General features: G+C 63.9%; 215 protein-coding genes, 2 tRNA genes and 2 pseudogenes (2 of these 219 cut by a window edge). 109 read left to right on the top strand and 110 right to left on the bottom strand.

Annotated elements, in window-relative coordinates:
- The 3 genes in view from BMY84_RS02520 to BMY84_RS02510 are tightly spaced (each overlapping or abutting the next) and all read left to right on the top strand, a layout consistent with a single transcriptional unit that may run on beyond the window.
- Positions 1–3,360, top strand: partial view of a cellulose biosynthesis protein BcsC gene (locus BMY84_RS02520; protein ID WP_093080133.1) — the 3' portion only. It extends 12 nt beyond the left edge of the window; only the last 3,360 of its 3,372 coding nucleotides appear in the window; the start codon falls outside the window, past its left edge; the stop codon is at positions 3,358–3,360.
- Positions 3,357–3,821 carry a cellulose biosynthesis protein BcsD gene (bcsD, locus tag BMY84_RS02515; RefSeq protein ID WP_093080131.1) on the top strand — a complete coding sequence of 155 codons (465 nt, stop codon included), beginning with the start codon at positions 3,357–3,359 and terminating at the stop codon, positions 3,819–3,821. The genes BMY84_RS02520 and bcsD overlap by 4 nt, the downstream gene beginning before the upstream one ends.
- Positions 3,811–4,884 (top strand): glycosyl hydrolase family 8, encoded by a 1,074-nt coding sequence (locus BMY84_RS02510; RefSeq protein WP_093080128.1) that lies wholly within the window; start codon positions 3,811–3,813, stop codon positions 4,882–4,884. Before bcsD ends, BMY84_RS02510 begins: the two co-directional genes overlap by 11 nt.
- 3 nt (positions 4,885–4,887) lie before the next feature.
- Here BMY84_RS02510 and BMY84_RS02505 read toward each other — a convergent pair whose 3' ends face one another.
- The 3 genes from BMY84_RS02505 to BMY84_RS02495 form a co-directional block, all read right to left on the bottom strand.
- Positions 4,888–5,754 (bottom strand): Rossmann-like and DUF2520 domain-containing protein, encoded by an 867-nt coding sequence (locus BMY84_RS02505; protein WP_093080125.1) that lies wholly within the window; start codon positions 5,752–5,754, stop codon positions 4,888–4,890.
- 210 nt (positions 5,755–5,964) lie between these two features.
- Positions 5,965–6,240, bottom strand: a complete 276-nt coding sequence (locus tag BMY84_RS02500; protein WP_093016809.1) for an HU family DNA-binding protein — start codon at positions 6,238–6,240, stop codon at positions 5,965–5,967.
- A 207-nt stretch (positions 6,241–6,447) separates the two neighbouring features.
- Complete coding sequence (locus tag BMY84_RS02495; protein WP_093080123.1) at positions 6,448–7,521, bottom strand: aromatic ring-hydroxylating dioxygenase subunit alpha; 1,074 nt, start codon at positions 7,519–7,521, stop codon at positions 6,448–6,450.
- Between the two features lie 290 nt (positions 7,522–7,811).
- Here BMY84_RS02495 and BMY84_RS02490 point away from each other — a divergent pair, with 290 nt between their 5' ends.
- A complete protein-coding gene (locus BMY84_RS02490; RefSeq protein ID WP_177203869.1) occupies positions 7,812–10,034 on the top strand; it encodes a TonB-dependent receptor in 2,223 nt (740 codons plus the stop codon).
- 149 nt (positions 10,035–10,183) lie between these two features.
- Positions 10,184–11,161 carry an MBL fold metallo-hydrolase gene (locus BMY84_RS02485; RefSeq protein ID WP_093080117.1) on the top strand — a complete coding sequence of 326 codons (978 nt, stop codon included), beginning with the start codon at positions 10,184–10,186 and terminating at the stop codon, positions 11,159–11,161.
- A 232-nt stretch (positions 11,162–11,393) separates the two neighbouring features.
- Here the strand turns inward: BMY84_RS02485 and BMY84_RS02480 are convergent, their stop codons facing one another.
- Genes BMY84_RS02480 through BMY84_RS02470 form a run of 3 tightly spaced genes read right to left on the bottom strand, consistent with a single transcriptional unit; the run spans position 11,394 to position 14,065 of the window.
- Entirely contained in the window at positions 11,394–12,230 is an 837-nt protein-coding gene (locus tag BMY84_RS02480; protein WP_093080115.1) for a bifunctional 5,10-methylenetetrahydrofolate dehydrogenase/5,10-methenyltetrahydrofolate cyclohydrolase, read from the bottom strand.
- Positions 12,231–12,232: 2 nt separating this feature from the next.
- The gene (gene purU / locus BMY84_RS02475; RefSeq protein ID WP_093080112.1) at positions 12,233–13,084 is read right to left on the bottom strand and encodes a formyltetrahydrofolate deformylase; all 852 of its coding nucleotides are present in this window, start codon (positions 13,082–13,084) and stop codon (positions 12,233–12,235) included.
- Positions 13,085–13,111: 27 nt separating this feature from the next.
- A complete protein-coding gene (locus tag BMY84_RS02470) occupies positions 13,112–14,065 on the bottom strand; it encodes a methylenetetrahydrofolate reductase (RefSeq protein WP_143074963.1) in 954 nt (317 codons plus the stop codon).
- A 156-nt stretch (positions 14,066–14,221) separates the two neighbouring features.
- On the opposite strand from BMY84_RS02470, the gene BMY84_RS02465 reads away from it, so the two are divergent.
- Positions 14,222–15,550, top strand: coding sequence for an aminomethyltransferase family protein (locus BMY84_RS02465; RefSeq protein ID WP_093080107.1), 1,329 nt, complete (start codon positions 14,222–14,224; stop codon positions 15,548–15,550).
- Positions 15,551–15,601: 51 nt separating this feature from the next.
- Here BMY84_RS02465 and BMY84_RS02460 read toward each other — a convergent pair whose 3' ends face one another.
- Together BMY84_RS02460 and BMY84_RS02455 are read right to left on the bottom strand one after the other, a co-directional pair.
- On the bottom strand, positions 15,602–16,537 hold the full coding sequence (locus BMY84_RS02460; protein ID WP_093080105.1) for a LysR family transcriptional regulator: 936 nt from the start codon (positions 16,535–16,537) through the stop codon (positions 15,602–15,604).
- 69 nt (positions 16,538–16,606) lie between these two features.
- A complete protein-coding gene (locus BMY84_RS02455; RefSeq protein WP_143074962.1) occupies positions 16,607–18,028 on the bottom strand; it encodes an MFS transporter in 1,422 nt (473 codons plus the stop codon).
- A gap of 209 nt (positions 18,029–18,237) precedes the next feature.
- On the opposite strand from BMY84_RS02455, the gene BMY84_RS02450 reads away from it, so the two are divergent.
- A complete protein-coding gene (locus BMY84_RS02450) occupies positions 18,238–19,431 on the top strand; it encodes an MFS transporter (RefSeq protein WP_177203868.1) in 1,194 nt (397 codons plus the stop codon).
- A 6-nt stretch (positions 19,432–19,437) separates the two neighbouring features.
- Here the strand turns inward: BMY84_RS02450 and BMY84_RS02445 are convergent, their stop codons facing one another.
- The 4 genes from BMY84_RS02445 to BMY84_RS02430 form a co-directional block, all read right to left on the bottom strand.
- Positions 19,438–20,196 (bottom strand): ThuA domain-containing protein, encoded by a 759-nt coding sequence (locus BMY84_RS02445; RefSeq protein ID WP_371262399.1) that lies wholly within the window; start codon positions 20,194–20,196, stop codon positions 19,438–19,440.
- A gap of 20 nt (positions 20,197–20,216) precedes the next feature.
- Complete coding sequence (locus tag BMY84_RS02440; protein WP_093080098.1) at positions 20,217–23,282, bottom strand: glycosyl hydrolase family 28-related protein; 3,066 nt, start codon at positions 23,280–23,282, stop codon at positions 20,217–20,219.
- Between the two features lie 80 nt (positions 23,283–23,362).
- The gene (locus tag BMY84_RS02435; RefSeq protein ID WP_093080097.1) at positions 23,363–26,326 is read right to left on the bottom strand and encodes a TonB-dependent receptor plug domain-containing protein; all 2,964 of its coding nucleotides are present in this window, start codon (positions 26,324–26,326) and stop codon (positions 23,363–23,365) included.
- A 135-nt stretch (positions 26,327–26,461) separates the two neighbouring features.
- Entirely contained in the window at positions 26,462–29,485 is a 3,024-nt protein-coding gene (locus BMY84_RS02430; protein WP_093080094.1) for a glycosyl hydrolase family 28-related protein, read from the bottom strand.
- A gap of 155 nt (positions 29,486–29,640) precedes the next feature.
- On the opposite strand from BMY84_RS02430, the gene BMY84_RS02425 reads away from it, so the two are divergent.
- The gene (locus BMY84_RS02425; protein ID WP_093080093.1) at positions 29,641–30,171 is read left to right on the top strand and encodes a gluconokinase; all 531 of its coding nucleotides are present in this window, start codon (positions 29,641–29,643) and stop codon (positions 30,169–30,171) included.
- A 574-nt stretch (positions 30,172–30,745) separates the two neighbouring features.
- Here the strand turns inward: BMY84_RS02425 and BMY84_RS02420 are convergent.
- Entirely contained in the window at positions 30,746–33,373 is a 2,628-nt protein-coding gene (locus BMY84_RS02420) for a TonB-dependent receptor (RefSeq protein WP_093080090.1), read from the bottom strand.
- Between the two features lie 398 nt (positions 33,374–33,771).
- Here BMY84_RS02420 and BMY84_RS02415 point away from each other — a divergent pair, with 398 nt between their 5' ends.
- The 10 genes from BMY84_RS02415 (at position 33,772) to BMY84_RS02370 (ending at position 42,943) form a co-directional block, all read left to right on the top strand.
- Positions 33,772–35,796 (top strand): tetratricopeptide repeat-containing sulfotransferase family protein, encoded by a 2,025-nt coding sequence (locus BMY84_RS02415; protein WP_093081650.1) that lies wholly within the window; start codon positions 33,772–33,774, stop codon positions 35,794–35,796.
- Between the two features lie 188 nt (positions 35,797–35,984).
- The gene (locus BMY84_RS02410; protein ID WP_093080088.1) at positions 35,985–36,458 is read left to right on the top strand and encodes an Lrp/AsnC family transcriptional regulator; all 474 of its coding nucleotides are present in this window, start codon (positions 35,985–35,987) and stop codon (positions 36,456–36,458) included.
- Between the two features lie 186 nt (positions 36,459–36,644).
- Positions 36,645–37,430 carry an LPS export ABC transporter ATP-binding protein gene (lptB, locus tag BMY84_RS02405; RefSeq protein ID WP_093019148.1) on the top strand — a complete coding sequence of 262 codons (786 nt, stop codon included), beginning with the start codon at positions 36,645–36,647 and terminating at the stop codon, positions 37,428–37,430.
- Between the two features lie 156 nt (positions 37,431–37,586).
- Complete coding sequence (gene rpoN / locus BMY84_RS02400; protein ID WP_093080085.1) at positions 37,587–39,104, top strand: RNA polymerase factor sigma-54; 1,518 nt, start codon at positions 37,587–37,589, stop codon at positions 39,102–39,104.
- Positions 39,105–39,196: 92 nt separating this feature from the next.
- The gene (locus BMY84_RS02395) at positions 39,197–39,361 is read left to right on the top strand and encodes a hypothetical protein (RefSeq protein WP_256215017.1); all 165 of its coding nucleotides are present in this window, start codon (positions 39,197–39,199) and stop codon (positions 39,359–39,361) included.
- 28 nt (positions 39,362–39,389) lie between these two features.
- Complete coding sequence (locus tag BMY84_RS02390; protein WP_371262391.1) at positions 39,390–39,698, top strand: XRE family transcriptional regulator; 309 nt, start codon at positions 39,390–39,392, stop codon at positions 39,696–39,698.
- Between the two features lie 267 nt (positions 39,699–39,965).
- The gene (locus tag BMY84_RS02385; RefSeq protein ID WP_093080080.1) at positions 39,966–40,817 is read left to right on the top strand and encodes a D-amino-acid transaminase; all 852 of its coding nucleotides are present in this window, start codon (positions 39,966–39,968) and stop codon (positions 40,815–40,817) included.
- Between the two features lie 234 nt (positions 40,818–41,051).
- Positions 41,052–42,068: a winged helix DNA-binding protein gene (locus tag BMY84_RS02380; protein WP_093080077.1), complete on the top strand. Its 1,017-nt coding sequence runs from the start codon at positions 41,052–41,054 to the stop codon at positions 42,066–42,068.
- Between the two features lie 55 nt (positions 42,069–42,123).
- Positions 42,124–42,199 (top strand) — tRNA-Val (locus tag BMY84_RS02375).
- Between the two features lie 93 nt (positions 42,200–42,292).
- Complete coding sequence (locus BMY84_RS02370; RefSeq protein ID WP_256215016.1) at positions 42,293–42,943, top strand: HNH endonuclease; 651 nt, start codon at positions 42,293–42,295, stop codon at positions 42,941–42,943.
- Positions 42,944–43,216: 273 nt separating this feature from the next.
- On the opposite strand, the gene BMY84_RS02365 is transcribed toward BMY84_RS02370, so the two are convergent.
- The 3 genes from BMY84_RS02365 to BMY84_RS02355 all read right to left on the bottom strand — a co-directional run bounded on the left by BMY84_RS02365 (position 43,217) and on the right by BMY84_RS02355 (position 47,259).
- Complete coding sequence (locus BMY84_RS02365; RefSeq protein ID WP_093080074.1) at positions 43,217–45,700, bottom strand: TonB-dependent receptor; 2,484 nt, start codon at positions 45,698–45,700, stop codon at positions 43,217–43,219.
- A gap of 84 nt (positions 45,701–45,784) precedes the next feature.
- On the bottom strand, positions 45,785–46,687 hold the full coding sequence (locus BMY84_RS02360; RefSeq protein ID WP_177203867.1) for a FecR family protein: 903 nt from the start codon (positions 46,685–46,687) through the stop codon (positions 45,785–45,787).
- Complete coding sequence (locus tag BMY84_RS02355) at positions 46,684–47,259, bottom strand: RNA polymerase sigma factor (protein WP_093080069.1); 576 nt, start codon at positions 47,257–47,259, stop codon at positions 46,684–46,686. The genes BMY84_RS02360 and BMY84_RS02355 overlap by 4 nt, the downstream gene beginning before the upstream one ends.
- A 103-nt stretch (positions 47,260–47,362) precedes the next feature.
- Here BMY84_RS02355 and BMY84_RS02350 point away from each other — a divergent pair, with 103 nt between their 5' ends.
- Both BMY84_RS02350 and BMY84_RS02345 read left to right on the top strand, forming a co-directional pair.
- Positions 47,363–48,859 carry an alkaline phosphatase D family protein gene (locus tag BMY84_RS02350; RefSeq protein ID WP_093080066.1) on the top strand — a complete coding sequence of 499 codons (1,497 nt, stop codon included), beginning with the start codon at positions 47,363–47,365 and terminating at the stop codon, positions 48,857–48,859.
- Positions 48,860–48,907: 48 nt separating this feature from the next.
- Positions 48,908–50,170: pseudogene (locus tag BMY84_RS02345) on the top strand (MFS transporter); the annotation flags it as partial.
- Positions 50,171–50,229: 59 nt separating this feature from the next.
- On the opposite strand, the gene BMY84_RS30795 reads toward BMY84_RS02345, so the two are convergent.
- From BMY84_RS30795 to BMY84_RS02335, 3 genes are read right to left on the bottom strand one after another with little or no spacing between them, the layout of a single operon-like run.
- Entirely contained in the window at positions 50,230–51,207 is a 978-nt protein-coding gene (locus BMY84_RS30795; RefSeq protein WP_371262390.1) for a nuclease, read from the bottom strand.
- Positions 51,208–51,221: 14 nt separating this feature from the next.
- Positions 51,222–52,376 (bottom strand): YdcF family protein, encoded by a 1,155-nt coding sequence (locus BMY84_RS02340; protein WP_093081645.1) that lies wholly within the window; start codon positions 52,374–52,376, stop codon positions 51,222–51,224.
- An 11-nt stretch (positions 52,377–52,387) separates the two neighbouring features.
- On the bottom strand, positions 52,388–54,868 hold the full coding sequence (locus BMY84_RS02335) for a TonB-dependent receptor (protein WP_093080063.1): 2,481 nt from the start codon (positions 54,866–54,868) through the stop codon (positions 52,388–52,390).
- Positions 54,869–54,995: 127 nt separating this feature from the next.
- Between BMY84_RS02335 and BMY84_RS02330 the strand changes: the two genes are divergently transcribed.
- Complete coding sequence (locus tag BMY84_RS02330; protein ID WP_093080061.1) at positions 54,996–56,108, top strand: ROK family transcriptional regulator; 1,113 nt, start codon at positions 54,996–54,998, stop codon at positions 56,106–56,108.
- Between the two features lie 124 nt (positions 56,109–56,232).
- Complete coding sequence (ppk2, locus tag BMY84_RS02325) at positions 56,233–57,123, top strand: polyphosphate kinase 2 (RefSeq protein WP_093081643.1); 891 nt, start codon at positions 56,233–56,235, stop codon at positions 57,121–57,123.
- Here ppk2 and BMY84_RS02320 read toward each other — a convergent pair.
- The 11 genes and pseudogenes from BMY84_RS02320 to BMY84_RS02275 form a co-directional block, all read right to left on the bottom strand.
- Positions 57,120–58,133 (bottom strand): transporter, encoded by a 1,014-nt coding sequence (locus BMY84_RS02320; RefSeq protein WP_256215013.1) that lies wholly within the window; start codon positions 58,131–58,133, stop codon positions 57,120–57,122. The two genes, ppk2 and BMY84_RS02320, sit on opposite strands and share 4 nt — an antisense overlap.
- 12 nt (positions 58,134–58,145) lie before the next feature.
- Entirely contained in the window at positions 58,146–59,750 is a 1,605-nt protein-coding gene (locus BMY84_RS02315) for an inorganic phosphate transporter (protein WP_093080058.1), read from the bottom strand.
- A gap of 227 nt (positions 59,751–59,977) precedes the next feature.
- Positions 59,978–61,312: a glycoside hydrolase family 1 protein gene (locus BMY84_RS02310; RefSeq protein ID WP_093081637.1), complete on the bottom strand. Its 1,335-nt coding sequence runs from the start codon at positions 61,310–61,312 to the stop codon at positions 59,978–59,980.
- Positions 61,309–62,526 carry a Ca2+-dependent phosphoinositide-specific phospholipase C gene (locus BMY84_RS02305; protein ID WP_093080056.1) on the bottom strand — a complete coding sequence of 406 codons (1,218 nt, stop codon included), beginning with the start codon at positions 62,524–62,526 and terminating at the stop codon, positions 61,309–61,311. The genes BMY84_RS02310 and BMY84_RS02305 overlap by 4 nt, the downstream gene beginning before the upstream one ends.
- 30 nt (positions 62,527–62,556) lie before the next feature.
- The gene (locus BMY84_RS02300; protein WP_093080053.1) at positions 62,557–64,842 is read right to left on the bottom strand and encodes a TonB-dependent receptor; all 2,286 of its coding nucleotides are present in this window, start codon (positions 64,840–64,842) and stop codon (positions 62,557–62,559) included.
- A 102-nt stretch (positions 64,843–64,944) separates the two neighbouring features.
- A complete protein-coding gene (locus tag BMY84_RS02295) occupies positions 64,945–66,201 on the bottom strand; it encodes a TetR family transcriptional regulator (RefSeq protein WP_256215012.1) in 1,257 nt (418 codons plus the stop codon).
- A 122-nt stretch (positions 66,202–66,323) separates the two neighbouring features.
- Positions 66,324–67,165, bottom strand: a pseudogene (locus tag BMY84_RS02290) (transposase).
- Positions 67,166–67,293: 128 nt separating this feature from the next.
- Positions 67,294–69,234, bottom strand: a complete 1,941-nt coding sequence (locus BMY84_RS02285; protein WP_093080050.1) for an AAA family ATPase — start codon at positions 69,232–69,234, stop codon at positions 67,294–67,296.
- Between the two features lie 275 nt (positions 69,235–69,509).
- The gene (rtcA, locus tag BMY84_RS02280) at positions 69,510–70,523 is read right to left on the bottom strand and encodes an RNA 3'-terminal phosphate cyclase (RefSeq protein ID WP_093080048.1); all 1,014 of its coding nucleotides are present in this window, start codon (positions 70,521–70,523) and stop codon (positions 69,510–69,512) included.
- The gene (locus BMY84_RS28970; RefSeq protein WP_143074961.1) at positions 70,520–70,951 is read right to left on the bottom strand and encodes a hypothetical protein; all 432 of its coding nucleotides are present in this window, start codon (positions 70,949–70,951) and stop codon (positions 70,520–70,522) included. The genes rtcA and BMY84_RS28970 overlap by 4 nt, the downstream gene beginning before the upstream one ends.
- Positions 70,952–71,039: 88 nt before the next feature.
- Positions 71,040–72,266 carry an RtcB family protein gene (locus BMY84_RS02275; RefSeq protein ID WP_093080045.1) on the bottom strand — a complete coding sequence of 409 codons (1,227 nt, stop codon included), beginning with the start codon at positions 72,264–72,266 and terminating at the stop codon, positions 71,040–71,042.
- A gap of 279 nt (positions 72,267–72,545) precedes the next feature.
- Here BMY84_RS02275 and rtcR point away from each other — a divergent pair, with 279 nt between their 5' ends.
- Complete coding sequence (rtcR, locus tag BMY84_RS02270; protein ID WP_093080043.1) at positions 72,546–74,141, top strand: RNA repair transcriptional activator RtcR; 1,596 nt, start codon at positions 72,546–72,548, stop codon at positions 74,139–74,141.
- A 92-nt stretch (positions 74,142–74,233) separates the two neighbouring features.
- On the opposite strand, the gene BMY84_RS02265 is transcribed toward rtcR, so the two are convergent.
- Positions 74,234–74,323: transfer RNA gene (locus BMY84_RS02265), tRNA-Ser, on the bottom strand.
- Positions 74,324–74,457: 134 nt separating this feature from the next.
- Here BMY84_RS02265 and hspQ point away from each other — a divergent pair.
- From hspQ to BMY84_RS02225, 8 genes are all read left to right on the top strand, one after another.
- Complete coding sequence (gene hspQ, locus BMY84_RS02260; protein WP_093014791.1) at positions 74,458–74,829, top strand: heat shock protein HspQ; 372 nt, start codon at positions 74,458–74,460, stop codon at positions 74,827–74,829.
- Positions 74,786–75,556 (top strand): GDSL-type esterase/lipase family protein, encoded by a 771-nt coding sequence (locus tag BMY84_RS02255; protein ID WP_093080041.1) that lies wholly within the window; start codon positions 74,786–74,788, stop codon positions 75,554–75,556. Before hspQ ends, BMY84_RS02255 begins: the two co-directional genes overlap by 44 nt.
- A 109-nt stretch (positions 75,557–75,665) precedes the next feature.
- Positions 75,666–77,603 carry an OPT family oligopeptide transporter gene (locus BMY84_RS02250; protein ID WP_093080039.1) on the top strand — a complete coding sequence of 646 codons (1,938 nt, stop codon included), beginning with the start codon at positions 75,666–75,668 and terminating at the stop codon, positions 77,601–77,603.
- A 63-nt stretch (positions 77,604–77,666) separates the two neighbouring features.
- Entirely contained in the window at positions 77,667–77,831 is a 165-nt protein-coding gene (locus BMY84_RS02245; RefSeq protein ID WP_093014782.1) for a DUF3606 domain-containing protein, read from the top strand.
- Positions 77,832–78,000: 169 nt separating this feature from the next.
- Positions 78,001–80,802, top strand: a complete 2,802-nt coding sequence (locus BMY84_RS02240; protein ID WP_093080036.1) for a TonB-dependent receptor — start codon at positions 78,001–78,003, stop codon at positions 80,800–80,802.
- 74 nt (positions 80,803–80,876) lie between these two features.
- Positions 80,877–82,277 carry a purple acid phosphatase family protein gene (locus BMY84_RS02235; protein ID WP_093080033.1) on the top strand — a complete coding sequence of 467 codons (1,401 nt, stop codon included), beginning with the start codon at positions 80,877–80,879 and terminating at the stop codon, positions 82,275–82,277.
- Between the two features lie 11 nt (positions 82,278–82,288).
- The gene (locus BMY84_RS02230) at positions 82,289–83,359 is read left to right on the top strand and encodes a phytase (RefSeq protein WP_093080031.1); all 1,071 of its coding nucleotides are present in this window, start codon (positions 82,289–82,291) and stop codon (positions 83,357–83,359) included.
- An 86-nt stretch (positions 83,360–83,445) separates the two neighbouring features.
- On the top strand, positions 83,446–84,759 hold the full coding sequence (locus BMY84_RS02225) for an acetyl-CoA hydrolase/transferase family protein (RefSeq protein WP_093080028.1): 1,314 nt from the start codon (positions 83,446–83,448) through the stop codon (positions 84,757–84,759).
- On the opposite strand, the gene BMY84_RS02220 is transcribed toward BMY84_RS02225, so the two are convergent.
- From BMY84_RS02220 to queF, 4 genes are all read right to left on the bottom strand, one after another.
- Positions 84,760–85,164 (bottom strand): NUDIX hydrolase, encoded by a 405-nt coding sequence (locus BMY84_RS02220; RefSeq protein WP_093080025.1) that lies wholly within the window; start codon positions 85,162–85,164, stop codon positions 84,760–84,762.
- 49 nt (positions 85,165–85,213) lie between these two features.
- Complete coding sequence (locus BMY84_RS02215) at positions 85,214–87,865, bottom strand: M1 family metallopeptidase (protein ID WP_093080023.1); 2,652 nt, start codon at positions 87,863–87,865, stop codon at positions 85,214–85,216.
- A gap of 166 nt (positions 87,866–88,031) precedes the next feature.
- Positions 88,032–88,319, bottom strand: coding sequence for a hypothetical protein (locus BMY84_RS02210; RefSeq protein ID WP_093080021.1), 288 nt, complete (start codon positions 88,317–88,319; stop codon positions 88,032–88,034).
- Between the two features lie 31 nt (positions 88,320–88,350).
- A complete protein-coding gene (gene queF, locus BMY84_RS02205) occupies positions 88,351–88,812 on the bottom strand; it encodes a preQ(1) synthase (protein ID WP_093080018.1) in 462 nt (153 codons plus the stop codon).
- Positions 88,813–88,900: 88 nt separating this feature from the next.
- Here queF and BMY84_RS02200 point away from each other — a divergent pair, with 88 nt between their 5' ends.
- The 4 genes from BMY84_RS02200 to BMY84_RS02185 all read left to right on the top strand — a co-directional run bounded on the left by BMY84_RS02200 (position 88,901) and on the right by BMY84_RS02185 (position 93,938).
- Positions 88,901–90,148, top strand: coding sequence for a hypothetical protein (locus tag BMY84_RS02200; RefSeq protein WP_093080016.1), 1,248 nt, complete (start codon positions 88,901–88,903; stop codon positions 90,146–90,148).
- 88 nt (positions 90,149–90,236) lie between these two features.
- A complete protein-coding gene (locus BMY84_RS02195) occupies positions 90,237–90,629 on the top strand; it encodes a hypothetical protein (protein WP_093080013.1) in 393 nt (130 codons plus the stop codon).
- Positions 90,630–90,755: 126 nt separating this feature from the next.
- Positions 90,756–92,048, top strand: a complete 1,293-nt coding sequence (locus BMY84_RS02190; protein ID WP_093081632.1) for a class I SAM-dependent methyltransferase — start codon at positions 90,756–90,758, stop codon at positions 92,046–92,048.
- Positions 92,049–92,150: 102 nt separating this feature from the next.
- A complete protein-coding gene (locus tag BMY84_RS02185; RefSeq protein WP_093080010.1) occupies positions 92,151–93,938 on the top strand; it encodes an ABC transporter transmembrane domain-containing protein in 1,788 nt (595 codons plus the stop codon).
- 45 nt (positions 93,939–93,983) lie between these two features.
- On the opposite strand, the gene BMY84_RS02180 is transcribed toward BMY84_RS02185, so the two are convergent.
- From BMY84_RS02180 to BMY84_RS02160, 5 genes are all read right to left on the bottom strand, one after another.
- On the bottom strand, positions 93,984–94,313 hold the full coding sequence (locus BMY84_RS02180; RefSeq protein ID WP_093014748.1) for a PilZ domain-containing protein: 330 nt from the start codon (positions 94,311–94,313) through the stop codon (positions 93,984–93,986).
- Between the two features lie 231 nt (positions 94,314–94,544).
- A complete protein-coding gene (locus BMY84_RS02175; RefSeq protein ID WP_093014745.1) occupies positions 94,545–94,967 on the bottom strand; it encodes an ExbD/TolR family protein in 423 nt (140 codons plus the stop codon).
- A gap of 25 nt (positions 94,968–94,992) precedes the next feature.
- Positions 94,993–95,481: an ExbD/TolR family protein gene (locus BMY84_RS02170; RefSeq protein ID WP_093080008.1), complete on the bottom strand. Its 489-nt coding sequence runs from the start codon at positions 95,479–95,481 to the stop codon at positions 94,993–94,995.
- A gap of 126 nt (positions 95,482–95,607) precedes the next feature.
- A complete protein-coding gene (locus BMY84_RS02165; protein ID WP_177203866.1) occupies positions 95,608–96,357 on the bottom strand; it encodes a MotA/TolQ/ExbB proton channel family protein in 750 nt (249 codons plus the stop codon).
- A 71-nt stretch (positions 96,358–96,428) separates the two neighbouring features.
- A complete protein-coding gene (locus BMY84_RS02160) occupies positions 96,429–97,091 on the bottom strand; it encodes an energy transducer TonB (protein WP_093080002.1) in 663 nt (220 codons plus the stop codon).
- A gap of 253 nt (positions 97,092–97,344) precedes the next feature.
- Here BMY84_RS02160 and BMY84_RS02155 point away from each other — a divergent pair, with 253 nt between their 5' ends.
- Both BMY84_RS02155 and BMY84_RS02150 read left to right on the top strand, forming a co-directional pair.
- Positions 97,345–98,217 carry a hypothetical protein gene (locus tag BMY84_RS02155; RefSeq protein WP_177203865.1) on the top strand — a complete coding sequence of 291 codons (873 nt, stop codon included), beginning with the start codon at positions 97,345–97,347 and terminating at the stop codon, positions 98,215–98,217.
- 78 nt (positions 98,218–98,295) lie between these two features.
- On the top strand, positions 98,296–99,600 hold the full coding sequence (locus BMY84_RS02150) for a homoserine dehydrogenase (RefSeq protein WP_093081627.1): 1,305 nt from the start codon (positions 98,296–98,298) through the stop codon (positions 99,598–99,600).
- A 7-nt stretch (positions 99,601–99,607) separates the two neighbouring features.
- On the opposite strand, the gene BMY84_RS02145 is transcribed toward BMY84_RS02150, so the two are convergent.
- Positions 99,608–100,069: a hypothetical protein gene (locus BMY84_RS02145; protein ID WP_256215011.1), complete on the bottom strand. Its 462-nt coding sequence runs from the start codon at positions 100,067–100,069 to the stop codon at positions 99,608–99,610.
- A gap of 105 nt (positions 100,070–100,174) precedes the next feature.
- On the opposite strand from BMY84_RS02145, the gene glpX reads away from it, so the two are divergent.
- Positions 100,175–101,158 (top strand): class II fructose-bisphosphatase, encoded by a 984-nt coding sequence (gene glpX / locus BMY84_RS02140; RefSeq protein WP_093079997.1) that lies wholly within the window; start codon positions 100,175–100,177, stop codon positions 101,156–101,158.
- 57 nt (positions 101,159–101,215) lie between these two features.
- On the opposite strand, the gene BMY84_RS02135 is transcribed toward glpX, so the two are convergent.
- From BMY84_RS02135 to BMY84_RS02100, 8 genes are all read right to left on the bottom strand, one after another.
- Positions 101,216–101,593 (bottom strand): MerC domain-containing protein, encoded by a 378-nt coding sequence (locus tag BMY84_RS02135; RefSeq protein WP_093014902.1) that lies wholly within the window; start codon positions 101,591–101,593, stop codon positions 101,216–101,218.
- An 82-nt stretch (positions 101,594–101,675) separates the two neighbouring features.
- On the bottom strand, positions 101,676–103,418 hold the full coding sequence (locus BMY84_RS02130; RefSeq protein ID WP_256215010.1) for a sensor domain-containing diguanylate cyclase: 1,743 nt from the start codon (positions 103,416–103,418) through the stop codon (positions 101,676–101,678).
- Positions 103,419–103,547: 129 nt separating this feature from the next.
- The gene (locus BMY84_RS02125; protein WP_093079992.1) at positions 103,548–105,014 is read right to left on the bottom strand and encodes a glycerol kinase; all 1,467 of its coding nucleotides are present in this window, start codon (positions 105,012–105,014) and stop codon (positions 103,548–103,550) included.
- Positions 105,011–106,516 (bottom strand): glycerol-3-phosphate dehydrogenase, encoded by a 1,506-nt coding sequence (locus BMY84_RS02120; protein ID WP_093079989.1) that lies wholly within the window; start codon positions 106,514–106,516, stop codon positions 105,011–105,013. Before BMY84_RS02120 ends, BMY84_RS02125 begins: the two co-directional genes overlap by 4 nt.
- A gap of 154 nt (positions 106,517–106,670) precedes the next feature.
- Positions 106,671–107,276 carry a hypothetical protein gene (locus BMY84_RS02115; RefSeq protein WP_093079987.1) on the bottom strand — a complete coding sequence of 202 codons (606 nt, stop codon included), beginning with the start codon at positions 107,274–107,276 and terminating at the stop codon, positions 106,671–106,673.
- Positions 107,277–107,409: 133 nt separating this feature from the next.
- Positions 107,410–107,820 (bottom strand): ATP-dependent Clp protease adapter ClpS, encoded by a 411-nt coding sequence (gene clpS / locus BMY84_RS02110; RefSeq protein WP_093079984.1) that lies wholly within the window; start codon positions 107,818–107,820, stop codon positions 107,410–107,412.
- Between the two features lie 121 nt (positions 107,821–107,941).
- Positions 107,942–108,877 (bottom strand): phasin family protein, encoded by a 936-nt coding sequence (locus tag BMY84_RS02105; protein WP_093081626.1) that lies wholly within the window; start codon positions 108,875–108,877, stop codon positions 107,942–107,944.
- Positions 108,878–109,016: 139 nt separating this feature from the next.
- Positions 109,017–110,756 (bottom strand): PHA/PHB synthase family protein, encoded by a 1,740-nt coding sequence (locus BMY84_RS02100; RefSeq protein WP_093081623.1) that lies wholly within the window; start codon positions 110,754–110,756, stop codon positions 109,017–109,019.
- A gap of 143 nt (positions 110,757–110,899) precedes the next feature.
- Here BMY84_RS02100 and BMY84_RS02095 point away from each other — a divergent pair, with 143 nt between their 5' ends.
- The 3 genes from BMY84_RS02095 to BMY84_RS02085 all read left to right on the top strand — a co-directional run bounded on the left by BMY84_RS02095 (position 110,900) and on the right by BMY84_RS02085 (position 113,279).
- Positions 110,900–112,111 (top strand): LL-diaminopimelate aminotransferase, encoded by a 1,212-nt coding sequence (locus BMY84_RS02095; protein ID WP_093014719.1) that lies wholly within the window; start codon positions 110,900–110,902, stop codon positions 112,109–112,111.
- A 140-nt stretch (positions 112,112–112,251) separates the two neighbouring features.
- Positions 112,252–112,728 carry a DUF2721 domain-containing protein gene (locus BMY84_RS02090; protein ID WP_093014714.1) on the top strand — a complete coding sequence of 159 codons (477 nt, stop codon included), beginning with the start codon at positions 112,252–112,254 and terminating at the stop codon, positions 112,726–112,728.
- Positions 112,725–113,279: a (2Fe-2S)-binding protein gene (locus tag BMY84_RS02085; RefSeq protein ID WP_093079981.1), complete on the top strand. Its 555-nt coding sequence runs from the start codon at positions 112,725–112,727 to the stop codon at positions 113,277–113,279. Before BMY84_RS02090 ends, BMY84_RS02085 begins: the two co-directional genes overlap by 4 nt.
- Here BMY84_RS02085 and BMY84_RS02080 read toward each other — a convergent pair.
- From BMY84_RS02080 to BMY84_RS02070, 3 genes are all read right to left on the bottom strand, one after another.
- Positions 113,264–114,073, bottom strand: coding sequence for a DODA-type extradiol aromatic ring-opening family dioxygenase (locus BMY84_RS02080; RefSeq protein ID WP_093079978.1), 810 nt, complete (start codon positions 114,071–114,073; stop codon positions 113,264–113,266). The two genes, BMY84_RS02085 and BMY84_RS02080, sit on opposite strands and share 16 nt — an antisense overlap.
- A gap of 381 nt (positions 114,074–114,454) precedes the next feature.
- Entirely contained in the window at positions 114,455–117,013 is a 2,559-nt protein-coding gene (locus BMY84_RS02075) for an HWE histidine kinase domain-containing protein (RefSeq protein WP_093079976.1), read from the bottom strand.
- Entirely contained in the window at positions 117,006–117,545 is a 540-nt protein-coding gene (locus BMY84_RS02070) for a biliverdin-producing heme oxygenase (RefSeq protein WP_371262389.1), read from the bottom strand. Before BMY84_RS02070 ends, BMY84_RS02075 begins: the two co-directional genes overlap by 8 nt.
- A 243-nt stretch (positions 117,546–117,788) precedes the next feature.
- Between BMY84_RS02070 and BMY84_RS02065 the strand changes: the two genes are divergently transcribed.
- The 3 genes from BMY84_RS02065 (at position 117,789) to BMY84_RS02055 (ending at position 120,173) form a co-directional block, all read left to right on the top strand.
- A complete protein-coding gene (locus BMY84_RS02065; RefSeq protein ID WP_256215009.1) occupies positions 117,789–118,760 on the top strand; it encodes an RcnB family protein in 972 nt (323 codons plus the stop codon).
- A gap of 118 nt (positions 118,761–118,878) precedes the next feature.
- Positions 118,879–119,553 (top strand): prolyl hydroxylase family protein, encoded by a 675-nt coding sequence (locus tag BMY84_RS02060; protein ID WP_093079970.1) that lies wholly within the window; start codon positions 118,879–118,881, stop codon positions 119,551–119,553.
- A gap of 149 nt (positions 119,554–119,702) precedes the next feature.
- The gene (locus BMY84_RS02055) at positions 119,703–120,173 is read left to right on the top strand and encodes an RcnB family protein (protein WP_093079968.1); all 471 of its coding nucleotides are present in this window, start codon (positions 119,703–119,705) and stop codon (positions 120,171–120,173) included.
- A 249-nt stretch (positions 120,174–120,422) separates the two neighbouring features.
- Here BMY84_RS02055 and BMY84_RS02050 read toward each other — a convergent pair whose 3' ends face one another.
- Positions 120,423–122,003, bottom strand: a complete 1,581-nt coding sequence (locus BMY84_RS02050; RefSeq protein WP_093079966.1) for a lysine--tRNA ligase — start codon at positions 122,001–122,003, stop codon at positions 120,423–120,425.
- A 140-nt stretch (positions 122,004–122,143) separates the two neighbouring features.
- On the opposite strand from BMY84_RS02050, the gene BMY84_RS02045 reads away from it, so the two are divergent.
- The 4 genes from BMY84_RS02045 to BMY84_RS02030 are packed head-to-tail and all read left to right on the top strand — an operon-like array spanning position 122,144 to position 126,357.
- Positions 122,144–122,494 (top strand): PilZ domain-containing protein, encoded by a 351-nt coding sequence (locus tag BMY84_RS02045; RefSeq protein WP_093079964.1) that lies wholly within the window; start codon positions 122,144–122,146, stop codon positions 122,492–122,494.
- A gap of 41 nt (positions 122,495–122,535) precedes the next feature.
- The gene (locus tag BMY84_RS02040; protein WP_093079961.1) at positions 122,536–125,289 is read left to right on the top strand and encodes an ATP-dependent DNA helicase; all 2,754 of its coding nucleotides are present in this window, start codon (positions 122,536–122,538) and stop codon (positions 125,287–125,289) included.
- Complete coding sequence (locus tag BMY84_RS02035) at positions 125,286–125,828, top strand: SixA phosphatase family protein (RefSeq protein WP_093079959.1); 543 nt, start codon at positions 125,286–125,288, stop codon at positions 125,826–125,828. Before BMY84_RS02040 ends, BMY84_RS02035 begins: the two co-directional genes overlap by 4 nt.
- Positions 125,829–125,838: 10 nt before the next feature.
- Positions 125,839–126,357, top strand: a complete 519-nt coding sequence (locus BMY84_RS02030) for a GNAT family N-acetyltransferase (RefSeq protein WP_093079956.1) — start codon at positions 125,839–125,841, stop codon at positions 126,355–126,357.
- 4 nt (positions 126,358–126,361) lie between these two features.
- On the opposite strand, the gene BMY84_RS02025 is transcribed toward BMY84_RS02030, so the two are convergent.
- From BMY84_RS02025 to rpmF, 5 genes are all read right to left on the bottom strand, one after another.
- Positions 126,362–126,712, bottom strand: a complete 351-nt coding sequence (locus BMY84_RS02025; RefSeq protein ID WP_093079953.1) for a MerR family transcriptional regulator — start codon at positions 126,710–126,712, stop codon at positions 126,362–126,364.
- An 80-nt stretch (positions 126,713–126,792) separates the two neighbouring features.
- On the bottom strand, positions 126,793–127,140 hold the full coding sequence (gene ihfA, locus BMY84_RS02020) for an integration host factor subunit alpha (protein ID WP_177203864.1): 348 nt from the start codon (positions 127,138–127,140) through the stop codon (positions 126,793–126,795).
- Between the two features lie 45 nt (positions 127,141–127,185).
- Positions 127,186–128,154, bottom strand: coding sequence for a beta-ketoacyl-ACP synthase III (locus BMY84_RS02015; RefSeq protein WP_093079951.1), 969 nt, complete (start codon positions 128,152–128,154; stop codon positions 127,186–127,188).
- Positions 128,151–129,176, bottom strand: coding sequence for a phosphate acyltransferase PlsX (plsX, locus tag BMY84_RS02010; RefSeq protein ID WP_256215093.1), 1,026 nt, complete (start codon positions 129,174–129,176; stop codon positions 128,151–128,153). The genes BMY84_RS02015 and plsX overlap by 4 nt, the downstream gene beginning before the upstream one ends.
- Positions 129,177–129,244: 68 nt before the next feature.
- Positions 129,245–129,424, bottom strand: coding sequence for a 50S ribosomal protein L32 (gene rpmF / locus BMY84_RS02005; protein WP_056690759.1), 180 nt, complete (start codon positions 129,422–129,424; stop codon positions 129,245–129,247).
- Positions 129,425–129,643: 219 nt separating this feature from the next.
- On the opposite strand from rpmF, the gene BMY84_RS02000 reads away from it, so the two are divergent.
- A complete protein-coding gene (locus BMY84_RS02000; protein ID WP_093079946.1) occupies positions 129,644–130,072 on the top strand; it encodes an MAPEG family protein in 429 nt (142 codons plus the stop codon).
- Between the two features lie 28 nt (positions 130,073–130,100).
- On the opposite strand, the gene BMY84_RS01995 is transcribed toward BMY84_RS02000, so the two are convergent.
- The 5 genes from BMY84_RS01995 to BMY84_RS01975 all read right to left on the bottom strand — a co-directional run bounded on the left by BMY84_RS01995 (position 130,101) and on the right by BMY84_RS01975 (position 133,345).
- The gene (locus BMY84_RS01995; RefSeq protein ID WP_093079944.1) at positions 130,101–130,775 is read right to left on the bottom strand and encodes an MBL fold metallo-hydrolase; all 675 of its coding nucleotides are present in this window, start codon (positions 130,773–130,775) and stop codon (positions 130,101–130,103) included.
- Positions 130,776–130,977: 202 nt separating this feature from the next.
- The gene (locus tag BMY84_RS01990; protein ID WP_093079941.1) at positions 130,978–131,403 is read right to left on the bottom strand and encodes an RrF2 family transcriptional regulator; all 426 of its coding nucleotides are present in this window, start codon (positions 131,401–131,403) and stop codon (positions 130,978–130,980) included.
- Positions 131,404–131,549: 146 nt separating this feature from the next.
- Positions 131,550–132,593: a glycerophosphodiester phosphodiesterase gene (locus BMY84_RS01985; protein ID WP_093079939.1), complete on the bottom strand. Its 1,044-nt coding sequence runs from the start codon at positions 132,591–132,593 to the stop codon at positions 131,550–131,552.
- Complete coding sequence (locus tag BMY84_RS01980; RefSeq protein ID WP_093079936.1) at positions 132,590–132,949, bottom strand: ArsC family reductase; 360 nt, start codon at positions 132,947–132,949, stop codon at positions 132,590–132,592. Before BMY84_RS01980 ends, BMY84_RS01985 begins: the two co-directional genes overlap by 4 nt.
- Positions 132,950–132,964: 15 nt before the next feature.
- Positions 132,965–133,345, bottom strand: coding sequence for a RidA family protein (locus tag BMY84_RS01975; protein ID WP_093079934.1), 381 nt, complete (start codon positions 133,343–133,345; stop codon positions 132,965–132,967).
- Positions 133,346–133,483: 138 nt separating this feature from the next.
- Between BMY84_RS01975 and BMY84_RS01970 the strand changes: the two genes are divergently transcribed.
- Positions 133,484–133,786, top strand: coding sequence for a hypothetical protein (locus BMY84_RS01970; RefSeq protein ID WP_093081618.1), 303 nt, complete (start codon positions 133,484–133,486; stop codon positions 133,784–133,786).
- Here the strand turns inward: BMY84_RS01970 and BMY84_RS01965 are convergent.
- Positions 133,783–134,211 carry a group II truncated hemoglobin gene (locus BMY84_RS01965; protein ID WP_093081616.1) on the bottom strand — a complete coding sequence of 143 codons (429 nt, stop codon included), beginning with the start codon at positions 134,209–134,211 and terminating at the stop codon, positions 133,783–133,785. The genes BMY84_RS01970 and BMY84_RS01965 overlap by 4 nt on opposite strands.
- Positions 134,212–134,361: 150 nt before the next feature.
- Between BMY84_RS01965 and BMY84_RS01960 the strand changes: the two genes are divergently transcribed.
- Positions 134,362–134,964 carry a thermonuclease family protein gene (locus BMY84_RS01960; protein ID WP_177203863.1) on the top strand — a complete coding sequence of 201 codons (603 nt, stop codon included), beginning with the start codon at positions 134,362–134,364 and terminating at the stop codon, positions 134,962–134,964.
- 3 nt (positions 134,965–134,967) lie between these two features.
- Here BMY84_RS01960 and BMY84_RS01955 read toward each other — a convergent pair whose 3' ends face one another.
- The 8 genes from BMY84_RS01955 to BMY84_RS01920 form a co-directional block, all read right to left on the bottom strand.
- A complete protein-coding gene (locus tag BMY84_RS01955; protein ID WP_093079931.1) occupies positions 134,968–135,570 on the bottom strand; it encodes a glycine zipper 2TM domain-containing protein in 603 nt (200 codons plus the stop codon).
- A gap of 288 nt (positions 135,571–135,858) precedes the next feature.
- Entirely contained in the window at positions 135,859–136,047 is a 189-nt protein-coding gene (locus BMY84_RS01950) for a hypothetical protein (RefSeq protein WP_093079929.1), read from the bottom strand.
- Positions 136,048–136,083: 36 nt separating this feature from the next.
- Positions 136,084–136,323 (bottom strand): hypothetical protein, encoded by a 240-nt coding sequence (locus BMY84_RS01945; RefSeq protein ID WP_093081611.1) that lies wholly within the window; start codon positions 136,321–136,323, stop codon positions 136,084–136,086.
- A gap of 69 nt (positions 136,324–136,392) precedes the next feature.
- Positions 136,393–136,647, bottom strand: a complete 255-nt coding sequence (locus BMY84_RS01940; protein ID WP_093079926.1) for a DUF2442 domain-containing protein — start codon at positions 136,645–136,647, stop codon at positions 136,393–136,395.
- On the bottom strand, positions 136,631–136,873 hold the full coding sequence (locus BMY84_RS01935) for a DUF4160 domain-containing protein (RefSeq protein WP_093079924.1): 243 nt from the start codon (positions 136,871–136,873) through the stop codon (positions 136,631–136,633). Before BMY84_RS01935 ends, BMY84_RS01940 begins: the two co-directional genes overlap by 17 nt.
- Positions 136,874–136,947: 74 nt before the next feature.
- Positions 136,948–137,997 carry a ribonucleotide-diphosphate reductase subunit beta gene (locus BMY84_RS01930; protein ID WP_093014627.1) on the bottom strand — a complete coding sequence of 350 codons (1,050 nt, stop codon included), beginning with the start codon at positions 137,995–137,997 and terminating at the stop codon, positions 136,948–136,950.
- 63 nt (positions 137,998–138,060) lie between these two features.
- Positions 138,061–138,498 (bottom strand): endonuclease domain-containing protein, encoded by a 438-nt coding sequence (locus tag BMY84_RS01925; protein ID WP_093079921.1) that lies wholly within the window; start codon positions 138,496–138,498, stop codon positions 138,061–138,063.
- Positions 138,499–138,562: 64 nt separating this feature from the next.
- The gene (locus tag BMY84_RS01920; protein WP_371262398.1) at positions 138,563–140,467 is read right to left on the bottom strand and encodes a ribonucleoside-diphosphate reductase subunit alpha; all 1,905 of its coding nucleotides are present in this window, start codon (positions 140,465–140,467) and stop codon (positions 138,563–138,565) included.
- A gap of 616 nt (positions 140,468–141,083) precedes the next feature.
- On the opposite strand from BMY84_RS01920, the gene BMY84_RS01915 reads away from it, so the two are divergent.
- The 5 genes from BMY84_RS01915 (at position 141,084) to BMY84_RS01895 (ending at position 145,346) form a co-directional block, all read left to right on the top strand.
- Positions 141,084–141,731, top strand: a complete 648-nt coding sequence (locus tag BMY84_RS01915; protein WP_093079916.1) for a glutathione S-transferase family protein — start codon at positions 141,084–141,086, stop codon at positions 141,729–141,731.
- Between the two features lie 62 nt (positions 141,732–141,793).
- The gene (locus BMY84_RS01910; protein ID WP_093079914.1) at positions 141,794–142,912 is read left to right on the top strand and encodes a hypothetical protein; all 1,119 of its coding nucleotides are present in this window, start codon (positions 141,794–141,796) and stop codon (positions 142,910–142,912) included.
- An 85-nt stretch (positions 142,913–142,997) separates the two neighbouring features.
- Entirely contained in the window at positions 142,998–144,518 is a 1,521-nt protein-coding gene (locus BMY84_RS01905) for a fumarate hydratase (RefSeq protein ID WP_093079911.1), read from the top strand.
- 96 nt (positions 144,519–144,614) lie between these two features.
- Positions 144,615–145,022, top strand: a complete 408-nt coding sequence (locus BMY84_RS01900; protein ID WP_093079908.1) for an endonuclease domain-containing protein — start codon at positions 144,615–144,617, stop codon at positions 145,020–145,022.
- A 75-nt stretch (positions 145,023–145,097) separates the two neighbouring features.
- Complete coding sequence (locus BMY84_RS01895) at positions 145,098–145,346, top strand: hypothetical protein (RefSeq protein WP_093079906.1); 249 nt, start codon at positions 145,098–145,100, stop codon at positions 145,344–145,346.
- Positions 145,347–145,431: 85 nt separating this feature from the next.
- Here BMY84_RS01895 and BMY84_RS01890 read toward each other — a convergent pair whose 3' ends face one another.
- The gene (locus BMY84_RS01890) at positions 145,432–147,726 is read right to left on the bottom strand and encodes a TonB-dependent receptor (RefSeq protein ID WP_093079903.1); all 2,295 of its coding nucleotides are present in this window, start codon (positions 147,724–147,726) and stop codon (positions 145,432–145,434) included.
- Positions 147,727–147,955: 229 nt separating this feature from the next.
- Between BMY84_RS01890 and BMY84_RS01885 the strand changes: the two genes are divergently transcribed.
- The 3 genes from BMY84_RS01885 to BMY84_RS01875 all read left to right on the top strand — a co-directional run bounded on the left by BMY84_RS01885 (position 147,956) and on the right by BMY84_RS01875 (position 151,597).
- Entirely contained in the window at positions 147,956–149,014 is a 1,059-nt protein-coding gene (locus tag BMY84_RS01885) for a DUF3667 domain-containing protein (RefSeq protein WP_093079901.1), read from the top strand.
- A gap of 30 nt (positions 149,015–149,044) precedes the next feature.
- Positions 149,045–149,980, top strand: a complete 936-nt coding sequence (locus BMY84_RS01880) for a DMT family transporter (protein ID WP_093079898.1) — start codon at positions 149,045–149,047, stop codon at positions 149,978–149,980.
- Between the two features lie 255 nt (positions 149,981–150,235).
- Positions 150,236–151,597, top strand: coding sequence for a methyl-accepting chemotaxis protein (locus tag BMY84_RS01875; protein WP_093081608.1), 1,362 nt, complete (start codon positions 150,236–150,238; stop codon positions 151,595–151,597).
- 212 nt (positions 151,598–151,809) lie between these two features.
- On the opposite strand, the gene BMY84_RS01870 is transcribed toward BMY84_RS01875, so the two are convergent.
- The 7 genes from BMY84_RS01870 to BMY84_RS01840 all read right to left on the bottom strand — a co-directional run bounded on the left by BMY84_RS01870 (position 151,810) and on the right by BMY84_RS01840 (position 157,176).
- Positions 151,810–152,082 (bottom strand): HPr family phosphocarrier protein, encoded by a 273-nt coding sequence (locus BMY84_RS01870; protein ID WP_093014590.1) that lies wholly within the window; start codon positions 152,080–152,082, stop codon positions 151,810–151,812.
- Complete coding sequence (locus BMY84_RS01865; RefSeq protein ID WP_093014587.1) at positions 152,079–152,483, bottom strand: PTS sugar transporter subunit IIA; 405 nt, start codon at positions 152,481–152,483, stop codon at positions 152,079–152,081. Before BMY84_RS01865 ends, BMY84_RS01870 begins: the two co-directional genes overlap by 4 nt.
- Before the next feature lie 28 nt (positions 152,484–152,511).
- Positions 152,512–153,438, bottom strand: a complete 927-nt coding sequence (rapZ, locus tag BMY84_RS01860; RefSeq protein WP_093079896.1) for an RNase adapter RapZ — start codon at positions 153,436–153,438, stop codon at positions 152,512–152,514.
- Complete coding sequence (locus tag BMY84_RS01855) at positions 153,435–153,881, bottom strand: HPr kinase/phosphorylase (RefSeq protein ID WP_093079893.1); 447 nt, start codon at positions 153,879–153,881, stop codon at positions 153,435–153,437. Before BMY84_RS01855 ends, rapZ begins: the two co-directional genes overlap by 4 nt.
- Before the next feature lie 128 nt (positions 153,882–154,009).
- Positions 154,010–154,786, bottom strand: a complete 777-nt coding sequence (locus BMY84_RS01850) for a carbonic anhydrase (protein ID WP_093079891.1) — start codon at positions 154,784–154,786, stop codon at positions 154,010–154,012.
- A gap of 121 nt (positions 154,787–154,907) precedes the next feature.
- Positions 154,908–156,503: a sensor histidine kinase gene (locus tag BMY84_RS01845; protein ID WP_093079888.1), complete on the bottom strand. Its 1,596-nt coding sequence runs from the start codon at positions 156,501–156,503 to the stop codon at positions 154,908–154,910.
- Positions 156,472–157,176 carry a response regulator transcription factor gene (locus BMY84_RS01840; RefSeq protein WP_093079886.1) on the bottom strand — a complete coding sequence of 235 codons (705 nt, stop codon included), beginning with the start codon at positions 157,174–157,176 and terminating at the stop codon, positions 156,472–156,474. Before BMY84_RS01840 ends, BMY84_RS01845 begins: the two co-directional genes overlap by 32 nt.
- Positions 157,177–157,465: 289 nt before the next feature.
- On the opposite strand from BMY84_RS01840, the gene BMY84_RS01835 reads away from it, so the two are divergent.
- The 3 genes from BMY84_RS01835 to BMY84_RS01825 all read left to right on the top strand — a co-directional run bounded on the left by BMY84_RS01835 (position 157,466) and on the right by BMY84_RS01825 (position 160,503).
- On the top strand, positions 157,466–159,067 hold the full coding sequence (locus tag BMY84_RS01835) for a phosphoenolpyruvate carboxykinase (RefSeq protein ID WP_093079883.1): 1,602 nt from the start codon (positions 157,466–157,468) through the stop codon (positions 159,065–159,067).
- A gap of 132 nt (positions 159,068–159,199) precedes the next feature.
- Positions 159,200–159,517, top strand: a complete 318-nt coding sequence (locus BMY84_RS01830) for a hypothetical protein (protein WP_093079880.1) — start codon at positions 159,200–159,202, stop codon at positions 159,515–159,517.
- Positions 159,518–159,684: 167 nt separating this feature from the next.
- Complete coding sequence (locus BMY84_RS01825; protein WP_093079877.1) at positions 159,685–160,503, top strand: ferredoxin--NADP reductase; 819 nt, start codon at positions 159,685–159,687, stop codon at positions 160,501–160,503.
- Between the two features lie 170 nt (positions 160,504–160,673).
- Here the strand turns inward: BMY84_RS01825 and BMY84_RS01820 are convergent, their stop codons facing one another.
- Together BMY84_RS01820 and BMY84_RS01815 are read right to left on the bottom strand one after the other, a co-directional pair.
- Positions 160,674–162,509, bottom strand: a complete 1,836-nt coding sequence (locus tag BMY84_RS01820) for a DUF885 domain-containing protein (protein WP_093079874.1) — start codon at positions 162,507–162,509, stop codon at positions 160,674–160,676.
- 87 nt (positions 162,510–162,596) lie between these two features.
- Positions 162,597–163,142 carry a hypothetical protein gene (locus BMY84_RS01815; protein ID WP_256215006.1) on the bottom strand — a complete coding sequence of 182 codons (546 nt, stop codon included), beginning with the start codon at positions 163,140–163,142 and terminating at the stop codon, positions 162,597–162,599.
- A 111-nt stretch (positions 163,143–163,253) separates the two neighbouring features.
- Between BMY84_RS01815 and BMY84_RS01810 the strand changes: the two genes are divergently transcribed.
- Positions 163,254–164,048 carry a helix-turn-helix domain-containing protein gene (locus BMY84_RS01810; protein WP_093079871.1) on the top strand — a complete coding sequence of 265 codons (795 nt, stop codon included), beginning with the start codon at positions 163,254–163,256 and terminating at the stop codon, positions 164,046–164,048.
- Positions 164,049–164,063: 15 nt separating this feature from the next.
- On the opposite strand, the gene BMY84_RS01805 is transcribed toward BMY84_RS01810, so the two are convergent.
- Positions 164,064–164,510, bottom strand: coding sequence for an NfeD family protein (locus tag BMY84_RS01805; RefSeq protein ID WP_093079869.1), 447 nt, complete (start codon positions 164,508–164,510; stop codon positions 164,064–164,066).
- 154 nt (positions 164,511–164,664) lie between these two features.
- Positions 164,665–165,639, bottom strand: coding sequence for an SPFH domain-containing protein (locus BMY84_RS01800; RefSeq protein ID WP_093079867.1), 975 nt, complete (start codon positions 165,637–165,639; stop codon positions 164,665–164,667).
- A gap of 95 nt (positions 165,640–165,734) precedes the next feature.
- On the opposite strand from BMY84_RS01800, the gene BMY84_RS01795 reads away from it, so the two are divergent.
- The 3 genes from BMY84_RS01795 (at position 165,735) to BMY84_RS01785 (ending at position 171,184) form a co-directional block, all read left to right on the top strand.
- Positions 165,735–166,550 carry an HpcH/HpaI aldolase/citrate lyase family protein gene (locus BMY84_RS01795; RefSeq protein WP_093079864.1) on the top strand — a complete coding sequence of 272 codons (816 nt, stop codon included), beginning with the start codon at positions 165,735–165,737 and terminating at the stop codon, positions 166,548–166,550.
- A gap of 324 nt (positions 166,551–166,874) precedes the next feature.
- Positions 166,875–169,799, top strand: coding sequence for a TonB-dependent receptor plug domain-containing protein (locus BMY84_RS01790; RefSeq protein WP_256215003.1), 2,925 nt, complete (start codon positions 166,875–166,877; stop codon positions 169,797–169,799).
- A gap of 152 nt (positions 169,800–169,951) precedes the next feature.
- On the top strand, positions 169,952–171,184 hold the full coding sequence (locus tag BMY84_RS01785; protein WP_093079861.1) for an MBL fold metallo-hydrolase: 1,233 nt from the start codon (positions 169,952–169,954) through the stop codon (positions 171,182–171,184).
- A 9-nt stretch (positions 171,185–171,193) separates the two neighbouring features.
- Here BMY84_RS01785 and BMY84_RS01780 read toward each other — a convergent pair whose 3' ends face one another.
- The 5 genes from BMY84_RS01780 to BMY84_RS01760 all read right to left on the bottom strand — a co-directional run bounded on the left by BMY84_RS01780 (position 171,194) and on the right by BMY84_RS01760 (position 173,975).
- On the bottom strand, positions 171,194–171,709 hold the full coding sequence (locus BMY84_RS01780; protein WP_093079859.1) for a DUF3617 family protein: 516 nt from the start codon (positions 171,707–171,709) through the stop codon (positions 171,194–171,196).
- A 236-nt stretch (positions 171,710–171,945) separates the two neighbouring features.
- Entirely contained in the window at positions 171,946–172,356 is a 411-nt protein-coding gene (locus tag BMY84_RS01775) for a DUF6924 domain-containing protein (RefSeq protein WP_093079856.1), read from the bottom strand.
- A gap of 164 nt (positions 172,357–172,520) precedes the next feature.
- The gene (locus BMY84_RS01770) at positions 172,521–173,027 is read right to left on the bottom strand and encodes a DUF3617 domain-containing protein (RefSeq protein ID WP_093079854.1); all 507 of its coding nucleotides are present in this window, start codon (positions 173,025–173,027) and stop codon (positions 172,521–172,523) included.
- 87 nt (positions 173,028–173,114) lie between these two features.
- A complete protein-coding gene (locus tag BMY84_RS01765) occupies positions 173,115–173,408 on the bottom strand; it encodes an HNH endonuclease (protein WP_093079851.1) in 294 nt (97 codons plus the stop codon).
- 12 nt (positions 173,409–173,420) lie between these two features.
- Positions 173,421–173,975, bottom strand: coding sequence for a DUF3617 domain-containing protein (locus BMY84_RS01760; protein ID WP_093079848.1), 555 nt, complete (start codon positions 173,973–173,975; stop codon positions 173,421–173,423).
- A gap of 158 nt (positions 173,976–174,133) precedes the next feature.
- On the opposite strand from BMY84_RS01760, the gene BMY84_RS01755 reads away from it, so the two are divergent.
- The 5 genes from BMY84_RS01755 to BMY84_RS01735 all read left to right on the top strand — a co-directional run bounded on the left by BMY84_RS01755 (position 174,134) and on the right by BMY84_RS01735 (position 178,347).
- A complete protein-coding gene (locus BMY84_RS01755) occupies positions 174,134–175,105 on the top strand; it encodes a DNA/RNA non-specific endonuclease (RefSeq protein ID WP_093079846.1) in 972 nt (323 codons plus the stop codon).
- A complete protein-coding gene (locus tag BMY84_RS01750; RefSeq protein WP_093079843.1) occupies positions 175,092–175,520 on the top strand; it encodes a hypothetical protein in 429 nt (142 codons plus the stop codon). The genes BMY84_RS01755 and BMY84_RS01750 overlap by 14 nt, the downstream gene beginning before the upstream one ends.
- A gap of 50 nt (positions 175,521–175,570) precedes the next feature.
- Positions 175,571–177,754 (top strand): excinuclease ABC subunit UvrB, encoded by a 2,184-nt coding sequence (uvrB, locus tag BMY84_RS01745; RefSeq protein ID WP_093079841.1) that lies wholly within the window; start codon positions 175,571–175,573, stop codon positions 177,752–177,754.
- 123 nt (positions 177,755–177,877) lie between these two features.
- Positions 177,878–178,129 carry a type II toxin-antitoxin system HicA family toxin gene (locus tag BMY84_RS01740; RefSeq protein WP_093079838.1) on the top strand — a complete coding sequence of 84 codons (252 nt, stop codon included), beginning with the start codon at positions 177,878–177,880 and terminating at the stop codon, positions 178,127–178,129.
- Positions 178,126–178,347: a type II toxin-antitoxin system HicB family antitoxin gene (locus tag BMY84_RS01735; protein WP_093079836.1), complete on the top strand. Its 222-nt coding sequence runs from the start codon at positions 178,126–178,128 to the stop codon at positions 178,345–178,347. Before BMY84_RS01740 ends, BMY84_RS01735 begins: the two co-directional genes overlap by 4 nt.
- A gap of 6 nt (positions 178,348–178,353) precedes the next feature.
- On the opposite strand, the gene BMY84_RS01730 is transcribed toward BMY84_RS01735, so the two are convergent.
- From BMY84_RS01730 to pip, 3 genes are read right to left on the bottom strand one after another with little or no spacing between them, the layout of a single operon-like run.
- Complete coding sequence (locus BMY84_RS01730) at positions 178,354–178,713, bottom strand: hypothetical protein (protein WP_093079833.1); 360 nt, start codon at positions 178,711–178,713, stop codon at positions 178,354–178,356.
- A gap of 28 nt (positions 178,714–178,741) precedes the next feature.
- Positions 178,742–179,152, bottom strand: coding sequence for a membrane protease subunit (locus BMY84_RS01725; RefSeq protein WP_256215000.1), 411 nt, complete (start codon positions 179,150–179,152; stop codon positions 178,742–178,744).
- A 22-nt stretch (positions 179,153–179,174) separates the two neighbouring features.
- A complete protein-coding gene (pip, locus tag BMY84_RS01720; RefSeq protein WP_093079828.1) occupies positions 179,175–180,116 on the bottom strand; it encodes a prolyl aminopeptidase in 942 nt (313 codons plus the stop codon).
- Between the two features lie 50 nt (positions 180,117–180,166).
- Between pip and BMY84_RS01715 the strand changes: the two genes are divergently transcribed.
- From BMY84_RS01715 to BMY84_RS01695, 5 genes are all read left to right on the top strand, one after another.
- Positions 180,167–181,339: a nucleoside hydrolase gene (locus tag BMY84_RS01715; RefSeq protein ID WP_093079826.1), complete on the top strand. Its 1,173-nt coding sequence runs from the start codon at positions 180,167–180,169 to the stop codon at positions 181,337–181,339.
- A gap of 50 nt (positions 181,340–181,389) precedes the next feature.
- On the top strand, positions 181,390–182,145 hold the full coding sequence (locus BMY84_RS01710; protein ID WP_093079823.1) for a class I SAM-dependent methyltransferase: 756 nt from the start codon (positions 181,390–181,392) through the stop codon (positions 182,143–182,145).
- A gap of 40 nt (positions 182,146–182,185) precedes the next feature.
- The gene (locus tag BMY84_RS01705) at positions 182,186–182,890 is read left to right on the top strand and encodes a 2OG-Fe(II) oxygenase (protein WP_093079821.1); all 705 of its coding nucleotides are present in this window, start codon (positions 182,186–182,188) and stop codon (positions 182,888–182,890) included.
- Positions 182,891–183,143: 253 nt separating this feature from the next.
- Complete coding sequence (locus BMY84_RS01700) at positions 183,144–185,963, top strand: TonB-dependent receptor (protein WP_093079818.1); 2,820 nt, start codon at positions 183,144–183,146, stop codon at positions 185,961–185,963.
- Between the two features lie 75 nt (positions 185,964–186,038).
- Positions 186,039–186,464 carry a response regulator gene (locus tag BMY84_RS01695; RefSeq protein WP_093081604.1) on the top strand — a complete coding sequence of 142 codons (426 nt, stop codon included), beginning with the start codon at positions 186,039–186,041 and terminating at the stop codon, positions 186,462–186,464.
- 258 nt (positions 186,465–186,722) lie between these two features.
- Here BMY84_RS01695 and BMY84_RS01690 read toward each other — a convergent pair whose 3' ends face one another.
- The gene (locus BMY84_RS01690; RefSeq protein WP_177203911.1) at positions 186,723–189,335 is read right to left on the bottom strand and encodes an EAL domain-containing protein; all 2,613 of its coding nucleotides are present in this window, start codon (positions 189,333–189,335) and stop codon (positions 186,723–186,725) included.
- A 111-nt stretch (positions 189,336–189,446) separates the two neighbouring features.
- Positions 189,447–190,559 carry a DNA polymerase III subunit beta gene (dnaN, locus tag BMY84_RS01685; RefSeq protein WP_093014495.1) on the bottom strand — a complete coding sequence of 371 codons (1,113 nt, stop codon included), beginning with the start codon at positions 190,557–190,559 and terminating at the stop codon, positions 189,447–189,449.
- A 173-nt stretch (positions 190,560–190,732) separates the two neighbouring features.
- On the opposite strand from dnaN, the gene BMY84_RS01680 reads away from it, so the two are divergent.
- The 3 genes from BMY84_RS01680 (at position 190,733) to BMY84_RS01670 (ending at position 193,044) form a co-directional block, all read left to right on the top strand.
- The gene (locus tag BMY84_RS01680) at positions 190,733–191,221 is read left to right on the top strand and encodes a hypothetical protein (protein WP_093081600.1); all 489 of its coding nucleotides are present in this window, start codon (positions 190,733–190,735) and stop codon (positions 191,219–191,221) included.
- A gap of 47 nt (positions 191,222–191,268) precedes the next feature.
- Positions 191,269–192,537, top strand: a complete 1,269-nt coding sequence (rlmN, locus tag BMY84_RS01675) for a 23S rRNA (adenine(2503)-C(2))-methyltransferase RlmN (RefSeq protein ID WP_093081597.1) — start codon at positions 191,269–191,271, stop codon at positions 192,535–192,537.
- A gap of 84 nt (positions 192,538–192,621) precedes the next feature.
- A complete protein-coding gene (locus BMY84_RS01670; RefSeq protein ID WP_093079816.1) occupies positions 192,622–193,044 on the top strand; it encodes a hypothetical protein in 423 nt (140 codons plus the stop codon).
- 83 nt (positions 193,045–193,127) lie between these two features.
- On the opposite strand, the gene BMY84_RS01665 is transcribed toward BMY84_RS01670, so the two are convergent.
- Positions 193,128–193,637, bottom strand: a complete 510-nt coding sequence (locus tag BMY84_RS01665) for a porin family protein (RefSeq protein WP_093014483.1) — start codon at positions 193,635–193,637, stop codon at positions 193,128–193,130.
- Between the two features lie 336 nt (positions 193,638–193,973).
- A complete protein-coding gene (locus tag BMY84_RS01660; RefSeq protein ID WP_093079813.1) occupies positions 193,974–194,534 on the bottom strand; it encodes an outer membrane protein in 561 nt (186 codons plus the stop codon).
- 263 nt (positions 194,535–194,797) lie between these two features.
- On the opposite strand from BMY84_RS01660, the gene BMY84_RS01655 reads away from it, so the two are divergent.
- From BMY84_RS01655 to BMY84_RS01635, 5 genes are all read left to right on the top strand, one after another.
- Positions 194,798–195,517, top strand: coding sequence for a cytochrome b/b6 domain-containing protein (locus BMY84_RS01655; RefSeq protein ID WP_093081595.1), 720 nt, complete (start codon positions 194,798–194,800; stop codon positions 195,515–195,517).
- Positions 195,514–196,260, top strand: coding sequence for a molybdopterin-binding protein (locus BMY84_RS01650; protein ID WP_093079811.1), 747 nt, complete (start codon positions 195,514–195,516; stop codon positions 196,258–196,260). Before BMY84_RS01655 ends, BMY84_RS01650 begins: the two co-directional genes overlap by 4 nt.
- Positions 196,261–196,291: 31 nt before the next feature.
- A complete protein-coding gene (locus tag BMY84_RS01645; protein ID WP_093079808.1) occupies positions 196,292–197,533 on the top strand; it encodes an SAM-dependent methyltransferase in 1,242 nt (413 codons plus the stop codon).
- Positions 197,534–197,656: 123 nt separating this feature from the next.
- Positions 197,657–197,971, top strand: a complete 315-nt coding sequence (locus tag BMY84_RS01640; RefSeq protein WP_093079806.1) for a hypothetical protein — start codon at positions 197,657–197,659, stop codon at positions 197,969–197,971.
- 110 nt (positions 197,972–198,081) lie between these two features.
- Positions 198,082–198,357 carry a DUF3297 family protein gene (locus BMY84_RS01635; protein ID WP_093079803.1) on the top strand — a complete coding sequence of 92 codons (276 nt, stop codon included), beginning with the start codon at positions 198,082–198,084 and terminating at the stop codon, positions 198,355–198,357.
- A 35-nt stretch (positions 198,358–198,392) separates the two neighbouring features.
- On the opposite strand, the gene BMY84_RS01630 is transcribed toward BMY84_RS01635, so the two are convergent.
- The 4 genes from BMY84_RS01630 to BMY84_RS01615 form a co-directional block, all read right to left on the bottom strand.
- Positions 198,393–199,160: a CHAP domain-containing protein gene (locus BMY84_RS01630; protein WP_093079800.1), complete on the bottom strand. Its 768-nt coding sequence runs from the start codon at positions 199,158–199,160 to the stop codon at positions 198,393–198,395.
- 78 nt (positions 199,161–199,238) lie between these two features.
- The gene (locus BMY84_RS01625; protein WP_093079797.1) at positions 199,239–199,772 is read right to left on the bottom strand and encodes a CHAP domain-containing protein; all 534 of its coding nucleotides are present in this window, start codon (positions 199,770–199,772) and stop codon (positions 199,239–199,241) included.
- 108 nt (positions 199,773–199,880) lie between these two features.
- Positions 199,881–200,954: a DNA replication/repair protein RecF gene (gene recF, locus BMY84_RS01620; RefSeq protein WP_093079794.1), complete on the bottom strand. Its 1,074-nt coding sequence runs from the start codon at positions 200,952–200,954 to the stop codon at positions 199,881–199,883.
- Between the two features lie 67 nt (positions 200,955–201,021).
- Complete coding sequence (locus BMY84_RS01615; RefSeq protein WP_093079791.1) at positions 201,022–201,438, bottom strand: GtrA family protein; 417 nt, start codon at positions 201,436–201,438, stop codon at positions 201,022–201,024.
- A 45-nt stretch (positions 201,439–201,483) separates the two neighbouring features.
- Here BMY84_RS01615 and BMY84_RS01610 point away from each other — a divergent pair, with 45 nt between their 5' ends.
- Complete coding sequence (locus BMY84_RS01610) at positions 201,484–203,382, top strand: hypothetical protein (RefSeq protein ID WP_093079789.1); 1,899 nt, start codon at positions 201,484–201,486, stop codon at positions 203,380–203,382.
- On the opposite strand, the gene BMY84_RS01605 is transcribed toward BMY84_RS01610, so the two are convergent.
- A complete protein-coding gene (locus tag BMY84_RS01605; protein ID WP_093079786.1) occupies positions 203,344–203,802 on the bottom strand; it encodes a nucleoside deaminase in 459 nt (152 codons plus the stop codon). The two genes, BMY84_RS01610 and BMY84_RS01605, sit on opposite strands and share 39 nt — an antisense overlap.
- A gap of 39 nt (positions 203,803–203,841) precedes the next feature.
- A complete protein-coding gene (locus tag BMY84_RS01600; protein ID WP_093079783.1) occupies positions 203,842–204,063 on the bottom strand; it encodes a hypothetical protein in 222 nt (73 codons plus the stop codon).
- Positions 204,064–204,203: 140 nt separating this feature from the next.
- Here BMY84_RS01600 and rpmB point away from each other — a divergent pair, with 140 nt between their 5' ends.
- The 3 genes from rpmB to BMY84_RS01585 all read left to right on the top strand — a co-directional run bounded on the left by rpmB (position 204,204) and on the right by BMY84_RS01585 (position 206,674).
- On the top strand, positions 204,204–204,497 hold the full coding sequence (rpmB, locus tag BMY84_RS01595; RefSeq protein ID WP_093013597.1) for a 50S ribosomal protein L28: 294 nt from the start codon (positions 204,204–204,206) through the stop codon (positions 204,495–204,497).
- A gap of 241 nt (positions 204,498–204,738) precedes the next feature.
- Complete coding sequence (gene lgt / locus BMY84_RS01590) at positions 204,739–205,605, top strand: prolipoprotein diacylglyceryl transferase (protein WP_093079781.1); 867 nt, start codon at positions 204,739–204,741, stop codon at positions 205,603–205,605.
- An 85-nt stretch (positions 205,606–205,690) separates the two neighbouring features.
- The gene (locus BMY84_RS01585; protein WP_256215092.1) at positions 205,691–206,674 is read left to right on the top strand and encodes a class I SAM-dependent methyltransferase; all 984 of its coding nucleotides are present in this window, start codon (positions 205,691–205,693) and stop codon (positions 206,672–206,674) included.
- Positions 206,675–206,801: 127 nt separating this feature from the next.
- Here BMY84_RS01585 and gmk read toward each other — a convergent pair whose 3' ends face one another.
- From gmk to fumC, 3 genes are all read right to left on the bottom strand, one after another.
- Positions 206,802–207,467: a guanylate kinase gene (gene gmk / locus BMY84_RS01580; protein WP_093079775.1), complete on the bottom strand. Its 666-nt coding sequence runs from the start codon at positions 207,465–207,467 to the stop codon at positions 206,802–206,804.
- A gap of 205 nt (positions 207,468–207,672) precedes the next feature.
- Positions 207,673–208,035 carry a hypothetical protein gene (locus BMY84_RS01575; protein WP_093079772.1) on the bottom strand — a complete coding sequence of 121 codons (363 nt, stop codon included), beginning with the start codon at positions 208,033–208,035 and terminating at the stop codon, positions 207,673–207,675.
- 48 nt (positions 208,036–208,083) lie between these two features.
- Positions 208,084–209,469 (bottom strand): class II fumarate hydratase, encoded by a 1,386-nt coding sequence (gene fumC, locus BMY84_RS01570; protein WP_093079769.1) that lies wholly within the window; start codon positions 209,467–209,469, stop codon positions 208,084–208,086.
- A gap of 138 nt (positions 209,470–209,607) precedes the next feature.
- Between fumC and BMY84_RS01565 the strand changes: the two genes are divergently transcribed.
- The gene (locus tag BMY84_RS01565; RefSeq protein ID WP_093079767.1) at positions 209,608–209,970 is read left to right on the top strand and encodes a hypothetical protein; all 363 of its coding nucleotides are present in this window, start codon (positions 209,608–209,610) and stop codon (positions 209,968–209,970) included.
- Positions 209,971–209,992: 22 nt separating this feature from the next.
- Here the strand turns inward: BMY84_RS01565 and BMY84_RS01560 are convergent, their stop codons facing one another.
- Positions 209,993–210,469, bottom strand: a complete 477-nt coding sequence (locus BMY84_RS01560) for an SspB family protein (protein WP_093079764.1) — start codon at positions 210,467–210,469, stop codon at positions 209,993–209,995.
- Between the two features lie 85 nt (positions 210,470–210,554).
- Between BMY84_RS01560 and hisB the strand changes: the two genes are divergently transcribed.
- From hisB to BMY84_RS01520, 8 genes are all read left to right on the top strand, one after another.
- Positions 210,555–211,142 (top strand): imidazoleglycerol-phosphate dehydratase HisB, encoded by a 588-nt coding sequence (gene hisB / locus BMY84_RS01555; protein ID WP_093081592.1) that lies wholly within the window; start codon positions 210,555–210,557, stop codon positions 211,140–211,142.
- 21 nt (positions 211,143–211,163) lie between these two features.
- A complete protein-coding gene (locus BMY84_RS01550) occupies positions 211,164–211,451 on the top strand; it encodes a YciI family protein (protein ID WP_093079762.1) in 288 nt (95 codons plus the stop codon).
- The gene (gene hisH / locus BMY84_RS01545; RefSeq protein WP_093079759.1) at positions 211,448–212,062 is read left to right on the top strand and encodes an imidazole glycerol phosphate synthase subunit HisH; all 615 of its coding nucleotides are present in this window, start codon (positions 211,448–211,450) and stop codon (positions 212,060–212,062) included. The genes BMY84_RS01550 and hisH overlap by 4 nt, the downstream gene beginning before the upstream one ends.
- Before the next feature lie 27 nt (positions 212,063–212,089).
- Positions 212,090–212,827: a 1-(5-phosphoribosyl)-5-[(5-phosphoribosylamino)methylideneamino]imidazole-4-carboxamide isomerase gene (gene hisA, locus BMY84_RS01540; RefSeq protein WP_093079757.1), complete on the top strand. Its 738-nt coding sequence runs from the start codon at positions 212,090–212,092 to the stop codon at positions 212,825–212,827.
- A 128-nt stretch (positions 212,828–212,955) separates the two neighbouring features.
- Complete coding sequence (gene hisF, locus BMY84_RS01535; protein ID WP_093079754.1) at positions 212,956–213,720, top strand: imidazole glycerol phosphate synthase subunit HisF; 765 nt, start codon at positions 212,956–212,958, stop codon at positions 213,718–213,720.
- Positions 213,721–213,896: 176 nt separating this feature from the next.
- Positions 213,897–214,172: a PEP-CTERM sorting domain-containing protein gene (locus tag BMY84_RS01530; protein ID WP_093079751.1), complete on the top strand. Its 276-nt coding sequence runs from the start codon at positions 213,897–213,899 to the stop codon at positions 214,170–214,172.
- A gap of 41 nt (positions 214,173–214,213) precedes the next feature.
- On the top strand, positions 214,214–214,534 hold the full coding sequence (locus tag BMY84_RS01525; protein ID WP_093079749.1) for a phosphoribosyl-ATP diphosphatase: 321 nt from the start codon (positions 214,214–214,216) through the stop codon (positions 214,532–214,534).
- 63 nt (positions 214,535–214,597) lie between these two features.
- Positions 214,598–215,161 (top strand): hypothetical protein, encoded by a 564-nt coding sequence (locus tag BMY84_RS01520; protein WP_177203862.1) that lies wholly within the window; start codon positions 214,598–214,600, stop codon positions 215,159–215,161.
- On the opposite strand, the gene BMY84_RS01515 is transcribed toward BMY84_RS01520, so the two are convergent.
- Complete coding sequence (locus BMY84_RS01515) at positions 215,158–216,054, bottom strand: histone deacetylase family protein (RefSeq protein WP_093079744.1); 897 nt, start codon at positions 216,052–216,054, stop codon at positions 215,158–215,160. The genes BMY84_RS01520 and BMY84_RS01515 overlap by 4 nt on opposite strands.
- A gap of 57 nt (positions 216,055–216,111) precedes the next feature.
- On the opposite strand from BMY84_RS01515, the gene BMY84_RS01510 reads away from it, so the two are divergent.
- Genes BMY84_RS01510 through BMY84_RS01500 form a run of 3 tightly spaced genes read left to right on the top strand, consistent with a single transcriptional unit; the run spans position 216,112 to position 218,626 of the window.
- Entirely contained in the window at positions 216,112–217,560 is a 1,449-nt protein-coding gene (locus BMY84_RS01510) for a L,D-transpeptidase family protein (protein WP_093079741.1), read from the top strand.
- Between the two features lie 6 nt (positions 217,561–217,566).
- Positions 217,567–217,878, top strand: coding sequence for a hypothetical protein (locus tag BMY84_RS01505; protein ID WP_093079737.1), 312 nt, complete (start codon positions 217,567–217,569; stop codon positions 217,876–217,878).
- Positions 217,879–217,930: 52 nt separating this feature from the next.
- Positions 217,931–218,626, top strand: a complete 696-nt coding sequence (locus tag BMY84_RS01500) for a murein L,D-transpeptidase catalytic domain family protein (RefSeq protein WP_093079734.1) — start codon at positions 217,931–217,933, stop codon at positions 218,624–218,626.
- Positions 218,627–218,723: 97 nt separating this feature from the next.
- On the opposite strand, the gene BMY84_RS01495 is transcribed toward BMY84_RS01500, so the two are convergent.
- Positions 218,724–219,209: an Lrp/AsnC family transcriptional regulator gene (locus tag BMY84_RS01495; protein WP_177203861.1), complete on the bottom strand. Its 486-nt coding sequence runs from the start codon at positions 219,207–219,209 to the stop codon at positions 218,724–218,726.
- A gap of 99 nt (positions 219,210–219,308) precedes the next feature.
- On the opposite strand from BMY84_RS01495, the gene BMY84_RS01490 reads away from it, so the two are divergent.
- The 8 genes from BMY84_RS01490 (at position 219,309) to BMY84_RS01455 (ending at position 225,228) form a co-directional block, all read left to right on the top strand.
- Positions 219,309–220,268: a DMT family transporter gene (locus BMY84_RS01490; RefSeq protein WP_093079731.1), complete on the top strand. Its 960-nt coding sequence runs from the start codon at positions 219,309–219,311 to the stop codon at positions 220,266–220,268.
- Between the two features lie 44 nt (positions 220,269–220,312).
- Entirely contained in the window at positions 220,313–220,699 is a 387-nt protein-coding gene (gene crcB / locus BMY84_RS01485; protein WP_093079729.1) for a fluoride efflux transporter CrcB, read from the top strand.
- A complete protein-coding gene (locus BMY84_RS01480; RefSeq protein WP_093079726.1) occupies positions 220,696–222,105 on the top strand; it encodes an RluA family pseudouridine synthase in 1,410 nt (469 codons plus the stop codon). The genes crcB and BMY84_RS01480 overlap by 4 nt, the downstream gene beginning before the upstream one ends.
- Positions 222,102–222,746, top strand: a complete 645-nt coding sequence (locus BMY84_RS01475) for an FMN-binding negative transcriptional regulator (RefSeq protein ID WP_093079722.1) — start codon at positions 222,102–222,104, stop codon at positions 222,744–222,746. Before BMY84_RS01480 ends, BMY84_RS01475 begins: the two co-directional genes overlap by 4 nt.
- Positions 222,743–223,402 (top strand): HAD-IA family hydrolase, encoded by a 660-nt coding sequence (locus BMY84_RS01470; protein WP_093079719.1) that lies wholly within the window; start codon positions 222,743–222,745, stop codon positions 223,400–223,402. Before BMY84_RS01475 ends, BMY84_RS01470 begins: the two co-directional genes overlap by 4 nt.
- Positions 223,399–223,662 carry a hypothetical protein gene (locus BMY84_RS01465; RefSeq protein WP_093079717.1) on the top strand — a complete coding sequence of 88 codons (264 nt, stop codon included), beginning with the start codon at positions 223,399–223,401 and terminating at the stop codon, positions 223,660–223,662. The genes BMY84_RS01470 and BMY84_RS01465 overlap by 4 nt, the downstream gene beginning before the upstream one ends.
- The gene (locus BMY84_RS01460; RefSeq protein WP_093079714.1) at positions 223,659–224,354 is read left to right on the top strand and encodes an ATP12 family chaperone protein; all 696 of its coding nucleotides are present in this window, start codon (positions 223,659–223,661) and stop codon (positions 224,352–224,354) included. Before BMY84_RS01465 ends, BMY84_RS01460 begins: the two co-directional genes overlap by 4 nt.
- A 121-nt stretch (positions 224,355–224,475) precedes the next feature.
- On the top strand, positions 224,476–225,228 hold the full coding sequence (locus BMY84_RS01455) for a hypothetical protein (RefSeq protein ID WP_093081590.1): 753 nt from the start codon (positions 224,476–224,478) through the stop codon (positions 225,226–225,228).
- A gap of 112 nt (positions 225,229–225,340) precedes the next feature.
- Here the strand turns inward: BMY84_RS01455 and BMY84_RS01450 are convergent, their stop codons facing one another.
- On the bottom strand, positions 225,341–225,526 hold the full coding sequence (locus BMY84_RS01450; protein WP_143074960.1) for a hypothetical protein: 186 nt from the start codon (positions 225,524–225,526) through the stop codon (positions 225,341–225,343).
- Between the two features lie 75 nt (positions 225,527–225,601).
- Positions 225,602–226,345: a hypothetical protein gene (locus tag BMY84_RS01445; protein ID WP_093079709.1), complete on the bottom strand. Its 744-nt coding sequence runs from the start codon at positions 226,343–226,345 to the stop codon at positions 225,602–225,604.
- Between the two features lie 156 nt (positions 226,346–226,501).
- Here BMY84_RS01445 and BMY84_RS01440 point away from each other — a divergent pair, with 156 nt between their 5' ends.
- Positions 226,502–226,685 carry the 5' portion of a hypothetical protein gene (locus BMY84_RS01440; protein ID WP_093018429.1) on the top strand. 38 nt of this gene lie beyond the right edge of the window, so the window shows 184 of its 222 coding nt (coding positions 1–184); the start codon lies at positions 226,502–226,504; its stop codon lies beyond the right edge, outside the window.

The raw sequence follows: 226,685 nt of genomic DNA, 5'->3' as shown, positions 1-226,685 counted from the left end.
CTGTGGCTCCTGGTCGGCTGCGCCGGCCCGGCCCTGACCCTGGCAGCCCCCGCTATGGCCGAAGTGCCGGGCGTGGCGGCGCTGGTGGAACAGGGACGCTATTGGCAGGGCAAGGGTCGGCAGGATCTGGCCAATCAGGCCTTCCGCCGCGCCCTGGCGCTGGACCCGAACAGTGCGGCCGCCCGCGCCGCGATGGCCGGACCGCCGCGCAAGGTGGAAACGCCAAAGCCGGTAGCCGCCGCGTCGACGCCGCAGCCGGCCCGTGCCGCTGCTGCAACGCCTGCGCCTACCCGGACCTGGCAGCCTGCACCTGCGCCCCGCGCGGTTCAGCCGAGCGCCCCGACGCAGCGTGGCGGATCGTCGCGCGCGGCAGGCTTCAAGGCACTGGATGCGGGTAATCTGGCCGAGGCCGAACGGGATTTCCAGCGCGCCGTCGCCGCCAACGGTCGCGACGCCGATGCGCAGGGCGGGCTTGGCCTCGTCCGCTTGCGGCAGGGCAATTTCAGCGAGGCACGCGACCGGCTGGAACAGGCATCGCGTCTGGGCAATGCGGCGCAGTGGAATGAAGCGCTCCAGTCCGCCCGCTTCTTCGCCGGGCTTGGCGAAGCGCGCGCGGCATTGGCGCAGAACCGGCTGAGCGAAGCGCAGAACACGGCCGAGCAACTGATGCGGTCCGGCTATCCACAGCGGGGACCGGCGATCGAACTGCTGGCCAGCATCTATGAAAAGCAGGGTCGTTATGCCGATGCGGCGGACCTGTATCGGCAGGCCAAGGAAAATGGCAGCCAGAGCGACACCCGGCTGGCGAGCCGTGCGGCGCGCGCCAAGGCGCTGGCGGCGGCGGCCAATGGCGACGAGATCGGCGCGGAGCAGGCCTTCCATTCCGGCCTGTTGCTGGGCCAGAATGATCCGTGGATCCGGCTGGAATTCGCCCGTTACCTGCTGGCGCGGGGCCGTGGTTCGGAAGTCGAATCGCTGCTGTCGTCGCTGTCCAGTTCCAGCGACCCCGACTGGCTTTATGCCGGGGCGCTGCTGAACGCGGAAATGGGCCGCGATCCTGCCGCCGAGGCGCTGATCGGGCGCATCCCGGAGATGCAGCGGACCGAGCAGATGCGCAATTTCGCGGTCGGGCTGAAGATCGATGCCGCAGTCGAGCGGGCCAAGGCGCTGGGTGCGCAGGGCCGTCAGGCCGAAGGCTTGTCGGCGGTGCGGCAACTGGCGGCGACGCCGGGGCTGGACGCCGCGCGGCAGGCGAGCCTGGCCGATGCGCTGTACGAACTGGGCGACCGGGAAGGTGCGGCGTCGCTGGCGCAGCAGGCGATGTCGGGCGAGATCAGCGATCCGCAGGCCTATGAACCGATCGTACGGGTGCTGGCCAAGACCGGCCGGGACGCCTTTGCCACGGCGGCGATCCAGCGGGCCGGGCAACTGGCCGGACCGTCCGCCGAAGGGCAGAAGGTCATGGCGCGGATGAACGGCGTGATGGCGGCGTCTCAGGCCGACCGAATGCGTCTGGCGGGGCAGAATGCCGCTGCGTTCGATCTGCTGCAATCGGCCTGGAACGCCGCGCCGGGCAATCAGGAAGTGCTGGGGGCGCTGGCCCGCCTCTATCAGTCGGGCGGGATGCCGGCCCAGGCGGCGCAAACCTATCAGATGCTGCTGGCCCAGTCGCCGACCGACCGGGGGGCAACCATGGGCCTGATCGAAACGGCGGGGGCAGCGGGCGACCGCGAGCTGGCCCGGCGGACGATGGACCGCGCCTTGCAGGCCAATCCCAATGATTATGAAATCTATATGGCGGCGGCGCGGATGGAGAAAGCGCGCGGCGATGATGGCGCGGCCGTGCGCTATCTCAAGCGGGCACAGGAACTGTATGCACGTCGCAGCGGGGCGGCGGGGACGCTGACCAGCGCCAATCCGTTCGCCACGACGGTTTCGGGCAATAATCCGTTCCGCAACCAGCAAGCGTCGGCCGTGGCCGCGCCGATGGCCAATCCCTTTGCGCTGAGCGGCAGTTCACGCCTGCCCGCCACGTCGGCGCCGATCGCGCCGGCCAATAGCGGCTATGGCTATGCCGCGCCGAGCCAGCCCTTCCCCACCGGCGGCACGCCCTCGGCCCCGATGGGCGGCGGCGGTAATATGGGTAGTGCCGCCTATGCCGATGCGAGCGGCGGACAGGCCAGCAATCCTTCGGGTGATCCGGTGCTGGGGCGCATCCAGTCCGAAATCAGCCAGCTGACCCGCGAATCCGGGCCGCGCGCCGACCTGAACACCGGTTACCGCGAGCGGTCGGGCGAAACCGGGCTGAGCGCGCTGCGCGAAATGACCGGCACCGCGCAAGTGTCGACCGGGCTTGGCAATGGCCGCATCTCCGCCAAGGCGCAGGCCGTGGCGCTGGATGCCGGCCGCCCGACCGGATCGGGCCTCGCCCGCTTCGGCCGCAACGGCACCGCCGAAGCCGAAGCCATCGTCGCCGAAGAGGAATCGGCGCTGACGCAGGCGAAGACGCAGCATGCATCCGGCGTCGCTTTGTCGGCCGCCTATGAAACGCCGCTGCTGAAGCTGGAGCTGGGCACGACCCCGCTGGGCTTTGAAGATACGCAGGTGACATGGCAGGCGGCGCTGACGCCGCGCTTTTCGCCCTATACCACCGCGCGCGTGTGGGTGGAGCGCAAGCCGGTGACGGACAGCGTGGTCGCCTATGCCGGCACGCGCGATCCGGTGACGGGCGATCGCTGGGGTCAGGTGATGCGCACGGGCGGCGGCGTCTCCTTCTCCTATGATCGGGACGGCGCGGGCATTTATGGCGACTTCGCCTATAATCGCTATGCCGGCGTGAATGTGCCCAACAATCGCAGTTTCCAGGCGAATGTCGGCGGCTACCTGCCCTTCTATCGCGGCGATCGTTCGTCGGTGACGGGCGGCGTGAACGTCAACTATCAGGATTATGACAATAACCAGAACTTCTTCACCTATGGCCATGGCGGCTATTTCAGCCCGCAGAGCTTCTTCAGCGTGAGCTTCCCGGTCCGGTACAGCTTTACCGATGACCGGATGGAAATCCGCGCGGGTGTGGCGCCGGGCTATCAAAGCTATTATCAGGAGCAGGTGGGGCTTTATCCCACCGATCCGACCGCGCAGGCGGCGCTCGATGCGCTCAAGGCACAGAATAGCGATGTGCGGTCCTATTATGATAGTATCAGCAAGACCGGTTTCGCCCTGTCGGCCGATGGCTCCTTCTATTATCGTGTGAGCCCGAGCACGCGGGTCGGTGGCGAAATCAGCAAGAATACTTTCGGCAGCTATGACGAGTTCAAGTCGATGATCGGCATCAAGCAATCCCTGGGGGGCTCGCAATGATTGAAGACGCTACGAAATTCACGACGCAGGCGCCCCCGGCCGATCGCGCGGACGACGCCGAACTGCTGGTGTCGCTGATCAGCGCGGAGATTTTCGCCACCGCGTCCAGCGCGCAGGCGGAAGGATTTTTCACCTCGGTCGGCTACCGACTCGCCGCCATCGTCGCGATGGACGATGTCCATGACCTGCATGGGCTGACGACGCGGATCAATGCGCTGTGGCATGCGTTGGGCTGGGGCGAGGTGCGGATGGACGTGCAGGGCAATGGCATAGTGGTGCATCATCACGGGCTGCCGCGCGGATGGAATACCGACGCCAGCGGGCATTGGCCGGTCGTATTGCGCACCCTGCTGACCAGCGCCTATGATCGCTGGTTCCGGGTGCTGGGTAGCGGCAACAGCCTGCGCACCACTGTCCTGCGCGCATCGGAGGAGGCGTTGGAACTATATCATGGGGTTTGACCGGCGTACCCTGCTGATCGGCATGGGACTGACTTTGGCGACAGCCTGCGCCCGCGCGGAAAAGCGGGGCGAAAACCGGACGGAGAAGCAGAGCGGCAGCCGGTCGGCCAGGCCGATCGAAAAGCGGAGGGAAACGGCGGTGACCGGCGGCGTCGACTGGCCCAGTTTCAAGGCGTCCTTCCTGGACCCCGTCGGCCGCGTGGTCGACAATGGCAATGGCGGCGTCAGCCATAGCGAAGGGCAGAGCTATGGCCTGTTGCTGGCGGTATGGAATGACGATCAGCCCGTATTCGACACGATATGGAAATGGACGGAAAGCACGCTGGCGCATCAGGATATGGCGCTGTTTTCCTGGCGCTATGATCCGCGTGCCGCGATCCCGGTGAACGATCCCAACAATGCCACCGATGGCGACATCGCCATCGCCTGGGCATTGGCGCAGGCGTCGCGCAAATGGCGCAATCCGGCCTATGCGCAGCGGTCGAGCGCGATCCGTGGCGCGATCCGGTCGAAGCTGGTGATCGAACGGTTCGGGCGGCAATTGCTGTTGCCCGGCCTCAACGGCTTCAATGGCGAACCCAATGCCACGCTGAACCCATCCTATTATCTGTGGCCCGCGCTGGACGCCTTCCGCGATCTGGACGGGGACGCGGCCTGGGGCAAGATTATCGGCGATGGCGAGGCGCTGATGGAAAAGGCGCGGTTCGGGCCGCTGGCGCTGCCGACCGACTGGATCGACGTGACCGGCCATGACAGCGTGATGCCCGCCGCCGGGCGCCCTGCCCGTTTCGGCTTCGACGCGATCCGCGTGCCGCTCTATGCGCAGGCCGGGCGGCGGACCGAACTGGTCGCGCCGATCCGGCAATATTGGCAGGGCTATACCGGCAATCACCAGCCGATCCCCGCCTGGGTCGACGTGCAGTCGGGCGAGGTCGCCCCCTATGCCCTGTCCGCCGGTGGCGCGGCGATCGCGACGAACATATTGGGCGGCAGCGCGCCGGACCGGCTTTCGACGGACTATTTCGCCGCCTCGCTCCAGATGCTGGCGGCGCATCTGAAATAGAGCTCAGTCCAGCAGTTGCGCGAGTGACGGCGCGGCGGGCCGACCGGTAGAGGCCAGTTGATCCAGCGTGGCGCGGGCCATGGCGCGATAAGGCGGCAGCAAGGCCGGGCTGTCGGCGGCCAGTGCCGTCAGATGATCGAGGATCGTCGCCTCGTCGCCGCGCAGCAAGGGACCGGACAGAGCGGCAAAGCCCCGGTCGAGGCTGTTTTCCAGCGCGGCGCGGACCAGTGGCCCGATCAGCGCCTGCGGATCAGCCACGCCCGCCGTCTTCAGCGCATCGCATGATCCGGCGAGCAGAGTGACCAGATGATTGGCGGCATGGCAGAGCGCCGCATGATAGAGCGGCCGCTGCACCTCCGCGACATATTCGGGCACGCCGTGGAGCAGCGCCACCAGTTGTTCGGCCGCATGGGCCGCGGCCGGGCCGTCGCCGGTGATGACGAAACGGGCACCCGCCATGCGCGCCACCTCCCGGTCCGGATTGCCGGTGAAGGTCATCGCCGGATGGATGGCGGCGGTCAGCAGGCCGCTGTCCCGCAGCGGCGCGAGGATGGCGGCCCCGCTGCGTCCGCTGACATGGCAGGCGAAAGCGGAAGAAGGGCCAGCGGCGGCGAGCGCCGCGATGACGGTCGCGAGTGCATCGTCCGACACGGCGATCAGGATCAGGTCGCAAGTGGCGATGATTGTTTCCAGCGACTCCACCGCGTGAACAGGCCCCATGATATCGGCAACGGCGCGAGCCTGATCGGGATCGCGTCCCCAGAGCATCAGTGGTTCGGCGCAATGCCTGTGCAAAGCCAGCGCCATGGCGCGCGCGACGCGCCCGGTTCCGACGATTCCGATCTGGCGATAGGCGATAGTCTGCTGCATCGGCCCTGCTTAGCGGCTGGTCCCGCACGCGCAAAGCCGGTCGATCGGCGCGAACCGCGTTTGCGGATGGTCAAGGCAAAAGGGAAGCGCATCGCCTACAGGCAGCATGGCGATGGCGAGGGAGACTCAAGCCTTTGCGGCGAGCGATATCAGGTCATCAGGTGGGTGCTGGCGCGCGACCGGAGTCGCCGCGCCAGCACCAGCAAGGGATCAGCCGTTCAGCTTGTCCTTGACCGCCTTGGCGGGGGTGAAGCCCAGCTTCTTCGACGCCGCGATCTGGATGGTGGCGCCGGTGGCGGGGTTGCGACCCTCGCGCGCTGCGCTTTCCTTGACCTTGAACTTGCCGAAGCCGTTCAGCGATACTTCCTCGCCCTTGGCAGCAGCGTCGGCGATCGCCGCGAACACGCCGTCGACGATCTTCTTGGCGTCGGCCTTCGAAAGGCCGCTGGCGCTGGCGACGGTGTCGGCGAGGTCAGCATTGTTCATGTGAGGGGGTCCTTTCCCTTGGTAGTTGAACTGGCGACTTAGCCATTCCATCCGGTCTGGTCCATCCGCCTTTGCACGACAAACCGCCTTTATTGGGCGGATTTAGGGGTCTGGGCAGTCAGCGGACTGAAGGAAGGCGGCGCACATACGCCCGAGATCCTCTTTCAGTTCCCTCCAGTCGCCTTCCGATCGGACGCACAGGACCGTTCAGGCGGGAATCGGGACGCCGTCATCAACCTGTTCGGCAGCGATCATCCGGTCGATCATGCGCAGCGCCATGACAGGCGCGCGATCGATGGCGATGGCGGTCTTCTGGCGCAGGCCGGTCCGTTCCTGTTCGACCTGAATGGCGCTGGCCATGACATTATCTTCCTGAAAGGTCTTTTCCAGACTGGCGCGCAGCCCTGCGTCGAAGCCGCTGTCCTCCTGCCGGTAATTGCGCAGGTGCAGCCAGAAGAAATGGGTGGTCCGTTCGGTTTCCGGCGTCAGGAATTTATAGCTGAAGGTGCGGATGCCGCCATGCATCAGATTGGCATCGGTCCGCTCCATGCCCGCCGGGATCACGGCGATATCGACGAAGCTGGTGGCGGGCAGTTCGAAATGGAAGGCGACCTGCCGGTCGACGCGGCCGTCGCCAAAGTCGCGGCTCTTGCTGTCGAGCGGGGTCGGCGGGACATTTTCGATCCAGCGATAGGCTTTGAGGCCATAGTCGCTTTGCGCCACCTGCACCGGAACATCCTTGGCCGCCTTGTTCCCGATCGTCTCCTTGTGGAGGAAGGTGGTGTGCGCAGGATCCATGAGATTTTCGATCTCGATCCGGTAATTGGCGCGATGATGCTGATAGCCCTGATCCAGCACCGCCCAGCCCGGCTCGCCATGGCCCAGCACCTGCGGCAGCTTGGCTTCGTCGGCCGCGCCCTCTCCGGTCCAGAGCCACACCAGCCCATAGCGCTCCGCCACCGGATAGGCGCGCGCCCGCGCCGTCGGCGGGATGATGGCCTGCCCCGGAATGCCGATACAGTCGCCCCGGCCGTTGAACACCATGCCATGATAGCCGCAGCGCAGCCCGCCATCGGCGCATTCGCCCAGCGATAGAGGCGCCAGCCGGTGCGGGCAGCGATCTTCCAGCGCGCCGATCACGCCATCGGGCTGGCGGAACAGCACCACGGTTTCGCCCAATATCTGTCGGGCGACGGGTGCATCCCCGATATCGCTGGCCCATGCCGCCGCATACCAATGGTTGCGGACGAAGCCCTGGGTGAAATCCGCCTTGATCGACATGCCTGTAATCCTCTGCTGTCCTTTCCCGCCATAGTAAGGGCCGCCGCCGCGCCAGAAAGGCGACAATCGGCACGTTTATGGTGCGGAAACGGCAATGGTGGCGCGGACCGGGATCAGAAACAGCGCAGGCGCGATCGGAAATCCGCCGTCATTGGTGCGCCCGGCGCGACACATATTTGCGATTAGCGCTATCGCCGGGACCAATCCCCTGTCCTACCAATGTTGCTGACGAAACGATGCGCCGCAGGGCGCCAACGCCGATCGTCCGGCGAACCCAAGGAGGGGAAGTCATGCTTTCAACCAAGACGAGATTGCGCGCGCTGCTGATGACCGGCACCGGCGCTGCCTGTGCGCTGACCATGCCGGCGCTGGCGCAGGAGAATGCCGCCCCGGCCGGTGGCATCGCCGACATCATCGTGACCGCGCAGAAGCGCGCGGAAAACCAGCAGAATGTGCCGATCGCCGTAACCGCCGTGTCGGCCGCCACGCTGGAGAGGGTGGGCATTGCCGATACGTCGGACCTGAAGAATGTCGCGCCCAGCCTGAATTTCAGCACGGCTGTCGGCGGCTTTGGCCTGCCGCGTATTCGCGGCGTCGGATCGACCGGCACCGGCCCCGGCGTCGAGAACCCGGTCGCCACCTATATCGATGGCGTCTATGTCAGTTCGCCGATCGGTGCGCTGACCAATTTGAACGATATCGAGCAGGTCGCGGTGCTGAAAGGACCGCAGGGCACGTTGTTCGGGCGCAACGCCACGGGCGGCCTCATCCAGATCACGACCAAGAAGCCGAGCGACACGCCGACCGCCAATGTCCGCTTCGGCTATGGCAATTATGATACGGTGACGGCGTCCGCCTATGTCAGCGGCGGGCTGACCGATGGGCTGACCGCCAGCATCGCCGCCAAATATGAGAATAGAGACAAGGGCTTCGGCACCAACGTCTATACCGGCAACGACATCATGACCCAGCGCAGTTTCAGCACGCGCGGGAAATTGCTGTGGGAGGGGGACGCCACCACGGTCCAGATGTCGGGCGACTATTCGACGGTCGAGGGCGTCAATCCGGCCTTCCGCCCGATCAGCAAGAATGTGCGCGGCCTTTATGCCGGTGGCGGGCGGCGCGACATCGATTCCGATTTCGATCCCATGATGGATTCGAAGCAATATGGCGGCAGTCTGGACATCACCCATGATTTCGGCGGCTTTTCCGCCAAGAGCCTGAGCGCCTATCGCAAGATGCGCCTTTATGTGAAATTCGACCCCGATGGCACGACCGAAAGCGACTGGGTCGGCGTGCCGGGCGCCAACAGCCCGCCGCTGGGCTTCGCCCATGGCTTCCAGATCGAAAATACCCAGATCGACGAACAGTTTACGCAGGAATTGCAATTGCTGTCCGACGATGACGGGGCGCTGAGCTGGGTGCTGGGCGGCTTCTATATGTGGAGCAAGGGCCGCTTCAATCCGGGGCGCAGCCGCACCGCCTTCCTCAACCAGTTCGGCCGCTATACCGATGTGACCGCGACGCAGACGCTCAACAGCCTCGCCGCCTTCGCGCAGGGCACCTATCATCTGGGCGAAGCGACCAATCTGACCGCCGGCATCCGCTATACCCATGACAAGCGCGAGGGGGAGGGCATCCGCATCACCTATGCCGCAGATGGCACGCCGCTCGCCACCCAGACCGCGCCGCAGGGCGTGCTGGAAAGCTATGAGGACACTTTCCCCAAAATGACCTGGCGGCTGTCGCTCGACCACCGTTTTTCGCCGCAGGTCATGGCCTATGCCAGCTATAATCGCGGTTTCCGCAGCGCCGCCTATGTCGTCGGCAATTTCGGCCTCGCCACCGACATCACCAACAAGGTACTGAAGCCTGAAGTGGTCGATGCCTATGAAGTGGGCCTGAAGACCGACCTGCTCGACCGCCGCCTGCGCTTCAACGTCGCCGGCTATTATTATGACCAGAAGAATGTGCAGGTGATGCAGATTCAAAATGGCATCCAGACGGTCTATAATGCCGACGGCGCCAGGATTTATGGCGTGGATGCCGACTTCATCCTCCAGCCGTTCGAGCATTTCAGCATCACCGGCGGCGTCAACTGGACCCATGCGCGCTACAAGAATTTCACCAATGCGCAGGTGACAACACCCAATCCGACAGGCGGCAACATTCTGACCACGGGCGACGCCAGCGGCAAGCGCTTGCAGAATGTGCCGGACTGGACGCTGTCGCTGGGCGCTTCCTACGAGATCGGGCCGGTCACGATCACGGGCAACTATTATCATAATGACGGCTGGGCCGCCGACCCCGACAATCGCGTGCGGCAGTCCGCCTATGACCTGGTCGACGCATCGATCAACTGGCAGGTCGGCGGCGGCGCCAGCGTCTCCGTCTGGGGCAAGAACCTGACCAATGCCTTCTATTTCCAGCAACTCGGCGCCAGCAATTTCGCCGACAACGGTGTCCAGGCGTCGCCGCGAACCTATGGCGTGACCCTCGGTTTCGATTTCTAGAAGCATTTTCTAGCCGGGTGGAAACACCCGGCGCCTCGGAAAATGCGTCAAACAAACGAAATCGAGCCGGGTTTCTGGGAATAAGGGGGAGCGCGCCATTCGCCTGGCCGGGCGGATGGCGCGTTTTCCTGTCGATCAAGGAGAGGCATATGAAACTGGATCGCCGCATGATGATGGGGCTGATCGGCGCAGGCGCGCTGATGCCGACGCGGCTGATAGCCCAAGAGGCAAAGGGCGCGACCGTGACCCTGCTCGGCACCGCTGGCGGGCCGCCCGCCCATGCCGACCGGTCGCAACCCGCCAGCCTGTTGCAGGTGGGCGGCAAGACCTATCTGATCGACGCGGGCGAGAATGTCGGCCAGCAACTGGCGCGCGCGGGCGTGCTCGCGTCGAAGGTGGATGCGACGCTGCTGACGCATCTCCATTGGGATCATACGCTGGGCCTCGACTATCTGATGGCGACCGGATGGATGCGCGGGCGGCGCCAGCCCATGCCAGTCTGGGGACCGCCCGGCACGCGCACGCTGGTCGAGCGCACGGTGGCCGCAATCGGGGTCGGAGAGGATATCTTCCGCGCGCAGGCGCAGGAGCGACCGCCCATCGCCAGCCTCTATCCCGCGCGAGAGGTGGATGTGAGCGCGCCGCAACGGCTGTTCGATGACGGCACGGTGAAGCTGAGCGCAGTCGCCAACACGCATTTCGCGGAGATCCGCAGCGCACCGCATGCCTATGGCGTGGACAAGGCCTATAGCTATCGGCTCGACATGGCGGCGGGGGCGGTGGTGTTCACCGGCGATACCGGGCCGTCCGAGGCGCTGACGCGCTTTGCCAGGGGCGCGACGCTGATGGTGTCGGAGATTGTCGACCTGCCCAGCATGAAGGCGGCGCTGATCGCGGCGGGCAGCAAGGGGCAGGAGCTGGACTTGCTGATGCAGCATATGGAACATCAGCATCTGACCGCCGACGCGCTGGGCCAGATGGCCGCGCAGGCCGGGGTGAAGAAGCTGGCGCTCAGCCATTATGTGATCGGGCGGGATTTCGATCCGGCGGGGTTTGTCGCGCCGCTGCGGAAACATTTTGGCGGGGAGATTATCGTCGGGCAGGATTTGATGGCGATTGCTGTCTGAGCTTTCTCACCCCCGTTCGTGCTGAGTAGGGGCTGAGCCCTTCGACTGCCTGCTTGCAGCAGGCGCTCAGGATAAACTTCGCCACAGGTGAAGTCGAAGACCCGTATCGAAGCACTGATCCTTCGATACGCCATTTCGACTTCGCTCAATGCCTGTCCTGAGCGTCCAAAGCAGTCACGTGCCTGCTTTGGACCTTGGCAGGCAGTCGAAGGGGCTACTCAGGACGAACGGATTAGTGCCTAGCCGCCTGCACCGTATTGCGCAGCAGGCAGGCGATGGTCATCGGCCCTACCCCGCCCGGCACCGGGGTCAGCGCGCCGGCGTGGTCCATTTCGTCCGCCGCCGCGTCCCCCACGATCCGGCCGTCTGCATTTCGGTTGATGCCGACATCGATCAACACCGCGCCCGGCTTTACCCAGTCGCCCCGTACCAGCCGCGGACTGCCCGCCGCGACGACGACGATGTCGGCGCTGCGCACGATATCGGGCAGGCCGCGGGTGTGGATATGGGTGACGGTGACGGTGCATTCGCGCTCCAGCAGCAGCAGCGCCACCGGCTTGCCGACGATGTTGGACTTGCCGATCACGACGGCCTTGAGGCCGCGAAAATCATCGATCACCCGCTCCAGCAGCATCATGCAGCCAAGCGGCGTACAGGGGATGAGGCCACCCGTGCCGGTGGACAGCCGCCCGACATTGACGGGATGAAAGCCATCCACATCCTTGTCCGGCGCGATCGCGCCCAGCACCCGGTCGCTGGCAATCTGTGGCGGCAGCGGGAGTTGCACCAATATGCCGTGCGTGGCGGGATCGGCGTTCAGCCGGTCGATCAGCGCGAGCAGGTCCGCCTCGCTGGTTGCGGCGTCCAGCCGATGCTCGACCGAGCGGATGCCGACCCGCGCCGCCGCCTGCTGCTTGCGGCGGACGTAGATCACGCTGGCCGGATCATGGCCCACTAAAATGACAGCGAGTGAGACAGCTATGCCGCCTTGCGCCAGCGCGGCCACGCCCGCGCGCGTCTCCGCCTCCAGTTCGCGGGCGATGATGTCGCCCCGCACGATCTGCGCCATGGTCAGTTCCCGAACACGACCGTCTTGGCGCCGTTGGGCAGCACCCGGTGGGCGATGTGCCAGCCGACCGCCCGACCCAGCACCCGGCTTTCGATCTCGCGCCCCTTGGCGACCAGCGCATCGGGCGAATCCTCATGGCTGACCGGTTCGACCGCCTGATGGATGATCGGCCCTTCGTCGAGGTCGGCGGTGACATAATGGGCGGTCGCGCCGATCATCTTCACGCCGCGGGCGTGGGCCTGATGATAGGGTTTGGCGCCCTTGAAGCTGGGCAGGAAGCTGTGATGGATGTTGATGCAGCGGCCCGACAGGAAGACGGCCAGATCGTCGCTCAATATCTGCATATAGCGCGCCAGGATCACCAGTTCCGCCCCGGTCTGATCGACCAGCGCCTTGATCCGCGCCTCCTGCTGCGGCTTGCTGTCCTTCGTGATCGGCAGGTGATGGAAGGGGATATCGCCAATCTGGCTGACGGTCAGCGCGTCGGCCGGATGGTTGCCGACGATGGCGACGATATCCATCGGCAGCTCGCCGATCCGCTGCTTGTAGAGCAGATAGCCCAGGCAATGGTCGAATTTCGACACCAGAATGAGGACGCGCATCCGCTGGTCCGCCGGCACCAGTTTCCAGTTCATGCCATAGTCGCCCGCCAGCGGGGCGATTGCATCGCGCAAACTGTCCACATCCTTGTCGCTTTCGAACATGATGCGCAGGAAGAAGCGACCCGTTTCCCGATCGTCGAACTGGCGGGATTCGAGGATATTGCCGCCCTGCGCGAAGATCGCGCCACTCACATGATGGACGATGCCCGGCCGGTCGGGGCAGCTGAGGACGAGCGTATAGGTCTGGGGCATGTGTCTCTCCTGATATTATGATGGGGGTCAGGCGGCGCGGCAGCCGCGCGGCGCCGCGCCTGCCTGCACCAGCCAGTCGGCGGTCTGGGCGAAACCGCCGAAGGGGAAGATGTGCAGATGCACCTGCCCCGTCCGTGTCGGTTCCAGTCCCGCCTGCAAATCCGCGACGAAGCGATCCGGCCCGGCATTGCCGAACAGGCGGCCCAGCGACAGACCATATTTGGCGACCGCGCCCGCCGACGCCGTGACGCCACAGCGCGCGGCATAGCGCAGCAAGGTGCGCACGCCGGTCGGCCCCGGAATGCCGATGCGCACCGGCTGGCCGATGCCGCGCGCCCGCACCTGCCGCAGCCAGTCCAGCACGCGCTGCGCGTCGAAGGAAAATTGGGTGACGATCTGGCTATCCAGCCCGCGCGCGGTCAGGGCGGCAACCTTGTCCTGCATCGCCTGCCAGATGACATCTTCCGCCACATCGGGATGGCCGTCGGGATGGCCCGCGATACCGACGCTTTTGATGCCATGTCGTTCGATGAGGCCGGTGGCGATGACCGACAGGCTGTCCGCAAACGGCCCGACCGGTCGGGCGAGGTCGCCCGCGATCAGGAAGATCGTGTCGACCTGTGCCTGGTCCCGCAGCGCGCCGAGCAGCGCATCGAGCGCCACCTCACTTTGCAGGCGCCGGGCCGAGATATGCGGCACCGGCAAGAGCCCGGCGGCGCGGATCATGGCGCAGGCGTCGATCCGGGCAGCATCGCTCTCTTCGGGCAGATAGGGGACATAGACCTGCGCCGGGCACGGCAGATTGTCGGCGATGACGATGGTGGCGGCGTCCTTCGCCGTGGCTTCGATACTATAATTGCTAAGAATGTCGCTGAACATCGGCATGACCTGTCGCTGTGTCGGGATGGTCGCGACATGCCACCGGCGCCAGCACGGCAGTAGCGCACGAACCCGCAACAATCTGGTGCGGAAGACGGGCATTCCGCGCTTTTCCCGGCTTTCCGGGCGGTCCGCGCGCTGTTGCGGAAGACGCGACAGTGTGGCGCGGATCGGGGCGTATCTGGGGACAGTCGAGCCTTGCTAAACCCCATGACGGGCCGCGAGAACGCGGCAGGAGGATCGAGGAAAGGAATGAACATGACGCCCAAAAGCCTGCAACAGGCGATCGATGACGCCGGATCGCCGCTGGGCGTGGTCTGGAAGCCCAATGCCAAGAGCTGGGAAGTGCCGGTGATCCAGCCCGAATATATCGGATGGCGCGCCGAACAGGCCGCCTGGCGCGACAATGTGGCGCTGAGCGACCTGTCGCATCATATGTGGGACTTGTGGATCGAGGGGCCGGACGCGCTGCGCCTGCTGAAGGATTATAGCGCCAATAATTACGAGAATTTCGTCGTCGGACAGGCCAAGCAGTTCGTGCCGGTGACGGCCAAGGGCGACATCGTCACCGACGGCATTTTGATGCGCGACGCGGAGGAGCGGTTCAACCTGTCGGGCGTGCCGGCTTCGCAAAGCTGGATACGCTATCATGGCGAAAAGGGCGGCTATGATGTGGAGATGCGGGTCGACCCGGACTCCGGCCTGCGCAAGGCGGGCGAACCGATCCTGTTCCGCTATCAGATTCAGGGGCCGAACGCGCTGCCGCTGGCGGAGAAATTGTTCGGCGGGCCGCTGCCCAAGACCAAATTCTTCCATTCGACCCCGGTGTCGCTGGGCGGCCGCAATTTCCGCGCCTTCCGCCACGGCATGGCGGGGATGCCCGGTTATGAGTTCATCGGCGACTGGGCCGACGCCGCCTATGTGAAGGACGCGATCCTGAAGGCCGGCGAGGAATTCGGCCTGGTCCATGTCGGCGGCAAGGCCTACTATACCAACGGTATCGAAAGCGGCTGGATCCCCACCCCCACGCCCGGCATCTTCAGCGATCCCGACCTGCGCGGCTATCGCGAATGGCTGAGCCTCTTTTCCTATGAGGGGCAGAAGCCGCTGCACGGCAGCTTCTATTCGGACAATATCGAGGATTATTATGTCTCCCCGTTCGAGCTGGGCTATGGCAAGTCGATCGCCTTCAACCATGACTATCTGGGCCGCGAGGCGCTGGAACGGGCGAAGGATGATTATCGCCGCCGCCGCGTGACGCTGATCTTCGACAAGGCAGATATGGACCGGGTGTTCGGCCAGCCGCACTATCTCAACACCTATGGCCGCTATCGGATCGAGGCGGGCGGCAAAATGGTCGGCATGTCGTTCCAGACCGGGCTGATCGGGCCGCTGAACACGATATTGTCGCTGGCGCTGGTCGATCAGGACCATGCGGCGCCCGGCACGCAGGTCGAATTCGTCTGGGGCGAGCATCCCGGTCCCGGCCATGATCCGGCGGGCGATTTCGGCTTCCGGCGCCTGCGCGCAACGGTGGCGCCGTCACCCTATAATGATCATGCGCGGACGGATTATCGGAAGGATTGATCCTCCGCTTGAGGTGATGAAACGCCCGGCCCGAAAGGACCGGGCGTTTTGCTATGTGCGGGGCGTGTCGTCCTGGATCGAGGCGAGGCTGCGGGTCGCGCTGCCGCGCGCCTTGAACCAGTCCGCGAGGAAGGAGATGAGCGCGCGGGTCTTGCGCGGCGCATCTCCACCCGGCGGAAAGGCGACGTAGAGCGGACGGCTGGCCAGCGGATAATCGGGCAGGACATGGACCAGAGCGCCCTGCGCCAGCGTCCCCTGAATAATCCCCTGCGGCAGCATGGCGATGCCGAGGCCGCCCGCCGCCGCCTCCCGCAAAGCAAAGACGCTGTTGGAGGAGAAGCGTGGCGGCTGGGGCAGCGGCACGCGCTCACCGTTTGCGAAGGTCCAGGACGTCTCGGTTGTTTTGGCGAGGCATTGATGCACGGCGAGATCGGCGATCTGCGCGGGTGCGCCATGCTGGGCGATATAGGCGGGCGAGGTAGCAAGGATATGATCGATCTGGCCGATTTTCTTCACCATGATCGAACTGTCGCGCAGCACATTGGGCTGGATGCAGACATCGAAGCCCATCGCCAGAAATTCATGCGGGTTGCTCGACGGTTCGGCGAAATGGATCTTCACGCCGACCTTGGGATTGAGCGCGCAAAATTCCGCCGTGGCGACCGATATGCCGAAGCTGCCGATCCAGATCGGGCAGAGGATCGAAATCTCCCCCTCCACCTCATTCTTGATCGCGGTGATTTCCTCCTCGCCATGGCGGATGTCACCCAGCACGCGGCTGCACAGCTCATGATAGCGCAAACCCGCTTCGGTCGGCGTGACCGAGCGGGTAGTGCGGTTGAGCAGGCGGATGCCGAGATAGGCCTCAAGGTCCGCGACATGGCGCGACACCAGCGTCCGGCTGATGCCCAGATCGTCGGCGGCCGTGGTGAAATTGGCATATTTGACGACCTTCTGAAAGGTCATCATCGTCGCCAGGCGGTCCATCCCCCCCTCCTATTCTCTTTTATATGGTGCGCCCTTTTATTCCCGGCGCACAGGGAACTGGCAAGAGGTTCAGGCGCGGGCGCGATGGCCGCTGATTTCGTCGCCGACATCGCGCGCCAGACTGCGGTAGGAGAGCGCGGCGAGTGCGCTCATCGCCCCGGCCAGCACCAGCGCGACGCGGAAGTCGGCAAGGCCGATCGCATCCGCGCCCCGCGCCATCTGGCTGAGCGTCAGCAGCAGCGCGCCCACTGCCACGCCCGCGCCCATGCCGATCTGCTGGGTGAGCGAGGAGAGGACCGAAGCGGGCTGGCGCTGTTGCGGGGCGATGTCGGCGAAATTGACCATGGTGATGGCGGTCAGCTGGAGCGAGCGGCCCGCGCCGGCCAGAGCTAGGATCAGTCCGTTGAGCAGCAGATGCTGTTCCGGCACGATGAAGGCGCAGAGCGCAATCGTAATGCCCGCACCAATGCTGCTCCAGATGAGCGTCGCGCGGATGCCGAAGCGGGTGATGACGGGGTTGGTCAGCATCTTCATGCCGAGATTGGCCAGCATGTAGATCATCAGCATGCCCCCGGCCTCCAGCGGGCTGAGACCGAAGGCGAGCTGGAACATCAGGGGCAGCAGGAAGGGCGTGGCGCTGATCGTCGCGCGGGAGAGGACACCGCCGGTCACGCTGCTGATAAAGAAGCTGTGGACCTTGAGTGCCTCCAGCCGGACGAGCGGCGCCTGCGTGCGGCGCATATGGCGCAGCGCCGCCATGCCCACGGCCAGCGCGAACAGCATCAGGCCAAGGCCGATCGCCAGCGCCGATGTTTCACGCAGCCCCAGCAGGTCGAAGCCATAGGTCAGCGCCAGCAGCGCCACCGCCGTCAGGATGAAGCCCCGGCCATCGAAGCGGGTCGGTTCCTTCTTCTCATTGGGGACAAAGGCCAGCACCAGCGCCATGCCGATCAGGCCGACGGGAATGTTGACGTAGAAGATCCAGTGCCAGGACGCCGCATCGGTGATCCAGCCGCCGAGCGGCGGGCCAAGGACCGGCGCGACGAGGCCGGGCCAGATGAGCGCGGACAGCGCCTTCATCAGATCCTTCTTCTCCGACGTGCGCAGCACCACCAGCCGGCCGACCGGGGACATCATCGCCGCCGCCGCGCCCTGCATGGCGCGGCCGACGATGAAGGTGGTGAAATCGGGCGCCAGGCCGCAGACCAGCGAGGACAAGGTGAACAGGCCGATCGCCCCGCAGAAGAGGGTGCGTGTGCCGACCCGGTCGGCCAGCCAGCCCGACGCGGTGACGCAGGCCGCCGCCGCCATCAGATAGGCGGTGATGCCCATGCTCATCCGCGCGGCATCGACGCCGAAGTCCCGCGCCATCTGTGGCAGGGCCGTGACGATGATTGTCGCGTCCAATGTCTCCATGAAGAAGGCGATCGCGACGATCAGCGATACCAGCATCGATCGCCCGCCCACCATAGACGCCAGTCTCTCGCTCACCCTTTGTCTCCAATTTCCGGGATAATGCCGCAGCGCGATTGTCGCCCCCGGCCCTGTTCATGCCTTAAGGGTGTCAAATGCCGGCAGGGTCCGCAACCCGCGCATTGGTGCGGTTTTGGCAACATAGAAGTGTCGCCCGTCCGGTTGCCGCCATCGGGCAGTTGGCCGACAAGGAAAGCACAGAAAAGAGAATTTCGGAGGAGCCCTGCATGTCGCAAGCCGAGCGCGCACCCTGGTCGCGCATCATCCTGATCTATCTGATCGGCGTCTTCGGCATGATGGTGGTCAGCGCCGCCCTGCCCGCTTTGGGCGGCATCGCGGCGGAGTTCCGGCCGCCCTCCCCCTCCACCATCGGTTGGGTCATGTCGGCGCCCGCACTGGCGGCGGCGCTGGCTTCGCTGGCGATCGGCGCGCTGGTCGACCGGTTCGGCGACCGACGGATGATGCTGATCGGCGGGGCGCTGGTGCTGCTGGGCGATATCGGCGTGGTGACGGTGCATGATATGACGCTGCTGCTCGCCTGGCGGATCGCGGCGGGGCTGGGCTATGTCTGCATCGTCGTGGCGGCGGTGACGATGATCATGCGTATGACCAGCGGAAGGGCACGCACGGCCGCGCTGGCGCTGTGGTCCACGGTCATTCCGGCGAGTTTCGTGATCGCGTCGCTCTATGGCGCGGCCTTCGGTCATGCCGGGGGATGGCGGACGATATTCCTGCTGCATGCCGGTGGCGTGGCGCTGTTGATGGCATTGGCGATCGCCTGCCTGACGGGTGGCGTGGCGCCGGAAACGGGCCGGTCACGCCTGAACGGCATCGGGCAGGTGCTGCGCAGCCCATGGCCCTATGTGCTGGGGGCGTCCTTCGCCGCTGCCGCTTTCCTCCAGACCGGTTTCGTCTCCTCCCTGCCGCGCCTGCTGGCCGGCAGCATCGGGGCGAGCGAAGCGCAGGTGCATAGTTTCAACGCGCTGGCGATGGTCTGCAACATGGTGGGCGCCTTCTCCTTCGGCCTGTTGTTCAATCGGGGCCTGAAGCCCTGGCAGATGGGGGTCGCAAGCGTGGCGATGTGCGGTCTGGCGGGACTGGGGCTGGTGCTGGCGCCGACCAGCCTGATGCTGGCGATCGTGATGAATTGTGCGCTGATGTTTGGGCTGGGGATATTGGTGGGCATGTGGGCGCTGCTGCCCGCAGTCACGCCCTCCCCTGCCTGCACCGGCGCGGCGAGTGGCCTGATCACGCAGATTACGCTGCTGGGCGTGTTGTTCGGCCCACCCGTAGCCTTTCAGGCGCTGCATGCCGGGCCGACGACGATGCTGCTGTTTCTGGCGGTGGCGCTGCTGGTCTGCATGATCGGCTGGCCGGTGTGGCGGCGACCGCTGACCGCCGCGGTGGCAGCGGCGCACTGACCCCGGTCAGCGCGCCATGCCCCGGCCGGTCGCGCTCCACCAGATGCCGCCCATCAGATGGGCGAGATAGGTCGGGTCGCGATACATTTCGACATCATGGCCCAGCGTGGTGACGAAGACGCGGCCCTTTTCATAGGAATGATACCAGGCAACCGGATGGTCCGGCCCCATGGGTTTTGCCACCTGCCCCGGCCAGATTTTCGTCGGGTCATAGCTGCTTTCATCCACGGTCAGCACCGGGTGGATCGCGATATGATAAGGATTGGCGAGGACATAATATTCGTCGCTCCAGATCCAGCGATCGGGCAGGCCGAAGGTGGCGGGAAAGCCGTTGTCGGCGATCGTCACCGCAGCGGTTTGCAGCATGGGATGGTTGATGAAGCTGCGGCCGACCAGCTTCTCATACCAGACCCAGTCATTAGGCGGGGTGATGGCGGCACGGTGGACGACGATCGCATTGCCGCCGCCACGCATATAAGCCTCGAACTTCGCGCGCTGGGCGGCGTTCAGTTCCTCGCCCGGTGTGTTGAGGAACATCACCGCCGCATATTGGCTGAGGTCGCCGTCGAACACATCGGTCCGATTGGCCCAGGTGAATTCGAAAGCATGGAGCTTCGCCAGTCGCTCCAGACTGTCGCGGGCGACCGGAATATATTCATAATGATATTTGTTGGGGATGGAGAGGACGAGCAGCTTATATTGCGGATCGGCCAGCGCCGCCGAGGGGATGATCATCCCCAGCAGCGCCAGCAAGGCCCAGATCATCCGCCGCATCGCCACCCCTTTCAGTCGATATGCGCCGCATATAGGCCATGGTGCGACAGCATGAACAGCGTCTTGCCGTCTGCCCCGCCGAACAGCAGTTGCAGGGGCCGTTCGGGCACATCGATCCGGCCGATTTCCTTGCCATCGGACGCATAGACGAAGACCTGTCCATTGGCGACATAGACGCGACCCTGTGCGTCGCTGACCACGCCTTCCCCGCCGCGATCGGCGAAGAGTTTGAGGTCGCTCAGCGTGCCGTTGGCGCTGACCAACGCGCTGTAGGTGCGGTTTTCCGATCCGTTGGTGACATGGATGCGCTCACCCGGCTTGCCCTGCACGAAGCCATAGCTGTCGAGCGAATGGGAGAAGCGCAGGCCGCGATGATCGGCCGGTCCCTGCGCGAAGACGCGCCAGGCCGGAAGGGCGATGCTGCCGTCTGGCGAGACATAGGATTGCGCATGGGGCTGTGCCGTGTCGTGGGCGAACATGTCGGACAAGGTAGTGAATTGATAAGTCTTGGGATCGATCTGATCCTTGAACTCGCCATTCACCCACCAGTTGACCGGGAAGACCGTGGCCGCGCCGCCCTGTGCCGTTGAGGTGTGGGCCGCCGGGGTGGCGGGGATGACGCTGATCTGCGTTTCCGGCGCGTCAGGCGTGACGCTGTAGACCGTGCCATTGCGGCCATAGGAGGAGAGGACGAGCAAATTGCCGGACTTGTCGATGGTGAGGTTCACCGGATCGAGCGCGGCGTCGCGAACCATTTCCAGACGGCCCGTGTCGGACCAGCGCCAGATGCGCTGGAAGAAGCGGTCGATGAAATAGAGCCGCCCCTGCGCATCGACCGCGCCACCGCCAATGCCGTAGAAGCCGTCGGCCAGCTTGGCGACCTGGGCGTTACCGAAGGTCGAGGGGGCGACCGGTTCGGGCTTGGCCGGCACGTCCAGCACGGCAAATTCGCGCTCGCGCACCTCAAGGCCGTGAGTCACGTCCGTAATGGCGTTTTCGAACGGATATTTGGTGAGTCGCAGGAAGGTGGCGCAGCCATTTTCGTCGCAGGTGCCGACCCCGCTTTCCGCATTCACATGGACATTGCGGAAGCGGATATCGTGCGAATTATAGAGCGACACGGCGGTCGGCGCAGGCTTGCGCGTGCGGGTAACGCGATAGCCGTGGAAATTGGCGACCAGGATGTTGCGGGAATCGCGGATTTCGAGCGCGACGGCATCGCCGCTCTCGCCCGCTTCCCCTTCGGTCTGGGGGGCGAGCAATTCCCAGTTGGCGACGCGATTAAGGCCGATTTCGGTGCGGACATGATGTTCGACCGACGCCTGAATCAGGCGACCGGGCGTTTCCGTGTCGGAAATCAATATGCCGGGATGGCCAAAGCTGCTGGGGCTCCAGATATTGGCGAAGGTGCCGCCGCCGCCCTGCGTCACCCACAGGCTGGCATATTGGCCGGCCCAGCGGCGCGCGGCATCGGGATCGGCGGTGGCATTGTTGTTATAGGGATTGCGCCGGCTGCCATCGAAGGCGTCGGTGCCATGGCCGCCCTGGAACTTGACGTCATTGACCATGGAGTTGGCCCCGGCCTTCCAGAGGAGTGCCGTGGCGCGGGGGTTGGCGCCATTGGTGTCGAGCGCGATGCCAGCCACGATCGCGTCGCCGCCCTGCGCGCTTTCGACCAGCGCCTTGGGTGCGCCGACGCCCTGAAAGGCGGGCGTGCCGTCGGGCAGGACGATCTGGGTCAGGCTGGGGTGCAGGCCGATCAGCACTGTGTCGGCGCGCAGACGCAGCGTGTCGCTGACCTTGTAGAAACCGGCGGGGAGATAGACGACGCGATGGCTGTCGATCGCCTTTTGCAGGACGGCAGTATCATCCGTGCTATTGTCGCCCTTCGCGCCCAGCGTGCGGACATTGACCCAGTCGGACACGGAGGGAAGCGGACGGATGGCGGGCGCGGCGGGTGCGGGCAGGCTGGCGATGCTCTCCGCCTGCATGTCGGTCTTGTATTCGCCGATGTGGCCGAGGCCCGGCAGGGTCAGGCCGTGCGTGAAGGACGTGACCTTGTAGGTAGCACCCTTCCCCGCGACCGTCCGGCCGCTCTCGCGGAAGCGGGCGAAAGTGGGGGTGTTGGCGGCCATCACATTCTGGAATCCGACCTGCGTATAGACATTCTTCTCGTTGGAGATGATGACGCCGGCCTTCGACACATTTTCGAAGCGGACATCCTGTCCCCAGAGCCAGTCGCCATAGCCGCGATCAATCTCGATCCCGACCGGCACATTGCGGAAGGCAACGTTGAGCAGGGTCAGGCCCGCTTCATGTTCGCGGATGGCGGCGTCACGCTGCCCCTCGAACGTCGCATCGACCAAGGCGAAGGGCCATGCGGGGGAGGTTTTTTCAGCCAGGATGCCATAGCGGCCGCCCTTGAAATGTAGATCCTCCGCTTCGTTGGCGACATGGTAGAGGCCCGCAAGGCCTGATCCGATATCGAAATCGACATGGCTGACGAAGCTGTGCTGGGCGGAATGGAAGCGGATCGCGGTCGCGGCCGGATTGCCGTCGCCGATGCGGAAATCAATATTGCCGAGCGCGGAATAGAAGGTGCCGGGATTGGCGTCCGCCACATTTTTGTCGAAGGGCACGCTGCCGGCCGGGGGGAAGGCGGCGGGCGTGCCGTCCTTGTCGGTCTGGCGCTGGCCACCGGCGAAGATCAGCATATGGGCGACCCCGCGCTGGAAGCCGGGGGTTTTGGCGCCCAGTTCGATCACCGGGCGTTTTTCGCCGATGCCGAAGATGCGAACGCCCGGCCACAGGAAGAGGGTGCGGCTGATGCGGTAGGTGCCGGCGGGCAGAAAGACGATGCCGCCGCCGCCCTTGGCCGCCGCCGCGTCGATCGCCTGCTGGATCGCCGCGCTGTCATCGGCGCGGCCATCGCCCACACCCCGAACCGTCACGGCGCGCGCATCGTCGGGCATGCTGGTGTAGACGGACGGCGAAGCATGGGCTGGCTGCGCCGCCGCCAGATATAGCAGCACTGACGCGCAGGCTCCGCTCAATCCACCATATAGGCCGCGATACATCCATCAGGCTCCGTAAAAAAGAAGACGTCCCGGCCGTGCAGGACCGGGACGAGTTTGGGGGGAGGGTATCTTATTTTCTATCAGAAATTGAAGCGGACACCGGCGCGATAGACCCGGCCCAGCGTGTCATAGAGTGCGGGGTTGACGTCCAGACCGGTGTTGGTCTGGGGCGATGCGGTCGGATCGCGATCGAACAGATTGTCGACCTTGCCATAGATGGACAGATTGTCGCCGAACTTGAAGGTCGCACCGATGTCGACATAGAAGGCGCCCTTCATCTTGTTATAGTCGATCGTCGGGTGGTTGGCGGTCGAGGTCGGGCAGGACGACTGGCAGACGACATATTGATTGCCGAAAGTGCCGTCGCTGAACCAGCGTTCCTGCACCGTCAGGCTGAACCGGCCGCTGTCATAGGTCTGCACCGCCAGCCATTTCCAGTCGGGCGTATTGCCGTTGTTGGCGCCCGCCTGATCCACCGGATCGACGCCCGCGATGCCGGCATTGACGATGAACTTGCGGATATGGGTGCCCAGCGCGCGGACGGTGAAGCTGCCCGGCAGGCCGAGCGGCTGCTGCCACTGATAGCTGGCCTCGATATCGAAACCGCTGGTCCGCCAGGAGGCCAGGTTGAACGGCTGGACATTGACATAGTTGAGGCTGGGATCGGCATTGTCGAGGCTGAAGCCGCCGCAGAAGGCCTGATTGCCTTCGAAGCAGAATTGTACGATCTGCTGCGCCGACAGGCTGGAGACGACGCCCTTCAGCTTGATATCATAATAGTCGAACGACAGGCTGAGGCCCGGCAGCCAGGAGGGGCGCGCCAGCACGATGCCCAATTCGGTGTTGCGGGCGATTTCCGGCCTCAGACTGGCGTTGCCGATCGTGTTCTGGAAAATCTGCACCGCCTTGCCCTGGAACGGGTCGTTGAAGCTGGGAACGGAGGTGACGGTCGGCGCGGCGAACAGTTCGGACAGATTGGGCGCGCGGACGTCGCGCGAGGTGACGGCGCGCAGGCGGATGCCATCGAGCGGCGTGTCCCATGTGCCGCCGACCTTCCATGCCCAGACCGTGCCCGACGTGCTGTAATGGGTGCCGCGACCGGCCGCGTTCAGATTGGCGCGGCCCATCGCCTCACTGTCGAACAGCGGCATGTCGATTTCCACGAAGCCTTCATAGACTTCATATTTGCCGCGGCCGTTCTTGTAATTGCCCGCTGCCCAGTTGCTGCCCAGCGAAGAGTTGAGCAGCGGATCAGCCGGATAGTCGGCGCTGTTGGGGCTGAGATCGGACACGCCCGCGCCATAGGGATCGGCATTCACGCGGTAGAATTCGCGGCGATATTCCGCACCGAAGGCGAGCGAGAGCGGCCCGGCCCACAGCTCCAGCGGATTGCCCGAGAAGTTGAGGCTGGCGACATCCTGGGTCAGCTTGGTGTGCTGGAACGGTCCATTGTCGTGCGGCGCGACATAAGCGAGCGCGGCGGCTGATGGAGTGAAGCCGCCGAAGACGTTGATCGGCACGCAGCCATTGGCGCGGGCAACCGGATCGGCGCAGACGATCGCACCGTTCAGTTCGATCGCATTGGATGCCGCCGCATAGCGGCTTTGCAGCACGATATCCTTCACCCGGATGTCGGAGATGGTGATGCCATGTTCATAATAGGCATCATAATTCCAGTCGGTCCCGGCCGCGCCGAACTTGCCCTTGGCCCCGGCGACGAAGCGATATTGCTTGCGGTCGGTATAGACCTGCGGATCGGGGAAGGCGCCGTTGGAGGAACCGAAGCTGAAGGAGGTGATGCCCGCCTCCGCGCACTGATCCTTCACCAATTGCGGCAGATACGCATTGGCGCACTGCACCGTCAGGCTGGAGCGGGTGTAACCGGGGTTGGGCTGGTTGTTGGTCTTCACCTGCGCGACGTTAACGGTGACATAGGCTTCATTGTCGTCGGCGAAATCATAGCCGATCCGGCCATAGCCGTTGATGCGCTCCAGCGAGGATTTGAGCGAGGCACCCGATCCCGGCGCGCCCGACAGGTCGCCGCCTTCGCAGAAACTGTTTCCGCGATAGCAGTTTGTGACGGCGCCGGTGCCGGTCGGCGTGCCGTTCGACCCATAGTTGAACTGATAGGGGTTGCCCTGTGGATCGAAGGCGATGCCCTGCAACGGGCCGTTGTTGATCAGGCCATAGCGGGCATATTGATAGGGCTGCGCATAGTCGCGATACACATATTGCGGCAGGCCGTTATTGGTCTGGCCGGTGTTCATCAGCGTGGTGGCGCGATACCAGTTGCGGCTGCCGGCCAGATCGGTGCCGAAGTCGCCGGCGCCCACGCCGCCTTCATGATCATATTCGCCGCTGACGACGACATGCAGCCGATCGTCCATGAAGGATTTGCCATAGGCGGCCTGCACCAGCGCGGTTTCATCATCGCCATATTTGGTGATGCTGCCCAGGATATTGCCCTTGAACCCTTCAAAATGCGTGTCGGTGATGAAGTTGACCACGCCGCCGACCGCGTCCGAACCGTAGGAGGCCGAGGCACCGCCGGTAACGACGTCGACGCGCTTCACCAGCAGTTGCGGGAACATGGAGATGTCTGGGACACCGGTGACGTTCGCGCCGACGACGCGCTGGCCGTCGAGCAGGGTCAGAGTGCGGATCGCGCCAAGGCCGCGCAGCGAGAAGGAGCTGAGGCCCTGCTGGCCGCTCGACGTGGAGAAGGTGCCGGTGGCGGCACCGGTCGAGCCTTGCAGCGAGGGCAGCTGGGCGATGGTGTTGAAGATATTGGGCTGGGCGTTGTTGGCGATTTGCTCCTCACCGATGACGGTGGTGGGCGTGGGCGCATTGAAGCCGCTGGTGGTGATGCGCGATCCGGTGACGACGATGTCGGCGGCGCGGGGGGATTCGGTCTGTGCGGCGTCTTCCTGCGGCGCGACGGCTTGCGGGGCTGGTGCGGTCTGGGCCTGCGCGGTGCCAGCCAGCGCGACGGCAGCCAGGCTGACGCTGGCCAGATGCCGGTGGAGTGCGATCGTCACTTTCATTCATCCATCCCCTTTTATCTCCGACAGCCCTCCCGCCGCCGGGCGCCCATGACGGGCTATTATGTGCGTATTACCCCCTGCCCTTCTTCGCCGCACTTACGACATAGGTCGTAGATGCAGCGGAAGGCCGGATTTTCAGGGCTTTGCGGCGTAAAGCGCGTGGTGCGTCAGGATGAACAGCGTGCGCTTGTCCGGGCCGCCGAACAGGATCTGGAGCGGGCGTTCGGGCACGTCGATGCGCCCCGTTTCCTTGCCGTCGGCGCCATAGACGAAGATTTGTCCGTTCGCGACGAACACCCTGCCCTGCCCGTCCGCCGCGACGCTTTCGCCGCCGCGATTGGCGAAGGGCTTCAGCGCCGTCAGCGTACCGCCTGATCCCACCGTGCCGCTATAGGTGATATTTTCCGACCCGTTGGTGACGAACAGGCGATCGCCGATCTTGCCGGAGACGAAGCCATTGGCGTTTAGGCCATCGGACCAGCGCCAGCCGGTATGGTCGACCGGACCCTGCTGCCAGACGCGGAAGGCCGGCAGGGACAGGCTGCCGTCGGGCGAGACATATTCCTTTGCCTTGGGCGTGCCCGCGTCGCGGGCGAACATTTCGGCGAGGGTGGTGAACTCGTAGGTCTTGGGGTCGAGCTGATCGCGGAATTCGCCATTATTCCACCAGTTGACCGGCAGCAGCGTCTTGCCCGCGCCAGTGCTGCGCATCGGGGTCGGCTGGATCAGGGTCATCGCGTCCTTGGGACCGGCGGGGTCGAAAGAATAGGCACCGCCCTTCGCGCCGAGCGAGGACAGGACCATGACATGGCCCGACGCGTCGATGGCGAGATTGACCGGATCGAGCGCATGGTCGCGGACGATCTCCAGCCCCTTGGCCTCGCTCCAGCGGTGAATGCGCTGGAAGCGGCGGTCGATGAAATAGAGCTGCCCTTGCGCGTCCACCGCCGCGCCGGAGATGGACCAGAAGCCATCTTCCAGCTTCTCGACCTTGGTGCCCGAAGGCGTCGCTACCGGGACCGCGCTGCCGGCCGGGCCAATATCCAACGCGGCAAACTCGCGTTCGCGTACCAGCAGCTTGCGGCTGACATCCTCGATCGCATTGTCGAACGGATATTTGCTGGCCCGCAAAAAGGTGCCGCAGCCTTCATCGTCGCAGGTGGCAAAGCCGCTCTCGCCATTCACATGGACGTTGCGGAAGCGGATATCGCCGGAGTTGGTGATCTTCACCGCGCTCTTTTCCGGCGCATAGGTGCGGGTGACGCGATAGCCATGATAGTTGGCGAAGAGCAGGTTGCTGCTGTTGCGGATGTCAAGCGAGATGGCGTCGGGGCCGTCGTCCACTTCCTGCTCGGTCTGGGGGGCAAGGAACTCCCAGTTGCGCACATTGTCGAGCACGATTTCGTTGCGGGCATGATGTTCGACCGACATTTCATAGACATGGCCGGGCGTGTCGGTATCCGTGACGTAGAAGCCCGCCTGCGCGAAACTGTTGGGGCTCCACACGTCTGCAAAGGTGCCGCCGCCCCCGTCCGTCACCCAGATGCTGGGATATTGGGCGTCGAGCCGGCTGTCGGTGACGGGGTCGCCGGTGTTGACGCGCAACGTACCCAGCATCTTGCCATCGGCGGTGGGCGTGCCGCCGCCGCCCATGATCTTGACGTCCTCGACCAGGCTCTGTTCGCCCGAACGCCAGAGCAGGGCGGAGGCGCGCGGGTTCACCCGGCCGGTGAAGAGGCCGAGGCCCGAGAGGATATTGTCGCCGCCCTTGCGGCTTTCCAGGATCGGCAGGACCGCGCCGAGGCCGGCATGTTTGGGGTTATTGTCCGGGATGAACAATTGGGTGATGGCCGGGTGCAGGCCGATCAGGATGCTGTCCGGGCGCAGGGTCAGCTTGTCCGTGACCTTGTAGAAGCCGGTGGGGAAATAGAGGATGCGATTGGCATCGATCGCCTTTTGCAGGGCGGCGGTGTCGTCCGCCTTGCCGTCGCCGACAGCGCCCAGCGTGCGGACATTGACCCACTGGTCCATCGGCGGCAGGTCGCGGATCGCGGGCGCGCGCGGCGCTGGCATGGTGGAGAGCGGCTGGATGTCGGCGGTGGTGGCGTATTCGCCGGTGTGGCCGAGCGCGGGCACGGCAAGGCCATAGGAGAAATTGGCGACCTTATAGGCCTTGCCCTTGCCGTCGATCGTCTTGCCGCTGTCGCGGAAGCGGGCGAAGACCGGGCTGTTCAGGACAAGCGCATTGTCGAAGCCGATCTGGGTGAAGACATTCTTCTCGTTCGAGATGACGACCCCGGCCCTGGACACATTTTCGAACCGGACATCCTTGCCCCAGAGGCTGTCGCTGTAGCCCCGGTCGATTTCGATCCCGACCGGCGTGTTTTTGATCGCGACATTGACGAGGGTGAGGTCGACCTCATGCTCGCGGATCGCCGCGTCGCTCTGGCCGTCGAAGGTAGAGTCGAGCAGGGTGAACTGCCAGGCGGGCGAGGTCTTTTCGGTGACGATACCATAGCGGCCACCCTGGAAATGGACATTCTCGATCACGTTTCCGGCCTGATAGACGCCGGCAAAGGCGGTGCCGAGGCGGAATTCCATATGGCTGAGAAAGGCATGCTGGGCCATGCGGAAGCGCACCCCGGCGGCGGCCGGATTGCCCGCGCCAATCTCGATATCGACATTGCTCATCGACGAATAGAAGGTGCCCGAATTGGCGTCGCGGACCACTTTGTCGCGGGGCACGACGGTCGGCACCGGGACCGGCACCTTGCCGACCTGATATTGATCGCCGCCGGCGAAGATCACCATGGTCGACACGCCCTGCTGGAAGCCCGGCGTATTGGCGCCGAGCAGCAGTAGCGGGCGGGTCGGGCCGACGCCATAGACGCGCACGCCCGCCGGGACGATCAGCGAGCGGGTGATGCGATAGGTGCCCGATGGCAGGAAGACGATGCCATGGCCAGTCGTGTCGCGGGCCTGATCGAGCGCCTGTTGGATCGCGCCGCTGTCATCGGCGCGGCCGTCGCCGACGGCCTTCACCGTCACCGCATGGGGCTCGGCGGGTGCGACCGGGAAGACCGAGGTCGTCGCGGCAAAAGCCGGTGCTCCCAATGCGGTTGCCGCCAGCAAAACCGCGATCATGCTGCGTCCGATCATGTCCGCCTCCTATGTCTCTTTTTCTGGATGCAGCATGGCTAGGGGACGGGGCGCAGATTGGCACTTGCGACAAAGGTCGTAGTTTTCCTGAGGTGTGGCGCGGCCTTATAGCGGTGGGACCGATCTTCCCCGCCCCAAAGCACAAGGACGCCCGCTTGCCGATTTCCGCCGACCCTGCCCCTGCTGCTGCCCGCGCCGTCATCGTCATGGGGGTGAGCGGCTGTGGCAAGTCGACGCTGGGCGCGCTGCTGGCGCAGGCGCTGGACTGTCCCTTTCTGGAGGGCGACAGCTATCATTCGGCGGCGGCGGTGGAGAAGATGCGCGGCGGACAGGCGCTGACCGATGCGGATCGCTGGCCCTGGCTCGACCGTCTGGGCGCGGCGATCGCCGACAGGGTGGCGGCACAGGGCGTGGCGGTCGCCGCTTGCTCCGCGCTGAAACGCACCTATCGCGACCGGCTGCGCACGGCGATCGGCGTGCCGGTGCATTTCATCCTGCTCGACAATGATCGGGATGCCCTGCTGGCGCGGGTGGGCAACCGGCCGGGCCATTATATGCCCGCCAGCCTGCTCGACAGCCAGCTCGCCACGCTGGAGCCGCCGCTGCCGGAGGAAGGGGCGATGATCCTGACGACGGATATGCCGCCGGACGTGCTGCGCGACCGGGTGCTGGACTGGCTGGGATAGGATTGCGGTCGCAAAGCGGCGAGAGTGAGCCATTCACTCGGAGGGCCGCCATATCCAATTGGTACATCGTCGTCCGAGTGCGTTGAGGCGTCAGGAGCGAAGACATATATCGACCAATTATCACGCGCCTGTGAAAGACCAGCCGGTGCGTTTTTGGTCGATGCCTGTCAGGCTGCTACGCAACGCACCTGACGACATATCGCTAACAAATCCGCGCCGCAGGATGGGATAATTACCAGCAACTGTGTCTCCCCACGTTCGATACGATCAACTTGCCCTCGTACAAAAACAGCGTGCCTATCATGATATTGCGTGGCGGCGGCTGGATGTTTTGCGCTAAAGGCCGCGGAGTGAAGCCAGAGCGAGAGTGACAACCTCCTGTGCGCTCTCTGTGCCTCTGCGCGAAATCTTCCTTTTGATCCATGCGGAGACGAGGAGGGTTTGCGCAGCGCCTCCGCGTGAACATTATGAAACACCTGTCGCACCACTCCGGCGACCGCCCCGCATAGCCAAATGCAAACCGCCGCCGAACCTCCCGGTCCGACGGCGGCACGCATGGCCTCTCCCTGCCTCGTCAGAATTTCTGGCCGAAACGCAGGCCGAAGAACTGCGGCTTGATCGTGAATGTACGCGAGGAATTGGCGCAGAAGTCGATCGAGCAGAAGGTATTCTTGGTCAACTGCCCGCGCTTGTCGAAGGCGTTTTGCAGGAAGAAGCTAAGCGTCCAGTTGTCCTTCTTGATCCCGCCGGAGAAATCGAAGCTGATGAAGCCCTTCGTGCTGCCCAGCAATTCATTGGCGTTGACGTTCAGATCCTGCGTCGCCCCGGTCTGGTAGAGCGCCGCCCCCTGAAGGAAGCCGCTATAGTCGCCGAGCATCGTGTCATAGCGGATCGACGTCGTGCCCTTGAATTTGGGCTGGCGCGGCAGGCGCGTACCGTCCGCCGCCGCCACGGTCGGGATCGGCGGATTGCCCTCGATAAAGTCGTCCTGCGAACAGCTCGAAAGCTGGGAAATGGACGCCGTCTCGGCATTGACCGCGAAGTTGCAAAAATCGCCCTTCAGCTTGGCGTCATTATAGGCGCCCGACGAACTGATGGTGATCTTGCCCAGCTTCAGGCTGGCATCATATTCGATACCCTTCACTTCCGCCTTGCCCGCATTGCCGGTCATACCCGCGCCCTGCGCACCGGCCACGACGACGCCATATTGGATATTATTCCATTTTTCGAAGTAGATGGCGGCGTTCAGGCGGAAGATATTGTTCCAGGTCGTTTTGACACCCAATTCATAATTGGTCAGCGTTTCCGATTCGAACGCCGGAATGGCGGCCAGGAAAGAGGGCGTCGTCGCGGTGGCGCGAATGCGCAGCGGCCGGTTGAAGCCGCCGGGACGGAAGCCAGTCGAATAATTGGCGTAGACCATCTTGTCGGGCGTGATCTGCCAGTCGACCGCAACCTTGTGCGTTTCGCCATTTTCCTTGTAGCGGCCCGTCCGGTCATCCGCGAGCGGATTGGTGTTGAGGCAGGTCAGGCGCTGATCCGCCGGCAAGGGCGTTTCGCACCCGACCGCCTGCGCGGACGCCGCGACACCCGCGAAACCGACGACCGAATAATCCGTCCAGAAATAGCGGATGCCGCCCGTCACCTTCACGGTCGGCGTGATGTTGTAATGGCCTTCGGCGAAGATCGCCTTGTCATGATAAAGCTGGTTCTGTTCGACAATATAATAGCCATCGCCCTTCGCCGCCGGATTGCCGACCACCATCGTCCCGCCAGCGGACTCCGGAATGCCAAAGCCATCCAGCGTGGTTTCATTGCCGTCGCAGACATCCTCCACCACCGAATAGGCGCAGGCCGCGGTATAGCCCACGACATTTTCCAGCCCGCGGATCGCATAATAGGTGTTCAGCTTGTTCGACTGCCGCTGATAAAAGCCGCCGATCGTCACGTCGAACGGCCAGCTTTTGGGCGTGGAGATGCGCAATTCCTGCGTGAACTTGTTCCGCTTGGTATCGGCATGATAATATTGCGTCGGATCGAGCAGGGTGGTGCATTTCAGGCTGTCGCCCGACCCGGTACAACCGGCCGCATCGAAAAATTGCAGATAGCTTTCATAGCCACCGCCAAAGCCATCATAGGTGACGGTGTAATAGGTATAGTCGTTCAGCGTGCGAGTGCGCCGCTTGAAGTAGCCGGTGGCCGAAACGACCTCGAAATCGCCGATATGGCCATGAATCGACAGCGCCGCCTGATACCAGCGGTCGTCATTCTTCGTCTGGTCATAGTCATGGACTTCCAGATCGCCGACGCGCGGGTCATAGCCGAAATAGCCGTTCGCGACCTGCTTCTGCGCGGTGATAGACGGGTTGAACGACCATCCGTCGACCGGCTCCCACAGCAATTGCAGGCGCCCGCCAAATTCCTTGATCGTGTTATAATCGTCCTTAGCAATGTCGCTATTGTCTAGATTATAAAAGGTCAGCGGGTTGGTATCGCCCAGATTATAGACGGCCGGATCGCCATTGTTCAGCGTGCCGTTGTTGGGCTTATTGTCGATATAGCCGCCATCGCGCCGGTAATAGCCCATAGCGCGGATCGCCAGCGTATCGCTGACCGGCACGTTGATATAGGATTCCAGTTGCCCGCCAAAGTCACCCTTGCCATATTTATTGGCTTCGACGTCATAGCCGAATTCGAACTTGTCCAGAGTGGGCTTGTTGGTGATCAGGCGGATCGTGCCCGACAATGACCCCGCGCCATAAAGCGTCCCCTGCGGCCCGGACAGCGCCTCGACACGCTCCATGTCATAGGCGTGGATATCGGGCACTTCGGTCCCGGTGATGGGGATATCGTCCAGATAATAGCCGACCGAGGCATAGGCGCCGCCCGCCGGCACGATGCCGCGGAAGAAGGCGGTGTTGCGGCCCGGCCCGATCCCTTCGAACGACACGGACGGCAGCAGGGCGGCGAAGTCGCTCAGTCCCTTGACCTGCCGCTGCGTCAGCGTCTCGGCACCCAGCGCCTGCATGGAAATCGGGACTTTCTGGATGCTTTGCGCGCTGCGCGTCGCCGTCACCACGATTTCGCCCAGGCCCTGCTCTTCGGCGGCCTGCGGCACTGCCGTTTCGGCGGGTTCCTGCGCTGATGCCATGCTGGGGGCGCCAAGCCCCGCCAGGATGGTGGTCACGCCCAGTATCTTCATCAAATGCGACCGGCGATGAGACTGGCTTTTCATATTATCTGGACTCCCCCTGTAGAAACGAAGCCTCCCTTGTCGCTCTCCCGTCCCACGGTTTGCCCGTGTGCTTATGACGCAATGCACCCTGCCCTTGCGGACATGTTCGATCCCGGCCACCGCAAGAGCACATGCTCCCGCAGCCGGAAGCAAATCCCTGCTTCCAAGCCTGCCGCACCACGACGCGGCTTTTGCAATATGTCTTTAAACCCCTTGAACTTCAGTCATTCCATGACGCTCGTCCAACATTGATAATGCTGTTACGCAAGCAGGAGTCAACAGCTTAATTTCAGGCCTTCCAACAGCATCATTGCGCAGCCGCAAAATCCTCTTCATGGTGCGATGCGGAAGGAAATTAGGACATGATGGCAAGCGCCGGCACGCTCTCCGGTTCCGCGACGATGCAGCAGGCGCTGGGGCAGGCGGCGCGCCATCTGGACAGGGAACCGGCGCGCGCGCTGGCGCAGGCCGAAGCGATCCTGCAGCAGGCGCCCGGCCTGCCCCCTGCCGAACTGATCGCCTGTCAGGCGCTGCGCCGTCTGGGCCAGACACAGCCCGCGCTGACCCGCCTCACTGTCCTTGCCCGCACCCAATCGCGCATCCCCGCCGTGCTATGGGAACTGGCGCAGGTGGCGGACGAAGCGGGCGACACCGGCCGCGCCATCGCCGCGCTCGACGGCCTGACCCGGCAGCAACCCGCCGTGGCATCCGGCTGGTTCCTGCTCGCCACCCAGTTGCGCAAAGCCGGGCGGGATCAGGATGCCTGGCGCGCCGACCTGTCGGGCATCCACGCCTCGACCCGCGACCGCGCCCTGCTGGAGGCGGCAATCGCTATGCGCGAGGAACGGCTGAACGAGGCCGAAGCGATGCTGGCCAGTCGAGACGATCCCCCTGCCATCCGCCTGCGCGGGGAAATCCTGTGGCGGCGCGGCGACATGATGGCGGCGCTGGAACAGGTGCGCCACGCCGTAGAAAGCGCCCCCGGCTTCGATCTCGCCCGCGACTTTCTCGTCCGCCTGCTGCTCCAGACCAACGGCCTTTCCGAAGCACTCGACCATGCCGAAATCCTGCAATCCTCCCCAATCCCCAATCCCGGTTACGCCCTGCTCAAGGCATCGGTGCTGGTGCGACTGGGCGACCAGACCGGCGCGAAGCTGATCTACGAACGGCTGCTGGCGGCCAAGGCGGACCAACCGCAGGTCTGGCAAAATCTCGGTCATGCGCTGAAAACGCTGGGGGAACAGGGCGACGCCGTTCACGCCTATCGGCAGGCGGTCGGGCACCAACCGACCATGGGCGAAGCCTGGTGGAGCCTCGCCAACCTCAAGACGGTAACGCTGGACGCCGCCGATATCGCGACGATGGAGCAGGCGCTCGCCACGCTGGAACCGGAGGCGGAAAGCCGCGCAGAGGATATTTTCCACCTCCATTTCTCGCTGGGCAAAGCACTGGAGGATGCGGGCGCCTATCCCACCGCCTTCGCCCATTATGACCGGGGCAACCGCCTGCGCCGGACGATGGTCCTGCATGATGCCGACAGCTTCGGCGCAGAGGTGCAGGCGACCGCCGCCACCTTCACCGCGCCCTTCCTTGCCGCCAGCGGCCCCGGCGGCTGCCCTGCGCCCGACCCGATTTTCATCGTCGGCCTGCCCCGCTCCGGATCGACTCTGGTCGAGCAGATCCTCTCCAGCCACAGCCAGATCGAAGGCACGATGGAATTGCCCGATCTGATGGCCATCGCAGGCCGCCTGCAATCGCGCGTAGACGAGGGCGAATTTACCGATTTCGCCGCGATGATCGCCTCCCTCACCCCCGCCGACCGAACCCGACTGGGCGAGGAATATCTCGACCGCACCCGCATCCATCGCCAGAGCGACAAGCCCCATTTCATCGACAAGCTGCCCAATAACTGGCAGCATGTCGGCCTGATCCAGTTGATCCTGCCTCATGCGAAGATCATCGACGCGCGCCGCCACCCGATGGGCTGCTGTTTCTCGGGATGGAAACAGCATTTCGCGCGCGGCCAATCCTTCACCTACGACCTGACCGATATTGGGCGCTACTATCGCGCCTATGTCGGCCTGATGGCGGATTTCGACGCCGCCTTGCCCGGCCGGGTCCATCGCGTCCTCTACGAACGCATGGTCGCCGACACGCCGGGCGAAGTCGCGCGTCTGTTCGATCATCTGGGCCTGCCGTTCGAGGAGGCCTGCCTGTCCTTCTGGCGCAACAAGCGCGCCGTGCGCACCGCCAGTTCCGAACAGGTGCGCCAGCCCATCTACACCGACGGCGTCGATCACTGGCGCCATTTCGCGCCATGGCTCGGCCCGCTGGAAGAAGCGCTGGGACCGGTGCTCCCCGCCTATCCTGACGCGCCGGCGGTGGGCTGAACAGGCCGAAGCGGTTCCGCTCCGGCGCCATTGACTTGGGCAACCTTGCCTTTCCACTCCGTCATTGCGAGCGCAGCGAAGCAATCCAATGGTGCGCCGTGGATTGCTTCGCTGCGCTCGCAATGACGACCCTATATGAGCGCCACACGCCGCATGACCGAACATATCTCTCATGATAGCATCCTTTCATGACCAATCTTTCCACCCTCGATGCCCTCGACCGCCGCATTCTCACGGAGTTGCAGCGCGACGCCACGCTCAGCAATGCCGAACTGGCCGATCGCGTCGGCAGCACCGGCCCATCCTGTTGGCGCCGGGTCCGCGCGCTTCAGGATCAGGGCCTGCTCCGCCGCGCGGTCTGGCTCGCCGATCCCTATGCTCTGGGTCAGGGCGTCATCGTGCTGTGCCATGTCCGCATGAAGGAATTTTCGGGCGAGGCGATCGCCGCCTTCGAGGATTTCGTACGCGGCCATGAACAGGTGATGGAATGCTATTCCATGTCGGGCGAATGGGATTATCTGATGCGGGTCGTGGCGTCGGACGTCGCCGACTATGAGCATTTCCTGATGCGCACCCTGCTCAAACATCCCTCGGTCGCGGGTGCCTCTTCCCAATTCGCCTTGTCGACCACCAAATATGAAACGGCGCTTCCCGTCCGCTGAGAGTCTTTTTGAATAGTGCGCCCTTGGCGCATCCGCACCGGCCCACACTCCAACCGGTCCCGTTCCGGGTGCGCCGCACCAATTTTCTCCTTGCCCCGGCGCCATTCCCATGCACAAAGCTTGCCAAATAGCCGCGCGCGACCCAATTCCCCTGCCACAGGGTCGACTGGCTGCAAGGATGAACGGATGGACGACGTGACGACCCAGGACAGGACGGAGGCCACCCGGCCGCAAATCCCGCAGGAAGTGGGCGAAGGCCTGTCGGTCATTTCGATCGCGAAAAGCTATGACAAGCGCGCGGTGCTGACCGATGTGTCGCTGACCGTGGGCAAGGGCGAAGTGGTCGGCCTGCTCGGCCCCAATGGCGCGGGCAAGACCACCTGCTTCTATTCGGTGATGGGGCTGGTGCGCCCGGACCATGGCCGGATCGTGCTCGACGGACAGGATATCACCAACCTGCCCATGTATCGCCGCGCGATCCTGGGCCTCGGCTATCTGCCGCAGGAAACCTCCATTTTCCGCAGCATGACCGTGGCGCAGAATATCGGCGCGGTGCTGGAACTGGCCGAGCCGGACAAGGCAGCGCGCGAAGCCCGGCTGGAACAGCTATTGTCCGAATTCGGGCTGGCGCGGCTGCGCGATTCGGCGGCGATGGCACTGTCGGGCGGTGAACGCCGCCGCTGCGAAATCGCCCGCGCGCTGGCGGCCAACCCATCTATCGTACTGCTGGACGAGCCCTTTGCCGGCATCGATCCGCTTTCCATCGCCGACATTCGCGATCTGGTGAAGGATTTGAAGACGCGCGGCATCGGCGTGCTGATCACCGACCATAATGTCCGCGAGACGCTGGAAATCGTCGACCGCGCCTGCATCATCTACAGCGGTCAGGTGCTGTTCGCCGGCAGCCCGACCGAACTGGTCGCCAATGCCGACGTCCGCCGCCTCTATCTGGGCGAGAATTTCCAGTTGTAATATGGCACAGGAACACGCTCTTCCTCTGATCAGGGCGTGGGCCGTCGTGCCGCACAGGCACCGCGTCATTGCGAGCGTAGCGAAGCAATCCATGGTCACGCGCATGGATTGCTTCGCTACGCTCGCAATGACGAAAGCGCCGGGGCTCGTTCTATAATGGCGCTCGGGCCGCGCCTCGACATCCGCCAGAGCCAGTCTCTGGTGATGACCCCGCAGCTCCAGCAGGCGATCAAGCTGCTGACCCTCTCCAATCTGGAGATTGAAGCCTTCGTCGCGGGCGAACTGGAAAAGAACCCGCTGCTGGAATCCGGTGGCGCGGATGATGGCCCGCCAGCCCCCGATGGCATCGACCGGGACGTGGAACAGCCCACCCTCTCCGCCGAAACAGGGAGCGCAGACGATCTGATCGCGCAGGGCCTTGGCGGCGCGGACAATCCGCTGGACGTCGATCATGGTGCCGACACCTTCATTGACGATGGCCCGGCCGATCAGGCAGCGATGGGGGCCGGCGGTGGCGGCATGGACGCGCTGTCGGGCAGCTATAGCGAGGACGCGCCCGATTTCGACAGTTTCGCCGCGCCCGATGTCGGGCTTCAGGTGCATCTGATGGATCAGGCCCGCGCCGCGCTGGGCGACATGGACCTGATCATCGCGATCCAGTTGATCGGCCAGATCGACGATGCCGGCTATCTGGAGGCGAACCTGCTGGCCACCGCCCATGCGCTGGGCGTTCCGCTCTATGATGTGGAGCGGGTGCTGGGCGTCATCCACGGCTTCGATCCCACCGGCGTCGGCGCCCGCAGCCTGTCCGAATGCCTCGCGCTTCAGGCGAAGGAGGCCGACCGCTACGATCCCTGCATGGCCCGCCTGCTGGCCAATCTCGACCTGCTGGCCAAGGGCGCCCTGCCCCAGTTGCGGCGCATCTGCGGCGTGGATGAGGAGGATATGGCCGACATGATCGCCGAACTGCGCGGCTATGATCCCAAGCCCGGTCTGCGCTTCGCCAGTGATCGCGCCGCGCCGGTGACGCCCGACCTGTTCGTGCGCCCGGTCAAAAGCGGCTGGGCGATCGAGATCAACAGCGCCACTCTGCCCCGCGTGCTGGTGAACCGCAGCTATTATGTCGAACTGTCGCACGGCCCGCAGGACAAGAATAGCAAGGCCTGGCTGGCCGACTGCCTCGCCAGCGCCAACTGGCTGGTCAAGGCGCTGGACCAGCGGCAAAAGACGATCATCAAGGTGGCGAGCGAAATCCTGCAACAGCAGGAAGCTTTCTTCCATCAGGGCGTCGCGCATCTGAAGCCCTTGACGCTCAAGGCCGTCGCCGACGCGATCGGCATGCATGAAAGCACGATCAGCCGCGTCACCTCCAACAAATATCTCTCCTGCCCGCGCGGCCTCTACGAACTCAAATATTTCTTCACCAGCGGCGTCTCCTCCTCGGGCGGCGATGGCGGATCGGTCTCGGCCGAAGCGGTCAAGAGCCACATCAAGGCGCTGATTTCGGCCGAAGACCCGCAGGCGATCCTGTCCGACGACACGCTGGTAGACATGCTGCGCGCCAAGGGCATGGACATAGCCCGCCGCACAGTGGCGAAATATCGCGAGGCGATGGGGATCGGCTCCTCAGTGCAAAGACGACGGCAGAAAGCGCTCAAGGGCAAGGCGGCTTGATCAAAAACATTATTCGAAGCGGCAAAAGACTGTAATAAACAATAGCCTGCAACCTATGGCCACTGCATAGCCCTTAAGCTATATACCTGCTCATGCCATGGACGGTTCTCTATCACGACGCCTTCGATCCCAAGCGACAGGCGATCATCCTCGTTGCCGGAGACAAGGCAGACGTGGCGCAAAAGCGTTTCTACAAGTCATTGATCAGCAAGGCTGATGCTCGCTTCACCGAGCATCTGGAAAGTGAGAAAGGATAAGCAGATGGGTCGCACGCATGAGGAGGTCATGGCTTCCCTCCCCCAGGAACGGCAGGATCGCATCCGCGCCCGCGCGGCGGAGATGCATGCCGAGATCGAAGGGTTGAAGGCGCTGCGGAAGCTGGCGCAACGCAGTCAGGAACAGATCGCCCAGAGCCTGGGCATCAAGCAACCCTCGGTCCTCAAGATCGAGCGCCAGACCGATCTCTATCTGTCCACGCTGCGCCGTTTCGTGGAAGCTGCCGGCGGCAAGCTGGAACTGCGCGTCGAACTGCCCGAAACCGGCGCCTTCATCCTGACCGGTATCGGCGAACTCGATACCAAGGACGCGGCCTGAACACGCAGGCACGCTGTCCTACTCCGCCTGTTCCTGTCAGAAAATGACCGATCGTCCACCCCACCGGACTTTCCGATAGGATCAGCGCCACATAATAAAATGTCACGATCCATGGGAAATATGCGAAGTTAAGCATCGGAAATCCTATTCCCGCCCGCCCCCATTCCAAAAGTTGCGCCCCCTATCACCCTGCGGCCCGCTTGACCCCGCCCCCGCGAGCGGCAAAGGCATCCGGCAACGCCCATCGATAAGGATCGCCCTTTTCCCATGTCCGTCGCCTATCTGAACGGCAGCTTTTTGCCGCTGGACGAAGTCCGCATTTCCCCGCTCGATCGCGGCTTCCTGTTCGCCGACGGTATTTACGAAGTCGCCGCCGTAATCGAAGGGCGGCTGATCGACAGCGCCAGCCATCTCGCCCGGCTGGAACGCTCCACCGCCGCGATCGGCATCAGCCTGCCGATGTCGCTGGACGCGATAGAGGCCGCGCAGAAGGAACTGGTCGCCCGCAACGATCTGTCGCAGGGGCTGGTTTATCTCCAGATCACCCGCGGCGCCGACACGACCCGCGACTTCATCGCCCCCGCCGGCCTGCAACCGACCCTGTTCATGTTCGTGCAGGAAAAGAATTTCATCGACATGCCCGCCGCCAGCACCGGCATCGCAGTCGCTACCATGCCCGACCAGCGCTGGGCGCGGCGCGACATCAAGAGCGTTGGCCTGCTCGCCCAGGCGATCGCCAAGCAGGTCGCCAAGGATGCCGGCGCGCAGGAAGCCTGGATGATCGAGGACGGCTTCGTTACCGAAGGCGCCTCCTCCACCGCCTTCATCGTCGCCGACGAAGGCATCGTCACCCGCCCCTACAGCCAGTCGGTGCTGGCAGGCTGCACCGGCGCGGCGCTCACCGCGCTGGCGGAGGAAAGCGGCATCGCGGTCATCCGCCGCCCCTTCACCATCGCCGAAGCGCTCGCCGCGAAAGAAGCCTTCATGACCAGCGCATCGACCTTCTGCCTGCCGATCGTCCGGATCGACGGCCAGCCGGTTGGCGACGGCACGCCCGGCCCGGTCGCCACCCGCCTGCGCGCCCTCTATATCGACTTCGCCCGCGCCACGGCGGTTTGAGGGAGATCACTCCATAATGGAGTGATCCGCCCGATCCCTACGGAACGACAGGAAATTTCCTCTGCCCTGCCGCCAATATGGTGGCAAGGTGGAGGGAAATGAGCGCCAGCCACCGCCTCATCCGGCCAAATCCCGCCTTCCGGTCCAGTTTATCTTCATAACGGCCCTTTATCGGGCTGATCCGATCCGTTCTTGCTTTAGTCTCGGGAACGAAGATAGAACGGGATTCGGATCATGATGGAAGATTTTTCCTACGCCCTCCCCGCCGGCGGTCAGGCCGATCCGGTTGCCGCGCCCGATGCGCGCAGCAGCCTGCTCGTGCTGGCCGACCGGATCGATCGCGACGCCCTGGAGCCTGTAGCGCAGGCGGCCGGCCTGCGATTGCTGGGCGTCACCCCGCTGGCCGACGCCATGGCCCGGCTGGATGCGCAGAGCCAGTGCGATACGCTGCTGCTCTTCTGCCCCGCCGCCATGCCGATGCTGGAGCAGTTGCTGGTCCAGATCGAAACCCAGGCGATCCACACCGGCATGGCCGTCATATTGGTCACGGGGTGGGAAACGGTCGAACTCGCTTTCGCCTGCCTGCGCAGCCCCTATTCGCAGCTGCTCTGCGACCCTGATCGCACCGAACTGGCGGCCGCCCTGGTCACCGCACGCCAACAGCGCCCCGTAATCGGCCGCGTGCATGAAGGCGACCGGGACAGCATCCGGCTGCAACAATTGAGCGAGGAAGTCGCCCGCCTCGCCCGCACCATCGATGTCCTGACCCAGCGCAGCCACCTTAGCGCCGTGCCCGGCTTTGACCTTGGCCCGCGCATGGCGGACCGGCCGAGCGACTATATCGGCATGCCGGTGCTTTCCCCGATCGGCACCGTTCCGCAAACGACGCCGGCCGAAAAATCCGCCCCCACCGTCTCCGCCGCGCAGATTCGCGACATGCTGCGCGCCCGCCGCATCCGCGCCGATTTCCTGCCCGGCGACCTGTTTGCCGATCCGGCCTGGGATATGCTGCTCGACTTGTTCGCCGCCCGACTGGAACAGGAACGGGTGTCCGTCTCCAGCCTGTGCATCGCCGCCGCTGTGCCGCCGACCACGGCACTGCGCTGGATACGCACCCTGACCGACAAGGGGCTGGTCGAACGGCAGGCCGATCCCCTCGACGGCCGTCGCGTCTTCATCGCCCTGGCACAGGATGCCGCTGACTCCCTCGCCCGCTGGTTCGGCGCCAGCCGCCGTTTCCTCAGCAATTGATGCTCAGCGCTTGACCGCCGCGCTTTTTCGCCTAGATAGGCGCTTCCCGAACAGGGGGCGATTAGCTCAGTTGGTAGAGCGTCTCGTTTACACCGAGAATGTCGGCGGTTCGAGCCCGTCATCGCCCACCATAAAACCCGCGGAAAAGCGCGGTTTTTGGCCATATCGCAGGGATGTGCCGATGAAAAGCTCAGCTCTGTGTATCCGCCGTGTATCCCGAGAGAATGGCGAAGCACGAGCCTGGCACGTATCTCGAGTTCATCAACCCGGTTCCATTCAGTGGCGCAGAAGGACCGGTAGAACGTGGCGTCCTGAACGATGCCGGGCGAATCTCCGGACGAGCGCAGTCAGCCGTGAGAGAAATTTCGGCTGCCGATTTCAACCGGATCATCTCGGTCGGCTTGGCTGAGGCGACACCGATTCTGCCGCGCGAAACGATCGTAGAGGAGCCAGCCATGCTGCGCGATGTGCGTGAACCCTTCATTTTTCAGGACGAAGAGCGAACCCGGATCGATCATTTTTCATCCCGCATCGTTCGAAACCGCGTGTTTCGAAGATTGGTGCTGAGAGCTTATGACGAGCGATGTGCGATCACCGGCCTGAAACTCATAAATGGCGGCGGCAGGGCTGAAGTTCAGGCCGCGCATATCCGACCGGTCGAAGCCAATGGACCGGATACAATCAACAACGGGCTTGCCCTGTCCGGCACAGCCCATTGGATGTTCGATCGCGGCTTGATCAGTCTGAGCGACGAACTGGAGATACTTGTTCACGACAAGCGAACGATCCTGACGGCATTCATGCCGTTATCAACCGAAGCAAACGCGCTTTGCTTCCCGGACGATCGGCAGACCGGCCTCATCCACATTTTCTAGCATGGCATCGTGAACACTGCTTCAAATGGTGAGCGACTTTTGCGTTGAGACACCACGAACAGGAAAGGAGCACTTTGGAGAAGTGGCTAAATGCTCGCCTCCGGCCCAGTCCAGTCGTTCAGTATCAAATTTTTTATTCTCAAGTGCTGACCGTCCGCTTTTTTGATGTCGCACAACTTGTAGGTGCCATCCGCCAGAGAACTGGCAGATGGCACCTCTCCGGGCGACCCGAAGGCAGGCCTCAATCGTAAAAGGCTCGCTTTCGGCCGGTTTTCAGAAGGTCATGCGAACGCCCACCGCATAGGTGGCGGGCGCACCAACCATGCGCGATGCGCCGTTCATTTCGGGATAATAGACTTCATCGGTGATGTTGCGACCCATCGCATAGACCGACCAGCCATGCGGCGATTCCAGTTCGATCCGGGCGTTGAGCAGCGTGTAGGCGGGCGACGTATTGCCGACGACCGCGTTCAAACGGTTCGATTCCTTGCCATGATGGAAGATGTTGGCCCGGCTCTTGAGCACCCAGCCATCGCCGAAGCTATAGCTGTGGACGAAGCCGACCCGGCCAGTCCATTTCGGCGCGCCGGGCAGCGGGTCGCCAACGGTGGCAGTCACGTCCGCAATGCGGTTGGAATTGAACTCGGTAATCTCCGAATAGAGATAGGTGCCGGACGCATCGAAATCGAGCTTGTGCCCGCCGCTGTTCAGCAGGTTGACGTCCAGCGCGCCTTCGAAACCGCGCGTCTTGGCCTTGCCGACATTGGTGCGGCCATTGGTGTCATTGTCGAGCCGCGTCGTCGCCTGAAGATTGTCGAAATCATTGGCAAAAGCGTCGAGTGAGAGGCGGATCGGTCCCTTATAATAGCGCACGCCCGCTTCATAGGCCCAGACGGTTTCCGACTGAAACGGCTCCGTCTCCGCCAGCGTCATGATCGACGTGCCGTCAAAACCACCCGACCGATAACCGCGCGCAACCGAAGCGAAGACGTTCAGATCATCCGTGATGAACCATTGCGCCGCCCCGCGACCGGACAGATTGTCATCCTTGAACTGCTTGTCCCACTGGAAATTGGGCGTCGTCGCAAAGAAGGTGGCATAGTTGGAAATGCCCCAGGGGTCGTCATCGACATTGCGGCCCTGCGAATCCACATCATCCTTGGTGTAGCGCAGGCCCAGCGTCAGCTTGACCTTGGGCAGCAGTTCATAATCGGCCTGACCGAACAGCGCGGCGCTGCGGCGGCGCTGATTATGGATGTTGTGATAGATGGTGCGCGCGGCCCAACTGGTCCACTGGCTCTGATAGTCGATCTTGTCGCTCATGTAGAAGCCACCGATCAACCAGTTGAAGCGGCCCTGCTGCTCGTTGCGCACACGCATTTCGAGCGACGCCTGGCTCAGATCCTCATCGAACAGATATTCATATTGGGGGTAGGGCGTGCCGTCGCCATTGCCACCGATATTGCGCTGGCTCGACTGCCAGCCGGCCACCATGTCGAAGCGGGTGGCATCGTTCAGCAGGTGCGAAAATTGCGCCGACGCGCCCTTGATGTCGATCCGCTGCTGAAAATAGGCGCGCGAATAGAAGCTGTAGGGATCATCATCCTCGCCGGCATTCAGGACGCTGCTATCCTCCGCCGCGCTGATCCGGTCATACTGGCGGGCATCGCCCCGGTCGCGGCTGGCAAAGGCCTTCAGTGTCAGGCTGGTATCCGGCCCGAAATCGATGTCGACCGTACCGCGCGCGGCGAACAGATCCTTGTCGCCAAAGCCCTTGCGCGCGCCCGGATCGTTGATCGCGGGCACCTGCGTCTGCACGACGCCACCGACGCTCAATTGCGCGCCAGCCAGATCGCCCGCGCCCTTGCCGTTCATGAAGCCGCCGCCCTGATCGGTCATCACCGCCAGTCGCACGCGCATATTGTCGCTGACCGGCCCGCCAATCGCGGCTTCGGCGCGCAGGCTGTCATAACTGCCATAGCGCACATCGGCATAGCCTTCGAACTTGTCGCTGCCGCCGCGCGTAATGGCATTGACGACGCCCGCCGTGGTGTTGCGACCATAAAGCGTACCCTGCGGCCCGCGCAGTACTTCGATCCGCTCCAGATCGAACAGCGGCATGCCCAGATAAGCGTTGGAACTCTGATAGACACCATCGACATGCAGCGCGACCGACGGGCTGCCATTGGGCTTGTAATCGTCCGCGCCGCCGATCCCGCGAATGGTCAGCAGGCCATAGCTTTCGCCACCAGTGCTGTAGTTGATCGACAGGCCCGGAACTTCATCGACCAGACTGGAAAAGTCGGTGATCTTGCGTTCGGCCGCTTCCTCGCCCGAAACAACGGTGATCGCCTGCGGCACCTTCGACAGGTCTTCGGCCCGCTTCTGCGCGGTGACGATGATGTCACCGCCGCCTGCGACTCCTGCGCCCGCTTCGGCAGCCGATAATTCGGTCGGCGCCTTTTCTACGGCGAGCGAGATCATCGTCGCGCCTTCATAGGAAATGGCCATGCCACGCCCGGCGATCAGACGACGCAGCGCATCGGCGCGGGAAAAACGCCCCTTGAGCGTGACCGAGCGGCGACCGGCAATGGCATCATAGGGGAAGACCATCTGGACGCCGGCCTGACGACCGAACTCGTTCAGCGACGTCGCCATATTCTGCGCGGGAATGTTGAATGCGATGGCCTGATCGCTCGTGGCGCTGGCGGGTGCCGCGGCGAGGATCAGGGGTAGTGCGACCGTATGGAAACTCATCTTTGCCCTCCGATGGAAGCGTCTCTCGGAGGATGGGATGGGTGGGCGGGATGCGACCGCTATCGCACCCGCAAAAATATTTAATCAGCTTGCTGTAAGGGTAATCGCGCCATTCGCGCTGCGCTGCGACCGGATACCGAAGGAGGCATGCAAGGCCGTCAGCAGGTCAGCCGGATCAGTCGTGGTAAAGCGCCCGCCCAGCCGGATGCGCGACAGCGCCGGATCAGCGATGACGATCTTGCGATCGAGATAACGGTTGAATTCGGCCACCACGAAATCGAGGCTTTCGCCTTCGAACACCAACTGCCCATTGTTCCAGCTACGCGCCCGGTCGAGCGTCACCATGTCCGCCGGAAGGACGGCGACCGTCTTGCCGATCACTCGTGCCATCGCGCCGCTTTTCAGCTGGCCGCCCCGCATGCTGTCAGCCACGCCTTCGAGCACCAGCAAGTCGAGGGATTCGGGCTGTTGTCGCGCATTGAAGCGGCCAGCGCCCAACCTGAAGCGAGCGCCCTCAGCCTCCAGCTCCAGCGGCCCGCGCGGTGCGGCGGGCACAGCCAAGCCGATCTCACCCCGCTCCAGCCAGACCCGGCTCCCCTTTTCATCGGTCCGCCAACTGATCCGGCTATCGGTGTTCAGCGTGATCCGGGTGCCGTCATCCAGCACCAGCGCACGCCGTTCGCCCACCGCCGTCTCCGCATGTTCACGCGCGGCGGCCCGCACCGCCAGCAATGCGCCGGCGATCGATGCGCCACCGGCCAGAACGCCCGCGCGCAACATTCCCCGCCGGTTGATCGCAGGGGCAGGCGCCGGGTCGGCGGGACGTTCCTCGACCGCGCGTAATCGCTCCACCTGCTCAAAGGCATGAGCCACCTGTGCGAAGGCCACGGCATGCCGGGGATCGGCTGCGCGCCATTGCTCGAAGGCCTGCGGCGTGACCGATCCTGCATCGAGCGCCGCCAGCCAGCCGGCGGCTTCTTCCATCATTGTCTCTGGTGTCGGTGGCGTTGCCATAAGCGCGAAAACGGGGCTCCTTGTTCCTGCGGCGGCGCTTCCTGCATCGCATGGGCAAGAATGGCCAGCCCTTTGGCAAGATGCTTCTCTACGGTAGAGACTGACAAGCCCATCCGCACCGCTATGTCACCCGGCAATAATCCTTCGATCCGCCGCATCTTCACCACCGCGCGCGGTTGTGGCGGCAATTGCTCCATCAGTGCGATCAGCCGCGCCAGCTCCATATTGCCCGATAACACCGCAAACTGGTCCGGCGCGCTGTCGGCAATCTCCATCGCTTCCATATCCGCCAGATGCTCGAACCGGACGACGGTGGCGCGACGATGGCGCTCATGCGCCAGATTGCGGATGATGGTCAGGACGAAGCTGCGGGGATTGACGATTTCGCGATGGTGCGACGCATTGATCGCACGGGCATAGGCCTCCTGCACCAGATCTTCCGCCTCGGTCGTGGGAACAAGTCGCGCCGCCTGCCGCCGGAACGCGATCCGGTGCGGCAGTATCTCGTCAATGAACCAGCGATCTACGTCCCTCAACCAGGTCACGGCAGCGTCCCCCTTCGGCTGAACGGGGCGGTTAGCCAGCGGACATGACAAAATCGGGACAGCCTGTCGCACTACTGTCAAACGCCGCCGATAGGGGCGCCTGATGCAAGCCTCTCCCTGGCATCGTCGCGCCGTGCTTGGTGCCATGGCCGCGCTTGGCGCCGCGCCGCTCCGATTGCTGGCCACGCCCTTCACTGCCCAGACCGACCCTTTCGCGCTGGGCGTTGCCAGCGGCGATCCCTCCCGCGACGGCTTTGTGCTATGGACCCGCCTCGTTGGCCCCGGCGCCCATCCTCTCCAGGCCAGATCGATCCCGGTCCGCTACGAAGTCGCCGACGATGAAGGCTTCCGCCACATCGTCCGCAGCGGAGAAATACAGGCGCATCCCGAGGCGGCGCACAGCATCCACCTCGAACTGACCGGGCTGCGACCGGGGCGATCCTATCATTATCGCTTCCATGCGCTGGGCGCGACCAGCCCGATCGGCCGCACCGCCACCGTGCCCGGCCGGGCCGACCGACTGCGACTGGCGCTCACATCCTGCCAGCATTGGGAACTGGGATGGTTCGGCGCCTATCGCGATATGCTGGCGGGCGATCCCGACCTGATCGTGCAGGTCGGCGACTATATCTATGAAACATCCTATCCCGACCAGCCCAGGGTCCGCGAATTCGGCGCGCCCGAACCGCGCGATCTGGACGGCTATCGCGCCCGCTACGCTCTCTATCGCACCGACCCGGATTTGCAGGAAGCGCACCGGCGCGTGCCCTGGCTGGTGACATGGGACGATCATGAGGTGCTGAACGATTATGCCGACCTCGCCAATCGGGAAGGACTGCCACCGGACATCTTCGCGGCGCGGCGGACCGCCGCCTATCAGGCCTATTTCGAACATATGCCGATTCGCCCCAGCCTGTGGCGCTCCATGGCCACCCCGCGCCTCTATCGCGGCGTCGACTGGGGTGAACTGGTTTCGCTTTCTATGCTCGACACCCGACAGTTCCGCTCCAGTCCACCCTGCGCCGCGCCGTCGATGGCCCGCAATGCTCGCCTCGACCATTGCGCCGAACGGCTGCGTCCTGATCGGACGATGCTTGGGCAGGCACAGGAGACGTGGCTGGCGCAACGTCTGACCGGGGAACGCAGGCCCTGGACCCTATTGGCGCAAGGGGTCTTCTTCGCCCCCCTCGCTTTGGATGGCACGGGCGAGGCCGTCTACAGTGATCAATGGGATGGCTATGCCGCCGGCCGGGATCGGCTGCTGGAACAACTGACCCGTCCCAACGTCCACAATCCCGTCATCCTGAGCGGCGACATTCACAGTTTCTGGCTGAACGACCTGCATGGGGCAGACACCAAACAACCGGTCGCGACCGAAATCGTCACTTCCGCCCTCGCCGCCCAATCCCCACCGGCCGGCCGCTTCGGCGATGTCCGCGCCAATAATCCCCACGTCCGCTTCAATGACCTGAGCCATAGCGGCTATGTCCGTATCGAGATCGAGCCAACGCGACTAGCCGCGCAGTTTCGTGCGGTCGATCCGAAATCGGCGCAGACTATGCCGACAATCCTGCAAGATATTGAACGGCATGCCATGTGAGTGTGTCGATATGATCCCCCTTGCTGTCACGAAGATAGGAAGGTCCAGATGACCCGAAAATTGGCGGAAGGTCGCATGATGGCCTATGCCTCCGGCAATTTTGGCAAGGCCCTGGTTTTCGGCGGAGCGGACCTGACCATCCTGTTCCTGCTGACCGATGTACTGGGGCTAGGCGGCACGACGGCGGGATGGGTGATGCTGGCGGCGTTGTGCGGCGATCTGGTCTTCGATCTGGTCGCGGCCCGACTGGTCATCCGGTTGCGCCATGCAGGCAAGGGCTATCGCTGGATGGTGGCGATCGCGGCGACGCCCTGTGCGCTGGCCTTTGCCCTTCTTTATGCGATGCCTGTCCTTGGCGCGCGGCAATTATGGATGCTGGCCGCCGCGCTGCTGGTGTTTCGCGGCGCCTATGCGGTTATCGATGTGCCGCATAATGCGCTGATGACACAGGTCACGAGCGACAGCCGCGCGCGCGGGCGCGTGTCCGGCTATCGCCTGTTCTTCAGCACGGCGAGCGCGTTAATCGTCGCAACCATATTGACGCCATTGGTGCAACAGGCGGGAAGCGCGCAGGCTTTCGACCAACTGGCGCTGACCGGTGCCGTCGCCGGCGGACTGTTTGCCGTGACGATGATGCTCTGTGCCTGGACGTCTGGCGGCGGCCAATCCCGCCCGGTGCGCCCAAGTGCGGAGCAGGACGGCATCCGCGTGCCGCTGCGCGATCCGATGGTGATCGGCATGGGCCTTCTCGCCTTGCTGACCGGCTTCGCGGCGCCGGCCTTCGGGCGGATGCTGCTCTATATCGGCAGCTATGTCGTCCATCGCCCCGATCTGGTCGCGACCTTGCTGCTGGCGCTAACGGCCGGGCAATTTGCGGGCGTCTTGCTGTGGACCGCCATGACCGGGCGGTTCAGCAAAAGCCTATTGCTCGCCATGGGGCATGGCGTTTGTGCAGCCGGTCTGGTCGCCTTCAGCCTCTGCCTGTCCTGGCCGGTGGCGCTCATGGCGTGCGCGGCGGTCATCGGCTTTGGCCTCGCCAGCGTCTTCATGCTGCCTTGGGGGCTGTTGGCCGATGCCGTCGATGTGGTGGAATGGCGCCATGGCCGGCGGTTCGAGACGGGGCTGTTCGCTTTTTACCTCGTCGTGGTGAAGGCGAGCGGCGCGGCTTCGACCAGCCTGATTGGCTGGACGCTGGGCTGGCTGCGCTATGTCCCCGCCCAGCCACAAGCGGTTACGGTACAGGCCGGCATGCTCGGTCTGGGGCTGGGGATTCCGCTGGTCGGCAGCCTGGCCGCTATCCTGTTGATGCGGCGCTTCGATCTCGGCCATGCCCGGCATGGCCGCTTGCTCTTCGCGCTGGACCGGCGCCGTCAGTCGGGCGCCGATCCGGTTTCGGGGTTGAAGCGGGGATTGGTGAAATCAAGCGGCGATGGTGAGATCTTGGCTGGCGGACTGGCGCTTTCCGCCCAGGCGCGGCAAAGCATGTCGCGCAGCATGGCGGCGCCTGCCGCCGTCCGTTCATAGACCATCGCGCGGACATCCTTGTCGGCGAAATCGGCAAAGCCGTTGCGCTTTTCCAGCGTGTAGACCGTCCCGACCTTGTCTCCCGCTTCGTCGAGGAAGGCGAGGACAGCTTCGAACATGTCGCCGCTGCGATGACTGGGGGCGCCGATGCGCGGCGCGATATCGGCCACCGTCAGCTTCATGCCGTCGACAAACTGGCTTTCGAACCGGCCATGGACGCTGCGGTCGGTCGTGACCCCCCTGGGATTATCGCCGCGCCAGCCATCCGAATGAATCGAGTCATGCATGGGCTGCGCGCCGTCGCCGATATAATGGCCCAAGCGAATGGCTTGGAAGGCGCAATGCTGCTCGGGCACAGACACGTCCCCACCCTCGGCCCGCGCCTTGCGGACATAGCGCATGCACACGACCAGCCGGTCATAGGCCTCGATCGCGGCATAGGGCAAAGTGCCGGTCCAGCGGACATTGGTGCGCGCGGCGGTCGCAGGATCGCTGTCCTTGATCGCTTCGTAATGCTTGTAAAGCGCGATCACGAATTCATAGCGCGAGCGCGGGATGGGCTTGAGGAAGGTAAATTGCTCGCGGAACCAGCCATGATTGGGGTCTTCCTCGATCTTCGAGAAATTCTCCGAATCCCCGCGCCAGCTGTCGGGCAGAGAGGCAGAGGCCGCGATATAATCGACATGCTTACGCAGGAATATCGGGCCGTCATCGGGAATGGCCTCGATCGCAGCGCGATCGATCACGCTATGGGCGGTGCCGCCCCAGGCGTGCGCTGCCGTGGGCAGCATGGCCAGGGCGATGGCTAAGGCGACTATACGCATGGGGCGGCTCCGTATCAGGGGTCGAGCGGATCGCGCGGATCGATCCGCGCGGACGTGAGACTGGGGCGGAAGGCGAGTTCAGTGGGTGAGAAACGGCGGCCGATCTGGCCCGGCTGATAACCCAGTTCGTCGGCATTGCGCTTGGTGAACTGCACGCTTTCGATCATGGCGCTCTGCTGCGGGTTGCAGAGGATCAGCGCATCATCGTCCAGCGGCGCGCCCATGGCGATCAGCAGCCGCGATGCATTGCGCAGGTTCGTGGTCGTGTGCCGGGCATAGGGCTCGATAACGATCGCATCGGCCGGCACGCCATAACGGTCGATCAGCGCCCTGCGCATCTCCTCCGCCTCGGCAAAGCGGGTTGCGCGCGGATGGGCGCGGCCGCCGGTGATGATGATGAAGGGAATGTCCCCCTGCGCGAAGCGGCTGGCGGCCAGACGCAGATGATATTTGCCGTAGGGGCTGAGCGGCATGTCGTCGACTTCCGGACCGACGCCGGTCAGGATCATGGCGCTGAAGCGATAGCGGCGCCAGTCGAGCGTCTTCGCCCGCGCCATGGCCGGGGCATTTGCCCCGCCCGTAAGGGGTTCATAGCCGATCGCGTCGGTGCGATCGCTGACGTCGAGCAGCGCCAGCGCATAGTCTATGCTGGGGTCCAGCGCCTGCGCCGACTTGTCGCGGGGCGTGCGCGACAGCCAGTCGGCGGCCTGCAACCGGGCCTGCCGCTCCTGCGGGTCGATCATGCCCGCGCCGTCGATCTGCGGATAGGATGGGACTTGCCCCAGCCCATAGGTCCGCACGATGGCATTGACGCCCTCCATTTCGCGCCGGATTTGCGCTGGCGCGCCATCATCCGCTGTCGGGAGGCTGGTAAGGCCTGCTGTGGCCTTTCCCATGGTTTCAACATCGGTCGGCGTCCAGATCATCGCCTGCGCCGCGCAGACCAGATCCTGCCCGCACGCCGCTCTGCGCTCCTGTCGGACGCGAAGCAACGTCGTAACGCCCTGCCCCGCCTTGATCCGATCCAGCGTCGCCGGATCGCGCCCCGCCGCATCGAACAGCGGGAAGAGACGCTGCGACAGCGCCTCCATCACAGTGTCGCGGGCTGCCCCGGCCGAAGCCGGGACAGGCGTAAACGCAACCGCCGCTGCCGTAAGCAGGCTTGTCATGCTCCGCCGCATCACCAGCTCTTGCTGATGACGAGGCGGAAGTTGCGGCCGAAGATCGGGCGGCCATAGATCGCCTCCGAACTGCCCTGCCCGCTCAGCGAGTCGGTGCGGGTATTGCCTTCGGTCAGGCCATGGGCATTGAAGAGATTATCGCCCACGATCTGCGCCTGCCAGCTACCGTGACGCGCCGTGATGCCCGCGCCCACCGTGCCATAGGCCGGCAATGCGGTATTGTTGTAGAGGTCGACGAAGCGCTTGCCCATATAGGTGTAGCGGCCATAGACGGAGATATCCGTGCCGTTCGTCTGGAAGTCGAAGCTGGGGCGGATATTGCCATAGACTTTGGGCTGGCGGACGATCTGGTTGCCTTCGGCCTGTTCCGGGTCGGCGCCGGTCGAGCTTTGGAAATTCTTGTACTTGGGATCGCTGATGGTCAGCGCGCCATTCAGCGAGAACCAGTTGGTCAGCGCCAGCTTGCCGTCGAATTCGACGCCCTTGACCTGCGCTTCGCCGATGAAGGGAATGTTCACATCGTTGCGGCCGGTGGTCGGATCAAAGGCCAGGAAGCTGGCGTTGAGCGGATCGAAATTGGTGTAGAAGCCGGTGACGTAGAGATAGGAGCGGCCGAAGGCGAGCTTCAGGCCCGCTTCGAACTGGTCGGCCTTGGTCGTGATGATGGTCGGGTTGATGCTCATCACCGTCTGAACGTTGGGCGGCGTTTCCAGGTGCGAGGCACGACCATAGATGCCGACATGGCTGGAGAAGTCATAGTTCGCGCCGACGGTCCAGTTGGTGACGTTGGGCTTCAGCGTCTGGTTGAGGATGACGCCGGTGAAGGCGCGGGTGCTGTCATCCGCCAGCGTGGTGGTGTCACCCAGATTGGCGGCCTCGGTCAGCGCGGCCCAGCCCTTATAGCTGTAGCGTTCGTGACGGATGCCTGCATCGATGCGCAGGCCCGGTATGATTTCCCAGGTGTCGTTGGCATAGAGCGCGAACATCTTCGCATCGCTGTCGCCCTGATTGAGCGTCGCGGCATAGTTGAGCACGCCATTGTCGGTTACGCGGCCGATTTCCGTGCCGGCGGCATTATAGGCGACCAGATCCAACGTGCGCGGCTTGCCCGAAACTTCGATCAGATAGTTCTGGTAAAGGGTGCGGCTGCTTTCGCCATAGAGGCTGCCATAGAAGCCGAGCTTCAGGTCGTGGCTACCGAACCCGGTTTCGAACTTGCGGGCGACCGACAGGTTGGCCTGACCCGAGTAGAATTTCGAATGGATGTCCCGATACTGGCCCTGCATGACCAGACCCGATGCCGAATAGGGATCATAGACGGTGTTGGTCCCGGCCAGCGTATAGCCGAAATGATCGACCGCGCCAAAGGCCGTGGTGGCGCGGGCGAGATAGCCGCTGGCGAAGCTGTTGCCGTCGGCCGGGTTGGTAGTCGAATAGAAGGCCGTGAAGTCGTTCTTGCCCTGGGTGTAGCCCGCCTTGGCGGATACCAGCCACTCGCCGAACTCGCCGTCATATTGGGCGCCGAAATTGATCATCTGCATATGGCGGCCATCGGACAGGTCGCTGTTGCGGCTCTGGATCTGACCGGTGCCGTCGCGATACATGAGGTTCACGTTGCGCAGCGCCGGCGAGTTCATCGTGCCGTCGAAATAGTCGATATATTTGTCGAGGGAAACGCTGGGATTGCGCGGATCGGCGGTCGGGATCGGCAGATAGAAGACGTTATGGTCGTTCACATAGTTCACATTGAACTTGACCGATCCATTGTCGAAATCATGCTTGATATTGGCGCGGATCTGGCCGCCCTTGTCATTGGGGAAGCCATTGTCGCGATAGCCGTCATGCTGGCGGATGAAGCCGCCGATCGCATAATAGGTATCCTTGCCCAGCGGCCCGGCCTGATAGGCGTCCAGACGATAGAGGCCGGTGTCACCCAGCGTGATCTGTGCCTTGCCGCGCGGCGTATCGCTGCCGGTGACGGTGATGGCGTTGATGATAGCGCCCGAATAGCTGGCATAGACCGGCGCAGGGCCGCCGCGCACGACCTCCACATGGTCGGTCATCAAATCCTGCTTCAGGATCGCGTCGCCACGGAAGAAGACACCGTCATTTTCGTGGAACAGCGGCAGGCCGTCCTGCTGAAAGCTGACAAAGCCGCCGTCATTGGGCAGGCCGCGGATGCGGTAGATATTCTGGACTTCGCCGCCGGTGATTTCGGTCTGGAAACCGGGCAACTGGCCGATCAGGTCGGCGAAGTTTACAGGCGCGATCTTCTCCACATCCTCGTTCGAGATGGTGTTGATCGCATAGGATACGTCGAAGCGGCGCTGGGCACGGGTGGAGCCGGTGACGATGATGTCGCTCGGCCCGTTGCCGGCATCGGCGGCCTGATCGACGGGTGCGGCCTCCTGCGCGAAAGCAGGGGTGAAGGCAGTCAGCGCCGCAAGGGCGGTGCCGGTGGTCAGGATGGTCTTGAACATGGAGAGCCCCTCTTTGATTGGTCGGGCGCTCCCCTGACGCTGGCGTGTGACATTTTTAATTATTGTTGTGAAAATAAATAAAAGCGCATAGCCGATCGTCGCTTTTCACCGGCGGCGGGTATCGACCATGCAATTTCCCAATCTGGACAAGGACCAGCGACGCATCCTCCAGATGCTGCGCAAATCGGGGCCATTGTCCCGTTCCGCTTTGTCGGCGGCACTGGAGATCAGCGGCACGGCGCTTACCCGCCTGTCCCGCGATTTGCTGAGCCTCAGTCTGGTGGAGGAAGTGCCGACAGCCGAAGTGCAGGGACGTGGACGTCCCGCCATTCCGCTGCGACTATCGGGCCATGGCGGCTATGCGGTGGGGGCGACAGCGCATAAGGGTTTTCTCGATATCTCCCTTGTCGACTTCACCGGCGCCCCGATCGCCAGCCATCATGAAACGGTCGAGCCGACCGATCCCCATGGCTTCGCGCAAAAGGTGCGGCGCATTACCCATGAACTGGTCGATCGCCACGGCCTGCTGGGGCGGCGCATGCTGGGCCTGGGTGTCGCCGTACCGGGTCCGCCCCTGTCGCCGACGGGGGATCGCTGGAGCGTCGTCGACGTGCTGCCAGACTGGCGTGACGCGCCATTGCGTGACATTCTTTCCGCCGAAATGGGATGGCCGCTGTGGATCGAAAATGATGCCAATGCAGCCGCCATCGCCGAATATTATCTGGGTGGTCTGCTGAAGGATTTCACCACCATCGTCGTTCTGCTGCTGGGCTTTGGAATCGGCGCGGGGGTTATTGTCGACGGACGACTGGTGCGCGGCCAATATGGGGTTGCGGGTGAAATCGGTTGCCTGTTCCCCGGGCATTTGCCGAGGCCCAGCCCTCTCGACCTCCTCTCGATGCTCCGCAGCGCGGGCTGCAATCTGTCTTCCGTCACCGACATCGACTTCAACGCCGCAGATCAGGCGCCCACGATAGAAGCCTGGATGGACCGCGCGGCGCAGCAACTGGAATCGCTGTGCAACTCGGCCTTTTCCTGGCTGGACCCCGGCGCGATCGTCCTGGCCGGCACCTTGCCGCCCGACATTCTTCGAGGACTAACGGATCGCATCCGTCGCGCTGACCTGGTCACGACCGTCCACCAGCGCCGTCCGCCTGTTCGGGTCTCCACCCTCAACGGCTCACCGATTACGCTGGGCGCTGCGCTTTTGCCCATTCACGCCCTGTCCGCAGAAGCCTGAACGCTCTTTCGACGGTCGCGAGCGTCAACGCCCTGTCATGCAGACATGGCAGGAGGGGGCGACCCAGACGATGGAGACCTGCCCCTTGACCGACTCCTTTGCCGCTTCCTCCTCCGCTTTCGACATGGACCGCATCAAGGCGGAAATCGCCGACAGTTTCGACGAGGAACTGGAAATGGAGATCGACGAAAGCCGACTGGAGGAAATGCTGGACGACTTGGCCGATCATCCCGATCGCGAACAGTTCGACCGACGCACCTATTTCCGCGAGCTTTTCCGCCTCCAGCATGAACTGGTCCGGTTGCAGGACTGGGTGGTCCATAAGGGGCTGCGCGTCGTCGTATTGTTCGAGGGGCGCGATTCAGCGGGTAAGGGTGGCGCGATCAAGCGGATCACACAGCGGCTCAATCCGCGCGTCTGTCGCGTCGCCGCCCTTCCTGCCCCCAATGGGCGTGAGCGGACCCAATGGTATTTCCAGCGCTATGTCGCGCATCTGCCGGCGGCGGGTGAAATGGTGCTGTTCGATCGCAGCTGGTATAATCGCGCTGGCGTCGAGCGGGTGATGGGCTTTTGCACCGAGGAGGAGGTGGAGGAATTTTTCCGCTCCGTCCCCGAATTCGAACGGATGCTGGTCCGATCAGGCATCATCCTGATCAAATATTGGTTTTCGATCACCGATGAGGAGCAGCAATTCCGTTTCAACATGCGCATTCACGATCCGCTGAAACAGTGGAAGCTGTCACCGATGGACGTGGAATCACGCCGCCGCTGGGAGGATTATACCCGTGCGAAGGAAGCGATGCTGGAGCGGACCCATATCGAAGAGGCGCCCTGGTGGGTGGTCGAGGCGGTCGACAAGAAACGGGCGCGGCTGAACTGCATCGCCCATTTGCTGGACCAGATTCCCTATGACGATGTACCCAAATCGCAGGTCGTGCTGCCTGATCGCGAACGCCATGCCGATTATCTCCGCCATCCGATCCCGACGGACATGTATGTGCCGGACCGCTTCTAACGCTTCATGAAGCCAAGCCAGCGTAGCAGCATATAGGTGCTGGCGGCCGCACCGGTCGCCAGCATCGTGGCATGCACTGTGCCATAGGGGCCGTCAGCAAAGGGCAGCCCACCCGTGTTCATGCCGAATATGCCGGTCACGAGCGTCGCGGGCAGCATCAGCGCGGTCACGATCGAGAGCATATAGAGATTCTGGTTGGTGCGTTGCGATTCCTGGATATCCAGCTCCTCGCGTAGCAACCGCAATTGCGCCTGCACCCCCATGATATCGCCATCGAGCGACTGAAGGCGCTGCGCGATTTTCTCGACCGTAGGCAGCAGGCTGTCGGGCAACTCCTCATCCTGCTCCAGCCGCTGGAATACGCCACGCATGCCGGAAAGCAGGCGGTGTATCTGTGCCAGGCGGCGGCGAATGCCGATAAGGTTGCGGGCGGTCGGGGGATGATGGCCGTCCAGAAAGGCGTCCTCGGCCCGTTGCACGTCGGTGCTGAGCGAGCGGCTGATGTCGGCGATATTGTCGCCGATTGCCCCCACCAGCAGTTCCAGCGCCTGCGGCGGGGTGATGGAGGCAGCGCCACGCATCAGCCGCCCCTTTGCAATGTCGGCCGATCGCAACGGGTGCAGCCGACAGGTCAGCATCAGCGATGGCGTGAGCGCCACCCGCAGCGCGCCGACACGCGCCGTGTCGGCGACGTCAAAATCCCGCTCGAAATCATGGATGACACAAGCGACGATACCCTCATCGACCAACGCCCGCTGGTGGGTTTCGGCCGCGAGCAGCAGATCCCGCACCGTCGACGGCAATCCGGCATGATCGCCGATCCAGCGCTGCGTCCCATGATCCGCCAGATTAAGGTGCAACCAACGGAATTGACCAGCGGCGGGCGCTTCGCAATCGGTGACCGGCCGGGTCTGGCCTTCGCCAAAATCGAGGCCCCAGATGAGGCCCGGCCCCAGTCCGCCGATCGGACCGGAGCCGCCAAATGCCAGAGGCCGGGTGGCTTCGTTCACCGCATCGGACGATCAGAGCAGCGCCGAAAAGAGCATGTAGAGGCCACCCGCCAGCGCGATCGACACGGGCAAAGTCAGCACCCAGGCCATCAGCAGGTTGCGGATCGTGCTCATCTGCAATCCGGATCGGTTCGCCGCCATCGTTCCTGCCACGCCGGACGAAAGGACATGGGTGGTCGATACCGGCAGGCCCAGATGATCGGCGCCGAAGATGGTGGCCATCGCAACCAGTTCCGCCGACGCGCCCTGCGCATAGGTCAGGTGCGACTTGCCGATCTTTTCACCGACGGTAACAACGATCCGCTTCCAGCCGACCATGGTGCCAAGGCCGAGCGCGAAAGCCACGGCGATCTTGACCCAGAGCGGGATGAAGCGCGTGCCCGCGTCCAGCGAACCCTTATAGCTGGTCAGGCTGTCCTTCGCCGTATCGGACAGGCCGGCCGCCTTGTCCTTACCCAGCCGCTTGATCGCTTCCGAGGCGAGATACATGTCGTTACGGACATTTTCGACCGCCGCCGCAGGCACTTTAGCCAGTGAACCATAGTCGCTGACCTGCCGGTCGACATTCTGGATCAGCACCGCCAGCGCCGGCTTGGTCGCATCGCCATAGCTTTTATCGGCGATATAGCGGGTGACTTCGGCCCGAGCCTGCACCGCATTGGCATTCGCCGCGACCGGGACGTCCAGCGCGCTGGCCGCAGCGCGGGAATTTTCGTGGAATTGCTGGGTATATTGAGCCGGCACGGCGCGATTGAGCGCATAGGCGGTGGGCACGGTGCCGATCAGGATCAGCATGATGAGGCCCATGCCCTTCTGCCCGTCATTCGATCCATGGGCGAAGCTGACGCCGGTGCAGGTGAAGATCAGCAGGGCACGAATCCAGGTCGGCGGCGGCAGGCCGTCCCTGGGCTCTTCATAAAGCGCCTTGTTGCGGATCAGCAGTTTCATCGCCAGGAACAGCAGCGCAGCCACGCCGAAGCCGATCAGCGGCGAGATGAGCAACGCCTGACCGATTTCCGTGGCCTTGCTCCAGTCGACGCCCGCCGTGCCGCTTTTGCCATGCATCATCGCATTGGCGACGCCCACGCCGATGATCGATCCGATCAGCGTGTGCGAACTGGAGGACGGAATACCCAGCCACCAGGTCGCCAGGTTCCAAAGGATCGCAGCAATTAGCAGCGCAAAGACCATGGCGAAACCAGCGTTGGAGCCGACCTGAAGGATCAGTTCCACCGGCAGCAGCGACACGATGCCGAAGGCGACCGCGCCGGTCGACAGCAGCACGCCCAGAAAATTGAAGAAGCCCGACCAGACCACCGCCACATTGGCGGGCATGGCATTGGTGTAGATGACGGTCGCGACCGCATTGGCGGTGTCATGGAAGCCGTTCACAAATTCGAAGCCCAGCGCGATCAGCAGCGCGATGAACAGCAGCATGAAGGGCAGATAGGCGGTGGGCGCAATGCCGACCGCCGTCGCATCGGCATAGATGCTGTAGGCAACATAGATCAGCGCCGCAAGAATCGCGGCGGCAAAGCCGACCTGCCCCGCCAGACCCAACCCCTTGTCCAGATCCGGACGCGCAACTTGTCCGTCCATAGCGATTGTGGCGTTCATCGAATCATCCCCGGCGCGGTTTGCACCGCCATGGGCTATGGGGTTTTCGTGACAGGGTAATTGCAATAGCGCGGTTGCAATCTGGGCAAGCAGAGAAAGCCACCCAACATCAAGCCGCAACACGCGGCCGCCCCTTGTAGCAATGCGCAAAGCGATAGTGGCAGATTGTACGCAGGCCGTGACGCTCAGGGAGAGCGCGCCAAGGCGCGCCTGAACGCTATCCAAAATTACAAATCATTATCCCAAGAAAGCATGCCACTTTGAGCGATAGCGCCCAGTATGCGGGCACTAGGTTTCGCCTGGCGCACAAAACTCTTGCGGTCCACCGACACCAGGCCGAATTGCGGGCCATAGCCCGATATCCATTCAAAATTGTCGAGCAGCGACCAGTGGGTGTAGCCCAGCACCGGCACGCCTTCATCCATCACCACCTTCAACCCCCGCAACGATTGCGGGATATAGGCTTGGCGGAGGGCATCGTCGCTCGCTGCGATGCCGCTTTCGGTGATCAGGACTGGCTTGCCCGTACCCTGATGGGCGTAACGCACGCTGTTGCCGAGCGATGCCGGGTAGATTTCGCGGCCGTCGCTCGCCATCGGCGCGCCAGCCGGCGGCGGGACCAGTCCCCTGGTGTCGTAGCGGCGACGGGTATAGTTTTGGACGCCGATGAAATCGGCATGGGTCCGGGTCACATCGAACCAGGGTTCATAGACCGCCCGACGCTTGGCCGCCCGATAGCTGTTATCTTCGCCGACAAGTTGGTCGTCCTCGACCGCCAGCCCTACGCCGACCGGCAGTGCGGGTCGCAGCGCCTTGATTGCCTGATAGGCCTTGATATGCGCGGCGACCATCGCCGACGTCACATCCTGTTCGCTGAACAGCGCGCTGGCAAAAGCGGGCCTGCCCGACGCCTTGGCCGCAGCGGCCAGCATCGCCTTGACGCCGCCCATGAAGGCGGGCGGCAGCGCGACGAAGCGCAGCAGCGCCGAGACATTGGGTTCGTTGAGTGTCACGGCATAGGCGATACGATCGCCCAGATGGCGCATCGCCCGGTCGCAGAAGCGGGCGAAGAGATCGGCGCCGTCAGGCGACTGGAAATGCCCCTGCCCCGCGAACCAGCGCGGCACGCTGAAATGGCTGAAGGTGACGATCGGCGCCAGACCCCGTTGCAGACAGCCGTCGATCATCCGGCCATAATGGTCCAGCATCGCGGTGGAAAACTGGCCCGGCTCCGGCTCGATCCGCGCCCATTCGATACCGAAGCGATAGGCATTTAGGCCCAGTGCCTTCACTAGGTCCAGATCCTGCGCCCAGCGATGCAGGCTGTCGCAGGCATCGCCCGATGGTTCGGCGAACAGGGTCGGTTTCACATGTTCCAGCAGCCACATGTCGGACGCGACATTGTTGCCTTCCACCTGATGCGCGGCAGTCGCCGATCCCCAAAGGAAGGCTCCGGGAAAGTCACGCCTGCCCTTGGTCTTAGACGCGGCAAGGGCTGGTGCGGCCACGCCCGCCGCGCAGATGCCCAGCAGCGCGCGGCGGGAAAGATCGACCTTCGTCATTTGCGCGCGCCGCATTTGGCAACGACGCTGTTGCAGCGCCAGCCATGGGCGAAGGGCGCCAGATGATAGCCATTGGCATAGACATTGGGCGCGCTCAGATAATCGGTGGAGATGATCTGCGCCCCGCTCGCCAGCGCGGCATCGCGGCGGTGGGCGTCATCGTCGCGGGCATCGACGGTGTCGATGTCGGCGCGGGCACGGACCAGATAGCCCTTCTTCACCGCGTCCTTGATTTCGGCGCCATGGCTCAGCGCATTGTCGAACAGCATGAAGGCGGTGTGCGCCATGCCGGGCTTGCCCTGGACGAAGGCCATGCGCCCCTGCAAGGACGGGCGGCCGTCCAGATAGGGGGCGAAGGCCGGCAGGTTCATGCCCGGTACCAGGAACAGGAAGATGAACTTGCCACGCGCGGCCTTCACGCTGGGCCAGCGCTGGGCAAGCGCCGCAGCCTCCAGCGTCGGCATGGACCCGCGCAGATCGTCGGGCGCGAACACTTTGTCCCGGCCCAGGATCGTGCGGATGCTCTCGTCCACCTCGTCGAACGCCGCCTGATCGAAGGGCGGAACGGTCGCCGCGCCGGGGATGGCGCGATCCAGCCCGGACAGCTTGGGCTCCAGCAGGATGAAGACCGGGCTATGGTCCGGCTCGCTGTCCGACCATTGTTTCAGCAGGGTCAGGCAGGAGCGGAAGCTGGGGCACTGGCTGCGGAAATCGAGGTCGGCGACATGGAAGACCTTGATGCCGGGCTGGTGCAATTCCTCGGCATAGATGGGCGCCAGATCGGTCGCGCCCTGTTCGCGCAGCTGGCGATAGGGCAGCGGATCGGCATAGGCGTCGCCCTTGGGATCGGGCTGCAGGTCCAGTTCGATGCTGCGCACGCCGCTGCGCAATTGCGCCTGCAGTGGCATCTGCACATAATCCAGCGTCTTGGCCATCTCGGTCAGGCCGCCGGGATGCTCGTCCTCCATCGCCGCGCGCTGGGCCGGCGTCATCGCCAGCCCCATTTTTTCCATCAGCGCGGACAGGCGCGGCGCCATCAGCGCCATGACCCGGGGGTCGGCGGGCATCGCATAGCTGTTATGCGTGCCCACCACCTGAATCTGATTGATGGACAGCGCATCGTCCGGCGCTGCGCTGTCCGTCGCCTTTTCTCCCCAGGCCGCGCTTGCGATGAGCGCGGCGGCGGCGATGCCGCCAGCAATCTTGCTATTCATGATATGCTTCCCCGAAGGCTCTGTGGGAGATCAGAAACTGACGTTGACGAAGCCGCCAACCGTGCGGCGCGCGTTGGGCGAGGTGTAATGGAGCAGGCCCAGCGCCCCATATTGCTGCCAGCCGGTGGAGAAATATTTGTCGAACAGATTGCGGGCATAGACGCCAAATTCGACCGTCTTGCCAGGCAGGCTGAAGGTCAGGCGGCCATTGACCAGACCATAGCCGGGCACATTGGAATAATCCGGCTGGCCCACCACGGTCCAATATTCGCTGCGGTAGGCATAGTCGGCATGAGCGCGCACGCCGAAGCCCGACCCGAATTCGGTTTCATAGTCGATCGCCGCCGTACCCGCCCATTTGGGCGAGTTGGTCAGGCGCGATCCGGTATAGTCGGTGGTGGTGTTATAGACATAGTCGGTGAACTTGGCGTCGGTATAGGTCAGCGCCCCAGACAGGGTCAGGCCCTTCACCGGCTGGACCGCGACATTGCCCTCCACGCCCTGCGTGCGCAGGCCGCCGGCATTGCCGATCACCGTCGCGTCGAGCAGGCCGCCGGCGCCGTCGGGGATCTTGGTCAGGATCGTTGCCTGGAAATCCTTGAAATCGGACCGGAAGATGTCGAGGTTCAGGCGCAGGCGGCGGCCGAACCATTCCGACTTGATGCCCGCTTCCCAGGCCTTGACCGTCTCGTCCTTGTAGGGCGCATATTTGTTGCCGACAAAGGCGATGCCGGCCGGCTTGTAGCCGGTCGAATAGCTCGCATAGAGCATGACATTGTCGCTGACCTGCCATTGCGGGGCGATACGATAGGAGAAATTGTCGCCCTTCACCCGGCCGAAATCGATCGCCGGCGCGGCGCTCGATCCCACGAAGGTCGGGGTGTAGCCGGCAATGGCCTGTGCATTGACGGTGATGAAATCCAGGCTCTGCGAATTATTGTCGTGCGTGTAGCGCCCACCCAGCGTTAGGCTTAGCGCTGGCGTGAAGTTGAACTTCAACTGGCCAAAGGCCGCGATCGTTTCATTATTGGCATCGAACAGCGAGGCATTGGCATCAACCCCGGCCGCGCCGGTCAGGGCGTACAGCGTTTGGAGCGGCGTACCGTTCGCATCATAGAGCGGCGTTCCCAGCGTTGCCCATTGGGCCTGGATTTGGCGGGCATGGAGCTTGTTGTAGAAGCCCCCCACCAGATATTCGACGAAACCTCCAGTCGGCGAAGCCAGATGGATTTCCTGGCTGACCTTGTCGGTATCCAGATATCCCAGGTTGAACGGGATGTAGGCATATTGATCGGCCGGCGCGAGGTTCGCTGGGGTCGAATTATCATATCGGGTCAGTCGGTAAGCGGTGATCGAGGTCAGATCATGATCGCCCAACTTCGCGTTGATCCGCAGCGAGGTGCCATATTCTTCCGTCGTGATTTCGCCGAAAGAGGAGTCCGCGGTATCGGCGCTCTTGGGACCGGGATAGACGCCAAGATTGTTAAGGATCGCTGTCAGAGCGGCTGACTGGCCCGACACTGGCGTGCGCACGCTGCTGTCCCAATGATAGGCATAGTCGCCCGACAGCATCAGATTGAAGCTGTCCGACGGCTCCAGATAGAGCTTGGCGCGGCCGCCATATTCATGCTGAGATCCGACCAGTCGGTTGAGCGTCACATTGCGGCCAAAGCCGTCGAACGCCTGATCGAAGCCGGACACGCGCAGCGCCGCGATCGGCCCCAGCGGAATGTTGACGGTGCCGTTCAGGATGCGCTCGTCATGCTCGCCGAAGCTGGCGCTGGCGCGGACCGACAGGTCGCCGATCTTCGGCTTGCCGGTGGTCACCGCGATCACGCCCGATGTCGCATTCTTGCCGAACAGCGTGCCCTGCGGCCCCATCAGCACGTCGACGCGGTCGATATCGACCAGGCCGGTCAGGCCGTTGGCGCGCTGGCCGTCCATCACCACATCATCGACGACGACGCTGACCGACTTGGCATTGGAAAAGTCGAAGGAGGTGCTGCCGACGCCGCGGATCTGGAAGGCTGCGCCCTGGGTCGGGTCATATTGCACGCCCGGCATGGTATATTGCAGGTCGGTGACCGAGGTGTAGCCGGTCTTGGCCAATGTATCGCCGCTAATCGACTGGATCGCCAGCGGCACCTTCTGGCTGCTCTCGCTGCGGCGTTCGGCCGTCACCACGATTTCCGGCAGTGCCTCACCCGCTTCGGCGGCGTCCTGCGCCTGGGCGATGCCCATGCCCAGCGGCAGGGTGCCGCCGACCAGCATCGTCGAAAGCAGCAAGAGGCTGCGCTTTGTCTTGTACCCGAACATGATTCTTGCTCCGTCCCATCGAACCGTTGGGCCGCGCACTAGAATCTCAGTTTTACCGTTTTAAGACGATCGTTCGATCAATTTATCCAATTAAATTTATATTTAAGACGATCGTTCGATTCTTGCGAAATGCCGGGACATGTCCGGGAATGGTTCGACCAATGCGCCACGGGCAAGGATTTCAAGGCCATGGCCGATCAGCGCGACAACGATCGCCTGTACCCGCGCGCGATCGCCATCGACCGGCACGTCGATCCATTCCGCCACCTGCACATGGACATTTTCCGCTCGCCGCCGCCGCATATCGATAGCGAAAGGCAGAAAGGCGGGATTGCGATTGGCAAGCAGTGCGCTCTCATGGGTCAGTTGGATAATCGCGCCGCTGCCAGGCGCGGTGCCGTTTGAGGCGCGAATGTCCGTCCGCATCCGACGATAGATCGCCTCCACCCCGCCGAAGACGATGTCGCGATGGGTCGGGAAATGATGGGCGACGCTCGACGCTGCCATGCCCGACGCCTGGGCGACCGCACGGTGCGACAGCGCGCCCACGCCATCTGCGACGATCAGGTCGGCGACATGGTCGGCCAGCGCGGCCTTCGGCCCCTGGGGTATGATGCCGGCGGCGTCCAGTGCATCGGCCGATGGCACTGCGAGGCGATCGACCAACGCCATATGCCATTGGCTTGCCGCCGGCGCAGGTGCCTCTGCCGGATCGCGCAACAAAGCTCGTATGGTCGACTGGCGCAACAACCGATAGTCGGCCATGTCGCCAAGCGCGATCGAGAAGGGGCGCTCGTCAAGGCAATAGGCGTGGATCGCATCAGCCAGCCGGTCGCCGTCCGGCGACATCTTCAGCATCTCCCGCCACATCGCCGCCGACCGATCGATCAGCCGGGGCACATCTGGTACGGTTTCTGGTATCCGGCTGGCGAGCAGCGCCAGTTCACAGGTAACAATGGCCGAGATGCGCTGCTCGCCCGCCATCAGGTCGAGCCAGGCGCCAACCAGATCGGGCAGCAAACCCGCACCGACCGGTTCGATCCCGTTGAGCCGCAGCAGGAAACCCTTGGCTACGGCATCAGCAAGTTCGATCTCGCGTGCGATGACAGCCGTGACCAGCGCAGCGCGATCGCCGATACGATAGCTGATCGATCCGACTGACATCTCTGCCTGCTCCGCAACGGTCCGCAGGCTCATGCCGGCCAGACCGAGTTCGGCGATCACCGTGCGCGCGGCATCGACGATGGTGATATTGGCCGCCGCGTTGCGGATGGCCATGCGGTCTGCCGGAGCGTTCATGTCGCCTTCCATATCGCGCAACACGAAACAGTCCAGTATGACCGCCAGACGGCAGGTCACCTACCGCTTGCCTCGTTTGCCAAATATCGAAATTCTCGACACGGAAGATGCGCTGCACCGGCGTGAGCTGATCCACGGACTGTAACGGAAGTAACTAGAGTCTGTCCTGATTAGATTGAGGCTTATCCGCTGTTCCCAAGGTAATTTGCGCACTCGTGCGGCGGGAAGGCATTGAGCAGTTGTCCGATGCACTGCCATGTCGCCTCGACGGTACGTTCGGCGGCTTTGCGCAAGAGCAGCTTGAGCTTTGCGAAGACTTGTTCGATCGGATTGAGGTCTGGAATGTAAGGCGGCAGGAACGGAAACCTGGCGCCTGCGGCCCGGATGGCCTGGCCTTTGTGGCTGCCCAGATTGTCCATGATGACGATGTCGCCAGGCGACAGGGTCAGCACGAGGGACTGCTCGACATAGGCGGTGCAGAGCTGGCCGTTGACCGGCCCGTCCAACACGCAGGGGGTCGCAGCGTAGCGCTGCCACGAAGGCCAGGGTCTTCAACTGGCCGAAGGGAGCCTTGGCGACGAGCTTGCTAGCACACTTCGACCAGACGCCTGGGATCACTTCTTCCACTGTGCTCGCCGACGCGCAATCTTCGGACGATCCTGCTCGCTGGCGAACAGGCTTTTTTTTTGAAGCTGTGACCGGCTTTGCGGAGCAACGATCATACCGCATTGGGGCTGACCCGATAGCCGCGCTCGACCAGCTCCGCCGCCAGGCCCTGCACGGTCAGATGCGGGCATTCCTCAAGCGGCGGCAGCATCCATCCCTGTTCGTCCGCCAAAACACCTGGTTTGTGACCGCTCATCGGAAGCGAGGCGGCACTGCCCGTGTCGCACAGTCGCTGCGACCACTTCAGCGCACTCGCAACGCTCACGCCAAATGCCGTCGCCACCTCGCGACCCGTTCTGCCCGACAATATCGCCGCCGCCACACGCTCCCGAAAATCCCCTGAACAGGCTTGAGGCATCGCTGCTGGCCTCCTGCCCAGCAGGAAACTTGAATCACAACCACGCCAACTTGGGAATCCCTACCGATTCAATCTCAACGGACACATTCTTGAGTCGGCCCGGAAGACAGGCCGGGTCGAAAAGCCAATCAAAACCCGATCCGCTCCCCCTCCTGCCGCCAGTCCGCCTCTGCCCGCAGCCGCGCCAATAAATCCTGCGCATCACGCGCAGGGGCATGACGCAACTGCCGCTTCACCGCCGCAAAGTCGCCCGGCGTCAACATGGTCAGCGCCGCGATATCGGTCGGCGCATCTATCCCGAAAAAGCGCTGAAAGGCGCGCGCCACCCGTTCCGGCCCCAGCGGCGCCAGATCCAGCTTGAACACGAAACGACGCAGCGCGGCCGGGTCCAGTCGGCAGACATGGTTGGTTGCCGCGATCACCGGCAGCGGATGGCTGTCGAGCCAGGTCAGCATCTCGTTAACCTGCCCCGCCTCCCAGTTGTGCCGCGCGCCAGTACGGTCGAACAGCAGCGAATCCACCTCGTCGAACAACAGCACATGGCCGCGCTCCCGCGCCTGCGCGAAGGCCTCGGCAATCGCCTGCTCGGTCCCGCCGACCCAGCGGGACAGCAGGTCGGACGCCCGCTGCACCACCAGAGGCCGGTCCATCGCCCTGGCGAGATGATGAGCAAGCGCCGTCTTGCCGGTGCCGGGTGGCCCGGTCAGCAGCAGCGAAACGTCCGCCGCGCCCCGATCCGCCAGTTGCGCCATCAACGATGCCAGCGGCCGGTCCGTCTCGAACAGGTCGAGGTCGAGGCGATCGCCCACCAGCGGCGGCAGTTCCGATCCGCGCAGCGCCTTGACCAGCGCCGTCGCCGGGCGGGCGCCGCCGTCCGGTTCCTGCGCCAGTCGCGCAGCCCGCATCGCCACCCGCAGCACCATGGCCGCTTCCGGCGCCCGGTCGAGCAGCATTTCGACATCGGCATGGGGCGTGACCGCTTCTTCCCGCGCCACCCGCTCCAGCATGCGCCGCGCCGCGCTGGGCGACGGCAGGTCCAGTTTCAGCACGAAGCTCATCCGCCGCAGGATCGCATCATCGACATTGCCGATCGTATTGGTGGTCCAGATCACCGGCACGGCATTGGTTTCCAGCAGGCGATTGACGAAGATCTTGCTGCCTTGCCGACCGCTCACCCAGTCCCCTGTCGACGGGCGCGCGTCGCCGATCAGATCCTCCATCTCATCGAACAGCAGCACCGCGCGACCCACCGGCGCGACCATCCGCTGCGCCAGTTGCAGGGCGCAGACCCGGTCCCAGCGGCTGGGTTCGTCGCCATCATCATCCGCCTCACCCACACCATGCAGAGCGAGGCCGGCCGACGCCGCCAGCGTGCGAGCCAGTTCGGTCTTGCCGGTGCCGGGCGGGCCATGGATCAGGATGTTGACGCCCGGCGCACGCGCCGAAGCGGCGCCACCGAGCAGCCGGACCAGAAAGTCCGCATCCTCGACATGCGCGAAATCCTCCAGCGACAGCCGGGCCGCCTGATGCGCGCCGACCAGCGTCGCCACGACGGAGTCATGCTCCGCCGACGCCCGGTCCAGCAACCGTTCCAGCGGCCAGCGCAGGTCCACCTCCACCACGCCCTGCCGGTTCACCCGGAAGGTCGCGAGGTCGAGGCGCAGCAGCGCGCTGCGCCGGACCGCCCGGTCCGCCTCCAGCCCGCTTGCGCCCGCCATCTCGCCCAGCAGTCCGGGGAGGTCGCGACCATGCTCGCTCCACAGCCGCGCCAGCGCCGCCATGCGCGGCAGCCGGTCGACCGCGACCAGCATCCGCAGCAGGGCCGCATCGAACGCTTCGAGCGCCAGCGCCTGTGCCAGCACATCCGCGACGGCCAGCACATGCGGCACCGCGCCGGCCTCCGCATCCGGCGCCAGCATGGCGCAGGCGGCGGTCCAGTCGCGCGTGTCGGTCAGGCCCAGCCAGTCGGCATGGGTATCGGCCCAATTATCAAGGGCGCGGGTCAGGCGCACATCGCCCGCCGCGCCGATCCGGAGCGCCAGGCTCCGGACGATCGTCCATTCGTCCATAAATCATCCGTCCGCGCGAACGGCACGCCCCTGCATCGGCAGCAGGCATGCGGGGTTCGCATCTGTCCATCTGGTTTTGGCTACGGGCGGCAGTTCCGCATCACGCCCACAGCATCGCCTCGGTCGATCGAGGCGCCTAGGGCAGCGAACGGAAGCTGCTGACCGCGCCTGTGAAAGGCGTGAGGTCCAGCAATCCATTTACTCCGGTTCATGCGGGCGGGATGCCCTGCGAACGGCGCGGTCATTACAGCAATCGCAACGGCCGCGCAACGGCTTCACCGCAACGTCATCAGATGCACACCGCCCGGCTGCTGCACGAATGTCGGCCGCCGTCCCAGAAACTGCGCGATGACATCGGCCGCAGTCAGACTGTGCTGGCTGGGCTTCACCGTCGTGAAGCTGCCCCCGCCCGCCAGGGCAAAGGGCAACAGCAACTGGTCCGCCAGATACGGGCCGGCAAAGGCCTCACTCTCCAGATAGCCACGCATCCGGCCGATCGCCCGCTTGGCGACCTGCTCGGCGGTGACGCCCAACTGGCCGAAGCCGCTGACGATCTCGGTCACATGCTCATATTCTGCCTCCAGCAGCAGAATATTGCCCGGCCCCTGATCGGCGGGCAGCTCGCGAATATAGGCTTCGCGTTCGGACCAGTTCAGTTCCTTGCGCACCTTTCCGATCTCGCGCTCCGCAATGGCGAAGGGCAGCCCCGCGACCAGCGCCGCGCCGCTGACGCTGATCGCCGCGCCGCGCACGACGCAATCGATCGGCCGCAAGGGCGCGGGCGTGATGTCCACCTCGATCCGTCCGCCCCCGCGCGGGTAAAAGCCATGCCGTACCAGCCGCGCCGAGACGCTCGGCCCCATGCGGTTGATGACCGGCAGGAAACTGCGCGCGATAAAATCGAACGGCGGTGCCAGCATATTATGCGTGCCGCCCTCCAGCACCAGCCGCGAAGGCGCGTCCGCCAGCAACAGCGGCATCAGCACCGTCTGGAGCACCAACCCGGTCGATCCGGCCGTGCCGACGGCGAAACGATAGTCGCCCGGCACCACCTTGCCCGGCCGGAAGGTCAGCGCCGACGATCCGACCATCAGCCCCTCACATTCGGCATTGCCGATGACGCAAGCGGCCTCGATCGCGGTCACATGCTGGCGCATCAGGCCCGACTTGGACCGCCTGGCGCGGACATTCTCGATCCGCACGGGCGTACCGGTAACGAGCGACAGCGCGCACGCATTGCGCACCACCTGCCCCCCACCTTCGCCTTCCGATCCGTCGATAATGATCATTCGTAATTCCAGTAATCGTCCGTCATGTCCCGCATCGTGGTTGTTGCGGGTTCAGGAATGAAAAAGCTCGGCCACATGCAATCGTCATGCAGCGTACCGATTACCGCTTTGCAGCGGCATATCTGGTTCGGCCCATTGAATCCCGCCACCCCACAACAACCGGCGGTCAGCCGGGAGTCAGCGCTATCCGACACTGTATCGGCAAGGTCATTTGGGTTCAGCCAATATTGCGGGACAAAGGACAAAGGACCATGATATCGACCCAACCAAGGCGCGATGCGGTCAGACAGATAGGCAACGCCTTGGGGCGCTATGTCCTGACCATCTTTGGAAAGACCGCGCATTGAATCCGACTCAATCGCTGGGCGAATGTCGAGCGGCGAGGTCAACCGAGTCCGGCAGCGGTTACAATAAAGTGCTTTATACATCGTTCGGTCCTAGTCATGCCGCGCCACGGCCGCTTGCGCGGCCGGTGAAACGGGGCGGCACGCCCCCGGCATGCCGCTTGATCCCGTTTCACCCCTTCACGCACACCACCTGCTTCAACGTATGCACGATCTCCACCAGATCGGCCTGAGCGGCCATCACGGCTTCGATCGGCTTGTAGGCGCGCGGGGTTTCGTCGATGACGCTTTCGTCCTTGCGGCACTCCACGCCCGCCGTGTCGGCGATATGCTCGTCGAGCGTCACCAGCTTCTTCGCCTGGGTGCGCGACATGACCCGCCCCGCCCCGTGCGAGCAGCTCTCGAACGCCTCCTTGTTGCCAAGGCCGCGCACGATGAAGCTCTTGGCGCCCATCGATCCGGGGATGATCCCCATCACGCCCTCCGCCGCGCGCACCGCGCCCTTGCGGGTCACGAGCACATTTTCGCCGAAATGGTTTTCCCGCCGCACATAATTATGGTGGCAGTTCACCGCTTCCAGTTCGGCGTCGAAGGGCTTAGCGATCTGACCGCGCAGCGCCCGGATCACGTTGGTCATCATCATCCGGCGGTTCAGCGCCGCGAAGTCCTGCGCCCATTCGACCGCCTCGACATAGTCGTCGAAATGGTCGGTCCCTTCCGGGAAATAGGCCAGATCCTCGTCGGGCAGGTTGATGAACCACTTGCGCATGTCCTGCTTGGCCAGTTCGATGAAGAAGGTGCCGATCGCATTGCCTACCCCGCGCGAGCCCGAATGGAGCATGATCCACACGCGCTGCTCAGTATCGAGGCACAGCTCGATGAAATGGTTGCCCGTCCCCAGCGTGCCGAGATGGGTGAGTTGGTTCGTGTTCTTGAACCGGGGATATTTGTCCGTGATCCGGTCGAACCGCGCGACCAAGGTCGCCCAGGCCTCCACGATCTCCGCCGGCGGGTCACCCCAGGAACCGGTATCGCGCTTGCTGCGACCTACGGAACGCCCATGCGGCACCGCCCGCTCGATCGCCGATCGGATGCCTTCCAGATTGTCGGGCAGATCGCTCGCCATCAGGGATGTGCGCGCCGCCATCATGCCGCAGCCAATGTCCACGCCTACTGCCGCCGGGATCACCGCACCCTTGGTCGGGATCACCGAACCGACGGTGGCGCCAATGCCGACATGCACGTCGGGCATGGCCGCCACATGTTTGAAGACGAACGGCATCTGCGCCGCCTTGCGCAGTTGCTCGCGCGCCTTGTCGTCGACGGGCACGCCGCGCGTCCACATCTTGACCGGCTTTCCGCCTTCCACATGCTGCACTTCATAGGTCGTCTGGGTCATCGCTCATTCCAATATCGTCAGCGGCTTATTTCAGGAGCGACCGGCCCATTCCGGCCGCTCCCTCTCTTCCGCGCGCCGATCGCGTAATCCGCCACGATCGACGGGAATATATTAGCACGAGGCGTGCCAACCGTGCGCTGGCGTCAATCAACATTCATTCAAATATATGATATTAAATGAATCTTTTCCAAATTCATAAAATTTCGCCTCCTCCTCCTTCAGCACTGGACTAGAATTTTCATATCGATAAAGATCATATTTTATCCTATAGGATAAGCCATGAAACCGCTTACCGTCATCGGCTTCCTCGGCTCCACCCTCGACGCCGGCGCTTTCGGGCCGTCGCGCTGGAACAAGTGGCGCCCCACCGTCGGCCTCACCATGCATGAAGATCTGCGGGTCGACCGGCTGATCCTGCTCCACGGCACGGCCCATGGCCGCCTTGCCGAATATATTGCAGAGGATATCGCCTCGGTATCGCCCGAAACCCGTGTCGATCGCCGCACGCTGGACTTCGACAATCCCTGGGATTTCGAGGAAGTCTATGGAAAGCTGCTGGACTTCGCGCGCGCCGAACCCTTCGATCCGGAGGTGGAGGATTATCTGATCCACATCACCACCGGCACCCATGTCGCGCAAATATGCTGGTTTCTGCTGACCGAAGCGCGCTACCTGCCCGGGCGCCTGCTCCAGACCCAGCCCGCGCGCGGCGGCCAGGCGGGCGGGCCCGGCACATGGACGACGATCGACCTCGACCTGTCGCGCTATGACAGTATCGCGACGCGCTTTGCCGCCGCCAGCGCGGAGAGCACCTCCTTCCTCAAATCCGGGATCGAGACACGCAACCCCGCCTTCAACCACATGATCGACGAGATCGAACAGGTCGCGCTGCGCTCCCGCGCGCCGATGCTGCTGATGGGGCCGACCGGCGCCGGCAAGAGCCTGCTCGCCCGCCGCATCTATGAATATAAGCGCCTCAAGCATCAGATCAGCGGCCCCTTCGTGGAGGTGAACTGCGCGACTCTGAAGGGCGACAGCGCGATGTCGGCCCTGTTCGGCCATCGCAAGGGCGCCTTCACCGGCGCCGCCGCCGATCGCCCCGGCCTGCTCCGCACCGCCGACAAGGGCATGTTGTTTCTGGACGAGATCGGCGAACTGGGCCTAGACGAACAGGCGATGATCCTGCGCGCGATCGAGGACAAGCGCTTCCTGCCCGTGGGCGCGGACAAGGAAGCCGCATCGGATTTCCAGTTGCTGGCCGGGACCAACCGCGATCTTGGCGCGGCGGTCGCCGCAGGCGCGTTCCGCGACGATCTTTATGCGCGCCTCAACCTGTGGACCTTTACCCTGCCCGGCCTTGCGAGCCGGCGCGAGGATATCGAACCCAATCTCGACTATGAACTGGATCGCTTTGCCGAGCGGGAAGGCGATCGGGCCAGCTTTAACAAGGAAGCCCGGCAACGCTATCTGTCCTTCGCCATGTCGCCCGAAGCCTCCTGGCCCGGCAATTTCCGTGACCTCGCCGCCAGCATCACCCGCATGGCAACGCTCTCGCCCAAAGGCCGCATCGACCTCGATTGCGTGGACATGGAAATCGGCCGGCTAAGACGCCTTTGGTCGGGCCAAACAGACGATGGCGCAGGCCTGCTGGCCACGCTGCTTGATACAGAAGCGCTGGCTGAAATCGACCCGTTCGATCGCGTACAACTGGCCGAGACTATTCGCGTCTGCCAGGCAAGCCGCTCCCTGTCGGAAGCAGGACGCACGCTCTTCTCTGCCTCGCGAGCGCGCAAGGCCAAGACGAATGACGCCGATCGGCTGCGCAAATATCTGGCACGGTTCGATCTCGACTGGGCGACGATCACTGACAGGTAATCAGCGACACCCTCGCTTGACGCATTTGTAGCCGTCAAGCGCTCGATAACCCCAAAAAAGAAAATCATTGCAAGCGATAGCGTGCAAATAAATGGCGGAGAGGGTGGGATTCGAACCCACGGTACCCTCACGGGCACGCCGCATTTCGAGTGCGGTACATTCGACCACTCTGCCACCTCTCCGCAGAAGGTTCCGCAAGCCGTAAAGCCCTGCATTCCCGGTCGAGGGGCGGCCATTAGCGAATGAATTCGCACTTGCCAAGCGGTCTTTCCGGTATTTTTCTTGTGTCCGCCCAACAGCGTCCTAAATTGGTGTCATGAAAGATACGATTCAGATTTTTGGCGCTGGCGTCAGCGCCCCGCCGATCGTCCACGCCCGCTTCAGTATCGGCGATGTGGTGCAGCATCGCATGTTCGGTTTCCGTGGCGTCGTGTTCGATATCGACCCGGTCTTCGCCAATAGCGAGGAATGGTATGAAGCGATTCCGGAAACCGCGCGGCCCGACAAGCATCAGCCCTTTTACCACCTGCTCGCCGAAAATGGCGAATCCAGCTATGTCGCCTATGTCAGCCAGCAGAATCTGGTGGCGGACGACAGCGACGAGCCGGTCGATCACCCCGCCATCACCGGCATGTTCGGCAGCTATGCGGATGGCAAATATCGCCTGCGCCCGCTCCACCGCCATTAAGCCGGTTCGCGCGCCTTCATGGTGCGTGGCGGCTGCGGCGCTGCTGCTGACGGCGGCGACCGTGCCGCCGCCGCAGAAACCCGCAGCGCTGCCTAATGCCGACCCGGTCTTTCCCTTCTCCAACGAGATCGAGGCTTTTGCGAAAGCGAACAGCGCCGGGCCGCCGGTGCGCGATGCCACGCTGTTCCTGGGCAGTTCCAGCATCCGCCTGTGGGACATAGCGGGCAGCTTTCATGATATCGGCACGGTCAATCGCGGCTTTGGCGGCGCGACCACGGCGCATGTGCTCCATTATTACAAGCGCCTGCTGCCGCCGGTGCCGCCGCGTTCGGTGATCGTCTATGTCGGCGAGAATGATCTGGCGGCCGGCACCGCGCCGGAGGTCGTGGCGCGCGACATATTGACCCTGCTCAAGAAGTTGCGCGCCGATTATCCGCGTGCGCCAATCGCCTTCATGTCCCTGAAGCCCAGCCCGATCCGCTGGACGATGCGCCCCAAAATGGCGCAGGTGAACGCCGCCGTCGCGAGCCGGGCCAAGGATGGCGGTTTCGTCTATCTGGATGTCGGCAGCGTGCTGCTGGCGCCGGATGGATTGCCCGACGCATCGCTGTTTCGCCCAGATGGATTGCATATGAATGCGCGCGGCTATCAGCGCTGGACCTATCTGGTCGACGCCTGGCTTGACCGGGTCGCCCCGCCCCGTGGCGGACCGGAAAGCCGGTCCTGATGCACTTTCCGATTGATCCACGGTAAAGCAACATTATTACCAGCCGATCGACAGACGCATAAAGGCAAGGGGACGAAAGGTGACAATGACCAAAGCAGGCGGCCAGCCAATGGCCGAACTGACGCTGCGCGGGGTCATACTCGGCGCGCTCATCACCCTCGTCTTCACGGCGGCGAACGTCTATCTGGGCCTGAAGATCGGCCTGACCTTTGCTACGTCGATCCCCGCCGCGGTCATCTCCATGGCGGTGCTGCGCCTGTTTGCGACCGGCACGATCCTGGAAAACAATATCGTCCAGACGATCGCTTCGGCCGCCGGCACGCTGTCCGCCATCATCTTCGTGCTGCCGGGCCTCGTCATCATCGGCTGGTGGCAGGGCTTCCCCTATTGGCTGTCCGCCTTCACCATCGCGACCGGCGGCATATTGGGGGTCATGTATTCGGTGCCGCTGCGCCGCGCGCTCGTTACCGGGTCCGACCTGCCCTATCCCGAAGGCGTCGCGGCGGCCGAAGTGCTGAAGGTCGGCGCGGGTTCGCGCGAGGGGCTGGAAGAAAATAAGCGCGGTCTGGCCGCGATCGTCGCCAGCGCCGTGGCCGCCGCCAGCTTCTCGATCGTCGCCAAGACCAAGATCATCGCGGAGGAAGCGGCGACCTTCTTCAAGTTCGGCGCGGGCGCGACGTCGGTATCGACCAGTTTCTCCATGGCGCTGATCGGCGTCGGCCATCTGGTCGGCCTGTCGGTGGGTGTCGCCATGTTCATCGGCCTGCTGATCAGCTGGACCGGCCTTGTCCCCTATCTCACCGCACCGCTGCCCGCTGGCGCGGAGCTTTCCGATATCGTCGGCACCGCCTTCCGCATGAAGGCACGCTTCATCGGCGCGGGCACGATCGGCGTGGCAGCGATCTGGACCCTGCTCAAGATTCTCGGGCCCATTGTCAGCGGCATCCGCTCCGCTCTGGCTGCCAATGCGAAGCGCAAGACGGGCAATGCCGCCGACCTCGATATCAGCGAGCGCGACCTGCCCATTTCCATCGTCGGCGGCACCATCCTCGCCGCCCTGCTGCCGATCGGCGTGCTGCTGTGGATCTTTGCGCAGGGTGGGCCGATCGCGGCCAATCCGATCCCGGTGATCGGCCTGACGCTGGCCTATGTGCTGGTGGCGGGCATCGTGATCGCATCGGTCTGCGGCTATATGGCAGGTCTGATCGGCGCATCGAACAGCCCGATTTCGGGCGTCGGCATTCTGGCCGTGCTGGGTGCGTCGCTGCTGCTGGCGGCGATCTATGGATCGGGCGGCGATCCGGGCCAGACCCAGGCGCTGATCGCCTATGCGCTGTTCACCACCGCGATCGTCTTTGGCATCGCCACCATTTCCAACGATAATCTGCAAGACCTCAAGACCGGCCAACTGGTCGGAGCGACGCCGTGGAAGCAGCAGGTCGCTCTGGTGCTGGGCGTCATCTTCGGCGCGCTGGTCATCCCGCCGGTGCTGGACCTGCTGAACAGCGCCTTCGGCTTTGCCGGCGCGCCCGGCGCCGGACCCAACGCCCTGCCCGCACCGCAGGCCGCGTTGATTTCCGCACTGGCCAAGGGCGTGCTGGGCGGCGATCTGGACTGGGGCCTGATCGGCATCGGTGCAGGCATCGGCGTGGTGGTGATCGCGATCGACGAATTGCTGGGCAAGGCCGGCAAGCTGCGCCTGCCGCCGCTCGCGGTCGGCATGGGCATCTATCTGCCGATGGCGCTGACGCTGCTGATCCCGGTCGGCGCGCTGATCGGCCATGTCTATAATCGCTGGGCGCTGCGTCAGAGCAATCCGGAGTTCGCCGAGCGCATGGGCGTCCTGATGGCGACCGGCTTCATCGTGGGCGAAAGCCTGTTCGGCGTCGCCTTCGCCGGTATCGTCGCCAGCACCGACAGCGATGCGCCGCTGGCGCTGGTCGGCGAAAGCCATTGGGCGGTGCCGCTCGCCATCCTGGTCTTTGCCGGGGTAATCGCCGCGCTTTATGCGAAGCTCAAAAATTGGGCGAGCAGTCCCCTGTCCTAAAGGGAAGCGGAAAAATAGAGGCTTTTGTGCGTTCCTTCCGTCCAGCCGGACAGGAGGAACGCCATGACTGACGATCAGGATGCCGGCCGCGTCATGCTGGATAGCGAAGCGGCGGTCCTCTATTGGACCGGTCGTTTCAGGGTCGACCCCGAGGAACTGGAAGAGGCGGTCGATATTGTCGGTGATAGCGTGGAGGCTGTAGCCGCCTATCTCAACACCGATCGATGAGAGGCCTGTGACGGGATCGCAACGATCCCGAACATTGTGACAATGGCAGGGCAGCTTCATCAAACTGTCACGAGTCTCCAATCAAGATGTAACATAAATCTCCCAATGGGCGGCTCGACCGATCGGTGAGCGGACAATCCCGCATCGCCACGGACAGGGAGATTCCAGCATGAACCATCTTCTCCGTGGCGCGAGCCGCGCCGCCATCATTCTTGCCCTCGCCGCACCGGCTGCCGCTTTCGCCGGCACCATCACCGGCACCGTGTCGGACGGCACCGGCACCCGCGCGCTCCAGTCGACCCAGTTGCGCATCGTCGAAAATGGCCGCGTCGCCGAAGCTGGCCGTGACGGCAGCTATCGCTTCCCCGAAGTCGCGCCCGGCACCTACACGATCGAAGCGCGCTACACCGGCGCCGATCCCGTCCGTACCACGGTGGTCGTGCCCGCGACTGGCGATGTCGATGCCGACATTCGCATCGGTTCCAATGTCGATGCGTCGATCATCGTCGTCGGTCAGGTCGCCAACCAGGCGTCGGCCCTGTCCCGCCAGCGCGCCGCCGACGGCGTGGAAAGCGTGCTGACCCGCGACGCCATCGGTCAGTTCCCCGACCAGAATGTCGCCGAATCGCTGCGCCGCCTGCCCGGCGTCAACATCATGAACGATCAGGGCGAAGGGCGCTTCGTGTCGGTTCGTGGTCTTGACCCCGAACTCAACGCCGCGTCGGTCAACGGCGCGCGCCTGCCCGCGCCGGAAAGCGACGTCCGCTCGGTCGCGCTGGACGTGGTGCCTTCCGAACTGATCGAATCGATCGAAGTGAAGAAGTCGCTGACGCCGGACATGGACGCCGACACGATCGGCGCCTCGATCGAAATCAACACCACCAGCGCGTTCGACCGCAAGAAGGACCTGTATTCGGTCAAGCTGGAAGGCAGCTATAACGACTATGCCGATGCGGTAACGCCCAAGGGCAGCTTCGACTTCGCCACCCGCGTCACGGACAATTTCGGCGTTTCGGGCGGCGTCAGCTATTACAAGCGCAAGTTCGAAACCGACAATATCGAAGCGTCGGACTGGACCACCAGCGATGATGGCATCGATTATGCCGAGACGCTGGAATATCGCGACTATGACGTGACCCGCAAGCGCATCGGCGCGACGCTGAACCTCGACTGGAAGCCGTCCGACACGACCAAGCTCTATCTGCGCAGCATCTATAACCAGTTTGACGACCATGAATATCGCCGCCGCCTGACCTTCGTCATGGACGAAGAGCCGGCATCGGGCGATGCGGACAGCGCGAACTTCACCGACGAGGACGGCCGCATCGAAGTGCGCCGCGACCTGAAGGATCGTTTCGAGCGTCAGCGCATCAAGTCGATCGTGCTGGGCGGCACGACCGAAACCGGCCCGTGGAAGCTCACCTATTCGGGTAGCTGGTCGGAATCGACCGAGAAGGAAAAGGGATCGATCGATCCGATCCGCTGGCGCGCCCGCTTCGACGGTGATGGCGTCGATGTCGGCTTCAACTATTCCGATCCGCGCGTCCCGACCTTCCAGGTGACCAGCGGCGCCGACCTGTTCAACGATCCGTCGGAATATAGCTTCAACCGCGTCGAACAGACAGCTTTGTCGGACTCGCGCGACCGCGAATATGCGCTGAAGGGCGACATTTCCCGCGCTTTCGCCGCGGACAATGGCACCTTCACCGTACAGGCGGGCATGAAGGCGCGCTTCCGCAAGAAGAGCTATAATTTCAACATGAACTATTATGGCGACGGCGACCTCTCGCTGGCCGATGTGCTGGGCGACCAGACCTATCGCCTCGCCGATCTGGGCGCGATGCCGGGCAAGGGCGCAGCCACCGACTATTTCTATGACAATATCGGTGAGTTCGAACTCGACCCCATCACCAGCGCCTATGAATCGGCGGCGCAGGATTACAGCGCGAAGGAAGATATCCTGGCCAGCTACCTGCTCGGCCGTTGGGACAGCGAAAAGGTCCGCCTGGTCGGCGGCGTCCGCATGGAACAGACCCGCAACGTGCTGCGCGGCAATGTGACCGAATATGAGCTGGACGAAGAGGGCGAAGCGACTGGCGTGATCTCCACGCCCAATGTCTTCACCAAAAACTATACCGACTGGCTGCCGAGCCTGACCGCGCGCTTCGAACCGAGCCAGGGCGTGGTGTTCCGTGCCGCGGGCTATAAGAGCCTGGTCCGCCCCAAGCTGTCGCAGCTCGCCCCGCGCTTCATCCTGGACGAGGATTATGCCGCCGAATTCGGCAACCCGGACCTGAAACCCTATCGCGCCTGGAACTTCGATGCGTCGGCCGAATGGTATTTCAGCAAAAATGGCGCGCTGACCGCCGGCCTGTTCTACAAGTCGATCAAGGATTACACGACCGCGATCCGCGACTTTAACGACGGCAGCTATAACGGCATCGATTATAGCGAAGCGGTCTATTATGTGAACGGCGACACGGCCAAGGTGAAGGGCGTTGAACTGTCCTTCAGCCAGGTGCTGAGCTTCCTGCCCGCTCCGCTCGACGGCCTGCTGGTGAACCTCAACTACACCTACACCGACGCCAAGGCGAAGATCACCAGCTATGACGACGACGACAACGCCTATATCCGCACGATCGGCCTGCCCAATGCGTCGAAACATACTGCCAATGCCGTGCTGGGCTATGAAAAGGGTGGCCTCTCGCTGCGTGCGGCGGGCACCTATCGCAGCAAATATCTGGATGAAGTGGGCGACAGCGTTCAGACCGACCGGATCGTCGACAATCACTTCCAGCTCGACCTGAGCGCGAAGTACAAGATCCTGCCGGGCGTGCGCCTGTTCGCCGACTGGGTAAACGTCAACAACGCCAAATATTTCGCTTATCAGAACTACAATGGCAGCAAGGAACTGCTGCAATATGAGGAATATAACTGGACCGCGAAGTTCGGCATTTCCGCCAGCTTCTGATCCCGTTCACCTTCCCCTGCTTGCCGGTCGCGCCCTTGCGCGGCCGGCAAGTCCCGTTTCCGGAAAGGACTAGCATGTCCCGACTATCCATCGCCGCCCTGCTGCTGGCGACTGCGGCACCGGCCATGGCCCAACCCGCCGCCACCCCGCCCGTGCCCCGTTCCGCTGGCACACCCTATGCGGCCCGCACCCTGCCCGATCGCATCATGCTGACGCCAGCCGCCGACCCGACGCAGGGCATGGCGGTCGCCTATCGCACCGACGCCGCGCAGACGACGAGCGAGGCGCAGATCGCCATTTCGGTCGACGGCCCGACGCTGGAGGAAAAGGCCGTACTGGTGACAGGCCCCGCCGGCACCGCGAAGGACAGCGCCAATGGCCCGGCCCTTTATCACCAGATCCGCTTCGACAATCTGAAGCCCGATACCGTCTATGCCTATCGCCTGAAGGGCAGCGCGGGCTGGACCGAATGGTTGCAGTTCCACACGGCTTCGGTGCAGGCAAAGCCGTTCCGCTTCCTCTATCTGGGCGACATCCAGAACGGCATATTGACCTATGCCAGCCGCGTCATCCGTCAGGCCTTTCACGCCAATGGCGGGATCGAACTGGTCGCCCATGCCGGCGATCTCGCCGCACAGCGCGACGATCTGGACCATGATGACGAATGGGGCGAGTTTAATCAGGCCGGTGGCTATAACTGGTCGATCGTCCCGCAACTGCCCGCGACCGGCAATCATGAATATATCGATGTGGTAAAGCCCGACGGCAGCGAAAGCCGCAAGCTCGGCCCCTATTTCCCGTTGCAATTCGCGCTGCCCGACAATGGCGTGCAGGGCCTGAAGACGACCTATTATGTCGATTATCAGGGCGTGCGCTTCATCATATTGGACGGCACCTCCGCGATCGACCTGGGCACCATGGCGCAACAGACGCAATGGCTGGATGCCACGCTGGCCTCCAGCAAGGCGAAGTGGAATGTCGTGTTGTTTCATCAGCCCGTCTTCACCTGCGCCCGTCCCGATGACACGGCGGAAATCAAGGCTGCGTGGAAGCCGGTGTTCGACAAGCGCAAGGTCGATCTGGTGCTACAGGGGCATGATCATTGCTATAGCCGCCTGACGTCCGAAGCCGGTCGTGAGGCGTCAGCGCAGGCGCGCAAAAATGGCGCGATTCAGGGGCCGGTCTATCTCGTCTCCGTCACGGGTTCCAAAATGTATGGCCTCAACGACCGTGCCCGGACCCAGCCGGACAAGACCGCCGAGGCCACCGAACTCTATCAGATCGTGGACGTGGATGGCGATCGGTTGAAATTCCGCACCTATACCGCGTCGGGCAAGCTGTATGACGGCTTTGACCTGACCAAGGGCGCGGATGGCAATCATCTGACGGATACCAGCGAACCCACCATCGCCGTGCGCACCTGCACCGGCAATATCGGTCCCGACGGCGGCAAATGCGTCGCGCGCGGCAAGTGAGGAAGATCAAGATGAAGCCTTTCGCCCTCCCCCTCGTCAGCCTCCTCGCGCTGGCCGCCTGCGCCACGGCCGAAAAGGAAGTGCCGGTCGAAGTCCGTATCGCCAATGCGACACCGGCCGTGAACGTCACTGCGCGCGGCGAAACCACGCCCGTCGGCACGCCCAATGCCGATGCGGCGGACGATCCGGCGATCTGGCGCAATGCCGCCAATCCGGCCGCCAGCCTGATCGTGGGCACGGACAAGAAGGCCGGCCTCTATGTCTATGGGCTGGACGGCAAGACTCGCGATTTCCTCGATGCGGGGCGGGTGAATAATGTCGACCTGCGCGATGGCGTGGCGGTGGGCGGCCAGAACGGCATCCTCGTCGTCGCCAGCGACCGCAATGACGTGGCGAATGCGAAGCTGGCGCTGTTCCGGCTCGATAGCGCGACGGCGAAACTGACAGCTTTGGGTAAAGTCGATGCCGGCAAAGGCGAAGCCTATGGCATCTGCCTGTACAAGGCGCCCGAAGCGACGTACGCCTTCATCGTGCTGAAGGACGGCACGGTGAATCAGGTCGCACTCGATGCATCGGGTGCGACGCCGACCGGCCGGATCGTGCGTAGCATGAAGCTGGGTACCCAGTCGGAAGGCTGCGCTGTGGATGACCGCACCGGCATCCTCTATGTCGCAGAGGAAGATGTCGGCCTGTGGCGCTTCGACGCGCGCGCGACCGGATCGACCACCCCCACCAAGATCGCGGCGGCTGACGGCAAGAATCTGGTGATGGATGCCGAAGGCGTCGCCATCGCGCCGATGGGCGAGAAGGACGGCTATGTCCTCGTCTCCAGCCAGGGCGACAATGCCTATGTCGTCTACAAGATGAACGACGACAGCTATGTCGGCCGCTTCCGCATCATCGACGGCGCCATCGGCGGGTCGGAGGAAACCGACGGGATCGAGTTGATGCTGGGCGATTTTGGCCCGGCTTATCCCGGCGGGCTGTTCATCGCGCAGGACGGTCATAATGCGGCGGCGGCACAGAATTTCAAGCTGACCGCCTGGGACGACATCGTCAAGGCTCTCGGCCTGCCGCGCTGACGGCCGAAAGCGTCCCTTTCGACCAAGGATGGATTGCGCTCTCCTCGCCTGCGGGCGACAAGACAGAAAATAGTCCGGGAGAGCGCATGACCAGCCAGTACCTCTATGACGTACGCAGGATGACGGCGGATCAGGCCATTGCCCTGATCCCCAATGGCTCGAAGATCGCCACCGGCCTTGCTGTCAGCTTCCCGCCTGCATTGGCCGCCGCCTTGGCCGACCGGGTTCGATCTGGCGGACTGCGCGATGCCAGCATCTATACCATGCTGCCGCCCGCCACATCGGCCGCGCCGATCCTGTCCCCCGATCTTGCCGACTGCATCAGGCAGGTCAGCCTGTTCCATGGCGGTATCGACCGTGCGGGCGATGCGGCGCGGGGCGACGGGTCGTGCATCGATGTGCTGCCGGTCCAGTTCCACCAGATACCCCGCACGCTGACAGAGCATATCGGCGTAGACAGTTTCATCATCACCGTTTCGCCGATGGACGCCAATGGCTGTTTCAGCCTGGGAACGGACGCCGATTATGCGCTGGCGGTCGCGCGTAGCGGCGCCCGGCTGATCGTAGAGGTGAACCCGGCCATGCCCTATGTCCATGGCGACTGCATGATCCATGTGTCGGACGTCACGGCGCTCATCGAAAATGATGTTCCGCTCTGTCAGGTGCCCGCATTGCCCCGCAACGCCACCGACGATGCGATCGGCGCGATCATCGCGAACATGGTGGAGGATGGCGCCTGCCTGCAAATGGGGATCGGCGCGGTGCCCGATGCGGTCTGCGCCGCGCTGATGGGGCACAAGCATCTGGGCATCCACACCGAATTGCTGACCCCCGGCCTCGTCAGCCTGATACAGGCGGGCGTGGTCGACAATAGCGCCAAGGCGCTGCATCCGGGCCTTTCGGTCTTCACCTTCGCCATGGGGGACCAGCCGCTCTATGATTTCATCCATGATAATCCGGCGGTGGCCGCCCATCCGGTCGACTATGTGAACGCGCCGCACATCATTGCGCAGAATGACCGGGTGCTGTCCGTCAATGCGACCATCCAGATGGACCTGAGCGGGGCCTGCAATTCGGAACATATGAACGGTCGTCAATATAGCGGCACGGGCGGGCAGCTGGATTTCGTGCGGGGCGCCTATGCGTCGAAAGGCGGCCGGTCGATCATCGCTTGCCATTCGACGGCGGCAAAAGGAACCGTGTCGCGCATCGTCCCCTGGCTGGACGGGCCGGTGACGACCCCGCGCACCGACACGCATATCGTCGTCACCGAATTTGGCTGGGCCGATATGAAGGGCAAGAGCCTGTCCGAACGCGCCCGTGCGCTGATCGCCATCGCCCATCCCGATTTTCGCGAAAGACTGGAACGTGCCGCGCATGAACGGCGCATTTTGGCCTGATTATCGCGCTTGCAGCGCCGTCAGTGCAGCCAGTGTCGACGCCGTGAGGGACTGCGGCAGAGCGTCCAGCGCGAACCAGCCGCAGGCCGCCAGCGCCTCCGGCTCCCGGACCACCGGCTCGCCCTGCGCATCCTCGGCCAGATAGACCGGCGCGACCCAATGGGTGCCGCACGCTTCATCGATCTGGTCCGTCAGGCACAGCAAGGTGCGTGCCCTGATCGTCAGGCCCAGTTCCTCGAAAATCTCGCGCTCGGCCGCCGCCGCCATGGTTTCGAACAGGTCGACTTTGCCGCCCGGCAGGCCCCAATGACCCGCTTCCGGTTCGCGGCGCCGCTGGACCAATAGCAGCTTGCCGTCACGCATAATGGCCGCGCCGCATCCGACCCTTGGTTCAGTTTGAATCATGCTTTCCCCATGTGACAAGGGCGGCGGATCGTGCCGCCGCCCCTCGCCCTTACTTCTTGGCCGCGAACCATGCCGCGGTCGGCGCCTTCAGCCTGTTGCGCGTTTCGATCCGCGTCTGGATCGCGGCGATGGAGCGATCCACCACCTTGCGCGATTCCGGCGTCAGATATTGGGTCGCATAGGCGTCCAGCTTCGTCACCATCGCCGGATCGGCAGAGCCGCCGCTCAGACGCGCCAGCGCCTGACTGCGCGCCGACACGTCGATCAGCGCCTCATATTGCGCCTTGTGGGCCAGCACATAATCAACCGCCTGCATCGGATGGGCCGCGCCGACCTGTCCGATGATCGCGGCGCTGGTGGTCTTGCCCGGCTCGTCGGTCAAAGCGAGGTCGAGGGCCTGTTGACCCAGCTTCTCGTCCTTGGCCCGGCCCAACAGCGCATAGAGCGTGCTCTTGTCCAGATCGCTCTGTGCACCCTTCGCCATGACACGCAACTTATCCCACGTCGCCTGATCGGCATTCTGGGCGATGATACCCAGCCACACATTGCGCAGCGGACCGTCGAGCGCGGCCGGGTTGGTCGCCAGCGCGGCAAAGCGGCGATTGGCTTCGGCCACCACGGCCTTGTCGCCCATGCTGCCTAGCGTCGACACCAGACTGGTGCGCAGCACCGGCACCTGGGCGCCTTCGCCCGCCCTGGCATCATAGCCGATCGCGGCCAGAGCCGGGCTCAGCTTGCGCGCGGCATAGGCGCCGACCTTCGCCTGTGCCGCGGCATCACCCTCCAGCAGGTCATAGCTGCTCTTGAGGTAGGAGGGGACTTCGGCCAGCACCGACGGGCTGCCATTGGCCGGCACCGCATCGATCAGGTCAAGCGCCAGCCCGACCGGCTGATAGCCGCCCAATGCAAGCTGGAAATTATCCGCCATCAGCCCGGTCTGGTCCATGCTGGACAGCTGACCGAAGCCCTTGGCCAGCGCCTGCATGTTCGCCGCCGGATAGAGCGAGCGATAATAGCCCGTCTGCCCGGCATTGATGACATAGGCGCCGCAACCCGGCAGCGTGACCTGCCCCTTGCCGCCGGACAGGATCAGACGCTGCGCTTCCCCGCCCAGCACCTGTGCCTTGACCGGGACATTCCAGCTCAGCGGCGTCTTGTCCTTCGCGTCGCGGCTATATTCGCCCTGGCTGAGCGTCAGGATGGTGTTGCCGCCCTGACATTGGGCGCTTTCCACCTTGACCAGCGGGATGCCCGGCTGGCTGGTGAAATCATGGGCGATGCTGACCAGCCCCTTGGCGCCCGCACCCTCGACCGCCTTCCACAGATCGTCGGTCACGGTGTTCCCGTAAGCATGGGCCTTCATATAGGACTGGATCCCCGCCTTCCACGCATCCTCGCCGGCATAGCCTTCCAGCATGGTGATGACGGCTTCACCCTTCTGATAGGTGATCGCGTCGAACGCCTGATTGACCTCGTCCACCGTATGGATTTTCTGCACGACCGGATGGGTGGTCTTGAGCGCGTCGAGGCTCATCGCCCGTTCGCGGCCATCGACGCGCGACAGCAGGGCTTCCCAATCCGGGTTCAGCTTGTCCGTTACCTTGGTCGCCATCCAGCTGGCGAAACCTTCGTTCAGCCACAGATCGTCCCACCAGGCCATGGTGACGAGATCGCCGAACCACTGGTGCGCCATTTCATGCGCGGCGACCTCGAAAATGGCGCGCTTGGTTTCTTCGGAGGTGAAGCGCGGATCGACCAGCAGGGTGCGCTCGAAAGTGAAGATCGCGCCCCAATTTTCCATCGCGCTGAAGAACTGGCTCTGGCCGGGACCGGCGACATTGTCGAGCTTGGGCAGCGGGAAGGGCACGCCGAAATAGTCATTATAATAAGGCAGGATCGCCGCCGACGCATCGAGCGCCAGTTGCGCCTTGCCGGTATTGCCCTTGCCGGTGATGACGCCGACTTCGGTCTTGCCCGCCATCTTGGTCGCACGGTCCAGTTCGCCCAGGCCGAAGAAGAGCAGGTAGGAGGACATTTTGGGGCTGGTGCCGAACGTCACCAGCTTCTTAGCCCCACCCAGATCCTTGCTGGTCTTGACCGGCATATTGCCGACCGCAAGCTGGTCTGCCGGGACGATCGCCGACAGATCGAAGGTCGCCTTGTAGCTCGGCTCATCGAAGCTGGGGACGAAGCGACGGGCGTCGGGTGCTTCGAACTGGGTGAAGAGCGCGCGCTTCGCGGCGCCTGCGTTATCGGTATAGTCGAGTGCGAACAGGCCGTTCGCCTGCTGGTTGATGATGCCGGCATAGGCGATGGCGAGCGTGTAGCTGCCCGGCTGAACCGGCTTGCCGAAGTCGAACGTCACGGTCTGGGCGTCAGCATCCACCTTCGCGGTGCCGGTGATCGGCTTGCCCTTTGCGGGGGTCAGCGTGACGCTGGAGACGGTCAGGTCCGCCGCGTTCAGCACCAGCGCGGGCAACGCGGTCGCGACATTGACGTTGATCGTCACCTTGCCAGTGAATTTGAGGTTCGCCGCGTCGGGCGTCACCTCGATCGCATAATGGCTTGGCGCGGCGCCGCGCGGCAACTGGGTGGTCACACCGGCGGCGGGGCCGACAGGCGCGGTCTGGGCCAGCGCAGGCGCGGCCAAAGCGACCGGGGCGGCCGCGATCAGCAGCGGCAAGATGTTCTTGAGGGGCATAGGATGTCAGACTCCGACACGTCAGGCAGGGCGCAATGAGATAGTGTCACGCGCAGCGATGAACGTCGGATCGGCCGTTTGGCTGCATGGGTCAAGTGAACTATCCGCAACCCGATGTCGTTGGTCGAAGCCTATTGCACGTTCGTCCGACAAGGTTCAGTTAGCATTAGCGAACGGCAAGTCGTTCGCCCTGCTGCGCAATGATCGATGCATCGCCATTGCGACGGATATGCCGCAACGCTGCCTTCCGGCAAGCGACATTGCTATTGATCTGCTGCTCAAGCCACCGCCGCCAAGCCGGATCGGTCAAAGCGATGGCATGGGCTTCATCAATGCCGCACCCTTTCAACAGGCGAATTTCCTTGATGAGCAAATACCAGCGCGAGCCGTCGGACGGGTCCAGTTCCGCCCGACGAGCGCGATAGAAAGCGATAAGGCTAGCGGTATCTTCCATGATAAAGGACCCTGAAGGCGTGAACTAGGATTTACCCCCGGCCGCGATAGCCCGGCACATCCTGCGGCGGCAGCCACATGCCGACGGGCGGTTCGCCCGACTGCCAGAAGACGTCAATCGGGATGCCGCCGCGCGGATACCAATAGCCGCCGATGCGCAGCCAGACCGGCTTCATCTCGTCGAACAGGCGCTGGCCGATGCCCACGGTGCAATCCTCATGGAAAGCGGCATGGTTGCGGAAGGCGCCCAGAAACAGCTTGAGCGACTTCGATTCCACGATCGTCGCGGCGGGCGCATAGTCGATCACCAGATGGGCGAAATCGGGCTGCCCCGTCACCGGGCAGAGCGAGGTGAATTCGGGCGCGGTGAAGCGCACCAGATAGGGCTTGCCGGGGCGCGGATTGGCGACATAGTCGAGTACGGCCTCTTCCGGCGAGGCAGGCAGCGCACTGGTCTGACCCAGATGCAGGGGAGTGGTGGGAATGTCAGTCATGCCGCGCCATCTACGCCATTGCACGGCTGATGTCAGCATCCTGCATTGTTCACTTGCGGTTCAGCCATTCTTGTGCCTTGGCAGGCTTATGGGGTCTATCGTTCGTTCGTTTCTTTTCACCGCGCCGCTGATGCTGGCTGCGCCTGTCCACGCTCAGCAGACGGAGACGCCGGCCACCGGCCTGGCGATCCCGCCGGCCAGCACCGCGCCCGCGCCTGATCCCAATCGGCAGGGCCCGGAACTCAACGTGTTTCGCGATCCGGTGACGCCGCGCACCACGCCGCCGGTGATAACCCCGCCGCCGGTGACGGTGCAGCCCGTGCCGCAACAGGCCCCTGCCCGTCCGGCTGCATCGCGGCCGACCACCACGACGGCACCAGCCACGCCGCGCCAGACGACGCCCGAACCGAAGGCCCAGCGCCCCGCCGAACGCGAAAAGCCGACGCCGCAAGCAACGCCAGCGCCTGCCGCACCGACGGAAGAGGAAGCGGCCGCGAACCAGAGCGCGCCGGTCGAAACGGCGCCACAGGCTCTGCCGGTTCCAGTGCCGGCCACCAATGCCGTGGAACCGAGCGCGCCTGTCGCCACGCCCGCACCCGCCGCAGAAGAAGGCCTAAGCCTGCCGTGGATCATCGGCGGCGTACTGGCGCTGATCGCGCTGGCCGCCGCTTTCCTGCTGCGTCGCCGTCGCCCGGCGGAAGCGCCGGCACCCATTGCCAAACCGGCGGCGGCCCCTGCCCCCAAACCGACCGAAGCGGCGGCGCAGCCCGCGGCAGAGCCGCGCCCCGTGGCGCCGGTCCCCGCACCGGTGGTCGCCGATCGGCCCTGGCTCGACATGGACATGGCCGTCGGACAGGCGCGCTATTCGATGATGGGCGTGACCATCGCCTACAGCCTGATCTTGCATAATCGCGGCAATCGCCCGGCGCAGGATATTCTCATCCGCGCCATCGTCGGCAATGCGGGGGCGCAGCAATCCGCTTTGCTCCAGAGCTTCTTCGCCGGAGACAATGGCCTACCGCTCCACAGTGCGGTGTCGATCGAACCGGGCGAGACACGCCAGTTGAGCGGCGAATTGCGCCTGTCGCCCGAAGAGATCGTGCCCGTCACCATGGGCCAGCGCAGCCTGCTGATCCCGCTGGCCGCCTTCGACATGGCCTATCGCTGGAGCATGGAGGGCGAGGAACCGGGTCAGGGGCGCACCGCGCGCGCCTTCATCGTGGGGCAAGAGCAGGAACCGCCTGCCGATCGCCTTGCGCCGTTGCGGCTCGATCAGGGGCCACGCCAATATCCCCGCCCGGCGGCACGCGCTGCGGCGGAACTGACCCCGGCCTGATAAGCGGCTCACTCACGTCACCGTGTAGGCGACTCGCCTCGTCCCGCCCTCATTGCCGCGCGGCGGGCGGGGCCATAGCCAGTCGGCCATGAAAATCTTTCACCTTGCCCTCACCGCCGCAACATTGGCGCTTCTTCCCGCAACAGCCCAGGCTAAGGGGCTGGGCGCGGAAATCGATTATGGCCGCGCCGACGGCCATTGGGGCACCGAAATCGGCGCCGGCTATGCATGGGAAATGGGCGGCTTCAGCCTGACGCCCGGCGGCGGCGTCTATCTGCGCGATGGTGACACCAAACTCTATGGCCGGGTCGAGGCGGCCTATACCATTCCCCTGTCCGCCACGATCGGCGCGGGCGTGCGCGTGAGCGGCGACAATACGCGACCCTATGCCACGGTGGCGATGCCCATCCTCCCCAAGCTGCGCGCCAAGGCCAATGCCGGCCCTAAATATTATGCGGTCGGCCTGACGCTGGGCTATTGAGGCAAGGCCCGGCAGTGGGTCGGCGATAGTTGCGGACATTTTACGGGTTGCCAGCGTTTCCCGCGTCATCGCGTTGCAACAGGATGCGTGAATAGTCCTGCGCTTTCCAACTGGAGCATGGTTTCCGTGACATCCCGCAACCTTACCGGCCTTCTTCCCCTGAGTGAGACACGCCCGGTCGACAGCGACCTGCCCCGCCGCCTGTCCGACATGGCCTGGCGCATCGGCTTTGGCGCGATCGGCTGGCCCTGGCTGCTGGCGAGCCTGTCGGGCGGACGAAAAGCCGACAAGCGCGCCCTGCTGGATGAACTCGACCTGCCGCATGATGCCCTGCCGCATCTGGGTAGCTGGAAGGCGGATGTCGGCTTTCTGCGGCATATCGTGCGGGAAATTGCGCGGCTTCGCCCGGCCCATGTGGTCGAACTGGGGGCGGGCGCATCCTCGCTGATCGCAGCGCGCGCGCTCCAGTTGCATGGCAATGGGCGGCTGCACAGTTTCGACCAGCATGGCGGCTTTGTCGACGCGACGCGCCAGTGGCTGGCCGACAATGCGCTGGACGTCGATATCCGCCATGCCCCGCTGACCCATGAAAGCGCGGACTGGCCGGGGCGCTGGTATGCGATCGATCGGCTGCCCGAACAGATCGACCTGATCATCATCGATGGCCCGCCCTGGAGCGTGCATCCGCTGGTGCGGGGCGCGGCCGACAGCCTGTTTTCGCGCCTTTCGCCCAATGGCGTGGTGCTGCTGGACGATGCCGCGCGCCCCGGCGAAAGGCTGGTCGCGCGCCGCTGGCGGCAGCGCTGGCCGCATATCGACTTCCGCCTGATGAAGGACGGGACCAAGGGCACGCTGGTCGGCCGTCGGCGCGACACCCGCCTGCCGGTCGCCAACGATAATGAGGATGGCCGCAACTGGCGCCATCTGGGCCGTGCCGCCGCGATTGCCGCGCTGATCGCCACCGGTTGGGTCGCGCGCGGCGAAATGGGCGAATTCCCGCAGGCGGCGCAGGCGAACAGCTTCATCGACGAAGCCGCCGCTTCCCGCCGGGCCGGACTGCTGCGTCAATCGATGTCGTCGCAGGTCGAAACCGCCACATTCGATGCGCGGGAAATCGAAAAATCGACGGGTATCGTCCTGCCTGTGCTGCCGGCGGGGTGGCGCGTGACCGACGTCCAGCTCTTCCCTACGCCCGACAGCTCTGCCATCGCCATGAGCGTTACCACGCCGCAGGGTGAACCGCTGTCGCTGTTCGCGGACCGGGCAGAGACGCCCGCAGAGGCGACCCCGCTGATGGCGCGGCGTGCAGGCGAGACGATCGCCTATTGGGAGGAGGGCGCGATGGCCTATGCCCTGAGCGGCAAGGGCGATGCGCGGCGGATCATGCAACTGGCGGGCGCCATCGCGCCGGACGCCTGATTCACGGGACGGGAAAACGGAGGGCCATGGCGCTTGTCCTTCCGTACTTTCCCGGACCTTGAGGTCATTCCACCCGCGCGTAAAATGCTCTAAGCGGCGCGGATGGTGGATGTCCCGAACCCCGCACCGCGCGCCAATGCGCGCCCCGCCCTTGGCAGCCTGGCGATGCTGTGGCGTTTTGCCCGCCGCTATCCCGGCCGTATCGCCGGGGCGCTGGCCGCGCTGATCATTTCATCGGCCGCCACGCTGGGCATCCCCAGCGGTTTCCGGCTGGTGATCGATCGTGGTTTCATGGGCGGCGGGGATATCAGCCGCTGGTTCGAATATCTGCTGATGATCGTGACCGTGCTGGCGATCGCCACGGCGCTGCGATATTATTTCGTGTCCTGGCTGGGCGAGCGGGTCGTCGCCGATATCCGCAGTGCGACGCAGGCCAATCTGTTGCGGCAAGCCCCCCGCTTCTTTGAGGAAAATCGGCCTTCGGAAATCGCGTCTCGTATGACCGCCGATACCGCCATCGTCGAACAGGTGGTCGGATCGACCGTGTCGGTGGCGCTGCGCAATCTGGTCACGGGACTGGGCGGTCTGGTCTACCTGTTCGTGCTCGCGCCCAAGCTCGCTGCGCTGCTGCTGCTGGGCATTCCGGTCATCCTGCTGGTACTGATCAGCCTGGGTCGGCAGGTGCGTGGCCTGTCCCGTGCCAGTCAGGACCGGCTGGCCGATATCGGCAGCATCACCAGCGAAGTGCTGGGCGCGATGAAGATCGTGCAGGCTTTCGGCCAGGAGGCACGGGAAGCGGTGCGGTTCGACGCCACCGTCGATGCGGGCTTTGCGACGGCGCGCAAGCGCATCCGCCTGCGCGCCATCATGACGGCGGTGGTGATCGCTTTGATCTTCGGGTCGATAACCGCCGTCATGTGGCAAGGTGCGCTAGACGTTGCCGCCGGGCGCTTGTCAGGCGGCAGCATCGCTGCTTTCGTTCTGACCGGGGGATTGGTGGCCGGGGCATTCGGTTCACTGTCGGAAAGCTGGGGCGATCTGTTGCGCGGGGCCGGTGCGGCCAGTCGGCTGGAGGAACTCATGTCCGCCACGCCGGATATTCTGCCGCCGGCCCAGCCGATCCCCATTACCCGGCATGCCCATGGTGCACGGCTGCATTTCGACAATGTGCATTTCCATTATCCCACCCGGCCCGATCAGGCAGCCTTGCATGGCATTTCGCTGGACGTCGCGCCGGGCGAGACGGTGGCGGTCGTCGGCCCATCCGGGGCAGGCAAATCGACCCTGATCCAGTTGGCGCTGCGCTTCTATGATCCGGATTCGGGCTGCATTCGCCTGAATGACATACCGCTGACCGATGCCGATCCCGCAGAGTTACGCACAACGATGGCGATGGTGCCTCAGGACAGCATCATCTTCGCTGCATCCGCGCGGGACAATCTGCGCTATGGCCGCTGGGACGCCAGCGACGAGGATATCTGGGCAGCGACCCGCGCAGCCAATGCCGAAAGCTTCCTGCGCGCCCTGCCGCAGGGTCTGGACAGTTTCATGGGCGAAGGCGGCGCGCGCCTGTCCGGCGGACAGCGCCAGCGCCTGTCGATCGCCCGCGCTCTGCTACGCGATGCGCCGATCCTGCTGCTGGATGAGGCTACTTCCGCACTCGATGCAGAATCCGAACGGCTGGTGCAGGATGCTTTGAGTCGCCTGATGCAGGGCCGCACGACCATCGTCATCGCCCATCGACTGGCTACGATACGGGCCGCCGATCGCATCATCGTGATGGATGAAGGTCGGATCGTGGAACAGGGCGATCATGCCGCGCTGGTGGCTCAGGGCGGCCTCTATGCCCGGCTCGCGAGCCTTCAGTTTCAGGATGTCGCCGTCGCCTGACGAAGGCCGGGATGGGACGGTTCGCACTCCCCTATTCCCGATGGATCAGCGCGCGGCAGATGCCTGACTGAGCCGGACGATATGATCGAGGATGGCAGGGTGCAGCGACCGTTCGAAGGCGCATCCCGATTCATGCGCGCGGTTCCACGTGACCCGTGCCCGGCGACCTTCGAAACCGGGCAACATAATCCAGATGTCTGCACCTACCGTGAGTTTCATGAAACTTTGCAGGCGAAAGCCGCTGACCGACACATCGGTAATGCGGCTGGTGAACCAGGTTTCACCGGGACGACGAACCCTGACAACGATCTGTACGTGCTGCCGTTCGGCTGCCCGTCCCTTGCGATCATATTCTGTCAGTCGTTCAGCAGCCATGGTTCGATATCGCGTCGCTTCTGCCCCATCATGCGCCAATCTGGGTAAGCAAAGGGTTAAACCCGGCTCCACCCGATAGCTTGGTCGCATAAGATGGTGGGCCGCGCACAAAAAAAGGGCCGCCCGAAGGCGACCCTGAATTTCTGCAATCTTCTTATCGCTCCGGGCCAGCGCCCCATCCGGAAAACCGGGAAGTCTTATGCCGGGATGGGCCTGACTGGATGTCAGCGATCAGAAGCTGCCATATTGCTCGTTGCCGACGAAGCCCAGCTTCGTCACGCCAGCGCGCTTGATCTCTGCCAGCACCTCGTCAACGACGACGTAGCGGGTCTGCGCGTTGGGCTGGAACTGCAGTTCCGGCTCGACGGGCAGACGCAGCGACTGCTGCAGATACTGACGCAGGGTCAGCAGGTCGATCGACGCACCGTTCCAGGTGATGACGCCACCGGCGTCGATCGCGACCTTGTTCTTGACCGGATCGATCACGCTGTCCGTAGGCGGCGCGTTCTGCGGCAGGTCGATCTTGACCGCGTGGGTCTGGATCGGAATGGTGATGATGAACATGATGAGCAAAACGAGCATGACGTCGATCAACGGCGTCGTGTTCATTTCCATCATCGGTTCGCCATCATCGGAACCCATGCTCATTGCCATGGCGAATTCTCCTTAAAGCGACCGGTCAGAGACGGGTCGGATTCGAACCAGGTTCCGGTTCGGAGATGAAGCCCACCTTCGGGAAGCCGGCACGCTGCATCGTGTAGATGGTGCCGCCGATGCACCGATAGGGGGTGTTGATGTCGCCGCGGATATGCACTTCGGGCAGATCCTCCGGCTTCAGATTCTCAACGCCGCCAGCCTTCTTGATGTCCGCTTCGAGCTTCGCGACCGCACGATCGAGCAGTTCGCTCGAATTCACCGGAGCCATGCCCCAGAAAACCGCACAGGCACCGTCGGAACCCGTCGTGACCGAGAGGGACACATTTTCGGGCTTCGTCGTGGTCGGCTCGAACGCCACCTTGGGAAGCTGCAGATCGACCGTCTGAACGACGACCGGGACCGCGATGAGAAAGATGATGAGCAGCACCAACATGACGTCGACGAGCGGCGTCGTGTTGATGTCGGACAACGGCTTTTCTTCACCGCCGCCAGAGCCAACACTCATTGCCATTGATACTATCCTAACCTTGGTTTCGATGGCGTCCCGTCAATGGGAGCATTGCGGGGGCCATGGTCGGTGGGGAACCGGACGGTCGCAGCCGCCCCCCGGTTCCTTTCACCGGCGTCTTGAGACCGATCAGGCCTTGGCAGCAGCCGGCTTGGCAGCAGGTGCGGCCGGAGCAGCAGCAACGGAAGGCTTCACGGCACCGTCCGAAACCAGATAGGCCAGCAGGTCGACGGTGAAGCCGTTCAGCTGTTCGGCGATCGTCTTGTTACGGCGCTGCAGGAAGTTGTAGGCGAGCACCGCGGGAACCGCGACGGCCAGACCCAGAGCGGTCATGATCAGAGCTTCACCGACCGGGCCGGCAACGGCGTCGATCGAGGCCTGACCGGCAGCGCCGATCTTGATCAGAGCGCGGTAGATACCGATAACGGTACCGAACAGACCGATGAACGGCGAGGTCGAACCGACGGTCGCGAGGAAGGCCAGACCGCCACCCAGCGAGGAGTTGATGCCGGCTTCCGAACGGGCCAGCGAGCCGTGCAGCCAGTCATGCGCTTCGACCGGATCCTTCAGCTTGCCATGCTCTTCCTGAGCCTTGATGCCGTCGTCGACGATCTGCTTGTAGGCCGAGTTCTTTTCGAGCTTGGCAGCGCCTTCCTTCAGGCTGGCCGAACGCCAGAAGGTCGCACGAACCTTCTTGCCCTGGTTGATGACCTTCTGCTGTTCGATCAGCTTGGTGAACAGAACATAGAAGGTGCCAACCGACATGATGCACATGATGGCGAACACGGTCTGGGCGATCAGACCGCCCTGCTGCAGGGCTTCCTGCAGGCCGTAGGGGTTTTCCGGCTTGGGAGCCGCAGCTGCGAGATACATCAACATGTTCAAGACTTCCCTCTCAATGAGATCAAGCGTGGGACGGGCGGCGTCAGGCGCTCGCCCTCCCGATCAGATTATTCCGGCAGACGCCAGGTGATACGACCGTTGTAGGTGTCAGGCATTTCCGCACCGTCCGAACCCTTGGCCGGCTTGAAGCGCGCACGCTTCGGCAGCAGGCGGCAGGTCGCCTCGTCGAGGTCGGCATGGCCGGTCGACTGAGTGATGGTGCAGTTGGTGACACGTCCATCCGCGCCGATTTCCAGGCGGAAACCAGCCGTACCCGAACGCTCTTCACGCTGTGCGCGGCTCGGATAGTCGGCATCGCTGAGCCAGCTACCCGGATTGCTGCGCGGCGAAGCGCGCGAAGCAGCGACGGGCGGCGGCGGCGGAGCCGGCGGGGGCGGCGGCGGTGCGGCGACCGGAACCGGGTTGAACACCGGAGGGGGTGTCCGAACGGTCTGGATCGGCGGTGCAGGCGCCGGGGTTTGCACGATCGGCGGGGGAGCAACAACCGGCGGCGGCTCGATCGGCTGATCTGGCGGCGGCGGCGGCGGCTCCTCGTCCGGTGGCGGGGGTTCCTCCTTCACGTCGACAACATTCAGCTGCTCTGCCGCCTTTTTGACATATTTCATGCCAAGGCCGGTGACGAAGGCATAGCCAAGAACAGCGTGAATCAGGGCGACGATGACGATCGAGACAGTCCGACTCGATCCTTGCGAGTGGTCAGCATAGGCCATTCGGCAACGACACTCCTTAACTCATCTTACCAGTGGTTTATACAAATCAGCCAAAAAAGACCCCAGCCGACCGGGCTGCCCCGATCACCTTTGGTCTGTAACCGTATATTTGCTACCGAGCGAACTCCTATCGCGGCGCATCGTGGCACGCAAACGCTTTATCGATATCCTCATTTGCGACTACCATTTCATATCGGAATGACTTGCCTGTGACAAACTTGCCACGGGCTACAACCATAGGACGAAGTTGACGATGAAATCCGCCACCCCTTTTCAGAAACTCGGCTTGCTGTGCCTCATTTCCGCCGCATCCATCCCGGTTTTCCCGGCCTTTGCGCAAAATGACCGGGTGGTAACGCAACCATCACGAACCGGGTCGGGCCTGTCCTATTCCGACATTGTCGACCTGGCGGACAAGGCGCCGCTGGTGGCCAATGTGCGCATTCGCAACATCATCATTTTGAAGCCGGAGCAGGCCGGGACCGTCCCACAGGGGCACAAAAGGCTGTTCATAGAGGCGGATGTGACGGGGCTGATTCGCGGTGAATCGGGAATCAGTCCTCTTGTATCTTACTTGTACGATGCCCCGCTTGACGCGCGCGGCAAGGTACCGAAGCTGAAAAAGGCGCAGATGATCCTGTTCGCCCGTCCGGGTGCGCGCCCTGGCGAAGTGCAGCTTATCGCGCCGGATGCGCAGATTCCCTCGACCCCAGCCGAGGTCGAAAGGGTCAAGGCCGTCCTGTCCGCGCTGGTCGCCCCCAACACGCCGCCGCGCATCCTGGATCTGGGAGACGCCTTCCATGTTGCCGGGACGATCGCCGGTGAAGGCGAGACGCAGATATTCCTGCGCACCGAAAATGGTGATCCGGTGTCCCTTTCCATCCTGCGTCGGCCGGGACAGGCGCCGCGCTGGGCCGTGGCCTTGGGCGAAATCGTGGATGAAGCCGCCCGCGCGCCGCAACCGGGCAGCCTGCTATGGTATCGCCTCGCCTGCTCCCTGCCCGCGACCTTGCCGTCGCGGTCCGTCCGCACATTGGCGGTGCAGGATGCAGAAGCCGCGCGGGCGGATTACCAGTTCGTGATCGATGCGCTCGGCCCCTGCGGCCGTACGCGTAAACAGGGCTGATTCGCCTTTTTCTTGGACAGCGGCGCGCGGGCGGCTATCAGCGCGCCGTCCGCAACCTTGGAAGGGAAAAACGCCGCCATGACCAATCTGCACCGCCATGCCCCGCTGCGCGTCGCGCTCGTCGGCCTCGGCACGGTGGGCGGCGGCGTCATTCGCCTGCTGGAGAAGAATGGCGACCTGATCGCCCGCCGGGCCGGCTGCCCGATTCAGATCGTCGCCATTTCCGCACGCGATCGCAACAAGGATCGCGGCGTCGACCTGTCGCCCTATGAATGGGTCGATGACATGAACAGCCTGGCGACTCGCGACGATGTCGACGTGGTGGTCGAACTGATCGGCGGGGCGGACGGCCCTGCCCTTACCTTGGCCCGCCAGTGCCTGACTCACGGCAAGCCCTTCGTCACCGCCAACAAAGCGATGCTGGCGCATCATGGGCTGGACCTGGCACGGCTGGCGGAGACCGGCGGTATCGCGCTGAAATATGAAGCTGCGGTCGCGGGCGGCATTCCAGTCATCAAGGGCATGCGCGAAGGCGCTGCCGCGAACGAGATCAGCCGCGTCTATGGCATCCTCAACGGCACCTGCAATTACATCCTGACCACGATGGAAAAGGAAGGCCGGGGCTTCGACGAAGTGCTGAAGGAAGCACAGGATCTGGGCTATGCCGAAGCCGATCCCAGCTTCGACATCGATGGCGTGGATGCCGCGCACAAGCTGACCATCCTTGCCAGCCTGGCCTTTGGCACGGAACTGGATTTCGAGGCGGTCGCCACCACCGGCATCCGCGACGTCATTGCTGCCGACATTGCCGAAGCCGCCGCGCTTGGCTTCCGCATCCGTCTGGTCGGGATGGCGCAAAATGGTCCCGAAGGCCTGTTCCAGCGGGTCCATCCGATGCTGGTGCCGCTCGACCATCCGCTCGCCCATGTCGACGGATCGCTCAACGCCGTGGTGGCGGAAGGCAATTTCGTCGGTCGCCTCTTCTTCCAGGGACGTGGCGCGGGCGATGGCCCGACCGCATCGGCGGTCGTTGCCGATCTGATCGACGTCGCGCGCGATGAATATGGCGATGCCTTCGCCATGCCGGTCGCCGCGCTGACGCCGCAGAACACGGCCGATGCCGGCAAGCGGATCGGCCGCGCCTATCTGCGCTTCAAGGTACAGGATCGCCCCGGCGTGCTGGCCGAGATTGCCGCCGCCACGCGCGATGCCGGCGTATCGATCGAAAGCATGATCCAGCGCGGCGCGAATCAGTCGGAAGGCGTGTTGGTCGCCATCGTCACTCATGCGGGCGAAGAACGCTGCGTGCGGGAGACGCTGGAGCGACTGGCCGGCTCCGACAGCCTGCTCGGCACGCCGATGGTGATGCACATTCTCGACTGACCGCTCCTCAATGCTGCCCGGCGCCTTTGAAGCGATCGGGCAGCGGCGGCGGTGGACTGATCCCCGCATCAGGATCGGCGATGGCGGTCACGGCCTTTACGAGCGCACCGACCGCCTGAAAGACCGGCAGGCCGCCGGTGCAGCCCGCCCCCTGCCCACCGACCACACCACAACTGCCCTGTCGTACCGCAGTCGCTGATGCGCGGGGCGCTTCACCGCGAACCGGTGTGCTGCCGTCCGACTCTTCGCGCGGTAACGGCAGTCGCTCCTTTGCGTTGCGCTCCGCCCGTGTCCCGCACACGACGATCGCGTCGCCGCTTCGATCGCAAGGGCGGACGACCCGCGTCTTTTCCTTATAGGCCGCCATCAGCCCATCCTCGACTTCCTGCGCCTGGGCTGGCCATGCCAGCAGCAGGCCGATGGGAAGGAGAAAGTGGCGCGCCATGTCAGGAGAAAAGCAAGCAATCATGGCCACATCATGACCGGCGCAAAGTCGCCGAACAGCGCCTTCCTCGCTCGACAAGAAGCGGGCGACCTCCTATCGCCATGCCCATAAGAAAAGGCAGAGGAAATCATGGTTCAGGCAAGCTCGATTCTTGATCGCGTGCTGGTGCTCGAAATGGTCCGCGTTACCGAAGCGGCAGCGATCGCCGCGTCGAAGCTGATCGGTCGCGGCGATGAAAAGGCCGCCGATGCCGCCGCCGTGGAAGCCATGCGCCTCGCCTTTAACGACCTCTACATGGACGGAACCGTCGTCATCGGCGAAGGCGAACGGGATGAAGCGCCGATGCTCTATATCGGCGAGAAAGTAGGCAGCGCGATCGGCACCGGGCCGAAGATCGACATCGCGCTCGATCCGCTGGAAGGCACCACTATCACCGCCAAGGCCGGCCCGAATGCACTGGCAGTGCTGGCCATTTCCGAAGAAGGCGGCCTGCTGAATGCGCCCGACGTCTATATGGAGAAGCTGGCGATCGGGCCGGGCTATCCGGAGGGGACGATCGACCTCAACCGGTCGGTGCGCGAAAATATCGAGGCGGTGGCCAGCGCCAAGGGCGTCGATCCACATGAAATCATCGTCTGCGTGCTGGATCGGCCGCGCCATGAAAAGCTGATCGGCGAATTGCGGGCGATAGGCTGCGGCATCATGCTGATCCCCGATGGCGATGTTGCCGGGGTGATCGCGACCAGCGATCCGGACACCACGATCGACATCTATATGGGATCAGGCGGCGCGCCGGAGGGCGTGCTGGCCTGTGCCGCGCTGCGCTGCGTCGGCGGGCAGTTCAAGGGCAAGCTGATCTTCCGCAACGAGGATGAACGGGCGCGTGCGCGCAAATGGGGCATCGCCGATCTCGACAAAATCTATGACCTGAAGGAACTGGCCAAGGGGGACTGCATCTTCGCGGCGACCGGCGTGACCGACGGATCGCTGCTCGACGGCGTCAAGCGGCTGCGCGGCGGCAAGCTGACCACGCAGAGCGTCGTGATGCGCGCCAGCACCGGCACCGTCCGCTGGGTGAAAGGCGAGCACCGGATCGATAATAAGGGATTGTGAAGCAGGCAGTCAGGCGCGGCCGGGCGCCCTGCCCCGCCGCCGCTGCCAGTAGTTGGGTCAGTGGCTGGCGCGGTGGTTGAGATCGTGACCCAGCGCCAGGATGCCGACGCCGATCAGCGTATAGACGCCTTCCGACATGCCATGATCCATCGTTAGCGCGCCGGCCATCACGCCGAGGCCCAGCGATCCGATCGCGGCAGGCATCATGAAGCCATGGACGATCGCGCCATGGCCCAGCGCCACGCCGCCGAGCAGGATCGCCAGGACCAACCCCGCTTCGTGGAAAATCGGACTTTCGAACACACCGCCGGCTGATGCCAGCAGGCCGAGTATGACGGCGGTGGCGAAACAATGCGCCACGCAAAGACCCGACAGGGCAATCGCGATGCGATCGATCCGGCCAGTCATCAGGGCATTGCGCAGGGTCAGCTTCATGGTCGCCGCTACATAGGGCAGACCGGTGAAAGTTACAATATAACATTGCGATTTTTTGGCGGCCACGCCTGGCTGCGTGATGTCAGGCGGCCAGTCTCAGGCAATTGCGGCCGCTATGTTTCGCGCGATAAAGGGCCTTGTCCGCCGCCTCCAGCATCGTCGACGGATCGGACCGGCCATCCAATTCAACAAGGCCCGCGCTGAAGGTCACGCGGATCGACGATTCCATCGTGGTCGGATCGGCCAGCAAGGCACGCAGCCGTTCACAAACCATGCTGGACCGGTCGATATCGCTATCCACCAGCAGGATGGCAAATTCCTCGCCGCCCAGCCGACCAATGCTGTCTATGCCGCGCAGGCCAAGGCGCATCCGCTCGACAAAGGTGCTGAGCACGCGGTCGCCGACACCATGGCCATAGCGGTCGTTCACCGACTTGAAATGGTCAATATCGATCAGCAGCAGGCTGGAGCGCGCGCCCATGCGTGCCCGTGCAATTTCGTCGTCCAGTTTCTCCAGAAAGGCGCGACGGCTGTCGGCGCCGGTCAGCGAATCGCTGGCGGCAACCTGTTGCAGCGCGCGCTGGCGCGCCTTGTGCCGGGAAATGTCGCGAATCATGCTGACGATGCCGCTCGGCTGACCACGTTCATCCACCACGGCCCGCGTTACGATCTCACACCAGTCGAGATCGCCGGTCGTCACCAGCGGCCGGAACTCTACCTTGTGGATGCTGCCGGGGTGCATCAGCGCGCGATGATGCGCGGCAATCACGACAGCGCGGTCCTGTGGGTCGACGAGGTTGGCGGCGGACTGGCCCACCAGAAATTCCGGTGCGCAACCAATCTGTTCATGCGCGGAGGGTGAGGCATATTCGATGACGCCGTCCACGCTGATGTTGAGCACCACATCGCCGCTATGTTCGGCGATGGTGCGGAAGCGGGTTTCGCTTTGCTCCAGCATCCGGAACAGGCGACGGCGCGCATGGAGTTCGGCGGCGACCGGCATGCAGAGCAGGAAGCTGAGCGCCAGATAGAATTGGAAGAACTGCACCCGTTCCCCGGCGGTCCCGGGAATGATGGTCAGCGGCCCGACCCCCGACATGGTCGCCACCCCGCCGATCAGGGCGAGAATGATGATCGATGCGGCCGCGCCAATCTGTCCCACGCGAAAGGCGATCAGCACCAGCGGCAGCAACGGCGCGAACAGCATGGGATAGCGCGCCCAGTAGAAGATATGGAATGTGCTGATCGCAAACAGCGTCAGCAGCAGCGCGGCCTCCACCTTCTCATGCCGCGATGTTTCACGGCGCCAGCGATCGAACTCGCCCTGAAACAGCATGATCAGGATCGGCGTGCAGGTCAGCCCGCCCAGAACATGGCCGGTATACCATTGCAGCCAGGACGCACCGAAGGACACCGGCGTCAATTGCGATGCCACGGCCGCCGCCATCAGACCGGTGACGATGTCCGCCACGCCGCTCAATGCCAGAATGAAGACGATGAGCGGACGAATCGATTCGGTCACGCGATGATCGGGCACGAACCGGCGGCAGAGAATCGCGACGATCAGCGATTCAAGCATGTTGATCGCAGCCATCGGGATCGCAGCCATTGGCCCCATGCCGAACAGGGCGGTGGCGGCCGCGCTGGCGACAGCGCAGGCGAGGATGGCGCGGGGCCAGTGCGCGGTGCGGGACGTCAGCAATTCCGCCATCAGGAAGGCATTCGCGCCCCACAGGAAGGCGAGGCCGCCTTCGAACCGCGAAATCATGAGGGCGATGGTCGCTGCCACGAAATAGACGCCGCCAGTTACCAGCGGTCCCCACATGGAGGAAGGTTGTCTGAGGGCGGCCCGTAGCATGTTGCGGACGTGGCTAGAGCCTCAATCTTAATATTTATTGCCAGTGAGTGACGATGATACGACCGCGGAACGAATTTTCATTCGTGTGCGAGTAACTTAGAGGCTGGCTGCGACGAGCGATCGCCACCCTGCCAGCCGTCGCGAGCGGTCTTCGTCCGTCATCGCCGGCGTGAAGCGGGTGCGGGCTGGCACCATTGCCGTCGCGGCCTCCAGCGTCGGGTAGAGGCCTGCCCCCACACTGGCCAGCATGGCCGCGCCCCGCGCCGTCGTTTCGACATCAGCGGGGCGTTCCACCGGCAGGGCCAGCATATCGGCCATGTCCTGCGCAACCCAGTCATTCGCGCTCATGCCGCCATCGATCCGCAACGCCTGCCACGGCGCGCCATCGGCGGCGAAGGCGGCAGCCAGATCATGAACCTGATGCGCCATGGATTCGAGCGCGGCGCGCACGATATGCGCCCGTGTCGATCCATGGGTCAGGCCGCTGATGCTGCCGGTCGCCTCCGGGCGCCAATAGGGCGCGCCCAACCCGGACAAAGCCGGCAAGAGATAGACGCCGCCATTGTCCGGCACCGATCGCGCTATCGCATCACTATCGGCAGCGGCGGCGATCAGGCCCAGCCGGTCCCGCAGCCACTGGATCAGGCTGCCCGCGACGAAGATCGATCCTTCCATCGCATAGAGACGGCGACCACCGAGCTGGCACAGCACGGTGCCGAGCAGCCTGTGGGTCGAGGAAGGGAGCATGTCGCCAGTCGACGCCAGGATGAAGGCGCCGGTGCCCAGCGTCGCCTTGACCGCACCGGGCGCCAGACAGGCCTGACCGATGGTCGCCGCCTGCTGATCGCCGGCCAGGCCGCAGAGCGGGATGGCCCCGCCCAGCAATGTCGGCAGCGTCGCACCGAAGGCTCCGGCATTGTCGACAATCTCCGGCAGCGCCGATGCGGGCACGCCGAACAGGGCGCACAGGTCGGCATCCCATCCCGCGCCGTCCAGCGCCAGCAACTGGGTGCGGCTGGCATTGCTGGCGTCGCTGACATGCAGGCCGCCGGTGAGTTTCCACATCAACCAGCTTTCCACCGTGCCGAGCGCCAGATCGGGTCCGGCCGCCGCGACTTGCGGCTGATGATCGATCAGCCAGCGCATCTTGGTCGCGGAGAAATAGGGATCGATGATGAGCCCGGTGCGCTGCTGGATCAGTGCTTCATGCCCCTGTTCGCGCAATTGCTCACAATGGTCCGCGGTGCGGCGATCCTGCCAGACGATCGCCCGGCTGAGCGGCGCGCCGGTCCGGCGGCTCCACGCCACCACCGTCTCGCGCTGATTGGTGATGCCGATCGCCGCGATCCGGTCCGCCCCGCCCGCCTGCGTCACCATCCGGCGCGCGCAATCGAGCGTCCTGTCCCAGATTTCGGCGGCGTCATGCTCCACCCAGCCGGGGCGGGGATAATATTGGGTCAGATCCGCCTGCGCCGTCGCGACGCGCGCACCGTCGGGCGCATAGAGCATCGCGCGGGTCGATGTCGTCCCCGCATCCAGCACCAGAATCAGGCGCTCGTTCACGGCCTCTCCTTCAACCATCGATCCAGTCTTTCCACTTGGCGCCCGTCCAGGCGCAGCCCCAGCTTGCTGCGCCGCCAGAGAATATCCTCACTGGTCCGTGCCCATTCGCGGGTCATCATGTGCCGCACTTCCGCTTCGGTCAGGCCATGGCCGAAATCCTCGCCCAGCGCCGCCCTGTCCCGCGCGGCGCCAAGCCAGGACCAGCATGTCGTGCCATAGGCGCGGGCGATCCGGTCGATCGTCTGTGCGTCCAGAAAGGGGTAATCCGACGCAAGCCGGGCGGTCAGGTCGGCCAGGCCGGTCATGGCGAAATCGCCGCCGGGCAGCGGCGCATCGGCCGTCCAGTCATCGCCCTTCAGCGTCGGAAGATAGGGTTTGAGCCGCTCCACCGCTTCGGCGGCGAGATGGCGATAGGTGGTGATCTTGCCACCGAAGATGCTGAGCAAGGGCGGCTGGCCGTCTCCGCCATCCAGTTCCAGCCGATAGCCGCGCGTGGCGGCTTCCGGCTTGTTCGATCCGTCGTCGATCAGAGGGCGCACGCCGGCATAGGACCAGACGACATCGGCGGAGCTGATCTGCTGCGCGAAATAGCGGTTGGCCGCCGCGCACAGATAGGCGACCTCCTCCTGACTGGCGACGACATGGTCGAGGCCATCATGATGATCGCGATCGGTGGTGCCGATCAGGGTGAAGTCCCGCTCATAGGGAATGGCGAAGAAGATGCGGCCATCGGGCAGTTGAAAGAAGTAAGCGAAGCCATGATCGAACAGGCGCGGCACGACGATGTGCGATCCGCGCACCAGCCGCATCGAGAGTGCGGCAGGGCGGTGCGCGCGGTCGAGCAGATCGAGCACCGATGGCCCCGCCGCATTCACGACGGCGCGGGCATGGAAATGGTCCGTTTCGCCGTCCGTTCTGCGCGCAAGGATGCGCCAATGATCCGGCCGGCTATCCAGTTGCAGGACTTCGGTGCGGGTGCGCACGTTTGCGCCCCGGTCGGCGGCGTCGCGGGCGTTGAGCAGGACCAGTCGCGCGTCGTCCACCCATCCGTCCGAATAGCAATAGGCCGGGCCGAATATCGGTTGGAGCGGCGCGCCGGCCGGGTGGCGCCGCAGGTCGATCGCCTCCGTCGCCGGCAAGGCGCGGCGACCACCGATATGGTCGTAGAGAAACAGGCCGAGGCGCAGCATCCAGCGCGGCCGCAATCCGGGGGTCCATGGCAGGACAAAACGCATCGGGTGGATGATGTGCGGCGCGATCGCCCAGAGGCGTTCCCGCTCGACCAGCGATTCGCGCACAAGACCGAATTCGCGATGCTCCAGATAGCGCAGCCCGCCATGGATCAGCTTGGTCGAGGCGGACGATGTGCCCTGCGCCAGATCGCCCCGCTCCAGCAGCAGCACGCGAGCGCCGCGGCCCGCTGCGTCGCGGGCGATGCCACACCCGTTCACGCCGCCGCCAATGACAGCCAGATCGTGGATATCGGTGCGCGCCTCGGTCACGCCCCATGCTGTAGGACGGCCGGGCGGATGAGGGAACCGGGAAAGCCATAACCCGGCGGCAGCCTTACGACCACCGCCGGGCCTTCGTCAGTCCCCGGACGAAGGAAGCTGGCCTGAGGCCATCCGGAGCGAGCCCCCGCTCGCCCCGGAGGGATCAGGCGAGGCTGTCGACCAGCAGACCGCTATTGCTGCTGTCGGCACTGCTCGCGGCGCTGCCGTAGAGCGATTGCGACATGCTGGCGCGCAGATTTTCGAGGAAGGCGATCATCGAATCGAGTTGGTCCGTGACGCTGCTGTCGGTGGCGCTGACGGTGCTGCTATCGCTATCCTCATCCGTCGATGCCGATGGCGGCGGGCCGGGCGGCGGGCCACCCATGGGACCGGGGCCGCCAATGCCGCCCATCCCCTCAATGCTCATGCTGTCATCGCTGCTGGCGTCAGCGCTCTGCACCGATCCGCCCGGTCCCTGGGCGAAGAAGCTTTGGAGTTCGCTCGCCTGTTCTTCCGTCAGCGTGCCGGCCGACACCTGTTCGTCGATGAGCGAATCGATCCGATCCTTCATCTCCGACGGATCGAGCCGCGACGTAGCATCGCTCGCGGACGAGGAAAGCGCGGTATCGATCGAATCCAGTGCGGATTCGAGCGCAGCGCTATCGACTTCCGACAGCGAACCGGCCTCCACGGCGGCATCGATCTTGCGATCCATGGACGCCCGCGGCGAGGGCGGCATTGCCATATTATAGTTGGTGATAGTCGTCATGATTGAAGTCCCCACTTCGTTCAGGAGGGGACATCATGCCAACAAGGTCTAAAAAAACCTTGTATTTCAATGACGTAATTTATTGAAATATTGACGCTACAATGGTCAAGGCAGAGTTAATGCGCCTACCCGATCAGGCCTTTTCCAGCGTGCATTGCAGCGGATGCTGATTCTGACGGGCGAAATCCATGACCTGGTTCACCTTCGTCTCCGCAACTTCATAGCTGAAGATGCCGCAGACGCCCACGCCGCGCTGGTGCACATGCAGCATCACGCGCGTCGCTTCTTCCATATCCATGCGGAAGAAATTCTGGAGGACATGCACGACGAATTCCATCGGCGTGTAATCGTCATTCAGCATCAGCACCTTGTACAGCGACGGCTTCTTGGTGCGCGTACGGGTGCGCGTAGCGATGCCGACGTTCGGCCCGCCCGGGCCTTCGCCCTGGTCGTCCTGATCCCGGCCCGCCATCTGGACGGACCACGCCGATGCGGTGGTGCGATTATTCATGATGGACAGGAATATGGCGATTCGTCCGGCCATGGCAAGGGGGCGACGTGGTTACTGATCGCTTGCCCTTTGCCTTTATCATCAAAGCGAAGGGCGCCCCTTCCCCTTGGAAGAGACGCCCTTCAGGCTATGACGTGGCGATTTCGCAGGCGCCTCAGGCGGCCAGCGACTTCACCTTGTCGGTGACCAGGGTCACGCGCGCGGTCAGCGGCTGGGCGACATCGCCGGCCAGCTTCATGAAGGCTTCGCTGCTCTTGGCGGCTTCCTTCGTGAATTCGTCGAAGCTGCTCGACAGCAGCTGGCTCTGCAACTGGAAGAATTCGGTCGGCGTCTTGACGGTCGAGAGGCTCTTGAACGAAGCAGTCGCCTTTTCGAAATTCTTCTTGCTGTAGTCGACGGCTTCCTGACCCATCGTTTCCATGCCCTTGGCAGCGATCTTGCCGGATTCGACCAGCGCTTCGACATTGCCCTTGGCCAGGTCGCTCAGTTCCTCGATCGCCTTGGTCGACTTTTCAACGCCGGCCTTCGCCTTCGCGTTGAAGTCGGTGTAGGCGGTTTCGAACTTGGCCTTGGTTTCTTCGGCAAACTTCTTTCCGGTTTCGATGACGTCGGTCATGATTTTCTTTCCTTCTGTGGCGGGCAGCGGCGGTGTTGCAATGGTTTCGGCCTCTTGCGACAGGCTCTCTGTGATTTCAGTATCCGGTTCGGGCGCAGCGGGTTCCTCGATCGGCTCGGCTACGGGCGGCTCAACGACGGGCGGTTCCGGTTCGGGCGCGGACTGCGGATTGGTGTCGATCGGTTTCACGCTCGCGGCTTGCGGGTTCGTGTCGATCGGCTTCACCCTCTTGGCCTGAGGGTTCGTATCGATCGGTTTCACGCTCTTGGCCTGAGGATTCGTATCGATCGGCTTCACGCTCTTGGCTTGAGGATTCGTATCGATCGGCTTCACGCTCTTCGTCGCGGGCTTGGGCTTCGCTGGCGCGGTCCCGATCGCTGCCTCGGCAGCCTTGAGCGCTTCACTCGCCGACAAGGTCGCCGCGCCAGTAGCATTGCGCGGCTTGCTCCTTGGGGTCTTCGGGGTATCGGCCATGACCATCCTCCGTTTGTTGCACTGCACAATATAGGTTTCGTTGGCAGATTGCAAGACGCATTGTGCAGTGCAGCAAAAATGTCATCCACGCTGTTCAGCCGCAATCGTCCGAATGGATTATCGGAGAAAAAACCGTGCCTTACCGGGCCTTTACGTAACGGCCGGGCGCATCCTCGATCGCCTTGCTCTTACCCTTGCCCGGTACGCGGGCGCCTTTTACCGGCACCTGGCGCGAATCAAGGCTTTCGATCCAGACGCGCCAGTCGGGCCACCAGCTCCCTTTCGTCTCCTTCGCGGCTGCGAGGAAGGCGTCGAGAGTCGGCATGCGCTCATCGCAGGCCCAATATTGATATTTGCCCGCGGCGGGCGGATTGACGACCCCGGCGATGTGGCCCGACCCGGCCAGCAGGAAGCGGATCGGCCCGGAGAGATTTTCGGTCAGCTTCCACACGCTTTCCAGCGGGGCGATATGATCTTCCCGACCGGCCTGGACATAGGCTGGCGTCTGCACTTTGGTCAGGTCGATCGGCGTCCCATCCACGCTGATCGCGCCTGGCACGACCAGCAGATTGTCGCGATACAGCTGGGTCAGATAATCGCGGTGCCAGCGGGCCGGCAAATTGGTGGTGTCGCCATTCCAGTAGAGCAGGTCGAAGGGCGGATAATCCATGCCCAGCAGATAATTATTGACGACATAGTTCCAGATCAGGTCGCGCCCGCGCAGCAGGTTGAAAGTCGCGGCCATATAACGCCCGTCCAGAAACCCCTTGGACGAGAGCCGATCCACCATCTTCATCTGCTCGTCATCGACGAACAGGGTCAGATCGCCGGCCTGACTGAAATCCACTTGCGCGGTGAAGAAAGTGGCACTGGCAACCTTCTCCGCCTCGCCCCGCGCGGCCAGCAGCGCCAGCGTGGCCGCCAGCGTCGTGCCCGCCACGCAATAGCCGATCGTATGGACGCTCTTCACTTTCAGCAGGTCGCGCACCGTATCGATCGCGTCGACCTGTCCCTTCAGGATATAATCATCCCAGACCATGTCCTTCATCGACGCATCGGCCGATTTCCACGACACCAGGAAGACGCTGATTCCCTGATCCACCGCCCATTTGACGAAGCTCTTTTCGGGCGAAAGGTCGAGAATGTAGAAGCGATTGATCCATGGCGGGAAGATGATCAGCGGCGTTTCCAGCACCGTCTCCGTCGACGGCGCATAATGGATCAGCTGATAGAGCGGGGTTTCGTGGATCACCTTGCCCGGTGTCGAGGCGATATTGCGTCCCAGTTCGAACTGGGTGCCGTCGGTATGGGTAAGCTGGCCCTTTTCCAGGTCGGCGAGCATATGTTTGATGCCCTTGACCAGATTTTCGCCGCCGCTCTCGATCGTCTTCGCGACCACCTGGGGATTGGTGAAGGGGAAGTTGCTGGGTGCGATCGCATCGAGCAGGCCGGTGGTGGCGAAACGCAACTTGGCCTTTTGTCGGGGGTCCACGCCATCGACCGCGTCGGCCATCTTCATCATATAATCGGACAGCAGCAGATAGCTCTGCCGAATCATGTCGTAAAAGGGATGTTCGGTCCAGGCCGGGTCGGCAAAGCGCCGGTCCTTGCGCGCGGCCGGACTGTCAGCCGGCGCGGGATCGGGCTGATCGCGTAGCAGACCGCCCGAATCGAGAAAACGCTGCCACAGCGCCAGCCCTTCATCGGCAAAGCCGGTCTGGATGCGCGCAAAGAGGGCAGGATCGAAGGGAAGTGTCTGGCCAGTGGCGCCCGCCGCCTGTTCCAGCAGCAATTGCTGGGCGCGCCCGATCACCTGCGTCCATTGTTGCATATCGCCAAGGCTGGGCAGATGCGGCTCCAGGACGTCGGTCTTATCCATGGCCACCTTGCTCCTCCTGGCATTATCGGTCTGCGCCGCTTTCGCTGGCATGTCCCCTATCAGGCGGTTATAGCCAGATTGTGACATGCCAGCGGCGCGTCACGCACTATTCCCTACAGAGAGCTTTCAGGAAAGCCCCTATAATGTCCGAAGAATTTTACCGCATGAAGCGCCTGCCGCCCTATGTCATCGCCGAAGTGAATGCGATGCGAGCGGCCGCGCGGGCCGCGGGCGAGGACATTATCGATCTGGGCATGGGCAATCCCGACCTGCCGCCGCCCGACCATGTGATCGCGAAACTGATCGAAGTCGCGCAGAAGCCCAGCGCTCATGGCTATAGCCAGTCGCGCGGCATCCCCGGCCTTCGCAAGGCGCAGGCCAATTATTATGGCCGCCGTTTCGGCGTGGATGTCGATCCCGAAACTGAAGTCGTGGTGACGATGGGATCGAAGGAGGGGCTTGCTTCGCTGGCCACCGCGATCACCGAACCGGGCGACGTGGTGCTGGCACCCAACCCCAGCTATCCGATCCATACCTTCGGCTTCATCATCGCAGGTGCGACCATCCGTTCGGTGCCGACGACGCCGGACGAAAATTATTTCCGCTCGCTCGACCGCGCCATGGCCTTCACCGTGCCGCGCCCGTCGATTCTGGTGGTGAACTATCCGTCCAACCCGACGGCCGAGACGGTGGACCTCGCTTTCTACGAGCGCCTCGTCGCCTGGGCGAAGGAGAATAAGGTCTGGATCCTGTCCGACCTTGCCTATTCCGAGCTGTATTATGACGGCAATCCGACGCCATCGATCCTTCAGGTGCCGGGCGCCAAGGATGTCGCGATCGAATTCACATCGCTCAGCAAGACCTACTCCATGGCCGGCTGGCGCATGGGCTTTGCGGTCGGCAACAAGAAGCTGATCGCGGCGATGACCCGGGTGAAATCCTATCTGGATTATGGCGCCTTCACGCCGATTCAGGCGGCTGCCTGCGCGGCGTTGAACGGGCCGCAGGATATCGTCGAGAAGAACCGGCTGCTCTATCACAAGCGTCGCGACGTGCTGGTCGAGAGCTTCAGCCGGGCGGGATGGGACATTCCGGCGGCGCGCGCCTCCATGTTCTGCTGGGCGCCGTTGCCGCCTGCGCTCAAGGATATGGGGAGCCTTGAGTTTTCCAAGCAGTTGCTGACCCATGCCAAGGTCGCGGTCGCGCCGGGCGTGGGCTATGGCGAGGATGGCGAGGGCTTCGTGCGCATCGCCATGGTCGAGAATGAGCAGCGGCTGCGGCAGGCCGCCCGCAACATCAAGCAATATCTCAAGTCCATGGGCGTCAACACCCCGTCGACCAAGGGCGCGGCCTGATCCGTGCATGGGTGCTTAGGCCTTCCCGAAGCCCCATGACGAGAAAAAGTGGCGTTTTGCGACGCATTTAACACGGACTGCACCCCTTGCTCCTCATCCCGCGATGAAGGATAGCATCACGGGATGAGAGGTGCCGCATAATGATCCCCCTGCCCCAGGTCAGTCAGGTCGCCCAGACGATCCAGCTGGCACTGGCCCCCGTCTTCCTGCTGGCGGGCATCGGGGCCTTCCTGAATGTCTGCGTCAGCCGTCTGTCGCGGATTATCGACCGGGCGCGCGATGTGGAAAAATGGGTGCTGTCCACGCGGGGCAAGGAGCATGACAGGATGGTCGGGGAAATCCGCGTGCTCGACCGGCGGATGAGCGTGGTGAACAGCGCCATCTTCTTTTCGGTCGCGTCAGCCTGCGCCGTCTGTCTGGTCGTTATCCTGCTGTTTGCCGGGAACCTGTTCAACGCCCATCTGGGGACGCCGGTCGCCATCCTGTTCAGCCTGGCGATGGTGTTGCAGGCCGCGGCCTTCGCTACCTTCATTCAGGAAATCCGGCTGGCGTCGCGGATCATCCATATCCGCAATGAAGTGCTGTATCATCAGGTCGAGGAGGAAGAAGCGGCGTGACCCGCTTCACCGTCAACGACCGGCCGGTGCAATATCGCATGGACCCGGAAACGCCGCTGCTATGGGCGCTGCGCGACGCATCCAACCTGACCGGCACCAAATATGGCTGCGGCACCGGCGATTGCGGCGCCTGTACCGTGGATATCGATGGCGAGGCGGTGCGATCCTGTCAGGTGACGATCGGCAAGACCGAGGGGCGGTTCGTCACCACGATCGAGGCGCTGTCGCCCGATCGCGGCCATCCGCTGCAACAGGCGTTCGCGGCGGACAATGTGTCGCAATGCGGCTACTGCATTCCCGGCATGATCATGGCCGCGTCGGTGCTGCTGCGCCGGACCAATGATCCGTCCGACGAGCAGATCGACGCCGCCATCACCAATATCTGCCGTTGCGGCATCTATCCCCGGCTGCGTGGCGCGATCAAGCGGGCGGGCCGGATCATGCGGGGTGAAGAACAGGTCGCCGCTGCGCCGCCATCGGGGATCAGCCCGGAGGATGCGGCGCGGACAGTGCCTGCGCTGGGCCGGCCAACGGCTCAGCCGAAGCGGTAGCCCGAAACGGTCCAACCCAGCACGCTGCTGCGATGGGTGCAGGTCGCCGCGTCATCGCCCCCCGCGCCCAGCGCCACCATCAGCGGCAGCAGATGCTCCTCACGCGGATGGGCGAAATGGGCATGGGGCAGATGCGCCCAGTCGGCGACGCGAGCGGCGCGGGCCTTTGGATCGGGATCGGTGACGGCGGCGGTCAGGGCATAATCCCATGCTGTCGAGGGTGCGATCGCCTGCGCACCACGGACACGCAGATTGTGGAAGCTCATCCCCGATCCCACGATCAGCACGCCTTCATCGCGCAGCGGCGCCAGCGCGCGGCCAGCGGCGATATGGGCGGCGGGATCGAGATCATGGCGCAGCGACAATTGCGCCACCGGAATGTCGGCATCGGGCAACGCCACCTTCATCGGGATGAAGACGCCATGGTCCCGGCCGCGCGCGGCCTCCTCCCCCGTGGCGAAACCGGCCTGCTGCAACAGGGTAGCGGCGCGACGGGCAAGGTCTGGAGCACCGGGCGCGTCCCAGCGCAGCGTATAGGTGTGCGGGGGGAAGCCATAATAGTCGAACAGCAGCGGAGGCTGTTCGCCGACATGGACGGTGAAGGCCGTCTCCTCCCAATGACCGGAGACAAGCAGGATCGCCTTTGGCCGTTCGGGCAGGTCGGCGATCAGGCCGGCCAGATACTCCTGCATCGGATGCCACATCGGATCGCTGTGCGGTCGGTCAGGATCGGACGGGTCCATGAAGAAACAGGGTCCGCCACCATGGGGAATGAAGAGGCTGGGCAGGGTCATGGCTTACTCGGCTGTAGGAGAGCGCGGGCTTAGCTTCGCATATTTCCCGCAGATTCTGATATTTTGTTGCTTCACCGCGATCCTATCGGAAAGTCCGCAGCACGCCCTTCCATGGCCGATAAAGTGCCATGGCGGAATGCGATAGGACAGGAGATCGGGCGCGGAACATGATCGACAGATCGGCGCGCGGCAGGGGGGATGCAACGGACAGGCTGGAAACTGTCCGTTTCGCTGTTACGATCGTCAACCGGCCTCCCCACCCGTCATTGCGAGCGCAGCGAAGCAATCTATAGGCGTGCCATTGGATTGCTTCGCTGCGCTCGCAATGACGATTCAGTGTGAGGTCATCCCGCTTCGGGCGCCGTCATACGGCCAGATCGGTCAGGCTTCGATGATCGGGGCCAGGGCCTGCGCCAGCGTCGCGCCGGAATAGGGTTTCTTGAGCAGCACCACATCCTCGAACCGGGTCGGCAGTTCCAGCCCATCGCCATAGCCGGTGGCGAAGAGGAAGGGGATGCCCTTTTCCGCCAGCAGGTCGGCGACCGGCAGGCTGGTTTCATGGCCCAGATTGAAGTCCAGCACGGCCATGTCCACCGACTGGATCGCGATCGCTTCGCGGGCGCGGCCGACGCTGGATGCGGTCGTCACCTCTGCCCCCAGATCCCGCAGCGCATCCTCGCCATCCATGGCGATGATCATATTATCTTCGACCAGCAGGACGTTGCGCCCCTTGAGCAGGCCGGCAGTAACCGGCGCGGCGGGCTTGGCGCGTTCCGCCCCCGCCCGGTCGGGCAGCACCGACACGACATGGCGTGAGGGGATGCAGAATTGCGCCTCTATGCCGGCAAGGCGATAATTGATGTCGGCCTGACCACCCAGATCATAGGGGATGGACCGTTCGATAACGGTCGATCCGAAGCCGCGCCGCGTGGGCGCGACCACCGCCGGGCCGCCGCTTTCGGTCCAGTCGATCAGCAGACTGCCATCGCCATCGACGCGCCAGTCGATGGCGACCGTGCCATTGTCCGACAGCGCGCCATATTTGGCGGCGTTGGTCAGCATTTCATGCAGCACCAGCGCCAGCACGGTGAAGCAGCCGGGCGTCAGCAAAACATTGGGGCCGGTCAGCCGGACCCGGTCCCGCCGTTCGCCCAGATAGGCGCCCGCTTCCACCTCGATCAGGTCATAGAGGCGCGCGGGCGCCCAGCGATCGGCCGTAATCTGATCATGGGCGCGGGCCAGCGCATGGACGCGGCTTTCCAGCGTGCCGATAAATTCATCCACGGACCGCGCACTGTCGCGGGTCTGCGACAGCAGCCCGCGGATCAGCGACAGGATGTTGCGAACGCGGTGGTTCAGTTCCGCGATCAGCAATTCCTGCTTTTCATGCGCCCGCTGCCGTTCCGCATCGGCGGAATCGGACAGGCGCAGGATCACTTCGAGCAGCGCGGTGCGCAGCGCTTCGGCCACGCGCAGTTCGGCCGGGGTGAAGGGCAAGGCCGTCCCCTGCACCAGTTGCGACCAGGCCTCGAAACTCTTGCGCGGGGTCAGGCGCGGGCCGTTCGGCCCATAGTCGATTTCCTTTTCCGGATTGCCGGCCCAGCGCACCGAGCGGAGCTGTTCGGCGCGGAACAGCACGACATAGTCGCGCGGCCGGCGCGACAGCGGAATGGCGAGGATACCCGATGCGCGATCGGCATAGGCGGCCGCATCGGGCAGCACGGCGGACAGGCAGTCGGTGGTATAGACCTGGCTGGCGGCGACCTGATTGAGCATGCCGACGATCGCGACGAAGGCAGGTTCGTCCGGCGTGAGGCCGGAAAAGGTCATCTGGCCGTCAATATAGACGCCCACGCCATCGGCCGGAATGGTATCGAAGATGATGTCGCCCAGCCAGCGGGCATTGGACAGCAGGTCATGATCCTGCGCCACGGCGGAAAGCAGCCGGTCGGCCACCTGCCGCGCCTTGCCCTCATAGGCGGCGGTATCGCCGCGCTCACGGCTTTCCAGCATCATCGAGAATATCTGGCCGAACAGTTCGGCCGCGCTGCGCTGGGCAAAGGTCGGCAGGCGCGGCGCATAATGGTGGCAGGCGAATAGGCCCCACAGCTTGCCCTCGACAATGATCGAGATGGAAAGCGAGGCGCCCACGCCCATGTTGCGCAGATATTCGATATGGATCGGCGACACCGCGCGCGTGATGCACAGCGACATGTCGAGCGCCGCGCCGGTGGGATCGAGCTGCGGCACGATCGGCACCGCATCCGCGCCGATGTCCGCGATCACGCGGAAGATGTTGCGCAGATAGAGGGCACGCGCCTGCGCCGGAATATCCGAGGCGGGATAATGGAGGCCGAAAAAGCTGTCGATGCCGGGCTTCAGGGCTTCGGCCACGACTTCGCCGTCGCCGCCATCGGCAAAGCGATAGACCATCACCCGGTCGAAACCGGTCAGCGCCCGCACCTGCCGCGCGCCATCGCGCAGGAAGGCGGTCATGCTGTCGGCCTGGGCCAGACGCGCGACCATGGAACGAACGGTGCTGCTCGCCTCCATCTCGTCATGGGCGGCGGGTTCCGCCTCGATCACCACCAGCTGGCCGGAGAAATGGACGGCGATGTCGAAGGGCTGGCCGCCATCGATCAGCGGGATCGAGAAGAGGCGCTCGACCGAATCGGGGCCGCGCAGCAGGGTGATGCGATTGCGCAGCGAATGGATCGCCTCCGCGCTCAGCACGCCGCTGACCGGCTTGCCCAGCATCTCCTGCGGCGAGAGGCCGATGAACTGCGCGCTGTTGGCCGAGACGCGCGATACCAGCCAGTCGGCGGTCAGCGCGATCAGGAAGCCAAAGGGCTGGACCGTGCCGAGCACATGGATCGGTTCCCGATCGCAATTGCTGAGGTCGACGGCGAAGCCGGGCGCGGTACCGTTCCGATCAACCATGGACGGCAATCTTTTCGGCTTCCCCCGCCTGCGCGAACAGGGCGAAGGCGGCCAGAGCGCCCTGCACGGCGTCATCCAGCCAGCCTTCGCCGCCCTCCGCTGCGGCGCTGTCGAGCGCGCGCTGGAAGGCAATCCATTCGCCCTTGCCATGGACGGCGGACAGATAGGCGCGGGGCAGGCCTTCGCCGACCTGGCGGGACAGCATGGCGCCGCCGAGCCGCGATCCCTCAAGCGCATAGCGCAGGCCCCAACGGAAGCCATCCGCATCCGGCGCGTCGAGCAGGAGCGGTGCGGGCATGGCGGCATCCAGCGATGCGAGATCGTCCGCCAGCAGGGGCAGGCGCCGCGATTCCGGCTGGGCCGCATCCTCCAGCGCGGGCAGCGCACGGGCATGGGCGATCAGGAACGCGCGATAGGCGTTCACCGAATCGAGCCTGTAGCCCGCATAGATGGCGTCGACCCGGCGATGGTCATCCATCGTCGCTTCACGCAGGGCGTGGCGGATTCCGCCGGCATCAGGGGCTATAGTCACATCATCGTCCTAGAGGCAGATCAGCGGCACCGCACTGATCTGGATCAGCTTTTCGCTTGCAGGCCCCATTTACGGGGTGATGCGACACGAAGCGGCGGACAGTGGAGGGTTAGGACAGCGATGTCCATGGCCCGCGCGATTCTTTCAAATGGCTGACAGGACAGTTCAGCCTCTCGACATCGCGCCCGGTCTAGACAGGCATCATCAGGGGGCGATGTGTCCCCGCCGAGGAAAGACAGGACGATGTTCAGGAAGATGATGCTGGCGGGGCTGATGACCGCGACGGTGTTGGGCGGTATCGCACCCGCTTATGCGCAGAGCGATCCGGGTCAGCGCGGCGAGCGTGGCAATGGCGGCCAGCGCGCGCAGCGGCAGGATGGCGGCGGACAGCAGCAGCGGTCCGATCGCGGGCCGCAGCAGCAGCGTGGCAACCCGCAGGTCCAGTCGCGTGGCGATCAACAGGCGCCCTCGCGTGGTGACGCGGGCGGGCAGCGCTGGCAGCAGCGCGCCGGTGCGGGTGGCCAGATTAACGGGGGCCAGATGGCGCCGCCGCGGCCCGATGCGCGCTGGCGCGGCGAACCCAATCTGCCGGCCAATCGCGCGGTCGAAAATGACGTGCGCATGCGCCGGGAACAACAGCAGCAACAGAATTGGCGTAATGCCCAGCGGGACGACCGTCGCGACACTATGCAGAATGGGCGTCAGGACTGGCGCAACGATCGCAATGACCGGCGGGACGATCGGCCGGGCTGGAACAATGATCGCGGCAATGACCGTCAGGACTGGCGCAATGACGATCGGCGCTGGAACGACAATCGCGGCGGCAACAGCGGTAACTGGAATGGGAACAACTGGAATAATGGCCGTCGCTTCGACGACCGCACCCGCTGGAGCAATCAGCAGCGCTGGAATAATGGCTGGCGGCAGGACCGGCGCTATGACTGGCAGGGCTATCGCAATCGCTATGGCGACCGGTTCCGCATGGGCAATTATTACGCCCCGCGCGGCTGGGACTATGGCTATCGGCGCTTCTCGGTCGGGATCGTGCTGAACAGCCTGCTCTATTCCAACAGCTATTGGCTGGACGATCCCTATGCCTATCGCCTGCCGCCCGCTTATGGATCGCTGCGCTGGGTCCGCTATTATGACGACGCGATGCTGGTGGATATTCGCGACGGCTATGTCGTCGACGTGATCCATGATTTTTTCTGGTGAGTAGGGCAGCACCCTACTTCCCTCCCCCTTCCTGAACTGGCCTTCAGGAGTCCTGGCCTCGGATCGGCAACGGTCCGGGGTCTTTTCATGGCCGCCCGCCCTGTGGCAGGAGGGCGGCATGACCGACTTGACCGATGACGGCGGCATCGCATCGCCCGCCCGTGCCCTGATTGGCGATACCGTGCGCGCCCGGCTGGACCGCAATCCGATGGTGAGCCGCATCGATAGCCCCCATCTGGAAATCTATGGACGTCAGGGCTTTTTGAGCGGGGAAGAATGCGCGGGGCTGCGCGAACTGATCGACGCTAGCGCCAAGCCCTCCTCGCTCTTTTCGGGCAGCGCCAATGCGGAATATCGCACCAGCCATAGCGGGAATCTGAGCCCCTGGAATCCGCTGGTCGAGACGATCACCGATCGCATCTGTGCGCTGACCGGCCTGCCCGCGCCGCATGGCGAAACATTGCAGGGGCAGCGCTATACGGCGGGGCAGGAATATAAGGTGCATTGCGACTATTTTCCGGTGACGGCGGATTACTGGCAGCAGATGCGCACGACCGGCGGGCAGCGGACCTGGACGGCGATGATCTATCTGTCGCCGGTGGAAGCGGGCGGGGAAACGCATTTCCCGCAATGCGAATTCATGGTGCCGCCGGTGGAGGGCATGATCCTGATCTGGAACAATATGAGCCGCGATGGCGCGCCCAACCGGTTCAGCCTGCACGCCGCGCGGCCGGTAGTACAGGGCACGAAATATGTCGTGACGAAATGGTTTCGCGAGCGGCCATGGGGGTGATGGAGCAATGCCTCACCTGATACAAACTGCGACATAAATGACTGGAATCTGACTGCTTCATTCCCGGACCGTTCAGGGGCGAAGGGGCATATCTCTCTGTGTTGGCGACGAAGCCCGAAGCTTTCGCCAAAGATTATGGGAGACGAGATATGCGTAAACTGATCATATTGGGCCTGCTGGCCGCGACCGTTGTGCCGAGTATGGCGTCGGCCCAATCCTATGGCGAGGCGCGCCGCAGCGAGCAGCGTGTGCGCGAGGAACAGCGCGACCTGCGTCAGGCACAGCGCTATGGTGATCGCCGCGATGTGCGCGAAGCGCGCCGCGACGTGCGCGATGCGCGACAGGAGGCGCGTGAGGACTGGCAGGATTATCGTCGTTCGCACCGCGACGTCTATCGCGGCGGCAACTGGCGCGCGCCCTTCCGCTATAGCCAGTGGAATGCAGGCGCACAGTTGCGTCCGGCCTATTATAACTCGCGCTATTATATCGCCGATCCCTATCGCTATCGCCTGCCCCGTCCGGGCGTGAACCAGCGCTGGGTCCGCCACTATAATGACGTCCTGCTGGTGAATGTCCGTACCGGCCGCGTGATCACCGCGCATCGGGCCTTCTTCTGGTAAGAGTCGGTTTGGAAAATGCGCGAAAGAGCGCATTTTCGCCGCACCAGAGGCGCATTCCAAAAAAAGGCGGCCCGGAATAGCGAATTCCGGGCCGCCTTTTTGCTGTTCCCCCCACTTGGCCGCGCCGCCCGTTTCCGGGCGCACGCGGCCGATGGCGTACGCGGGGCACGCCACCAGTCCGAAAGGGGGGTGGACCGTTGCCCGTAACGATCATGCCGCCAGATTGTTCCGCGGCATGGTTGATTCAGATCAAGACGCCAGCGCCTCGGCGATCAGTTTGCGGCTGTTGTCGATGCCGTAGAGCGCAATGAAGCTGCCCATGCGGGGGCCCTGATCCGCGCCCAGCAAAGTCTGGTACAGCGCCTTGAACCAGTCGCGCAGTTCAGCGAAGCCGAACGCCTCATCCTTGCCAATGGCATAGACGATATTCTGGATGTCTTCCGCCGTCGCTTCAGCCGGCAATGCGGCCAGTTCGCTGTCCAGCTGGCGCAGGGCGGCGGCTTCGTTCGGTTCAGGCGCGCGGCGCTGGAGCGTGGGGGCGACGAAATCGCGATGATAGGCGAGCGCGTGGCCGATCAGCGCGTCCAGTTCCGGATAGGTCTCCGCGCTGGCGCCGGGCACATAATTTTGCAGATAGCTCCACACCTGTTCGCGGCTGGCATCGCCCATCACACCGACAAGGTTCAGCAGCAGGCCGAAGGTAACCGGCAGTTCGCCCTGCGGCAGCTTGCCATCATGGATATGATGCACCGGATTGCCGAGCTGCTGCTCGATCGCCTGCTTGGGATAGTTGGCGCGGAACTGCCAATATTCGTCCACCGCGCGCGGGATCACGCCCATGTGCAGTTGCTTGGCCTTCTTGGGTTCGCGATAGGCGTAGAAGGCCAGGCTTTCCTGCGGGCCATAGGTCAGCCATTGTTCGAGGCTGAGGCCATTGCCCTTGGTCTTGGAGATTTTCTCGCCCTTTTCGTCGAGGAACATCTCATAATTGAAGCCTTCGGGCGGGCGGCCGCCCAATGCGCGGCAGATCTTCGACGATTGCGTGACCGAATCGATCAGATCCTTGCCCGCCATTTCATAGTCGACGCCCAGCCCGTACCAGCGCATCGCCCAGTCGACCTTCCATTGCAGCTTGGCGCCGCCCGACAGGATCGATTGTTCGATGATGTCGCCATCATCCTCGAAACGGACGATACCGGCTTCGGCGTCGATCACCTCGACCGGCACCTGAAGCACGATGCCGCTCTTCGGGCTGATCGGCAGCACCGGCGAATAGGTGGCCTGCCGTTCCTTGCGCAGGGTCGGCAGCATGATGTCCATGATCGCCTGATAGCGGCGGAGCACCTGCCGCAGCGCTTCGTCGAAGGCGCCGGCCTTATAGCGCTCGGTGGCGGACACGAATTCATAGTCGAAGCCGTAGCTGTCGAGGAAATCGCGCAGCATCGCATTGTTATGATGGGCGAAACTTTCGAACTTTTCGAACGGATCGGGCACCTGCGTCAGCGGCTTGCCCAGATGTTCTTCCAGCATCGCCTGATTGGGGACATTGCCCGGCACCTTGCGCAGGCCATCCATATCGTCGCTGAACGCCACCAGCCGGGTCGGGATATCCGACAGCGCATGATAGGCGTTGCGGACCATAGTGGTGCGCAGCACTTCGTTGAAGGTGCCGATATGCGGCAGGCCCGAGGGACCATAGCCGGTTTCGAACAGGATATGCCCTTTCTCCGGCGCGCCATTGGAATAGCGCTTGAGAAGCTTGCGCGCCTCCTCATAGGGCCAGGCCTTGGATGCGTTTGCGGCGGTGCGGAGAATGTCGGACACTGTCATAATGACGAAAGCCCCTAGCTGCTGGCTGGCTGAAAGGGAACGCCCTTTGATGGCAATGCATGACAAAGCCTGATAAGAACCGTTCTCATATTTACTTTTAAGTAATTCTGCCTGCTATATTACGCAGGATCGGAGGCGATATGCAGGTCAAACGTAGTCATGAGCGTATTACGGTGGAGATTCCCATCGTGGTGACGACCGTGCTCGACAGCCTGGAAGGCATGATCGTCGACCTGAGCGAAGGGGGCGCACAGGTCGTGGGCTGCACCCTGCCGCCGCGATCGCAATGCCAGATCGACCTGGACGGCCATGTCACATTCGGCACGGTACGCTGGTCCGAAGAGGACCGGATGGGCATTCGCTTCCCCTATGAACTGAATGAAGGCCCGCTGTTCGACAGGCTGGAACTGGCGCGCGCCGCCCAGCGGGCTCCCGTCGCCTTCCAGCCGCGCCTCAATGCCGCAGGCGGTTTCGGACGGCGCGCCGGCTGAAACAGGTTTTCCTTTTGTTCCCGTTCGCCTAAACCGCACGGGTGATCGATCCCGCATCCCTGCCCGCGCTTCACGCCAGCCATGGCGGTATCTGGCTGCGCGAAGGCGACAATACCCACGCGCTGGCGAAAGGGCAGGCGATCGCGCGCGCGGCCGAAACGCCGGTGTTGCTGCTGAATGCGCCGCTGACCGGCCAGCGGCTGGGCTATCCGGAGCTGAATGGCCTCGACCTGCTGGAATTATGGGCCTTTCTGCATCCCGCCCGCTTTCTGGTGCCCACGCCCAAGGGGCTGGCGGAAGCGCTGGACCTGCCCGCTCCGGGCAATGAGGGCGATATTCCCGCGCTGCTGCAACAGGCGGCAACGTTGCTGCTGGCCCGGCTGGATGCGCCGGACTGGGTGGAGCGCGAGGGCGGATGGACCGCTGCGCAATCGCTGCACCGGATGCGCTGGCCCTGGTCGCCGCTGGTCGCGCCGCGCATTCCGCGCCCGCGCGAGGCGGAGCGCTGGCTCTTTTCCAAGCTGCCCGAATGGGAGGAGGCCCAGCCCCGTCCCGCTCCGCGCACCATCAGCCTGGCGGAGGATCAGGTGCTGGCCCGGCTGGATGCGCTGACCGGCGCGGGCGCGGAGCCTCGGCCGGGCCAGCGCGCCTATGCTGCTGCCGCCCGCATCGCCTTCACCCCGCGCAAGCATCGCGACCAGCCCAATATGCTGCTGGCCGAAGCGGGCACCGGGATCGGCAAGACTTTGGGCTATCTGGCCCCCGCCTCGCTCTGGGCGGCGGAAGCGCAAGGGACGGTATGGGTGTCGACCTATACCAAGGCGCTGCAACGGCAGTTGGACCGCGAAACGTTGCGCCTGTTTCCCGACCCCGCCATGGCTGCACGGCGGGTGGTGGTGCGCAAGGGGCGGGAAAATTATCTCTGCCTGCTGAACCTTGAGGACGCCTTGCAGGGCGGCTTTGCCGGGCGGGCCGCGATATTGGCGCAACTGGTGGCGCGCTGGGCCGCCTTCACCAAGGATGGCGACATGGTGGGCGGCGACCTGCCCGGATGGTTGCCGACCCTGTTCCGGCGCAACGGCTCCACGGCGCTGACCGACCGGCGGGGCGAGTGTATTTATGCGGGCTGCCCGCATTACCGCAAATGCTTCATCGAGCGGTCGGCGCGCGCTTCCGCCGACGCCGACATCGTCATCGCCAATCATGCGCTGGTGATGATCAACGCCGCGCGCGGGCGCGAGACGGGGCAGCGACCGCAGCGGATCGTCTTCGACGAAGGGCATCATCTGTTCGATGCGGCGGATTCGACCTTCTCCGTCGCTCTGTCGGGGCAGGAGGCGATCGAGCTGCGCCGCTGGATCATGGGGCCGGAAGGCGGATCGCGCGGACGGCGGCGGGGGCTGGCGGCGCGCCTGTCCGACATGGCGAGCTATGACGAGGAAGGCGGGCAGGCGATCCGCGCGGCGGTGGACGCGGCGCAGGCATTGCCGGCCGATGACTGGCTGAAGCGCGTGGTGGCTGGCGAGCCGTTCGGGCCGCTGGAAGCGTTGCTCGCGGCGGTGCGGGGGACGGTCTACACCCGCGCGGAGGCAGCGGGCGAGACCGATGCCGGATACGGGCTGGAAACCGAACTGGCCGAACCCGACGGCGCGCTGGTCGAGGCGGCGCAGGAGGCGGCGCTGGCGCTCGATGCGCTGATCAAGCCGCTGGTGCGGCTGGCGCGGCGGCTGGAGGTGGTGATCGAGGACGCGCCCGACTGGCTGGACGGCGCGGCGCGGGCGCGGATCGAGGGCGCGGTGGCGTCGCTCGGCTGGCGGCGCGATCTGATTGCGGCCTGGCTGGCGCTGCTGGCGCGGATCGGCGGGCCGGCCGACGCCGACTATGTCGACTGGATGACGGTCGACCGGGTCGAGGGGCGCGAATATGATATCGGCATCCATCGCCACTGGCTGGACCCGACACGGCCGCTCGCCGAAACGGTGCTGAAACCGGCGCAGGGCGTGCTGCTGACATCGGCGACGCTGAAGGGCGGCGGGGAATGGAGCAATGCGGAGGCACGCAGCGGCGCGATCCACCTGCCCCATGGCGCGGAACGGTTCGAGGCGGCCAGCCCCTTCGACTACCCGGGCCGGGCCGAAGTGCTGATCGTCACCGACATCAAGAAAGGCGATATTGCCGCCATGTCGGGCGCCTATGCCCGGCTGATCGAGGCGGCCGGCGGCGGGACGCTGGGTCTGTTCACCGCGATCCGGCGGCTGCGCGCGGTGCATGCGCGGATCGCCGACCGGCTGGCGCGCGGCGGATTGCCGCTTTACGCCCAGCATGTCGACCCGATGGATACCGGCACGTTGGTCGACATTTTCCGCGACGATCCCCGCGCCTCCCTGCTGGGCACCGATGCCTTGCGCGACGGGGTGGACGTGCCGGGCCATTCGCTGCGGCTGGTGGTGATGGAGGGCGTGCCATGGTCGAAGCCCACGGTGCTGCATGCGGCGCGGCGGCTGGCGGGTGGTGGCAATGCCTATGACGACCGGTTGATCCGGGCGCGGCTGGCGCAGGCCTTTGGTCGCCTGATCCGCCGGGCCGAGGACCGGGGCAGTTTCGTCATATTGTCGGCCGCCATGCCCAGCCGGTTGTTGAGCGCCTTTCCGCCCGAAACGCCGGTGCGCCGCCTGACGCTGGACGAGGCGATCATCGCCGTCAGCGTTGCCGCCCGCCGCGAAACGCTTGGCGAAAGCGCATCAGTAGGGCATCAGGGGGGCGAATCCGATTTGCCCCAGCAGGAGAGACAATGAAGCGGCTGACCCTGTTGCGCCACGCCAAATCGGACTGGGACGATCCGGTGGCGCGCGACTTTGATCGCCCGCTGAATCGTCGCGGGGAAAAGGCCGCGTTGCTGATGGGCCAGTTCGCCGCCAAGCGGAAGATGCAGTTCGACCTGCTGGTCGCCTCCCCTGCGGTGCGCGTGGTGCAGACGCTGGAGACTTTCTTCGAAGGCTATGGCGAGACGCTGGACGCGCGCTGGGACCGGCGCATCTATCTCGCCTCCTCCCCGACGCTGTTCGATGTCGTGCGCGACCTGCCCGACAGCGCGGACAGCGTGCTGATGGCGGGGCATAATCCGGGGCTGGAGGAGCTGATTCTGGATCTGGTGCCCGATGACGGCATCAGTTCGCTGCGCGAGGATGTGGAGGTGAAATTCCCCACCGCCAGCATCGCGGTGATGGATTTGGCGATCGACCGCTGGAGCGAGGCGCGCGACAATATCGCGACGCTGGCCAGCTTCACCCGCCCCCGCGACCTGGACCCGGCGCTGGGGCCGGGCACCCGCTGAGCCGCCGGACATGACGCCGATTCTGTGGCGCCGGGCGGAGGTTGCGGATGCCGGGGCGCTGTCGATATTGGGTGGCGCGACCTTCCTTGCCAGCTTTGCTCATGATCATCCGGGTGCGGCGCTGCTGAGCCATATTCGCGGCGCCCATGGCGAGGCCTATTATCAGGCGGCCTTGCGCGATCCGGCGCAGACGCTGCTGATCGGGGAGACGGTGCTGGGCGCGCCGGTGGGCTATGCGCTGATCACGCCCCCTGCCCTGCCGGTGCCGACCGACGAACAGGATGTCGAACTAAAGCGCATCTATCTGCTGCAGGACTGGCAGGGCGGCGGCAATGGCGACCGGCTGATGACGCTGGTGCTGGAGGAAGCGCAGCGGCGCGGGGCAAAGCGGCTGTTGCTGGCGGTCTATCCGCAAAATGACCGGGCACGGCGATTCTATGCGCGCCATGGCTTTGAGGAAATTGGCGAACTGACCTTCATGGTCGGCGACGTGCCGTTTCGCGACCTGATCTACGCGCGGGCGTTGTAGGCGGTCAGTCGCCGATGGCGCTGGCAAGCGTCGTGCGGATTTCTCGCAGGCGGACCAGCAGATCGGCATCGGCGACGCAGGCCTGTGGCGCGACGGGCGTGGGCGCAGGCGCGGCTTCGCCATCCTCCAGCGCCTTTTGCGCGCCCTTGACGGTGAAGCCCTCGACATTGAGCAACTGGTGGATGCGGCGCGCGAGCGCGACGTCGGCGGGGCGGTAATAGCGTCGGTTTCCGGACCGCTGGAGCGGGCGCAATCGCGGGAAGCGCGTTTCCCAATAGCGCAAGATATGCTGGGGAAGACCAAGCTCGCCGGCCAGCTCGCTGATGGTCAGAAATGCACCCTCTTCCTTTTCCATGACGAGGATGTTGCACCCATCTATGGGGCAACGTCAACCATGGTAAAGCAATGGTAATATTGGAAAAGGGTCCGATCGTCTCAAATCGAGGCGACACGATCCCGCATCGTCTGGCTGGCGCGGAAGGTGAGTACGCGGCGCGGTTCGATCGGCACTTCGACACCGGTCTTGGGATTGCGGCCCATACGCTCGGTCTTGTCGCGCAGGACGAAGGTGCCGAAGCTGGAAATCTTCACATTTTCGCCGCGCGCCAGCGCCGTCGACATATGTTCGAGGATCGATTCCACCAGCGCCGCCGCTTCGGCCCGCGACAGGCCGACGTGCCGATTGACACTTTCCGCCAGATCCGCGCGCGTCAGGGTTCCATTGTCGCTCATCGAACATCCCCACTTCTTCGCCCACTGATCATCTCCCCGGATGATCTGCATGAAATGTGATTGATTCGCGGCGCTTTGGCAAGCGGTTGCTATATGTCAGACTCGAAGGACGCAGGCGCCCCAGGTGAAGCCGCCGCCCATAGCCTCCAGCACGACCAGATCGCCCGGCTTGATCCGTCCATCGCGCGTGGCGAGGTCCAGTGCCAGCGGCACCGAAGCGGCCGAGGTATTGGCATGCCGGTCCACCGTTACCACTACCCGATCGGGGGAAAGCTTGAGCTTGCGCGCGGTCGCATCGAGGATGCGGGCATTGGCCTGATGCGGCACCAGCCAGTCGATATCGTCGGGGGTAAGGCCCGCCAGTTCCATCGCTTCCTTGAGCACGGAGGCCAGGTTCACCACGGCGTGGCGGAACACTTCCTGGCCCTTCATCCGCAGCTTGCCCACGGTCTGGGTCGTGGACGGTCCGCCATCGACATAGAGAAGCTGATTGTGGCGGCCATCGGCATGCAGCTTAGCCGCGAGAATGCCACGCTTGCCGTCCGCGCTTTCCTCCGCGCCCAGCACGACCGCGCCGGCGCCATCGCCGAACAGGACGCAGGTGGCGCGATCTTCCCAGTCGAGGATGCGGCTGAAGGTTTCCGCGCCGATCACCAGCGCGCGATTCGCGGCGCCCGAGCGGATCATGCTGTCAGCGACGGTGACCGCGTAAAGAAAGCCAGAGCAGACGGCGGCGACGTCGAAGGCGACGCAATCGTCGATACCCAGCGCGGCCTGCACCTTGGTCGCGGTGGCGGGGAAGGTCTGGTCCGGGGTGGCCGTAGCCAGAATGATGAGGTCGATATCCTGCGCGGCGACGCCCGCCGCCGCGATCGCCTGTTGCGCGGCGTCGGTTGCGAGGCTGGCGGTGGTTTCGCCCTCCCCCGCAATATAGCGATTGCGGATTCCGGTGCGTTCGACGATCCATTCATCGCTGGTGTCGACTGTTTGCGCCAGTTCGGCATTACTGACGGCGCGAACGGGCAGGGCCGAGCCCGTGCCAAGCAATATGGACCGGCGAATCACTTGGCGGACAGCTCCAGCTTTGACGCTACATCGGCCAGCGACTGAATATCGGCGATGTCGGCTGCGATGCGCCGGGTAATATCTTCTTCCAGCAGACGGGCGGCGACATGCACGGCATTCGCCACGCCCTTTTCGTCCGCGCTGCCATGGCTCTTCACCACCACGCCATTGAGGCCCAGGAAAACCGCGCCATTATGGTTGTTGGGGTCGAGATGATGCTTGAGCATGTACATGGCCGGCTTCGAGATCAGGAAGCCGATCTTCGAGCGGATCGAACTGGTGAACGCCTTGCGCAGCACGTCGGTAACGAAACGGGCGGTGCCCTCTGCCGTCTTCAGGGCGACATTGCCGGAGAAGCCGTCACACACGATGACGTCGGTATCGCCGCGGGAGATCTTGTCGCCCTCGGTAAACCCGTCGAACTGGAGCGAGAGATTGTCTGCGGCGCGCAGCACGGCGGCGGCATCGCGAATCTCGTCGGTGCCCTTCAGCTCTTCCGTGCCGATGTTGAGCAGCCGGACGCGCGGACGATCGAGATCGCAGGCGATGCGGGCATAGGCCGCGCCCATCACCGCGAACTGGACGAGGTTGCGAGCGTCGCATTCGGTATTGGCGCCCAGGTCCAGCATGATGACGTCATTGTCGCCCAGCGTGGGCAGCATCGCTGCCAGTGCAGGACGATCGACACCCTTCATGGTGCGCAGGGCAACCTTCGCCATTGCCATCAGCGCGCCGGTATTGCCGGCGGAGACGGCGGCACCAGCCTCGCCCGCCTTCACGGCAGCGATGGCCATCGCCATGGAGCTGGTTTTCTTGCGAATCGCGACGCTCGGCTTATCCGAGCCGTCGACGACCGTATCGGCATGGACGATGTCCGACGCCGCCCGCAAATTGGGGTGATGGTCGAGCGCCGCCTTGATCCGCTCCTCGTCGCCGAACAGGGTGAATCGCAGGCCATCATGACGGCGACGGGCCAAAGCAGCCCCCGCCATCATCACGCGCACGCCTTCATCCCCGCCCATCGCGTCGATTGCGATTCGCGGTTGGCTGGACACTCTAATTCACCCCTTTGCGGAGTTCAAAAACGGGCTTAGGCCCCGACGGCGACGATTTCGCGGCCGTTATAGTGACCGCAGGCGTCGCACAGATTGTGGGGACGCTTCAGTTCACCGCAGTTCGAGCATTCGTTGAACGCTTCAACGCGCAGCGAATCGTGGCTGCGACGCATGCCGCGCTTGGAGGGAGAAGTTTTGCGCTTGGGGACAGCCATGTCGGCACCTTATTCCATAAATTAATCAGGTTTTGCGACTGGCCGGTTCCCAAAGGATGCCGACGCCAACGGCGCCGCAGACCCATGCGGCCCGGGTGATCGCGAAGCCCTGCGCCTATAGCGCTTTTTGCCGGAGGTGCAAGTCCTTGTTGCCCTTTGCCCTTGTCCCTTCCCCAAGGCGCTCTACGGTGCGCTTCACGGAATAACAGGGATTTGACCATGCTGCTGCCGATTACGCTGACCTTTGCCGCTGCCTGCGCGCTGCTCAACTTCTGGCTGGCGATTCGCTGTGCGCGATTCCGCATCAAGGACAAGATATTGCATGGCGATGCCGGGCACGGCCTGCTCGCGCGGCGGATGCGGGCGCATGCCAATTATGTCGAATATACACCGATCGTGCTGATTCTCTTTGGGCTGGTCGAGATGGCGGTGGGGGCGTCGCTATGGTTGTGGATCGGCGCGCTGGTCTATGTGGTGGCGCGGGTGGCCCATGCATTCGGCATGGATGCGGACAAGCCCACGGCGTGGCGCGCGGGCGGGGCGCTGCTGACATGGGTGATCATGATCGCCATGGCCGGGACGGCGCTCAGCATCGCCTATGGCGCGACACGCGAGATGCCGGTGCCGCCGGCGATGGCGGCAAGATAGTTTGAAAAATGCGCGAAAGAGCGCATTTTTAGGCCGCACCAGCCCTCCCCCCCAGCACCGAATCGGCGACGAAGGGGTTGGTGCGGCGTTCGTGGGCGAAATTGCTCATCTGGCCGTGGCCGGGGACGAAGGCCGTTTCGCCGCCCAATGGCCAGAGCTTGCCGGTGATCGCGTCAATCAGATCCTGATGATTGCCGCGCGGGAAGTCGGTGCGGCCGATCGATCCCTGAAACAGCACGTCGCCCACGATCGCCAGCTTGCTGGGGGCGTGGTGGAAGACGACATGGCCGGGCGTGTGGCCCGGACAGTGGATCACGTCGAAGGTCAGATTGCCGACCGTCACCTGATCGCCATCGTTCAGCCAGCGGTCCGGCTCGAAACTCTCGCCGGGTACGCCCCAGCGCTCGCCATCCTGCGGCAGCCGGTCGATCCAGAAGCGATCATCCTCATGCGGCCCCTCGATCGGGACATTGAGGTCGCGCGCCAGCACGCCCGCCTGTCCGCAATGATCGATATGGCCATGGGTGACGAGCAGCTTCTCGATCGTGACGCCGTGCTGCGCCGCCGCCTTTTTGAGCACGGGCAGGTCCCCGCCCGGATCGACGAAGGCGCCGCGCATCGTTTCCGTGCACCAGAAGAGCGTGCAATTCTGCTGGAGCGGGGTGACGGGGATCAGGACGGCTTTAAGCGGCGGCGTGGTCATGGGGAGGATGTGGCGGACGGGGGAGGCATGTGCAAGCCTCTTGGGATTGTGATGGGGGCTAATCCTCCCCGCCTGCGGGGAGGGGGACCACGCGCAGCGTGGTGGAGGGGGTTCGCCGCCCGCGCAAGGTTGCGTTGATGGCCCGCCCCCTCCGTCAGCCTGCGGCTGCCACCTCCCCGCAAGCGGGGAGGAGAAGTTCTTTCTACTCCGCGCCTTCCATCGCGAACGGTTCGGCCAAGCTGATGCCGTCCAGCACCTTGGCGGTTTCGTCGCGGACGCGGAGCATCACCCGGTGGAGGCGGCATTCCGATTCGGGCAGGCAGTTGGTGCAGCTTTCATGTGCGAAGCGGCTGGCGCAGGGGGTGAGAGCGAGGGAACCGCGGGTCAGGCGGACGATGTCGCCATAGCTGATGTCGACCGGCGCCAGCGCCAGCCAATAGCCGCCGTCCCGGCCCCGCTGCGTCGCGACCAGCCCTTCGCGCGAGAGTTCCGACAGGATCACGGTCAGGAATTTGGCCGGGATATTCTGGCGCGTGGCGATTTCGTTGAGGGGCACCGGACCCTGGCGGTAGCGATCGGCAAGATGCTGAAGCGCGCGGATGGCATAACGGGTCTTCTGGGACAACATGGGTCCGTTATTCGCGCGCGGGGCAGCTTTGGCAAGTCAAGCGGGGCAATGGAGAAAGAAGTTTTTCAGGGATTTCCGCGCCGAGATCGGCGGATGCACTGTATCGCCCTGGGCTCCTGCTTTCGCAGGAGCACTTTGGGTGATGGTCAGCGGCTATTTGCGCTCATCGCCGCGCGGGCCTGTCCGGGGAAGTCGCTGAAGATGCCGTCGACGCCGGTGGCGGCGATCGCCTGAACATAGCCGGTGAAGTCGCCATGCCCCTGCGGATCGTCGGGCCGCTGGAACTGGGCGAGAAGGAAGCTGTTTTCCATCCGCAGCGTCCAGACATGGACCTGCAAGCCCGCATCATGGGCGCGACCGACCAGCGCGGTCGGACCTTCCGGCGCGATGATCAGCGCGGCCGAGGGGCCGACGCCATCGGCATAGGCGGCGATATCGCTCAGCCCCTGTACCATCAGCATGTCCGCATAGGTGACGCCGGGCAGGTCGGCCGGGCCGCCCTCCGCATCGACAAGCTGGATCAGGCGCAGCCGGGTGGCGGTGCGCAGGGCCTTCAGATTGCCGACCTCGAACGACTGGATGAACACCGGATCGTCGGCATTTTCATAACCATATTTGGCCAGCATCGCGAGCATCACCGCCTGATGCGGCAGGCCGATCTTCGCGAAATAGCTGGGATGCTTGGTTTCGGGATAGATGCCGATGCGGCGATGCGCTTCGGCTTCCTTGGCGCGGACCAGCTTCAATATCTCTTCGAAGGTCGGGATGAGATAGAGATCGTTGAAGCGCTTGTTGGCGGGGCGCAGGTCAGGGAGGCGTTCGCGGGCGCGCAGGGTGCGCAGTTCGGCGAGGGTGAAATCCTCGGTAAACCAGCCCACCATGTCGACGCCATCGATCTGCTTCGTCGTCTTGCGATCGGCAAATTCGGGATGGTCGGCAACGTCGGTGGTGCCACCAATCTCATTTTCATGCCGGGCGACGAGAACGCCGTCCTTGGTCAGGACAAGATCCGGCTCGATGAAATCGGCCCCCTGATCGATCGCGCGCTCATAGCTGGCGAGCGTATGTTCGGGCCGTTCGCCGCTGGCGCCGCGATGGGCGATCAGGATCGGTTCGGCCCGGACCATCTGGAGGGGGATGAGGCTCATCAGCAGGAACAGCCCGATGCGCAGCAGCCCCCGCCCGATCATGCCTTCACGCCCTGAAGCGCGTTTTCATAAGTGGTCGCCTTGAAGCCGACGATCGTTTCGCCCCGGCCGGTGTCCAGAATCGGGCGCTTGATCATCGAGGGGTTGGTGATCATCAGCAGGATCGCCTTATCCGCATCGATATGCGCCTTGTCGCCCGCATCCAGTGCCTTGAAGGTGGTGCCGGAGCGATTGAGGATGGTTTCCCAGCCATGCTCCATCACCCATTCCTCAAGTTTTCCCTTGTCGACGCCGGCGACCTTATAGTCGTGGAAGCTGTAGGCGACCCGCTCATTGTCCAGCCAGTTGCGGGCCTTCTTGATCGTGTCGCAATTTTTGATGCCATACATGGTAATCATGATGCTGCGCTCCTGTTACCCTTTGAAGGCGGTGACTTCGATTTCGATCTTCATCTCCGGCTTGACGAGGCCGGCGATGACGCAGCTGGCCGCCGGGCGAATGTCGCCGAAGACGGGGCCGGTAATGTCGCCCATCACATCCCAATAAGCGGCGTCGGTGATATAATAGGTGACGCGCACGACATCGGCAAAGGCGAAGCCGGCGTCTTCCAGCGCCTTGCCGATCGTCTTGAGCGCGTTGCGGCCCTGTTCGACCACATCTTCGGGCATGGTCTTGGTTTCAGGGTCGGTGCCGGTGGTGCCGGCGACGAAGCACCAGTCGCCCTGGACGACGGCGCGCGAATAGCCGACCTGCGCCTCGAAAGGCGAGCCGAAGGAAATGAGCTGGCGGGACATGAGGGGATTCCTGTTGCAGTGCGAAAGGATCGCCCGCGCCTTTGCGCCCTGTAGCGCGGGCTGTCCAGCGCTTTCGCCCGGAACAGGGGCGGGAGGCCAGCCGTTGAGGGAGGATCACCCCCTGACAGGAGAATGGCCATGACGCGCCCTACCCCCCACCGCGAGATCGAAGAGAATAGCGAACAGGCCGATGCCGGCACGCAGGCGCAGGATGTGGCGGCGGATGCGCGCGTGCGATCAACCGACCTGAGCGAGGATAGCGAACGCGGCGGCCGGGCCAATGTGGCGCAGGTGACGCCCGACGATACGGAGGATCTGGTCGAGAAGATGGAGGCGATGAACCGGTCCGGCCGGATCGACATGGATGCCTATGCCGGTGAGCCTTCCATGGATGACGAAGAAGACAGCTATGGCGCGACCGACGAGGAGGACGAGGATTAAGCGGCGGCCGGGCTGCCGGTCGTGCTGCCGGTAGTTAGGCCGAAATTGATCATGCCGCGCGCCATATGGCCCAGCGCCTGCGCCATGGCGTCGCCGATAACGGGGTCGATATCCTCCATCCCGGCAATGGCGCAGGCCATGGCGGTGGCCCATTGATCGGCCAGCGCCGGGGTGATCGGGAAGGCGCGGTGCAACGACATGATGCACGGCCCGCGTTCGAACCAGTCGCGCGGGCCGCCCAGCCAGCCGCACAGGAAGCGCGTCAGGCCATGGCGCACGGCGCTCATGTCGGCGGCGTGGATGGCGCGCAGTTCCGCATAGGCCGAATCCTGCTCCACCAGATCATAGAAGCGGTTGGCGAGCGCACGGGCGACCGGCTCACCGCCGATACGGACATAGGGGCTGGGCGGCGCGGCGGCGTTCATGGCTATCGGCTCCGTTTCGGATGATCCAGGCAGCATGGCGTGTCGCGCCGGCGGGGCATTGATGTGGGTCAAATCGGGGATGCGCCATTTTGGCGTGATGTTGGTCCGGCTTTAACGCGCTGTTTGCCATCGGGTCGCTAGAGCCGGGGCATGGCGAAATTCGGAACCGGACGGTCGCAGCCGTCACGCAAGGACAAGGTGCAACAGGCCTGGCTGGCGGAAGCCCGGCGGGCGGGCAATGGGGCGCGTTTCCAGCGGCCGCGACAGACCAAGGGTTTTAGCGGCCCGGCGCTGATCTATACGCTGTGTCTGGGATTGCTGCTCGGATGGTATGGACCGGGATGGATGGCGCGGATCGACTTGCCGAGTAGCAGGCCAGCGCCACAAAGCGTGGCCGTGGACAGCCTGTCTGCTGATTTCGGATATTGCCACTCAGGCGGCGGGACCAATTGCGTGGTCGATGGCGACACTTTCTGGTTTCGGGGCGAGAAATATCGGATCGCCGATATCGATACGCCCGAAACCCATGGGCCGCGTTGTGAGGCGGAGGGGGCTCTGGGCAAGCGGGCGACGGACCGGTTGCAGGGGCTGATGAATGCGGGGGCCTTCTCCCTGGAAAGTGCCGATCGCGAAACCGATCGCTATGGCCGCAAGCTGCGCATCGTGACGCGCGAAGGCCAGTCGATCGGGGACCAACTGGTCGCCGAAGGACTGGCCCGCGAATGGGATGGCAGGCGCCACCCCTGGTGCTGATTTTTAGCGGCAGCTAACCCCGCCGCGATCGATTTCCCGACCCAGCAGCGCGCCGGCGCCGCCGCCGATCAGGATGCCCGCGACATTCGACTGGCCGCGATCGATCTGGCTGCCAAGCAGGCCGCCCAGCGCCGCGCCGACGATCAGGCCGGTCGTGCCGTCCGAACGGCGGCAATAATAGCGATCGTCATAGCCGCGATAGATGCGGGTGCGGCGATCGACGCGGATCGGGGCATAGCCGCCGCGATAATAGCGGTTGGGCTGATAATAGCGGCCATAGCGCGGATCGGGGCGATTATAGTCATAGCCGTAGACGACGCGCGGCGCGGGGCGGCGATAGTCGCCGCGGCGATCCTGGCGCCAGTCGCGACGATCATCGCGGCGATCGTTGCGATAATCGCGATTCGCCTCGCGCACATTGTGGCGATAATCCTTCTGCGCTTCGCGCACGTCGCGGCGATATTCCTTGCGCGCATCGCGAACATCGCGCTGGCGTTCCAGCGCGTCGCGGCCCGGCTGGGCCATGGCTGGCGTGGCGGCAAGGCCGGTCAGGGCCATCGCGCCGAGCGACAAGGCGGCGATAGCCTGTTTGAAACTGAACTTCATGGCTGAGGCTCCTTCCCTCAAAATCTGCAACACTGGCGATACAACCCGCAGCATTACAGGATGTTGCATGAACGGAACAAAACCGGCCGTTCAGCTTCCGCTCAGAGGATCCGGCGGCGCAGGGAGACATGGAGGGAATAGGATATGCGGCGCTTAACTTCGCATATGTCCCGTGGAATCGCGCATTATATTTCCTATTCCGGTCATATCGTTGCGCGCGATCGCGGCGCAGCGTTGGTGCGAGAATAAGCGGATGGCGCCCTGTAGGACATGCGCGCTTGGCGGCGGTCAGAGCGCGTTGGCGATCGCGTCCCGCTGATCATTGGTGAGGCCGTCGGCGGCGGCTGCGTTGTCGCCCGCCTGATGATCTTCCCCCGGCCCGACGAACTGGATCGCGGTCAGGATCACCAATATCGCCCAGAGCAACGCCATCCAGCGACTGGTGAAGAGCGAGCGGAGGCGGACACCGAAGAGCATGGGGCGGGACGATAAGGTGGCGGGGTTAAGGAAGGATCACCCCGGCGGCGTGGATCGGCAGGCTTCGGGGCGAGCCAAGGAGATGGCGCTGGTCAGCACAACCCGATCGAGCCGCGACGATCCCATGCAGCGATGGCAATAAGCATAGTCGAACGCCGCCTCCAGCACCCAGTCCTGTGCCGCCACGTCCCATGCCGCCCAGGCATCGCGCGTGACATGATCGCTGCCGCAGACGTTGCAGACATAGGCGTGACGGGTGGAAGATGTCTCGGTCATGCGGCGAGCATAGCGCAAGTCCCGCCATTTTGGCGCGAAATGGGTCCGTTCTGGAGGTAGTGCCGACCGTCAGGCGGCGGCCTTGCGCGATCGGATCTGATCGCCTCGCCCAGCCAACAGGCCGGCGACGGAGATGTCCTCGTCTATTTCATCCCAATGGAGGCCGCTGGGGCTGAGGAAGAAATCGGCACGCTGGGCCGCAGTCGCATGCAGCAAGCGTGGGAACCAGACGAGCGGAATGCCCAGCGTGCGGCCATCTTCAAGGTCCACCCACATCTGGGCTTCATCGAAGCGGACATCGGTCGGCCTAGGCGAAGAAGTCATTCCAAGCATCCTCGATTTCAGCGCGCCGGACTTCGACAATATCCCGGAGCCGCTTTATCCTGCGTGCATCGAAGCCGCGATTATAGGCGAGTTCGACTTCAGGATATAGCCAAAACTTGGCGTCTGCACCGGGCTCAGCGACATGGATATGCACAGGTTCGCGCGGATTGCCTTCATTGGCGAAGAAGTGGAACCGGCAGCCATCAATGCGGAAGATGACTGGCACCGAATCTTCCCTTTCATTCTGGCCGGTTGGACAATCAGTTACCCGCCTGTCCAACCGGCTTGAAGTTTGGGATATTACTCCGCCGCGATCCCCGCGGCCTTGAACATGTCGGGATCGGCGTCGATGTTCGCGGCTTCGCCGCCCTTGACCTTCTGGCGGCGGTCGAAGGCGTCCCAGACGTCGTTCCACTGACCACGGGTCGCGCCCTTCGAATATTCGGTCGCGCGGGTTTCGAAGAAATTGGCATGTTCCACGCCGTTGAGCAGCGGGGTCAGCCAGGGGAGCGGATGCTCGTCGATCATGTAGATCGGCTTGAGGCCCAGCTGGCCCAGGCGCCAGTCAGCGATGTAGCGGACATATTTCTTGATGTCCTTGGGCGTCATGCCCGGCACCGGCCCCATTTCGAAGACCAGGTCGACGAAAGCGTCTTCGATACGCACCGTCTTCTGGCACATGTCCATGATGTCGTCCTTGACCGCCGGGGTCAGGCACTGGCGTTCGGCGCAGAAGGCGTGGAACAGCTTGATGATGCCCTCGCAATGGAGCGTTTCGTCGCGCACCGACCAGGTGACGATCTGGCCCATGCCCTTCATCTTGTTGAAGCGCGGGAAGTTCATCAGCATGGCGAAGGAGGCGAAGAGCTGAAGCCCTTCGGTGAAGCCGCCGAACATGGCGAGGGTGCGGGCGATATCTTCATCGCTGTCGACGCCGAAGGTCGCCAGATAGTCATGCTTGTCCTTCATCTCCTTATACTGGAGGAAGGCGCTATACTCGCTCTCAGGCATGCCGATCGTGTCGAGCAGGTGCGAGTAGGCGGCGATGTGGACCGTTTCCATGTTGCTGAACGCGGTCAGCATCATCTTGATTTCGGTCGGCTTGAACACGCGGCCATATTTTTCGTGGTAGCAATCCTGCACTTCCACGTCGGCCTGGGTGAAGAAGCGGAAAATCTGGGTCAGCAGGTTGCGCTCATGGTCGGACAGCTTCTGCGCCCAGTCCCGGCAATCCTCGCCCAGCGGCACTTCCTCGGGCAGCCAGTGGAGCTGCTGCTGGCGCTTCCAGAATTCATAGGCCCAGGGATATTCGAAAGGCTTGTAGACCTTGCTGGCTTGAAGAAGGGGCATGTGGGTTACTCCGAGCGATCTGTTCTTTCCCTCTCCCACCGGGAGAGGGAGGGGCCCGCGCCGTCAGGCGCGGGAGGGTGAGGGTGTTTGATGGTCCGGCCAGTCGCCCTCACCCTCCCGGCGCTTCGCGCCTCCTTCCCTCTCCCGACGGGAGAGGGAAATATGGGTCAGGACTCCGTCCAGATTGTCCATCACATCATGGTTCCAGAAACGCAGGACATGATAGCCCTGCGCTTCGAAATAGCGGGTGCGGGCGGCATCCTGTTCGATACTTTCCGCATGAGTGGCGCCATCGACTTCGACGATCAGCCTTGCCGAGAAGCAGAGAAAGTCTGCGACATAGGCGCCGTGGGGCACCTGACGGCGCCACTTCGTGCCGGGCAGTTTTTCACGCAGCCCACGCCACAGATGCTTTTCGGCGTCCGTGGCGTTGCGGCGGAGGGTTTTGACTTTGTCGAGCGCGCCGGAAGGAAGACCTTCATAATGGCGTCGGCTCGTCATCGCCCTCACCCTTCCGCCGCTGCGCGGCTCCCTCCCTCTCCCAATGGGAGAGGGGATTATGAGCTTACTGACAGGCGAGGCACTCGTCATAGTCGGTGGTCTCGCCGATCTCGAACTTGGGGGCGTCGATCGTGTTGTCGGCCTCCACGCCGCCGCTGCCCGCGAAGCCCGCGCGCTGGACCGACTTGGAGCGGAGATAATAGAGCGACTTGATGCCCAGTTCCCAGGCGCGGAAGTGGAGCATGAGCAGATCCCATTTTTCGACGTCCGCCGGGATGAACAGGTTCAGCGACTGCGCCTGATCGATATAGGGCGTGCGGTCGGCCGCAAGTTCGAGCAGCCAGCGCTGGTCGATTTCGAAGCTGGTCTTGAACGTGTCCTTTTCTTCCTGGGTCAGGAAGTCGAGATGCTGGACCGAACCGCCGCGCTCCAGGATCGAATTCCACACGGCGCTGCTGTCCTTGGCCTTGGCCACCAGCAGCTTTTCCAAATAGGGATTCTTGACCGAGAAGCTGCCCGACAAGGTCTTGTGCGTGTAGATGTTCGCCGGGATCGGCTCGATACAGGCCGAGGTGCCGCCGCAGATGATGCTGATCGACGCGGTGGGCGCGATTGCCATCTTGCAGCTGAACCGTTCCATCACGCCCATGTCGGCGGCGTCGGGGCAGGGACCGCGTTCCTGCGCCAGCAGCATCGAGGCTTCGTTCACCTTGGCATTGATATGCTTGAAGATGCGCAGGTTCCACGACTTGGCCATGGCGCCTTCGAACGGAATATTGCGCGCCTGAAGGAAGCTGTGGAAGCCCATGACGCCCAGGCCCACCGAGCGTTCGCGGGTCGCGCTGTACTTGGCGCGGGCCATTTCCGGCGGTGCGCGGTCGATATAGTCCTGAAGCACATTGTCGAGGAAGCGCATGATGTCTTCCGCGAAGGTCGGGTGATCCTTCCACTCGTCCCAGGTTTCCAGGTTCATCGACGACAGGCAGCAGACGGCCGTGCGGTCGTTGCCCAGATGGTCGAAGCCGGTCGGCAGGGTGATTTCCGAACAGAGGTTCGACGTCGACACCTTCAGGCCCAGATCGCGGTGATGCTTGGGCATCATGCGGTTCACCGTGTCGTTGAACACGATATAGGGTTCGCCGGTGCGCAGACGGGTTTCCACGATTTTCTGGAACAGCGAACGGGCGTTGACCGTAGCGCGAACCGACCCGTCCTTGGGCGAGGTGAGGTTCCATTCGTCATTGGCGCGCACCGCTTCCATGAAGGCGTCGGTGATGAGGACGCCATGATGGAGGTTCAGCGCCTTGCGGTTGAAGTCGCCGGTGGTGTTGCGGACTTCGAGAAATTCCTCGATCTCGGGATGCGACACGTCGAGATAGCAGGCGGCCGAGCCGCGACGCAGGCTGCCCTGGCTGATCGCGAGAGTGAGGCTGTCCATCACGCGGACGAAGGGGATGATGCCGCTGGTCTTGCCATTGAGGCCCACCGGTTCGCCGATGCCGCGCACATTGCCCCAATAGGTGCCGATGCCGCCGCCGCGCGAAGCGAGCCAGACATTCTCGTTCCAGGTGTTGACGATGCCTTCCAGGCTGTCGTCCACGCTGTTCAGATAGCAGCTGATCGGCAGGCCGCGACCGGTGCCGCCGTTCGACAGGACGGGCGTGGCGGGCATGAACCACAGCTTCGAGATATAGTCGTAGACGCGCTGCGCATGGTCCGCATCATCGGAATAGGCGGCGGCGACGCGCGCGAAGAGATCCTGATAATTCTCGCCGGGCAGCAGATAGCGGTCGTTCAGCGTTTCCTTGCCGAATTCGGTCAGCAGCGCATCGCGCGACGTATCGGTCGTGACCGGGAAACGGCGCGCCAGCACGGTCGAGGAGGTCATGGGTTCCACCTTCTCAGGAGCAGGCACAGAAGCCGCCGCGAGCAGCGCCTCCACCTTCGCATCTTCCAACAGATCGTCCATCACAGTCGCCACGTCGCCACCTTGTCCACTATCTCTAAAATCCATGCGAGCCCCCGAATGTTCCTGTTCCGTTCGATTCGGTCAAGCGGGTCGCGTTAGCCGCGCATCCTAGCATGAACCGGACCGTGCCGGGGACGGAAAAGGGCCCAACCGAGCGGATCGCATGGACAAAAACGCCCTGTCGCTGAAAACCAGTCCAGCAATGCGATCACAATCTGTTGGGTGACCCCCGTTAACCCGATACCACAGATAGTGCCATAGCCGCTTTCAGACACAAGAGGGTAAATGACAGTTCGGGGACTCTGTTCGTCGCTGATCCGATTCCATTCATCGCCTGCCCGCCCCCCGATATAGGGGCGACGCACGGACTTCTCCCGCCCCCGCAAAAGACAAGTGCCCGATTTCAGAAATAAAAATAAAATTGGCTTGCCACGCAAATGCGTGGGCAGGAAAAATCGGTCATCGGCGGCGGGGGAGGCATGCCCCCTCCCGCTGGCACAGGATAGCCGAATCGCACCCCCTATGTTGAGGCGGCCGATCGATCGGGATAGGATTCGCCATCGACGGGAGCGCCGGGCACGGATGCCCGCGTATCGCCTGAAGGGAGAGCGACGCCATGATCCTCTATTATCATCCCCTCTCCTCCTATTGCTGGAAGGTGCTGATCGCCTTTTATGAAAATGGCGTGCCCTTCGTCCCCCGCCTGCTGGAGGATGCGGCGGTGGCGCAGGAATGGAGCGCCCTCTGGCCGATCGGGCGCTTCCCCGTGCTGCACGATCCGGCGCGGGACGCGACCGTGGGCGAAGCCAGCATCATCGTGGAATATCTGGCCCGGCATGAACCGGGCACATTCCGCCCCATCCCGGCCGATCCCGACAGCGCGCTGGAGGTGCGGCTGCTGGACCGGATGTTCGACAATTATGTGATGACGCCGGTGCAGACGATGGTCGGCGACCGGCTGCGCCCGGAGGATGCGCGCGATCCCCATGGCGTGGCCGCCGCGCGCGACCTTCTGGCCAAGGCCTATGCCCTGCTCGACGCGCGGCTGGCCGGGCGGCGCTGGGCTGCGGGCGAGACGTTCAGCCTGGCGGATTGTGCCGCCGCGCCGTCGCTTTTCTATGCCGACAGAATCGTGCCGATGCGCGCCGATTTTCCGACGCTGGGCGCTTATCTGGACCGGCTGGAGGCGCGGCCGAGCGTTGCGCGGGTGCTGGAGGAAAAGCAGCCCTGGTGGCACATGTTCCCCTTTGCGGAGCGGCAGTGACGGCTTGCCTGCCATAGTGTCGCCGGTTAGGCCCGTCCTGGGGATTAGGGGGAGTAGCGGCTATGGTCGATACAGGTGCGCCTGCGGTAGCGGATGGACAGGACTATCCCCCGCCGGAGGTGCTCAAGGCTTTCCTGCTGCGCTATGGCTTTGATGGCACGACCTATGCCCGTCGCAATGCCGACCTTGCCGGTCACAGTCCCGAAGCCGCACTGAGCCATTTCGCCCATCATGGCTGGCGCGAAGGGCGAATGCCGGGCTTTATCCTGAGCATGGCGCAGATCCAGCAGTTGCGCCTGACCGACTGGAGCGCGCCATGGACGCAGCATCTGGCAATGCTGGCGATGCGGACGCTGATATGGGAAGCCCAAAGCCAGCATCGCCCCGGCACATTGCCGGTGCTGGCAGACCTGATGACGGGCAGCCCCGACCATGTGCCGGCACTGGTGATCGGCGACAGCCACTCGGCCTTCCTGCATAGTGGCGCGGCGATGCTGGCCGGGGGCGTGCTGCCCGCGCCCTTGCTGTGCCGGGCGGGATCGGCGCGGGGCCTGACCAATCCCGATTCGCGCGCGCGCCATCGCGACACCATCCTGCGCACATTGGACGGGCTGGGACAGATGCTGACGCACCGCCCGGTCATCTTCCAGTTCGGGCAGGTCGATATCGAATTCCTGTTCGACATGAAGCGCATCCGCGATGGCGAGACACGCTATATCGCCGATGAGGCGCGCCGCTTCATCCGTCAGTCGATCGGCCGCTATGGCACCTTTCTGGCCGAATGCCGCAAGCATAGCCGGGCGCGGTTCATTGTGATGGGTGTATTCCCGCCGGCGCTGGACGATGCGACGGTGCGGGCGGGCTATACCAATGCCCATATCGCGACGCTGAACGAGCATGACGACATCGATATGCTCAAGCGGCAATTGGCTGCGCTGGAGCATCCGGACGCTGCCGCCCGCACCGCGCTGGCGCGCTATTTCAACCGGATCATGCGGACTAGCTGCACGCGGGCGCGGATCGGCTTCATCGAGGAGTTCGATGCGCTGCTGGGGCCGGACGGGCTGGTGCGCCGGGCATTGACGAACCCGGACGACCATCATCTGGCGCTGCATTCGCCCTTCATCCATCAGCGCATGACCGCCGTTGCCCGCCAGATCGCGGCGATGGCGCGGCGCTGACGGCTGGACTCATCGATCCAAAGGCCTATAGCCCCGCCTTGCAGGGACCCGTCACAGGCGGGCCGCAATATAGGGACCAGGGTAGATGACCGTCATCAAGACCGCCGACCTCATCGAGAGCGTCGCCGACGCGCTCCAGTTCATTTCCTACTATCATCCGATGGATTATATCCGGGCATTGGGCACCGCCTATGAGGCCGAAGCCAATCCGGCGGCCAAGGACGCCATCGCCCAGATCCTGACCAACAGCCGCATGTGCGCCGAAGGGCATCGCCCGATCTGCCAGGACACCGGCATCGTCAACGTCTTCGTGAAATGGGGCATGGACTGCCGGCTGGACGATAACAGCCGCTCCATGCAGGACGTCATCGATGAGGGCGTGCGCAAGGCGTATCTGAACCCGGAAAACCGCCTGCGCGCCTCGATCCTGCGCGACCCCGCCTTTTCGCGTCAGAATACCAAGGACAACACGCCCTGCGTGCTGAACGTGGAAATGGTGCCGGGCAACAAGGTCGTCATCGACGTCGCGGCCAAGGGTGGCGGGTCCGAGAACAAGACCAAGTTCAAGATGATGAACCCCAGCGATTCGATCGTCGACTGGGTGCTGGAAATGGTGCCGCAGATGGGCGCGGGCTGGTGCCCGCCCGGCATGCTGGGCATCGGCATCGGCGGCACGGCGGAAAAGGCCGTGGCGCTGGCCAAGGAAAGCCTGATGGACCCGATCGACATGGGCGAGTTGAAGGCCCGCGGCCCGCAGAACAAGATCGAGGAACTGCGCATCGAGATTTTCGACAAGGTGAACGCCTTGGGCATCGGCGCGCAGGGTCTGGGCGGCCTGGCCACCGTGCTGGACATCAAGATCCACGACTATCCCTGCCATGCGGCGGGCAAGCCGGTCGCGATGATCCCCAATTGCGCCGCGACGCGCCATGCACATTTCACGCTGGACGGGTCGGGTCCGGCTTACCTCGAAACGCCCAAGCTGTCCGAATGGCCGCAGGTCGACTGGAAGCCCAGCAAGGAAGCGATCAAGGTCGACCTCGACAATCTGACGCCCGAAGTGGTGCAAAGCTGGAAGCATGGCGACCGGCTGCTGCTGAACGGCAAGATGCTGACCGGCCGCGACGCCGCGCACAAGCGGATCAAGGATATGCTGGCCAAGGGCGAAGAGCTGCCGGTCGATTTCAAGGGCCGCGTGATCTATTATGTCGGCCCGGTCGATCCGGTGCGGGACGAGGTGGTTGGCCCGGCTGGCCCGACGACCGCGACCCGCATGGACAGCTTCATGGACATGATGCTGGAACAGGGTCTGGCCGCCTGCGTCGGCAAGGCCGAGCGTGGCCCGGCCGCGACCGAGAGCATCAAGACGCACAAGAGCGCCTATCTGATGGCGGTCGGCGGCGCAGCCTATCTGGTCGCCCGCGCGATCAAGGAAGCCAAGGTCGTGGGCTTTGAAGATCTGGGCATGGAAGCCATTTACGAATTCACGGTGGAGGACATGCCCGTCACCGTCGCCGTGGATAGCGAAGGCCAGAATGTCCACCGCCTCGCCCCGCTGGTGTGGCAGGAGAAGATCAAGAAAGAGAAGCTGCTCGAAGGGGCGTAAGCTTTCCCATCCTCCCCATCGCAAGATGGGGAGGGTTGAAACGAGGCACGTGACTCTTTTCAACGCCACCGTAGGCGGTGGTGGAGGGGAAGTGCGATGCCGCCGAAACGCGAGACGGTAGAGAAGGCGCGCAAATTGAGGCGCGCCCTCTCCCCGCCTGAAGTGGCGTTGTGGCAATGGCTGCGCAGCAGGCCGGACGGATTTAAGTTCCGGCGGCAACATTTGGCCGGGCCCTATATATTGGATTTCTATTGCCCCTCGGCGCGGCTGGCGATCGAGGTGGATGGCGGCGGCCATGACATCGCTGAACAGATTGCGCGTGATGCGCGGCGCGATGGCTGGTTGCAGGCGCAAGGGTTGCGCGTGCTGCGGGTCCGGGCTGTGGATATTTTCAGGGATTTCGATGCGGTGGGGCGGCAGATTTTACACTGCTGTTGCACATTGCCCTCCACCAGCCTTCGGCTGGTCCCCCTCCCCATGCTGCGCATGGGGAGGATTAAGTGACTGATCCGGATCAATCGGCCGGAACCCGGTTTCGCGCGCCGCATTATGTCCGGCACCCCAAGCCGGAGTTCCCCCATGGCCTTCACGCAGCTCGAACCGCCTTTGCCCGTCACCATCGAAGGCAAGGGCAAGGGCTATGCCTTCGCCGTCATCGACTATGGGCAGGAGCATAATCTGATCTGGGTGACCGGATTGTCCGAAAGCGGGGAGATATGGTGCGCACCCAACCCGCTGGTGCGGCTGGAATCAAACTGGACCATGGGACGTGTGATGCCGCGCAGCCCGGACTGGACGGAAGCCATACCCACCACCAAGCCAAGCTGACACGAAAAGGGCGCGCCACCCAATGGATGGCGCGCCCTTTTTCTGGCTCACCCCATGCTGCGCATGGGGCCGAATACCCTTATTCTTACAGCTTGCCGCTGAGCGACACGCCAATGATGCGGGGTTCGTTGAATACCGGCGCCATGTAATTTTCGATCACGCCCTTCATATTCTTCTCGCCCGTGATGTTACGGGCGAAGGCAGCGATCTCATATTTGCCGTCCGGAGCGGTATAGCCGATCTTCAGGCCACCTTCGAAGTCGCCCTTCGAATAGAACTCTTTCGTCTTGTAGAGGACGAAGTTGGTGTAGCCTTGGATGTTCCAGTCGGTCGCCGCGAACAGCTTGCCACCATTGCCCAGCGGCACGTCGTAGCGGGCCGCGATGTTGGCCGTATATTTCGGCGCGTTGGGCAGCGGGTTGCCATCGATCTGGGCGAAGACGCCGCGCGAATTGGTGACGGTCGGGTCTTGCACGGTGCAGACGACCACGCCGTTCAGCGTGCAGACCTGCGCATAGACATTCTTGTCGTTGATCTCGCTGTGCAGCAGGCTGAGGCCGGCCGACAAAGTGAGGTTTTCGAACGGACGCGCTTCCAGATCGGCTTCCAGACCATAGGCCTTGGCCGCGTCGGCGTTGAACAATACGCCATTGCCGTTCACGTCGTTGCCGTTGAGCTGAATGTCCTTCACCTTCCAGGCGAAGCCCGACAGGTTGAAGCGCAGGCGGTTGCCGAGCAGGCTGGTCTTGATGCCGCCTTCGTACGACATGATCGTTTCCGAATCCGCCGTGGTGAAGTCGCTGTTGAAGACCGCCGAGCGCCCCTGAATGGTCGGGCCACGGAAGCCGCGCGCGACGCGGGCATAGAGGCTGACTTCGGGGGTCACTTCATAGAGGGCGCTGACGTCCCAGCTCGGTTCCTTGCCGGTCATCTTCACATAGCGACGGCCAGTGTAGGTCGATACGCCAGCCGCATTGGCGGTGGCGCGGACCAGACGGGTTTCCTTCGTGTCCTTGGTATAGCGGCCGCCGGCGGTGATGGTGAAGCCGGGGACGACTTCATAGCTGGCCTGACCGAACAGGCCCCAGCTTTCATTCTTGTTGCGCAGGCGCACCCAGTTGTTGGGGTTATGCGCGGCCGTCGTCAGGAAATAGGCGCGCTGATAGAAGTCGGTGGTGTCGCGGCTGTCGAAATACATGCCGCCGACCTGCCATTTGAAGGCGCTGTCGCCGTTGCTGGCAAGGCGGACTTCCTGGCTGAGCTGGTCGAGATCGCGGACATTGCCCTGGCTCTGGCCGAAGCCGTTGGCGACGCCGTTCACCGGATAGTCGGCGCCCGCGCCGCCATCGGTGTCGCCACGGCTGTAGCCCGACGTGGTTTCATAGGCGGTGATCGAGGTCAGGGTGACGGGGCCCATGTCGATCGCGATATTTTCCGACGCGCCATAGGTTTTGTAGGCCTGCGGGTTGTTCATCGCTTCGTCCAGCGCGATCTTGCTGCGCGGTTCGCCGGCCACGCTGTTGCTGCCCTTGGTCAGGCCGGCGCGATGGAAGATGGTCGAGGTGCCGTCATAGTCGCGCGCATGGACGCTGGTCAGCATCGAGACATTTTCGGTCGGCGTCATCAACAGCTGAAGACGCACGTCCTTCTCATTATAGCCGCCCATCGCGTCCTTCTTGGGGCTGACGGTGCCGTCGGCGCTAGGGCCTTCATAGACATTGTCGACCCAGTCGTCGCGATGCTGGTAGAGGGCCGAGACGCGGAAGGCGAGCTTGTCCGCGACGATCGGGCCGCCGATGCCGCCATCGAAGGTGACGGTGTTGTAGCTGCCATAGCTGGCCTGCGCGCGACCTTCCCAGTCCATGGTCGGACGGTTGGTGTCGAACTTGATGATGCCGGCCGTGGTATTGCGGCCGAACAGCGAACCCTGCGGACCGCGCAGCACTTCCACCTGATTGACGTCGAATACCGGATTCGACTTCAGCACGACATGCTCCAGCACGACATCGTCCTGGATGATCGACACCGGCTGCGACGCGCCGAGATAGAAGTCGATATTGCCGAGGCCACGAATGTAGAAGCGCGGGAAGATGCGGCCGGTGGTGGTTTCGGCATAGAGGCCGGGCACGCGGGCGGCGAGTTCGAGAATGTCGCCGCCGCCGGCGGTCAGGTTGCGGAGCGCATCGCCCTGCACGACGCCGACGGATACCGGCACCTTCTGGAGATTTTCGGAACGGCGTTCGGCAGTGACGACGATTTCGCCCAGCGCGCCATCATCGGCAGCGCTGGCGCCTGCGTCCTGCGCATGGGCAACGCCGGTCAGCGCGCTAAAAGCCGTGGTCAGCAGCAGCGCCGACCGTCCGAAAGTGAATTTGGACAAGGTAATTCCCCGATATTCTGTTGCTTTGCGACCAGAATGCGGGCGCCCCTGCGCACCGCATTCGGATGCGACGGCGGCTAGGCCGCTTTTGTGGCGGGATGGTGACGCGCGGCGCGGCTCGACCGAATTTGTGTCAGAATATTGCGGAGCGTTGTAACATAGCAACACATCTTCGCGACGCATCAAGGTGACTGGCAAGCGTCATACACCGCTGATATCCTGTCCCCCCATGACAGGGGAAATCGAAGCAGCGGGTGACATGATCACCGGGGGCATGATGGCGCGGGCGGTGGAGCCGGGCCATGGCGAAGCTCAGGGAGAAGGCCATAGCGCCTGCCTCAATTGCGGCGCGAACGTCGATGGCCATTATTGCGCCAATTGCGGGCAGGCGGCGCATGTGCATCGCAGCTTTGCCGCGATCGGCCATGATCTGGCGCATGGCGTACTGCATTTCGAGGGGAAGATCTGGACCACCCTGCCCGAACTGGCGCTGCGGCCGGGCACGCTGACGCGGCGCTATATCCAGGGCGAGCGGGCGAAATTCGTGTCGCCCTTTGCTCTGTTCCTGTTTTCCGCCTTCCTGATGTACGCGATCTTCTCGCTCACCAGCCATCATGGCCCGACGGATGCGGTGCAGGGCGTGAAGATGGACGCGGGCGCGCAGGCCGAATTGCGCAAGGAACAGGACAAGGCCGACGCCCATATCCGCGAGATCGAGGCGAAGCTGAAGGCGCCGGGCATTTCGACCGCGCGCAAGGAAGCGCTGACCGAAAATCTGACCGACGCGCAGGCGGAGCGCAAGGGGCTGACGCTGGCGGGCGACCTGACCGACTCGCTGGTGGGCGAAGGGGTAAATGGCGGCATCGCCAAGACGGTGGGCAAGGCAGTGAGCGCGGCGGCGGAAAATCCGGAATTCGCTTATTACAAGCTCAAGGCCAATGCCTATAAATTCTCCTGGTCGCTGATCCTGATTTCCCTGCCCTTCCTGTGGCTGCTCTTTCCGTTCAGCCGCCGGTTCAAGATGTACGACCATGCGATCTATGTGACCTATTCGATCGCCTTCATGTCGCTGCTCTTTTCGCTGTCGATGCTGCTGACCGCCGTGCATGTGACCAGCGGGCTGGTGACGCTGGCGCTGCTGCTGTTCGCCGCCTGGCACATGTATCGCCAGTTCAAGGATGCCTATGCGCTGTCGCGGACCGGCACATTGCTGCGGCTGCCCCTGCTCTATGGCTTTGCCTGCGTGTCGCTCTCGCTCTTCTTCACCTTCCTGGTGATGATGGGGTGACGCGCTTCGTTCGCCCTGTATAGGGCGGGCATGATCACCTCCCCCCTCTGGCTGCCCGCCACGCTGATGGCCGGCGCGACACAGGCCTGGCGCACCGCCGTCCAGCGCCGGGTGAGCCACAGCCTGTCGATCAACGCCGCCGGGCTGGTGCGCTATCTGTACGGCATCCCGTTTGCGCTGCTGATGCTGGGTGGATATCGCCTGCTTTTCCCCACGCCCTTTCCGGCGATCGGCTCGCAATTCCTGCTCTTTTGCGCGGCAGGCGGGCTGGCGCAGATCATCGCCACCAATTTGCTGATCATGGCGTTCCAGCATCGCAATTTCGTGGTCGGCACCGCTTACTCCAAGACGGAGGCGGTGCAGGGCGCTATGCTTTCCTTCCTGTTGCTGGGCGAGCGGCTGGCGCCGCTGGCCTGGGCGGGGATCGGCTGCGGCGTGATGGGCGTGATGCTGCTGTCGACCGGGGGCAAGCGGATGGGGCCGGGCGATTTCCTGCGCGCGCTGGGGCAGCCGGCAGCACAGACAGGGATCGCATCGGGATTCTTCTTTGCGCTGACGGCGATCGGCATTCGCCGGGCAACGCAGGAAGTGGGCGGCGACGATCGCATATTGGCGGCGCTGACCGTGCTGTGCGCGACGGTGCTGTTGCAGACGCTGTTGCAGGGCGCCTGGCTGATGCTGCGCGAACCGGGCGAGATGCGCCGGGTGATGGCCAGCTGGCGCGTGTCCGGGCAGGTGGGCCTGCTGTCCGCGCTGGGCAGCGCCTGCTGGTTCACCGGCTTTGCCACCGCGCCGGTGGCGCTGGTGCGAATCGTCGGCCAGATCGAGGTCGCCTTCACCATGGCGTTCGGGCATTTTTATCTGAAGGAACGCATGTGCCGCAGCGAGGCGATGGGGCTGGCGCTGGTGGTTACGGGCGTCGTGCTGGCGCTGGCGGGATCGATGCTGGCGGGGTCGCAGCGCTAGGAGTCTGTTTGGAAAATGCGCGAAAGAGCGCATTTTCAGGGCCGCACCGGCCTTCAAACGAGGCACGTGACTCGTTTGAACCCCACCCGACCGTCCATCAGGATACCATGTCTGGGCGGTCGGGTGGGGGTGTGGGCCGGTGCGGATGCGCCAGGGGCGCATTTCCAAACAGACACTAACGCTTATTTTACCATGGTACGATAGCCCGGTGCCGTGGGAAACGAAGCGCACTCGCAAGCCGTCGCCAGCGCGGTCATGAAGGTTGCCAAATTGTCTGGCGACCTGGGCATCCGCACGCTCGATCTTCAGGCTGATATCAGTGAACTGGCCGACCGGGTGACGCAGCAGGCGCACACGATCGAGGCGATCAGCGGCGCCGCCGCGCAATTGTCGCGCGATGGCGACAGCGTGGCGCTGGCCGGGCAGGATGCGCGCGAAAAGGCGATCGCCGCCCGCGCCATCATCGATGATTCGGGACGGCAGCTTTCCGCCGCGAACAGCAATTTCGTCGACCTGATCGAACAGGTGAGCCGCATCCATGCGCGGCTGGACGGCTTTGGCGAGGCGCTGAAAACCGTCGCTCATGTGACCAGCGTGATCAGCGGCATCGCCAGCCAGACCAATTTGCTGGCGCTCAATGCCACGATCGAGGCGGCGCGAGCAGGGGACGCCGGGCGCGGCTTTGCCGTGGTCGCGTCCGAAGTGAAGAAGCTGGCGCAGGAGACGGCCGCCGCCACGCACACGATCGAACAGTCGATCGGCGCGCTGACCGGTGAGGCGGGCGGGATGCTGGCCAGCATCACCCATGGCGCACAAACCGCGCGCACCGCCCTCAACGACACCAAGAATATCGAATCGCTGGTCGACCGGCTGGGCGCGCTGATGCAGGGCCTGTCGAGCAACAGCGATTCGGTGGCGTCGCGCATCGCCTCCATGGTGGGATCGGCGGGCGAAATCCGCACCGGCCTATCGGCGCTGGCGAGCACGTCGACCGACAATGCCGACGGGCTTCAGCGCCTGTCCGGCCGGGTATCGACCGCCAGCGACGATACCAACGACCTGCTGCAATATCTGGCCGAAAGCGGCGTCGACATTCCCGATTCGCCCTATATCCGTTTCAGCCTGGAAAGCGCCGAGCAGGTCGGCCACGCGATCGAGCGCGCGATCGATGCGGGCGATATCAGCGAAGCGGCGGTCTTCAGCGAATATTATGCGCCGATCACCGGCACCAATCCGCCGCTCTTCAGCCATCCGGTACAGGCGGTGATGCTGCCCGCCGCACGGGCGCGGCAGGAACAGGCGCGCGGCTTTGCCGGCCTGTTCGGCATGACCTTCACCGACCGCAATGCCTATGGCGCGATAGCCATGCCGGAGCGCGCCCAGCCGCAGCGGCCGGGCGACCTCAACTGGAACCTCGAACATTCGCGCCAGGGCGTGATCTTCGATTTCCCCGACACGCGCGAGCAGGCGAAGATCACCCAGCCCTTCTGCATCAAGGCCTATCGCCGCCTGACGGCCGAGGGCGAAGTGATCCTGCTGAAGCAGGTGATCGCCTCCATCCATGTGAAGGGCCGCCATTGGGGCATACTGCAAATGGCCTATCGGGATCAGGGGTAGGCGCTGCATTGTGAGGGACGTCCGCCCTCTCCCGCCGGGAAAGGGAGAGAGCCGTGCAAAGCATAGCGGAAGGGTGAGGGGGCAAGGCCGCGTTACGGATCGCCCTCACCTTCCCACTCGGCTGCGCCGAGCGGGCCCCTTCCTCTCCCGGCGGGAGAGGAGATTATCCCTTTTCCGTATTTTTGATGGCGCGGAGAATTCTGTCCCCGCCCTTACTCCTCGCCGAACTTGTCCTCGACCAGGGTGACGAGTTTGCCGAGGGAGTCGACGGCTTCGGGGCCGGTCGCCTTGATGGTGATGCTGTCGCCCTTGGCCGCGCCGAGCATCATCAGGCCCATGATGGAGGTGCCGGTGACGTGATTGCCGTCCTTGCTGACGATGATGTCGGCGGGCAGGCCGCTGGCCAGGGTCACGAACTTGGCGCTAGCCCTGGCGTGCAGGCCGCGCTTGTTGCTGATGAGGACTTCCTGGCTGACTTCGTTCATGTGGTGCTGCCCAACAGTTCCGACGCTACGCTGATATATTTCTGCCCCGCTTCGCGCGCGGCGGCGACCGCAGCGCGCACGTCCATCACCTTGCGCGCGCTTTCCAGACGGATCAGCATGGGCAGGTTGATGCCGGCAATCACCTCGATCTCGCCCGCCTTGAGCAGCGAGATGGCGAGGTTGGACGGGGTGCCGCCGAACAGGTCGGTCAGCAGGATCACGCCCGCCCCGTCATTGACGCGGGCGACGGCCGCAGCGATGTCCGCGCGGCGCAGTTCCATGTCGTCTTCCGGACCAATGCAGATGGTTTCGATCTGCTGTTGCGGTCCGACGACATGCTCCATCGCCACGACGAATTCCGTCGCGAGCGAGCCATGGGTGACGAGTACGAGTCCGATCATGTGCTTACGGGGCCCACCTGTGTCATGATTACGCTTTCGGGCCTCCCGGTCGACGCTTCTCCAGACTATCCTGGGGCGTTGATTCTATATTGCGGTGCAAGACCGTGGGCGAAAAGCCCGCCTCTTGCAAGTGTTTCGCGATCCGGGTCGCGACATGGACCGAACGATGCTTGCCGCCGGTACAGCCGATCGCGACCGTGATATAGGCTTTGCCGCCCTCCGCATAACGGGGCAGCAGGGTGACGAGCAGATCCTCAATCTTGCCCACCGCTTCCTCATAGGCCGGGTCCGCCTGAATATAGGCGGCGACTTCGGGGTCGAGCCCGGTCCTGGGCCGCAGGTCAGGGTCCCAGTGCGGATTGCGCAGGAAGCGCATGTCGAACATCAGGTCGGCATTGCGGGGCACGCCGCGCGAAAAACCGAAGGACAGGATCGTCAGCACCGGGTCCGACAATCGATCCTGCGCGAAGCGGCTGCGGATTTCCTGTTGCAGGGCGTTGCTGCTGAAACTGGTGGTGTCGATCACCTGCGTCGCCCAGCGGCGCAGCGGATCGGTCAGTTCGCGTTCGCGCGCGATGCCGTCGGCGGCGGGCCGGTCCAGCGCCAGCGGGTGGCGGCGGCGCGTCTCGGCAAAGCGGCGCTCCAGTTCGGCGTCCGAACAGTCGAGGAACAGGGTTTCGACGTCATGGCTGTGCTTTTCGCGCAGCGCCTTGATTCGCTGGACGATGGCGCCGGCATCGAAGCCACGGGTGCGCGCATCGATGCCCAGTGCCAGCGGCCGTTCATCCTCCCCCGCATGGCCGGCCGGGAGCGGCGTGTCGAGCAGCCGGTCGAGCAGGACGAGCGGCAGATTGTCGACCACTTCCCAGCCCATATCCTCCAGCGTCTTGAGCGCCGTGGTCTTGCCCGCGCCCGACAGGCCCGACAGCAGGAGGATGGTCTTGGGCTGGGTCACAGGCCGAGCGCTTTCAGGCCGAGCGCTTTCAGGGCCAGTTCGACCTTGATCGGGGCGGAGGTTTCGAACGGGGCGATCTTGATGACCGGCACGTCGATGCCCGCGACGGCGCGGTGCAGCGGTTCCATCGGCATCCGGTCCACCTTGTCGAACAGGGCGCAGATCAGCGCGACGGGAGCCTCCTCCAGAGCGGGCAGATCGACGATGCCGATGCCGCGCACCTCCATCTTGCCCGCGATGGTGGCCGGGGCGCTGGCGACCAATTGCCCCCCTACTCGCCGCACCAGCGTATAATCATCGCTGACCAGCAGACCGCCGCGATCGATCAGGCGCAGCGCAAGGTCGGACTTGCCGCTGCCGCTGGGACCGGACAGCAGCACGGCGCGGCCGCCGATGGCCACGCTGGTCGCATGAAGCGTTTCAGATGAAAGTGCGCGCGCCATATCCCCCGTGCATCCGTTCTAGCCTGTGTCGGCGCGGATGGAAATGGCGAAGGCTAATGCGCTGGTTTGGAAATATGTTTCAATATGGTCGCCGCCTTGAAACAGGGCGGCGACCATGGCCCGCCGGATCAGCCGCGGATCAGCATGTCCGTCGGCAAGGGCAGCATCTCGACCTTGCCGGTGCCCACATCATAAACGGCGGCGACGACCTTCAGCGTGTCAGCCTTCACCTTCTCCTCAATCACCGGCGAGGCGTTGATGAGGGTGGCCGCCTGCACGAGCGCATTGGTGCGGGTAACAGCGGCCGGGTCCTTGCTGCGGGCGAGATAGAGGGCGGGCAGGATTGCCGGGAAGAGTGCGCTGATCTGGCCCGGCACTTCCGGATTGTCGATCGCCGCCTTCATCGCGCCGCAACTGCTATGGCCCATGACGACCAGCGCCTTCAGCCCCAGCACCGCCACGCCATATTCCAGGCTGGCGACGATTTCCGGCGTGGTGATGTTGCCAGCGATGCGAGTGACGAACAGGCGGCCGATATATTCGTCGAACACCATCTCCACCGGCACCCGCGAGTCGGCGCAGGAGAGCACGCCCACCACCGGCCACTGGCCTTCGGCCGCGCGCGCCTTGATGATCGACAGGTCCTGAAGATGGGCGGTCGGCTTGCCCGCGACGAAGCGGGCGTTGCCCGCCATGATCTCCGCCAGCGCGGCATCGGGCGTCAGGGATGCATCCGGGCCATCGGCGGATGGCGCCGCGATCGCGGGCGCGGCGGACAGGCCGGTCATGGCCGCGCCACCCATGAGAGTCATCGCTGTGAGAAAGGCGCGACGGGAAGGATCGGCGCCCTCCCCATCCTGCGTCCCGTGCTGCTGATCCTGCAGGCAATCGACGTCCGAACACATGGGCAATCTCCCTGTGATGAGGAGCGTCGATGATGCCGAAGCGGTGAGTTGCGGGCAATAAAATTGCTAATGAATCTGAAATTCACGCTTTTTTGCCTGATAGCAGGCAGATGCCCCGCCGCTATTCCGACACGATGCCCGGATCGCGGGCGACGGCCATGGGCAGGCGGACCACGAAGCGGGCGCCATTTTGTTCGTCCTCGCGGTCGCCGATCGCGATCTTGCCCTGATGCCCCTCCACGATGGAGCGGGCGATGGCGAGGCCAAGACCCGAATGCTTGCCGAACGTCTCCCCTTCCGGCCGGACGCTGTGGAAGCGACGGAAAATATGTTCGCGTTCGGACAGGGGAACGCCGGGGCCTTCATCCTCAACACTGACCAGCACTTCGTCATCGGCAACGGTGGCGATGATCTGGACGAGGCCGCCGTCGGGCGAGAAGGAGATGGCATTGTCGATCAGATTGTCGAGCACGCGGATGAGCCGCCCCTCCTCGCCCAGCACCACCGCGACATCCTTGCGCGGGCGGGCGAAGGCAAGGCGGACGCTGCGCGGCACGCCGCGCGCTTCGCGGGCGATCACCATCTTTTCGATCAGCAGGCCCAGGTCGATCGGTTCGAAATGGGTGCGGGACAATTCGGCATCGACGCGCGAGGCTTCGGCAATGTCGGTGACGAGGCGGTCGAGGCGGCGGACGTCATCCTGCGCGATGGCCATGAGCTGCGTGCGCAGATCGGGCCGCTCCACCCGGTCGAGCGCATCGAGGGCGGAGCGCAGCGAGGCGATCGGATTCTTGAGTTCGTGGGACACATCGGCGGCGAAGGCGTCGGTCGCGTCGATCCGCTGGCGCAGCGCATGGCTCATGTCGGACAGGGCGCGGGCTAGCATGCCGATCTCGTCGCGCCGTTCGGGCAGGCGCGGCACCGTGACCGAGCGGGCGCGGCCGAGGCGGACGCGCACGGCGGCGCGGGCCAGACGCTGGAGCGGCTGGACGATGGTGCGGGCGAGGAACAGCGAGAGCAGGACCGAAGCCAGCACCGCCACGGCCAGCACCATGCCCAGGCGCAGCCGTTCGGCCCGCACGGTGCGGGTGATGTCGCGGGCATTTTCGGTCGCGAGCAGGCTGCCGCCATCGCGGGTCGCGACGGCCGCCGATATCATGAAGGTGCGGTCGGGCGCATAGCGGTTCATCGCCTGCGGCCGCAGCGTCTTGCGCGCCAATATGAGTTCGGGCCAGGCATCCGCCTTGTCGACCACCGGCTCCTCGAAATCGGGGGGGCGGTCGGCCGACACGATCCGGTCGACTGCCTTGTCGAGGAAGCGGGCGACATGGCGCTGCCATTCCTCCTCCGAAGGCAGGCGCAGCCGGTAGCGGGGCGCATCCATCAGGAAACTGTCGGCAATCCGATCGCCATTGGCGGCGTAACGGCGCACCCGGTCGCCGGTCTGGCGCGAATAGGCGGCGATCAGCGCATTCTGCCGGTCGGCCGGCGCATTTTCCAGGCCAATGGCGAGCAGCTTCAGCTCGCGCGCCGACTGTTCCAGCCGATCGTCGACGATACGGGTGCGATAGCTGTCGAGATAGAAGAAGCCGCCCGCCAGCAAGGCGAGCGCGAAGACGTTGACCGCCAGAATGCGCGGCGTGAGGCTCAGCCGCCCCGACCAGCGCACCGCGAGCGGCGCGTCCTCACTCCTCGGAGAATCGGTATCCGGCGCCATAGAGGGTGTCGATTGCGTTGAAATCGGAGTCTACCTCGCGGAACTTGCGGCGCAGCCGCTTGATATGGCTGTCGATCGTGCGGTCATCGACATAGACGTCGTCCTGATAGGCGGCGTCCATCAACTGGTTGCGGTTCTTGACCACGCCGGGCCGCGCCGCAAGCGTTTCCAGGATCAGAAATTCGGTGACGGTCAGGGTGACATCCTGCCCGTTCCATTTGACCCGGTGGCGGGCCGGGTCCATTTCCAGCCGGCCGCGCACGATGGGGTCGGCTGCCGGTTCGTCCGGAGCATCGGGCGTCTTGCTGACTTCGGCGCGGCGCAGGATGGCGCGGATGCGCGCGATCAGCAACCGTTGCGAGAAGGGTTTGGAGATATAGTCGTCCGCGCCCATGGCCAGGCCCAGCGCCTCATCCAGTTCATCCGTCTTGGACGTCAGGAAGATGACCGGCATCTGCGTCTTTTCCCGCAGGCGGCGCAGCAGTTCCAATCCGTCCATGCGGGGCATCTTGATATCGAAGACGGCAAGGTCGGCGGGGTTTTCCAGCAGCGCCTTCAGCGCGCCTTCCGGATCGGAATAGATGCGCGTCATGAAGCCTTCGGACTGTAGCGCGATCGACACCGAAGTCAGGATATTCTTGTCGTCATCCACCAGGGCGATGGTTGCGGTCATGCGGCATCCCGGAAGTAAGGCAGGGCAAAGTGAGGCAGAGCGTTAGACGATGCGCCCCGTCGCTGCAAGGAAGGGCAAGCCGCCGGGCGCGCGACATTTGGGATCGAAAAGTGGGCGCAATCGGCTGCGCGAAGGCTCCTTCACCCGGATTTGACGGCCGATACGCAAAGCCCTATGCCCATGTTGTCTGCATTGAGGACGTCGCGCAAAGACGCGACACCGAGAGGCTAGATTCGGTCGCGACATGAAAATATGCGTGACAGGGCAAATATATATCAGGAGCAAAGGCGTGCAGGCCAAATCCTCTATCACCCTGGATGATCAGGGCATTTCCACCCGTGCCGTTCAGCATTGGAATCTGGGCACTGCCCCGCTGGTCGAGGCAGCGATCCGCAATGGCGAAGGCATCCTGTCCAAGGACGGCCCGCTGGTCGTGAAGACCGGCAAGCACACTGGCCGCAGCGCCAAGGACAAGTTCATCGTCCGGGATGCCGAAACCGAAGACACGGTATGGTGGGGCGACACCAATCGCGGCATGACGCCGGAACATTTCGCCGCGCTGAAGGAAGATTTCTTGCACGCGCTGGGCGAGAAGGACACGCTCTATGTCGCCGACCTGTTCGGCGGTTCGCAGCCCGAACATCGCGTCAATGTGCGCGTCATCAACGAGCGCGCCTGGCACAATCTGTTCATCCGCACCCTGCTGGTGCGCCCGACCGCCGATGAGCTGGCCGGCTTCGCGCCCGAATATACCATCATCGACCTGCCGACTTTCCGCGCCGACCCGGCGCGCCATGGCAGCCGCAGCGAAACCGTGATCGCGGTCAACTTCACCGAGAAGCTGATCCTGATCGGCGGCACCAGCTATGCCGGCGAAATGAAGAAGTCGGTGTTCGGCATCCTCAACTATCTGCTGCCGACCAAGGGCGTGATGCCGATGCACTGTTCCGCCAATATCGGCGCGAATGGCGACACGGCCGTCTTCTTCGGCCTGTCGGGCACGGGCAAGACGACGCTGTCGGCCGATGCCAGCCGCACGCTGATCGGCGATGACGAGCATGGCTGGTCGGATACCGCCGTCTTCAACTTCGAAGGCGGCTGCTATGCCAAGATGATCAACCTGTCGGCCGAGGCCGAGCCGGAGATCTTCGCCACCACCAAGCGGTTCGGCACGGTGCTGGAAAATGTCGTGATCGACGAAGAGACCCGCACGATCGACCTGGACGACAACTCGCTGGCCGAAAATAGCCGTGGTTCCTACCCGATCGACTTCATCCCGAACACGTCGGAGAAGAATCTGGGGCCGGTCCCGAAGAATATCATCTTCCTGACCGCCGACGCCTATGGCGTGCTGCCGCCGATCGCGCGGCTGACCCCGGAACAGGCCATGTATCACTTCCTGTCCGGCTATACCGCGCGCGTCGCGGGCACCGAGATCGGCGTGACGGAGCCGACGGCTACCTTCTCGACCTGCTTCGGTGCGCCCTTCATGCCGCGCCACCCCAGCGTCTATGGCAATCTGCTCAAGGAGCGGATCAACAAGGGCGGCGTCACCTGCTGGCTGGTCAATACCGGCTGGGCGGGCGGCAAGGCCACCATGCCGGGGATCAAGCGCATGCCGATCAAGGTGACGCGCGCGTTGCTGAACGCGGCTCTGGACGGCAGCCTGAACGATGTCGAATTCCGCACCGATCCGAACTTCGGCTTCGAAGTGCCGGTGGCGGTGAATGGCGTCGATTCGACCATCCTCGACCCGCGCGCCATGTGGGCCGACAAGGAAGCCTATGACCTGACCGCGCTGACGCTGGTGAAGCAGTTCGTGGACAATTTCGCCCAGTTCGAGGCGCATGTCGACGATGGCGTCCGCAGCGCGGCGCTGACCGCCGCCTGATCGCGGGACTGATTTGATCGCCTGACGTAAGGGCAGGTGACGGCAAGGAGCCGGGGGCGCGATCCCCCGGCTCTTTTGCTTTGGGTTAAGGATGTAAACTGCTATTCTGGCGGCCAATCTTTTGCGGGAGTAATGGGCATGTTCGAAGATATGATCGGCAAGTTCGGCGGGCTGGAAGCGATCGCGGCGCAGATCGGCATCAGCCCGGAGCAGATGCAGGGCCTGTTCAGCGAAATCAGCGCCAAGATCGGTTCGGGCGAGACGAGCGTGACGGCGCTGGCGGAGACGGCGGCCGAACATGGCGTGTCGGCCGACAAGTTGCAGGAACTGCTGGGCGCGTTCGGTGGGCCGGAAGCGATCATGGGCAAGCTGGGCGGCTTTTTCGACCGCGATGGCGACGGCAATCCGCTGAATGAACTGGGTGGCATCGCCAAGGGCCTCTTTGGTTGAATGAGGCAGAAGGGGTGCCCCGCAAAAGGGCGCCCTTTGGGCTTCGATAGTTTTTTTGGCCTTGCCTTTGAGGTACGGGCGGGCCATTCGCGGATGAGGATATTATTGCGAATGATCCGCAACTGGCCCCGCTCCGGGCGGCGCCGGCGCAATGCAAGGATAAGGTCTTGACCGACGTGACGATCGAAAAGCCGGTACTGGAACCCACCGGCGCGCTTTCCGTGGAAACCGTGCTGTCGGTGAAGCACTGGAACGAGCATCTGTTCAGCTTCCGCATCACGCGGCCCGCCGCCTTCCGTTTCCGGTCGGGCGAGTTCATCATGATCGGCCTGAAGGGCGATAATGGCAAGCCGCTGCTTCGCGCCTATTCGATCGCCAGCCCAAGCTGGGACGAGGAAATCGAATTCCTGTCGATCAAGGTGCAGGATGGTCCGCTGACCAGCAAGCTTCAGAAGATCGAGCCGGGCGACCAGATCTACCTTGGCCGCAAGCCGACCGGTACGCTGGTGACTGACGCTTTGTTGCCGGGCAAGCGGCTCATCATGCTGTCGACCGGCACCGGCCTGGCGCCGTTCCTGAGCCTGCCGCGTGACCCGGACGTCTATGAATTTTACGAGCAGGTCGTCGTCGTCCATTCGGTGCGCCGGGTGAGCGATCTGGCGTTCCGCGAGGAGATGGAAGGCAAGTGGAGCGAAGATCCGCTGGTCGCCGAACAGGCCGCGACGCAGTTCCATTATGTGCCGACCGTGACGCGCGAGCCGTTCGATGGCCATAGCGAGCGTATCGACAAGCTGCTCGACAGCGGCGCGCTGTTCGAAGGCGTGCCGGGGTCGGCGAAGTTCGATCCCGAGACGGACCGGATCATGATGTGCGGCAGCATGGAGATGATCAAGCAGTTCGGCGCCTATTTCGAGGAGCAGGGCTTCACCGAAGGGTCGAATGCGGCGCCGGGGCAGTTCGTGATTGAAAGAGCGTTTGTCGGTTAAGACAGACGCAAAGCGAATAGGAAAGGCCGGGGGAGCGATCCTCCGGCCTTTTTCGTGCACTATTCCCCTCCCTGAAAGGGAGGGGTTAGGGGTGGGTGGCGAGCGTAGCGAGCCTCCTACGGAGGCTACCCACCCCCGGCCCCTCCCTTTCAGGGAGGGGAGAAGGTTCGTCAGGCGCTCCGTCGTTCCGTGACCCAGCTATCGACATTCTTGGCCAGCACGGTCATCGGCACGCCGCCGCCCTTGACCACGGCGTCGTTGAAGAGGCGGAAGTCGAATTTGTCGCCCAGCGCCTTTTTCGCCATTTCGCGCAGGCGGACGATTTCGCCATGGCCGACCTTGTAGCCGCAGGCCTGCCCCGGCCAGGCGCAGTAGCGATCCACTTCGCCCTGCACATCCTCGACACTGGAGCCGTTGGTGGTGGCGAACCAGTGGATGGCATGGTCGCGGGTCCAGCGCTTGGCGTGGAGGCCGGTGTCGACCACGAGGCGGCAGCAGCGATAGGCGATCGACTGGAGATAGCCCAGCCGCCCGGCGACATCGCCATCATAGGCGCCCAGTTCGTCGCCAAGCTGTTCGGCATAGAGCGCCCAGCCCTCGCTATAGGCGTTGAAGGCGAGGAGGGAGCGGATCAGCGGCAGTTTATAGGTATATTCGCCCTGCCAGATATGGCCGGGTATCCCCTCATGATAGCAGAGGGTGGGCAGCGAATAGCGCGGCCAGATGCTGGTATCGCGCAGGTTGATATAATAGTTGCCGGGGACCGATCCGTCGATCGTGCCGGGGCCGGCATAGGCGCCGGGTGCCCCCGCCTCGATCTCCACGGGCACGCGCTTCACGATCAGCTTGGCCGGGACCAAGGTGGCGAAGGCGCGCGGCAGACGGGTGCGGATGTCGGCGAGACGGCCGTCGATGAAGGACAGGATCTGCTGGCGACCCTGATCGTCATTGGGGAAGAGATATTGCGGGTCTTTGCCCATCGCGGTCATGCGTTCGCCGACGGTGCCCTTCGTCATGCCCAGGCTTTTGAGCAGGCGGTCCATTTCGGATTGCAGGGCGGCGAGTTGTTCGAGGCCGAGCTTGTGCACCTCCTCCGGCGAGCGGGTGGTGGTGGTGCCGGCCCGCAGCGCCCAGTCATAATAGGCCTCGCCCTGCGGCAATTTCCATACGCCCGCGTCCATGGTGGCGGTGGCGCGGTGGCGTTGCAGTTCGGCGACCTGCGCGGCGAGCGCGGGGGCGACTTCGTCGCGGACGATCTGCTGCGCCTTGGCGGCATAGTCGCCGGGCATGTCCCTGGTGCGGCGGGCGATGGAGGCGACGGGCACCCACTGGTCGATCGGCTGCGCCTGCACCGTGGCCATCTGCTTCAGCGTCTTGTCGAGCAGGAAGGCAGGCGCGGTGACGCCGATGCCGGCATCATGTTTCAACCTTTCCGTCTCGCCCTTGAGGTTCGCGGCATAGGCGTGGAGGCGGGCGAGATAGGCGTCGGCGTCGGCCGCATCCTTGATCGCATGATTGCTGTCGAGGAAGTCGGGCGTCTCGACAAAGGCACCGGTATTCTGCGCGACGGCATAGGGCGCGTTGCGATAGGACCAGTTGCTGTTCATCATCGCCATGTCGCCAAAGGGGAAGGCGAAGCCGTCCGCCGCCATCTCATGGGATGCCAGCACGACTTCGACATCGGTGCGGGCGCCGGGCGAAAGGGGCTTGAGGTCGATCGCGCGCAGCTTGGCGAGGCGGTCCTTCACATGGGCGGCGATCTGCGCCTGCCCGGCGGGCGTCTTGTCGCCCAGACGGCTTTTGAGCGCGACGCGGGCGCCGGTATCGATGCCAAGGCCGCTGGCACTTTCGGGCGCATCGGCCAGCATCGCTTCGGCCATGTCGGACAGGATCGCTTCGGCCCGGCCATCCGCCGTATCGGTGGCGGCAAGGGCGCGCGCGGGGAGCGCAGACAGGGCGATGGCAGAGGAGCCGGCGACGAGGAAATCGCGGCGGGAGGTCGTCATGGGAAGCTGGTCTCCGATAGGCAATCTGTCCCTTAACTTCGCATATTTCCCGCAGATTTCGACATGAAATTTCCTTCATGCGACAGATTATGACAAGGCATCAGGGCGGGGTGACGCGCCTGCCACCGCCGCCAGCGCGGGGACGAGCCTCGCCCATTCCTCCGGCGAGAAGGGGCCATTGTCGATCAGCGTGGTGATGACATGGCGCAGCGCCATGCGCTGGCGATGGGGCATGGCGGCGCGGCGGCCATCCTGGTCCGCGCCCAGCGCGTTGAGCGCGGCGAACATCAGCCGGGGATCATTGTCGGTTCGCTGGCCGACCACCTCGCCCCGGCGGACGATCGGCCGGACGCGCTTGCCACGGATGAGGGCGATGGCGCGGGCGCGGCTTTCATCCAGCCCCATGTCGAGCGCCCAGTCCCAGGCGGCGGCGAAACTGTCCGCCCCTGCCCTGCGCCGCAGATGATAGGCCGATCGGGGCGATCGCCCCACGCTGCGCGCCGCCTGTGCGACCACGCCGCAGCGGGACAGCGCATCGATGAAGGCGCGCTGGGTGTCAGGGCACCATCCCTGCGCGCGGCGGCGCAGCATGGGGACGGGGGCGAAGTGGAGCGGATCGGGGTGTTGGGTCATGGCAAGAGGGTGGCATGGCGGGGGCCTGTAGGACAGGCGGGCCTGCGCCCCGCCGCAGGTACGAATTTTTTGGGGTGGCTGAACGGGGCGGGGGGCCATAGACCCGACCCCATGACCATGCCGGCGAACATCGATACTGGAGTGCTGACCGAGAAGGAGAAGCAGACGCTGCGGCTGATCTGTCGGGGCCATGACGCGAAGTCGATCGCGCGGAGCCTGGGCCTATCGGTGCATACGATCAACGAGCGGCTGCGCGATGCGCGGCGCAAGATGGCGGTGTCGAGCAGCCGCGAGGCGGCGCGGTTGCTGCTGGCAGCGGAAGGGGATGAGGCGGTTTTGGCGACCCCCGATAATGTCGGGGACGATAATGTAGGGGACAGGCAAATCGGGGAAGACCCGCCTGCCCCCAAGGCCGAGGAGGACAGCGCGCCAGTCAGCGGCGCAGGGCGGACGCAAGGCCGCCTCTGGACCCTCATCGGAGTATTGATCATGACGCTTTCCCTTGGCCTGCTGGCTCTCGCCGCCCTGCCCCAGAGCGCGCCGCCGTCGGCCGCCCCTGTCGCCGCGCAGGCGGTCGCCGAAACCGAAGTGACGGAAAGGGCGCGGCAATTTCTGATACTGCTGGATCAGGCGCGCTGGGCCGATGCCTATCAACAGACCGGCGCGGCGTTCCGCAAGCAGAACAGCCAGAAATTGTGGACCGATGTGTCGGAAAAGGTGCGGGCGCCGCTGGGCATGGCGCTGTCGCGGACGCTGATCAGCCAGCAAAATCTGCCGGCGCCGCCCGATGGCTATGAAGTGGTGAAGTTCCGCACCAGCTTCGCCAGCAAGCCGGACGCGGTGGAGACGGTATCGCTGGAGCGCGCGAAGGGCGGCTGGGTCGTGGTGGCCGTGCTGGTGGAGTGAGTAGCGCGAAGGCGCTCAGGCGCTTTCCACTTTGAGCACCGTTCCTTCGACACCAATGATGCGGACCCTATTGCCAACGGGGGCGTCAGGGCCGGTGGCGCTCCAGACGCTGTCGCCGACCCTGACGCGGCCTTCGCCGCCGCTGATCGGCTCCACCACCGTCACCGTCTGGCCGATCAGCCGGGCGGTGCGGTCGTTGAGCAGGGGATCGGCGGAGGCGACCGGGTTATCCACATACCAGCGGCGGCCGGCATAGACAGCAAGGACGCTGAGCGCCGCGAAGAGCAGCAGTTGCGCGGGCAGGCCGATCGGCAGCGCCAGCGCGACAAGGCCGGTCAGCGCCGCCGCGATCGCGACCCAGATCAGGAAGACGCCGGGCATCAGCACCTCCGCTATGCCGAGCAGCGCGGCGAAGACGAGCCAGGCCCAATGGTCCTGAAGCAGGGTGAGGAAGGCGGTCATGGGTGGGGGTTCCGGGGGAAAGTGGACGTGAAGCCCCTCTCGTTCAGAGCAAGGATTTGGGTGGGAGCCATGCTCAAAGCATAGCATGTGGGGCACGCCCCCACCCCCATCCCCTCCCCTGAAGGGGAGGGGCTATTGGTTGAGCGCATCCCCGTCATCCCTGACTCTGGCCGAAGGGGCCGCGCCTTGGCGGAGGGGGTGGTGCGGGGGGTGGCGGAGTTTCCGTGCCCAGCGCGTCCTTTGCCAGTTGGCCGATGCCGCCCAGCGTGCCGATCAACTGGGTCGCTTCGACCGGGAAGAGGATGGTCTTGGCATTGGGGGAAGTCGCGAAGGCGGCGACGGCTTCGGTATATTTTTGCGCGATGAAGTAATTGAGCGCCTGCGGATTGCCCTCCGATATGGCCTGCGACACCATCTGGGTCGCCTTGGCTTCGGCCTCCGCTTCGCGTTCGCGGGCTTCGGCGTCGCGGAAGGCGGCTTCGCGGCGGCCTTCGGCCTCCAATATCTGCGATTGCTTCTGCCCCTCGGCGCGCAGGATTTCGGCGGCGCGCGCGCCTTCCGCGTCGAGGATGTTGGCGCGCTTTTCGCGTTCCGCCTTCATCTGGCGGCCCATGGCGTTGACGATGTCGGCGGGCGGGCGGATGTCCTTGAGTTCGACGCGGGTGATCTTGATGCCCCAGGCGTTGGTGGCGTGATCGACCACGGAGAGCAAACGGGCGTTGATCTCGTCGCGTTTCGAGAGGGTTTCGTCGAGGTCCAGCGACCCCATCACCGTGCGCAGGTTGGTGGTGGCGAGTTGCATGATCGCGACATAGAGTTCGGACACTTCATAGGCGGCCTTGGCCGGGTCCAGCACCTGGAAGAAGACCACGCCGTCGACCGACACCATGGCATTATCCTTGGTGATGATTTCCTGCCCCGGAATATCGACCACCTGCTCCATCATGTTGATCTTGCGACCCACGGCGTAGAAGAAGGCGGGGTAGAAATTGAGGCCGGGCTTGGCGACTTCGGTGAAACGGCCGAAGCGTTCGATCGTATATTGATAGCCCTGCCGCACTACCTTCACGCTGACGGCGAGGTAGAAGAGGACGAGTCCGGTCAACGTGAGTGCGAAAGTCGTGAGCATTATCCTGCCTCCCGTTTAGGGGTTGGACTATGCGCGCTAATCTTTAACGGGGAAAGGCAAACCCGTTATATGGCCCGCCCGAGGAGAGAGTATTCATGTTGCTGCGCCATGCCCGTTCGCTGCTGTTCCTGCCCGCGTCCAACGCCCGCGCCATCGCCAAGGCGCGGACCCTGCCGTGCGACATGGTGATACTGGATCTGGAGGATGCGGTGCCCGACGACGCCAAGGAAACGGCGCGCGATGGAGCGATCGAAGCGCTGGGCGAAGGCTTTGGCGGACGGCTGAGCGCGGTACGGATCAATGTGGAGGGGACGCCCTGGCACGGGGTGGAGATGATCGCGGTCAAGGCTTCGGGCGCGGACTATGTGGTGCTGCCCAAGGTGGAGCATCCCAAGCAGGTGAAGGATGTGTTCAGCGTGTGCCACAAGCCGGTGATCGCGATGATCGAAAGTGCGCAGGGCGTGCTGGCGGCGGTGGAGATTGGGCGGGCGGAAGGCTGTGCCGGGCTGTTCATGGGGAATAATGATCTGCGCAAGGATCTGGGCATTCCGCCGTCGGCCGGGCGGGCGGGCCTGTCGCTGGCGATGCAGTCGGTGGTGCTGGCGGCGCGGGCGGCGGGGATCGCGGTGTTCGACGGCGTGTTCAACCGGCTGGCGGACGAGACGGGGCTGGAGCTGGAATGCGCCGAGGGCCATGCGCTGGGCTTTGACGGGAAGACGCTGATCCATCCGGCGCAGGTGCCGGTGGCCAATCAGGTGTTCGGCCCGGATGCGCAGGCGGTGGCCGACGCGCGCCGCCTGATCGAGGCGGCGACCGGCGGAGCCGAGCGGTTCGAGGGCCGGATGATCGAGACGATGCATGTCGAGGAAGCGCAGGCGCTGATCGCGCGGGCCGAGGCTGTGAGCCTTTAGAAGGGGATGAGATTGGCTTGACCCACGCCGTCATTGCGAGCGCAGCGAAGCAATCCATCGGTGCGCCATTGGATTGCTTCGCTGCGCTCGCAATGACGATTCAATATGAAGTCATCCCACTCTGGTAATGCGCTTCTGGCGCATCCGCATCCTGAAAACCCGCGCGGGCGAGCGGCTGCGCCCATGTTGCCATGTTGCTACACGTTGCAATAAATACGCTACATTTGGCGGGCATTCATCGCAGATTCATTGACTTGGCGTGCTTTCCTGAGATTTTTTCCTGCATTCCGCTCCATCGAGAGCAGCGAAGAAACAGGGGTAAATATGATCAACCGCACCGCTTTTGCGCGGACCCTTCTGGCCGCAAGCGCCCTTTCCACCCTGCCTGCCCTGCCCGCGATGGCGCAGCAATCCGCCGCCGTGGACGATAGCGAGACGATCGTCGTCACCGGCAGTCGCATCCAGCGCAGCGACTATAATGTCGCCAACCCGCTGGTGACGGTGACGGCCGAAACGCTGGAGCAGGCAGGCAACGTCCAGATCATCGATACGCTGGCGCAGAATCCGGCGCTGATCAATTCGCTGGGCGGCGCGCGGACGTCGGGGTCCAACAGCGATTTCGGCGCGGTTGGCGTTGCGCTGCTCGACCTGCGCGGGCTGGGCGACAACCGCACGCTGGTGCTGGTCAACGGCCGCCGCCATGTGGCGAGCCTGTCGGGGTCGGCCGCGGTCGACATCAACACCATCCCCAACGACCTGATCGAGGGCGTGGACGTGCTGACCGGTGGCGCATCGGCCATTTATGGCGCGGACGGCGTGTCGGGCGTGGTCAATTTCCGCCTGATGCGGAATTTCGACGGCTTCAAGGCGAGCGGGCAAGTCGGCATTTCCAGCCGGGGCGATGCGGGCCAGCGCTATGGGTCGCTGACCTATGGCAAGAATTTCAGCGACGGGCGCGGCAATATCGCGCTGTCCTACGAATTTCGGGAGCAGGACCGGCTGAGCAGCTTCAATCGCAGCCGGACCGGCAATCCGCTCAACACCTATGGCATCGTGCGTGATCCGGCGGACATTCCTGACGATCCGAACGTGCCCGACCGCCGGCCGTTCAATAATCTGCGCTATGCCGACAGTTCGCTGGGCGGCGCGATCGACGTCGATTTCGATGGCATTCCCGACTTCACCGGGGAAGGCAAAGTCTATGATCGCGGCCTGCTGCTGCCGTCGTCGGGCGGTTTGACGCAGGGCGGCGACAGCACGCCGCTGGCCGGCTATCAGGGCGACCTGCAAGCCTATAACCGGGTGCATAATTTCAACCTGCTGTCGCATTATGATTTCAGCGACGCGGTGAAATTCTTCTTCGAAGCCAAATATGTGAAGAACAAGACCTTCACGCTGGCGCAGCCTTCGTTCGACTTCTTCACCTATCTGACGCCGGACAATGCCTATTTGCAGGACCAGTTTGGCGATCTGGCGCCGGACGGCGCGCTGGTGTCGCGCGACAATTTCGACATGGGCGTGCGTGGCGAGAAGAACAACCGCGAGACGATGCGCTTCGTCGGCGGGTTCGAGGGCGCGATTTCCGATCATGCGAAATATGAACTGTCCTACACGTTCGGCCAGACCAAATCGAAGGTGCTGCTGACCGACTATCGCATCGGCGACCGCTACTGGGCAGCGATCGATGCGGTGCGCGATCCGGCGACGGGCCAGATCGTCTGCCGGTCTACGCTGGACCCGACGGGCAATATCAATCCCGACAATTATGATGCCCCGGCCACCACCTTCACGCCGGGCGCAGGCAGCGGGTGCCAGCCGCTCAACCTGCTGGGCAACGGGTCGCCCAGTCAGGCGGCGCTCGACTGGGTCAATGCGGACATCATGAACCGCGCCAAGATCCAGCAGCATGTCGTGTCGGGATCGATCTCCGGCGATTTCGGCCAGTTTTTCGAACTGCCCGGCGGCCCGATCGGCTTTGCGATCGGCGGCGAATATCGCAAGGAAAAGAGCAGCTTCGTCCCCGACGAGCTGTTGCAGCAGGGGGCGTTGCAGGACTTTTCGCTCCAGTTGCCGGAAAAGGGCAGCTTCGACGTGAAGGAAATCTTCGGCGAATTGTCGGTGCCGGTGCTCAAGGAAGTGCCCTTCGCCCATACGCTGTCGTTCGGCGCAGCGGTGCGCCTGTCGGATTATTCGACCGTCGGCAAGACCACGACCTGGAAGGTGGACGGCACCTATGCGCCGATCCCCGACATCACCTTCCGCGCCACATTGTCCGAAGCGGTGCGTGCGCCCAACATCACCGAATTGTTCGCGCCGCGTAACGGCGGCTTCTCGTTCATCGGCGATCCGTGCGATCCGGTCTATATCGGCGAAGGCACGCAATATCGCGCCGCCAATTGCCAGGCTGCCCTGACCGCTGCGGGCCTGACGCCGGAACAGATCGCGGCCTTCAACCCCGAAAATGATCCGACGGCAACGGTCAGCCTGCCGGGCAATTCGGGCGGCAACCGCAATCTGCGGGAGGAAACGGCACGGACCTGGACGGCGGGCACCGTATTGCGCCCGCGCTTCATTCCGGGCCTGATCGCGTCGTTCGACTGGTATGACATCAAGATCAAGAATGCGATCAGCACGCCGACGGCCGAAGAACTGGCGGGCCTGTGCGTCGACCAGCCGACGCTGGACAATGTCTATTGCCAGAATATCACGCGCGCCACCGGCACCGGCTATATTGCGGGCTATTTCGTCCAGCCGCAAAATGTCGCCAATTTCAAGACCGCTGGCGCCGACATGAAGCTGAACTACAACTTCAATACCGCCAAGGCGGGCGCGTTCAGCATCTCGCTGGTCGGCGGTTATCTCGACAAGTTGCAGTTCATTGCGACGCCGGGCGCCGAGGTCAATGTCGATCGTGAAGAGCCATATTTCCCCAAGTGGAACGTGACCGGCGACATTACGTGGAAGCTGGACAAGCTGACGGTCAACTATGGCGTAAGCTGGTTCAGCAAGACCCGCCGCTACACCACCGAGCAGACCGACGCCAACCCCGACATCGCAGCACCAGAATATCTCTGGTACAAGGAAAAGTGGCAGCACGACCTGTACGTCGCCTATGACGTGGACGAGCGGTTCCGTTTCTATGTCGGCGCGAACAACCTGTTCGACCAGCAGCCCTCGATCGCGTCGAGCAACTATCCGATCAGCTATGTCGGCCGCTACATGTATGCGGGCGCCAAAATCACGATGTAAATCGGATCGACAGCGTCAGAGGGACGAAAGGGGGCGGTTTTCCGTCCCCTTTTTCTTGGGCGGCGCCCCTGCCCTGCCCCCTGCTCCACCCCAGCCCTTGCCGTGTCGCCGATCCGCGCTATGTCCGCCCGTGGCATCTTTCGGGAGTGGGCATGGGTCGCCGTTTCAGCATCAATGTTTTCGCGGTGATAAGGGGGGCGGGCGTGGCGCTGCTGTTCCTGGTCATCACGCTGTGCCTGGCGATCACCATATTGCCGCCCTTTCTGGACCGGATCTATTATCGGGGGCCGGTCAGCCGCCATTTTGACGGCGTGCATTTCCACAATCCCGATGGCGTGATCGATACGCCCGCGCCGCCCGGCACCAGTCGGCAGGGCTTCATCGCGCGCTGGCTGCTGGGCAATGACGACCGGCCGCCCTGGCCGGAGGCGATCGCGGTCAAGCCGGCGCGCCCGGCCCCCTTTGCCGCGCCGCGCGGCATGGTGGCGACATGGGTCGGCCATGCGACCGTGCTGGTGCAGGCGGCGGGGCTCAATATCCTGACCGATCCGATCTGGTCCGACTATGCCAGCCCGCTGCCCCCGCTGGGGCCAAAGCGCGTCGCGCAGCCGGGCATCCGGTTCGACGACCTGCCCAAGATCGACCTGATCGTGCTGAGCCACAATCATTATGACCATATGGACCTGCCGACATTGAAGCGCCTGTGGGAGCGGGACCGGCCCAAGATCGTCACCAGCCTGGGCAATGACGCGATCCTGAAGGCGAACGGGATTCCGGCGACGGCGCTGGACTGGGGCCAGTCGGTCAGCGGCGCGGCGCTGAACGGGCTGGCGCCGGAGGCGGTGATCCAGTGCGGCAATTATGAACATTGCCCCGATTATCAGGTGCATGTGACCCGCAACCATCATTGGGGCAGCCGGTGGGGCACCGACCGCAACCGGGCTTTATGGTCCAGTTTCGTGATCGGGACGCGGGCGGGCAATATCTTCTTCGCCGGGGATACCGGCGCGGGCGACATGGCCTGGCCCTATGAAGCGGCGCGATATGGCCCGATCCGGCTGGCGCTGATCCCGATCGGCGCCTTCCGCTTCTGGCCGGGACAGATGCAGTCGGACGCGCATATCGGCCCGGCACAGGCGGTGGAGGTGTTCAAACGGCTGGGCGCTTCCACGGCGATCCCCATCCATTGGGGCACGTTCCGCCTGTCATACGAACAATGGGACACGCCGCCCCGGATGCTGGAGCAATATCTGCGCTGCGCGGGGATAGAGCGGAAGCGCTTCGCCCCGTTGCGGGTGGGGCAGTCGCTGCTGGTGCCAACCGTCAGCCCGGCGCCGATCGGGCCGAAACGGTGCGACGAACGGGCGATCCGGGCGCTGGAATAGGAAAGCCGATCAGCAGTCGCCGATCCGTTCCAGGGTACGGCGCAGGCGCAGGACCGCGCTGTGGCTGGCGCCCGAAGGTTCGGGAATGCGCAGGATGCTCTGAATGTCGAGGCGCAGATAGGTGGCGCCGACCATCCCCTCCGCCCGGACGGTCGGGGTCGCCTGTGCGCCGTTCACATCCTGCGGGGCGCAGCGGGCCAGGCCGGTCAGGGTGGCGCCATCCTGCGTCCATTGCTCCATCGTGCATTCGGGCAGTTGGGCGCGCAGCAGGCGGGTGGCTTCCTGCGCGTCGCGCACGCGCGGTTCGGTGCATAGCTCCTTAGACTTGGCGCCCTTTTCCATGTCGGCGCGCAGGCTGGCGGGCAGTTCCTCCAGCGGCACCGACTGGTCATCGATGGTGACGCCGATCGCGCGGCTCTCGTCGCGCCAGCGGCCAAGGCGCGGCACATTGGCGGGATCGTCCACCGGCGGCGGCGCGCAGGACGCCAGCATCGCCGTCAAGCCCATGATCCCGATCCGCCGCATCGGCCGCCCCCTATTTCCGGGTGGTAGCGTAGCGGCGGGCGATTACCGCAGGCCTAACGCACACCGGCTTTTCGGCAATGGTTTGAAGCAGAGATGCTGCATTTTTGGAAGGTGGGGGTATTGGACCGTGTGGACAAATTCAGCGCCCGCTGAATGGCCGGGATGGGTGGAAAGCGGAATGGCGGCTGTTGGGCCTGCAAACTACAGATGCAGACATTGCAACTTCCCTTAGAATGTCAGTCCTGAAACCCGCGAAATACGCCATCCGCTTCGACGGCTGATGCAAATTCGCTAAAGTCCATATTTGCTAGCGACACGTTATTTTCGACACCCCAAAGTTCAGCAGGAATACAACGGAACTGTCCACCGGGGGGAATGGGATCAACGCAAAGCAATGGCATCTGTGGTTCGATCATCGTGCGACTGTCTGCGATAACGATCAATGCAACGTTGGTGTTAGCATCAGCTTCCTCCGCCAGCTTGAAAGGATCAGCGTTATCATAACGATGATCATTCACCGGATTTAGGTTGGCGAGAAATCCATCGACTGAAGGCTTGGAAACCGCTTCGATAACGCGCTCCCAAGCACGGTCGTTGGAAAAGTCGGTTCTCACCAGCGGCGTTCGGTCGCCATCAATAGGGATCATTCTTTTGCCCTCTGTCAGCTATGCGGTGAAAATAGACAGGTCGCGAATGTCCGCAAGTGGTCGTTTTCAGACCGACCGAATTGTCCACGCAGCCTTGCCTGAATCCGCATTGCAAGCGCTGCGCGCCGAAATGACGGAGCGGTCATCACAACCCGTCCCTTATCTCAGCCCGGCGTGGGGCAATCGCCCAGCCGGCGGCCGGTGAGGTCATGGGTGGTGCGCAGCACCGGCTTGCCGCCCTGCGTCTTCGTCATGGTGGTGCCGAGCATCAGCGTGTCCGCGCCATAATTGCCCTCTATCACGATTTCGGACGTGCCCGCGCCCGCCGTGCAGGCCAGCGTCGCGATCAGGCGGCCCTTGCGCACCAATTTGTCCTTGAAGGTGCAGGCCGTGCCTTCCTGCCCCGCCAGCGCATCGGCGGCGGGGACGCCCTGCGCATCGACGGCAATACACAGCTTCTGCGTGGCGACCTGTTTCAGCGCTTCCTGATACTCCGCCGGGGTGACGGTGGGGGTGTTGTAGCCGGTGGTCTTGCGAACCAGTTCCCACTCGCCGCCCTGCATCAGCACCGGTGCTTCCTCAGCCTGGGGCGCGGGGGCCGGATCGCTGCCGCAGGCAGCCAGACCAAAGACAAAGCCGATCGGCAGCGCCGCCAGCATGATCGTTCGCATATCCTCTCCCCTGTTCTCGTCTCGGAACAGGGCGAAGGCTCTACCGGCGGCGGCCAAAGCGCAAGCGGAAATGATGGGGCGGCGAGATTATCGGCGGCGGCGGGTGGGCGCGTGGAAATCGGGCGGTTTGTCCGCGATCCAGAGGAGGAAACGGGCGATGTCGGGATGGGCGCGCAGAGCGTCAGGATCGGCGAAGGCGCGCGCCAGATCGGCATTGGTCAGCGTGGCATGGATGATGCGATGGCAGATCGGATGGACCGGCACGGTGTCACGCCCGCCCCGGCTTTTGGGGCGGGGGTGATGCCGCTCTACCCGGCGCCCCAGCGGACGGGCGCAGAGCCAGCAGGCCCCGCCCCCGTCATCCGCCACGTCCTCAGCCAAGGCATGATCGCATCAAGGCTGCTCTGCGCAGTCCGGGCCGATCCATTTGCCTTCCGACCGGGCGGTCATGGCCATGGTCATGCCCTGCGCGCCGCCTTCCATCTTCATATCCATGTCCATGGTGAAGTTTTCCGGCGCATAGGTGCCGGACATGGCGGCATTCATGACGCCATTTTGCGCCTTGCACGATACCTGCCCCTTCACCTTGCCGGCCTTCGCCTCGAACCCGCCATAGGTGCAGTCCTTATTCTCCTGCCCGGCGAACATCTCGCCACTGGGATTGGCGGCCTGTTCGGGCGTGACGCAATATTTGTAGGAACTCTGGTTCATCAGCCCCTTCATATGCTCCTCCACGCCGGCGGGCGCCTGGGGCATGTCGATATCCTGCACGGTGAAGCGGCCTTCCCACTGGCCGGGCTTCAACTGGACCTTGTCCACCTGTTCCTTCACCGCCTGCTTGCTCATCGCATCGGTGGCGGCGATGTCGCCCGCCTTGTCGCCCGGCTTGTCATTGCAGGCGGAAAGTCCTGCCGCCAGCAGCGCCAGCATCCCCATCGTCCGACGCATCTTCATCCTCCCAGTTTCAGCCCACCTGTGTCCCGGCCCGTGACAGAACATAACGTCGCCGTGCGTGGGTTCAATGACATGGCGCAAATGGGATGAATGTTCTTGATTTGTTCTTGACGATATGATAGCGGGATGCGGAAACTTTGGGGGGAGTTTGCATGCAGCGCGGGGTGACAGGAGAACTGACCGCCTTCAGCCTCTATCTTCGGACCGGGCGCCGTGTCGCGCCACCCGCGATCGAAGTGAAGTTCAACCCCTGGCATGACGAAGACAATGGCCGCTTCACCTTTGCCGGGCAGGGACGCTATTTCGGGGCCGGTGGCAGCGGGGGAACGCGCGGGCCAAAAGACTATCGGGACGAGGATGGCCTTCCCGATCGCAGCCGCAATCGCGTGGATCATCCGGACAATCATAGTGTCCATATCGTGCAACCGGGGGACTCGTTCTCCCGCCTCGCGGCGCGGCGGAAGGAACTGACGGTGCGGGGCCTGGCATGGCTTAACGGGCAGTCGGTCGATCAGCCGCTGACGATCGGGCAGCCGATCAAGCTGCCCAATCAGGCCTATCTGGACGCGGGACGGGACGCGAAGAACAGGTTTCTCGGCCTTGCTCATTATATGGAGCGGCATGGCGGGAAGCTGCCGCCCAACACTGCAAAGCCGCCAACGCTCGAAAGCCAGATTCTCGATGCAGACTGGAAGCGGGAGACGAAGCATGGCTATGATTTCCATATCGATGTCGCGGCGCGCAATCGGCGGACATTTGGTCAATTGTCTCTGGCGGAGAAGATCGCGCGCTCACGCCGCAATCAGGCAGAGGCGGGCAAGCCCGATCGGCTGGCCAGCGACGATGGCGGCCATTATATCGCTGCTCGCTTCAACGGCCCCCGCGACAGCTTCAACCATTTCGCCCAGGATGCAAGTTTCAACCGCGGCGCCTATCGTGTCATGGAAGATAAATGGGCCGGGGAATTGCGCGCCGGGCATAAGGTCTTTGTGGTTATCGAACCGCTTTACCACGGAGCGTCGAGACGTCCTTACCAACTCAATGTCAGCTGGGAAGTCGATGGCCAAAGAGCCAGCCAGAAATTCCCCAACGAAGCGAAAGGCAAAGTCGGTGGCAAAAGATAAGCTCGACATTTTGAGTCATCTCTTCAACCAAATTGGCGTGGAACTGGTCGATATCGTCGGCGGCGACCCCGATGGCATTTTTCTTTACGTCGAGATCGGCGAGGGTTGGATCAGCCCGAATATCTTCAAGGATGAAGGCGATCAGATTCGCTATCTCGACGACAATGAAACGCTATCCGATCTTCTCTGGGAGGCTTGGTATGCCGAGTCAGACGAGGGTGGCATCAAGCGCTGGTCGATCATGGAATATGAAATCAAGCAGGGGAAGGTCGATATCAGCTTCCGTTTTCCTGACGAAGTGAATGTCGAAACAATCAGCATGGACCGCCGCCAGACTGCCCTGCGCGCGCGGTTCGGGGACAAGCCGGTCGTCTATCCGCCCATGCCCGAGGGCGCTTTCGAGTTGAAACCCTGACCCGTTCCGACGCCGATTGCGTCGCAGCCCAAAGACCCCATATTGCGCCCATGTCGATTCAGATCCGCACCACGCTCGATGAACCGGAAACCGGCGAAGGCTTCGTGCCGCATCGCCCCGCGCGCCCTGAAAAGAGCGAGGGCGGTCGGCCCTTCACGCTGGTCAGCGATTATGAACCGTCGGGCGACCAGCGCACGGCGATCCCCGAACTGGTGGAGCAGGCGCTGGCCGGGGAGAAGGATCAGGTGCTGCTGGGCGTCACCGGTTCCGGCAAGACCTTCACCATGGCCAAGGTGATCGAGGCGTTGCAGCGGCCCGCGCTGATCCTTGCGCCGAACAAGATTCTCGCGGCGCAGCTTTATGGGGAGTTTAAGAGCTTCTTCCCCGACAATGCGGTCGAATATTTCGTCAGCTATTACGACTATTATCAGCCCGAAGCCTATGTCGCGCGGTCGGACACCTATATCGAGAAGGAGTCGAGCGTAAACGAAAGCATCGACCGGATGCGCCATTCGGCCACCCGCGCGCTGCTGGAGCGGGACGATGTGATCATCGTCGCGTCGGTATCCTGCCTCTATGGTATCGGCTCGGTCGAAACCTATTCGGCCATGACCTTCAGCATGAAGAAGGGCGGGATCGAGGATCAGCGGGAGATCATCCGCAAGCTGGTGGCGCTTCAGTATAAGCGCAACGATGCGGGCTTTGCGCGCGGCAATTTCCGCGTGAAGGGCGACAATCTGGAGATTTTCCCGTCGCACTATGAGGACACGGCCTGGCGCATCAGTTTCTTCGGCAACGAGATTGAGGAGATTGTCGAGTTCGATCCGCTCTCCGGCAAGAAGGTCGCGAGCCTCGATTATGTGAAGGTCTTCCCCAATTCGCACCATGTGACGCCGGGGCCGACGCTGAAACAGGCGATGGAGGCGATCCGGTTCGAGATGGTCGAGCGGCTGAAGGAGCTGGAGAGCGAAGGCAAGCTGCTGGAAGCGCAGCGGCTGGAGCAGCGCACCAATTTCGACCTGGAGATGATCGCGGCGACAGGCAGCTGCGCGGGGATCGAGAATTACAGCCGCTTCCTGACCGGCCGCCTGCCGGGCGAGCCGCCGCCGACCCTGTTCGAATATCTGCCCGAAAACGCGATGCTGTTCGTGGACGAAAGCCACCAGACCGTGCCGCAGATTGGCGCGATGGCGCGGGGCGACCATCGGCGCAAGATTACGCTCGCCGAATATGGGTTCCGTTTGCCGAGTTGCATCGACAACCGGCCGCTGCGCTTCAACGAGTGGGATGCGATGCGGCCGCAGACGGTCAGCGTGTCCGCCACCCCCGGCCCGTGGGAGATGGAGCAGACCGGCGGCGTGTTCAGCGAACAGGTGATCCGGCCCACGGGCCTGATCGACCCGCCGGTCGAGATCAAGCCGGTGGAGGATCAGGTCGACGACCTCATCAACGAATGCCGCAAGGTCGCGGCGCAGGGCTATCGCACGCTCGTCACCACGCTGACCAAGCGGATGGCCGAGGATCTGACCGAGTTCATGCATGAGGCGGGCATCAAAGTCCGCTACATGCACTCGGACGTCGAGACGCTGGAGCGTATCGAGTTGATCCGCGATTTGCGGCTGGGCGTCTATGACGTGCTGATCGGCATCAACCTGCTGCGCGAGGGACTGGATATCCCCGAATGCGGGCTGGTGGCGATATTGGACGCGGACAAGGAAGGCTTTTTACGGTCCGAAACATCGCTGATCCAGACGATCGGCCGCGCGGCGCGGAACGTTGAGGGGCGCGTAATCCTCTATGCCGACCGGATTACCGGATCGATGGAGCGGGCGCTCAATGAAACGTCACGGCGGCGGGAGAAGCAAGAAGCGTACAACCTCGAACATGGCATCACGCCGACCACGATCAAGCGCAATATTGGCGACATCATCGCCCATGTGTCGAACAAGGATCAGGTCACGGTCGAGACCGGGCTGGAGGATCGCCCGCACCTCGTCGGCCATAATCTGCGCGCCTATATCGAGGATCTGGAAAAGAAGATGCGCGCGGCGGCGGCGGACCTGGAGTTCGAGGAAGCCGGCCGCATTCGCGACGAAATCCGCAAGCTGGAAGCGGAGGAGCTTGGGTTGCCGCATGAGCAGCAGGTCGCGGCGCCTAGAGGCCGTGCGACGGAGGGGAAGCCGGGGACAAGGAAGGGAAGATTTGGGAAGACGACGCGGAAATTTGGGCGGTAATTTCTAACCGTCTGGTGAGTGAGAAATTTTCAGTAAATTTGAGTTGAAAACCTATTATAATAACACTGGACGGCGGACTCTAAAGGACTCTTAGTTTATGGCTGAACATCAGGATAAGCAGCCATGGTCAAACCCGCCAAACTTCTCGAACGCCTGCTGCAAGGCAACCGCAACGTCAGTTTTCGTGATTTCCAGCGCTTGCTCGAAGCCTTTGGTTTTCACCTGACGCGCGTGACGGGCAGCCATCATGTCTATGGCCGTGCCGGCCTCGACCGTCCGCTGATCATCCAGCCGAAAGGCAAGGACGCCAAAGCCTATCAGGTCGAACAATTTCTTGATATGGTCGAAGCCTACGGCCTCAGCATGGACGAATGATGGACCATCATTACCACATCAATGTCTTCTGGTCGAAAGAGGACAAGGTCTGGATCGCGGACGTCCCCGACCTCAAACCCTGTTCCGCCCATGGCGATACGCCGGCGGAGGCTATTGCAGAAGTGCAGGTTGTGATCGGCCTGTGGCTCGATTTTGCGCGTGACCGTGGCCACCCTATCCCCGACGCGCGCTATCGCCCGGCAATCTACGCCGCCTGATTCCCCTCAATAAGTCCGGCTCGTCACCTTGGCGGTGCCGTCGGGGAGGATTTCGATCAGGTGGGCGCTGTCATTATTGCATTGCGCCTTCCATCCTTTCACGCCCGGCCGGATTTCCGCGCGCTCCGATCCCGTGACCGAGGGGCAGGCAGCGCCCGACGCCTTGATCGCCTTTTCCAGCACGCCGTTGCGCAGGTCCGGGTCCAGCTTTGCGACCTGTGCGGCGGCGCCGGTGTCGGGCTGGTCGACATGGGGCGCGGGGGTGTCGCTTTCACCGCCGCCGCAAGAGGCGAGGCACAGGGAGATCGGCAACAGGATCGCAATTCGCACGTCTTTTTCTCCGTCATGATGGGACGCTCCGACCATTAACCAGGGCCGGGCGCGAAATGATCCGTCAGTTGCCCGGTGCAGGCGCGCGGGACGTCAGCCTGCCGCTTTCCAGCAGCGGCAGGCCGCCTTCGGTCGGCACATAGATGAGGCTGGCTTCCTTCGAATCGATCGCCTGAATCTGAAGATAGCGCAGATAGCCGTCGGGACCGCCCAGGCTGTCCTGAAGGATGCGGTTGGCGCGCGCAGCGCCTTCTGCCCGGACGACTTCGGCGTCGGCCAGCATCTTGGCGCTTTCGAGGCGCGCCTTCGCCTCCAGCACGGCGATCTGGCGGGACGATTGCGCCTCCGCCAGTGCGGCGCGGCCATCCTGCTCCTTGCTGTAGACTTTATAGGTCGGGCAGCACCAGAGCACCCCCGACAATGTCAGGGCGAAGAGCAGGATGATCCCCAGCATCCCGGTTCCGGTTATGCGCATGCTTCAGCTCTCCCCCCGTTGTTCAGTCGGCAAATCCATCCGTCGCGCGGATGAGCGCGTCCAATATGCCCGGTTCATTATAGGCGTGGCCCGCGCCCTCGATCATCTCGAAGCGTGCCTGTGGCCATGCACGATGCAGCGCCCAGGCCGTTTCGGCGGGGCAGGCCATGTCGTAGCGGCCCTGCACAATGACGCCGGGAATGCCGGCCAGCTTGCCCGCGTCACGGATCAGCTGGCCATCCTCCATCCAGCCGCCATGGACGAAATAATGATTTTCGATTCTAGCGAAGGCGAGCGCGAAATCATCCGCATCATGGGTGGCCGACAGCGCCGGATCGGGCAGCAGGCGGATCGTTTCCCCTTCCCACACGCTCCAGGCCCGGGCGGCGGCGATCCGGGCGGCACGATCGTCGCCCGTCAGGATGCGGCGATAGGTGCCGACCATGTCGCCGCGATCGCTTTCCGGGATCGGGGCCACGAAGCGTTCCCATTTGTCGGGATAGATGCGGCTGGCGCCATGCTGATAATACCAGTCGATCTCGCTTTGGCGGATGGTGAAGATGCCGCGCAGCACCAGTTCGGTCACGCGATCGACATGGGTCTGGGCATAGGCCAGCGCCAGTGTCGATCCCCAGCTGCCGCCGAAGACCAGCCACTTGTCCACAGCCATCATCTCGCGCAGCCGCTCTATGTCGGCGACCAGATGCCAGGTCGTATTGGCCTCCAGATGGGCGTGCGGGGTCGACCGGCCGCAGCCGCGCTGGTCGAACAGCAGCACATCATAGCGGGCCGGATCGAACAGCCGGCGATGATCGGGCGAAATGCCCCCGCCCGGCCCGCCATGCAGGAAGACGGCCGGTTTCGCGCCCGGCGTGCCGGCGCGTTCCCAGTAAATGCTGTGGCCATCCCCGACATCCAGATGACCGGTGGCATAGGGGGTGATGGGGGGATAGAGACTGTGCATGGCTCCGTCCTAACAGGCGGCGCGCGCAAGCGAAATGGGGGTGTGGCGCGATGCGGATGAGGACGGTGATGCTGGGCGTGCTGGCATGGGCGATGAGCGTGCAGGCAGCAGACGCGAAGCCGGGCGCGTCCTTGTCCGGAAAGCGGCTGGTGATCATCGACGATGATGTGATCGGCCTGAATGGCGTGCCGCTGTTGTTGCTGCAAAGCCCGGATGTGGAGGTGCTGGGCATCACCACCACCAGCGGATCGGTGTGGCGCGACACGGCAACCGCCTATGCGCTGCGCACGCTGGAGATCATCGGGCGGACCGATGTGCCGGTGGTGCCGGGCGCGACCTTCCCGCTGATCAACAGTGCGGAGGCGACCAAGCGCTGGGAGGGACAATATGGCCGGCTGATATTCAAGGGGCCGTGGACCGATTACTGGCCGGGCGACACGATCCAGGATCATCCCGGATCGAGCGACCCGACCAAGGTAGCGGACCTGCCGATCGGCAATCCGGTGACCAAGCCTAGCACGGAAATCGCCGCCGCCTTTCTGCTGCGCATGGTGAAGGCGCATCCGGGCGAAATCACTCTGTTCGCGACCGGGCCGATGACCAATATCGCCATCGCCCAGAGCATGGACCCCAGCTTTGCCGCCAATGTGAAGGAAATCCTGTATATGGGCGGCAGCCTGGCGCCGCATCAGGCGTTGCAGGGCGCGTCGGCCGAGCAGTTTGCGCGCGAATTCGTCAATTCGCCGCGGCGCGAGTTCAATATCCGCTGGGACCCGGAAGCGGCGAAGATCTTCGCCCATGCGCCCTGGCGGAAGATCAGCATGATCCCGGTCGATCCGTCCACCGGCACGCAATGGACGCGGGCTTTTCTGGACGGGCTGAAACCGGCGGGGACGGCGCTGACCGATGCGCTGCAAAATGGCCCGCAGCCGGGCTTTCCGATGTGGGACGAGATTGTCGCGATGGCATGGCTGAACCCGGAGATCGTGACGAAGGACGAGACTTTGTGGATCGATTTCGAGACCAGCCAGACGGCGGCCTATGGCGATACGCTGTCCTGGGGTGAGGCCTATCGCCCGCATCTGGGCGAACAGGCGCAGCGGGTGATCCTGTCGGTCGACCGGGCGAAGATGGAGGCGGCGATGACGGCGCTGTACAGGCGACCGGTGGGCGCTTCGACCAACGGCGGAAAGATATCGACCCGCGCCAAAGCGCGCCGTTGAACCGGGCGCGCGACGGGCGCATGGTCGCGCTTCCTTGCAGGAGGGGTATCATGCGCCTGATCGTTGCACTTGCCGTTACGGGACTGGCCATCGCCAACCCGATCGCCGCTCTCGCCAGGGCGGATTATGCCGCCGCGATCGCCGACCCCAGACGCCCGGCCGAGGCGCGGGCCCTGGATGCCAGCCGCAAACCGGCCGAGACGCTGCAATTTCTGGGCCTGAAGCCCGGCATGAAGGCAGCGGATATCATGACCGGTTCGGGCTATTGGGCGGAGATCATGGCCGATCTGGTCGGGCCGAAGGGCAAGGTCACGGGGTTCGAACCCAGCCAATTTTATGCCAGCGAAGAGGAAAAGCCTAAATGGGCGGCGCTGGTCGCCCGGCGGCCGGAGGTGGCGTGGGTGCGCTATCCGTTCGAGGCGTTCGCAGCGCCGGCCGACAGTTTCGACTTCACCATCATCAATATGAGCTATCACGACCTTTACTGGCAGTCGGACAAATATGGCATCCCGCGCACCGATCCGGCCGCGTTCGTGAAGACGCTCTATGCCGCGACGAAACCGGGCGGGATTGTCGGGATCATCGACCATGTGGGTGCGCCGGGCGACACGCGGGCGATCGTCGACGCGCTGCACCGGATCGATCCGGCGGTGGTGAAGGCGGATTTCGAAAGCGCCGGTTTCGTGCTGGAGGCACAAAGCGCGTTGCTGGCCAATCCGGCGGACGATCATGGCAAGCTGGTGTTCGATCCGGCGGTGCGGGGGAAGACGGACCGCTTCCTGTTCCGGTTCAGGAAGCCGCGATAATCCTCCCCGTGCCGGGGAGGATTTGAGCGCAAGGCGTGGGATGACGGTAGCGCCCTCCTCCGCCATGCCGCTTCCCATGGACCTCACCGATCTCGACCGCCATGGCGCCGCGCGCGTGCCTGCTCTCCTGTCGCCTGACCAGTGCGCCGCAATTATCGCGCTGTGGGATGATCCCGCCGCCTTTCGCAAGGAGGTGGTGATGGCGCGGCATGGCTATGGCCGGGGGCGCTATCGTTACTTCGCCTATCCGCTGCCGGAGCCGGTTGCCACGTTGCGGGAAGCCCTGTGGCCCGCGCTGGCGGCGCAAGCCAATCGCTGGGCGGCGATGCTGGGGAGCAGCGATATCTATCCGCCGCGTCATGCCGATTTCCTCAATCGCTGTGCGCTGGGCGGGCAGGACAAGGCGACGCCATTGTTGCTGCGGTACGAAGCGGGCGACTGGAATGCGTTGCATCAGGATGTCTATGGCCCGCATATCTTCCCCTTGCAGGCGGCGGTGCTACTGTCGCAGCCGGACCGGGATTTCAGCGGCGGCGCCTTCGTCCTGACCGAGCAGCGGCCCCGGATGCAGTCCCGCCCGGAAGTCGTTCCGCTGGCACGGGGCGACGCCGTGGTCTTCCCGGTGCGCGACCGGCCGGTCATAGGCACGCGCGGCGTGCACAGGGTGCAGATGCGCCATGGCGTCAGTCGGTTGCTGTCGGGCGTGCGCTATACGTTGGGCCTGATTTTTCACGACGCTGCATGAGTCTTTGAAAATGCGCGAAAGGGCGCATTTTGGCCCGCACCGGCCCACACCCCCACCCGACCGCCCATCTAGGATACTATGTCTGGGCGGTCGGGTGACGGTGCGGGCCGGTGCGGAATTATAACAATCAGCCAGCCCCTGTTCAGCCGGCACATTACATTTTGCGACAAATTTGTCCGGCAAATGCCAGAATCTTGCGACAAGTGGCAGCTAGACAAATAGGGGTTCCGGTCTGTTCTGTGGGGGTATTTTCGTGCGTCGATCCGCATCTGTCATTCTGCTGCCGTTTTTGCTGGGCGTGGCGCCCGGCGCATTGATGGCGCAGGAGCAACCGCAGCGCGGCGGCGCCGTCCAGCATATGGACGAGAATGAGGGCGAGGAGATCGTCGTCACCGGACAGGTGCAGCGCGGGTCGGTGATCGGCGATATCCAGCCCGAACAGCAATTGTCGCCCGCCGATGTGCGCGCTCTGGGCGTCGCCTCCATTTCCGAACTGATCACCGAATTGTCGCCGCAAACCAATGGCACGCCGGTCATTCTGCTGAACGGCAAGCGGATTTCCAGCTTCTCGGAAATTCAGGATTTGCCGACCGAGGCGATCCAGCGGGTCGACATATTGCCCGAACAGGTGGCGCTATCCTATGGCTATGCGCCCACGCAGAAGGTGGTGAATATCGTGCTGCGCGAACGGTTCCGCGCGGAAACGGGGCAGGCGAAGCTGGGCACGACCACGCAGGGCGGCCGCGAAAATGGCGAGTTGGAAGCAGGGATATTGCGCATTCAGGGCGATAATCGCTTCACGCTGAATCTGGAATATAGCCGCGCCGCGCATCTGCTGGAGAGCCAGCGCGGCATCACCTCCACCGCCGCCAGCCGCCCCTATTCGCTGGGTGGCAATGTGACCGCGACCAGCCAGGGCGGCGAGATCGACCCCGCTTTGTCGGCGCTGGCCGGGCAGACGGTGACGGTCGCCAGCGTGCCGGGCAGCGCCGCCACAGCAGCGCCGACGCTGGCCGATTTCACCGCGGGCGCGAATGTGACCGACGTCAGCGACATCACCCGCTATCGCACGCTCAGCCCGTCGACCGAGAATTTTTCCGCCAACGCCACGCTGGCCCGCGCGCTGGGCGGGGTTTCCGCGACGATCAACGGGCGGCTGGAATTGTCGGACAGCGATTCGTTGCAGGGCCTGTCGCAGGCGGCGCTGACGCTGCCGACGGGCAATCCCTTCTCGCCCTTCGCCAATGACGTGACCCTCTATCGCTATCTGGCGCAGGGCGGCGCGCTGGGGCAGAGCATCCGTGGCACCACCGGGCATATGGGGCTGACGCTGAACGGACGGCTGGGTGGAAGCTGGCAATGGTCCTTCACCGGCAATGGCGACCTGTCGATCACCCGCACCCGCACCGATCGCGGTGTGGATAGCGGCGCTATTCAGGCGGCGCTGGATGCGGGCGACGCCAGCGTCAATCCCTATGGCAGCTTCTCGTCCGGGCTGCTCTCCACGCGGCTGACCGACAGCGCGCGGGCGAAGAGCCAGGCGGTGCAGGGCGACCTGTTGATCAGCGGTGCGCTGTTCGAATTGCCGGCGGGCAAGGTGATGACGTCGATCCGCCTCGGCGCGTCGGCCAATGATTTCAGCAGCCGGTCGGTGCGGTCGGGCGTCGAAAGCAGCAATGATTATGATCGCCAGATCGGCAGCGGCCAGATCAGCCTGGACGTGCCGCTGACCAGCCGGTCGAAGGATGTGCTGGGCGCGGTCGGCGACATCGGCGTCAACCTGAACGCCGCCGCGCAGCGCTATTCGGATTTCGGCACGCTCTCGACGCTGGGCTATGGCCTGCGCTGGCAGCCGGTGAAGGCGGTGCAGATATTGGTGTCCGCCAATCAGGATCGCGCCGCGCCGACCGGCACGCAGCTGACCGATCCGCTGATTTCCACGCCCAATGTCTCCGTGTTCGACTATGCGACCGGGCAGAGCGTGTTCGTCACCCAATTGTCGGGCGGCAATGCGACGCTGAAGGAAAGCGTGCGCGACCAGTTCCGCCTGAGCGCCACGGTCAAGCCGTTCGAAAAGCCGAACCTGACGCTGACCGCCACCTATCTCAATAGCCGAACCAGCAATCCCATTTCCGCCTTCCCATCGCCCACCCCCGCGATCGAGGCGGCCTTCCCGCAGCGCTTCGCGCGCGACGAGGATGGCAATCTGCTCCAGATCGACGCGCGGCCGATCAACTTCCTGCGGTCGCAGAGCGAACAGCTGCGCTGGGGCTTCGACCTGTCCTTCCAGCTGAAATCGCATATCCAGAAGGTGATCGAGGCGTGGCGCGCGGCCGGAGCCAAGCCGGAGGACCGGCCCAAGGAACTGAACGATCTGCGCGCCGCCTTCCAGCGCAACCGGCAGCCGGGGCAGGAAGGCGGTCCGCCTCCGGGTGGGGCGCCGGGTGGTGGCGGCAATAATGCAGGCCCCGGTGGCCCCGGCGGTGGTGGCCAGCGCGGGCCGGGCGGCGGCGGGTTCCGCAGCGGTCCCGGTGGACAGGGCGGCGGGCGGCTGAGCTTCAGCGTCTATCATACCTGGCATTTCACCGAGAATATCCTGATCGCGCCGGGCGTGGCGCCTCTTAATCTGCTGGATGGCGACGCCACCGGATCGTCGGGTGGCCAGCCCCGGCATGAGGTGGAGGCACGGGTAGGCTATATGAATAATGGCATCGGCGCGCGGCTGGGCGTGGACTGGGAAAGCGGCACCCATGTCGACGGCGCGCTCACCGGCACGAGCAGCGGCAGTTCGCGCCTGAATTTCGGCAGTCTGGCGACCGCGAACCTGCGCATCTTCGCCAATCTGGGGCAGATGCCCAGTCTGGTGAAGAATGTGCCCTTCCTGCGCGGATCGCGGCTGTCGATCGGCATCGACAATATCTTCAACGAGAGGCGCGAGGTGACGGACGCCACCGGGGCGACGCCGCTGCGCTATCAGCCGGGCTATCTGGACCCGCTGGGCCGGACCGTGTCGATCAGCTTCCGCAAGCTGTTCTTCGGCATGCCCGGCGCGGGCAATGGGCCGCGTAGTTAAATTCTGATTAGGCACAGCTAAAGCCTGTCGTTCCCCGCCCGTTATGAGGATGCGTAACGGTTGGGGAAGATGAAGATGAAGCCTGTCAGAATCGTGGTGGTCGATGATTCGCTCACCATCCGCGCGATGATCGAAACATTGCTGGAGCGCGACCGCCGGATCGAGGTGGTCGGCATCGCCCGCAATGGCGAGGAAGCGATGGACATGATCCGGCTGGAAAAGCCCGACGTCGTGACGTTGGACATCGCCATGCCCGGCAAGGATGGCATGGCGATATTGGACGAAATCATGGCGATCGACCCCTGTCCCGTCATCATGCTGTCCAGCCTGATGCGCGATGGCGCGCCGATCGCCGCCGAGGCGATGGACCGGGGGGCCGCCGCCTGTTTCAACAAGGCGATGATCGTGCGCGAAGCCAAGCGCTTCGTCAGCCTGATCCGGGAAGTCGGCCGCGGACTGGTGCCGGAGATGCCAGAAGATCAGGTCGCGATCGCCGCCTGATCAGCCAGAGCGGGATGACTTCACATTGAATCGTCATTGCGAGCGGAGCGAAGCAATCCATGGTCGCGCCATTGGATTGCTTCGCTCCGCTCGTAATGACGGCGTGGATCAAACCAATCTCATCTCACTCTAGCCATGCGAACATAAAAAGGGGAGCGGCAGGTGACTGCCGCTCCCCTTTTTATGTTCGCATAACCTATGGATGCTGGAGCCATCGGGACAAGGCCGATGGCATCCCGTCCTTGCTCGGTCGCTGCTTTACCCTGCCATCGTGCGGGGCGGATGGCGCAGGCCGCTGATATCGACCGCGCTGGCGAATTCGATGCCGGTGCGGTCGTCCTTCGACCAGCGGCTGATGGCGCTGATCATCTGATTTTCGCCCAGTTCGATCGTGAATGGCGTGCCGGGCGGCACGTTCCATAGCCCTTCGATCAGCGCGCCGGTGGCCGATATGTTGCGGATGCGACCGGTATAGGCATGGCCATCATGATGCACGGTGATGGTGCGCAGCATCGTCTTGCGTTCGGGTCGGCTGGAACGATGCCCCTTGGCATTGGCCACGGTGCCGGTGCTGCGCTGGGCGATCAGCACATCTTCCACCGGCATCGGCCGGCCGTAGATATAGCCCTGAATATGGCTGCATCCCAGTTGGCGGATCAGGTCCAGTTCGTCCTGCGTTTCCGCGCCTTCGGCCGTGGTGTCCATGCCCAGCGCTTCGGCCAGGCTGACGATCGCCTTCACGATCGCGCTGTTGCGGCTGCCCTTGATCGCGGCGCCGCGCACGAAGCTCTGGTCGATCTTGATCTTGTCGAACGGCGCCTTCTTCAGATAGCCGAGCGAGCTGTAGCCGGTGCCGAAATCGTCGAGCGCCAGCCGCACGCCGATCGCCTTTAGCCGGGCGAACATCGAATCGGTGCCGTCATCGTCGTTCAGGAAGACGCTTTCGGTGATTTCCAGCTCCAGCCGTTCGGGCGAAAGCTGAGCGGCGGCGAGCGCGTTCATCACCGTCGAGGGGAAGCCGGGATTGGCGAACTGGCTGGGCGAGACGTTGACCGCGACGCGCACCCCTTCCTGCCATTGCGCGGCATCGCGACAGGCGGTGCGCATCACCCATTCGCCGATCTGCCCGATCAGGCCGGTATCTTCGGCAATGGGCACGAACAGGGCCGGGGAAATCGGCCCGCGCACCGGATGGGTCCAGCGCAGCAGCGCTTCATAGCCGACAATATGTTCGGTCTTCGACGACACGACAGGCTGATAGACGAGGTGCAGGCCATCGGCCGCTAGCGCGCGGCGCAGATCCTCCTCCAACTGGCGGCGATCCTCCGCATCGGTATGCATGTCCGACGAATAGAAGCGGTGGACGCCGCGGCCATTGCCCTTCGCCGCATAAAGGGCAAGATCGGCATTGCGGGTCATCGCATCAGCGGTGACGCCATCCTGCGGACAAATGGACAGGCCGATCGACACGCCGATGACGACGCTCGTCCCCTCCACCGTATAGGGTTGCGACACGGCGCTGATGATCGACTGGGCCAGATGCGCGAGCGCCGTCTGGGCATGGCGGCCGGGCAGCAATATCTTGAATTCGTCACCGCCCTGACGACCGACCAGCCCCTTGTCACCGACCACGCGCTGCAAGCGCTGGCTGACCTGCCGCAGCAGGGCGTCGCCGGCGGGATGGCCGAGCGTGTCGTTGACGGTCTTGAACCGGTCGAGATCCAGCAGCATCAGCGAACATTCGCCCGGCTTGCCATGACGATCGGCCACAGCCTGTTCCAGCGAGCGGAGCATCTGGATACGGTTGGCGAGGCCGGTGAGCGAATCGAACTGGGCGAGGCGCGTGACCTCCGCCTGGCTGCGACGCATTTCGGTCAGGTCTGTGCCCGACCCGCGGAAGCCGTGAAACTGGCCATATTCGTTGAAGACCGGCTGGCCGGAAATCGACCACCAGCGCTCTTCCTTCGACAGGGCGGCGCAGACGGCCAGTTCGGAAAAGCCGGTGCGGGCCGACAGGTGGAAGCCGAGCGTCCGTTCGCCCTCCCCCTGTTTCTTGTCGCCCGGACGGATGATTTCCGTGATCGGTCGGCCGATCAGCCCGGTGGCCGGCGCATCCAGCGTCTGCACCAGCGTATCGGACATATAGGTGAGCAGCCCCTGCCGGTCGGTTTCCCAGAACCAGCCGCGCCCGCTGCGTTCATGTTCCTGAAGCAGACGGTCGGACCGCTGCGCGCGCAAATCCTGCCGGTGGCGGGTGATGGCAGAATCGCGATCCGCCGTTGCCTGCCGCACCGTCGCGATCAGCATGACGAGGACGCAACTGCACAACAGGCCGATCTGCATCATGCCGGCGCGCTCCAACACCGACACCAGCAGCGCGCCGAGGAAATAGCTGATCCCCAGCAGGCGACGATCGCCGAAAATGCAGACCGCGAGCAGCGCCACCGACAGTTCCGGCACGGCGGCCAGAAACAGGGCGTCGGTCGCCGCCTTTGGCTCATGGCCCAGCCACAGGCTGAAGCTGAGGCCCGACAGGAACACCATCGGCAGCATCAGCCAGTTCTGGACATGGGGCATGCGCCGCTGGAACCAGCTTCGGCGCGGCAGCAGCATCAGCATGCCGTCGATCGCCAGCATCGCGATCATGATGCAGGCCTGCATCATGTTGCCGGAATAGAAGGGCAATTTGAGCAGCGCGACGACGCAGATCTTGGCCAGCAAAATCAGGGGCCAGAGACGCGCGATATGGACGAAAGTGCCGGAAATCCAGGAGGCCGACACTTCGGTCCCGCTTTCGGACAGGCCGAGCGCGACCATCAGAGTCATGGATCGGGAAGGATTGTCGGAAAGGGACGCACGCAGCAAGGACATGCGCCCGTGCATAGCGCATAGTCCTTGCCAGAGAATTACTGTGCGGGGCGGATAATCACTTCCCTTTGGACCATCTTTATTGAGGCTTGATCCGCCCTATCGATGCGCGGTTCAGACGCGCATCGGCATCAGCACGTAAAGCGCTGGACTATCGTCATTTTCCCGGATCAGCGTGGGCGCGGCGGCATCCGCCAGATGCAGTTCGACAAGGTCGCTGTCGATCTGGCCAAGAATGTCGAGCAGGTAGCGCGCGTTGAAACCGATGTCGAAACCCTCGCCCTGAAATGCGCCGGGCACTTCTTCGGCCGCGGTGCCATTTTCGGGGCTGGTGACGGACAGGGTGATGCGATCCTTGTCCAGCGTCATCTTGACCGCACGGGTCTTTTCGGTGGCGATGGTGGCGACGCGATCGACACCATCTTCGAAGCTGCGCGGATCGATCTTGAGCAGCTTGTCGTTCGCGGTCGGGATGACGCGGCTGTAATCGGGGAAGGTGCCGTCGATCAGCTTGCTGGTCAGGATCGCGCTGCCCAGATTGAAGCGGATCTTGGTAGCCGACAGGCTGATCTGCACTGAGCCCTCGACCTCGTCGAGCAGCTTGCGCAGTTCGCCGATGCATTTGCGCGGGATGATGATGCCGGGCATGCCTTCGGCGCCGTCCGGACGCACGACCGTGACGCGGGCGAGGCGATGACCGTCGGTCGCCGCAGCCTTGAGCACCGGCTGATCCTCATCCGACACATGGAAATAGATGCCGTTCAGATAATAGCGCGTCTCTTCGGTCGAGATGGCGAAGCGGGTCTTGTCGATGATCTGCTTGAGCGTTTCGGCCGGCAGTTCGAACTGCGTGGGCAGGTCGCCTTCGGCGATGACGGGGAAGTCGTCGCGCGGCAGGGTCGACAGGTTGAAGCGGGCGCGGCCGGCCTGAATCAGCATCTTGCCCTCGGCCGCCTGGAGCGACACCTGGCTGCCTTCCGGCAGTTTGCGGGCGATGTCGAACAGGGTGTGGGCGGAAATGGTGGTGGAGCCGGCCTGTTCGACCTGCGCCGACACGCTTTCGACCACCTGAAGGTCGAGATCGGTCGCCATCAGCTTGATCGCGCCGTCGGCCGACGCTTCGATCAGCACGTTGGACAGGATGGGAATCGTGTTCCTGCGCTCCACCACCGACTGGACGTGGCTCAGGCTCTTGAGGAGCGTTGCGCGTTCGATGGTGGCCTTCATGTCCCTGTTCTGTCCGTTTCTTTTTAAGCCGATAGCCGGGGATTCGGTCGAATCCCGGCGACAATGATGGATGCTTCTTCATAACCGCTGTGACGGCTTGGGCAAGCGTCGGCTTCGTCCTTTCGCATCATGGCGGGGTTGCAAATGGGGACAGGTTGGGCTTTGCCAGCCAGATGCGCCGCATCCCCGCCCTTCTGATCCTGCCGCTGATGCTGGCGACTCCCGCACGGGCGCGCGATTCGCTGGGGATATTCGAAAGCTGGGGGGCCTTTCGCGACGCAGCGACACCGCGCTGCTACGCCATCGCCCAGCCGGTGGCGCGGCAGGGCCAGAGCGCGAAGGGCTTTGCATCGGTCGGCAACTGGCCGCGCCAGCGGGTGCGGGGGCAGGTGCATATCCGCCTGAGCCGCGCGCGGGCGGCCAAGGCGCCTGTGACGCTGGTCCTGGGCGAGCGGCGCTTTTCGCTGGTCGCCGGGCAGATGGACGCATGGGCCGCCGACGCGCGCGGCGACGCCCAGATCATCGCAGCGATGCGTTCCGCCACCAGCATGAGCATCGCCAGCATCGGCGCAGACGGTCGCGGATTCGCCGACAATTATGCGCTTCGCGGCGCCGCGACGGCGATCGACGCGGCCGCGCTGGGCTGCGCAAAACTGCGCTGATGTAACTGATCTTTAAAAATCGGCGCAAATCGACTATGTGCGCGGCCATGCAATCAGCCGCCAGCCCGCTCATGCCGATTCCCGGCCATATCGACCCTGTGCCCGTGCCGCGTGCGGTGACGCCGCGTGAGGATGGGCGTGTCGACCTGATGGGGCTGTCGCGCCCGCAGATAAAGGGTGCGCTGGAGGAAGCGGGGCTGGATGTGAAGGCGGCCAAGCTGCGGTCCAAGCAATTGTTCCACTGGCTCTATCATCGCGGCACTACCGATTTCGAGGCGATGACCGACCTGGCCAAGCCGATGCGCGGCTGGATGGCCGAACGTTTCGTCGTCGGCCGCCCGCAGGTGGTGGAAGCGCAAGTGTCGAGCGATGGCACGCGCAAATGGCTGCTGCGGTCGGACGACGGGCAGGATTATGAAATGGTCTTCATCCCCGATGCGGACCGGGGCACGCTCTGCGTGTCCAGCCAGGTCGGTTGCACGTTGAATTGCAGCTTCTGCCATACCGGCACGATGCGGCTGGTGCGCAACCTGACGCCGGGCGAGATTGTTGGGCAGGTGATGCTGGCGCGCGATGCGCTGGGCGAATGGCCCAAGGGCAATATGGCGGCGGTCAACGATGTCGATGCCGACGAAGACGAGGATGCGCCGCAATATTCGCCGGACGGGCGGATGCTGACCAACATCGTGATGATGGGCATGGGTGAGCCGCTCTATAATTTCGAGCATGTGCGCGACGCGCTGAAGGTCGTGATGGATGGTGACGGGCTGGCGCTGTCGCGGCGGCGCATCACCCTGTCGACCAGCGGCGTCATCCCGATGATGGCGCGGGCCAGCGAAGAGATTGGCGTCAATCTGGCCGTCTCGCTCCATGGCGTGACCAAGGAAATCCGTGACGAACTGGTGCCGCTGAACCGCAAATATGGGATCGAGGAACTGCTTCAGGCCTGCGCCGACTATCCCAAGGCCAGCAACGCCCGGCGCATCACGTTTGAATATGTGATGATCAAGGACAAGAATGACAGCGACGAGGACGCGCGCGAACTGGTCCGGCTGATCCGCAAATATAAGCTGCCAGCCAAGGTCAATCTGATCCCGTTCAACCCCTGGCCGGGTACCGATTATGAATGTTCGACGCCCGAACGGGTGCGCGCGTTCAGCTCCATCGTGTTCGAAGGCGGCATCAGCGCGCCGGTGCGCACGCCGCGCGGGCGCGACATCATGGCGGCCTGCGGCCAGTTGAAGTCCGCGAGCGAGAAGAAGAGCAAGGCGGAAATGAAGCGTCTGGCCGAAGAAAAGCAAGCCGCGCTCGGATAAACCGGGGCTGACAGGATGCGCGCGTACAGCGCGAGAACAGGAACCCCGCCCGAAACGGCGGGGTTTTCTTTTGGGGGAATGACGATGACCGATGAGGAAATGGACAGGCTGGTTGCCGGTTTTCTGGACTGCACCCTGCCCAAGGAAGAGTGGACGCATAGCGCGCATTTCGCGGGCGCGCTGTGGCTGATGCTCCGCCGCCCGCACGTGCAGCCCGAACGCGACATGCCCGGCATGATCCGCCGCTATAATGAAAGCGTGGGCGGAGTGAATAGCGACAGCAGCGGCTATCATGAGACGATCACGCAGGCGTCGCTGCATATGGCGCGACGGCTGCTCGCCACGCTGCCCGCTGATGTGACGCCGGCCGCCGCCCATGCCGCGCTGATGGCATCGCCGCTGGGGGACAAGGACTGGCTCTTCACCTACTGGACCCGCGACGTGCTGATGGCATCCGCAGCCCGGCGGGCGTGGGTGGCGCCGGACCTGCGCGCGCTACCGGCATAGAAAAAGGGCGGCCCCTTGCGGAACCGCCCTTCTCTATCCTTACACCGACTGGCGATGCGCGGATTCTGATCGGTTGAGAGGGATCAGAAACGGAAGCCGATGCCGACCAGGCCAGCGTCACGACCACCGAAATTATCTTCATATTCGGTGCGCTGATATTCGGCCGAGATGTAGGTGTTCGGGGTCACCGAATATTCCAGACCGCCGCCATAACGCACGCCTTCCAGCGAGGTGTGGGCGCCAGCCGCTTCGATGCGAGCGCTGGTGTAGCCGACCTTGCCGAAGGCCAGGATCTGCGGGGTCACGACATAACCGGCGCGGATCGAGCCGGCGATTTCGCGGCTGGCGTCGATGCCGTTGCCGTCAACAGTCGAGTCACCGAACGACAGTTCGGGGCCGAAGGTGATGCGCGGGGTCACAGCGATGTCGTAACCGGCGGTCACGCCGTAAGCGAAGCCTTCTTCGCCCTGCGCCTTGTCAAAGCCAGCCGTGACGCCAGCGCGCGGCCCGGTGAAGGGCGCAGCGTCCTGAGCGAAGGCAGGGGCCGAAACAACGGTGGCAGCAGCAATAGCTGCGAAAATCACAGTCTTCATAAAGTCCTCGATATTTATCTATTCGCCGCGACTTAAATATTAATCCGGCGTTCAGGTTCGATGCAAAGCAATCATGAATTTTTACTCACGAAACCTCCTGCGTCTTTTCTCTCCATTATCAGAGAGAGAAGAGCGTGACCTGCATCAGGATCACGCAGAGGCCATCTAGGATCGCCAGATTGAGTTGCAAAGGGGTCAGACGTTTATTTCAATCAATTTCGGGGCTTGTGTTGCAAAACGGTGACAATGCCCCTCCCCCCATCTTTTGCGGGCATGCGCCATGCGAAAGGGGCGGCTGTCGCCAGCCACCCCTTCCGATCGCAGGAGGGCGTCCCGTCAGAAACGGAAGCCGATGCCGGTCACGACCTGATGCCGGGACAGGCCGGCTTCATAGTTGGAATAGCGATATTCGCCCTTCAGGAAGAGGCTGTCGCTCAGTTGATATTCCAGCCCCGCGCCCAGACGCAGCCCGTCGGCATTGTCGCCGCCGCTGACCGTGCCACCCTCTCCCGCGTCGCCGCTATATTCGAACCGGGCATTGGTATAGCCGAGCTTGGCATAGGCCAGCGCGCCATCGCCCAGCGGCACGCCGATGCGGCCGCCAACATAGAGATCGCGATCCGTAACGGTGCGCCCGCCCGCATAGCGTTTTTTCGCGGTGGAATCGGAAATTTCCGCCTCCAGCCCCAGGATCACGCCGCCGGCAGCGACATCATAGCCGGCATTGACGCCATAGAGCAGGCCATTGGACGAACTGACGGCGTCGGCATCGACCCGGTCATAGCCGGTGATGATTTCGGCATGGGCGCCGGTAAAGGAACCCGGTTCGCGCGCAAAAGCGGGAGCGGAAATGAAACACAGGACCGAAGCGGCCAGAAAAATCGTAATATTATTCATTTTACCCATCTATCTTCATGCGTCGAAGCATCAAAATAATTGACAGGCGACCTGATTATTAACCCCTTATCGAATAAGGAATATTGTTATGATTATGCTGTAAATATGATTTCTTGCGTATCGACTTGGTTTTTCCCTTGCGGGATCGCCGTTGATGAATTTCATCCGGCAGTTCCATTGTCGTTCGACTAACGACATCAAAGACGCCGCCAACGACATGATCCCGTATGGACGCGCGGCAAAAAAGAGATAGGATCGCGACCATGGACAGCCGGACCGACAATGCGGGCATGGTGGTCAGGCGGCACCGTCTTTCCACGCGGCTCTGGCACTGGCTGAATGCGCTGCTGCTCTATGTGCTGCTGACCAGCGGCCTTGGCATCTTCAATGCGCATCCTCGCCTCTATTGGGGGCAATATGGCGCCAATCCCGACCATGCCTGGCTGGTGCTGGAGCGTTTCGGCGGCTGGATCACCCTGCCCGCCCGTTATAATCTGTCGATGTCGCGGCACTGGCATCTGGCCGCCGCGCCGATCTTTGCCTTTGCGCTGCTTTTCTACATGCTCTGGAGCCTGGCCAACCGGCATATCGCGCGCGATCTGGCCTTTCGTCGCGACGAGATTCGCCCGCGCCATATCTGGCAGGATATCAAGGATCATGCCCGGCTGCGCTTCCCCACCGGTGCGGCGGCATTGCGCTATAATGTTCTGCAGAAGGCGAGCTATATCGGCGTCATCTTCGTCGCCTTGCCGCTGATCATCCTGACCGGCCTGACCATGTCGCCCGGCATGAATGCGGCCTGGCCCTGGCTGGTCGACCTGTTCGGCGGGCGGCAATCGGCGCGGTCGATCCATTTCCTTACCGCCTTTGCGCTGGTCGCCTTCTTTCTGGTGCATATTATGATGGTGCTGCTGGCCGGGCCACTGAACGAAGTGCGATCGATGATCAGCGGCCGCTATCGTATCCCCAAGGACCGGCCATGATCCTGACCCGCCGCGCGATGCTGATCGGCGCAACCGCGACGCTGGCGGGGTGCGACCGTATCGGCAGCAATGCGCGTTTCCGCGAGGCGCTGTTTTCCGCCGAGAATTTTCACAAATGGGCGCAGCGCAGCCTGATGGCGCGCGATGCGATGGCGCGGGAGTTCCGGCCGGACCAGATTTCCCCGATCTTTCGCGCCAATGGCACCGCCAATCCCAATACGCCGGAATATAAGGCGCTGTGGCGAGGCAATTTCGCCGACTGGCGGCTGCGCGTCGATGGGCTGGTCGCGCGGCCCCTGTCGCTGTCGCTGGCGCAACTGCACAGCCTGCCCCATCGCCAGCAGATTACCCGCCATGATTGTGTCGAGGGGTGGAGCGCGATCGGCCAGTGGCGCGGCGTGCCGCTGAAGACGATTCTCGACGGCGCGGGGCTACGGGGGCAGGCGCGCTACATCGTCTTTCATTGCGCCGACAGGATGGGCACGGGGCGCCCCTATTATGAGAGCATCGACCTGACCGACGCCTTCCACCCCCAGACCCTATTGGCCTTTGCGCTGAACGACCGGCCGCTGAGCGTGGCCAATGGCGCACCGCTGCGGCTGCGGGTGGAGCGGCAACTGGGCTATAAGCAGGCGAAATATCTGATGCGGATCGAAGCGGTGCAACATTTGTCCGCCATAGGCGCGGGCAAGGGCGGCTATTGGGAAGACCACGCCAATTATGATTGGTATGCCGGTATTTGACGCCTGCGAAACGACATGACAAGGTAGCTGCATGAAACTGTTTGAACGTGTTCTCAAGCGGTTGGTCACACGTGGCCAGCTTACCGTCCACTATTTTGGAGGAGGCAGCTTCACCGTCGGTCAGCCCGATCCGGCCTTCCCCAATCTGGCGCTGCGCTTTGCGGACAAGCGCGTGCCCTTCGACATCATCAAGGACCCGCGGCTGGGCATGGCCGAAGCCTGGATCGACGGGCGCGTCGGCATTGAGGGCGGCGGCATCATGGAATTCATCTCCATGATCCGGGCCAACAATCCCTGGGAACAGGGCAAGTCGATCGACGCCAAGAGCTTCCTCAGCCGCAGTTTCAAGAGTGCCCGTCAGAAATTCTGGCGCCTCAACCACAAGGGCCGGTCCAAGGCCAATGTCGCCCATCATTATGACCTGTCGGGCGCGCTCTACAGCCTGTTCCTCGACCGCGACCGCCAATATAGCTGCGCCTATTTCCCCGATGCCGACAATGAGGCCGGGATCAGCCTGGAGCAGAGCCAGGAGGACAAGAAGGCGCATATCGCCGCCAAGCTGCATCTGAAGCCGGGTATGAAGGTGCTGGATATCGGCTGCGGCTGGGGCGGCATGGCGCTGTATTTGCATCGCACCTGCGGCGTGGACGTAACCGGCATCACCTTGTCGGAAGAACAGTTGAAGGTCGCGCGCCAGCGGGCGCAGGATGCGGGCGTGGCCGACCATGTCCGGTTCGAGCTGATCGATTATCGCGACATGCAGGGACCGTTCGACCGGATCGTGTCGGTCGGCATGTTCGAACATGTCGGCACGGCGCATTTCCGCACCTTCTACAACAAGTGCCGCGAATTGCTGTCGCCCGAGGGGGTGATGCTGATCCACACGATCGGCCGGGTCGAAGGACCGGGCATCACCGATGCCTTCACCCAGAAATATATCTTCCCCGGCGGCTATATCCCGGCCCTGTCGGAAATGATCCAGGGCAGCGAGGGCACGCGCCTGATGGTGACGGATGTGGAGGTGCTGCGCATCCATTATGGGCTGACCATCCGCGAATGGTATAAGCGCACGATGGCGGCGAAGGCGGACATCGTCGCTTTGTATGACGAGCGATTCTTCCGTCTGTGGACCTTCTACCTCGCCGGTGCGGCGACGGTGTTCGAACATGGCGGCATGGTGAATTATCAGGTCCAATATGTGCGCGACCGCCGCACTTTGCCCATCACCCGCGACTATATGCAGGAGGCGGAGGCGGCGCTGCGGGGCCGCTGATCGCCCGCAAAATTGCCTGAATAGAGGCTGACAGGCGCGTTCCCGGACGGTTCAGTCGGGGACGCGCATTCTCCCCTTCATGCCCCTGCCCATGCCGGGCGGGCATATGAGGAGAGACATGGCATGACTCTGTTTTGGAAGGGCGCGGCGGCGTTGAGCCTGGCCGTAGCCGGGCTGGGTGCGGTGAGTGCGCCGGCACAGGCCCAATATTATGGCGGTAATGGCTGGCGCGACGGGCGCGATGTCCGCTGGGACAATCGGCGCTGGGATAATGGTCGCCGGTGGGACGATCGCCGCCACTGGCGCGGTGACCGGCGCGACTGGCGGGGCTATCGCGGCTATAACCGCCCAAATTATCGCTATCGCCAGCGCTGCTGGACCGAATGGCGGTATGACTATTATCGCGACCGCGACGTGCGCGTGCGCATCTGTCGCTGATCCCTTTGCTTATCCCGTGCGGCCCGGCCATGGCCAGAGGACGGGTCGCATGTTGACGGAGGGCGGGGCCAGACGCTAGGCGCGGGGCAGCATTTTCGAGGAATCCGACCATGAGCGATACGCCCCCCGACCATCTGTCCACCAATCCCAAAAGCCCCCATTTCGACATGGAGGTGCTCCAGCGCGGCATCGGCATCCGTTTCAAGGGCCGCGAGCGCAAGGATGTGGAGGAATATAATATTTCGGAAGGCTGGATTCGCGTCGCCGCGGGCAAGAGCCGCGACCGTTATGGCAATCCGCTGACGATCAAGCTGAGCGGCGAAGTCGAGGCCTGGTTCGAAACGCCGGCCGAAGGCAGCGAAGACAAGGCCGCCGACGCGGAATGACTGAAAATGGGGTGCCGAGGCGCCCCATTTTTTTGTCAGTTCATCGCGGCATCCCGCTTCACATCGGCGATGATCGCACCGAGCGATCGCTCCGCCGGTGTGCTGTCGGCATATTCGACGATGAAGGGATCGGTCTCCAGCCTGGGCACCGGTCTGCGCACCGCCTTCGCCCGGATCAGCTTGGGCTCCGCAGGGCGCGCCTGCGCCAGCATCAGGCCGCGTGGCGACACCGGCGCGGGACGGGGCGCGGCCGCCATCACCGGCGCGCGCTGGTCATCCCACATGTCCGGATCGACCTTCGCAAAGCGCACGCTGGCTCCCAGCGATGCGTCCGGTACGAAATCATGCAATTTCGCCTTGGCCGGATAGATGAAGCCATAGGTCGGGTTGGTGCGCGCGCCCATCTGCCCGGTCGGACTGTGCCAGACGCGCACCTGGCTCCAGTCGCCCTCCTCCGACACGTCGATCGCCAGCACATCTTCCTCGATCGATCCGGGGACCGACCAGTTGGCATGGCGGATCAGCACGCGGCGATCGCCCAATATCTTGCTGACTACCGCGACATGGCCCAGCATCATCGGCCCATAGGGGCGGAAGGCCAGCACGGCGCCCTTTTTGGGCTTGTGCCCGCGCTTATATTGCCCGTCGGCCTGGTCCCACCAGTTGAGCGCATCACCGCGAATCGCCACGCCGGACACGGTCCGGGCATAAGGCACGCATTGCAACACCGCCGCGCCGAAACCGGGCGCAGCCATCAAACCGGACAGCAGCACAGCCGCCGCCCAGCACATCTTTCGTTTCATTCCGCGATCCCGAAACGTTGAGAATCGCCCCACCAAGGACGACCCTAAACGCTGGATTCTTTGGGAAAGGTTAAAGGCTTAGAAAGCAGCGCGCATCGCTGCGCCGCCGGTCGGCTCGGCCGATGCAATGCGCACCGGAGCCTGATCGACAGCCTTGGGCGCGTCGGCGTAGATGAAGCCCTTGGCCGGGTTCGAACGCAGGCCCAGATCGCCGATCGGGCCATACCATACCCGAACATCGGTCCAGTCATTGTTGGCCGACACGTCGATGGCGCGGACATTGCGCTCGACACCGCCGCGATAGGACCAGTTGGCATGGGTCAGCAGCACTTCGCGATCGCCCAGCACCTTGCTGACCATCGCGACATGGCCGACCGGCATCGAGCGGCTGGCGGCGAAAGCGAGGACGGCACCGACGCGGGGTTCATGACCACGGTCATAGCGACCTTCGGCCTGACCCCACCAGGTGTTGGCATTGCCGTGAAGATCGATGCCCGAAACCTGACGGGCGAAGGGGGCGCATTGCAGCGTACCAGCGATGGCGGGGACAGCGATCAATGCAGAGAGCGCAAGAATAGACGTCGCGATAAACGCGCGAAAACCAGCGAACATTCGATTGCGACCCCGACTTATTGTGTAGGCTTGAACCCCGATGACCGCTTTAGGGCAGACGCCGGACGAACCGACAAGCGCCGGGCGACGAGTCGTTTCGCCGATGCGTTATGTTGCGGAACGAAAAACATGGCCGGCCGTTACAGTGAGCCGCGTCGCATCATCCAGATCGTTGAAAAGACTGGATTCCGTCCCCGTCATCCACACCTGCCCCCGGCTGTCGCGCAGGCGCTGGAACAATGCGCTGCGGCGAGACGGGTCGAGATGGGCCGCCACTTCATCGAGCAGCAACACTGGCGGCTGGCCGCGATCGGCGGCAACCAGCGCGGCATGGGCCAGCAGAATCGAGAGCAGAAGCGCCTTCTGCTCCCCGGTGGAACAGAGGGCAGCGGCCTGCCCCTTGGCAATATGCGTGACGGACAGGTCGTGGCGATGCGGGCCGGACAAAGTGCGCCCGGCCGCCGCATCGCGCCGCCGTTCCCGGCCCAGACGTTGCGCCAGCGATTCGTCGCTTGCCTCGCCGCCGCCATCGATGGCTATCAGCGGACGGGCGAAAGGTTCGTCGGGCTGATCGACCAGCGCGTCATTGAGTCGCGCGACGAGATCGGTCCGCGCGCCAGCCAGCGCCGCGCCATGCTCGCCCATCTGCGCTTCCAGCGCGGTGAGCCAGGCCGGATCGGCGCGGCGCGGATCGGTCAGCAGCCGGTTGCGCGCCCGCATCGCCGCATCATAGCGCGCGCTGTGGGCCGCGTGGCCGGGATGCAGCGCCAGCGTGAGCCGGTCGAGGAAGCGTCGGCGGCCGCCGGGGCTATCGAGGAACAGGCGGTCCATCGCCGGGGTCAGCCAGACGATCGAGAGATGATCGGCCAGCGCATTGGCGGACGAGGCAACGCCACCGATCCGCACCTGTCGCCGATCCGGGCTGGCGGCGGTGACGCCGGTGCCCAGCACCACGCCATCCACTTCCGCCGCGATGCCGAAACCGCCCGGCCCATCCTGCCGCGCCATGGCGGAAAGCGACGCGCCGCGCAGGCCCCGGCCGGGCGCCAGCATCGACACGGCTTCCAATATGTTGGTCTTGCCCGCGCCATTGTCACCGGTCAGCAGGATGAAGGCATGATCGGGCAGGATCAGCGCATCCGCATGATTGCGGAAATCGCTCAGGGTCAGGCGGCCGATCATCGCGCCCGCTGTAGCGAGGAGCGGGGACGGAGGAAAGCGCCTATCCCCGGCGCCCTGCGCACGTCGCTCAGCGGAACACCCATTGGCGGTTGAGGCCGAAGACGATGAGCGGGGTCACGAAGATCATCGCCGGGATCGGCGACCATTCGGGCCAGTGCATATGGGTGACGCACAGATAGACCCACAGGGCATTGATCGCATAGCTGATCAGCGAGACGGCGACGAAGCGGACGCCGCGTGTCGCATGGCTGCCGCCGGTGCCATGGCCGCGAAAGGTGAAGGCGCTGTGGCTGGCATAGCCGATCGCGACCGCCGCGACATAGCCGATGAAATTGGCCAGTTGGGGATGCAGCCCGACCGGCGCGGCCAATGCCCAGTAGATCGCCGCCTGACAGGCGGTGACGAACAGGCCGGTCACGCCATAGCGGACGATCTGCCAGAAGAGCGCGCCATGCTCTGCATAAAGTCGTGACAGATATTTCATGACGGCCCCGGTTGCGCTTTGATCCGCAGCCTCTAATCGACAGGCATGACCTTGCCTAGCGGTGATACCCTGCGCGCCCGCATCCGCCATTGGATGCCGATCCTGACCGCTTATGCCCAGCGGCATTGGAAATGGCTGACCTTCCTGATCTGGGTCATCATCGCCGTGTCGATGGTGGTGACGCGCTGGGCGGCGATCCATTGGCTGGTGCTGAGCGATACCGACGACAATATCCGCTATGTGCAGGTGAAGGACTGGCTGGCCGGGCAGGGATGGTACGATCTGCGCCAATATCGGCTCGATCCGCCGGGCGGCGCGAATATCCACTGGTCGCGGCTGGTGGATATCCCGATCGCGGGGCTGATCCTGTTCTTCCGCGCCTTCGTCGATCAGGGGCTGGCCGACCGGCTGGCCTGCGGCATCGCGCCGCTGCTGCCGCTGTTGCTGCTGATGCTCTCGCTCGGCTTCATCGGGCGGCGGCTGGCCGGGCCGAATGGCTGGTTCCTGGCGGTGTTGGGGCCGCTGGCCGCGCAGATGGCGCTGGGCATGTATGCGCCGATGCGGATCGACCATCATGGCTGGCAACTGGCGCTGGCGGTGACGACGCTGGCGGGGGTGATCGACACCAACCGGGTGCGCGGCGGCCTGATCGCGGGGATCAGCAGCGCGCTGTCGATCGCCATCGGCATGGAGATGATCGTCTATCTGGCGGCCGGTGGCGCGCTGATCGCGCTGCGCTGGGTGTTCCGGCCGGGCGCGGAGCGGCGGATGCTGCCCTATGGCCTCAGCCTCGCGGGGGCGACCTCGATCCTGTATCTGCTGTTCGCCAGCTACGCCAATCGGGCCATGGTGTGCGACGCCCTCTCGCCCATCTGGGTGGCGGTGTTCGGCGCGGCGGGCGCGGGCATGGTGATCCTGTCGATCGCGCCCCTGCGCGGCTGGCCGGTGCGGATGGCGGCGGGCGCAGTCGTGGGCGGTGCGGTCGCCGTGTTCTTCTGGCTCAACTGGCCGCAATGCCTGACCCCCTATCAGATTTCGCCCGAACTCCAGCGCCTGTGGCTCGCCAATATTCGTGAGGCCAAGCCGATCACGGTGCAGGCGCAGAGCATGGTCGTGCCGCTGATGGCGGTGCCGGTGGCGGGGCTGATCGGCCTGTTCTGGGCGCTGTGGGATGCCCGGCGCGATACGGAGCGGCTGTGGGCCTGGGCGACGGTGGGGCTGATGATGGTCTTTTCCACCGCCCTGCTTTTCTGGCAATTGCGGGCGGGGCCGGCGGCGCAGTTGCTGGCGATCCCGCCCGCAGCCTGGGCCGCGCATCGACTGGTCGCCGCGATCCTGACCGGCAAGCGTCGGGTGAAGATCGCTGCGGGGGCCGGGGTGGCGCTGCTGGCGGCCATCGCCTTTGCCTATCCGCTCTATCCGCAGATCGTGACGCTGTGGCAGGCGGCGACGGGCACGAAGCCCAAACCGTGGCGCCCGTCGGCCATCGCCCGCACCGACAATATCAAGAAGGCCAATGGCCGGTGCCGCACATTGCCGGCGCTGGCGGTGCTGGATCAGTTGCCGCCGGCCACCATCTTCACTTTGGTCGATCTGGGGCCGCGCCTGATCGCCACGACGCATCATAGTGCGCTGGCTGGTCCCTATCATCGCAATGGCGCGACGATTCTGGATATTCACCATGCCTTTGACGGGCCGACGCGCGATTTCCGTGCGATCGCGGCGAAGCATCATGCCACCTATCTGCTGGTCTGTCCCTGGTTCCCCGAAGGCACCATCTATCAGTCGCGCAGTCCGGGTGGCTTCTATGCCGATCTGATGCGGGACAAGCGGCCCGACTGGCTGATTCCGGTGAAGCTGGAGACGGCGATGACGCTGCCCTACCAACTCTATCGCATCGATTATTCAGCGCCGGACGGCAAAAAAGTCGCGCAGCAGCGCTGAGGCCTCCGCTTCGGCCAGCCCGCCATAGACGTCAGGCCGGTGCAGGCATTGCGGCTGGGCGAAGAGGCGCGGTCCCTGTTCGATCGCGCCACCCTTCGCATCACCCACGGCATAATAGAGCCGGGCGATGCGGGCATGGGAAATGGCGCCCGCGCACATGGGGCAGGGTTCCAGCGTGACCCACAGGTCGCAGCCGGTCAGCCGATAATCGCGCAGATGCGCCGCCGCCGCCCGCATGGCGACGATTTCGGCATGGGCGGTGGGATCATTGTCGCGCCGGTTGCGATTCTCGCCCTCGCCGATGACAACGCCGTCCTTCGTGACGACGGCGCCGATCGGCACTTCGCCCGCCGCCTGCGCCGCATGGGCAAGATCAAGAGCGCGACGCATGGGCGCTGGCAGAGGAAAGGGCGGGGTCATGTCCCGCCCGTTACCCCATGATGCGCCGGGGCGAAAGGATCAGGGCTTCTTCACGTCCACCGTGGGCACGGCCACGGTTTCGTTGCGGGAGCCGACCTCCACCTTGGCGACATTCGCCTCATATTTGGGAAGCGCGCCTTCCTTCACGGCAATTTCGGGCAGGCGCCCGTCCTGCGTCTTTTGCAGGTCGATGAAGCCAGTGGCGATGCCGCCAGCCAGAACGATCAGAACGATGATCAGCAAGCCACCAATGAATCGCATTTCGGCCTCCTATGGGTTAATGGCGGCTCAACGCACCGATCGGCCAAAGGGTTTCCCGGCGCGCCGGGTTGACGTGCCACCCGAATCCGAGTAGTGGCGCGGCTTTCCGAACGAACCCGATTTTCAAAGGTTGATTGACTATGTCGCGCATTTGCGAGCTGACCGGTAAGGGTCGCCAGGTGGGTCACAATGTTTCCCATGCCAATAACAAGACCAAGCGTGTGTTCCTGCCGAACCTGCAGAACGTATCGCTGCTCTCCGAAACGCTGGAAACCAGCGTGAAGCTGCGCGTGTCGACCCATGGCCTGCGTTCGGTCGAACATAATGGCGGCCTGGACAACTGGCTGGTCAAGACCAGCGACGACAAGCTGTCGTTGAAGGCCCGTCGCCTGAAGCGCGATATCGTCAAGAAGAAGGCTGCCGTCGCAGCCTGATTCGCCTCGATTCGTTTCGGCATGAGAAGCGGCCCCTCACCGGGCCGCTTTTTTGCGTGTGTGGTTTTTTTGTACGGCGAGTGCGTTGGCGACTGGCCGCCCCCCACCCCAACCCCTCCCCTTAAGAGGAGGGGCTTTGCCCTATCCTTAAAAGCCTCTCACACCTTCCCGCATTCATCCCCCTTCATCTTGCCGTCCGCTTGTTCTATGGCCGCAATCCTCATTCCAGAAGGACGCCATTTTGATCCTGGACCTTGCCGCCGCCGCTTCGGGCGCCATTCAATTCAAAGATCTGGGTCTGGACCCGGTCGCGCTCAATCTGGGCTTCTTCACCCTGAAATGGTACAGCCTCGCCTATCTGGCGGGCATCCTGATCGGCTATTGGTATCTGCTGAAGCTGGTGGAGCAGCCCGGATCGCCGATGGCGCGGCGCCATGCGGACGACATGATCTTCTATGCGACGCTGGGCATCATCATCGGCGGGCGGCTGGCCTATGTGATCTTCTACCAGCCGGAAATCCTGCGCAACCCGATCGACATCTTCAAGCTGTGGAATGGCGGCATGTCCTTCCATGGCGGGGCGCTGGGCGTGTCGCTGGGCATATTGTACATGGCGTGGAAGGAGAAGCTGAGCTGGCTGCGCATCCATGACTATGTCGCCTGCGTCGTACCGTTCGGCCTGTTCTTCGGGCGACTCGCCAATTTCGTGAACGGCGAATTGTGGGGCAAGGAAACCGACGTGCCCTGGGCCATCATCTTCCCGACCGGTGGCCCCTTCCCCCGCCACCCCAGCCAGCTTTATGAAGCCGCGCTGGAAGGGGTCGTGCTGTTCCTGATCCTCGCCTTCGCCTTCTGGAAGACCCGCGCGCGCTACAAGCCCGGCATGCTGGTCGGCATCTTCGTCTTTGGCTATGGCTGCTTCCGCTTCGCGATCGAATATTTCCGTGAGGCAGACGCCCAGTTGATGGAATTCGCCGCCCGCACCGGCCTGCATATGGGCCAATGGCTGTGCATCCCGATGATCGTCGGCGGCCTGTACCTGATCGTCACCGCCAAGGGCCGACGCCTGCGCGTGGAGCCAGTGGCCGGGACCAGCAGTGTCGCCTGATCCCTTTTCGCCCGTATCGATCCCGCTGGCCGAACGGCTGGCGCGGCAGATCGATTCGGGCGGGCCGATCTCCGTCGCGCATTATATGGGCGAGGCGAACCAGCATTATTATGCCACCCGCGACCCGCTGGGCGCAGAGGGCGATTTCACCACCGCACCTGAAATCAGCCAGATGTTCGGCGAACTGGTGGGGCTGGCGCTGGCTGACGTGTGGATGCGGTCGGGGCGGCGCGCCGATCCTGTCTATGCCGAACTGGGGCCGGGGCGCGGCACGCTGGCGTCGGACGCGATCCGGGCGATGGAGCGCACGGCGCTGGCGCCCAAAGTGCATCTGGTGGAAACCAGCCCTACGCTGCGCGGCCGCCAGCGCGCTTTGCTGCCCCATGCCGTCCATCATGACAGCATCGAAAGCCTGCCCGATCAGGGACCGTTGCTGATCGTCGCCAATGAATTTTTCGACGCCCTGCCCGTGCGCCAGTGCATCCGCGTGGGGGACGAATGGCGCGAGCGCGTCGTCATCCGGCGCGAGGAGGAAGGGCGGTTCATCCCCGTGGCCGGCTATCGCCGGATCGAATCGGGCCTGCCGCCGATCGCCAACGAAGCGCCCGATGGCGCAATCATCGAAAGCCCGATCGCGGGGGCCAGCATCGCCTATGCGCTGGCCCATCGCATCGCCAAGCAGGGCGGCGCGGCGATCATCATCGACTATGGCTATGAAGGGCCGGCGCTAGGCGACACGTTGCAGGCGGTGAAGGCGCACCAGTTTGCCGATCCCTTCGCCGATCCGGGCGAAGTGGACCTGACCACCCATGTCGACTTCACCGTATTGGGCAATATGGCGCGGCAGGCGGGGCTGCGCGTGCATGGCCCGGTGGGTCAGGGCGAATTTCTGCGCCAGCTGGGCATTGACGGGCGCGCCGACCAGCTGGCCCGCACCGCGCCGGAACGGGCTGCCGAAGTGGAGGCGGCCCGTCGCCGCCTGACCGGAGAGCAGGAAATGGGCACGCTGTTCAAGGCGATGGCCTGGACGCATCCGGACTGGGCCGATCCGGCGGGATTTGCGCGGTAGAGCGTCAAGTTCGGAGCAGGACGAGTTAAGAACCGTTCGTGCTGAGCAGGGACTTCGCTCAATGGCTACTCAGGACGAACGGCGGTTGGGTATCCCCGAACTCCAAGCCTAACTTTTGGAGAAAGACTTAGTCTTCCTGATAATAGCGGCTGAGGCGGCGGATGAAGCCGATGAGGCCGGTCTGGCGGCTGCGCTTCATGCGTTCGGCGTGCAGGATGGTTTGCACTCGCTGGAAGCAATCTTCCGCATCGACGTTGCACAGGACATAATCATAGCCGTCCCAGTGCGCGATTTCGTTCGCGGCGCGGGCCATGCGGCCTTCGATCACTTCATTGCTGTCGGTCGCGCGGCCGCGCAGGCGGCGTTCCAGCTCCTCCATCGAGGGCGGCAGGATGAAGATGCGGACAACATCGCCACCGGCAATCTGGTGCAGCTGCTGCGCGCCCTGCCAGTCGATATCGAACAGCACGTCCTTGCCGGACTTGAGCATTTCCTCGACCGGCGCGCGCGGCGTGCCGTAGCGCTGGCCGAAAACATGCGCCCATTCCAGAAATTCCTGCTCGCCCGTCATCCGGCGAAATTCTTCCAGATCGACGAAATGATAGTCCTTGCCGTCGACTTCGCCCGGCCGGATCGACCGGGTGGTGGCGGAAATGGACATGGACAAATCCGGCTCGGCCGCCAGCAATTTGCGCGCAATCGTCGATTTGCCCGCGCCCGAGGGCGAGGACAGGACGAACAGCACGCCGCGGCGCTTGAAATCGGGAGTCTCGGAAGGGTTCGTGTCGGCCATGGCCGCTAGTGACGCCAGAGCGCCTTTTTTGCAAGAGGCGGCGTGCGGGCTTAGAGGCTGTTTGGAAATGCGCAAAAAAGCGCATTTCGAGAACCGCACCAGCCCTCACCCCCACCCGGCCGCCCATCAGGATACCATATTTGGGCGGTCGGGTGGGGGTGAGGGCTGGTGCGGATGCGCCAGAGGCGCATTTCCAAACAGACTCTTACTGCCCCTTGAGCGCCTTGCGCGCGCTTTCGATCGGGATGGCGCCGCCGCTCTGATCGGGCAGCAGCTTTTGCGCCTTCTTGCGCTTCAACTCCCGATTCGCCTCATATACCCGGCCCGCCATATAGGCGCCGGTCACGAACAGCGCGCCGGCGGGATAGCGCATGATGAGCCGCTTGGCCCCGGCCCCGGCGAGCAGACCGACCACGCCCTTCTTGCCCGTCGCCGCCGCGACCCGGGCCGCGACGATCGTTGCGCCGACACGGGCCGCCTTTCGCAGCAGCCCGGCCTTTTTCGGCGGGCGGATCGTCACCAGCGGTGCGGCTGGGCCAAGGACGGGGTTGGGCGTCTTCCTCTTCATAGAGGGTTAATGTACCGCAGCCCCGCCGGTTCCGCCAGTTGATCTGGATCAGACCATATTTTCGGGCCGCACAAGGCGATCGAACGTCGCTTCATCGACAAGACCCAGTTCCAGCCCGGCTTCCTTGAGCGTCAGCCCCTTCTTGTGCGCATGCTTGGCGATGGTGGCGGCATTGTCATAGCCGATTTCGGGCGCCAGCGCCGTCACCAGCATCAGCGACCGGTTCACCAGATCGGCGATCCGCGCTTCATTGGCCTGCAAGCCGTCGACGCAGCGTTCGGCGAAACTTTCCATGCCGACGCTGAGCAGATGGATGGAGCGCAGCACATTGGCGCCGATCAGCGGCATGAAGACATTGAGTTCGAAATGCCCCTGCATGCCGCCGACGGTGACGGCCTGATGATTGCCAATCACCTGCGCGGCCACCATGGTCAGCGATTCGCACTGGGTCGGGTTGACCTTGCCCGGCATGATCGAACTGCCCGGTTCATTGGCGGGCAGGTCCAACTCGCCCAGACCAGAGCGGGGGCCGGAGCCTAGGAAGCGGATGTCGTTGGCGATCTTGGTCAGGGCCACCGCCAGCGTGCTCAATGCGCCGGAGAAGAAGACGAGGCCATCCTTGGCGGCGAGCTGTTCGAACTTGTTGGGCGCGCTTTCGAAGGCGGTCCCGGCAATGTCGCTGATCGCCGCCGTCATATCCTCCGCCCAGCCTTCGGGCGCGTTGAGGCCGGTGCCGACCGCGGTGCCGCCGATCGCCAGCTTGCGGATATTGCCGTTGAGCGCCCCCTCGACCCGCGCCTTCGCGCTGACAAGCTGGGCGGCATAGCCGGAAAATTCCTGCCCCAGCGTCAGCGGCGTGGCATCCTGCGTGTGGGTGCGGCCGATCTTGACGATATGGCCCCAACCCTGCGCCTTCTCCGTGAGCGAAGCGGTCAGCTTTTCCAGCGCCGGGATCAGCAGGTCGCGCGTGGCGATCACCGTCGCGACGTGCAGCGCGGTCGGAAAGCTGTCGTTGGACGACTGGCTCATATTCACATGGTCGTTGGGATGGACCGGGCTCTTGCCACCGCGCGTGCCGGCCAGTTGCTCATTGGCATAGCCGGCAATCACTTCATTGACGTTCATATTGGTCTGGGTGCCGCTACCCGTCTGCCAGATGACGAGCGGGAACTGGTCGTCCAGCGCGCCGGAGACGATCTGCTGCGCGGCATTCTCGATCCCCGCGACGATCCCGGCGTCCAGGCCATGTTTGGCATTCACCCGCGCCGCCGCCTGCTTCACGATCGCCTGCGCATGGACGATGCCGATCGGCATGCGTTCGGTAAGGCCAAAGGGGAAATTTTCGATACTGCGCTGCGTCTGCGCGCCCCAATAGGCGTCGGCAGGAACTTCGATCGCGCCAATGCTGTCGGTTTCGGTGCGGGTAGCGGACATGCATTACTCCCAGTTAAGAATCAGTCGCAAAACTGGGTTCGATGTAGGGAGAGACGCGGAAAATCCAAGCGTTAATTGCCTCGGAAAAGCGTAGAATAGTCCAGACGAGCGGCATCAGGAATCGGGAGGCAAGCTGACATGTTCGGATGGTTCAAAAAGCGATCGCAGCGACTGGAGCCGGAAGCGCGCTGGGAAGTCAGCATCGACGCGACATGCATCATAGTGCGGGATGCGTCCGGTGAGGTCAAAATGGTCAACAGGGCCGAATTGTCCGGCATCCTGATAGAAACCAACGATAGCGGTCCGTGGGGTGCCGATGTCTGGTGGCTGTTCTTTGGCGCGGACGATCATATCGCCTGCGCCTATCCCCAAGGCGCTACAGGAGAGGCCGCTGTGCTGAAGGCACTGATGGCGCTGGAAGGCTTCGACCATGCGCAAATGACTGCCGCGATGGGATCGACCGGGAATGCGATCTTCCCGGTTTGGCGCAGGTCGAATTAGAGCGAAGAGAAGCGAAAGCCCCCTACTTCTTCTTCCCGAAGTCCACCGTCACGACGTTGGAGCCGTCCTCGCTCGTTACCGCCGGCGCGTCATTTTCGGCGGCGTCATGGGGTTCGGGCAGTTCGTCTGCCGCGACCTGGAACTGGAGGGCGAAATTGACTGCCGGATCGACGAAGGCGGTGATCGCGCTGAAGGGGATATAGAGGTGGGCCGCGACCTGATTGAAGGTCAGGCTGACCTCGAAATGGCGATCGCTGACCTTCAAATCCCAATATTTATTCTGGAGGACGATGGTCATTTCGTCCGGGAAGCGCTCGATCAAATGCTTGGGGATGTCGACACCGGGCGCCTGCGTCTTGAACGTGATGTAGAAATGATGCGCGCCGGGCAGGCCGCCCGACTGCTGCACTTCGCCCAGCACGCGGCCGACGACTGCGCGCAGGGCCTCCTGCACGATTTCGTCATAGGGAATCAGGCTGTCGGGCAGGTCTTCACTCATGGCGCAATGTCCTAACGGCACGAAACCGACGGTCAACCCCGTCCTGACAGATTGCATGAATGGCGACACGCGCTATAGGGCGGCCATGCGCACGGCCGAGATTCACCGCAACACGGCGGAAACCCAGATCGACGTCACCGTCAACCTCGACGGGACTGGCCTCTATACGGTGTCGACGGGCATCGGCTTTTTCGATCATATGATCGAACAGCTGTCGCGCCATTCGCTGATCGACATGAACGTCAAGACGGTCGGCGACCTGCATGTCGACCAGCATCACACGACCGAGGATACCGCGATCGCCATCGGCGAAGCGGTGGCCAAGGCGCTGGCCGACAAGCGCGGCATCAGCCGCTATGGCAGCGTCTATTCGCCGATGGACGAGACGCTGAGCCGCGTGGCGCTCGATATTTCGGGCCGCCCCTGGCTGGTGTGCAAACTGCCCTTCACCGTCACCAAGATCGGCGAATGGGATACGGAGATGGTGGAGCATTTCTTCCACAGCTTCGCGCAGGCGGCCGGCATCACGCTGCATATCGAGCTGCTCTATGGCAGCAACAATCACCATATCGTCGAAAGCGCGTTCAAGGGCCTGGCCCGCGCGCTGCGGCAGGCGGTGGAAATCGACCCGCGCAAGGCGGATGCGATCCCGTCGACCAAGGGCATCCTGTAAATCTTACCGAAGGGTCATTCCATGTTCGTCATTGCGCTCACCTATACCGCTTCGATCGAAGTGCTGGACGGGCATCTGGCGGATCATCGGGCATGGCTGGATCAGGGGATTGCCGATGGCTGGCTGTTGCTGGCCGGGCGGCGCGAACCGCGCACTGGCGGCATCTTGCTGGCGCGGGGTACAAAAGCGGATATTCAGGAGAAGGCGGCGACCGATCCCTTCGTGGTGAACGGCGCGGCATCGTTCGAACTGATCGAATTCCTGCCGGCGCGGGCCGCCAGCGTCAATCTGGAGACGCTGCTGCCATGACCATCGCCCTGATCGATTATGGCGCGGGCAATCTCCATTCGGTGCATAATGCCCTGCGCAAAGCGGGCGCGACCGATGTGATCATCACCGCCGATGCCGATGTGGTGGCTAAGGCGGATCGTATCGTGCTGCCCGGCGTGGGCGCCTTTCGCGCATGCCGCGATGCACTGGTCGCGATCCCCGGCATGGTGGACGCGATGAACGAGGCCGTGAACGCACGCGGCATTCCGTTCCTTGGCGTGTGCGTGGGGATGCAGTTGCTAGCCGATGCGGGCGAAGAATTCGGCCGGCATGAAGGCCTGGGCTGGATTCCCGGCACGGTGCGGCTGATCGAGCCGACTGACGCAGCCGTGAAAGTGCCGCATATGGGCTGGAACGATGTGGTGCTGAATGGACAGCCCCCGCTGATCGAGGCGGGCGAGGCCTATTTCCTGCACAGCTATCATTATGAAGCCGCCGATCCGGCGCATGTCGCCGCCGTGACCAACCATGGCGGACCGCTGGTCGCCGCCGTGGCGCGCGACACCATCATCGGCTGCCAGTTCCACCCGGAAAAGAGCCAGCGCTACGGCCTGTCTTTCCTGTCCCGTTTTCTCGACTGGCGGCCCTGAGCCTCCGTTCGCGCAAAGGTTGATCCCATGTCCCTGATCGTCTTTCCCGCCATCGACCTTAAAGGCGGCCAGGTCGTCCGCCTGGCCGAGGGCGATATGGATCGCGCCACCGTCTATGGTGACAATCCAGCCGCGCAGGCCCTGCTGTTCGCGGAAAGCGGCGCGCAGCATCTGCATGTGGTCGATCTGGACGGCAGCTTTGCGGGCCATGCGGTCAATGCCGCAGCGGTCGAGGCGATCGTGGAAGCCTTTCCCGGCCATGTGCAACTGGGTGGCGGCATCCGCAATCGGGAAGCGGTGGAGCGCTGGTTCGACCTGGGCGTATCGCGCATCGTGATCGGCACGGCGGCGCTGAAAGACCCGGCCTTCGTCAAGGCAGCGGCACGCGACTTCCCCGGCGGGATCGTCGTGGCGGTCGATGCGCGCGACGGCTTCGTCGCGACCGACGGCTGGGCGGAAAAGAGCGACATGCCGGTCATCGACCTGGCCCGCCGGTTCGAGGATGCAGGCGTTGCCAGCCTGCTCTTCACCGATGTCGGCCGCGACGGGTTGCTGAAGGGCGTGAATATCGACGCGACCGTCGACCTCGCCCGTGCCACCGACATGCCGGTGATCGCCAGCGGCGGCGTGGCGGGGATCGCGGATATCCGCATCCTTAGCCTGCATGCCGATGACGGGATCGAAGGGGTCATAACCGGCCGCGCGCTGTATGACGGGCGCCTCGACCTCAAGGCCGCGCTGGCGGTTGCGCAGGCGGCGGCGTGAAGCAAGTTTCCGCTCGTCCTGAGTAGCCATTGAGCGAAGTCGAAATGGCGTATCAAAGGATGCTTCGATACGGGGCTTCGACAGGCTCAGCCCCTACTCAGCACGAACGGTGATAATGGAGTAGAAAATTGACCGTCCGCACCCGTGTCATTCCCTGTCTCGACGTTGCCAATGGGCGCGTGGTGAAGGGCGTCAATTTCGTCGACCTGAAGGACGCCGGCGATCCGGTGGAACAGGCCAAGCTCTATGACGCGGCGGGGGCGGATGAACTCTGTTTCCTCGACATCACCGCCACGCATGAGGCGCGCGGGACCATATTGGACGTGGTGCGCCGCACCGCCGAAGTCTGCTTCATGCCCGTGACCGTGGGCGGCGGCGTGCGCAGCGCCGAGGATGCGCGCGCGTTGCTACTGGCCGGCGCGGACAAGGTGGCGGTCAACAGCGCGGCGGTCGTGCGGCCCGAACTGGTCGCCGACATTGCCGACCGTTTCGGCAGCCAGTGCATCGTCGGATCGGTCGACGCCCGGCGGGTGGGCGACAACAAGTGGGAAATCTTCACCCATGGCGGTCGCAAACCGACCGGCATCGATGCGCTGGAGCATGCGCTGAAGCTGGCCGAACTGGGCGCGGGCGAACTGCTCGTCACGTCGATGGACGGGGACGGCACGAAGCAGGGCTATGACCTGGCCCTGACCCGCGCCATTGCCGACGCGGTATCGGTGCCGGTGATCGCCAGCGGCGGCGTCGGCACGCTCGACCATCTGGTCGAAGGCGTGGTCGAAGGCCATGCCAGCGCGGTGCTGGCCGCCTCCATATTTCATTTCGGTCAACACACTATTGCCGAAGCGCATCAGGCTCTGGCAGCGGCAGGCATTCCGGTCCGCCACCACTAAGCCCCGGAAAAGCCGGCTTATGTCGGGTTAATTTACAGTAACCATATTTCCGGAGTCCCGAGCCAGCCGGCCGGCCCCGGAAAAGCGTCATCTCACAAAATTGGCACGCAACCTGCGAAGGGAAGATCAGGGTCGTTTCGAAGCGATTATTTCTTCTTGAGACAGGGGTGAATAGTATGAAAATCAGCAAAACTCTCCTCGCGGTCGGGGCCGCAGGACTGATGGGCACCGCTGTGCCCGCACCGGCGCAGGCCACCTGGTGGTGCTGGTTCGGCAAGTGCGGCGGCTCTTCGTCGGGCGGTACGACCAGTTCCGGTGGCACGACTAGCTCGGGTGGCTCTTCGGGCGGCACGCCGACCCCGGTGCCCGAACCGGAACAGATGGCGCTGTTCGGCATGGGGGCGGCCGTACTGGTCGGCCGCCTGTTCATCGCGAACCGCAAGCGCAAATAATATAGTTGACGGGTCGCGCGCGCGGCGCTTGATGCAGGCCCATGCGCGCGACCCTTCAAACCCTGGAACAGACCATCCTCCAGCGACGGAAGGCCGACCCGTCAGCCTCCTATGTCGCCAAGCTCGCCGCCAGGGGCCGCGCCAAGATTGCGCAGAAGGTCGGCGAGGAAGCGGTGGAAGCCGTCATCGCCGCCATGGCGGACGATCGACAGGAACTGATCGGCGAGAGCGCAGACCTGATTTTTCACCTGATGATGTTGCTGGCCGATCTGGACGTGCCGTTCGACGCGGTGCTGGACGAACTGGACCGGCGCGAGGGCATGTCGGGCATCGCGGAGAAAGCCGCGCGCCCGAAGGATTGAACGGAAAGATGTGGCCCGCTTTGCGTTGATGCAGTTTGGCATCAGACGCAGGGGGAAGACATCATGGTCCGGACAGTCATCGGCGGATTGCTTGGCGGGATCGCCATGTTCATCACCGGATTTATTTTCTGGGGGACGCCGCTGTCCGCGCTGGCGTTCAGCCGGGCGGGCGATGAGGCCAGCGCCAATCTGCAAGCCGCCATGGCACAGGCGCTCACCCAGACCGGCACCGGCGTCTATATCATTCCCGATCCGGCGACGGCGCAGGGCACGATCCTCTATGGCCGTGGCCCGGTGGCGCAGGTCTTCTACAATAGCAGCGGTTTTCCGGTGATGGATGGCAGCGCGCTGATCGGCGGACTGATCCTGTCGCTGATCGTTGGCGTGCTGATTGCGCTGGCGCTGCGCTTTGCGCTCAGCGATTTCGCCAGCCGGGTGCGGGTCAGCATCCTGTTCGCGCTGGCGGCGGTGCTGTGGCTGCATATCGGGCAGGCCGTGTTCAACCATGCGCCCTGGGGCTATATCCTCTACCTCGCCTTCAGCGATTTCGTGGCGCTGGCGCTGGCCGGCCTGATCGCCGCGAAGCTGATGGAGACGAAAGTCGCATCAGTCGGCACCGTTCACTAAGCCATTTCCTGCGCCATGCGGATCATGCAGGCGGCGTGGCGGCGGGCAATGGCCATGCGGTCCGCGCCATAGCCGCCGCCCATGGTGCTGGCGACGGGCAGACTGCGCGCCCGCGCCTGTCGCATGACGAAGCGATCGCGGGCGTCCAGACCGACATCGCTCAGCGCCAGTCGCCCCAGCCGATCGTCAGCATGCGGATCGATCCCGGCCTGATAGAGGATGAGGTCGGGGCGGAAATCGTCCAGCACGCGCGGCAATATGTCCGTCAGCACTGCCAGATAGGCGTCGTCTCCGGTCCCGTCTTCCAGCCCGATGTCGAGCGTCGAGCGCGCCTTTCGCACCGGGAAATTCTTTTCCGCGTGGATCGACAAAGTGAAGATGTCGCCGCGCCCCGCCAGCAGCGATGCGGTGCCGTCGCCCTGATGCACGTCGAGGTCGAGGATCAGGATGCGCGCCGCATCCCCCTCCGCAATCAGCCGGTTGGCGGCGATGGCAAGGTCGTTGAACACGCAATAGCCCGCGCCCGTATCGGCCAGCGCATGGTGGCTGCCGCCTGCCGCATTGGCGGCATAGCCATGGGTCAGCGCCAGTTTCGCCGCCAGCCAGGTGCCGCCGGGCGACAGCAGCGAACGGCGCATCACCCGATCGGTCACGGGAAAGCCGATCCGCCGTTCCTTTTCCGGCGGCACCGACAGAGTCAGCACCTGGTCTACATAGGCGGGATCATGCACCACCTCTATCCATATGCGGGGCATGGGCTGTGGGGTATGGCACTGAAAAGCCACGCCGCTTTCCGCCAGCGCATCCATCACCAGACCATATTTGTCGAAACGAAATACGTTCCCATCCGTTGCAGGGGAGACATAGGCGGGATGGTGAATAACGTGCAGCATGATCTTTTCCCGCTATCGCGATTTGAACCGTGGCGGCTTTGCGCTATCTGGTCCAGCATGAACCGTCCCGATTTGATCCGTTTTTCGCTGCTGGCGCTGCTTGGCATCGGCACATCTCCGCTTGCAGCGCAAACCCAGCCCCCTGTGGTCGCGCCGACGCTGACCCCGCAGACCGTGCAGCCGCTGCCCGTGCCACCGCCTCCGATCCCGATTCCGGCCCTGTCGCCGGCGCAGGAAGACTGGGCCAATGGCTGGTTGCAGACCGGCGCGGCGCAGGGTTTGATGGCGCGGCAGAAGGCGAGCGGCCCGCTGAAGGGCGAGGCGCTGGTGAGCGCCCTGCTCGATCGCGCGAAGGCACTGGGCACCGGCCGCGTCGACAGCGCCGATTTTCTGGAAGTCTGGGCGCTGCGCCCCGCCACCATCGATCCGCGCCCTGCGCTGGCCAAGGCGGTCAGCGAAGATCGGCTGCAACAATGGGCCAATGGCCTGACGCCGCCCTGGTCGGGCTATGACACGCTGCGCAAGGGCCTTATCAAATATGAGGCGATCCGCGACAAGGGCGGCTGGCCGACCCTGACCGCCGGCACCTCGCCCGACGTGGTGCGCGCCCGCATCGCGCTGGAAGACCCCGCCGTCACGCAGAATGAAAATCTGGTCGATGTGATCCAGCGCGCCCAGCGCCGCTATGGGCTGGAGCCGACCGGCGCGCTGGGCGCCCGCACGCTCGAAGCGCTCAATGTCAGCGTGGACGACCGGATCGCCGCGATCATGGCGAATATGGAACGGTGGCGCTGGATGCCGCGCAGCCTGCCGGTCAACCGTGTGCAGGTGAATATCGCCGCTGCCGTGCTGACCGTGTTCGAAGGCGACCAGCCGGTCACGTCGATGCGCGCCGTCACCGGCAGCCCGACCAACCAGACGCCGATGCTGTCGTCCAGCATCCATTCGATCGTGGTCAATCCGCCCTGGAACGTGCCGATGTCGATCGCCAAGCGCGAATTGTTCCCCAAGGGACGCGCGACGCTGATCAAGCAGGGTTACAAGATCATCAAGACGCCCGAAGGCGGCGAACGCATCGTCCAGCCGGCCGGTCCCGGCAGCGCGCTGGGCCGGTTGAAGTTCGATTTCAACAATCCCTTCGCCGTCTATCTGCACGACACGCCGTCGCGCGGGAAATTTTCCAGCTATGACCGTCTGGCCAGCCATGGTTGCATCCGTCTGGAAAAGCCGGTGGCGCTGGCCGAACGGATGGTCGCCGCCGACCCCAATCTGAATGGCCAGATCCAGACGCTGATCGACGAGGGCAAGACGCAGCGCGTGTCGCTGCCCAGCCAGGTCGCGGTCTATCTGCTCTACTGGACTGCCTTTGCCGGCAATAATGGCACGGTCAGCTTCCGCGCCGACCCTTATGGCTGGGACAAGCTGCTGGCCCAGAAGATCGAGGCATCGAGCCGCCGGGTCGATCCCACTGCCGCCCCATCCCCTGCTATCGCATCGAAGGACTGACACCCCATGCGCAAAATTGCCCTTATCGCCCTCGCCGGTGCTCTGGCCCTTGCCGCCTGCGGCAAGAAGGAAGAAGAAGCCCCTGTGACCAACAATCTGGTCGAGCCGCCGGTCGAAAATGTGATCGTCGACGAACCCGAAGCGCCGCTGCCCGAAGTGCAGAATAATGCCGTCGCGACTCCGGTCGCGCCGCCGCCCTCCGTATCGGAACAGCAACAGATTCAGGATGATGCCGAAGCCACCGGCATGACGTCACGCCTGCCAGAAGGCGGCGAACAGAGCCAGCCAGCGGACAGATCGAGCACGACAGGCAACTGAAACCGCCCGCCCCGGTCTTCAACCGGGGCGACGGCTTTGCTATATTGCGGCCATGGATCGCCGCAATTTTACGAAGTTCGCTTTAAGCGGACTCGCCTTTTCGTTTCTGTCGGACAGCATGGGTCGCGCCGCTCTGCCGACAGCATCTGAAACGCTTGGATCGAAAGCTCTGGCGCCTGAACCCACGAGTCTCGCTCCGGTTCCGGCGACGCCGCGCGCCGTCGCAGAAAAACCTTATGCCCCGCTGCTGGAGCGGGCCAAGGCGGCGCTCGACAATCATGCCCATCATTTCGAATTGCGCGATCGGGTGGCGATCGTCGATTTCGACGCCCCGTCAAAGGATATGCGGATGCATATCGTCGACCTGATCGGCGGGCAGACCAGCAGCTATCTGGTGTCGCACGGGCGCGGGTCCGATCCGGCCCATTCAGGCTGGCTGCACAGCTTTTCCAACGAACCCAATTCGCTGGCCAGCAGCCAGGGCGCGTTCAAGACCGGCGATATCTATGTCGGCCAGCATGGCCGGTCGATGCGACTGATCGGCCTGGACGCACAGAACAACAATGCCGAATCGCGCGCGATCGTCGTCCATGGCGCCGATTATGTGAGCGAGGACCATGTCGCGGCCTGGGGCAAATGCGGCCGCAGCGAAGGCTGTTTCGCGGTGGCGCCGCATCTGGTGCCACAGGTGCTGGCGCTGCTGGGGCCGGGGCGGATGCTCTATGCGGACAGGCTGGGCACGGCCTGAGCATTTGTTTGGAAAATGCGCCGCTGGCGCGGCAACAAAAATGCGCTCTTTCGCGCATTTTTCAAACAGCCTTTAGCCTCATTGGGTTGCCGAACCTTTAGGGTATGACCAGTTCCATCCCGGCCTTCACCCGGTCAAGCGCGACATAGCTGTGATAGCTGGCGACTGAGTCATTCTCGGCGAAGAGGCGGCGGGTGGTCGCTTCATAACTGCGCATGTCCGGCGCGACGATCAGCATGATGAAGCTGCGGCCGCCGGTGACATAATAGCATTGCTGCACGTCCGGATCGGCGCGAAATAATGCCTTCGCCTGATCGACCCGTGCCGCCTTCTCATCGACCAGATTGACCTCCACGATCGATGTGACGCCAAGCCCCACCGCGTCCGGATCGACGATCGCGGCATTGGCGGCAATCACGCCATGCTTTTCCATCGCAGCGATGCGGCGCTGCACGGCGGCGGTGGACAGATTCACCGCTTCGGCAATGGCACGTTGCGGCATGCGATTGTCGCGCTGGACGAGTCGCAGGATCGCCCGGTCGAAGGCGTCCAGCGGGCGATAGGAAGGGCGGATAGCAGGCATATATGCGTAATTGTTGCATTTGACTGCCCGATCAAGAGCATTTTTCCCGCTGCAATGATGATAAAACCCGCTCTGCACGATGGGCAGGACAGGCGCGGCATGAACAGGACAGCCAATAGCAATATCTATGCGGGCCTCGCCTGCGGCATGGGCGCCGGCGCATTGTGGGGCCTGGTGTTTCTGGCACCTGAGGTGATCAGCGGATTCAGCCCGTTGCAGCAGGCGGTCGGCCGCTATCTGGCCTATGGTGCGCTGTCACTGATCCTGATCGCGCCGCGCTGGCGCAGCCTTGCCGCGCGTCTGACGCCGCGCCTGCTCTGGGCGCTGGCCTGGCTCGCGCTGGCGGGCAATCTCTTTTATTATGTGCTGCTGGCGAGCGCGGTGCAGATGGGCGGCATCGCCATGACATCGCTCGTCGTCGGCTTCCTGCCGGTGGCGGTGACGATCATCGGCAGCCGGGAAGCTGGAGCGCTGTCGCTGCGGCAACTGGCGCCCTCGCTGCTGCTGTGCATCGCTGGCGCACTCTGCATCGGCTGGCAGGCGGTGGTGATGCCGGGGACCGGGCCGGTCGCCACGCGCCTGACGGGCTTTCTCTGCGCGGTGGGGGCGCTTGCCTCCTGGACCACCTTCGCCATCGGTAATAATCATTGGCTGCGGCGTCAGCCGGATATGCCGGCGCAGGACTGGAACCTGCTGATCGGTCTGGCCACCGGGGCGCAGGCCCTGCTGTTCCTGCCGGTCGTGTTCCTGTTTGGCCTGGGCGATCATGATGCAGCCGCCTGGACGAAGTTCGCTTCTGTCTCCTTCGCTGTCGCGCTGCTCGCGTCGATCGTCGGCAACATGCTGTGGAACCGCATGAGCCGGTTGCTGCCGCTGACCATGGTCGGCCAGATGATCCTGTTCGAAACCGGCTTCGCACTGCTCTATGGCTTTCTGTGGGAACGCAGGCTTCCGACACCGCTGGAGGGCACCGCCTTCCTGCTGGTGATCGGCAGCGTCATCACCTGCATCGCCGCGCATCGGCGGCCGGTTGCGGCAGAAGCCACGATGGCAGCCTGATTGCGTCCTTTCCCCTTTGACAGAATCGCTATAGGGCGATTTTCATGACCAACATGTTTCTTGTGATGGGCGGCGGCGCGATCGGCGCGGCGCTGCGCTATCAACTGGGCCGCTTCGTCGCCCCCATGACCCCCGGTGCCATCTGGCCCTGGGGTACTTTTGCCGCCAATCTGATCGGTGGCCTTGCCATGGGCCTGCTCGCCGGATGGCTGGCGCGCGGCAGTGCCACATCTGGCGAACCGATCCGCCTGCTGCTGGGCGTGGGCGTATTGGGCGGCTTCACCACCTTTTCCGCCTTCAGCCTGGAAACCATGCTGATGATCGAGCGCGGGCAGATTGCGATGGCGCTGGCCTATGCGGTCGCTTCGGTGATCGGAGCGGTCGGCGCACTGGCGCTGGGCCTCAACCTGATGCGGAGTGCCGTGGCATGAAGGGGCGTCCTCCCAGCAAGAGCGGCGCGGGTTCGCGCGGCAATGATACGCGCAGCGCTGGCCCGCGTGGCGGCAAGCCGTCCGGCGGCCGTCCTTCGGATCGCAAGGCGGGTGATCGCAAGCCCGCCGATCGCAAAACAGGTGGTGCGCTGGGTCGCGGCAAGCCATCCAGCCCGCGCAAGAGCGACGGCGACAAGCCCGCTTTCCGGCCCAAGGCGCCCGCCGCCGCCAAATCGGCCGCTGCCAAGCCCGCGCCCGCAAAGGCGGCATCGGCCCCCGCAAAGCCCAATCCGGCCAAGGGCGTTTCGCTCGACGTGCGGCAGTTCCGGGTGAAGGCGGACGATGACGGCATCCGCCTCGACCGCTGGTTCCAGCGCCATCTGCCCGATGTCGGCTTCAATCTGGTGTCGCGCTGGTCGCGTACCGGCCAACTCCGCGTCGATGGCGCGCGCGCGGCGCCGGGCGATCGCATCGTCGAAGGCCAGATGATCCGCGTGCCCCCCGCCGAAGCGAAGCCCGAAGCGGCGGAAAAGCCCAAGCGCGTGCGCGTGATCGACCTGACCCCCGACGAGATCGCCTTTGCGCAGGAGATGGTGATCCATCGCGACGAGCAGGCGATCGTCATCAACAAGCCTCCCGGCCTCGCCACGCAGGGCGGCACCAAGACCGACGAGCATGTCGACAAGCTGCTCGACGGCCTGCTGTTCGACGCGGAATCGCGCCCCAAGCTGGTGCATCGGCTGGACAAGGATACGTCAGGCGCGCTGCTGCTGGCCCGCTCCAGCCGCTCCGCCGCCCATTTCGCCAAGGCTTTCTCCAGCCGCACGGCGCGCAAAGTCTATTGGGCGCTGGTGATCGGCGTGCCGTCGATCGGCGACGGTATGATCGAACTGCCGCTCGCCAAGCAGCCGGGCACCGGCGGCGAGAAGATGCATGTCGATCAGGAGGAAGGGCTGCCCGCCCGCACCCGCTATCGCGTGATCGAACGTGCCGGCAACCGCGCCGCCTGGGTGGAACTGCAACCCTATACCGGCCGCACCCACCAGTTGCGCGTGCATCTGGCCGCGATCGGCTTCCCGATCGTGGGCGACGGCAAATATGGCGGCAAGGACGCCTTCCTGTCCGGCACGATCAGCCGCAAGATGCACCTGCACGCCCGGCGCATCCGCGTCGACCATCCTGATGGCGGCCGGGTCGACGTGATGGCCGATCTGCCGACGCATTTCGCCAACAGCTTGCAAGAACTGGGCTTCGATCTTTCCCTCGGCGACATGCCGCTGGACGACGAGATCGACCGCACGCCGACCCGCGAGGATGAAAAGCGGTTCGCCCGGCAGCATGCCAAGCAGGTCCGCAAGGATCGCAAGGGCGAGCGTCGCTCACGGGGCGGCCCGAATAAGGGATGACGCCGGGCGCGCCCTATCGCTGGCGTGACGAGGCGGCAATCCGGGCCTTCGTGGCGCAAGCGGGCTTCGGCCTGCTCTGCGTCGCGGGGCCGGACAAGGTGCATGTCGTGCATCTGCCGCTCCTGTGGCTGGATGACCGGCGGATCGGGGTGCATATCCATCGCGCCAATCCGATCGTCCGGCATCTGGAGGGGCAGGACGCGCTGATCGTCGTCACCGGTCCGCATGGCTATGTCAGCCCGGACTGGTATGGCCTGCCCGACAAGGTGCCGACCTGGAACTATCTGTCCGCCGAACTGCGCGGGCCGATGGCGCGGCTGGACGCGGACGCCACCGTCGCGCAGATCGACGCGCTGAGCCATGATCAGGAAGCGCGGCTGGCGCCCAAGCCGGTGTGGACGCGCGACAAGATGGCGCCGGGTAGTTTCGATCGGCTGCTGGGCGGCCTGATCGGCTTTTCCATGCAGGTGGAGACGGTGCACGGCACCGCCAAGCTGGGACAGGACAAGCCGGAAGCTGCGCGCGCGGGCGTGGCAGAGGCGCTGGACGCCGGCGGTAACGGGGAATTGGCGGCGCTGATGCGGGCGACGATGACGGATGCGGTTGCGCCCGGGGTGGACATCGGGGCGGACATGGCATGAGCAATCCCCTGGTCGTCTTCGATTGCGATGGCACGCTGGTCGACAGCCAGCATAGCATCTGCACGGCGATGGCCCGCGCGTTCGAGGATGTAAAACTGGCCCCGCCGGAGCGCCCGGCGATCCTGTCGGTGGTCGGCCTGTCGCTGCCGGCGGCGATGGCGCGACTGTTGCCAGAGGCGGAGAGCGATTTCCACGATCATCTGACGGAGCGCTATAAACAGGCCTTTCACGCGCTGCGGCGCGAAAATGCCGTGTCGGAACCGCTCTATCCCGGCATCGGCGATCTGGTGCGGGAACTGGATGCGGCGGGATGGCTGCTGGGCGTGGCGACCGGCAAGTCCGATCGTGGCCTCAACCTCTGCCTGACCCATCATGGCATCATCGACCGGTTCGTGACGCTCCAGACCGCCGATCGCCACCCGTCCAAGCCGCATCCCTCCATGCTGCTGACCGCCATGGCGGAAGCGGGCGCGGCGCCCGAAACCACGGTGATGATTGGCGACACCAGTTTCGACATCGACATGGGGCTGGCGGCGGGCGCGCGCACGATCGGGGTCGGCTGGGGTTATCATCTGCCCGATGAACTGGTCGCGGCCGGTGCCCATGCCGTAGCGATGGACAGCGCGGCCCTACGCGGCCATATCGGCGCGCCATGACCGACCTTCCCCCTACCCCGCCGCCGCCTGTCGATCCCGAAAAGATCGCGCGCCAGCGCCACTTCGCCATCGGCATCTTTCGCCTGTCGGGCGCCTTCATCGTGATGTTCGGCTTTCTTGCCATCATGCAGCGGTTCGACTGGGTACAGGGCAACCGGGCCAAGGCGTTCGGCGCGATCATGGTCGTCACCGGCCTGTTCCAGTTCGTCATCGTCCCGCGCCTGCTGCTGGTGCTGTTCCGCCAGAGGCCGCCGCAATGAAGCGTTTTTATACGGATGTGACGATCGTCGAGGCCGAGGGCGGTTTCGCGATCCAGCTGGATGGCCGCCCGGTCCGCACCCCGGCGCGCGCGCGGCTGGCGCTGCCGACGCAGGCGCTGGCGCAAGCGGTTGCGGAGGAATGGCGGGCGCAGGGCGAGACGATCGAACCGGCCTCCATGCCGATGACCGGGCTGGCCAATGCGGCAATCGACCATGTCGCGGCGAACAAGGCGGATTTTGCCGCCGGGGTGGCACGCTATGCGCAGAGCGACCTGCTCTGTTACCGTGCCGATGGCCCCGATACTTTGGTCGCGCGGCAGGCGGCGGCGTGGGAGCCGCTGCTCGACTGGGCGCGGGCACGCTATGACGTTGCCTTCGCCGTGACCCAGGGCATCATCCCCGTGCCCCAGCCGGACGAGACGCTGGCCCGGCTGGAGGCGGCCGTCGTCGCGCTCGATCCCTTCATATTGACGGGCCTGTCGACTTTGGTGACACTCAGCGGATCGCTGGTATGCGGTCTGGCGCTGGTCGAGGGCGGGCAGGATCGTGATGCGATCTGGCAGGCGGCGGAGATTGACGAGGCCTGGCAGGTCGAACAATGGGGCGAGGATGCCGAAGCCAGCGCCCGCAGTGCGCGGCGCACAGCCGATTTCGCCACCGCCGCAGCTTTTTGCGTGCTGGCCCGCGCCTGAAAGGCTGGAACCCGCGCGCCCTTTCGGTCATTCTGCCGATCGATGATGCGGGCCCTAGACCCCGACTGACCTTAGGCCCCGACCGACTTTACGCCATGAGGAGATCCAGAGCTTGGCGCAGATGCTGACCAGGTCCGTGCTGACCGCCCTTTTCGCTTTTGCGACCCCGGCTCTGGCGCAGCTTCCGCCAGCGCCCCCGCCCGAGGCGCCGCCAGAGGAAGCCGCACCGGTGGAGGAAGCGGCCCCGGTCGCGCGCGAGTTGACCTCCGCCGAAATCGCTGCCTTCAATCAGGCTGTGACCGACTTCACCGCAGGCCAGACAGCCCAGCAGCAGGGCGACAATCAGGGCGCGGTCGCCAAATATGACGCCGCGCTGCCGGCCATCCGTGTCGCGGTGGAGGCCGATGCGGCGAAGATGGACAATGTCAATTTCCTCGCCAACGCCCTCTATGCCGATGCGGCCGCCTATGGCGCGCTGGGGCAGATGGACAAGGTGATCCCGCTACATGAAGAATCGCTGCCCTATTGGCGCAAGCTGGCCGAGGCGAAGCCGGAGGATGCGACGACCCGCACGATCCTGACCGGCATATTGGTCCAGATCGGCAATCAGAAGCTGGCCGATGCCGATGTCGCCGGGGCCGACCCCTATTATAGCGAAGCGCTGCCGCTGGCGCGGCAGGGCGTGGAAGAAAAGCCGGGCGATCCGGCGGCGCGCAACCAGTTGCTGGCGGTGCTGATCGGCGCCTGCCAGACATCGATGGTGGAAGGGATGCGCGACGAAGCGATCAACCTGGGCAAGGAAATGATCGCCGACGGCAGCATCGATGCGGCCAACCGCCCTTCGGTCGATGCGCTGACGGGATCGGCGGGGTAAGGGGCAGCGGGGTGGGCATTTGCAACGTTGCGCAGGCCCACCCCCTAACCCCCTCCCGCAAGCGGTAGGGGGAACTATGTCTGCACACTTTCAACGAATCAGAAGCGATCCGTCACTTCTTCTGACGGCCAACATAACCTTCACATATGAACGCCAGGCTGAAGACTGAGGTGCTCAGTAGCACAAGCGACCAGTTACCCATAAGCGGGCCATCAAGGCTTTGAAGCCCAAGGCTTGCCAATAGGCCGACATAAGAAAGCAGCAGCAAATATTTCGCCACTTTATGCAACGCGAGCATCGTCACCTCCTTGAGGTTCCTGATATAATTGCAAACAAGGTGCGCCCGCAACCGAACGGGTGCCAGCCTTCACCTCTACCGCCCATTATCCGCGATGATGTCGACGCTGGTCTTGCCGCCCGGCGCGTCGGTGAAGAGGATGAAATAGGCGCTGCCGTCCGCGCCGCGGGTGCCGCCCAGTACATGGTCGCCGCCCAGGATGCGATGTTCGCCGTCATAGCCCGCGCGGCGCGCGAGGGTGTAATAATAGTCCATCACGCCCTGACGCGGGACCGGCGTCACGAAACTGGCCGCGCGCAGGGTGCAGCCATCGACCTGCGTGCCCGCCGCTTCGGTCAGTTGGGCGCCGGGATAGAGGGCGAAGGGTTCGGGCAGGCGCTGCGCCCATTCCATGCCGTAGTTCAGCTTCTTCGCGCAATTGCCGTTGCCGCCGCGCCGGGTCGCCTGCTCGCGCGCAACCGCGCCCAGTGTGACGGCGGAGGCCATCGCTTCCCCCTCGCTCGCGGTCGGCGCGGTCAGCAGCTTGCCGCCGGCCTGCTTCACCGCCTGCGCCTGCGCCGCTCCGGCATCGCCCGCTAGCACCGGCACCGCGCCATTGGCGGGCTTGTCGGCCGGCCGCACGGCGTTGCGGTTGGACTGGCCTACGAGCTGCGGGTCGACCACGATCGGATCGGCCAGCGCGCCCTTGAGCGCGGGATCGGCGACATTGTTGGTCAATTGCGCGTCGAGCGCGGCAAGATTCGCATCCTTGTCGCCCTTGCCACAGGCGGCGAGCGCCAGCACGAGCGACAAGATAGCGGCGGACCGGACAAGCGTCATATTCTACTCCTTCGCCACCGGGCCATGAACAGGAAGCGTTGATCTTCGATTAGGATTGGACGGAATTGGCCGATTTTCCTGTAAAATGCCAGTTTCGTCTGACTGGCGCCACGGGCATGTCTTGCTCTGGGACAGGTTGAAGGCCATGTGTTGACGATGCTCAACATCCTGTCCGGCTTCATCGGCCTTGTCGCCCTCATCCTGATGATCCCTGCGGTGCTACCGCTGCTGGGCGCGCTCAACTGGCTGTTCGTGCCGCTTGCGCTGTTCGGGGCGTTTATCGGCATGATTTCATCGCGGAATGGCGGGCGCAATTTCTGCCTGATCGTCGCGGCCTTCG

This window comes from Sphingobium sp. AP50, from assembly GCF_900109095.1.
In the GTDB taxonomy this organism is placed as follows: domain Bacteria; phylum Pseudomonadota; class Alphaproteobacteria; order Sphingomonadales; family Sphingomonadaceae; genus Sphingobium.
The sequence above is the reverse complement of the archived record's forward strand: the minus strand, read 5'-3'. Positions and strand labels throughout refer to the sequence as shown.

Bases quoted from the DNA above. Each gene is read 5' to 3' on its own strand.
- bcsD (WP_093080131.1), top strand. From the start codon at position 3,357: ATGATTGAAGACGCTACGAAATTCACGACGCAGGCGCCCCCGGCCGAT.
- BMY84_RS02510 (WP_093080128.1), top strand. From the start codon at position 3,811: ATGGGGTTTGACCGGCGTACCCTGCTGATCGGCATGGGACTGACTTTG.
- BMY84_RS02505 (WP_093080125.1), bottom strand. From the start codon at position 5,754: ATGCAGCAGACTATCGCCTATCGCCAGATCGGAATCGTCGGAACCGGG.
- BMY84_RS02500 (WP_093016809.1), bottom strand. From the start codon at position 6,240: ATGAACAATGCTGACCTCGCCGACACCGTCGCCAGCGCCAGCGGCCTT.
- BMY84_RS02495 (WP_093080123.1), bottom strand. From the start codon at position 7,521: ATGTCGATCAAGGCGGATTTCACCCAGGGCTTCGTCCGCAACCATTGG.
- BMY84_RS02490 (WP_177203869.1), top strand. From the start codon at position 7,812: ATGCTTTCAACCAAGACGAGATTGCGCGCGCTGCTGATGACCGGCACC.
- BMY84_RS02485 (WP_093080117.1), top strand. From the start codon at position 10,184: ATGAAACTGGATCGCCGCATGATGATGGGGCTGATCGGCGCAGGCGCG.
- BMY84_RS02480 (WP_093080115.1), bottom strand. From the start codon at position 12,230: ATGGCGCAGATCGTGCGGGGCGACATCATCGCCCGCGAACTGGAGGCG.
- purU (WP_093080112.1), bottom strand. From the start codon at position 13,084: ATGCCCCAGACCTATACGCTCGTCCTCAGCTGCCCCGACCGGCCGGGC.
- BMY84_RS02470 (WP_143074963.1), bottom strand. From the start codon at position 14,065: ATGCCCGTCTTCCGCACCAGATTGTTGCGGGTTCGTGCGCTACTGCCG.
- BMY84_RS02465 (WP_093080107.1), top strand. From the start codon at position 14,222: ATGACGCCCAAAAGCCTGCAACAGGCGATCGATGACGCCGGATCGCCG.
- BMY84_RS02460 (WP_093080105.1), bottom strand. From the start codon at position 16,537: ATGGACCGCCTGGCGACGATGATGACCTTTCAGAAGGTCGTCAAATAT.
- BMY84_RS02450 (WP_177203868.1), top strand. From the start codon at position 18,238: ATGTCGCAAGCCGAGCGCGCACCCTGGTCGCGCATCATCCTGATCTAT.
- BMY84_RS02445 (WP_371262399.1), bottom strand. From the start codon at position 20,196: ATGATCTGGGCCTTGCTGGCGCTGCTGGGGATGATCATCCCCTCGGCG.
- BMY84_RS02440 (WP_093080098.1), bottom strand. From the start codon at position 23,282: ATGTATCGCGGCCTATATGGTGGATTGAGCGGAGCCTGCGCGTCAGTG.
- BMY84_RS02435 (WP_093080097.1), bottom strand. From the start codon at position 26,326: ATGAAAGTGACGATCGCACTCCACCGGCATCTGGCCAGCGTCAGCCTG.
- BMY84_RS02430 (WP_093080094.1), bottom strand. From the start codon at position 29,485: ATGATCGGACGCAGCATGATCGCGGTTTTGCTGGCGGCAACCGCATTG.
- BMY84_RS02420 (WP_093080090.1), bottom strand. From the start codon at position 33,373: ATGAAGATACTGGGCGTGACCACCATCCTGGCGGGGCTTGGCGCCCCC.
- BMY84_RS02415 (WP_093081650.1), top strand. From the start codon at position 33,772: ATGGCAAGCGCCGGCACGCTCTCCGGTTCCGCGACGATGCAGCAGGCG.
- BMY84_RS02410 (WP_093080088.1), top strand. From the start codon at position 35,985: ATGACCAATCTTTCCACCCTCGATGCCCTCGACCGCCGCATTCTCACG.
- lptB (WP_093019148.1), top strand. From the start codon at position 36,645: ATGGACGACGTGACGACCCAGGACAGGACGGAGGCCACCCGGCCGCAA.
- rpoN (WP_093080085.1), top strand. From the start codon at position 37,587: ATGGCGCTCGGGCCGCGCCTCGACATCCGCCAGAGCCAGTCTCTGGTG.
- BMY84_RS02395 (WP_256215017.1), top strand. From the start codon at position 39,197: ATGCCATGGACGGTTCTCTATCACGACGCCTTCGATCCCAAGCGACAG.
- BMY84_RS02390 (WP_371262391.1), top strand. From the start codon at position 39,390: ATGGCTTCCCTCCCCCAGGAACGGCAGGATCGCATCCGCGCCCGCGCG.
- BMY84_RS02385 (WP_093080080.1), top strand. From the start codon at position 39,966: ATGTCCGTCGCCTATCTGAACGGCAGCTTTTTGCCGCTGGACGAAGTC.
- BMY84_RS02380 (WP_093080077.1), top strand. From the start codon at position 41,052: ATGATGGAAGATTTTTCCTACGCCCTCCCCGCCGGCGGTCAGGCCGAT.
- BMY84_RS02370 (WP_256215016.1), top strand. From the start codon at position 42,293: ATGGCGAAGCACGAGCCTGGCACGTATCTCGAGTTCATCAACCCGGTT.
- BMY84_RS02365 (WP_093080074.1), bottom strand. From the start codon at position 45,700: ATGAGTTTCCATACGGTCGCACTACCCCTGATCCTCGCCGCGGCACCC.
- BMY84_RS02360 (WP_177203867.1), bottom strand. From the start codon at position 46,687: ATGATGGAAGAAGCCGCCGGCTGGCTGGCGGCGCTCGATGCAGGATCG.
- BMY84_RS02350 (WP_093080066.1), top strand. From the start codon at position 47,363: ATGCAAGCCTCTCCCTGGCATCGTCGCGCCGTGCTTGGTGCCATGGCC.
- BMY84_RS30795 (WP_371262390.1), bottom strand. From the start codon at position 51,207: ATGCGTATAGTCGCCTTAGCCATCGCCCTGGCCATGCTGCCCACGGCA.
- BMY84_RS02340 (WP_093081645.1), bottom strand. From the start codon at position 52,376: ATGACAAGCCTGCTTACGGCAGCGGCGGTTGCGTTTACGCCTGTCCCG.
- BMY84_RS02335 (WP_093080063.1), bottom strand. From the start codon at position 54,868: ATGTTCAAGACCATCCTGACCACCGGCACCGCCCTTGCGGCGCTGACT.
- BMY84_RS02330 (WP_093080061.1), top strand. From the start codon at position 54,996: ATGCAATTTCCCAATCTGGACAAGGACCAGCGACGCATCCTCCAGATG.
- ppk2 (WP_093081643.1), top strand. From the start codon at position 56,233: ATGGACCGCATCAAGGCGGAAATCGCCGACAGTTTCGACGAGGAACTG.
- BMY84_RS02315 (WP_093080058.1), bottom strand. From the start codon at position 59,750: ATGAACGCCACAATCGCTATGGACGGACAAGTTGCGCGTCCGGATCTG.
- BMY84_RS02310 (WP_093081637.1), bottom strand. From the start codon at position 61,312: ATGACGAAGGTCGATCTTTCCCGCCGCGCGCTGCTGGGCATCTGCGCG.
- BMY84_RS02305 (WP_093080056.1), bottom strand. From the start codon at position 62,526: ATGAATAGCAAGATTGCTGGCGGCATCGCCGCCGCCGCGCTCATCGCA.
- BMY84_RS02300 (WP_093080053.1), bottom strand. From the start codon at position 64,842: ATGTTCGGGTACAAGACAAAGCGCAGCCTCTTGCTGCTTTCGACGATG.
- BMY84_RS02285 (WP_093080050.1), bottom strand. From the start codon at position 69,234: ATGGACGAATGGACGATCGTCCGGAGCCTGGCGCTCCGGATCGGCGCG.
- rtcA (WP_093080048.1), bottom strand. From the start codon at position 70,523: ATGATCATTATCGACGGATCGGAAGGCGAAGGTGGGGGGCAGGTGGTG.
- BMY84_RS28970 (WP_143074961.1), bottom strand. From the start codon at position 70,951: ATGTATAAAGCACTTTATTGTAACCGCTGCCGGACTCGGTTGACCTCG.
- BMY84_RS02275 (WP_093080045.1), bottom strand. From the start codon at position 72,266: ATGACCCAGACGACCTATGAAGTGCAGCATGTGGAAGGCGGAAAGCCG.
- rtcR (WP_093080043.1), top strand. From the start codon at position 72,546: ATGAAACCGCTTACCGTCATCGGCTTCCTCGGCTCCACCCTCGACGCC.
- hspQ (WP_093014791.1), top strand. From the start codon at position 74,458: ATGAAAGATACGATTCAGATTTTTGGCGCTGGCGTCAGCGCCCCGCCG.
- BMY84_RS02255 (WP_093080041.1), top strand. From the start codon at position 74,786: ATGCGGATGGCAAATATCGCCTGCGCCCGCTCCACCGCCATTAAGCCG.
- BMY84_RS02250 (WP_093080039.1), top strand. From the start codon at position 75,666: ATGGCCGAACTGACGCTGCGCGGGGTCATACTCGGCGCGCTCATCACC.
- BMY84_RS02245 (WP_093014782.1), top strand. From the start codon at position 77,667: ATGACTGACGATCAGGATGCCGGCCGCGTCATGCTGGATAGCGAAGCG.
- BMY84_RS02240 (WP_093080036.1), top strand. From the start codon at position 78,001: ATGAACCATCTTCTCCGTGGCGCGAGCCGCGCCGCCATCATTCTTGCC.
- BMY84_RS02235 (WP_093080033.1), top strand. From the start codon at position 80,877: ATGTCCCGACTATCCATCGCCGCCCTGCTGCTGGCGACTGCGGCACCG.
- BMY84_RS02230 (WP_093080031.1), top strand. From the start codon at position 82,289: ATGAAGCCTTTCGCCCTCCCCCTCGTCAGCCTCCTCGCGCTGGCCGCC.
- BMY84_RS02225 (WP_093080028.1), top strand. From the start codon at position 83,446: ATGACCAGCCAGTACCTCTATGACGTACGCAGGATGACGGCGGATCAG.
- BMY84_RS02220 (WP_093080025.1), bottom strand. From the start codon at position 85,164: ATGATTCAAACTGAACCAAGGGTCGGATGCGGCGCGGCCATTATGCGT.
- BMY84_RS02215 (WP_093080023.1), bottom strand. From the start codon at position 87,865: ATGCCCCTCAAGAACATCTTGCCGCTGCTGATCGCGGCCGCCCCGGTC.
- BMY84_RS02210 (WP_093080021.1), bottom strand. From the start codon at position 88,319: ATGGAAGATACCGCTAGCCTTATCGCTTTCTATCGCGCTCGTCGGGCG.
- queF (WP_093080018.1), bottom strand. From the start codon at position 88,812: ATGACTGACATTCCCACCACTCCCCTGCATCTGGGTCAGACCAGTGCG.
- BMY84_RS02200 (WP_093080016.1), top strand. From the start codon at position 88,901: ATGGGGTCTATCGTTCGTTCGTTTCTTTTCACCGCGCCGCTGATGCTG.
- BMY84_RS02195 (WP_093080013.1), top strand. From the start codon at position 90,237: ATGAAAATCTTTCACCTTGCCCTCACCGCCGCAACATTGGCGCTTCTT.
- BMY84_RS02185 (WP_093080010.1), top strand. From the start codon at position 92,151: ATGGTGGATGTCCCGAACCCCGCACCGCGCGCCAATGCGCGCCCCGCC.
- BMY84_RS02180 (WP_093014748.1), bottom strand. From the start codon at position 94,313: ATGGCTGCTGAACGACTGACAGAATATGATCGCAAGGGACGGGCAGCC.
- BMY84_RS02175 (WP_093014745.1), bottom strand. From the start codon at position 94,967: ATGGCAATGAGCATGGGTTCCGATGATGGCGAACCGATGATGGAAATG.
- BMY84_RS02170 (WP_093080008.1), bottom strand. From the start codon at position 95,481: ATGGCAATGAGTGTTGGCTCTGGCGGCGGTGAAGAAAAGCCGTTGTCC.
- BMY84_RS02165 (WP_177203866.1), bottom strand. From the start codon at position 96,357: ATGTTGATGTATCTCGCAGCTGCGGCTCCCAAGCCGGAAAACCCCTAC.
- BMY84_RS02160 (WP_093080002.1), bottom strand. From the start codon at position 97,091: ATGGCCTATGCTGACCACTCGCAAGGATCGAGTCGGACTGTCTCGATC.
- BMY84_RS02155 (WP_177203865.1), top strand. From the start codon at position 97,345: ATGAAATCCGCCACCCCTTTTCAGAAACTCGGCTTGCTGTGCCTCATT.
- BMY84_RS02150 (WP_093081627.1), top strand. From the start codon at position 98,296: ATGACCAATCTGCACCGCCATGCCCCGCTGCGCGTCGCGCTCGTCGGC.
- BMY84_RS02145 (WP_256215011.1), bottom strand. From the start codon at position 100,069: ATGATTGCTTGCTTTTCTCCTGACATGGCGCGCCACTTTCTCCTTCCC.
- glpX (WP_093079997.1), top strand. From the start codon at position 100,175: ATGGTTCAGGCAAGCTCGATTCTTGATCGCGTGCTGGTGCTCGAAATG.
- BMY84_RS02135 (WP_093014902.1), bottom strand. From the start codon at position 101,593: ATGAAGCTGACCCTGCGCAATGCCCTGATGACTGGCCGGATCGATCGC.
- BMY84_RS02130 (WP_256215010.1), bottom strand. From the start codon at position 103,418: ATGTGGGGACCGCTGGTAACTGGCGGCGTCTATTTCGTGGCAGCGACC.
- BMY84_RS02115 (WP_093079987.1), bottom strand. From the start codon at position 107,276: ATGACGACTATCACCAACTATAATATGGCAATGCCGCCCTCGCCGCGG.
- clpS (WP_093079984.1), bottom strand. From the start codon at position 107,820: ATGGCCGGACGAATCGCCATATTCCTGTCCATCATGAATAATCGCACC.
- BMY84_RS02105 (WP_093081626.1), bottom strand. From the start codon at position 108,877: ATGGCCGATACCCCGAAGACCCCAAGGAGCAAGCCGCGCAATGCTACT.
- BMY84_RS02100 (WP_093081623.1), bottom strand. From the start codon at position 110,756: ATGGATAAGACCGACGTCCTGGAGCCGCATCTGCCCAGCCTTGGCGAT.
- BMY84_RS02095 (WP_093014719.1), top strand. From the start codon at position 110,900: ATGTCCGAAGAATTTTACCGCATGAAGCGCCTGCCGCCCTATGTCATC.
- BMY84_RS02090 (WP_093014714.1), top strand. From the start codon at position 112,252: ATGATCCCCCTGCCCCAGGTCAGTCAGGTCGCCCAGACGATCCAGCTG.
- BMY84_RS02080 (WP_093079978.1), bottom strand. From the start codon at position 114,073: ATGACCCTGCCCAGCCTCTTCATTCCCCATGGTGGCGGACCCTGTTTC.
- BMY84_RS02075 (WP_093079976.1), bottom strand. From the start codon at position 117,013: ATGGTTGATCGGAACGGTACCGCGCCCGGCTTCGCCGTCGACCTCAGC.
- BMY84_RS02065 (WP_256215009.1), top strand. From the start codon at position 117,789: ATGTTCAGGAAGATGATGCTGGCGGGGCTGATGACCGCGACGGTGTTG.
- BMY84_RS02060 (WP_093079970.1), top strand. From the start codon at position 118,879: ATGACCGACTTGACCGATGACGGCGGCATCGCATCGCCCGCCCGTGCC.
- BMY84_RS02055 (WP_093079968.1), top strand. From the start codon at position 119,703: ATGCGTAAACTGATCATATTGGGCCTGCTGGCCGCGACCGTTGTGCCG.
- BMY84_RS02050 (WP_093079966.1), bottom strand. From the start codon at position 122,003: ATGACAGTGTCCGACATTCTCCGCACCGCCGCAAACGCATCCAAGGCC.
- BMY84_RS02045 (WP_093079964.1), top strand. From the start codon at position 122,144: ATGCAGGTCAAACGTAGTCATGAGCGTATTACGGTGGAGATTCCCATC.
- BMY84_RS02035 (WP_093079959.1), top strand. From the start codon at position 125,286: ATGAAGCGGCTGACCCTGTTGCGCCACGCCAAATCGGACTGGGACGAT.
- BMY84_RS02030 (WP_093079956.1), top strand. From the start codon at position 125,839: ATGACGCCGATTCTGTGGCGCCGGGCGGAGGTTGCGGATGCCGGGGCG.
- BMY84_RS02025 (WP_093079953.1), bottom strand. From the start codon at position 126,712: ATGGAAAAGGAAGAGGGTGCATTTCTGACCATCAGCGAGCTGGCCGGC.
- ihfA (WP_177203864.1), bottom strand. From the start codon at position 127,140: ATGCAGATCATCCGGGGAGATGATCAGTGGGCGAAGAAGTGGGGATGT.
- plsX (WP_256215093.1), bottom strand. From the start codon at position 129,176: ATGGGCGGGGATGAAGGCGTGCGCGTGATGATGGCGGGGGCTGCTTTG.
- rpmF (WP_056690759.1), bottom strand. From the start codon at position 129,424: ATGGCTGTCCCCAAGCGCAAAACTTCTCCCTCCAAGCGCGGCATGCGT.
- BMY84_RS02000 (WP_093079946.1), top strand. From the start codon at position 129,644: ATGCTGCTGCCGATTACGCTGACCTTTGCCGCTGCCTGCGCGCTGCTC.
- BMY84_RS01995 (WP_093079944.1), bottom strand. From the start codon at position 130,775: ATGACCACGCCGCCGCTTAAAGCCGTCCTGATCCCCGTCACCCCGCTC.
- BMY84_RS01990 (WP_093079941.1), bottom strand. From the start codon at position 131,403: ATGTTGTCCCAGAAGACCCGTTATGCCATCCGCGCGCTTCAGCATCTT.
- BMY84_RS01985 (WP_093079939.1), bottom strand. From the start codon at position 132,593: ATGATCGGGCGGGGGCTGCTGCGCATCGGGCTGTTCCTGCTGATGAGC.
- BMY84_RS01980 (WP_093079936.1), bottom strand. From the start codon at position 132,949: ATGATTACCATGTATGGCATCAAAAATTGCGACACGATCAAGAAGGCC.
- BMY84_RS01975 (WP_093079934.1), bottom strand. From the start codon at position 133,345: ATGTCCCGCCAGCTCATTTCCTTCGGCTCGCCTTTCGAGGCGCAGGTC.
- BMY84_RS01970 (WP_093081618.1), top strand. From the start codon at position 133,484: ATGACGCGCCCTACCCCCCACCGCGAGATCGAAGAGAATAGCGAACAG.
- BMY84_RS01965 (WP_093081616.1), bottom strand. From the start codon at position 134,211: ATGAACGCCGCCGCGCCGCCCAGCCCCTATGTCCGTATCGGCGGTGAG.
- BMY84_RS01960 (WP_177203863.1), top strand. From the start codon at position 134,362: ATGGCGAAATTCGGAACCGGACGGTCGCAGCCGTCACGCAAGGACAAG.
- BMY84_RS01955 (WP_093079931.1), bottom strand. From the start codon at position 135,570: ATGAAGTTCAGTTTCAAACAGGCTATCGCCGCCTTGTCGCTCGGCGCG.
- BMY84_RS01950 (WP_093079929.1), bottom strand. From the start codon at position 136,047: ATGCTCTTCGGTGTCCGCCTCCGCTCGCTCTTCACCAGTCGCTGGATG.
- BMY84_RS01945 (WP_093081611.1), bottom strand. From the start codon at position 136,323: ATGACCGAGACATCTTCCACCCGTCACGCCTATGTCTGCAACGTCTGC.
- BMY84_RS01940 (WP_093079926.1), bottom strand. From the start codon at position 136,647: ATGACTTCTTCGCCTAGGCCGACCGATGTCCGCTTCGATGAAGCCCAG.
- BMY84_RS01930 (WP_093014627.1), bottom strand. From the start codon at position 137,997: ATGCCCCTTCTTCAAGCCAGCAAGGTCTACAAGCCTTTCGAATATCCC.
- BMY84_RS01925 (WP_093079921.1), bottom strand. From the start codon at position 138,498: ATGACGAGCCGACGCCATTATGAAGGTCTTCCTTCCGGCGCGCTCGAC.
- BMY84_RS01920 (WP_371262398.1), bottom strand. From the start codon at position 140,467: ATGGACGATCTGTTGGAAGATGCGAAGGTGGAGGCGCTGCTCGCGGCG.
- BMY84_RS01915 (WP_093079916.1), top strand. From the start codon at position 141,084: ATGATCCTCTATTATCATCCCCTCTCCTCCTATTGCTGGAAGGTGCTG.
- BMY84_RS01910 (WP_093079914.1), top strand. From the start codon at position 141,794: ATGGTCGATACAGGTGCGCCTGCGGTAGCGGATGGACAGGACTATCCC.
- BMY84_RS01905 (WP_093079911.1), top strand. From the start codon at position 142,998: ATGACCGTCATCAAGACCGCCGACCTCATCGAGAGCGTCGCCGACGCG.
- BMY84_RS01900 (WP_093079908.1), top strand. From the start codon at position 144,615: ATGCCGCCGAAACGCGAGACGGTAGAGAAGGCGCGCAAATTGAGGCGC.
- BMY84_RS01895 (WP_093079906.1), top strand. From the start codon at position 145,098: ATGGCCTTCACGCAGCTCGAACCGCCTTTGCCCGTCACCATCGAAGGC.
- BMY84_RS01885 (WP_093079901.1), top strand. From the start codon at position 147,956: ATGACAGGGGAAATCGAAGCAGCGGGTGACATGATCACCGGGGGCATG.
- BMY84_RS01880 (WP_093079898.1), top strand. From the start codon at position 149,045: ATGATCACCTCCCCCCTCTGGCTGCCCGCCACGCTGATGGCCGGCGCG.
- BMY84_RS01875 (WP_093081608.1), top strand. From the start codon at position 150,236: ATGAAGGTTGCCAAATTGTCTGGCGACCTGGGCATCCGCACGCTCGAT.
- BMY84_RS01870 (WP_093014590.1), bottom strand. From the start codon at position 152,082: ATGAACGAAGTCAGCCAGGAAGTCCTCATCAGCAACAAGCGCGGCCTG.
- BMY84_RS01865 (WP_093014587.1), bottom strand. From the start codon at position 152,483: ATGATCGGACTCGTACTCGTCACCCATGGCTCGCTCGCGACGGAATTC.
- BMY84_RS01855 (WP_093079893.1), bottom strand. From the start codon at position 153,881: ATGGCGCGCGCACTTTCATCTGAAACGCTTCATGCGACCAGCGTGGCC.
- BMY84_RS01850 (WP_093079891.1), bottom strand. From the start codon at position 154,786: ATGTGTTCGGACGTCGATTGCCTGCAGGATCAGCAGCACGGGACGCAG.
- BMY84_RS01845 (WP_093079888.1), bottom strand. From the start codon at position 156,503: ATGGCGCCGGATACCGATTCTCCGAGGAGTGAGGACGCGCCGCTCGCG.
- BMY84_RS01840 (WP_093079886.1), bottom strand. From the start codon at position 157,176: ATGACCGCAACCATCGCCCTGGTGGATGACGACAAGAATATCCTGACT.
- BMY84_RS01830 (WP_093079880.1), top strand. From the start codon at position 159,200: ATGGGCATGTTCGAAGATATGATCGGCAAGTTCGGCGGGCTGGAAGCG.
- BMY84_RS01820 (WP_093079874.1), bottom strand. From the start codon at position 162,509: ATGACGACCTCCCGCCGCGATTTCCTCGTCGCCGGCTCCTCTGCCATC.
- BMY84_RS01815 (WP_256215006.1), bottom strand. From the start codon at position 163,142: ATGACCCAACACCCCGATCCGCTCCACTTCGCCCCCGTCCCCATGCTG.
- BMY84_RS01810 (WP_093079871.1), top strand. From the start codon at position 163,254: ATGACCATGCCGGCGAACATCGATACTGGAGTGCTGACCGAGAAGGAG.
- BMY84_RS01805 (WP_093079869.1), bottom strand. From the start codon at position 164,510: ATGACCGCCTTCCTCACCCTGCTTCAGGACCATTGGGCCTGGCTCGTC.
- BMY84_RS01800 (WP_093079867.1), bottom strand. From the start codon at position 165,639: ATGCTCACGACTTTCGCACTCACGTTGACCGGACTCGTCCTCTTCTAC.
- BMY84_RS01795 (WP_093079864.1), top strand. From the start codon at position 165,735: ATGTTGCTGCGCCATGCCCGTTCGCTGCTGTTCCTGCCCGCGTCCAAC.
- BMY84_RS01790 (WP_256215003.1), top strand. From the start codon at position 166,875: ATGATCAACCGCACCGCTTTTGCGCGGACCCTTCTGGCCGCAAGCGCC.
- BMY84_RS01785 (WP_093079861.1), top strand. From the start codon at position 169,952: ATGGGTCGCCGTTTCAGCATCAATGTTTTCGCGGTGATAAGGGGGGCG.
- BMY84_RS01780 (WP_093079859.1), bottom strand. From the start codon at position 171,709: ATGCGGCGGATCGGGATCATGGGCTTGACGGCGATGCTGGCGTCCTGC.
- BMY84_RS01775 (WP_093079856.1), bottom strand. From the start codon at position 172,356: ATGATCCCTATTGATGGCGACCGAACGCCGCTGGTGAGAACCGACTTT.
- BMY84_RS01770 (WP_093079854.1), bottom strand. From the start codon at position 173,027: ATGCGAACGATCATGCTGGCGGCGCTGCCGATCGGCTTTGTCTTTGGT.
- BMY84_RS01760 (WP_093079848.1), bottom strand. From the start codon at position 173,975: ATGCGTCGGACGATGGGGATGCTGGCGCTGCTGGCGGCAGGACTTTCC.
- BMY84_RS01755 (WP_093079846.1), top strand. From the start codon at position 174,134: ATGCAGCGCGGGGTGACAGGAGAACTGACCGCCTTCAGCCTCTATCTT.
- uvrB (WP_093079841.1), top strand. From the start codon at position 175,571: ATGTCGATTCAGATCCGCACCACGCTCGATGAACCGGAAACCGGCGAA.
- BMY84_RS01740 (WP_093079838.1), top strand. From the start codon at position 177,878: ATGGTCAAACCCGCCAAACTTCTCGAACGCCTGCTGCAAGGCAACCGC.
- BMY84_RS01735 (WP_093079836.1), top strand. From the start codon at position 178,126: ATGATGGACCATCATTACCACATCAATGTCTTCTGGTCGAAAGAGGAC.
- BMY84_RS01730 (WP_093079833.1), bottom strand. From the start codon at position 178,713: ATGGTCGGAGCGTCCCATCATGACGGAGAAAAAGACGTGCGAATTGCG.
- BMY84_RS01725 (WP_256215000.1), bottom strand. From the start codon at position 179,152: ATGCGCATAACCGGAACCGGGATGCTGGGGATCATCCTGCTCTTCGCC.
- pip (WP_093079828.1), bottom strand. From the start codon at position 180,116: ATGCACAGTCTCTATCCCCCCATCACCCCCTATGCCACCGGTCATCTG.
- BMY84_RS01715 (WP_093079826.1), top strand. From the start codon at position 180,167: ATGCGGATGAGGACGGTGATGCTGGGCGTGCTGGCATGGGCGATGAGC.
- BMY84_RS01710 (WP_093079823.1), top strand. From the start codon at position 181,390: ATGCGCCTGATCGTTGCACTTGCCGTTACGGGACTGGCCATCGCCAAC.
- BMY84_RS01705 (WP_093079821.1), top strand. From the start codon at position 182,186: ATGACGGTAGCGCCCTCCTCCGCCATGCCGCTTCCCATGGACCTCACC.
- BMY84_RS01695 (WP_093081604.1), top strand. From the start codon at position 186,039: ATGAAGCCTGTCAGAATCGTGGTGGTCGATGATTCGCTCACCATCCGC.
- BMY84_RS01690 (WP_177203911.1), bottom strand. From the start codon at position 189,335: ATGTCCTTGCTGCGTGCGTCCCTTTCCGACAATCCTTCCCGATCCATG.
- dnaN (WP_093014495.1), bottom strand. From the start codon at position 190,559: ATGAAGGCCACCATCGAACGCGCAACGCTCCTCAAGAGCCTGAGCCAC.
- BMY84_RS01680 (WP_093081600.1), top strand. From the start codon at position 190,733: ATGCGCCGCATCCCCGCCCTTCTGATCCTGCCGCTGATGCTGGCGACT.
- rlmN (WP_093081597.1), top strand. From the start codon at position 191,269: ATGCAATCAGCCGCCAGCCCGCTCATGCCGATTCCCGGCCATATCGAC.
- BMY84_RS01670 (WP_093079816.1), top strand. From the start codon at position 192,622: ATGACCGATGAGGAAATGGACAGGCTGGTTGCCGGTTTTCTGGACTGC.
- BMY84_RS01665 (WP_093014483.1), bottom strand. From the start codon at position 193,637: ATGAAGACTGTGATTTTCGCAGCTATTGCTGCTGCCACCGTTGTTTCG.
- BMY84_RS01660 (WP_093079813.1), bottom strand. From the start codon at position 194,534: ATGAATAATATTACGATTTTTCTGGCCGCTTCGGTCCTGTGTTTCATT.
- BMY84_RS01655 (WP_093081595.1), top strand. From the start codon at position 194,798: ATGGACAGCCGGACCGACAATGCGGGCATGGTGGTCAGGCGGCACCGT.
- BMY84_RS01650 (WP_093079811.1), top strand. From the start codon at position 195,514: ATGATCCTGACCCGCCGCGCGATGCTGATCGGCGCAACCGCGACGCTG.
- BMY84_RS01645 (WP_093079808.1), top strand. From the start codon at position 196,292: ATGAAACTGTTTGAACGTGTTCTCAAGCGGTTGGTCACACGTGGCCAG.
- BMY84_RS01640 (WP_093079806.1), top strand. From the start codon at position 197,657: ATGACTCTGTTTTGGAAGGGCGCGGCGGCGTTGAGCCTGGCCGTAGCC.
- BMY84_RS01635 (WP_093079803.1), top strand. From the start codon at position 198,082: ATGAGCGATACGCCCCCCGACCATCTGTCCACCAATCCCAAAAGCCCC.
- BMY84_RS01630 (WP_093079800.1), bottom strand. From the start codon at position 199,160: ATGAAACGAAAGATGTGCTGGGCGGCGGCTGTGCTGCTGTCCGGTTTG.
- BMY84_RS01625 (WP_093079797.1), bottom strand. From the start codon at position 199,772: ATGTTCGCTGGTTTTCGCGCGTTTATCGCGACGTCTATTCTTGCGCTC.
- recF (WP_093079794.1), bottom strand. From the start codon at position 200,954: ATGATCGGCCGCCTGACCCTGAGCGATTTCCGCAATCATGCGGATGCG.
- BMY84_RS01615 (WP_093079791.1), bottom strand. From the start codon at position 201,438: ATGAAATATCTGTCACGACTTTATGCAGAGCATGGCGCGCTCTTCTGG.
- BMY84_RS01610 (WP_093079789.1), top strand. From the start codon at position 201,484: ATGACCTTGCCTAGCGGTGATACCCTGCGCGCCCGCATCCGCCATTGG.
- BMY84_RS01605 (WP_093079786.1), bottom strand. From the start codon at position 203,802: ATGACCCCGCCCTTTCCTCTGCCAGCGCCCATGCGTCGCGCTCTTGAT.
- BMY84_RS01600 (WP_093079783.1), bottom strand. From the start codon at position 204,063: ATGCGATTCATTGGTGGCTTGCTGATCATCGTTCTGATCGTTCTGGCT.
- rpmB (WP_093013597.1), top strand. From the start codon at position 204,204: ATGTCGCGCATTTGCGAGCTGACCGGTAAGGGTCGCCAGGTGGGTCAC.
- BMY84_RS01585 (WP_256215092.1), top strand. From the start codon at position 205,691: ATGGGCGAGGCGAACCAGCATTATTATGCCACCCGCGACCCGCTGGGC.
- gmk (WP_093079775.1), bottom strand. From the start codon at position 207,467: ATGGCCGACACGAACCCTTCCGAGACTCCCGATTTCAAGCGCCGCGGC.
- BMY84_RS01575 (WP_093079772.1), bottom strand. From the start codon at position 208,035: ATGAAGAGGAAGACGCCCAACCCCGTCCTTGGCCCAGCCGCACCGCTG.
- fumC (WP_093079769.1), bottom strand. From the start codon at position 209,469: ATGTCCGCTACCCGCACCGAAACCGACAGCATTGGCGCGATCGAAGTT.
- BMY84_RS01565 (WP_093079767.1), top strand. From the start codon at position 209,608: ATGTTCGGATGGTTCAAAAAGCGATCGCAGCGACTGGAGCCGGAAGCG.
- BMY84_RS01560 (WP_093079764.1), bottom strand. From the start codon at position 210,469: ATGAGTGAAGACCTGCCCGACAGCCTGATTCCCTATGACGAAATCGTG.
- hisB (WP_093081592.1), top strand. From the start codon at position 210,555: ATGCGCACGGCCGAGATTCACCGCAACACGGCGGAAACCCAGATCGAC.
- BMY84_RS01550 (WP_093079762.1), top strand. From the start codon at position 211,164: ATGTTCGTCATTGCGCTCACCTATACCGCTTCGATCGAAGTGCTGGAC.
- hisH (WP_093079759.1), top strand. From the start codon at position 211,448: ATGACCATCGCCCTGATCGATTATGGCGCGGGCAATCTCCATTCGGTG.
- hisA (WP_093079757.1), top strand. From the start codon at position 212,090: ATGTCCCTGATCGTCTTTCCCGCCATCGACCTTAAAGGCGGCCAGGTC.
- BMY84_RS01530 (WP_093079751.1), top strand. From the start codon at position 213,897: ATGAAAATCAGCAAAACTCTCCTCGCGGTCGGGGCCGCAGGACTGATG.
- BMY84_RS01525 (WP_093079749.1), top strand. From the start codon at position 214,214: ATGCGCGCGACCCTTCAAACCCTGGAACAGACCATCCTCCAGCGACGG.
- BMY84_RS01520 (WP_177203862.1), top strand. From the start codon at position 214,598: ATGGTCCGGACAGTCATCGGCGGATTGCTTGGCGGGATCGCCATGTTC.
- BMY84_RS01515 (WP_093079744.1), bottom strand. From the start codon at position 216,054: ATGCTGCACGTTATTCACCATCCCGCCTATGTCTCCCCTGCAACGGAT.
- BMY84_RS01510 (WP_093079741.1), top strand. From the start codon at position 216,112: ATGAACCGTCCCGATTTGATCCGTTTTTCGCTGCTGGCGCTGCTTGGC.
- BMY84_RS01505 (WP_093079737.1), top strand. From the start codon at position 217,567: ATGCGCAAAATTGCCCTTATCGCCCTCGCCGGTGCTCTGGCCCTTGCC.
- BMY84_RS01500 (WP_093079734.1), top strand. From the start codon at position 217,931: ATGGATCGCCGCAATTTTACGAAGTTCGCTTTAAGCGGACTCGCCTTT.
- BMY84_RS01495 (WP_177203861.1), bottom strand. From the start codon at position 219,209: ATGCCTGCTATCCGCCCTTCCTATCGCCCGCTGGACGCCTTCGACCGG.
- BMY84_RS01490 (WP_093079731.1), top strand. From the start codon at position 219,309: ATGAACAGGACAGCCAATAGCAATATCTATGCGGGCCTCGCCTGCGGC.
- crcB (WP_093079729.1), top strand. From the start codon at position 220,313: ATGACCAACATGTTTCTTGTGATGGGCGGCGGCGCGATCGGCGCGGCG.
- BMY84_RS01480 (WP_093079726.1), top strand. From the start codon at position 220,696: ATGAAGGGGCGTCCTCCCAGCAAGAGCGGCGCGGGTTCGCGCGGCAAT.
- BMY84_RS01475 (WP_093079722.1), top strand. From the start codon at position 222,102: ATGACGCCGGGCGCGCCCTATCGCTGGCGTGACGAGGCGGCAATCCGG.
- BMY84_RS01470 (WP_093079719.1), top strand. From the start codon at position 222,743: ATGAGCAATCCCCTGGTCGTCTTCGATTGCGATGGCACGCTGGTCGAC.
- BMY84_RS01465 (WP_093079717.1), top strand. From the start codon at position 223,399: ATGACCGACCTTCCCCCTACCCCGCCGCCGCCTGTCGATCCCGAAAAG.
- BMY84_RS01460 (WP_093079714.1), top strand. From the start codon at position 223,659: ATGAAGCGTTTTTATACGGATGTGACGATCGTCGAGGCCGAGGGCGGT.
- BMY84_RS01455 (WP_093081590.1), top strand. From the start codon at position 224,476: ATGCTGACCAGGTCCGTGCTGACCGCCCTTTTCGCTTTTGCGACCCCG.
- BMY84_RS01450 (WP_143074960.1), bottom strand. From the start codon at position 225,526: ATGCTCGCGTTGCATAAAGTGGCGAAATATTTGCTGCTGCTTTCTTAT.
- BMY84_RS01445 (WP_093079709.1), bottom strand. From the start codon at position 226,345: ATGACGCTTGTCCGGTCCGCCGCTATCTTGTCGCTCGTGCTGGCGCTC.